Below are 227,703 nucleotides of genomic sequence, written 5' to 3' on the forward strand. Positions count from 1 at the left end.
ATCGCGCTGGGTGCGGACTGGGTCAATGCCGCTCGCGCCTTTATGTTTTCAATTGGCTGTATCCAGTCGATGAATTGCCATAAGGGCAATTGCCCCGTCGGCGTTGCCACCCAGGACCCGCGCCGCCAGCGCGGCCTTGTGGTCGAAGACAAAGCCGAACAGGTCGAACGCTTCCACCGCAAAACCGTACGCGCCGCCTTGCAAATCTCCTGCGCGGCGGGCCTCAAACACATCCACGACCTCGAACCCCACCACCTCTTCCACCGCATCAGCCCCACCGAAGCCCGCACGGCGGATCAGATTTACCCGTTCGTCGCCGAAAACCAGTTGGTCGATGCTCCGGAAGACACACCGTATGATCTTTGGTGGAAAGCCGCCTCCGCCGACAGCTTTAATGTCGCCAAACAGGTGGGGGATGAGCATAAGGCTAAGTCGATGGGAGTATAAGGAGTAAAAATTTAGATGGATTATTTTATCGGTGGAATGATTTTTTTATAATTTTCGGAGGTATTTCATTTTTTGAATTCGAAAAAATCGTTAAATTTGGAATTTTTATGAATTTCATTTATTTTGTGAATTTTTCTGCATTTTTCGTCATATATTCTTTTGCTGAGTGTTATTTCTTTGACGTTTTCTCTGTTGTTTATGAGGTTAATTATTTGGCTGTTTAGGATTTTTGTTATGCTTAATATATCGGAAGTCAAGTCGCATATTTCTGTGTGATCTTTTTTGAATTTTTCTTTGAGAGTGACGCTCCAAAAATTTAAATATCGATTGGACTTTCTTAGGTTCATCATGGAGTGATATAAAAAGTCCCACGATATTGTTAATTTATTTATACGTTGTTCCGAGCAATCTCTACTCTCTTCTGGGACGCCCGGTGCAGGGCACATATGATTATATTGGAAAGTCATCTCATGCAGGATGTCTTCTATTTCATCGAAGCATGATAAATATTTCTTTGCTGCTAGGTAAGCATCATCTTTCTTCTTTCCTTCCATCCAGCGATGATAAGTGTAAAAGGCAAAAATTACTCCTAAAAAGGTTGATAGACTACTGATTATTTCAGTTATTTCAGTTATTTTAGTTTGATGTAGGAGGTTTTTTAGTAATCCTTCATCTAATGAAGCACCAATAACTCCTCCGGTAGTGAACGCTGCGAGTGTTAGGAATAGGAGGAATGATTTTTCCATTTCGTTCCTTTTTATATTTTTCCGTGTTTGGAAGAAGTGTCTCGCAGTATTCGCTATGGTGGTCTAAATCGAAATAACCCTCACCAACTTATCCAAAAACACCTCACACCTTACCAACTGATCGAGCGCGATAAACTCATCCGGTTTATGTGCCTGCTCGATATTGCCGGGGCCGCAGACGACGGTGGGGATGTCGCCCAGTTCGGCGAAGATGCCTGCTTCGGTGCCGAAGCTGACTTTGCCGGTGGTGTTGGCCCCGGTCAGTTCCATGACGAGGCGGGTGACGTCATCGTCATCGCCGGTGGCAAGGCCTGCCACGTCCGACATGGTTTCAATTTCAATGCCGGCTTCGGGGTAGGTTTCGCGCATTTGCGGATGCAGGACGGTGTCGATATAGTCCTGAATGGTTTTGCGGATTTCCGCGCGGTCATGCAGGGGCAGGTTGCGATATTCAAAATCGAACCAGCAGTTTTGCGGAATGATATTAAGCTGCGTGCCACCCTGGATCAGCCCGGTATGAACCGTGGTGTGGTTGGGCACAAAATCATTGTCGTGCGGGCCTTCGGTGCGGAATTTTTTGCCAAGCTGTTTTAAAAACACAATCAGTTCGGCGGCAAATTCAACCGCATTCACCCCTTCGCCCGGCAGGGACGAATGGCCTGAACGGCCCGTCACATGGGCGCGGCCGGAAAACTTGCCTTTATGCTGGGTAATCACCTGCATGCTGGTCGGCTCGCCAACAATGCACATGGCCGGTTTGCAATTGAGGTCGTTGATCATTTCAACAAGGCGCGGCGCACCGATGCAGCCAATTTCCTCGTCATAGGTAAAAGCGATATGGATGGGAACGCGCAGATTTGCTTTGGCGAAATCCTCCGCCCGGCCCATCAGGCAGGCCAGAAAACCCTTCATGTCGCATGATCCACGACCATACAGTTTGTCACCGCGGATTTCGGTGGTGAAAGGGTCGCTTTGCCAGACCTGGCCTTCCACCGGCACCACATCGCTATGCCCTGAAAGGATCACGCCGCCGGGCACATCCGGCCCGATGGAGGCATAAAGGTTGGCTTTGCCGTGGTTATCGTCAAATACGGTATGGCACCGATAACCCAGACCTTTGAGGAAATCCTGCGCCTGGTTGATCAGGGCAAGGTTGGAATCCATGCTGGTGGTTTTATGCGAAACCAGTTTCGCCAGCCAGTCCAGGGTCTTTTCGCTTGGTTGGGTGCTCATTCGACAAACTGTTCCTTCAGGATGCGTTCTTCAAGATTGTGTTCCGGGTCAAATAACAGGCGGATATCCATGCTGGGATCTTCGCGGATGATGACCTTGGACACATCGCGAACCTCGGTATAGTCGGCCACGGCGGAAACCGGGCGTTTTTCGGGTTCGAGAATTTCAAATATCACCTGTGCCCGTTCGGGCAGAAGTGCGCCGCGCCAGCGACGCGGGCGAAACGGGCTGATCGGGGTTAAAGCCAGAAGGCCGCTTCCCATCGGCAGGATCGGCCCGTGGGCCGAAAGGTTATAGGCGGTGCTGCCTGCTGGCGTGCACACCAGCGCGCCATCGCAGACCAGTTCGGGCAGGCGCTCCACACCATCAATTTTAATGCGCAGTTTGGCCGCCTGGCGGGTTTCACGCAGAAGCGATACTTCGTTAATCGCCAGCGCACACATGGAGCCACCATCCTTGGTGTGGGCCTCCATTTGCAGCGGATGAAGTTTGACCGTTTGGGCATCATGGATGCGTTCGGGCAGGTCTATTTCGCGAAATTCATTCATCAAAAAGCCGACAGTACCGCGATTCATGCCATAGATCGGCACCTTGCGGCCGATATAGCGATGCAGGGTTTCCAGCATGAAACCATCACCACCCAGGGCGACAATGACTTCGGCCTTGTCAGGCGAAACATGGCCATAGCGATGCTTGAGCCGGTACATGGCATCCTGGGCGATTTTTGTTTCGGCGGCGACAAAGGCAATTGAATGAATGTACATTTTTTATCCGTCGAGGCGAGGATGGCCACACTGGCCCTTTACGACACACGATATGGATCGAAAAGCAGGCCCGCGCAATGCGCCTGCAAATAGAGCCCGATTGACATTGAATTGCAAGGGGCTGGCGAAAAAACACCAGTCATTACAGGCGCAAAAGGGGCCATTTTGTCGCACCATCAGGCACAGCTATTATTGACGTGAGGTGTAAAAGAGGTAACCCTTTGGCTAGCTGTGGTTAACTTGTGGCACATCGAACGAAATGAGCGATAGCAAACACCTCGCACCGCTGGTTCTGGGCGAAGATGATGATACCAATGACGGCTGGCGTCGTGGTGTGAAAAATGGCGAAAGCCGGCAATTGCGCGTGCGCATGCCGCGTGACCCCAACGGTACACGGCAAAAGCTGCTGGATGCGGGCTTTGCCGAAATCCGCCGTGCCGGGGTTGAGGCGGCATCGATTGCCAATATCATCGACCTTGCCGGTGTTACCAAAGGCGCGCTGTATCACCATTTTCGCAGCAAATCCCAGCTTGCCAATGCCGTGATCGAGGAATGCCTGCCTGCCTATGTTGATGAAATCTGGCTGGATGGCCTGGCATTTGAGGAAGATGTATTGCCTGCCCTGATGGCGCAGGTCGATATGCTGGGCACCCGCGATGCCCCGGAAATTCTGGCACATGGTTGCCCGCTGGCGCGCCTGGCATCGGGCGCGGATGATATGGATGATGCCACGCGCAAACGTATCGACAGCGTTTATCGGTACTGGCGGCGCGGGTTGGCCGGGCATATCAGCCGGTCGCAATTTGGCAAATATGTGCGCACCGATATCCAGGCATCATCGGTGGCTGAATTTATCATTGCCACCCTGCATGGCTATCTTAGCCGCCCGCCGGTACTTCGCGGGGCCGATGTGCATGCGGCCTTTGCCGGGGAATATGCCCGCTATCTTAGCGGACTGCGCCCGTGATTTCCCGCTGAGTTATCACTGATTTCCTTCTGATATGTGCTGGTTGTGCAGGCTGATCCACCGGGTTGGCCGTGTGCCCGGGCCAGCGTTGCGCCGTTTTCAGGGCTATGTCTTGCCCGCGAATTTGGCGAACATCTGTCATATCCATCTTGCTCTGTAGTTGGGACGGGCTTATCTTTTGGTATGGGGTTATGGCCACGCCCGGTATGCGGAATTTGCGCGCATCGGGGCGGACAAAAAATTGCGCATGGCGCGTGCCGGAAAGGGCAGGGATATTCATAAATCCCGCCTGCCAGCAAAGGGTTGCATGGATCAGGTTTGGTTCATGATGTTGGGGTTAAGGCATGGGTAAAGGGACACCATGTTGCGAAGCATGATTTATGCCGCCCTTGGGTTGGCGATGGGTTCATCTGTTGTATTTGCGGCTGAAAGCGGCACCTATCTGGATGGGGTGCTGTCAAAAGCGCTGGGCGAAAGTATTGGCGAATTTGACGAACGTGTTGCCGTGGAAAGGGCCACCCGCGATGCCCGCGCAGAAGAGGGCAAAAAGATTGCAAAGCTGCGCAATGATGAATTCTATGCCAGTTGGCGGAATTATGAAGCCGCCAAGCGCGATGAATATGCGCGCGAACGTGAGGAAGAGCGCCTTAAGCAGTTGCGCAAGGAAGCCGAGCGTGAAGAACGTATTGCCGCCGCCGAGGCCCAGCGTGCGCGCGACCGCGAAGCCAGCCGTGCCGCAACCAATGCCACCATTATGGAGGCGATTAACCGTGCGGCCAATAATATTGCCAGTGCCCAAATCCAGGGGCAGACGGCCGTAAACAATGCCTATGCCCAGGCCAATGCCATCAATGCTGCCCGCCGGGCCGAAGCCGACGCCAAAGTTGCCGCCGCGCGCCAGCAGCAGGAGGCACTTGCTGCCAATCAGCGCGTTTCCAGCCAGAACCGTGTTACCGATGCCGCGCGCGAGGCGGAACAGCGCATTGCTGCCCTTGCCAAACAATCCGTGCCGTCGGCAGGGGCTTCTTCGTCATCATCTTCTACTGTTGCTTCATCCTCTTCCGGGGTGGCATCGACGCAAAATAACACTGGCAAGGCAAAATCATCGACCAGTGTGGTGGCATCATCTGGTACGTCCGGCACGCAAAAGAAGGTGGCTGCGGCGGAGCTGATAATGCGCAAGGAATCTGTCGCGCATTGTTACACCAATATGGATATGGTTCCGGGCTTTGGCGAAGTCGAATGGCGGTGTGACGGGCCGGTTCAGAAAACCGTGGTCAAGGAAACGCTGGCTGTTGCCCTGCAACGTGTGGGCTGTGACAAGGCCGATGTGGATCATCGGCGCTATGGCTGGCGCAAGGGCTATGTCTTTTACTGTGAAAACGGCATTCTGTCCTATGACCGCGATGTGGCCAGCATCCTGTCCATGCCCGGTAAAATCCTGGCGCAGCGCCATACCTATCAATGCCGGGACAAGGCCAACTATTGCGACACGCGCGCAACCGGCCAGGTAAATGGGGGCTGACATGCAGGGATGTGAAATGTTCCCTGTCATGGGCCGAAACACCAAACGGTCGCTGGGCTTGCGTTCCATTTTGCGTGGTCTGGTTTTGCGGGCAGCGGTTTTGTTGCTGTTATTGATGCCGCTTTCACAGCCGGTTTTGGCCGCAGCACCCGATGCCAGATTTATCGAACTAAGCGAACAACTGGGTGATGCCATTCGCAAAGGCCAGGATGTGCAGGTGGTGGCACTGGCCGGGCAGCTTCGTGCCGGGAAACTGGCCGTTGGCCGGGAGATCGACTTTGCCGAGGGTGCCGCCCAATTGCGCCTGCACAACAATGATGCCGCGGAAAAGCTTTTGAAGCGTTACGTGGCTGGCAAGGGCAAATTTGGCAAAAAGGCCAAGGATATGCTGGCCGAAATTGCCGCGCGCAAAACGCTGCTTGGGAAAACCTGGCGGAGAAAGACATCTTTATTGCCCGGTGACACGGCCTTTGCCGATGGTTCCTATATCTGGGCGGGAACGCTGGGTGATATGGCGGGCAACAATCTGGGGCTGGAATTTGTCAATGCCCGCGGGCAGGGCGAATGGCGCACCATTTCCGGCGGAACATCGGGTGAAGGTTACAGGGCATCTGCCATTATGGCAGATGGCGGGCTTGCCGTGGCTTCTACGGCCTATGGTCCGACGCTGGTGAAGCAGGCTTATCCGACTGCGGCGCGTGCGGCGGCCTATGACGCGCAGGGTAATTTGAAATGGTCCTTTACACGGCCCCTTAGTAGCGGTTCCTACGGTATTAACATTTTTCGCGGGCCGGATGGCGGCGTGATTTTCCAGTATTCGGAATATCGCCAGGACCATGACGGGAATATTATTCTGGGTTTAAATGCGCGCGGCGAGGCGATCTGGAGCTACACCCTGCCAGACAAGGTTGCGTTGCTTGAAGGCCTAAGCGTTGCTGCACAGGATGATGCTGGCAATCTGTATCTGCATTATTTTGCCAAAAAGCCGAAGCTTGTGGTGTTGTCACCGCAGGGGAAGGTTTTGCGAAGCATGCTGATCCGCCATCGCCTGAACCCGCGCTATGACGATTACATCATCAAACGTAGCGTTAATGATGACGTCACCGTTGGTACCGTCAGTTCCGATGGCCGGGTGATGTTTTTGTATGCCATTCATGACAAATCGGCCAACAGTATTGGCGATACCGCCGTTTACGCCATCGATACGGCGACGGGCAATGTCCTGTGGGTCAATGAATATGGTAAGAATTCCCCGTTAACATTTCATTCGCCAAACCTGCAATACGGGCAGGGAAGCCTTTATTTCGCAGCCCTTGAACCCCATGCCGATAATGCGAAGGCTGCAAGTTTCAGTGTGCGGCGCTATGACCCGCAAAACGGCACCATGACCGGGCGTTATGCCTATGCTGAACCCGGTGCAAATGCCGTTCGGATGGCGGGCATGACCGTTTTAAACGACGGGGTGCTGACCGGCCTTGGATATGGCAAGGAAAACGAGGCGTTTTTTATTCATAAACGCGATTTCGGCGCGGAACCCCCTGTTGCCCAAAGCCCGGATGCCCCCGGTCAGCCGGGCTTGGCCGGGGTGCCATCCGCCCCCGTGGCAAAGCTTCCCTCGCTTGAGGAAATCGCTGCCCTGAAACGTCAGGCAATGGCAAATATCAATGATGCCAGCACCAAGCTGAAAGCCTGCCGGGCCAAGGGGGCCGCACCGGCACGTATTGGCACGATCCGCGATATCAATAGTGACTGGGGTTATCTGGTTGTGACCCTTGATCCGCAAAAATCAACGGCGGGCAAGCTGGTGGCACTTACCAGTGACGGGCGGGAAATCCCGCTGAAGGCGGGCAAGCTTTCAGGGGGCACACTTTTGTCGGCAACGCCGATGAGCGGCAAGCTTGATGGTTTGGCATCGGGCATGGTGGTGGCGGCATCGGGCACAACGCCGCCGCCGGTTTGCAATGTCGAACAGGCCGCCGTGACCCGGGCACAAATGGCCTATGATGCCATTTCACAAGGATCAAAAAGCAACTAGGGCTTGCGGGCATTTAATTGTTTGATTGAACGGATAAACAGGCACAGCAGGGCGATTGCGCCCATCAAGGGGACATAAAATGAAAAAATATCTCGCGGGTTTGGCTGCGCTGATCATGCTGGCAGGGTGCGAATATAAGGATGCGGTGGTTGATACTTCGGTTGTTGATCTGATGCCGCCGGACATCGCCCTGAAATACCTGAATGACAATTTCCAGCCCTGGACATCGGGCTATGATGACTGCGTGCTGCGCGAAAGCGGCGTTATCATGGGCAGTAACAGCCATTCCTACAAGGATTTGCGCCTGATCATCGAACGCAGCACGATTGGCGATTATTACGACCTGCGCCTGATCGAAAAAACGCTGATCATCCCGGATTTCTGTTCCTATTATAAAGGCAACGACGATACCGGCCTGCAGCCCGCCGAACAGCGCAAGATAGACCGGATCGCAACGGCATTCGCATCCCTTGGTGTGCAGGTGCCTGCCGTCGGTAACTAGGCGCTCGGCGATACTTCACTTTAAAAAACGTCAAAAGGCCGGGGTCATCGCACCCGGCCTTTTTTGCGTTCGGCCATGATGTTTCTGGTGTGACGTTAATATAACACTTAATTTTGTGTTTATTAAAAAAATTTGACTAAATGATGGTGGAAAATATATAAGAATCACAAATTCGCATATTTTTTGGAGGTTGCATACCATGCGTTCCCACATTCTGGCAGGGATTACTGCCGTCGCCCTTATGGTTGGCGCAACCGCGGCCCAGGCCGAACGACTGACCGAAAAGCCGCTGGTTGATGCAGGCTGGCTTGCTGACAATCTGGGTAACAAGTCCCTGGTTGTGGTTGATATCCGTTCGCCGGGCAAATCGGGTAATCCCTATGATGCCGGGCATATCCCAGGTGCGGTTGATGCGCCCTATGGCAAATTTGGCTGGCGTTCCAAGGTTGGCGATGTTGTTGGCATGTTGCCGCCCGTCGATGTGATTTCACAGCGTGTCGGCAGCCTGGGTATTGATAATGACAAACAGGTTGTCATTGTTCCGGCTGGTGAAAATTCCAGCGATTTTGGCGCTGCCACCCGCGTTTATTGGACCTTCAAGGTGCTGGGCCATGATGCGGTAACCATCCTTGATGGTGGCCAGCGCGCCTGGGCTGCTGCCAATGGCGATATTTCGACCGATGCCGTGAAGCCCGAACAGGTTGCCTTCACCGCGCATTTCCGCCCCGAACTGGTCGCCAGCGCTGATGAAGTGGCTGAGGCAAAATCCCAGGGTGTTGCCCTGATTGATGCCCGCCCCGAAGCCCAGTTTGCCGGTCAAAGCAAAAGCCCGGTTGTGGCCCGTTATGGTGCCATTCCTGGTGCTGTGAATATTTCCCAGTCGAAATTCTATGACGACAAGGAAGGCAAATTCGTTGCGGCGGATGTGATCGAACAGCTTGCTGGCAAGGCAGGTGTTTCGGACAACAGCAAGGAAATCACCTATTGCAATACCGGCCACTGGGCATCGGTTGCGTGGTTTGGCCTGTCCGAAGTGATGGGCAACAAAAACACCAAAATGTATGACGGCTCCATGACCGAATGGGCCGCTGATCCGTCGCGCGATGTGGTGAAAGCCCAGTAACATCCTGTTATCGACAGGTTTGCACTTTTCCCGGTCAGGCCGAATGCGGGCCTGACCGGGGCCATCGCCCAAAACAGGCGATGATCGCGATTTGTCATTTCGGACAATCCCGCTGCCCGGTTGCTGTATGCGCCTTGCCTGCATGACGTATTTGATGCGCCAACGCGGGGCTTTTACCGGGCAGGCGAAAACGGCCCCGGGCCGGTTAAAAAGATAAAATTTCAGGATCAATCATGGCTGATACAAGTGGGGCAAGCGCCCGTGCACAGGCTGCACCTCTGCCTCCCTTTACCTTCGATCGTGGACCGGCTGCCATTTGCGCGGTCATCTTTGCTGCGGTGGCTATGGTCATTGCGCAGGCGGTCAGCCTGCATCAGATGGTGGTCTATCTGATTGGCGGGGTATTGGGCCTGGCATTATATCACGCATCCTTTGGTTTTACTGGTGGCTGGCGCCGCATGGTGGTTGAACGGCGCGGGCGTGCCATGCGCGCCCAGCTTTTGATGGTCGCTGTTGCTGCCATTGCCTTCATTCCGCTGCTTGGCTTTGGCTCGCCCTTTGGCGGGTCGCTGGTCGGGGCGTTGGCGCCGGTTGGTGTGTCGGTGCTTGTTGGCGCGCTGATCTTTGGTTTTGGCATGCAGCTTGGCGGTGGGTGTGGTTCCGGCACCCTGTTTACCGCCGGGGGCGGTTCGGCCCGCATGCTGGTGACGCTGGCATTTTTTGTAATTGGTGCGCTGCTTGGCACTGCCCATCTGCCCATGTGGTTAACCCTGCCATCGCTTCCTACGGTGGGCCTTGGGTCGGTTTTTGGTCCGCTGGGCGGGGTTGTTGTCACCCTGGTAGCGCTGGCACTGGTGGCACTGGTCACCATTTTTGTTGAACGCGCTGCGCATGGTTCGCTTGAAACGGTTTCTGCCCCGTCCCGTCAGGGCATGGTGCGGTTCCTTCATGGTCCGTGGCCGCTGGTCGGCACCGGGCTTTTGCTGGCATTGATGAATGTGGTGACGCTTCTGGTCACCGGGCATCCCTGGTCCATTACTTTCGGTTTTGGTGTTTGGGGGGCAAAGATCGCCCAGGCGATGGGTGTTGGTGTTGAAAACTGGGCCTTCTGGAACTGGCCTGGTCCGGCGCGCGCCTTGCATAATTCGGTGCTGGCCGATGATACCTCGGTCATGAATTTCGGCATTCTTATCGGGGCTGCTTTGGCATCGGCCCTTGCGGGCAAATTTGCCCCGAAGGTGCGGGTGCCGCTGGCATCCCTGATTGCGGCGGCCATTGGTGGTGTGCTGATGGGCTATGGGGCGCGGCTTGCATTTGGTTGCAATATCGGCGCGCTGTTTAGCGGCATTGCCTCGGGCAGCCTGCATGGCTGGCTGTGGTTTGCGGCTGCCTTTGCCGGTAGTGCGCTTGGCATTGCCGTTCGTCCGGTTTTTGGTCTCGATGGATTTAAAAAGAAATGACCGATCGTAATTATCTGCTTTATGGCGCGGTTTTTCTGGCAGCCACCGGCGCAATTGCCGCCGACCATTTCAGCCATGCCGGTGCCAACCCGCCCGCTATCGCCCGTCCGGCCGCATCGCCTGCACCTGCACAGGCACCGTCATCGGGCGGCAATCCGTGCGCGGCCGGGAACCCTTGCGCGACATCAAACCCGTGTGCAGCCGGTAACCCGTGTGCCGCTGCCAGCCCCTGCATGGCCAACCCTTGCGGTGCGGCGGGCGTTGATGGCAACCCGTGCGCCGGTTTTAACCCCTGCGCGGCCGAAAATCCCTGTGCTGCTTATAACCCCTGTGGGGCGGCAAACCCATGTGCTGCGACCAATCCCTGTGCCGCTTTAAACCCATGCGCAGCAGGGGCCAATCCTTGCGGTGCCTATAATCCGTGTGGTGCAGGCAACCCCTGCGCCCCGGCCGAAAACCCGTGCGCGGCAAGCAACCCTTGTGCTGCGGGCAATCCGTGTGCTGCCTATAACCCTTGTGGTGCGATGGGGCAGTGAGAACATGCCGTCCAGATTCGGCAAATTTGACGGGGCAGGGTTGATTTTGCCGGATCGGTTTGTGCCAAAAGCTGAATTTATAGAATGGCACCGGAACAATGTTTTTTTGGATGCAAAACTCTGAGTTTGGCGACTTGAAGGCGAAGGCCTTGGGGATGCACAAAAATATCCCGTTTGACAATCCGGGGAAACTCTGCGCATTTTACGGGCGTCATTTGATTGCTCCAGTAGCGTAGAGGGAACGTTAACCTGTTCCAGCCTGTCGAGCGGTTACGGAAGAACAGCATGGAACTGCCCTGCTACGCGGGTAATTCGGAAGAGATGCAAGGCGCAGACCTGTATACGAAACATATCAAGGGCCGATTCCCTTTGTCTGCTGCCGCAAACCTAAGAGAACTATTTATTTGACCCAGTTTTCGGATCTCGGCTTGGCCGAGCCCGTACTTCGAGCATTATCGCACGAAGGGTACGCTACGCCGACGCCGATCCAGGCACAGGCGATTCCTTCCCTGTTGGAAGGCAAGGATCTTCTGGGCATCGCCCAGACCGGCACCGGCAAGACTGCTGCCTTTGCATTGCCGACTCTTGACCGTCTTTCAAAATCCGACAAACGGACTGCGCCACGCCATTGCCGCGTGCTGGTGCTCGCGCCCACGCGTGAACTTGCCGCCCAGATTGGCGACAGCTTCCGTGCCTATGGCCGTTTCACCAAAACCAGTGTGGCCGTTGTTGTTGGTGGTGTGGCCCATGGCCCGCAGATCAAGGCATTGGCACCGGGTGTCGATGTGCTTGTCGCAACGCCGGGCCGTCTGCTTGACCATATTGATGCCGGCAAGCTCAGCCTTGCTCAGGTTGAGGTCGTTGTGCTTGACGAAGCCGATCACATGCTTGATCTGGGCTTCTTGCCACCGATCCGCCGCATTATCAAGTTGCTGCCCAAATCCCGGCAGAACCTGTTTTTCTCGGCTACCATGCCGACCCAGATTGGTCAGCTTGCGGGCGATATGCTGCGCGAACCGGTCAAGGTTTCCGTCACCCCTGTTGCCACCACGGCAGAGCGGGTTGAGCAGTCGGTTTACCTGATCGAAGCATCGCGCAAGCGCGCACTGCTGGCTGAATTGCTGGATAATCCGGCCTTTGTCCGTACCCTGGTTTTTACCCGTACCAAACGGGGTGCCGACCGGGTGGCAAAGCATCTGGAAGCCAATAAAATCAGCGCATCGGCGATTCATGGCAATAAAAGCCAGAATCAGCGCGAACGTGCCCTTGCCGCCTTCAAGGACGGGCAGGTGCAGGTGCTGGTCGCAACTGATATCGCCGCGCGCGGTATTGACGTTGATGGTGTTACCCATGTCGTCAATTACGAATTGCCCAACGTTCCTGAAAGCTATGTGCACCGTATTGGCCGTACCGCCCGTGGCGGTGCCGCTGGTCAGGCGATTGCGTTTTGTGCCGATGATGAACGTTCGCTTCTGCGCGATATTGAGCGTACCACCCGCCAGTCGATTCCGGTAATTGACCGTCGTGATCCCGAGGCAGCTGCCTTGCAGGAAGCTGAAAATGCGACCCTGCGCGGACAGCGCGAAGGCCAGGGTGCAGGCGGGCGTCGCCCCGCACGGGGTGGCCGTGGTGCAGCGGGCGGCGAAAATGCTGGCCGGTCGCGCAATGGTGGCAATGGCAACGGTGGCCGTGGCAACAATGCCAATGCCCGCCGCAGCCAGGGTGCATCTGCCGCATCCACCACAGCCGAAGGCAAAGCCGGGCAGGGCCGTTATAAGGGCGGGCGCAAGCCTGCGAACGCAGCCGAAGGGCAGCGCCCGGTTGAAAATTCGCGCAATGATGCCGGTCAGAATGACGGGGCATCTGCCAATGCGCCAGCACGTGCAGGCCGCAAAACCGGTTTTACCCCGCGTAACCGCGATGGTGCCCCGGCGCGTGGTCGTAATGGTGCGCGCGATAGCCGCGAGGGCAGCGATGCCCGTGGCAATGCGCCGCGCAACAATCAACGTAACGAGCGTAATGATCGCCGCAGCGCCGATGATGGCAGCCAGAACCGGATCGCATCGAATGTTGCGTTTCTGGGCAAGGCGCCGGCTGGAAATTCCGGCAACGGTGTGGGTGCAGGGCGTACGGCAACTGCCGATGCCTCGCGCGGTAATCGCAATACACGAAATTCCGGGCAGGGCCGGGGAGCGCGGGATGCTTCCGGTCAGGCACGGGTGAAAAACGGAAACCGGTCGCGCCATTCGGCGTAATCGGTCTTCCAAAGGAATGGACCGGACCTATGAAGGGTTCTGTCTAACAGTTTGTGCCAACATATACTCATAGGAGAGACTAAAATGGCAACTGGTATCGTTAAATGGTTCAACGCAACCAAAGGTTATGGTTTCATTCAGCCGGATGAAGGCGGAAACGACGTATTCCTGCACATCAGCGCTGTTGAACGCGCTGGCCTGCGTCACCCGCAGGAAGGCGACAAGATCAACTACGAACTGCGCACCGACTCCCGTTCGGGTCGCGTTTCGGCTGACGATCTGTCCGCTGCCTAATTCGGTTCGTCATCCTGTGGGGTGGCACTGAAATTACAATCCCCGCCCGGGAAACCGCGCGGGGATTGTTTTATTTTGGGCCTTTTACAGGCCTGTCCGTCTGGCGCTGGCGTCGGGTATGGCAGGGCAGGCCGGTAAAAGCCCCTTATTGCTTCTGGCTGGTGCTCGCGCATCTGTTGTGGTGTGCTGAATATGCATTGTCGGCGTGCTGGCGATTCATGCTGTTGCTATTTGGTGCCCAAAGTCTTTTCCTGAATGTTCGCGTGCTACCATGATGACGGCGAGTGGCGGGTCTTTACGGGCGCAGAAACGCGATATTGGCGCGGGTTGCTGCACTCAGGACGTGGAAATGCATGGCATCGCGGGCGCGCGATGGGTTGCGTTCGCGCACAAAGCGTAAAACCTGTTCATGTTCCTGCAATGGGGCCTGAATCGCCGCTGCATTGGCGAAAGGCAGCATCTGGTTTTCGTGAATGCTTTGCGCGGTTGGATGCATGGCCTTGGCAAAAAGTGGGTTATCCGCCGCCTGTAGCAGAATATTGTGAAATTCCGTATCAGCCTTGGCAGCGTAAAACAGGTTATCATCGAGCAGGGCCTGTCGCATTTCTTCAATGCTGTTTTGTAAGGCCGTTAAATGCAGGTTGGTGCGGGCCTGTGCGGCCAGCCCGGCGACATAGGGTTCGATCGCCAGACGAAACTGGTAGACCTGTGCTGCATGCCGCGTCGATTGGGCATCGCGTGGGGTGCCATCCTGCGGGTCGGCGACAAACACCCCCTTGCCTGCCAGAATTCTGACCAGTCCGAATGCCTCCAGCGTTGCCAGGGCTTCGCGCAGGCTGGCCCGGCTGACATTAAGCTCGCCCGCCAGCATACGCTGCGAAGGCAGCGAGTCTCCGCTTTGCAATCCCTTGGTTTTGATCAGTTTTCTTATGTCCCGGGCGGCGCGTTCGGGGGCGCTTTCGTTTTGCGTCATCATTTTTCCGTTATCTGGTCTGACCAGTTGATAGGATTCATCAGAAATAATTTTTCCTTGTTTTTCAACATTTTTTGAAAAATTGAACGCAAAATTCTCAATGCTTCAAAATTTGACATGGACAATAGCATAAAAATTATGCACCACTTAGGCATGGTTAAAAAATAAACTTTTCACCAGATATAAAAAATCGGAGAGGCAGATGAAGAACTTCCTGAAGGTAACCATTGCCGCAATGGCAATGATGGCGGCCCCGCTGGCCGGTGCATCGGCAGCAGGCGCACTTGATGCGATCAAGGATGCCGGTGTCATTAAAATTGCGGTGCCGCAGGATTTTCCGCCGTTTGGCACCGTTGGCACAGACATGCAGCCGCAGGGCTATGACATCGACATGGCAAAGCTGATTGCCGATGATCTGGGCGTTAAGCTGGAAATGGTGCCGGTCACCACCAATAACCGCATTCCTTACCTGACGACGGGCAAGGTTGATCTGGTGATTTCAACGCTGGGCAAAAACCCGGACCGCGAAAAGGTTATTGATTTTACCGATCCCTATGCGCCGTTCTTTAACGGTGTTTTCGGCCCGGCCGACATTAACATCAAAGGCCCCGAAGATCTGAGCGGCCATACCCTGGGTGTAACGCGCGCAACCATCGAAGACATGGAACTGCAGAAAATTGCCCCCAAAGACGTTGATATCAAACGTTATGAAGACAACAACGCCACCATTTCCGCCTTCCTTTCGGGCCAGGTTGAAGTTGTTGCCACCGGTAACGTAACGGCAGCGGCGATTATCGCGCGTAACCCGCCGCGCAAACCGGAACCGAAATTCCTGATTAAAAATTCACCCTGCTATGTCGGCCTGAACAAGGAAGAGCCGGAACTTAAAGCCAAGGTGAATGAAATCATCGCTGCTTCCCTGAAGGATGGCCGCCTGAACGCCATTTCCGAAAAATGGCTGGGCAACCCGCTTCCGGAAAAGTTCTGATCTGATACCGACAACCAGGTGACTGCGTTTCAATGGCTTATCAATTTGATTTTGGCGCAATTCTTCCGCACTGGAAATTGCTGCTGGACGGGGTGGTTCTGACCACCGAACTGGCAGCCATTGGCGCAGTGGCCGGCGTTGGACTGGGCATTTTGGGGGCGTGGGCACGAACAGCCCGCCCCCCGGTTATCAGCCAGCTTGTGGCGATTTATGTGGAACTGATCCGCAATACCCCCTTTCTGGTGCAGTTGTTTTTCATTTTTTTCGGTTTGCCGGCCCTGGGCCTGAAGCTGACCGAATTTCAGGCCGCCGCATTGGCAATGATTGTTAATCTTGGCGCCTATTCCACGGAAATCGTGCGTGCGGGCATCCAGGCCATTCCCGCCGGTCAGATCGAGGCCGCCCAAAGCCTGGCCATGAACCGGGTGCAGATTTTCCGTTACATTATTATTCGTCCGGCTTTGAAAAAAATCTGGCCTGCGCTTTCAAGCCAGGTGGTGATTGTCATGCTGGGATCATCGGTCTGCTCGCAGATCGCGGCCGAGGAACTGACCTTTGCTGCCAATTATATCCAGGGCATGAATTTCCGCGCATTCGAGGTCTATTTCGTCACCACGGGCCTTTATCTCGTGATGTCGATCCTGCTGCGCCAGATCCTCAAAGTTTTCGGCAACTTCCTGTTTGAACGGCGGCACCATGCCTGAATTTACCCTATGGGACATTGTCCATAACCTGCTTTTGGCTGCGCGCTGGACGGTGCTGTTATCACTGGTGGCCTTTGTGCTGGGCAGTATTGTTGGCCTGGCATTGCTTCTGGTGCGCACGGCGGGCAATCGCTGGGCGGTGCGGGTTGTGCGGGGCTATGTCGAACTGTTTCAGGGCACACCGCTTTTGATGCAGCTTTTCATCGTCTTTTTCGGTTTGCCGCTGATCGGGATTGATGTGTCGCCCTGGGTGGCGGCAACCTTCGGGTTAACGCTGTTTACCAGTGCGTTTCTGACCGAAATCTGGCGGGGCTGCGTTGAATCGGTTGCCAAAGGCCAGTGGGAGGCCTCAACCGCGCTGGGCATGAATTTTACCCAGCAAATGCGATACGTGATTTTACCCCAGGCACTGCGCATTGCCGTGCCGCCCACAGTTGGTTTTTCCGTGCAGGTGGTAAAAGGTACGGCGGTGACCTCGATCATTGGGTTTATCGAGCTGACTAAGGCCGGCACCATGATCACCAACGCCACCTATGCGCCCTTCACGGTTTATGGCTGCGTTGCCGTTTTATATTTCCTGATCTGTTATCCCCTGTCGCTTTATGCCCGCTACCTGGAAGGAAAGTTCCGCCATGTCACTCGTTGAGCTTCATGCCATTCATAAAAGCTTTGGCGCGTTACAGGTCCTCAAGGGCATTGATCTTAAAATCGATGAGGGGCAGGTTATTGCCCTGATCGGCAAAAGCGGGTCGGGCAAAAGCACGCTGTTGCGCACCATCAACGGCCTTGAAACCATTGATGACGGCACCATCATGGTGGCGGGCAAAAAGGTGGGCGACCATGACACCGACCTTTTGCAGTTGCGCCTGAATGTCGGCATGGTGTTTCAGCAGTTCAATCTGTTTCCCCATTATACCGCGCTCGAAAATGTGATGCTGTCGCCCCAGGTGGTGAAAAAGCAATCTAAGGCCGAAGCCCGCGAAATTGCCGAAGAAATGCTGGCAAAGGTCGGCCTGTCGGACAAAATGATGCATTATCCCGACCAGCTTTCAGGTGGGCAGCAACAGCGTGTTGCGATTGCCCGTGCGCTGGCCATGAAGCCGCGTGTTCTGCTGTGTGACGAGGTCACATCCGCCCTTGACCCCGAACTGGTCAATGAGGTTCTGGCCGTTGTGCGCCAATTGGCCGAAGAAGGCATGACGCTGGTAATGGTGACACACGAAATGCGCTTTGCCCGTGAAGTGTGCGATACCCTGGTTTTCATGCATCAGGGCCGCATTCATGAAAGTGGCAATCCCGAACATGTCTTTGCCAGCCCCAAAACCCCGGAACTGGCAAATTTTGTTGGCGGGCTGGCCGGTTAACCTGCACTGGCAACTATGTCGGCATCTGCGTGCTATCGGCAACGTTGCTGAAATATGACAATTCATTCCATTGCCGCCTTACCTGTTTTCCGGGCGATGCTTTGTGCCTAAAACTGCTTGCTGAAATAGATCGGGCAGGGACGGGTGCAGGTTAAGATGGCAATGGAAACAAACGACAAACCGGTTCTTTCCGGCCCTATTGCCTTTCTGGACCGTTATCCGTTTCTGGTGCTGGGCGTGGTGTTGCTGGGGGCCTTTTCATCGTCAACATCCGCGCCGCTTGGCGGGTTGTTCGTGGTGGATGGTTTGGGGCAGGACCCCTGGAAAATCAGCCTTGCAGCCATCATCAAGGTGGTGGTGACCCTGTTTACCAACCGGTATTACGGCCGTGCCATTGATCGCGGCGTTCCGGTGCGCTGGCTTTTGCTATCGAGTGTGATCTGTTTTGTTGCGGGCATGGTTGTAATCGGCACTTTTCAGGTTTACTGGGTTTATGCCTTTATTGCCTCGGTGCTGATCGGGGTGGGGTCCGGGGCGTTATCGGTGGTGTATTCGTTTGGTCGCCTTTTTGCCGAACAGACCGGGCGCAACGTCAAAAAATTCAATTCCCTGTTACGCATGCAAACATCACTGGGCTGGATGGTTGGCCCGGCGGTGTCGCTATCGGTTTATGGGGCATTTGGTTTTACCTTCATTTATTTTGCCATTGCTGCTTTGGGGGTTGTCTGGCTGGTTTTTTGCCTGTGTGTGGTGCCTGCCGGGTTTAAAACCCACCATGCCGGTACTCTTGGTGCCAGTGCGGTTACCAAAATGAATACCGGTTTGCTGGTGGCGTGCATTCCCATCTTTTTAATTTCGACCGGGCATGTCGTGTTCCTGACCGCGATGCCGCTTTATTTTACCGCGTCACTGGGCTTGCCCCCCTCGGCGGCCGGGTTCGAGCTAACGGTAAAATGCTTTGTCGAAGTGATCGCCATCTATGCCTCTGTCGGGATCATCTCGCGGGTGGGCGAACGCAAAGGACTGATGATTGCGGCTCTGTGTGCGGTTGTTTTCTTTGTGCTGGTCTATCAGGCGCAGGATTTATGGCATGTGCTGGTATTAGGTGCGCTTGACGGGCTTTATTACGGCCTGTTTGCGGCCATTGGCATGACCTTTGTGCAAAATTTCGCCCGCAACCGGCCCGGCATGGCGACCAGTTATTATATCAGCACGCTTTTTGTTGGCGGGCTTAGTGGCAATTTGCTGATGGGGCTGGTGGCAAACTATTATTCCTATCATGCGACGGTGGTGGTATCGGGTGTGATTGTTGCCATTGGCGGCCTTGCCCTGTTGTTAATTGGCGATGCCCCACCTGAAGAAGACAATGCGGTTGCAAGCCCTGTATCATCTGCTTGACTTTGGCGTGTCTGGCGCGATGATCACGCCATGTCAGACATAGAATCAAATCCGCAAAAACAGATGCCACGCCTGTTTGTCGATGCCGATGCCTGCCCGGTAAAGGCCGAATGCGAACGCGTGGCTGAACGCCACCAGATGCAGATGTTTCTGGTATCAAATGGCGGCATTCGCCCGTCGCGCAATCCGTTGATCAAATGCATCTTTGTTCCGCCAGAACCCGATGCCGCCGATAACTGGATTGCCGAAAACGCGCAGGCCAACGACATTATCATTACCGCCGATATCCCGCTGGCATCACGTGGGCTGGAAATTGGGGCGCATGTTTTGGGCCCAACCGGCAAAGCCTTTACCGAAGCCAATATCGCCAATGCGCTGGCGGGTCGCGAAATTGCTGCCCATATGCGTGAAGTTACCGGCGAGCAGGGCCGCAATGCCGGTTTCACCCAGCAGGACAGATCGCGTTTTTCAAGCGCGCTGGAAGTAATGGTGCAAACCGCCCGCCGGGCTTAGGCATAGGACATAGGCATCGGCCCGCCTTTGATGGATATTTTGCCGTTTCGACCATGCCGGGCTGAAAAGGTTGCCCGATAACGGCAGGATGACACGGCAAAAAAGTAATGGCCCGCAGGAATGTTTCTGCGGGCCATCTTCATATTTCTGTATGTGAAATATGATTTCTAAAATGGATAATGGCGTTTGCCGTGCTGGATGGTCATCCAGCGGGTCTCGGTGAATTCATCAATCGCGGCTTTGCCACCAAACCGGCCATAGCCACTGGATTTTACCCCGCCAAACGGCATTTGCGCTTCGTCATGCACGGTTGGGCCATTGATATGGCAAATGCCGCTTTCAATTTGCCGGGCGACATCCATGGCGCGTGTGATGTTTTGCGAAAAAACGGCCGATGACAGGCCATATTCGCTGTCATTGGCGATACGGATGGCTTCATCATCGCCATTTGCACGCATGATGCACACGACAGGGCCGAAGCTTTCCTCGCGGTAAATGCGCATGGATGATGTGACATGGTCCAGCAGGGTAGCATCCATCAACGCCCCATTGGCCTTGCCGGACCCGGCGATAAGCTTTGCCCCCTTGGCAATGGCATCCTCGACCAGTTCTTCAATGCGGTGCGTTGCCTCGACCGTTACCACACCGCCCAGCACGTGTTTGCCTGCGGCAGGGTCACCTGCCGTCAGGGTTTTGGCCTTGGCGGCCAGTTTGGCGGCAAAATCATCGCCCACTTCATTGTCAACGATCAAGCGTTCGGTCGACATGCAAATCTGCCCCTGGTTCATATAGGCACCAAAGGCCGCGGCATTAACGGCTTCGTCAAGGTCGGCATCATCTAGCACCAAAAACGGGGCCTTGCCCCCCAGTTCCAGCAAAACCGGTTTCAGGTGCCGGGCGGCCAGTTCGGCAATGATGCGACCCACACGGGTAGAGCCGGTGAAATTGATGCGGCGAATGGCGGGATGCGCAATCAGGGCTTCGACAATTTCCGGGGCATCTTCGGGGGCATTGGTAATGACATTGACCACACCTTCGGGCGCACCGGCTTCGCGCAGGCAATCGCCAATCAAATGATGGATGGCGGGGCAAAGTTCGGATGCCTTTAAAATCACCGTGTTGCCGCAGGCAAGCGGCATGGCAATGGCCCGTGTACCCAAAATGACCGGGGCGTTCCAGGGTGCAATGCCTAATACCACACCGGCAGGCTGGCGAATGCCCATGGCAAAGCTGCCCGGCACATCGGATGGAATAACATCGCCGGTGATTTGCGTGGTCATGGCGGCGGCTTCACGCAGCATATTGGCAGCCAGATGGGCATTAAAGCCGCCCCACATGGCGGTGCTGCCGGTTTCGGCCAGCACGCGGCGGCCAAATTCCTCGCCCTTGCTTTCCATAATTTCGGCGGCTTTTTGTAAAATCGCCCGGCGCGCACCCGGCCCGGTTTTGGACCATGCCGGAAAGGCGCTGGCGGCGGCATCGGCAGCGCGAATGGCGTCTTCCCTGGTGGCGGCGGCGGCACGGGTTGCGACTTCGCCTGTCACCGGGTTTTTGCGTTCAAAGGTGCGGTTCTGGCTGGCGGGACTGTCGGTATTATTGATCAATAGGTTGATGTCATACATGGAAACGCGTTCCTCGCTGTTGCAGGCAGGGGCCTGGCTGTTTTCGGTGCCGCAATCTTTTGTTGCGTTTTATGCCATGGGGCTGCGCCCCTTGTCGGGGAACGACCCGCACACAGGGTAATGTTGATGTGGCAGGCTGTTTCCCCAACTTGATCCGGGCGATGTTGGTTGTTCTGTTGTTAGTAAGCCGGTGATTGGCAGCAATGTAAAGATAACCAGATTGACCTTTTTCGACAAAAAATTGCATAATTTTACCCATTCCAAACTGTTATGTTTGAGGGTGAAAAAGTAATGTTTCCTGCGGGATATGGCGAAAAAGACGGGCGAAAAGGCAGTGGCCGTGCTGGCGATGATGCGAGGTGCACTGCGGCCGAAATGCAGCATGCTGACGATGCCAAACGCCACCCCCGGATGGACCGTTTTGAACCGGCACTGGCAACACGCAACTGGCGCCTGGATGGTACGAAGGGCGACAGGGAAGGGCAAAGCGATCATTGCCATGCCGTGTTGCTGGAAACCGGGCAGGCGCGCATCAGCCTGCGTCACGGTGCAATCAATATGCAGGGGCCAGCCCTGATCTGGCTGCCGGTGGGCGAGGGGCGTTTGCTTGACATTGATGCGGGCGGGCGGGGCTATTTCCTGTCCCTGCCTGATGACATGATTGCGCGCAGCCTGAACCAGTATTTCCAGCCCGGTTCTGATGCGCCTGAACGTGAGGCGTTATTGAAGCCGCAAGGGGCGGAAAATGCAGCGTCGCCTGTTGACCACCCGGCATCTGAAAGCGGGCAGTGCGATGATGATGCGGAGCAGGCAATTGCCAACGGGGAGGTTGCCGGTGCATCGGGGCGAAGTGACAGCATATCAACGCGCAAGCCCCGACCCGGCGGCGACGGGGCGGCATTGCGGTTTATGGCCGATACCGTCCATAACATTGATCTGACCCGGCAGGCGCATGATGGTGAACAGGCGCGCCTGATTTTTGCGCTGATATTGGGGGAAATCCGCGCGAACGGGCAGGGAAGCAGCCTGATTATGGGCGCACAGATCATTGCCCTGCTGGCGATGATAACCCGGCTTGCCGATGGCTGGATGACGCAGGGGAATGCACAGGCGGCGGGGGCCCCAACACCAGCGCATGGCTCCGTCACATTGCACCGCTTTTTGCAGGTACTGGAAATTCATTTTCGCGAACACTGGAACGTGGCGGATTACGCCCATGCCCTTGGCACCAGTGAAAGGCGTTTGGCGCTGGCAACAGTGCGGGCGACGGGCAAGCCACCCTTGCAATTGATCCATGACCGGGTTTTGCACGAAGCCTGCCTGCGCCTGGAACAATCGCCACTGGCGGTTGCGCAGGTGGCCTATGGCCTTGGTTTTCGTGATCCTGCCTATTTCAACCGCTTCTTTAAACGGTATATGGCCATGGCACCGGGGGCCTGGCGGCGGCGGAAACGGGCCGGGCTGATACAAAATGATACAAGTTTTGCGGCCTGGCCGTGACGATGTGCGGTTGATTATTGCCTGCGGCGGACTACTTCAATTTTTCTGACATAAAAGTGAAATGGCAGCACAGGGTGGTCGGGGTACTCTGTTAAGCAATCGCAAAAATGGATGGATCATTTGAAACGCAGAACGACTGTATTATTGGGGCTGGTCATGGTGCTGGTTTTGCCATTTGGCATCAGCCTGGCGCAAAACCCGCCCGGTAACGACAACCCCAATGAAACCTGGCGCAATGCCCCGCGCCATTCAGCGGGCCTTGCGCCTGACCCGGTTGCCAATGCCGATACGGCCATTGTTCAGGTTTATGCTGCCTCGACCTATAGCTGGCGGGGCTATTTTGCCGTTCACACCTGGATCATCGTCAAGCATAGCGGGGCCAAGACCTTTACCCGGTATGACGTGGTCGGCTGGGGGGGCGGTAATGTTATTCGCACCAATTATGCGATCCCCGATGGTTTATGGTTTGGGTCGGAACCGGAAGTGCTGGTTGATCTGCGCGGGGAAGGCGTTGATGACATCATTGATGATGTCGAAAAAGCGGTTCAAACTTACCCCTATCCGCAGGAATATCGCAGTTATCCGGGGCCAAACAGCAACACCTTCATTGCCCATATCGGGCGTGAAGTGCCAGCACTTGACCTTGATATGCCCGCCAATGCGATTGGCAAGGATTACCGCGATATCACCAACCCGGTTGGCATGTCGCCTTCGGGGACCGGGGTGCAGGCAAACCTGTTTGGCGTGCTGGGCTTCACTGCTGGCCTGGAAGAAGGGCTGGAACTTAATATCCTGGGGCTTAATTTCGGCATCGACTTTAACCGCCCGGCCATTCGCCTGCCATCCATCGGGCGGCTGGGCCTGCCCAATAGTGGTTCGCTTGCCGCAGCAGATGCCAGCGAAAAACCGTAACGGGTTAACGTGATTAACCCTTAGTCATGCTTTAGCGCGAAAACAGCCGAAACACTGATGTTTCGGCTGTTTTTATGTGTGCGGGCAGGGGATCAGGCGGCGAGTTTTACAAGCATTTTGCCGGTATTTTTGCCATCAAACAGGCCGATAAAGGCATTGGGGGCGTTTTCCAGGCCTTCGAAAACGGTTTCTTCCCACCGTAGGGCACCTGCACGCACAAGGTCGATGCCTTCGCGGACAAATTCGGGGTAGGCGGCAAGGTGGTCGGACACAATGAAGCCTTCCATGCGGGCGCGCTGCGCGGTCAGGCGGAAAAGATTGGCAGGTCCGCTGGCATTTGCGCGGTTGTTATAAACCGAAATCATGCCGCAAACGGCAATGCGGGCATGCAGGTTGATATGGTCAAGCGCTGCTTCGAGATGGGCACCGCCAACATTTTCAAAATAAACATCAATGCCTTCGGGGGCCGCTTCGCCCAGCGCATCGGAAAGATTATCGGCTTCGCGGTAATTGATGACGGCGTCCACCCCGATAACATCGCGTAGCCATTTTGCTTTTTCAGGGTTGCCGGTGCTGCCAATGACGCGGCAATTTTTGGCCTTTGCCAACTGGCACACCATGGAGCCAACGGCCCCGGCCGCAGCGGATACAAAAACGGTTTCGCCGGGCTGGCATTCGGCAATCTTATCAAGGCCAACCCATGCCGTCAGGCCGGGCATGCCCAGCGGACCCAGAAAAACCTGTTCGGGGATATCGGGCGCATCGGGAATGGGGTGCAGATAATCGCGTTCGAGCAGGGCGTGGCTGCGCCAGCCGGTCATGGATGTAACAAGGTCGCCTTCAACAAAACGGCTGTCGCGCGAGGCAATGACCCGGCCAACAGCATGGCCTTCCAGCGGGGCATTTAACGAAAATGGCGGGATATAGCTTTTGCGTGGGGTCATGCGGCCACGCATATAGGGATCAACCGACATCCATATGTTTTCGACCAAGACTTCGCCATCCAGCGGTTTTAACACCGGGACATCGACCACGGAAAAATCATCGGGACTGGGGATGCCATCAGGGTAACGCAGCAGATGGATTTCCTGGGCTTTGTCGGGGATTTTCGCAAAAGAGGGCGTGTCGGTCATGGGGCCTCGGCAGGTTGGCATTTCATCTTTGACCGGATGTGAACCGCCATCCGGTCTGCCCCGGACCTAGGAAATTTGGTCCCCATGTGCAACCGTTTTCCCGCCCGAAACGGGATTTATCGGTTCATCCACCAGATGGCGCTATTTAACAGCGTGGCATATCCAACCCAGAATGCATAAGGGGCCAGCATCCATGCCGCGATGCGGTCTATGGGGGCAAACAGCAAAATATTGGCGATGATCAGTACCAATAATGGAACGATATCAACCATACCCGCCAAAGGCGATTGCGCCCCGAAAAACAGAAATGACCAGAACAGGTTCAATACCAGTTGTGCACCATAAATGATAAAAACCTGCCGCCCGCCAGTTGGCGCCAGAAAACCGGTTTTGCACCAGACCCGCCAGCCGGAAATAGCAATCAGGGCATAAATCACGGTCCAGACCGGGCCAAAAAGCCAGTCGGGCGGGGTGAAGAATGGTTTGGATAAAGTCGGATACCAGTCCGAAACACTGGTGGCCGTAACCGTGGCCGAGACGGACGAAATGATGGCGCATAAAACAAGAAATGCAATCAGCGCAAAGACCTTTGTGCGGTGGTTGGGGCGAAAGACGGGGCTGGAATTTTCAGACCCGGAAGATTGAAATGTCATGGTGCTGTCGCCTTGCAAACGGGGGGCAAAGGTGGGTTTGGCAACAAGTCAAAATACAAACGGCGACCGGGAAAGCCCGGTCGCCGTGTATTATAATGCCATATTGGCTTGCCAGATCATTTAAATCCGGGAATTTTTTGCAGGCGTTTGGGCCGCGTCAGCCCCGGAAGACCGGTCTTTTCAGGCAGCCGCCGTTGATGAAACATCTTCCATCAGGTCAAAGGCAACGATGGCGGCCATGACATCTTCATACATGTGCAGATGGCGGATGACGCCATTTTCAATGACAAGATGAAAGGCAACGTCGCGGATTTTGCGTTTGGATGTTGCGGTGCTTTTTTCGCCGATCTGACCAAAAAGGGCGACATGGCGGTCGCTGATCATAAGGCGGGTGCCCATGGCGCGGCTTTCGGCCGGGACGTGGGCTGGCCACAGGCGGTCAAACAGTGCCGAACGGCCTGCGATATTATCGACAGGTTCGGCATGGTCATAGCTGTTATCACCGGGCAGGTTCCATTGCATGTCGGTCGCGAAAAGATCGGCAACCGAATTATCATGGGCAGCAAGCCGGTCAAAAAATGTTTCGGCAATTTGCTTGGCGTTCAACATGGCGGCCCCTTGGCGCATCAAAATTGGTATCACTGTTTCTTTGCATCATAATAATGGAAAAATGATGGTGATAGCCGGCAATATCGTGACAATGCGTTCCGGACGCGGAACGCTGAAATGATGCGGCGCGGCCTGGTGGGGCGTCGAATTGGAACGATTGTCCAAAATCACGCAAAACAAAACCGCCATCGTTGGCAATGGCGGTTTTGTGGGCATTTTATGTGTGTGTCTGTGTGTGGCAAATGACGCCCGAAGAACAATCAGGCCGTTTTGAATGGCATCATCATGCCGCATTGCCCCATTTCGGAAACGGATCCGGCAGGGAGGCAAAGGGGCGGGCATTGAAACGGTCGCCATAATCATCGGCGGGGTCATTTGCGGCGCGTACCGCCAGGCCCAGGTCGGCATCGTCGATCAGGCAGGCATCCAGGCGGGCACGCAGGGCGGCCTCATCCATGCCGGTGCCAATAAAGACGATTTCCTGGCGGCGGTCACCAAAAACGGGATGCCAGATTTTACGCAGCATGCTTTCCCATTCCGGGCCGCTGGGCCAGCGATCCTGCGGGACGGTAACCCACCAGTTGCCCAATGCCTCGTGCTGGACGGCGGCACCAGCCTGGCTTAATTCACCCACCCAGTTCGGGCGGGTCGCAATCCAGAAATGGCCCTTGGCCCGAATAACGCCGGGCCATTCGGAATTGATGAATTCATAAAAGCGCTGCGGATGAAATGGCAGGGCACAGCGATAGGTGAAACTGGAAATGCCATATTCCTCGGTTTCGGGAACATGGTCGGTAAAGCCGTACAGTTCCTTGGCCCATAGGGGATGTTCGTGTGCACGTTCAAAATTGAAAAGGCCGGTCGCAAGGATTTTTTGCGGTGAAACGCGGCCACGCGTGGTTTCGACGATTTCGGCATCCACATTCAGGGCGCGAATGATGTGGCGTACGGTTTCAAGTTCCTGTGTGCTGACAAGGTCGGTTTTGTTCAGGATGATGATATCGGCAAATTCGATCTGATCGACCAGCAGGTTTACGATGGTGCGTTCATCTTCTTCGCCCAGCGATTCCCCGCGATCACGCAGAAAATCCTGCGAGCTGTAATCGCTGATCAGGCGGGCGGCATCCACCACGGTTGCCATGGTATCAAGGCGGGCCACATCGCTTAGGGATTCGCCATACACATCGCGGAAATCAAAGGTCGCGGCAACGGGCAGGGGTTCGGCAATGCCGGTTGATTCAATCAGCAGGTAATCAAAGCGGTTTTCATCGGCCAGCTTGCGAACTTCAGCCAGCAGGTCATCGCGCAGCGTGCAGCAAATGCAGCCATTGCTCATTTCAACCAGCTTTTCATCAAGCCGGGACAGATCAGCCCCACCATTGCGCACCAGGTCCGCATCGATATTGACCTCGCTCATGTCGTTGACGATCACGGCGACGCGCAGGCCATCACGATTGTTCAGGACATGGTTCAAAACCGTGGTTTTCCCCGCGCCGAGAAAGCCGGACAAAACCGTTACAGGAAGCTTTTGCATGGCAGAATTACCCTCTCGATATTGATATGTTATAACATAACAGTATCGAGAGGCGCTTCATTCAGCAAGCGCAAAGCGCAGCTTGCCTGATATGGGCATGTGCTCGCTAACGGCATAAAGGCCGTATTGCATCGCGCAGGCGTTCAGGAAGGAGCGTAAAAGGGGATCAAAGCCGCACGCAAGGCAAGGCCGGGCGGTTAATGATCCGGGGGTGGGGGAAGCTGCAAACCTATTTTGGTGGTGCGGATGGATACCGAAAACAGCCAAGCGTTACGTCTGCCGACGGCTGGGGTGCCAATCGAAGGTACCTGGCTTAGTCCAGCGCGGTCAGGACCATCTCGACATAGTCGCGCATGGTTTCCTCGTCGGCAGCACGGCGGGCCATTAATTGCAGGCCCTGAACGGAACCGGCAAGGAAGCGGGCAAGGGCGCGGATGTTTTTACCCTCTGCAATGGTTTTTTGCGCCTGGGCACGCACCAGCGCATCGACAAATAAAAGTTCGGTACGCTTGAAGGACTGGCGGGCAATGGCGGCGGTTTCGGCATCGTGCGGGGCCAGTTCCATGCCGGAATTGACCATCAGGCAGCCTTTATTGCGCCCTTCGGACAGGCCATTGCGCATCACATCGCGGAAGGTTTCGCAAATCGCCTGGCGACCATCGGTCATTTCCACCAGTTTGGCAAAACGGGCGGCGGAAATGGTTTGCACATAATGGTCAAGCACGCGCAGGAACAGGGCTTTTTTATCGCCAAAACTGGCATACATGCTGGCCCGGTTCAGGCCGGTTTCATCGACAAGATCCTGAACCGAGGTCCCTTCGAACCCCTTGTGCCAGAATACGTTCATGGCGTTATCAAGAACGCTTTCTTCGTCAAAGGCGCGGGGGCGGGCCATGTCGCAATGCTCACAGATGCTGTTATTAGGACAGTAAACCTACCTTAAATAGGGCATAGGCAGGGATCAAGCCTTCATGCCCGGCATTTGGGCCGGTTCACGCGATTTTGTCCAAGGTTACAAAGCTGAAGTCTGGACCATTTTCGGTGTTTTTACGATCTTCGCGGTTAATTTCCTGCCAATCGGCGGCGGGTAACGGCGGCAAAAACGTATCGGCATCGAAGGTTTCATGGACTTCGGTGATTTCGTAACGCGTCGTATAGGGCAGGGCAAGGCGATAGATTTGCGCACCGCCAGCAATGATGACATCGTTCACACCATCACGAAGGGCAATGTTATCGGCTAGCTTGATGGCGGTTTCGATATCGTGGCAGACAATTACGCGTTCATGGTCAAACGACCAGTTTTTATCGCGCGTTATGACAATTGATGTCCGGCCCGGCAGCGGTTTGCCGATGGATTCAAAGGTGACGCGCCCCATGATCATGGGTTTGCCCCTGGTCAGTTCCTTGAAACGTTTCAGGTCCTCGGGGATATCCCACGGCATCCAGCCATCGCTGCCAATGGCATGGTTTTGCGAAACGGCAACAACGGCCGTGCGCGAAACAGGCGTGCTTGCCATCAGACAGCCACCTTGCCTGCAATATGCGGGTGCGGATCATACCCCGTAAGTGTGAAATCATCATATTTGAAATCAAAGATCGATTTCACATCGGGATTGATCAGCATTTTTGGCAGCGGACGCGGATCGCGTGCCAACTGCGTTTCCACCTGGTCAAGATGGTTGGTGTAAAGATGGGCATCACCCAGTGTATGGACAAAATCGCCGGGTTTTAGCTCGCAAACCTGTGCGACCATCATGGTCAGCAGGGCGTAGGATGCGATATTGAACGGCACACCCAGAAAAATGTCAGCGCTGCGCTGGTAAAGCTGGCAGGAAAGTTTGCCATCGGCGACATAAAACTGGAACAGGCAGTGGCAGGGCGGCAGGGCCATGTTGGGCACATCGGCCACGTTCCAGGCCGACACCATCAGGCGGCGGGAATCGGGTGTGGTTTTGATCTGGTTGATCACGGTGCTGATCTGGTCGATGGTTTCGCCATTCGCCCCGCGCCAGGACCGCCATTGGCCGCCATAAACCGGGCCAAGATCGCCATTTTCATCGGCCCATTCGTTCCAGATGCGAACGCCATTATCCTGCAGATATTTGACATTGGTATCGCCCGCCAGAAACCACAGCAATTCATGGATGATGGATTTCAGGTGCAGTTTCTTGGTCGTGACCATCGGGAAACCTTCGGCCAGGTCAAAGCGCATCTGATGGCCGAAAACGGAAATGGTTCCTGTTCCGGTCCGGTCTTCCTTGCGGGTGCCGGTGTCGCGCACATGACGCATCAGATCAAGATATTGCTGCATGCTGAATCCTGTTGTTCGGAATCGTATTTTCCGGGAGCATAGTCGCCAATGAATAGTGTAGCAAGATACCCGATGAAGTTGAATTCAGGTGATTATTGGATAGTACCGGTGCTGGATTTCTGCATTTTGGTCTGATTGTGTAGTTAAACTATTGCGAACATTTCGCCCTGAGAATTGTCGAAGTATTTCGCCCGCAATAAATTGAGTGTTCATTAATAGTGTGCCGATTTCAGTCCGAGTGTACTTTTTTGCTTCGTATCGACGTTCGACAAGTGAAGGTATTCCCTTTACTACCCCCTTAATTCTGTGGTGATCTAAATTTGGAAAAGTCTTACATAAATCCATTGAGAGCTCAGGTAAATTATGCTGGTATTTTCGAACTTTTTTTTCTGGTTCTCCCTGAGCTAGCATCGCGCCTTTCATAAGAAGTTCTGTTGCAATAGCTGAATTTTGAATAACGGTATATTTGTCGATTGAACCATGCAGTGTGGCGGAAGACCCCTCAAGTTGTTGTTTCGCAAGATGCCAGTATTCTATTGCTTGGGAATGAATTTTCTGCGTGCTTTCTACGTCATGAAGTCCATATGTGAAGTCAGATAAGTCAATCCATTGATCGAAAAAAGTATTAGCTGATGCTTTGTCGCTAAATATCCACCTGAGAATATTTTCAGGTACTTCGCGTAAGCATTTGACTGGGTCTATTTTTGGGGTTCCATAAATCAAAGGAATTTGAATTGGTAAGAACGTGTCTAGGAACATGAATGTACCGATATGAAGAGGGGGGCAGTGTAGATCTTTGGGGCGATATAAGTTCTTGTATATATCTTGAATTGCACATACGAAATCGTCTTCTTTCTGTCCGATGGAAAAGGAAATTCCTAATTTTTTTGCTATTTCTGAGCATGCTTGCAGTGGGCGTTGGAACGGTTGGTATCCACTTTCGATGAGGTTTTTATCTATATCAATTACTAGAGAGTGAAGATTGATCTCGCCATTTGAGAAATGTCTCATTAAGTCTTCGTCTTCTAACGGGCGGGTGATGATTAGTGAAATTGATTTTTGGGTCATTTTTCTGTTTTTGGAGTTAAAATTTTTTGATTTATTTCTATGTTTTGAGATGTTCTTTTATTAAAGCATAATCTGATCTTTCTGTAAGTTGATTTTCGCTGAGATGAATAGAAAGTTTCCGTATTGCGCTTGCCAAAGCATGTGCGTTTCCCCTATATAGGGGCTACCGGGGCAACCCGGTTATGGCACTAAACTGCGTGGCAGAATAAGCTTTACGGACCCGGGGGCGGTACCCGGCGGCTCCACCATAACCATACGTCGTTTTACTCGAGCGATGTTCGTGGGGCCGAAATAGGATCGACGTGAGTAGTAAAAGCCAATGTGGGTGCTCGGCATGGTACCACCGATATCGGGCCAATGTTTGTAAATGCAAACGACAACAATGCTCCGGTTGCTGTTGCTGCGTAAGCGGTACTAGCACCAAAGCGAAATTCCGGTTGCCGGGAGCGGTAGTCGGTGGGGGGTGAGGCACCTAGCAACAGAACGCCTCATTATTTCCCCCAATGCCAAGTGCCGCCCTGTTGCAGAATGCGCGAAGTGATTGCGGCACTCTTGTAATTCTCTCACGCTTGTTTATGAATAGAACCTGACAAATGCGCCATTGGGGATAGTGGCGTATAGGAGTGACGGGCCATGCCCGCCAGAAACAGGATTTTCGATGCACGAACCGGAAGAATTCCGATACGATCTGATGGTCGATCAGGCGCTGCGCGGCGTAGTAAAACAGATTCTGACTCGCGTGGCCAAAGAAGGCCTTTTCGGCGAGCATCACTATTATGTCACGTTTCAGACCAACCATCCCGGCGTTGAACTGCCAGACGCGCAGCGCAAGGCACATCCGGACAATATCACGGTTGTGGTGCAGCATCGCTTCTGGGACATGAAGGTTACGGACGAGTATTTCTCGGTCGGAATGAGCTTTGACGGCATGCCGACTGTTGTTGTTGTGCCCTTTGATGCCATGCTCGCCTTTGTTGATCCGTCGGCCAATTTCATGCTGACTTTCAGCGTAGAAGAAGAAATGGACGATGACGATTTCGAGGATGATGACGAAGAACCGGCAAAACTGACGGCGGATCCCGCGTCGCGGTCCAAACCGGCAGCCGAGTCCGGGGAAGGCGGCGAAGTGATCGCCCTTGATGCCTTCCGCAAGAAATAACAGACCGAAATGAAAGGGGCGGGCCAATGGCTTCGCCCCTGAATTTTGCCGAATGAACGGATGGGTTCCCGCCATCCGTTTTTTCAGTTTGAAACCGGTCGGTTTCAGGCTGGTTGTGGCCCCATCGGCCAAAAGTCGCATGACACGCGGTTATGCTTCATTTTGTTGATGAAAGTCCCTATGGTCGCAGCCAGTTCCAATACCCATCTGGTTAACCAGAACAGAATTAGAAACAGTCCCACCTTGTTTTGAGAGACGGAAGCCTTCCATGAGTGATTTTGTCTATAAAGCCATGTTCGAGCAGGGCAAGGATGCCACGCCATATCGCAAGATTGGTGATGAAGGTATCGAAACCATCGAGGTTAACGGTGAAACCTTTTTGAAGGTTGCGCCCGAAGCGATTGAAAAACTGACCCTTCAGGCGTTTTTTGACTGCTCGCATCTTTTGCGTCCCGGCCATCTGGAACAGTTGCGCAAAATCCTCGATGACCCGGAAGCAACGGCGAATGACAAATTTGTCGCCATGGACCTTCTGAAAAACGCCAATATCGCCTCGGGTGGTGTGCTGCCGATGTGCCAGGATACGGGCACGGCGATTGTTATGGGCAAGCGCGGTGGCCGCGTGATTACCGATGGCAGCGACGAAGAAGCCGTTTCCAAGGGCATCTGGCGCGCCTATCAGGAATATAACCTGCGTTATTCGCAGGTATCCCCGGTGAATATGTTTGAAGAAAAAAACACCGGTTCCAACCTGCCAGCCCAGATCGACCTGTATGCAACACCCGGTGCCGAATATAAATTCATGTTCATGGCAAAGGGCGGTGGGTCGGCCAATAAAACCTTCCTGTTCCAGCAGACCAAGGCACTGTTGAACCCCGAAAGCCTGCGCAAGTTTCTGGATGAGAAAATCCGCACGCTCGGTACTTCGGCCTGCCCGCCCTACCACCTTGCCATTGTTATTGGCGGCACATCGGCAGAAGCCACGCTGAAAACCGTTAAAATGGCATCGGCACGTTATTACGATAACCTGCCGACCGAAGGCGGTGCACATGGCCAGGCCTATCGTGACCTTGAATGGGAACAGAAGATTCTGGAAATGACCCGCGAAATGGGCATTGGCGCGCAGTTTGGCGGCAAATATTTCTGCCATGATGTGCGCGTCATCCGCCTGCCGCGCCACGGGGCAAGCTGCCCGGTCGGGATTGGCGTTTCGTGCTCGGCGGACCGTCAGGTTCTGGGTAAAATCACCAAGGACGGCATCTTTATCGAGGATCTGGAACATAATCCGGCGAAATACCTGCCGGAGGTTTCCGATGAACATCTTGATGATGAAGTCGTCAAGGTTGACCTGAACCAGCCGATGGATGACATCCGCAAGCAGCTGTCGCAATATCCGGTGAAAACCCGCCTGGCCCTGACCGGCAAGGTGATTGTGGCCCGTGACATTGCACATGCCAAAATCAAGGAACGCCTTGATGCTGGCGAAGGCATGCCCGAATACATGAAAAACCACCCGGTTTATTATGCTGGCCCGGCCAAGACGCCGGATGGCATGGCATCGGGTTCGTTTGGGCCGACCACGGCCGGGCGTATGGATGCCTATGTCGAGCAGTTCCAGGCCGCCGGTGGTTCGTTTGTGATGCTGGCAAAGGGCAACCGTTCCAAACAGGTCAAGGATGCCTGCCATAAATATGGTGGTTTCTATCTTGGTTCCATCGGGGGTCCGGCTGCGCGTCTGGCGCTTGATTGCATCAAAAAGGTCGAGGTTCTGGAATATCCCGAACTGGGCATGGAAGCCGTCTGGCAGATCGAAGTTGAAGACTTCCCGGCTTTCATCGTGATCGATGACAAGGGCAATGACTTCTTTGCCGAATTTGGCATCTGATGCGGCCTTGAAGGCACGGCATTGATTTACGCAAAACGGCTGGCAAATGCGCCAGCCGTTTTCGTTTGTGCAATTGGGAAGTGCCGGTTTTGGGGCCGGTTTGGGTCAGGTCTGGCTTTGCGGGGTAAAGCGTGCCACGGCCTTTGCCAAAGGCGGGCCGATCAGTAGCACCATGAAAAACCGCGCCGATTGCATGACCAGAATAAAAGGCAGATCGACATGGGTGCTGGCCGCGATAATGGCAACGGAATCAAGCCCGCCCGGGCTGGTTGCCAGATAGGCGGTTAACGGGTCCACGCCAAGAAACTGCACCAGCAAAACCGAAATACCGGCGCAAAAGCCGATCAGCACCACGATGGATAGCAGGATTTTGGGAAGCGCGCTGGCCGCATGATGCAAAACCGCCGGGGTGAATTTAAGGCCGATGCTCCAGCCGATAATGGCATAGGTCAGGCCCAGGAACCATTCGGGCAGTTCCACATTCAGCCAGCCATTAATATGCATGACCATTACGGTGATGATGGGAAACAGAAGTGCCCCCGATGGCACACGCAGGATAACACCCAGCGTGGCCGATATGCCCGCGACAAGCAGGGTCAGGCCGAAATTGCCGATATCAAAGGCCGGGAACCATTCATGCACGGGCATTTCCGCACCCGGCGGCAGGCTGCTTGATACCCAGAAATTTGCCACCATTGATGCCACCGTGACCACGCACACCACGCGCACATATTGCATGAAGGCAACAAGCCTGGCATCGGCGCCAAAGGCCTCGGCCATGATGACCATGGCGGATGCCGCACCGGGGGATGACCCCCAAATACCGACTGTTCCCGGCAGCACACGGCGGATGCAGAGGATCCAGCCCAAAAAGCTGCTGGCCAGCAGGGTGATGAAGGTAATGCCAATGACCAGCACCCAGTCATCGACAAAGGATGTAATGATCGCGGCCGTCATTGAACCGCCGATCATTGCCCCCAAAACAGACTGGGCGGCAAGGAAGCTTGTACGCGGGATGCGGATCGTTGCGCTGTTGGTGCCCATGACGATGCCAACAATCATCGGGCCCAGCAGCAGGGCCGCGGGCACATGAAAATGATGCAGCACAATCCCCATCAGCAGCGAACTGCCCAGCAATAGCGCCCATTGGGCCAGCTCGGGAATATTGCCAAGGCGGCGGACAGTCGATTTATCGTTATCCGGGGTCGGTGGGGCAGTGATGCCGGACGGTGCCACGTCACTTGCGGGGCTGGCATGAGGGCTGTCACTGTCGTCGGGGGATGGGGTATGGGGCGGTTTTGACATGTCGTGGGGCAAAGTCATTTTCCGTTTTGGTGCGTTGTGGCGTAACCGCACTTTTTGTTTTGGGCGAAGCGATCCAGAATATTGTTGGCGTGTATCGGGCAGGTGGCGTTGGCACGAATGCCGAAAATTGATAACGGGCCAAAGGGTGGGCCCGCGTCCTTGCGGGTTTGACCCCACTATAACGGAAATGCGCCAAGTGCGAGCTTTGCCATTCCAAGAGGGGGGCATTGCCGATTTCGGTTTCGCAATGCAAAATTATTATAAGATAAAGCTGTGTCGAAGCAAAACCCGGTTATTCGCGTTTTTCCAAGGTCTGGCTAACAGAAAGCGGCCCGTCGATTTTAAGCGATCGCAACGCAAAGTTTGATCGGATATCCGCCACCATCGGCAGGGTCAGCAGTTTTTCCGATAACAGCCTTTCATAGGCGGCCAGATCGGCAACGACGATTTCAGCCATAAAATCGGCCGTGCCCGAAACCATGAAACAGGAAACAACCTCAGGTAGGGCGCACAGGGCTTCGCCCAGGGCATCGGCATTGGTGCGGTTATGCCGTTCGACTTTCACCTCGGTAAAAACGGTCAGCCCAAGGCCCGCGCGATGACGGTTGATCCGTGCGCCATAATTTTCAATGACCCCGGCATCCTCCAGCCGTTTGACCCGGCGATAACAGGGCGATGGCGACAGGTTGATCCTTTCGGCCAGATCAACATTGCTTAGCCGGCCATCCTGTTGCAGCAGGTCAATGATCATGCGGTCTTTGGTATCAATTTCGATTTGGGGCATGTTTGATCCCGTATGTGATATAATTGGGGTTGTTATGCCTCAGTATTGCGAAAAATGGGGAAAGATAGCAAGGATTCTCCCCGGATTGGGGCGCTATTCTTCTGGCAGTGAAATCTGGCAGGATGATAGGTGCCATGACTGTGCAAAATGCCCCGGTAGATGCCGGGTTTGACCATAATGTAGCGTCACAAACCCCGCAAACCGGCGGGACGAAGGCGGGGCCGCAACCGCAAAAGGGCAGCCTGGATACCAAAGGCAGCTTTGCCTATCGCCTGGTGGGGATGGCTGCGGCAATGACAACGGTAACGATCTGGGCGGCATGGATTGTTTCAACCCGCTATTCGGTGACAAACAATCTGGGCCCGGTTGATATCGGTCTTTTGCGCTTTGCTGTGCCGGCTATTGTATTATCCCCTGTCTGGCTGAAACACGGGATATGGCCACGCGGGCTTTCGCCCCTTACCGGGCTTGCCATGATTTGCGGGTCGGGTGTGCTGTTTTTTCTGGTGGCATCAACGGGGATGCAATATGCGCCCGCCGCCCATGTCGGGGCGCTGCTGCCCGGTGCCATGCCGTTATGGGCGGCGATTTTGGGCGTGCTGTTTTTCGGCGAACGGTTTTCTGCCCTGCGCTGGGCGGGATATGCGACCATCGCCATTGGCATTTTGCTGATGGTGGCGGGGCTGTTTACCGGCCACGGGCAACCCGGCATGTGGCGGGGTTATGCGATGTTCTTATCGGCGGCCTGTTTGTGGGCGGGTTATACCCATGCCTATCATAAAAGCGGCATGGGACCTTTGCATGCGGCGGGTTTTATCGGGCTGTGGTCGTTTGTGGTGTTAGCCGTGGTGGCGGCTATTCGCGGTACGGCCCTGTTGGATGTGCCGCTGGCGGATGCCGGTTTGCAATTGCTGACACAGGGTGTGTTATCGGGGTTTGTTGCGATTATCTGTTACGGCATTGCTGTGCGGCGCATTGGGTCCACCCGGGCATCGGCCTTTGCGGCCCTGGCACCGGCCTTTGCCGCCCTTGGCGGTAAATGGGTGCTGGGCGAGGATTTATCCATCCTGGCAATTAGTGCTGTGATTTTGGTGATGGCGGGCGTTGTTTTGGCGGCCCTTGCTACGGACCGGGTAAAAAACTAGCCGCCTGTTACGGGGCAAAAGTCGCGCAATTCGCGCGCCCCTTTTGCGCATCTTTGCGATTTCAAAACCCTGATTGCCCGGCAATGCTGTGCCGGGCAACGGGGATTTCGGGTTTATGCTGCCGGGGCGTGACAGACGGCCTCGATATTGTTGCCATCGGCATCAATGATAAAGGCCCCATAATAGTTTTCATGGTAATGCGGGCGCAGGCCCGGCGCGCCGTTATCCTTTGCCCCGGCCGAAAGGGCGGCATGATAAAAGGCATCAACCGCACCGCGTGACTGGGCGCCAAAGGCGATATGGGTGCCCGGTGCGGCCTCTTTTTTGCCACCCGTAATCCAGAAGAACGGCTTGCCCTGGTTGCCAAAGCCTGTATGGGCCTGATCGCCGGTTTGTTCGGCACTGACTTCCATGACAATCGAAATTTCCAGCGGTGCCAGTACAGACAGGTAAAAACCACGGGCTTTTGCGTGGTCGGTAACCGCGATTCCGAGATGGTCAATCATGTGAGACGTCCTGTCCTGTTGTTGCTTGAAATGCCGATCTACCATACCCCTCCTGACAGGAGCCTGTCAGGAGGGGTATGGTAGCGTGACCAGGAATTGAAAAGAACCGGAAAAGCGATATGAGACGTGCTGACAGACTGTTTCGCCTTGTGCAGATTTTGCGACGACGCAAACTGAGCCGGGCGCGTGAACTGGCCGAGGAACTGGAAGTTTCCGAACGGACGATCTATCGCGACATTCGCGACCTGGCGGCATCTGGTGTGCCGGTGGAAGGCGAAGCCGGTGTTGGCTATATCCTGCGCGATGGGTATGACCTGCCGCCATTGATGTTTGATGCCGAAGAGATCGAGGCGCTGGTGGTGGGGGCGCGCATGGTGCAAAGCTGGACTGACCCGCAAATGGCGCGCGCGGCCAGTGATGCCTTATCGAAAATCGAGGCGGTGGTGCCAGAACGCCTGCGCGGCCTGATTGGTGGCATTCCCATTGCCGTTGCCGATATCCCGCAGGAACCGATTGCTGTTTCAATGCCGGTTTTGCGCCGGGCCATTCGTGAACGCAACATCATCAATATGGATTATACCGATGTGAAAGGCGCACAGACGCAGCGCCGGGTATGGCCGCTGGGGATGCTGTTTTTCGGGTCTGTCTGGTTGCTGGCGGGCTGGTGCGAATTGCGTAATGCCTTTCGCGTTTTTCGTGCGGACCGGATTGTATCGATGGATGTGCTGGGCGAACGTTACCGGCCCACACCGGGGCGGTCATTGCGCGATTACCTTATTTCCGAAGGGGTCGAGGGCGAGGTTTTAAATGGTCTGGGCCGTTAGGGTTGGGGTAGAGGCGCGTTAGTTGCCGTTTTAACCGCCCCTTTCGTGCAAAATGCATTGCCACTGAATAATATGGATATCCGTGATGGAAATGGCCCTGCGGGCAAAGGCCCGGAATGAATTTGTCGCCATGCTGACCGACCTGTTTGCGCCATTGGGGCATATCACCGCCCGGCGCATGTTTGGCGGCTGGGGTGTATATTGTGATGGCACTGTTTTCGGGCTGGTGGCGCATGATGTGCTGTTTTTAAAGGCCGATGATGAATGCCGCGCGGCCTTTGAAGACCGGCAGCTTGATATGTTTTATCCGCACGGGCCGGATGGTGTTTGCATTTCCTATTATGAAATTCCCGGCGAATGGCTGGAGGATGAGGACGACATCCTGCCTTATGCCCGCATTGCCCTGGATGCTGGTTTGCGTGCCGCACTGAATAAAAAACCAAAACCCAAAAAGCGCGCCGGGCAAACCAAGGATGGGGCGAAGGGCGGGGTGAAGGTTAAAGCCAAAACCAAGTCAAAGTCTGCCGGGGCCGGAGCATAAACCTGTCGCTGGTATCCCTGTTGCTGCCTTAATGGGTTTTCCTGAGTCTTTGAGGACTGCGCTGGTCAACCGTTCCCCAAGGGGCTGGAAAGTTGCCTGTGGGCGGTGAAATCCTGTCTGACAGGCGAGGTTTCCTATGCAGATAGGGTAATATTCTTCTCCTATTGGATAATTCTTTGCCGTGGCCCCCTGTAATCTTTATATTTGCGAATATATCCAATATTTTGATGCAAGCGTCGGCTGCGTTCGGGATATCGACAGGTCGATTTAGGGGAAACAGGCAGGCCGACCATTTTTCGGGTCGGGTTTACTGCCACCTGACTGAGAGCCAATTTGTGCAACTGACGAAGCAGTTTGCAAGCTTTGTTGATCTGTTCCGGCTGCACCGCGACCGCCCGGAACTTTTGCGCGCGCAGGTAAAGGGCCTGACGCGGCAGATACCCATGATGTATCTGCTGCTGGTGACCAATTCCATTGCCCTTAGTTATACCCATTATGGGCAGGCGCCGTTTTTTCTAACGGTTGTTTTTCCTGCATTCCTGTCGATTGTCTGCCTGATGCGTTCGGTAAGCTGGATCCGGGCGAAGGCGGTGCTTGATGACCCTGATGCGATTATTGGCGTGCTGCAGCGCATTCGCATCATGTCGGTTGTTGTCAGTATCATGTTCACCCTGTGGGGCCTGGCGCTTTATTATTACGGTGATGATTTGCACCGGGGGCATGTGGCGTATTTTGCCTCGATCACGGCAGTTGGCTGTATCTTTTGCCTGTTTCAGTTTCCTGCGGCGGCAATGTCGGTTGTGATCGTTGTGCTGGGCACCTATGTCGGCTTTTTTGCCTTTAACGGGTCGGCGATTTATGTGGCGATATCGCTGAATATGGCGACGGTTCTTGCCGTGATCATTTATTTCATCCGCAATTACTATTCGTCCTTTTCCGCATTGTTGCAGTCGCGGATCGTGCTGGAAGAACAGCATCGCCAGACCCTGGAATTAAGCCAGCAAAACGAAAAACTGGCCCATTGTGATGCCCTGACCGGCCTTGCCAATCGCCGTGATTATTTCAATTTCCTCAATGCGAAAATTGCCGATGCCGAAAAATGCATGGCCCTAAAGGACCATAAGGCCGGGGATGGCAAATTTGCGGTGTTCCTGATTGATCTGGATGGTTTCAAGCCGGTTAATGATGTGCATGGCCATCTGGTTGGCGATGAAATTTTGATCAGTGCCGGTAAACGCATATGCGAGGCCCTAGGGGCAGGGGGCTATGTCGCCCGTCTTGGCGGCGATGAATTTGGTGTCATCCTCGATGATTACGAAAACGAAGCCACGCTGGAAAAGCTGTCTTCGCAAATTTGTGTCAGCCTGCATCGCCCGTTTGATTGTGCCGGTGGGTCGGTGCAACTTTCGGCAACGGTGGGTATTGCAACATTCCCAGCCGCGGCGCGCAGTGCCATTGGCCTGTTTGAACGGGCTGATTTTGCCCTTTATCATGCCAAGCGCAATGACCGGGGCACGGCCGTTTTGTTTGCCGCGCGCCATGAAACCATCATTCGCCAGGAATCCCGGATCGAACAGGGCTTGCGCCAGGCTGATCTGGAAACGGAATTATCGCTGGTTTTTCAGCCGGTTTATAACCTTGCCACCGGCGATATTTATTCGGTCGAGGCCTTGGCGCGCTGGAACAACCCGGAACTGGGATTTGTTCCGCCTGATGTGTTTTTCCCCATGGCGGAAAAAACTGGCCGGGTTAATGATTTGACCCGAACCCTGTTTAACCGCCTGTTGGCCGAGGTCGCAACCTGGCCCGAACATATCGGTTTTTCATTTAACCTTTCTGCGCATGACCTGGCCATTTCAGACATGATGAACTGGCTGATTGCGCGGATCGAACAATCGGGTATTGCGCCAAAACGCATTACCTTTGAAGTCACCGAAACCGCCATTTTGCGCGATTTTGACGCCGCCCGTCACCATATTGACCGGCTGCGCCAATGTGGTGCGCGTGTTGCGCTTGATGATTTCGGGATCGGTTTTTCCAGCCTGCGCTATATCCATGAACTTGATATCGACTGTCTTAAAATCGATCGCAGTTTTATCACCCCGATTGTGACCAACCCGCGCAGCCAAAGCATTGTTAAAACCGTTTTCGACATGTGCGAAAACTTTGGCATTGATTGCGTGGTGGAAGGCGTTGAAACTGCCGAACAGTGCGATGTGCTGCGCCATTTTGGCGCGCGTTATGCCCAGGGTTATCTGTTTGCCCGCCCGGCTGCAAAATTCTCGTTTGATCCGCTGGTGTCAGTGCTCGCTGCATCGGTTCGGGCCGGGGGATGACTAGGAATTGATCACGACGCCCCATCGGCTTGGCACGGGTATTACGGAGTATGTGACACCGTATTTCACATCATTTGCCCGTCGATGGTGTGTTGATCTGGTGGTTGTTGGTAATTTATTGAATTTAAAAGTAAATTTTAATCATGCCGGTTTAAGTGGGCCTGATTTCCCGCGTCGTTTTGCTTTCGGGCTGCATCGGATGTTTTCGGGTGCCGTAAGTCATTGAAGCGACTCGTAAAATTTTTCATCGTTGCCTGATTCCTGCCGAGTCGCTACCATCACCCAACTTTATGTGCACGCAGGGTGCTTGGCAAATGGCGCAACCGCAGCCGGTATTTCACACCGCATTGTCGCGAAACGGGCAGGTCATGGACCTGGCGCCTGAAACGCGTTCGCGCCTGCGTCAAATGATCGATGATTTACCTGATATTCCTGCCCGCTTGCGGGTGATGGGGCATGGCCTTCTGGATATGGGTTTGGTGGATCTGGCGCTGGAATGTTTCGGACGTGCGCTTCTGGCCGATGATCTGGACGATGCCACGCATCTGGGGCTGGTGCGGACCTATCTGTTAAAAGGTAATCGTGATCAGGCAGTGGCGCATCTGGAAATTGCCATCAGCTTGCGCCCTGAAATGCGCGATTTGCGGGTTATTCTGGCCGACCTTTTGTGTAACAGCCTGCATTTGCGCCGTGCGCTGGACCAACTGGCACAGGTTTTGGCCGATGAACCCGGCCATGCGGGGGCGCGCCGCGGCCTTGCCAATATCCTGCATGCTTTTGCAGCCGGGGCGGATAAAACGGCACGTCACGATGATGTTAAAACCTTGCCCTCACTCGCCGCGCCAATGGCGATGGGCAGCATGGTGGCAAAGAAGCCGGTTATTTCCGGTGGTGTCATGGTTTGGCAGGAACAGGCCGCCAGCCAGATTGAAGTGAAACGGCACAATGGCCCGGCACAGGCCTGGTATTGGTGCGAGCCAACCCATCCGGCCACCCGCCCGTAAATTGGCGATCGTTTCAGCGATGTGGTCGCAAAGCTGTTGGGGCGACCATACCGAACGATCCTGGCCCCGTTAGCAAATGCAGCCTGTTATCGCCCCTGTACCGTTTGGGGTTGCAGTGTGATCAGCGTGAAATCGTCGTTAAGTTCGCGCGGGGTGTGGTCATAGAAATAATCGGTCACCTGCGATGCCAGATCGCCGCTGCCACCGGGACGGATCATGATATTGTGCAACACATCGCGCAGGCGTTCGGGTTCCAGCATGTTGCCATCGTTTAGCGGCGTTTCGATCAGCGCGTCGCTATAAAGCATCAGGAAACAGTCATCGCAAAAGGGGGTTTCGCGGGTTTCATAACGGGCATCGTTGGTAATGCCCAGAGGCACACCCGACCCGTTGAGAAATTCAAAATCCTGGCCGTTATTTTTGCCGATAATCGGTGATGTTGAAGCGGCACAGGCATATTGAAACAGCGCCTTTTTGCGGTCGATAATACCATACAGCATGGTGGCATATTGCCCGACCGGCAGCAGGCGTTTTAGCTGCACATTTAGCGATTCAAGATAGCTGCCGGGATCGTGAAGGTCTTCATCTTCCGACCACATCAGTGAATGAAGACGGAAGGTATTAAGGGCCGCGCCAATGCCATGCCCGGCGAAATCGACCAGATAAATCGCCAGTCTGTCCTTATCAAGCGGGGCAAGGCCCCAGATATCGCCGCCCAGTTCCGATGACATCTGGAAGGTTGCGCTGATCGACAGGCCATAATCGCGGCCCACAGTACGGTAATAATCCGGGCGGGGAACCAGCATGGCCTGCATATCGTGCGCCAGCACCAGTTCAGACTGGGTTCTGTCGCGATAGGCACGCAACTGTTTGACCAGAATGCGATGTTCCAGATGGATGCGCACACGCGCCAGCAATTCCGATTTATTGAGAGGTTTTAAGATCAGGTCCGTCGCGCCATCCTGGAAGATGCGGGTGCGGCCTTCATTTTCCTCCAGCGCTGTTTGCGCGATGATGGGGATATCGAAAAATTCGGGATCAGCGCGGATTTCCTTGCACACACCATAACCATCCATGCCAGGCATGATGATGTCGAGAATGATCAGATCGGGCTGTTTTTGGCGTACCTGTTCGATGGCATCATTGCCATCACGTGCGAAAATAAGGTTGGTGAAACCATCAGCGCGTAAATAGGACGCGACAATTTCACGCGAAATCATGGTGTCATCGGCAATCAGGATGCGTGCCTGATGCAGTTCGGACAGATCGGTGTTTTCACCGGCAAAGGGCCTGGTTGATACACCCGTTGCCGAGGGGCGTGGCCGCTGGCTGGCTCCGGCTGATATGTTGGTTTGCATATTTGCCGGGGTGGGTGTTGCCACATGCTGGGTTTGGCTGCCGGTTGATGCCGTTATCGGTGGCGGGGACAGGATGCTTGATGTGCTGTGCAGGTTATCTGCGCTGCCCATTGTGGGTTCGGCATTGGCCGAAACACCGGAAAAACGCATGCGGATGGTGCGGCCGCCGCGTTCAAATTGCAGGTCGTGGCACAGGGTTTTGATAAGGGACAAGCCACGGCCAAAGGTGGAATCACTGCCTGGCATGGCGCGCAGATCGGTATGTTGCGGCGGGGTAAAGCCGCGCCCCTGATCATGGATGAAAATTTCAACCCCGCCGGTTTCAAGCTGGCGCGCTGCCAGAATAATCGCGCGATTGCCAAAGGTGGGATCGGCCAGACGTTCGCGGGTGGTTTGTTCGAGGGCGTTGAACTTTTCCATTGATAGATGGCCGGTGGTGTCAATTTCCATATTGCCGTGTAACAGCGAATTGGAAAAAGCCTCCTGCACCGCGATTTCAAGGGTGGGGGCAATTTTGTCATGCAGGACACCGCGCCGGCGCAAGGCGGTAACAAATTTGCGGGCAATGGGCAGGTGATAGGCGCTTTGGGTGGAAAGACAGGCCAGAAGGTCCCATTGCGGGCCGGGAAACGGGCGGCGCAGCGGGCTTAAATCGCCCAGATCAAGCCCGTCAAAGGCCTCGATGAAATAATTGCAATTAAGCCGGGGCAGGGCGCCAAGCCAGTCGGGTGTCACAAGATTGGGCAAAAAACAGGCCTGAAACCGTGTTTCGCGCGGGAAATCTTCAATACCGGTGCCATGAACGAAACGGGTGTCGGATACATCTTCGGGGATGAAAAGATCGGGGCCGAAGGTGATGCGCTTGGCGGTTTCAAGGCTGGCATTGCCGGCAACGGCGACGCGATGGGTCATCGGTGCTGAAGTCGGCAGGGCGGTATTGGCAGACATTGCTTAGTCTTCCATCTGGAAAAGCGTATCGAAACGGGCGACTTCCAGCATCCGTTTCACCTGGCCTTTGGCACCGCGCAGGATAACGGTGGCGCGGTTCTTTTCGCCTTCATCGCGTGCAAGCAACAACATGCCCAAACCGGCGGAATCAATAAATTCAATGCCGGAAAGATCAAACACCTGGGTCGCGGAGGATTGCGCCGAAAGTTCATCGATCAGTTTGCGAAAAACCGCGTGATCGCTAAATGTAAAGCGGCCGGTCATTTCGGTCGTAATGGTGGTGTCGTTCTGCTGCGTCTTATAATTCACGCTGTCTTCCTCCTGATCGGACGTGCCGCCACAAAAATATTTCGAAAATCTTTCAATTGCCGGGTTATATTTTAGCCGAAATTTCTGTCTTCGCCTATATTCGGTCATATGAAGTTTTGTGCACACATCGCAGCAACCCAAAGCCCTAGACTGCCAGAAAAGATAATATCCAGATATATGATTTTTAAGACTGTTTGCGCTAAAAACTTCCCCCGTGATCCTGGCGTTTGATATTGTCGTTGCGCGCGTCGCCACTCAAGGATGTAGTCACCAGCATGGCAGCCCCCAATGCCCGCATTCTGATTGTTGAAGATACCCTGTCACTGGCACGGGTTTATCAGGATTATTTGCGCGTTGACGGGCACAGGATTGAACATGTTGGCACCGGGCGTGATGCCATCAACCTTTTGCGGCAGAACAGCTTTGATGTGGCGATCCTTGATTTGCTGTTGCCCGACATGGATGGGCGCGATGTGTTGCGCATGGCGCATGATGTTTCCCCCCATACCCAGATCATTGTGATTACGGCGCACGGGTCGGTTAATGTTGCGGTTGAGGCAATGCGCGATGGTGCCTATGACTTTTTGTTAAAGCCCTTTACGGCGGAAAAGTTGCGATTCACCGTGCTGGATGCCCTGAAAAACCAGCGTGATGGCGCAAAAAACCGGGCAGAACCGGGCGTGAATGATGGCGGGGATGAAAACCCGCGCCGGGCTGTTTTTGGCGACGGCATAAACGGCGAGGAAGCCCGCAAATATTTTGATTTTATTGGCGCGTCCGACACGATGCGCGGTATTTACCGCATCATTGATTCTGCCGCCCCCAGCCGGGCCACGGTTTTTATTACCGGTGAAAGCGGCACGGGCAAGGAACTGGCCGCAGAGGCCATTCACCGCCGAAGCGAGCGGGCCAATGCGCCGTTTATTCCGCTAAACTGTGGTGCGATCCCCAAGGATTTGATGGAAAGCGAAATTTTCGGTCACGTCAAAGGGGCCTTTACCGGTGCGGTGGTGGACCGCGAAGGGGCCGCGCACCGGGCGGCCAATGGCACCCTGTTTCTTGATGAAATCTGCGAAATGGATCTGGAGCTGCAAACCAAGCTGTTGCGATTTATCCAGACGGGCACCTTTCAAAAGGTGGGTGGCAGTTCGCTTGAAACAGTTGATGTGCGTTTTGTCTGTGCGACCAACCGCGACCCGCTGGAAGAAGTGCGCGCCGGGCGTTTTCGCGAGGATTTATATTATCGCCTGCATGTAATTCCGCTGCATATGCCGCCTTTGCGCGATCGCGGGCATGACGTTTTGCAGATCGCGAATTTTTACCTGCAACGGTTTTCCAGCGAAGAAGGCCGCGATTTCAAACGGTTTTCGCCCGATGTTGCGGACCTGTTTTCGCGTTATTCCTGGCCGGGCAATATTCGTCAGTTACAAAATATCATCCGTAATATTGTGGTGCTGAATAACGGGCCGGAAGTGGTGATGTCGATGGTGCCACGCCCGGTCAGCAATTTTGGCCTTGAAGGGTCGCTGGTTAATGGCTCGATCGAGGCACCGCCGCCGCACCCGGTTGTGTCGGTTGATATGGCCGATGGGGACCGGTTGTGGATGGATGACCCCGAAGCGCTGGCCTTTTTATCGGGCAAGCAGATGCAGCAGCCTCCAAGTGGGGCCGGTTTGGGCATTTTTGCCGCAAGGCCGGCGCGTGCCCGCGATAAAAATAACGGTGCGGGCCGCGGTATCGAAGCCATTCGGCCGTTATGGATGGTGGAAAAAGACGCGATTGAAGACGCCATTGATCGCTGTGATGGCTCCATCCCCCGCGCAGCCGAGGCACTGGGGGTCAGCCCATCAACCATCTATCGCAAAAAGCAGTCCTGGGAAGAAATCGGTTAGGCTTTGCTTGCATCGGCGGGCTTTTGGGGCTGGCGTTGTTCTGCTTTGTGGTGCCGGGACCGTCTGGGCGCTATCAGCCCAACATTTGAAAATCAGCCAGCGCCGTTGCAAGACGGTCCATATTTGCCTGCGTGCCGGGCAGGCCAAAACGTAACCAGTTTGGCGCATGGACAAAGCCGCGTACCCAAATGCCGCGTTGCGCCAGATGTTGTTGCAAAGCAGGCAGGCTGGGCCCGGCATAAAGGCGTAACAGGTCCGTACCGCCAAGCAGTTTGGCACCCGTACCCGTGGCGCGAAGCACCTGTTCATCCAGCCAGTTTGCCTGGTGGTGCAAATTTTCGCGGGTTTGCTGCTGCCAGTTTTTGTCGGCCAGTGCCTGTGTTGCAATATGCAGGGCCGGGCCGGGGACCGACCAGGGTCCAAGCCTGTCGGCCAGATCGGCAATCAGGGCAGGTGCCCCGACAGCAAACCCAACACGCATCCCTGCCAGCCCAAAGAATTTACCGAAGGACCGTAAAATAACGGTGTTTTCCAGTTCGGCAATGTGCCCGCACAGGGTGTTTTCCGGGCAGGTATCGGCAAAGGCTTCGTCAAGGATCAGGTATTTGCCGCGATCCTGCAGGTGATTGGCAAAATTGCGCAGGGTTTGGGCATCCGTCACACCGCCATCGGGGTTGTTGGGGTTCACAATGACGAAAACATCGTGGTCATCAATCACCGCTGCCAATGCAGGGTTATCATGCGGACTTTGCCAGCCTGAAGTCTCAAGGGATGTTTTGGCATCGGCATTCGCATTGGTCGGCACCATTTGCGGGTGCGCAATCAGGTGCTGGCGGGTTTGTGGGGTTGTCTGGATTTCGGTGGTGGTCATGCCAGCACGCTGCCAGGCCGGGGCATGTTCGCCGTAAGTGGGGCCCAAAACCGCAACCTTTTTGATCGGCGTTTTTGCCGCCAGCACAAAGGGCAAAAGCTGAATCAGCGCCTGTGTCCCGGGCGCGCAGACAATATGCCCGGAAACCGGAATGCCGTAATATTGTTCGGCAGCGCCGAGAACCTGTTCCAGATCGCGCGCAAGTGGCAGCCTTTGCCAATATTCAACGGGGATATCGCCAATGTCGTAGGGCAGGGGATTAATGCCGGTCGAAAGGTCCAGCCATTGATCAAGGGCGATGCCATAACGTTTTGCCGCCAGATCGATCGCGCCACCATGATGGAAAAGGTCATCCTTCATTTTATCGGCTGCTCCGTCCTTTGGCGGTTGGTGGGGGTTATTGCCTAGCGCGCCTTGGCAAAGCTGGCAAGTGGCGTGCGGGAAAATGGTGAAGAATGACGGGCATAGACGGCATATCTGAACGGATGATATGCGCGGGCAGGGCTTGCGCCATCCCCCAATCAGCCATATCGTCCGCCGCGGTTCGGGGCCTTGGTGTTTGCTGGTAATGTGCGTGGCCGTGTCAGTGCCGGTACCAGTGGTTACGAAGGCGGCAGCAATACAGGATTTTCGCATATGATGACGGTTGAACAGGCCAAAAACGCCGATTTCTGGCGTGGGTTAAATCCCGGTTTGCAAATATGCGGGGTGAGTGCTTCGTCTCCTCAATTGGCAGATGCAAATACGGATGCAGCAAATGCGGCTACGGACCTGTTTGCGACAACGGATTTTTCGGCCCTTTCCGACCGGTTTTGGGACGAAGGCTATTTCCTGTTACATGATATTTTGCCAGCGGAACTTCTGGCCCGCTTGCGCGCAGCGATAGAACAGCTTATTGCCAGTGGCCTGCCGCCGGCAATGATTTACCTGTATGACGAAGCCTGGCAGGTTTTTAGCGCCCTGCGCCCGCTTTTGACCCATTTTCTGGGCGAAAAGATTGCCCTGTTACCGCATTTCTGGGCCTGGCATGTGGACCCGCGCGACGGGGGCCGGGGCTGGCCACCACACCGGGATTATCAGGGCGAAAGTGCGATTGGCGATGACATGCTGATCAGCCTGTCGCTGTGGGTGCCGCTTTCGGATGCAACACCCGAGAATGGCTGTATGTATGTATTGCCGCGCAGTTTCGAGAGGTGGTATGATTCCCCTGTTACTAAACCTCAGGACGTTGTGTTACAGGATGTAAGGGCATTGCCAGCCGGGCCGGGGGCGGTTATGGGCTGGCGTCAGGACGTGTATCACTGGGGCAGCCGGGCATCGCGGCACGCATCTTCCCCGCGGATCAGTCTTTCGCTTGAATTTCAGAATGCGGCATTTGACCCGTTGGGCGACCCGCTTCTGGATCTTGAGACACCGCCATCCTTTGACGAACGGCTTTTGCTGATTGCCGGGCAGTTTGAAAAATACCGGCATATGCAAAATATGGATGACGAAACCCTGGCCTGGTGCCAGGCGATATTGAAGGGCTGACCGGGGTTTTCGCCACAGACAGGCAAAAATGACGGAACCGGCAGAAAAACGGCATTTCCGCCGGATAAAAACAGTGTGACGTGATTGGGAACTGGGGGATAGATGCTTCGATTGACGGCCATTTGTGTGGTGGCGTTTGCTTTTATCGCTGGTGTCTATTCGACTGTTCCCCTTCTGATCGGGTCACTGGACAGGGAACTGTCCTTTGCCATCGCCTTTGTGGTTGAATTCATGGCGCTGTTTTCGGTGGCCATTGGCCTTGTCATTTACGACACGACCCGGCGACGCCAGCTTTTATATGTTGCGCTGGGGATGGTTTCATTATCGGTGGGGGATGGGGTTGGCCTTGCCGCGCCGGTTATTTTACCGCATTTGCAGCCGGGCTGGTTATGGGCATTGTTATCGGATGTTTCGTGGTTTTCCCTGTTTAGCCGCGTTGTCGCCAATGTCTTTTTCCTGATCAGTGTTTTGCGGGCCAATGCGCGCGATAATACCTGCCGTAATGACCAGCTTTGGGTGGCGATCCCGGTTATTCTGATTTGTGCGATTGCCGTGCAACTGGCGCTGTCGCTGTTTTCCACGACCTTTGCCTACGATATTTCCCATATTTTTGCGCATATGATGATGCTGCCGCTTTTGGTCAGCACCGTTTTGGCGGTGATGGTTCTGTCGGGCTATCTGATGCGGGTGGTGCGTCGGCCAACTGCCTTTGAAGTGCTGTTCACCGTGTTTTTGTTAAATTCGCTATATCACCATATGGCGTTTGTGCTGTTTGATGATGCCGGGCGCGCCATAACAGCCGAATTTTTAATGCCATCGCGGCTGTTTAGTTATGGCTGTGTGCTGGTGGCGATGGTGGCAGCCCTGCGCGATCTTTATCGCAGTGCATCGCAATCCAGTTCGGCCAAAAGTGCATTTTTGGCAACCATGAGCCACGAAATCCGCACGCCATTAAACGGGGTTCTGGGCATGGCGCAATTATTGCGCCAGACCAGCCTGAACCAGGTTCAGCGTGAACGGGTGGATGCCATTTTATCGTCCGGCCGGGCCTTGATGACCCTGCTGAACGATATCCTGGATATGAGCAAGATCGAAGCCGGCCATGCCGACGTTGAAGCACGGCCCTTTCGCCCCTATGACGTGACATGTGATTTATCCAATGCGATTTTGGCCCTGACCCAGGAAAAGAACCTGAAACTGGTATGGGATGATAAAATCCTGCGTAATCGCATCTTTATTGGCGACGAAGTGCGGTTTCGCCAGGTTTTGTGGAACCTTTTGTCAAATGCGGTGAAGTTTACCCGCAAGGGATCCGTGCAGCTTGTGGTCGAACATGACCCCAGCCGCGCAGGCGGGCGCATACCGGGCAGCCGCCCGAACGAGGTTTACCGTTTTTCTGTTAGCGATACCGGCATCGGCATTGCGCCGGAACGCCAGGCACGCATTTTCCAGGCCTTTACCCAGGGCGATAATTCGACCATGCGCCAGTTTGGCGGAACGGGGCTGGGCCTGTCGATTTCGCAAAACCTGATCACGATGATGGGCGGGCATATTGGCCTGCATAGCGTGCCCGGTCAGGGAACCCGGTTTGATTGCTGGCTGCCGTTTGATGTGCGCAGTGTCGAGGTAAACCAGCCCGAAAACAGCCTGGCCCAGCGCGAAGAAAATGCGCTGAGCATCCTTGCCGATAAAAAGGTGCTGGTGGTCGAGGATAACGAAATCAACGCCAATGTGATGGCATCCTTTCTGGAACGGATGGGGTTGAAGGTTGATATCGTTGGTAATGGGCGCCTGGCCGTGCAGGCCTTTCAGAATGATGAATATGACGCCATCCTGATGGATGCGCATATGCCGGTTCTTGATGGCGAGGGGGCAACCCGCCATATCCGGGAAATTGAACGCGAAGCCAGCGGCGGGCGCATTCCCATTATTGGTGTTACTGCCGACGCCTTTGCCGACCGGCAACGTGATTTTCTGGCTGCGGGCATGGACGAGGTTTTAACCAAACCGGTCGAGGAACGCCGCCTGCATGCCAGCCTGATCCATCATTTGCGGGGCAGGGGCGATATGGTTGATCCATCGGGCATGGGATTTTCACCTGCATCCGATGCGATTGAAACCAACCCGGTGCGTCTGGCCGATATCCCCTGGCAAACACTGGCCGAAATCAGAACAGCGGGCATGCCCAAGGCCGACCTGGCCCTGGAAAATGGCGATGTGATGGGCGAAAACGCCCGTGCCGCACGCTGGGCCGATAATGCGATTGATGTTGCATCCCCCAAAAAACAGGACCTGCCAGCCCCCGCCCAACAACATGCAATCCGCACCATGCAGCGCAAACCGGCAGATGTGGCAGAAGCGGCAGAAGCGGCACAAATGGCACAAGTGGCACAAGTGGCAGATCGTAAAGAGGTGCAGCGCAACGTTGCGAACGGCACTGTTGCTGCCAGTGCCGTTGCGCCAAAGGATCGCCCGGCACCTGTTGATCCTACTGCGCCGCTTGCACAGGCAACACCCGTCGCATCATCAGCCGAAGAAGTGAATGCCAATGGTGCGAAACCCGAAATTGCGCGGGAAAAAACGGGTGACCAGCGGCCTTTGCGGGTGCGTCAGGGCATTGGTGCAAAGCTGAAACGGCGTTTTTCCAGCCAGAGCGGCCGTGATGACAGTGCAAAAACAACAGCCAACACATCCGCAAAATCCACAAAGGCAGCCGGAAGCGAACAGGCACAGCAACAGGCCATAACGGCTGATGGCGCGGCCCAAACCACGGATAAGCCCGCAGCACCGCCGCAAGCCGCCGTTGAAAGCAGTGTAAGCGAGTTTGAAACCCCGCTGGTTAACGAGGTGCGCCTGCAGGAAATGCTGGATGCATTGGGTAATGAGCAGATGACGACACTGGTGCGCATGCTGCCTGATGCCTTTCGCGAGGAACGCGAACGTATGACCAATGCCGTTGCCGATAATGATGCCGTCGCGTTTCGCCGTGCGGCCCATTCCCTGAAGGGCATGGCAGCCAACCTTGCGGCTGACAGGATTTCACGCAAGGCGCGCGAGCTGGAATATTTTGACGGACCGCTGGATCAGACGCTGGTTCTGATCGAGGATTTGAACGGTGTTTTACAGCAAACCATGCAAAAGTTGCTGGAGGATACGGCAGGTTAAAACCAGCCGCGTCACAGCACGGTGTGGGTAAAAGCCCGGTTTTTCGGGCAAATTAGCGGCGGTTTTGTTCAATTATCGCAAGGTTGATTGCAAAGTTTTTCCCGTGTTAGGTGAGGGGGATTGAGGGGCGACACAGGAGAAAAGACACATGAAACGCGTTCTTTCCAAATTGATCCTTTGGGCCATTCCGGCAACGGCACTGTTATGCGGGTCGGCATTGGCCGATGCCCCGTCCAAAACATCCGGCCCGGCTGATGGCGCATCGCAGCCTGCACGCAAGCAGGTGCAAATCCTTGATACCAAACAGAATGTCGAAATTACCGGTAAAAAGGGCCAGCTTGCCAATTTGTCCAACCCCGATACCGGCATGAAGGAAACGGCGGTGGTGATGGAAACAACCGACCTTGAAAGCCGCCCCATCATGATCGCAATGCGCCTTGAACATCCATTGGGCGAGGCAGAGCTGGAATATTTCGATAAAAACAGCCCCGGCAATGTTGCGATTTCGGCGAAATGCCAGGAAGTGCTGGTCGCGCAAATGCCAAGCGGACGCCATATTGCGCAGGGTAACCAGTGCAATGTCACCGATTTTGAGTGATCGGCCGCGTCAGTAACACCGTGATGTGATGCCAGAAAGAACGATCCCGGCGGCAGGCGATAGCGCATTGCCGCCGGGCAAAGATCGGTGTGTGTTTAGCGCGTGATCAGGTCAAGCGCGTGGCGCGATACGGCGTCATTGCCGGTTTCCGTCACAATCACGGAATGGCCGGGGCACATGGCAAAGCCACTTTCGCTGTCCATCAAAATCATATGCAGGAAAAATACCATGCCCGGTTCGGCGATGACCGGATTGGCATGATAGAACATGGGCCAGTCCATCCAGTTCGGGGCAAAGGTTGTTCCCATGGAATAACCACAGGCATTAAGGCGATGCGCATTCATGCCATTTGCATCGCAAACGCGGGCATAGGCATCAAACACATTGCCAATCGGTTCGCCCGGTTTCAGGGCGGTGCGGCAGGCATCCATCGCCTCGCAGGCGACCTTGTGCATTTCAACATGGCGGGCATTTGCGGCTCCAACCGGGATGGTGCGCATCATTGCCGCATGATAGTGGCGATAGGCACCGGCCCATTCCAGCGTGATCTGGTCAGTTTCCGCCAGATGTTTGCGGCCGGAAAAATACCGGCACAACAGGGCATCACGCCCGGCGCCGATGATAAATTCATTGCCGGGATAATCGCCGCCACCGGCAAAAATTGCGCCCTGCATGGCAGCAAGAACGTCGCCTTCAAATGCACCGGCATGAACGGTATCAAGGGCGGCGTCCCAGGCATCGTCGGCCAGTTCGCCCGCACGACGGATATAGGCCAGTTCAGCCGGGCTTTTCACCACGCGCAGTTCGGAAACCAGGCGTGATGCATCGCTTAATGTGCAAAAGCCATCCAGGGCTGATTCCAGCTTTTTGCCATTGGCGGCGGTCAGGCCATAGGCATCATATTCAACGCCCAGCTTTTTGTTGGCCACACCAAATTCGGCCAGCATATCGCGCAATTGCAGGGCCGGGTTAACGTCGGGCCCATCTACCCAGATGCGGATATCCTCGATATCGGATGTATGGCGGGCCTGACGCAAATCAGGGGCGCGGGTGATCAGGGCGACACGGCCATCGGTGCCCAGATACAGGCACTGGAAAAATACATATCCAAACGTGTCATAGCCGGTCAGGTAAAACATGCTTTCCTGGCGGAACATCAAAAGGCCATCAAGGCCGGCGTCTTCCAGTTTGGCAATGGTTGCAGCCCGGCGTTGTGCCAGTTCGCTGCGTTCAAAATGCAGGGGCATCGTGGATTTCCTGTTATCGGTCTGTGGCGATGGAACGCAAATAGGCTAAGTCGCCAAGGACGCTATCAATTTTCCGAAAATGACGCACATCCTATTTTGGTTTTAGCACCTTGCGGGACCGGCAAATTATACGTAGGGCGCGCGCAAACAGCGTAGGGTTGCCCGCCTGTCATGGAACAGTCACGCCGCATATTCGTTAAACTGGTATCGTAACAATTGACGGAGGCAATCTTGGTTAAGGATCATGGGCCGTCGATAAAGGATGATGAAACCTATCAACGCCTGCGAGACGAGGGTGCCAGCAAGGAAAAGGCAGCCCGTATTGCCAATGCCGGTACGCAAGCCAGCAAAAAGGGTGGCAAACACCCGCCTTACGAAGAATGGACCCGCGATGATTTGTATGCGCAGGCCAGAAAGGTTGGCATTGATGGCCGCTCGGATATGACCAAGGACCAACTGATCAGGGCGCTGCGCACTCATTAGGGCGGGCAAATATAACTCTGTTTTAATGCCGGTTTCCCGTTTGCGTCTGCGGCAAAGCCGCGGCGGGCCTTGTGCTGCGATGAATTTGCGCAGGCGGGTTGGAATCTTGCAGATTTGTTACCACATCATGGTTTCGGACTTGTGACACGGGGATCACAAGGCGGTCTGTTATTGCCTTTGTTACACCAACTGCTAGTGAAAGGAGCAAAAAATGGCAAGCTACAGCGACCTTAAACGTCATTCGGCGTCCCCAAACGATACGAAAATGGCTGGTCCGCGATATGAAAAATGGAATCGCGACGACCTTTATCATCTGGCGAAGGTACGCGGCATCGAAGAACGTGCGCGTATGAGCAACGAAGAACTGATCCAGGCTCTGCGCCGTCAGAGTTAAGGATTTGACTTTCCCGCATATGACAGGTGTGAAAACACTCCCAAGCCTGCAGCAGGATGCGCAGGCGACAATCTTGCGGGGCAGGCAATCAGGTGTGACCATCGTTTGCATTGCCTGCCCGATGTTTCCTTCCCTTTCCATGTCCCGCGAATACATCTAGCACAGCACCCCAGGCCTTTTATCCGTATGGCTGCTCAAACCTGCCCGGATGGATCATCTTTCGGGCGAATGGAGAGGGGTGAATCGTGGATTTTGGCGGGATCGGGCTTTGAGACATGTTGGCAAAAGCCCGGAATATTCGCGAACCATATAGGCAGAATTTAAAAACCACAGCAGGAATATCGGTCAGGTTGTGGATTTGAGCGGGAAAATAAAGTTGAGGTGCTTTTTTTTCTGCAACCGCCAATTCAGACTATGCGCCTGTCTGAGCACGGTATTTTGTATCAGCGCGTTATGCCCAGTTTGGATTAATTCAAAAATATTGGCTAAAAATAAGGTTATTCTGGTTTATATTGGTATGTGCCAAATGTAGCCACAGGTCGTGAAATGGGGGAAATGCCATAGGGGACCCGGGCTTGGTCTATGGCGGGCTATTCTAAAGAAGGGCCTAAGCGCATTTGACCCCGGCCCTGTAATTGATTATGGCCTTGAATGCCGTTTATTAGGGCGGCGTAATTTCCTGGAAATACAGGAACATCAAAGGGGCGGGGCAAGCCGGGTGATGGTACTGCGAACAATTGGCGCGCTGCTGACAGGGGTCATTCTGTCGGCTGGTTGCGGACAGGCGCTGGCTGAAACAGCGCATATGCCGCGCGTTGCCTTTATCAACCCAGGATTTGGCAGCAAAGGCTTCTGGAAAGACGTCAGCGAAACCATGCATGCTGCGGCAAAGCAGTTCGGTTTTGAAATTGTCGAATTTGACAGCGATCGCCAGTGGCCCCTGATGGCGCAAAATGCCAATCGCGTTTTTGCCATGGACCCGCCGCCAGATTACATCATCGCCTCGAACGAGCATCAGCAGGGTGGCCGCATCATCATCGAGGCCAATACCCGCCACATCCCGATTTTCATGCTGCTAAATGACCTGACGGACGAGCAAAAGGCCCGCCTGGGCCATGCGGGTGGTAAAAAGCTGCCTTACTGGATTGCCACCCTGACACCCGATAATAAAAAGGCGGGTTATGATATTGCCCGGTCGCTGGTGGTGGCGGATGAAAAACTGCATCCTGATGAAACAGATCGCGATATTTGCCTGCTGTCATTGACCGGGGACTGGAACACGCCAGCATCGCTGGACCGCATTGCCGGGCTGGACCTTGCATTGGCGGATTTCCCCGTGCTTGATGAAAAGCGCCGGCTGGTTGCCAACTGGTCCTATGACGAGGCCTATAAACGCACGGCAGGCTGGCTGCCCGAAGGGTGCCTGGATGCCGTTTGGGCCGCAAATGACGATATTGCACGTGGTGCAATTGCCGCAATTGAGGATACAGGCAAGGTCGCAGGCAAAGATGTTGTGGTGGGGGGCTTGAATTGGTCGGCCCAAGGTCTGAAATTGGTGAAAGAGGGAAAAATGACCATGACCCATGGTGGCCACTTTCTGGCCGGGGCGTGGATTATGGTTATGTTGAATGACTTTCACAACGGGGTTGATCTGCAAGGCAAGGGGCCAAATTATTCATTTCCCATGCAGGCAATTACCCGTGATAACGTAGACCTGTTTCAGGAGAAGTTTGGCAAGCGCGACTGGAATATTGTGGACTTCACGACTTTTTCCCTGTCTGGCAGGGAAAAGGACGGCGCGACTTACCAGTTTGATCTGAAACACCTGTTTGCCGCGATAAAACCTGACCGATGAAAAAGAAACAAGGATAAGAAGTGGTGCAAGCACCATCCGGCGCAGCGAAAAAGGAAGATTTGGGTAAGCTCAGACCTGGCAGTTCGCTTTTTGCGCGTCAGCTTCGCTGGGGCCTTTTGATCGCTTTGTGCCTTGGTATCCTGATTATGCTTTATCAGGGGATATCTGATTATCGTTCCCTGTTAAATGTTTATGACCAGACCAACGAACGTGTCATCAATTCCACGCTTGCAGTTGCCGGTACGGCCGTGCAGGAACGCGATATGGAACTGGCAAATGCCGTGACCTATAGCGCGATGGTGCAGCGTTCTGTGGCATCGGTTCGTCTTATCACGCTCGATGGCAAGGTTCTGGCCGAACAGCACCGTGACCTGTCGGCATTACCGCAAAGCATGTGGACCGATAGCCTGTTTGGCGGCACGGTAACGCAGAATATTCCGCTTTATGCACCCTCGACCGACCTTTTGGACCGTATTGCGGTGGGCGAGCTTGAAATTACATTTTCCCCGCATGTCTATATTGCGGCCCTCTATGGCCGGGTTGAGATTTCGTTTATCGGGGTGTTTGTGTTTGCGCTGGCAATGACCTTTGCCGCCGTTGGTGTGACCTATTTTATCGTTACCAAACCGTTGCTGGAACTGATTGGCTATATGGTCAAGGTCAACCCGACGGATACGAAAAAGTCCCTGCCTTTGCCGCCGCCTTACCGGCATGACGATGAAATCCAGTTGCTGGGATCGTCCATGATCGGGCTGTTCGCCCTGATCCGCAGCAAGGTTGAAAAGCTTGCCAATGTTACCGAAGAACTGAAATCAACCAATCTCAGCCTGGAAACGCGGGTCGAACAGCGTACCCACGAGCTTAACCAGGCTGTTGAAAAGCTGGAATTACTGGCCGCGACCGACCCGCTGACCGGCCTGGCCAACCGCCGTGCCCTGATGGGCCGGTTGAAAAATGCTATTGCCGTTTGGAAACGGCGCGGGACGCGGGTGGGGATCATCATCCTCGATCTTGATCATTTCAAAACCCTGAATGATACCTATGGGCATCAGACGGGGGATATGGTGCTTAAATCGCTGGCTGCGGTGTTTGGCCGTGTGCTGCGCGAAACGGACCTTCCTGCCCGGGTTGGCGGTGAAGAATTTGCCGTTCTGATCAGTGATGAAGATGAAAACGGCCTTTCCACCGTTGCCGAACGTTTGCGCAAGGCGATTTCCGAAGACGTGATCAATGCGAATGGCACCACCATTCATTATACCGCCAGCCTTGGTATTGCCTGCCTGCCGGTGAAGTCGGACCTTGATATGGGCGATGGCGATGGCATTGAAGGGCTTCTGCGCCAGGCGCGCGAAGTCGAAAGCATTATTGACCAGCTTTATTCCCTTGCCGACAAAGCCCTTTATGCCGCCAAGGAAAAAGGCCGTAATCGCTGGGAGCTTGGGGACCCACCTGCGAATTTCCCGCTGGCTGGCGAATAAACCCGTAATCTTTTGCCAATCTTTCTGTTTTTCAAGGCGAGCGCATTATTACCCCATACATGGCTTAATTGCCGGTATGGGGCAGTTCATGTTTGCGAAATGGGCTGGCATGGTTCAAAACGGTGGTGGTTTTGCAACGCAATATCATTTGTGTGCATATCGGTTTTAAGACTGCGTTTCGCAGCAAAGAGGCTAGGCCATGACTTCGATCGCCCTATCTGCCGCCGTAACGACGGATCCGCTGTGCAATATCCTGCTAAATGTGGATAGCTACAAAGCCAGCCATCCCTATCAATACCCGCCAGAAACCACCCATATTTACAGCTATATCGAAAGCCGGGGTGGCAAGTGGGATCGTGCGGTGTTTTTTGGTTTGCAGATGTTTCTGAAAGAATATCTGATCAAACCCATTACCCAGGCGATGATCGATGACGCCGAAAGCTTCTGGCAGGCGCATGGCGAGCCCTTTTACCGGGAAGGCTGGCAACATATCCTTGATGCGCATCAGGGATATTTGCCGGTAAAGATTTGCGCGGTGCCCGAAGGCAGCATCATCCCGACCGGGAATGTCATGCTTAGCGTGATTAACACTGACCCCAAATGTTTCTGGCTGACATCGGCGCTGGAAACGGCTTTGTTGCGTGCGGTCTGGTATCCGACAACGGTTGCCACCAATTCGTGGCAGTGCAAACAGGTGATCGCCAAATATCTGGATCAGACATCGGATGATGTTGGGCAGATCGCATTCAAGCTGCATGATTTTGGCGCACGCGGTGTTTCCAGCCTGGAAAGTGCCGCCATTGGCGGTGTTGCCCATCTGGTTAATTTCATGGGCACCGATACGGTTAGCGGTGTTCTGGCCGCGCGCAAATATTACGGCGAGGAAATGGCCGGTTTTTCCATTCCTGCGGCCGAACATTCAACCATGACATCCTGGGGGCGTGACCACGAGGCTGATGCCTATCGCAATATGATCCGCCAGTTTGGCGGGGCAGGGAAGCTGGTGGCGGTCGTTTCTGACAGCTATGACCTGTATCATGCGGTTGATCATATCTGGGGCGAGGAACTGCGCCAGGAAGTGATTGATAGCGGGGCGACCATTGTTGTGCGCCCGGATTCAGGCGACCCCGCGACGGTCCCGGTGGATTGCGTTATTCGTCTGGGCGAAAAATTTGGCTATAGCACCAATGCCAAAGGCTACAGGGTGCTGGCCCCCTGTGTTCGGGTTATCCAGGGTGATGGCATTAATATTGATACTATCGGTGCGATTTTGAAAAACCTCGCCGATCAGGGCTGGGCAGCGGATAATATTGCCTTTGGCATGGGCGGTGGCCTGCTTCAGCAGCTTAACCGCGATACCCTGAAATTCGCCATGAAATGCTCGGCCGCCAAGGTTGGCGGCAACTGGATCGATGTCTACAAAGACCCGGTCACGGATCATGGCAAACTTAGTAAACGCGGGCGTTTGGGGCTTGTTCTGCGTGATGGTGTCTATCAAACCGTTTCGGAAGACGAAGCCGGTGAAAACACCCTGCTGGAACCGGTTTTCTGCAATGGTAAATTGCTGCGGGACTGGACTTTTGCCGAAATCCGCGCGCGTGCCGATAAGGCGGAATAACGCAAAAAAAAGCAGCTTGTAATACGTCATTGGGGCAGGCATCGACTTGCCCCTTTTGTTTTGCAAATGGCGCTGGGCCTTGATGCCGAAACAGACAAACCCCGAACGGGCATGTTCGGGGTTTGTGGGGCTTGAAGTACGAATGACAGGCTGTGATGCAGGGCCAAGTTGCCCGCCGTGAATTTTACGAATTCACAGCGACCCATTTGTCATTGATTTCCCGGATGCGGACGACTTCATCAACATGGCGGGTGTTTTTAACGCCCAGCATGGTTGTCGTGACATCAGCGCTGACATCGGCTTCATAAAGGTCATCGCCAACCGACTTGATATCGCCGATTTCAACATTGGAAAGCTCGGTCTTTGCCAGTTTGCCCAGCGCGGCGTTCTGTTGGTCAAGAACGGTTCTGATGGCGTTTTCAACATCACTTTCAGACGGACCACCACAAGCGGCAAGGCCGACAAGCAGGGCTGCCGCAGCCACATGGCGAACGATCCTGGACATCTTACGCATTTCTCGGAATCCCCTTTTTTATAAGCCCGGACAGGCTTTGCTCCCGATAAATAGAACGCGCCTATTGGTTGAGTCCATATTTTTATGAACCATCAATGGGGGTGATAGGAGATTGTTTCTACCGCTGTGCATGAATGATGCGATCATCAGGCAGTAGTGTAAAACATCAAATCCGGAAAAAACAAAACCCCGGAAAACGCGAACGTTTTCAGGGGTTTGATTGGTGGGCGCACGGGGACTCGAACCCAGGACCCGCTGATTAAGAGTCAGCTGCTCTACCAACTGAGCTATGCGCCCATCGTAAGATGGTAACACGTGACCATTTGGTGTATCGATCAAGTGCGGAGCGGGTTATAGCCTTCTGGCAGTGATCTTGTCCAGACCAATTTTAACCCGCTGCCGATTTTTTGCATTTTTGTTAATGCCGCCCGTCATCATTGCCCTGCCGCGAGATACGCACATCGCGGTGGATGCTGATGCTCATGAGCAGGCCAAAGCTGACAAGGATCGTCATCATCACTGTGCCGCCATAGGATACCAGTGGCAGCGGCACGCCCACCACGGGGATAAGCCCCATCACCATGGCGATATTGATGAAGACATATAAGAAGAAGGTGGTTGTTACGCCAATTGCCACAAGCCGGCCAAACTGGTTGGCACAGCGCAGGGCAATGACATAGCCATAAACAATGACCAGCGTGTAGAGCAAAAGCAGGGCAATACCACCCACCAGACCAAATTCTTCGCCCAGCATGGTGAAGATAAAGTCGGTTTGTTTTTCGGGCAGGAAGTTAAGATGGCTTTGCGAACCCAGCATGAAGCCCTTGCCAAACAACCCGCCAGAACCCAGCGCGATTTTGGACTGGGTAATGTGGTAACCGGCGCCTAAGGGGTCATTTTCCGGGTTGAGGAATGTAAGGACACGGTTTTTCTGGTAATCGCGCAGGAATTGCCAGCCAATGGGAATGGCGGCCAGCGCCCCGCCCAGAATGATGGCAAATTTCCACATCCGCACGCCTGATAGCCAGAAGATGACACCACCACCCGCAACCAGCAGCAGGGCCGTGCCCAGGTCCGGCTGGCGCAAAACCAGAGCCGCCGGGGCCAGCACCATTAACAGGGGCGGGATCAGCAGGGGAATACGGCCCGTTTCCTCGATCGTCAGGCCATGAAAATAGCGTGCAAGTGCCAGCACCAGCGAGATTTTCATAAGTTCAGAGGGCTGAAGCTGAAAAAAACCCAGATTGATCCAGCGTTGCGCCCCCATGCCGATATCGCCTTTGATTTCCACACCCACCAGCAGGATCAGCGATATCACATAGGCGGCATAGGACATACGCAGCCATACCCGCACATCGGTTAGCGCGATCAGGATCATAAGGACCATACCGGCAGCAAAACGCATCATCTGCCGTTCGGCCCAGGGCTGCAGCGACCCATTGGCAGCCGAATAAAGCATGGCAAAACCGATGCAGGATAGAATGGCCAGCAGCAGAACCAGCGTCCAGTTCATCAATAACAGACGGCGCCCCAATGGCACATAATCGGGGTCCTGGCCGATACGGTAGCGGGCTGCCATTTAGCTTTCCTGTTTTTTCGTGGTCGTGCGCAAAATCTGTGAGGCCGACTGGATATTGACAGCCGAAACACCGGGGCGGCTGGATTTGAGTTCCTGGGCGCGGGTTAATAGGTCACGCGCGATTGGCGCAGCCACACCGGAACCAGAACCCCCGTGTTCGACCACAACAGCACAGGCATAACGCGGGTTTTCAACCGGGGCAAAGGCGATGAAAAGGGCGTGGTCACGGTATTTCCATGGCAGTTCGTCGTTGCCGATAACGCCAGTCTGGCGTTCATGCATGGAAATGCGGCGCACCTGGCTGGTACCGGTTTTACCCGCCATTTCCAACCCCTTGATTTTGATACGCGAGCGATAGGCCGTGCCGCGTACTTCGTTGGTTACACCATTCATGCCATCGCGAATGTAATTCAGGTGCTGGCGCGAAATGCCCAGATCGGGGAATTCGGAATCACTGCGGGCTGAAATGTCTTCGGGGACGACATGGTCGCGGGTCAGGTGCGGCGTTACGGCCTTGCCCGACGCCAGGCGGGCCACCATCGTTGCCAGTTGCAAAGGCGTGGTCAGCACATACCCCTGGCCGATGGAGCAGATAAGGGTTTCACCCCCCTGCCAGCGTTTGCCAAGCTGGGTTTCCTTCCATTCGCGCGTCGGGATCAGCCCGCTGCGTTCAGATGGCAGGTCAACCCCGGTCGGGTCGCCAAGGCCCAGGCGCTTTGCCATGGCGGCGATTTTATCAATGCCCAGCTTCTGCGAGACTTCGTAATAATAAACGTCGCAGGAATGCTTCATCGAATCATGCATATTGACCCAGCCATGACCGCCGCGTTTCCAGCAGTGGAAACGGGCATTGCCAAGGTCAAGATGGCCGGGGCAGAAGAAACGCTGTTCCGGGGTGACAACGCCGGCTTCAAGGGCGGCCAGCGCCACACATGTCTTGAAGGTCGAACCTGGCGAATAGGTGCCGTTGATCGCCTTGTTGGACAGGGGCGAATATTCGTTATTGATCAGGCTTTCCCACAGCTTGTGCGAAATGCCGTTGGTAAAACTGTTCGGGTCGTAAGTGGGGTGTGATGACATGGCAAGCACGTCGCCATTATAGACATCCATCACAACGGCCGCGGCACTTTCATATTCGGACAGGCGCTGGTTGGCAAAGCGCTGCAATTCTATATCAAGGGTCAGAACAACGGTTTCGCCGCTTTGGCCTTCTTCACGGTCGAGTTCGCGAATAACGCGGCCAAGGGCATTGACCTCGACCTGGCTGGTGCCTGCACGCCCGCGCAGCGACATGTCGTAGGTTTTTTCAATGCCGCTTTTGCCAATGCGAAAACCGGGCAGTTCGAGCAGCGGGTCGCCGGTCAGTTCCTTTTCGGCAACGGCGGCAACATAGCCAAGGGTATGGGCCAGATGCGGGCCTTCGGGGTAGTCGCGCGAACGACCGGCATCAATGATAATGCCGGGAAGATCAGGCGCATTTACACCCACACGGGCGACTTCATCCCATGTCAGGTTGTCGCGCACGGTGACGGGCACAAAGGACCGGCGACGCTGCACGTCATTTTCAACGCGGTCGATGGTTTCCGGTTCAATTTCAATGATTTGCGACAGAACGGTCAATGTCTTGCGGACATCGGGGGTTTGTTCGCGCACGATCAGGATATGGTAATTCTGCCGGTTCACCGCGAGAGGCGCACCAAACCGGTCGGTGATGATGCCGCGTGGCGGTGGCAGCAGGCGGTGCGAAATGCGGTTTTCATCGGCCAGTGTTGAATACCGGTCGCTTTCCATTACCTGAAGATAATACATGCGCGCTGCAAGGCCGGTCAGCAATACGCCCTGTCCAGCGCCAAGCATGATGGCGCGACGGGTAAACATGCGATATCTGTCTGAATCTCGATGCCACATTGATAGGTCAATATCCGTGTTCGGCAGCTGCGCCAATGGCAGCCAGGAAAGGCGGTATCATTTTATCGCTGCGCGATGGATATTAAAACCATCTTGTCAGCTTTCACGCCGGTTTTACCGCGAAATGTGCGGGGCGCAACAAAACAATATGTCTGGTCGCTGGCAGGTTATCGCACCTGTAAAAAGGCGTGGTTAACTGCCAGATGTGCGGTTGCCGGCAGGCAGGGTGGTGTAGCCGGTTAAAGGTTGCGCAGAAGCCCGTTTTGAATGCGCACCAGAACCCAGGCCACCAGCGGAAACATGCCTGCGGTGATCAGGTAACTAATCACCAGCGGCTGGAATGGCAATAGCGCGCCGGTCAAAGCCGAACTGAACAGCCATTGCAATAAAAATGCCGGGCCGGAAACAATGGCAAAACCCCACCACATGACGGTGAAGGCCTTGTTATGAAAGAAGCGGCCCTGATTGGCACTGGCTGATTGGACCAGCAGGAAAACCAGTGAACTGACACCAAGCGGCAGCCCCGTTAACAGATCCTGCAACAACCCCAGCATGAAGGCGGCAAGGCCTGTCATTAAATCGGGGCGGTTAACGGCCCAGTAAAACACGGCCATCAGCGTCAGAGCCGGGGTAACATCGGCCAGCTTGGGGATGCTATAGGGCAAAAGCCCGATCAAAAGCAGGACAAACACGCTAAATGCCGGAACCGTCGATCTTGCGATGACGTCAAGGCGTTGCCATACGCCGGGTTTCACGGTCGGCTGCCTGCGCTACCTGATGGCGGAGCATTGAAAACGGGCTGGTCAGGCTGGTCTGTGCCGTCCTCGCCCGAGGGGACAGGACCAACACCCACACCGGTTGGAAGTTCGATCCCGCGAATGGTCTGGCGGCCCTGGTCAAGATGCGGCATGGAATGCAATGCGTCCGGGTCCTTAAGGATGCCTGCCAGCCCGTAATTGACAACACGCAGATATTCAACCTGATGGCGGCGGAACAGCGGCGCAACGCGCACGGCATTTTCCGACACCGATGAAACGATGCCAACGGGAATACCCGGCGGGAAAGCACCACCATGGCCGGATGTCAAAACACGGTCACCCGGTGCGACAGTGGCATCGGCAGTCAGAAAGGTCAGAAGGGGCCGGTCGGTATTATCGCCCGAAAGAAAAGCGCGGTCGCGGCTGTTTTCGATCATGACGGGGATGCGCGAATTGATATCGGTGATCAAAAGAACGCGCGATGCCTGATAACCGGCATCGGCAATGCGCCCGATCAGTCCTTCGTCGGAAAGAACAGCCTGGCCTTTCAGCACACCATCACGGGTGCCAGCACTGATCATCATGCTATGGGCAAAGGCACCGCCCATGTCGGCGATAACACGCGCGCTGACTTCGTGCTGTGACGGCGGGTTGGCGTAATGGCTCAGCTCGCGCAGGCGGTTGTTTTCGTAGGTCAGGTTACGTGCCACCTGCTGCCATGCCAGCAATTCGCGGTTTTCTTCGCGCAGACGCAGGTTTTCTTCATAAAGGCTGGCAAAACTTTCGATGCGGCTGGTCACGTCATCGATACTGGCAGCCGGGCGGGAGGCCAGGCTCATGATCGGTGAAACCAGATCAACGGCAGCCCCGCGGATACGTTCGATCAAAACCGTGTCGGCCTTGCCCAGCAACATCAGGGCAAAACACGAAACAATCAGCAGAATGAACGCAAACCTGTGGAGTGCCGTACGGATCGGCGAAAAAATGCGCTGTTGTGGACCAGTATGTTGAGCCACGTTTTTCCCCGTATTCCCCGCGTGTCGTCGAAAAAGTCTTCGTCGCAACCAATGATAATAAAAACGCCGAGTCGCGTCCAGTCAAGGATGCGGCCCGGCGTAGATTTTCTCACACAAACCTTAATAGGCGGTGTGCAGCACGTTCCGCAGCATTTTCTTTTCTTCCAGGGCGCGGCCGGTACCCAGCGCAACACAGGAAAGCGGATCGTCTGCAATCGAAACCGGCAGGCCGGTTGCGTGGCGCAGAACATAATCAAGGTTGCCCAGCATGGCGCCACCACCGGTCAGAACGATGCCTTTATCAACGATATCGGCAGCCAGTTCCGGCGGGGTCTGTTCGAGGGCGACCTTGACGGCTTCAATAATCGCAGAAACCGGTTCGGCAAGGCTTTCGGCAATCTGGCGTTCGGAAATCAGAAGTTCCTTCGGTACGCCATTCATCAGGTCGCGACCGCGAATTTCCATGGTTGCACCGTCGCCATCGTCAGGCGCGCAGGCAGAACCGATTTCCTTTTTAACCCGTTCGGCAGTGCTTTCACCAACCAGCAGGTTATGAGTGCGACGGATATAGGCGATGATCGCCTCGTCCATTTTGTCGCCGCCAACACGAACGGAGCGGGCATAAACGATACCGCCCAAAGACAGAACAGCGACCTCGGTGGTGCCGCCGCCAATATCAACAACCATGGAACCGGTCGGTTCGGTCACCGGAAGGCCTGCACCAATTGCGGCGGCCATCGGTTCGTCGATAAGCCAGACTTTGCGGGCGCCGGCACTTTCGGCACTTTCCTGAATGGCACGGCGTTCAACGGCGGTCGAACCGGACGGAACGCAGATGATGACTTCCGGGCTGGCAAAGTTGCGGCGGTTATGCACCTTGCGAATGAAATGCTTGATCATTTCTTCTGCAATGTGGAATTCGGCGATAACGCCATCGCGCAACGGGCGAATTGCCTGAATATATCCAGGGGTACGGCCCAACATCAGCTTGGCTTCTTCACCAACCGCGAGAACCTGTTTTTTGCCTTTCTCGTCGGTGATTGCAACGACCGAAGGTTCGTTAAGGACAATGCCGCGTCCTTTTACGTAAACCAACGTGTTGGCGGTGCCAAGATCGACCGCCATGTCGGAGGATAATATCCCAAGCAGTTTGGAAAACATTCCTGCCCTATGCCCCGGTAATAGAAAACTCTTAAATGCGAATGCTGCGAATGCATCGCTCTAGATAGCGCAGCGAGAGCGCCTATGCACGAATAAACTGCAACGAATTGCGGAATAGTTAAGGCCGCCCCTGCCTTTGACGTGCTTAACGTGAATTTGCCCTTCTTGACCAGCAGAAAGGTTAAGATCAGATCATGGCGATTTGGATATTCAATTTATAATTGTGTATTTTGGGGCGCCTTAGGCTGCCTTATTTGCAAAGCACCAAAGGACTCGATAAACGCGAATTTTGAAATAAGTTAAGGGGCACGGGGCCGCGATTTCTGGAGAAGTGGGATGCCCGGCCTTTTCGGATTTGTCCGCCGTTATTGTCGTGAAAAATAGCTGAAATCCGGGAATTTGAAGTCATTGTGACTGAATGCGTCTGGCTGGGGCATCATGCCTGTAAGCTTCGATAATGCAGTTTGGGTGGTGAAGCATGATCCGCCAGTCATCGCAGCGAAAAAGGTGATGGTTTGCCATCAAAAGAGGGCTGATCTGACGCGGAACATTCCATTCCCCTTATGAAAATTTTCAACTTATGGTCGCTGGATTGGCTGTTGGGCAAAAACAGTCGAAATTTGTCCGTGTTATGTTGGTGAATATGAAGTGACGTTAACTTTTTCTGTGTTCTCACGGGCTTGTCGGCATCGTTCACCCTGTTTATCGGGGGATACACTTTGGGATAAGGTTTGATCTGCTAAAATGGGGGATGCGGGCAGGCGCGAAAATTCATGCCAGTTTGCAGGATCATGCAGGGCATTTGCAGCCCTTGGGGGCTGATAAAAATTAAAATCCCGGTGCGAATTTGTGGGCAAATTTGCCGATGTTTTCCACCGAGTTGAATTTTGACGTCACATTATAACCTGGATCGCCGCGTTGATTGCGACTCGCAAGTTCGGGTTTTGATGCAGGGCCAGTATCAGGCACAGTTTACAGCCATAAAAAAACGGGCGACCCGAAGGCCACCCGTTTTCAGATAATATGGTGTGTCGTGGACTTAGGATGCCATGGCATCCGGTGCTGTTTTCTGGCTTTTGAGGATCAGCTTGTTCACGGCAGTAACGTAGGCCATGCAGGATGCAACAACGGTATCGGTGCTTGATGAATTGCCAATCACGGTGCGGCCATCGCCCTCGAGTTTGACGGTCACCTGTGCCTGGGCATCGGTGCCTTCGGTAACAGCATGCACCTGATAGAGCTTCAACTGCCATTCCTGATGCGGATAGATTTCCTGGATGGCATTGAAGGTCGCATCAATCGGGCCGTCACCAGTGGTTTTGGCGGTTTTGATTTCGCCATTCACATTCAGTTCCAGTTCGGCAACCTGCGGGCCCTTGGAGCCACAAACAACGCCCAGCGAAACGAATTTGATATGTTCGTTATCACGCAGGCCATCATCGACCAGGGCGACGATATCGTCGTCATAGACTTCTTTTTTCTTGTCGGCCAGTTCCTTGAAACGGTCAAACGCATCCTGGATGGCATTGTCACCCATTTCGCCAAAGCCCAGTTCCTTGAGCTTTTCTTTGAAGGCATGACGGCCGGAATGCTTGCCCATCACCAGGCTGGACTTGTTCAGACCAACGCTTTCGGGCTTCATGATTTCATAGGTTTCGGCATGTTTCAGATAGCCGTCCTGATGAATACCGCTTTCATGGGCAAAGGCGTTGGCGCCGACAATGGCCTTGTTCGGCTGCACGACAAAGCCCGAAACCGCCGACACCAGACGCGATGCATTCATGATTTTGGTGGAATCCAGCCCGGTTGAATACGGCATAACGTCATTGCGGGTTTGCAGCGCCATCAGGATTTCTTCCAGTGCGGCGTTACCTGCGCGTTCGCCCAGACCGTTAATGGTACATTCAATCTGGCGCGCACCAGCCTGAACCGCGGCCAGCGAGTTGGCAACCGCCAGACCCAGATCGTTATGGCAGTGAACCGAGAGGATCGCCTTGTCGATATTCGGCACGCGGTTAAACAGCATGGTCATGATCGCGGCATATTCGGCCGGGGTGGTGTAACCAACGGTGTCGGGAATGTTGATGGTTGTGGCACCGGCATCGATGGCGGCTTCAACGCAGCGGCACAGGAAATCGTGCTCGGTGCGCGAACCGTCTTCGGCGGACCATTCAACATCATCGGTAAAACGACGGGCAAACGCGACGCTTTCGCTTACTTTTTCCAATACGCGTTCCGGCTCCATCTGCAATTTGTATTTCATATGCAGGGGGCTGGTGGAAATGAAGGTGTGAATACGTTTCTTTTCTGCCGGGACCAGGGCTTCGCCAGCGCGTTCAATGTCGCCTTTGGTGGCGCGGGCCAGCGAACAGATTGTCGGGCCTTTGATTTGTTTGGCGATTTCATTGACAGAACGGAAGTCACCGTTTGAAGCGATGGCAAAACCGGCTTCGATGATGTCGACTTTCAATTCGGCCAGTGCCTGGGCAACACGCAGTTTTTCATCGAGCGACATCGATGCGCCGGGCGACTGTTCGCCATCACGCAAGGTGGTGTCAAAGATTACGACGTGGTTGTCTTGTGAACTTACCATGGCTTCGTTTCCTGTCTTGGTCGGGCCTGAACGCCCTTCAATCATATAAAAATGTTCGGAAATTCAATGCGGGCCGGAAATGCGGCGCGACGGGTTCCCCTGAGCTGCGAGGCGGCGGCACAAACCTGTATCAGGGTGCGGGGGCCTCGGGTGGAACGCTCAGGGGCGGGTAAGTCGTAGCGACCCGCGAGCGGCACAACCTAGAAGACCCGATAGTAGAAGCGCATCAGACATAATCGCACGGCCATGTGCCGAAACGGCCACAGCACCTTTAGCGCGATTAATTTGAATGGTCTGGTCTGCGAACATGGGTCTTCGATCAGGTGAAAGCACAGTTTGTCTGTGGCGCTAATGTCGACGGCATGGGCGGATAGGTCAAGTAATTTTTGTACCCGTCTTGCGTATTTTTTGACCGTTTTTGCCAATCTTGCAATGCGCATTCCTTATCCCACCAAAAATTGGCGGTATTCGCAACGGTTTTTGCCGGGGTGTGTGCTGCTTATGGCCAGTTCGCCATGTTACTTTTTAACCCCGAAATGCTGATATGTGAAAAAGTTCATCTTGCCCTGTGCTGCGCGCAATTGGCGAAAGGGGCGACATGGTATATGCCGTGGGGCAGGCTGATTTTTAAAATGGATAAAAAAATGAATCTGTCGCTGGTCGCAGCTTTTATACCGACTGCATTTTTCGTCTCGATCACGCCGGGCATGTGCATGACACTTGCACTGACCATGGGCATGACCATCGGGGTGCGCCGCACCTTCTGGATGATGGCGGGCGAACTGGTTGGCGTTGCGATTGTTGCCCTGTCGGCGGCATTGGGTGTTGCGGCCGTGATGCTGGAATATCCGGCGGTTTTTGCTGTGTTCAAATATGTCGGTGGGGCGTATCTGGCCTATCTGGGCATACAGATGTGGCGCTCGCGCGGGCGCATGGCGCTGTCGTTTGATACGGCTGCCGGCATGACCGATGGTAAAGCTGCCCGGCCCGCAGCACTGGCAGGTCAGGGTTTTCTTACTGCAATTGCCAATCCCAAGGGCTGGGCCTTCATGATTTCGCTGCTGCCGCCCTTTATCCATATTGATCAGCCGGTAATGCCGCAGCTTTCAGCCCTTGTAACCATTCTACTGGTGATCGAACTGGGCTGTTTGATCATGTATGCAGCAGGCGGTAAATCGCTGCGTCATTTTCTGGAAAAAAGCGGCAATGTACGCATTCTTAACCGTATTGCCGGCACGCTTATGATTGGTGTTGGCATCTGGCTGGCATCAAGCTGAAATAGCATCACGTTCTTTGCGATCTCTGCTTTGTATCTGAAGGTGGGGATATGGGGATAAAAGCCGGGTAGGAACTGCCCGGCTTTGCTGTTTTTAAGGGTAGGGATGGCGGATTTGACCGGCGAAAAACGTCTTTAGGCTATTGCTAGGCCCTTAAAATGGAATAGACTTTCGCAACAATTGAGTTTTTGCTCTGGCCTTGTCGCGATTGTCATATTCAGGCAGGCGTTCTTTTTGGGGTTCATGCAGTGTCGTGATGATGGGCCTGGCCGGGGTGCAGATTGTGACTGGTGCGGAAAATTTCCCCGCGCCCAATAGCCCGGAAAGAGCATCAGATGCGTGAATTACGCTGCATTATTTTTGAAAACCTTGAGATCATCAAAGCCATTACCGGGCATCGCCGCCGCACCGGTAAACCCTTGCCGCCGGGCCAGATTGGCAAATTGAAAATCAGCACCAGCCCCGATATTGTCGTCACCCTGGAACTGATCCCCGATGATGGTCATTCCCTGTTTATTCCGTCGTCGGGGGCGGAACTGGCGGCGGCTTTGATCGGTTATTGCATTGAACTGCGCGTGCCCATGCCCGTGTCAGCCAAAAAGGCGCTGACGGTTCTTGATGGTCACATCGCGCTAAAAATCACCAAAAACTAGATTTTCTGGCTTTAGGGGCGGTGCCGTCATGAATGCGATGGTCTGCATCATTAAGGCTTTGCAGGCCGCCAGAACGGTTGGGGCTATGGCGTAACGTTGGGCTGAGTTACGAGCGCGCAGCATTGCCGTGGCTTACCACTGCATCATTTTGCCTTTCAGGGCATTCATGCGTTCTTTTTCGTCCTTGAAATGCTGGTTGGCGGCCACGCCATCCTGCACCTTGGTCATCATCAGCCATTCCTTGACCTTCATGAAGCGCGGGGCAAGGAATTGGTAGGTATCGCGCACCAGACGCACGGTTTCGGTAGAGCGTTCGGGGGTAAGTTCGACCCATTGCTGAAAAAGCGGTTCCCAGGCGCGCAGGCGACGGAACAGGTCATCGCGTTTGGTGCGGATATATTGGCGCTGGGTGGTGAAATTGCGCAGTACCGACATGATTTCACCGGTATTGGCGTCAATTTCATCAAAGGATGCCTCGAACTGCTTCATGGCATCATCAATAAGGCGGATAACCTGGGTAACGGTTTCAAGCACGCCTTTTTCATGGGCGTAAATGCGGCGCAGTTCCTGTAGCTTCACATTCACCATCTGCACCAGGCGGTATTTTTCGCGCAGGGTTTCAATATAGGCCAGTTCATCGGCAACCTGATGAACCAGATTGATCACTTCCTCGCGGTTTTCGCGGCCCATGCCCAGCTTTTCGGCGACTTCGTCAAAGGCTTCGTTGATTTTGCGTTTGGTCGCCGGGTCTTCGGCGATCTGCATCAGCTTGTCGGGATCCGTGATCAGTTCTTCACTGCCCGACATCCAGGTAACCAACTGCATGGTGACGCGGTTATAGGCGATCTGCTGGTGGTTGGTATCAACCTTCCACGATGCTTCACCGGTCAGAACTTCAAGCGGCAGATCATCGCCGGGGCGCAGCACATTGATAAAATCCAGCGCCTTGTCGACCAGGCCGATCAGTTCGCCATCATTGGATTCTTCATCAATGCCAAATTCACGGCAGACAGCACGCAGCGGCAGCGAAACGGTTGAACCTTCGCTCATTTTCAGGACAAAAAGCGACTCCCGGGAAATGTCCGATTTCTGGAAATGGCATTCCTCGAACGTCCGGAAAATCTTGTGCTGAAGGTCAAGTTTGCGTTCGCGTATCTGCTTGCTCATATCGCTTTTTCCGCCCGATTAAGGCCTGTCTTCGCAGACGCTTCTTTTGATGTCTTTGCCAGTAGGGGCATGTTTTTGTTCTGTCGCCAAATCGCACTTAACGCCATACAGCATCAAAAATACCTTGTTCCCGCAGCCTTTTGCAATCGACATATTTGCAAATCGCCGGTTTTGAAAGGTCAAAGCGGGCAGGAAGGCCGCCCTGGCAACCGAGACGCTTTTTTGTGAAATTCCAAAGGAATTGGTGCGATCCGGGGGTAGGCAAGGGAAGCTGGCAATCGGTGCAGTTTAAATGCGGTGCGCATTTTCATCGCGAAATGGCAGGTCCGCGAATTTTGCCGGTAGTATAATGCCGCCTGGCGTCAATGCTTTACGTAGATGGCTGTTTAATCCAGCCGGATGCAGGTATTGCGGCCTGCCTGCTTGGCGCGATACAGGGCTTCGTCGGCGCGGTCGATGAATTCAAGGATGTTTTCGCCCAGTTTCAAGCCACTAAGCCCGATCGAAACCGTCAATTGGCCGAAATCCTTGCCGGTTTTTTTGTTACGAATGCGCCGTGAGGATACGTTCTGCCGCAGCTTTTCAGCCAGTTTTTCGGCATTTTCCGGTGTTGTTTCGGGCAGGATGATTGCAAATTCCTCGCCGCCATAGCGGGCAACGGTATCGGCCCCCTTGGTCGAATTGACGAGAACACGCGCCACTTCCTTAAGCACGCCATCACCAGCACGGTGGCCGTATGTATCGTTGAAATGCTTGAAGCGGTCGATATCGATCATCAGCAGGGTTAACGGACTTCCGGTTTCCATGCTGTTGGTTACGGCTTCGCGCAGGGAGGCATCGAACATTTTACGGTTGGCAATGCCGGTCAATGTGTCGGTCAGAGCGTCCCGGCGGACCAGTTCCAGCTCGTTTCTAACCCGGCGTACTTCGCCATGATATTGTTCAAGAGACCCCTGGAAATCAACGCAGCGCTGGCGGGTGTGATTGGTGGTATCGACCAGGCCGGTCGTAATGCCGCGCACTTCTTCGATGGTGATGTTTTCATCTTCAAAGCGGCTGGCAGCATCGCCAAGATGCGAACAGAATCCTTCGGTTTCGCGCAAAACCTCGTCAACGGCGTCTTCCACCCGTTCAACGGCGGCCTGCAAACCGGCAACCCCGGCGGTAAGCTGTTTGTCGACAGCACCAACACCCAGATATTTGTGATAAAGCCGGTAAACGGTTTCTTCGTTCAGGTCCTGGGTGTTACGCACAAGCACACGGATAATCTGGCTGAGTTCCGAAATTTCATCCGCAAGATAGGCATAGAAAACGTGATAAACCTGCGGCGTTGGTTGCAGGTTCAAATCCGTAATCATGGCCATGACGTTCTGGGCGATGTCACGCGGGTTGGCTATCTTCGTCGCTGCGGTCACTTGATAATTATCCGATCCGGTATCCCATAAATCCAGGTTGGCTCTAAATCCCGCAGGGCTCGCTTTATCCGCGTTTGGTGTCTGTTTGCAGCGCAGGGCACATTGTTTGCATGTCGCAAAAGCCAGCCGCCAGACTTATAAATTTCTGTCCACCTGAACTTAATGCACTCTTATTGAGCCCAATGCAATTGCCTATCAGCAATATGGGCAGGGGTTTTGGCCGCCGGGTGGGCAAAGTTCTATACTTGTTTATAGTCATTCTGATCCTTGCGAGTATCATAAAGTATAGAAAAGTCTGCATAAATGGGTAGGGGCGAGGATCAGACCTGTTCTAAAGAACATCGTGAAGAAAAGAATCCTTAATATATGATTTCGTTGCGCAACAGCTGTTTTTCGCGTAATTATTGAAACAATGCAGTGTTTCAGAGGTTGATCTGCTTGCCTTCTGGTTGAGGGAGAGTCGGAATCGGCCGCTGAGGGGCCGCAGGACTTGCACTAGTGTCCTTCCTGGGCGAAGGGCATGCATATCAAACTTAAGGACGACTACTGATATGGCTACCGGAACGGTTAAGTGGTTCAACGCGACCAAGGGTTATGGCTTTATTACCCCGGACGAAGGCGGAAAAGATGCATTTGTGCATATCACCGCAGTTCAGCGCGCTGGACTCCAGGGTCTTGATGAAGGCCAGAAGATTCAGTTCGAGCTGATTGAAGGTCGCAACGGCCGCATGTCGGCGGAAGATCTTGCTCTCCTCTAATATCGATTTGGATTGCAGCATTGCTGACAAACCGTTAACGCGCCGGTCACCGGCGCGTTAGTCGTTTATGGGGTGTTTTAATGCGGCCTGACCCGGACAGGATGGAAAACACGTTTTATGAACCCGCAACATTCCCCGGTTTATATGCCAAACCTGCCCAAGCCGCCCCACAACCCGAATGATGCCGACACCATTGCCGACTGGCGCAAACAGGTGCGTAAGGCGCTGCTGGCGGCGCGCACCGATATGCCGGGTGAGATGCGTATTCCGGCCGTGGCCGCTATTTGCCGGTTGCTGAAGGATGTTTTGGCATCGACTGATTTGCCTGCAAAAGCCCGCGTTGGATTTTACTGGCCCGTGCAGGGCGAAATTGATGTGACCAACGTGATTGGTGCGCATATTGCGAAGGGCGGGCAGGCGGCCCTGCCGGTGGTGACCGCGCGCCATCAGCCCATGGTGTTTCATCGCTGGACGCCTGATACGACCATGGTGACGGGCTTTGCCAATATTGCGATTCCCGCCACTCAAGCGGACCAGGAGCCGGTGGTCCCGGATGTTATCTTTGCCCCGCTTGTTGGTTTTGATCAGCAGGGTTACCGGCTGGGATATGGTGGGGGCTTTTTTGACCGGACTTTGGAAGCACTGGGTTTCAAGCCTGTTGTTATCGGTATTGGTTTTGCCCATGCCCGGTTAAACACGATTTTCCCCCATCAATATGATGTGCCGGTGGATATTCTGATCACGGAGCAGGGTGTCGAGTATTTTGGGCGCTAAAGTCCTTTGACTTTAATTTGCGCCGTTATGCTTGTTGTTGGCGTTTTTCGTTTGCCAACAGGCAAGGTGCACGCGATGGACAGAATGCAAAAGGCCTCTTGCTGGCGGAAATTTCCTTGCAGCAGGGCCAGGCGGGTAACGGGGCGGGCACAGTTTGTCTCACAAATGATCGATACTGTGCCTGCCTCTAATATGCACGATATGTTTTTTCGGGATCATTCCGCCGCATGCAAACGTGCAGTCGCGATGTTTGGCCTGCTGCGGATGGGGCGGATATTATCGCGCGTTGCCAGGAAATCCGGCCGTGGGGATTTGGCAGCAAAGGGCGCAACAACGCGGTTTTTCATGCTGTTATAAACGAAAAACGCATTTGACCGCGGGAAGGGTGTGATGTTGTTGCCCGACCCGTGCAATGTGTTGCAATCAAAAATCAGCACAGAACCAGCAGGGCCGGTAGGTGCGGCAAGGCCGTGTTTGCGGATCATGGCTGTCAGGCTTTCCTGATCGGGCGTGCCATATTCCTGGGCCTTCAGCGAATTTTTGTAATTGTCGTCCGGTGTTTCGCCGACACAGGAAATGAATTTCTTGTGCGAACCGGGCACCAGCATCAGTGGTCCGTTATAGGGCGTGTTTTCAGACAGGGTGATGGACATGGAAAGCGCACGCATGCGCGGCATACCATCTTCGGTGTGCCAGGTTTCAAAATCCGAATGCCAGTAAAATTCCTTGCCTTTGAAAGCCGGCTTAAAATTCACGCGCGATTGATGGATATAAACATCATCAGCCAATAAATGTTCGGCAATCGCGGCAAGCCTGTCGTCGGCCATCAGGTTCAGATAGGTCTGGTTCTTTTCGTGAATTCGAAAGACGCTCCGCACCGCGTTGCTGGATGCTTCACGAATCACGTCTTCTTCGGTTTCGCCCGCTTTGCGCAGGGCTTCGGCCTCCCGGCGAAGGGTGGCAATTTCATCGGCGCTAAAGACATTTTCAATGAACAGATATCCATTTTGTTCATAAAAATCCTGCTGTTCGTGGCTTAACACGCGGCTGTTGCCGGAGTCTGACCAGATCACAGGGTCGGCGCGATCAATGATATGGGGGATGCTGTCTTTGCGGGATCGATAGATGTCAGTTGGGAAGTCACCTGAGATGTCATTTGGCATCGTATGCTCCTTTGCTTGCGCACTCTCTGCATGCGTTGCGTTGTCAATTCATGTCGCTTTCACCTAACGGGGGTGTCAGCCATGTGTTCCATATGTTTTTGGGGTTGTTTTCTTAAAAGGTCACAAGTTTTGGTTGTGGGTACGGATTTAACCCAACAAGACAAGGGTGTTGCCTGCGAAACAATCACGGATGAAAGGGTGTTTGTATTTTGCCTGCCTGCGAGGTGCCGATATGGCATTGTCTGAAAGGGCGGCATAAGGATCTTGGCTGGGGAACCTGGATTCGAACCAGGACTAACGGAGTCAGAGTCCGTGGGTCTACCGTTAACCTATTCCCCACCGGAACCAAGATCGCAGCCTGTGCTGCTGCGCGACGGAGTGGTTAAACGAGGCAGTCGCGCTTGTCAATAGATGCGGGGCAAAAAACGTGTCTTTTGGATGTTTGTGAAAATTCCGCCTTGGGCTTTGGCCGGGCAGTGATACTTATGGGAGGCAACTGTTGTGTAATGGTTTTGCCATTTTGACAGTGTATTTTGATTGCTTCCAGATATTGCAAAAGACAAGAGCCGATAATGCCTGTGCTGTTTTATGGTGACCCGCACCGGAATTTTGATCCCCTGTTTGAGGCCGTGTCACGGCATCAGCCGGAACATGTGGTGATCCTGGGGGATCTGGATTTGCAGCGTCCCTTTCGCGAGGTATTGGCCCGGGTGCTGGCACAGGGTATCGCGTGCTGGTGGATTCTGGGCAATCATGACTGCACGGATGCCGCGCAATATGATTTTCTGTTCGAGGATTACCCCGAGGGTAATTTGGGCAACCGTGCTGTGGAAATGGTATGCCGGGATGGCAGCATAACCGTTGCCGGACTGGGGGGGATTTATCGCGGGCGGGTCTGGTACCCGATTGGCCATAAAAGCCCGGTGTTTAAAACCCGTGAGGATATGGTTGCCCTAACGCGCCCTCATGTTCGTTGGCGCAAGGGTATTCCGCTTCGCCAGCGTGATACTATTTTTCCCGAGGATCATGAAATTCTGGCGGGACAATCCTGCGATGTGCTGGTCAGTCACGAAGCCCCGTCCTGCCATGAATATGGCACGCTGGAAATTGACCGGCTGGGGCTGAAAATGGGCGCACGCCTGTTTGTTCACGGGCATATGCATCACAGCTATTTGGGTAAAACCGCGTATGGAACGCCGGTGCGCGGTCTTGATGGTGCCGAAGTGTTTTTGCTGTCTCCGGCGGATTTATAAGTCTGCCGTCGCCCATTTTTAGGCTCAGTCTTCGTGCCGTCTATCCGTTTCCCGGTCACGGTCATAGGAATGTTTCAGGGTGAAATCAGGTAACCAGCTTTCACGGCGAATGGTCCATAGCTCGTAAGTCGGCTGAAACTGGTTGATGTCATCCAATATGCCGATATTGACCTCGATTTCATCGCCACTTTGGCCGAAAACCGGTGAACCGCAATTGGGGCAGAAATGCCGGCCTTTGTAAGCGCGGGTTTCGCCGCTGACTGTTATGGCATCTGCGGGGAAAATCGCCGAGGCATGAAACAGGGCACCGTGATGTTTGCGGCAATCAAGGCAATGGCACAAACCAACCCGATAGGGGTGGCCCACCGCAATGATGCGCACCGCGCCGCACTGGCAGCCACCAATTACCCCTGACATTTTAATCCTCCTGTCCTCTGTCCCTTTGGGCGAATTTTTAAGGGCAGCATATCGCGGTGTCGGCCTGACGTGCAAATGCACGTTTGGGGCGGTGTGCAAGCGTTGAGATGGAGTCATCTTTAAATTGCGTTAAATTGCAAAAAATCGCCCAGTAATCGCATTATATGTAAGATTAATAATGCAGGGTTTATCTGGTCAGTCGATATGCCTTATTGGACAGGGTTTTATTAACTTCATGTTTAAAATCAACAGGATGGAATTTTAGATAAATGTGATAAGTCTGGCATTTTAGCCAGTTAAAAGTTGACACCCATTCGCATTCATCAGATTAGTTTGATCTGATTTGTCAGATTTTTCAGAAAAAACATCTCGCTTACAAAAGCGCGCGCCACGTTTGTTCGGGGAATTCTCCGGGGGATGAAACGGGCCGAATGATGGATGGTTATGGGGCACCCACACATGAATATACGTCGCCGTTTGGCATGCCAGGCTTCCGCTGTTGCATTAACAGCAAGCCTTGTTACGACCTTTGTTCCGATTGTTCCGGCACAGGCGGATGATTACACCATTACATCCCCCGAGTTAGCGCCATATACGATTTTATCAAATGATAATCTGACAGTCACTTCGACCGGCAGTGCACCCCAGGTTCAGGCCACCAGTGTTATTTCATCCAATCTGCTTAATGATGGAACGATTGATAATACGTCCGGCGTTGGTTTTGTCCTCAATAGCGGGACAATGGGGACCATTTCGAACAATGGCCTGATTCAGGGGTCTTCGAATGGCGCGGAGCTTAAGTCCGGAACTGTTTCGTCTTTTGTCAATGCAGGCACAATCAAGGCGCTTGGCAATGCTGGGCTTGATCTTGCTTCTGGCACATCAATTGACAACCTGGAAAATTTATCGACAGGCCTTATCACTGGTGACAGTTCTGGTTTGCAGATGAATAATGCCAGCATTGGGACATTGACCAATGCGGGAACTATTTCTGGCTCCAGATACTATGGGGTATTTGGGTACGGTACCATCAGCAAGCTTGATAATAGCGGCTTGATATCTGGTAGAACGGGGATTTATACCAATGGCACCATTGGTGCGCTGGTTAATAGCGGTACAATTACCGGTTCAAAGTATGGGATTTATAAATCGGGTAATAGCTCGACGATTTCGGCGTTTGACAATAGCGGACTGATAAGTGGAGCGAATGCGGCAATCCGCGTAGATAGTGGCGCGATTGGTACAATTGCTAATACCGGCACCGTTCAGGGCGATATTAACATCGTAACCGGCGATAACATTGTGTTCACCGGTGGTTCTGGCGGCACCATTGGTACATTGACCGGTTACAATTCAGGGGCGACTGGCAACATTAATGCAGGCAACGTCGCATTCCTGTCCGGGGCAATCCTGCTTAATGATAACGTTACCGCCAGTTCTGGTTCAGGCAGTGTGATCAATAGCGCGGAATTACATGTGAATTCCGGTGTGAACATTACCGGTAATTATATTCAGAAATCTGCGGGTTCGCTTGTGATCGGTGTCAGTTCGGCGTCTGATTATGGCAAACTGGTCATTTCCGGGACTGCAGCCCTTAACGGTACTGTGACCATTGTGGAAATCAGCACCGGTGCCATCAGTGTGGGTGATAGCTACACGATTGTCGATGCGACGGGCAGCATTAGCGGAAGTTTTTCATCGGTTTCGATTACGGGCAACAGTTTCACAACAATTGTTTCCGGAACCCAATATACCGTCAGCATCACGTCTGGTTCTTCGGGATCAACACCGATATGGGAAACTGCAGGTAATCAGGCCGGGCAGGGATCGTTGGGGCAGGCGCTTGATACGCTTTCGACCCAAAGCGAGTATGGCAACCTTTTAACCCGTATCCGTGTGTTGTCCAGCGAAGGGCAAAGCCATGCCTTGCAGCAACTGGCCCCCAATATTACGGCAGGCAAGATGAGCAACACGCTGGCTTTGTCTGGCCCGGTGACCAAGGCGATTGAAGCACGCCAGGTCGCACAGCATGATTTTGGCGCGTCAAAAGGTGTAGCCGCCGGATCGCCAGTCGCCACCAATGGTTTGTGGGGGCAGGTGCTTGGTGGGCATTCACGACTGGATGGTTCGGCAACCGATGGCGGTTATGCCGCAAACTATGGCGGTTTCCTGATCGGTATTGATCATAGACCAACGTCAAATACATCTGCGGGTGTTGCAATCAGCTGGCTGAACGGAAAATCCAAGGGATCGGACGCATCGTCAGGGCAATCGACGGATCTTAATTCCTATGCCCTGACATTTTATGGCAAATGGCGGCCGGATGGTCAGTCGCTGTATTTTGATAGCGAACTTGGCGCAGCCTATGACCGGTTTGATCAAAGCCGCAATATCGATGTGTCCGGTGATGTTGCCAGTGCGGAATATAGCGGCCAGCATTACAATGCGCGACTGGGTGCAGGTTACGATATTCCCCTTTCCGAAGGAACAACACTGACGCCGATTTCAACGCTGCGCTATTCCTATGTTCGCAGTGAAAGCTATGATGAAACCGGTGCGGGTGTTGCCAACCTGCATGTCGACAGCAACAATTTTGACTCGCTCGAAGGCGAGATCGGCGCACGCATCTCGCAGGATATCGACACCTCTTTCGGCGCGATGACATTTGATGCGAAAGCGGCCTTTGTTCACGACTTCACCAATAGCCCGGTTTCTGTCTCGGCCTCGCTGGGTGGGGTTGGTTTTGTCTCAAGCTCCGACAAGCCAGCGGAAAATGGTGTGCGTCTGGGGCTGGGAAGCACCCTGTTTGCCGATGGCGGCTTATCGGCACGCCTGCAATATGATGGCGACTTCCGCAGTGATTACGTGTCGCATAGCGGAATGCTGATGTTGCGCCAGGCATTTTAGGGTAACGCGCTGCGGGTTTATCCCGTACCGTTTTCAGGCCTGATTTTTATGCAGGGAAATGTGCCAGTGCGGTGCGTTTCCCTGCATTTTTTATGGGATGCAGGGCGGGTGCCGGTGCAGGGAACAATATGTGTTCTATGCGGGGAAATTTGGCCCGTAAGGCGCATCTGCACTTATTTGCCTAGGCGCTGTACGATCATGCAAGCAGGCATGATTGGCTGGAATAAGGCTGTTTTTGGTGGGAGCGAGCACACGCAATTTTCCCGCCCGTGTCGATGCATTGAAAATCGACAAACAGATGCGTTGATGCTGCCGGCAGCAAGCAGAAATCCTGAAATTTTGGGAAATTGGGAAAAATTGGCTGGGGGACCTGGATTCGAACCAGGACTGACGGAGTCAGAGTCCGTAGTTCTACCGTTAAACTATCCCCCAGCAGAACTTTTATGTCACGCCGTCTGGCGTGGAGCGGTGTTTATAAAAACGCCTTGGCTTTGGCAAGCATTTTTTTGCGAATTTGTCATTTTCAGATGCGAAAATGGTTAAGACACCATATATGGGCATTATCAGGCGCGACGAAGGTTCGGCCAACTTGCCCTCTGATTTAACCACAAAGTGAATGGGGGATTTGCGTTATTTTGCATTCTCGGTACACTTATGTGACAGATTCGGCGTTTTCGTGGTCACACTGTTTCCAATTCGCCATGTTGTTTTGTGGCAAGGGTAATGTTATCGCAGAAAACAGCCGGTTCGCGCAGGTAGACTTTAAGGCAACCATTTAACTGGCAAAGGACAATGTAACGGTGACTCACAGTTTTCCCCATAACACATCCGGCGGGTCGGTACGGCTCGATTCCGGGAATGTTGTGTCCAGGGATTCCGTGTTGACGACACCGGGACACACCAATGCCGCGTCCGAGCCGGGAAATTCCCGCTGTTTGAGCAGCCATCCCCCGCTTTATGGTGCGATTGATCTGGGCAGTTCCAACTGTCGCCTTCTCGTCGCCCGGCCGTGTAATAGCGGCTTTAAGGTTGTTGATGCGTTTTCGCGTGTCGTGCGCCTGGGCGAAGGCGTGCGCGAAAAGGGCTATCTGTGCCAGGGTGCGATGGACCGCGCGATCGAGGCATTGCGGATTTGCGCGAAGAAACTGCGCAAACATCCTGGCGTAAAATTACGCGCGGTTGCGACCGAAGCATGCCGTTCTGCCGATAACCGGGACGAATTTGTGCGCCAGGTGCGTGAAGAAACCGGCATTGCCCTTGATATCATCAATCCTGAGGAAGAAAGCCGCCTGGCGCTTCAGGCCTGTTCGGCCCTGCTTGACGAGCGCCCCTATGCCATTGTTTTTGACATTGGCGGTGGCAGCACGGAAATCTGCTGGATCAAGGTTGCGAAGACCGGCGAAACACGCTGCATCGAAACGCTTTCGATGCCGTGCGGTGTATTGTGCCTGACGGAACGCTATGCGGGTGTTGAAAATCGCCGTGACCGGTTTGAAGCCATGCGCAGCGAAATTCGCGAACGTCTGGAAGACTTCGCCCAGCGCAATTGCTGCTCGGATATTCTGGATGACAATAAAGTCCAAATGATTGGTACGTCGGGCACCGTGACCACATTTTGTGGCATTGCCCTTGGCCTTGAACGCTATGAACGCCACAAGGTGGATGGGTCGGATTTGCGGTTTGACGATGCCGAACGCGTCACCGAGCTTCTGTTGCGCATGGAAGCAGACAAGCGCAAGGGGCATCCCTGCATTGGCAATCAGCGTGCCGAATTGATGGATGCCGGGGCCGCCATTTTTGCCGCCATTCGCGATATCTGGCCGCTGGCAACCCTGAAGGTTGCGGACCGTGGCCTGCGCGAGGGCATTTTGGTCGATTTGATGCGCGCCGACGGGCACGCTATTGACCCGTGCGAAGCACGCCGTCATACAGGGGCCCAGATACCGGCATCTGTCTAACCGGCAATTGGCCGGCCTGCTGGCTACCCTGTTCATTTATGCATTTTAATTTCAGGATTTTCTTATGACCGATCAACGCAGCGGAAATGGTGGCGGACGCCGCCGCAAGGGCTCTGCCATTGCCGCAATCGATACGGGCGCGCGTCGCGGGCTGCGGACGCGCGTGAAAAGTGCCAAGGGGCGCAAGCTTTCCTCGACGCGCTGGCTCGATCGCCAATTGAACGACCCCTATGTGCAGGAAGCCCGCCGCCTTGGTTATCGTTCCCGCGCGGCCTTCAAGCTGATTGAAATCAACAACCAGTTCGACATCCTCAAACCCGGCATGCGGGTGGTGGACCTTGGCGCAGCCCCGGGCGGCTGGACGCAGGTTGCCGTTGATATGGTCGGTTCCAAACAGGGGCGCGGACAGGTTGTTGGCCTGGATATTCTGGAATGGGAAGGTGTGCCTGGTGCCACCTGTTTGCAGGCGGACTTTCTTGACCCGGCCGCACCGGCCATGATCAAGCATGCCCTGCAGGGCCCGGTTGATGCGGTTATTTCCGATATGTCGCCCGAAACCACCGGCCATCGCCAGACTGATCATATCCGCATTATTGACCTGGTCGAACATGCCCTGCTGTTTGCCGAGGAAGTTTTGGCGCCGAATGGCATTTTTATCGCCAAGGTGTTCAAGGGCGGTACGGAAACCGAACTTCTTAATCGCATCAAGCTGCATTTCCGCGTTTCCAAACACGCCAAGCCGCCGGCATCGCGTGCGGAAAGCCCGGAAACCTATTTGATTGCAACGGGTTTTCGCGGGCAGAACAATGCCGAAACCGATATTGCATCGGCCGAATTGCCCGAAGATCAGGATTGGTCACCGGTTTAAAGGCCAGGGTGGTATAAGGCCCGACCTTAAAATTTAATATCCTTTGCTGGTTACCCCGGAATTGGAAAAAACACAGCGCGCCAGGCGATAAGCCCGGCGCGTTTTTGTTTGGCGCAGGTTTTGGGGTTGGCAAAATTCAAAAGGGCGTTTGTTTTTTTGCGCTAGGTCAAACAAGCCGGGCGCAAGCAGGGATATAGATTTCCTAGACGATCGTATGAGGTTTCGCAAAAGAAGCCCATGCGTGGGCGGGCGCCCCTGACTGCGCAGGGAAATGTCCGCATGGCTGACATGGATCCGGGCCGAAAGAGCCCTGCATGTCAGAAATTTGGGGGTTTCTGATGAAGCAGGAAAATTTGCGCCTGACCGGTGTCGAGCGCCATTTTGACGAGGATGAAATCATCGTCAGCAAGACCGACCCGAAAGGTCGGATCACATATGCCAATGATGTGTTTTTGCGCATTTCGGGCTACAGCGAAGCAGGCCTTTTAGGGCAGCCGCACAGCATTATTCGCCACCCCGACATGCCCCGATGCGTTTTTGCACTGATGTGGGACACCATCGCCAAGGGTCGCGAGATTTTTGCCTATGTCATTAACCGCGCAGCCAATGGGGACCATTACTGGGTGCTGGCCAATGTGACACCCACCTTCAATCCCGATGGCACCATTCGTGGATATCATTCCAACCGTCGCAAACCAAGGCGCGAGGCGATAACGGCTGCTGCAGGCCTTTACCGGCAATTGCGCACCGAAGAAGATGCATTGCAAAACCGTCGTGATGGCATGGCGCGGGGCACCGCCACCCTGATGGACCTTTTGAAATCCCAGGGGGTGGATTATGACCAGTTCGTTTTCGCTTTGTAAAATCTGCATTGCCCTTGCACTGGGGGCTATCGTGCAGCTTGCCCTGCTGGCAACCGTGCTGGTCGCTGGCGGGCAGGGGGCTGTGACCTGGCTTGAGGTCGGCGCTGCGGGCTTTGGTGCGGTAACATTTGCGGCGGGCTATTTTATGGTTTCGCGCCATGAAAGGCTTTTGCGCCGTGCGCTTGAAACCATCAATGCTGCGGCCAGTGGTAAAATGGATGTGCGCATCAATCACCGGGCATCAACCGGGCATTTGCGCCCGTTAATGACGGCAATCAACAACCTGCTGGATTTGACCGAAGCCTTCACCAAGGAAGCCGCAGGTGCCATGACCCATGCCGCCGCAGGTGCTTATTATCGTAAAATCCTGCCCAAGGGTTTGCAGGGTGACCTGATTGAATATGCCGCAAAGGTCAATCAGGCACTAAACGCGATGGATGATAAAACCCGGACCTTTACCTATAGCGCCGGGGCCATTGGCGATAACATCCAGTGTGTTGTTACGTCGGTGTCGGTGGCGGCAGGGCAGCTTTCGCAAAATTCGGGTGCGCTGTCGCGCCGGGTGGATGATATTGCTGCCCAGGCCCGCGAAGTGGATGCCGTTGCCACGCAAAGTGCCGCTTCCCTGGATGGCATTGCCGAAGCAACCGAGGATTTCATAACCTCCATCCGTGATATTGGCACCCAGATGACCGGGGCTGTCAGCCTGGCGGGGCATGCGGTTGGCAATGCAAACGAAGCCAGCCACCATGTCAGCGACCTTGATACCATGGCAGGACGCATTGCCAATGTGATTGAACTGATCACGGACATTGCCGAGCAAACCAACCTTCTGGCCCTGAATGCAACCATCGAAGCTGCGCGCGCCGGTGAAGCCGGCAAGGGATTTTCCGTTGTCGCGACCGAGGTTAAAAACCTGGCCCGGCAAACCGCCCGTGCCGCCGAGGACGTGGCGCGCGAAATTGCCGATATGCAAAATGTTACCCGGGCAGTGGTGCAATCCGTACATGGCATTAATGCCAGCATTGCTGAAATTGATGAAAATGCCCGCCATGTTTCAGATACCTTAAACCAGCAATATCAGATGATTGCCGATATCGGCCAGCGCGTGGAAGGGGCGGTTGGCCAGATGCGCCGTATTGCCGATATCGTTGCTGATGTTGCCAGTGGCACCCAGCATGCCGGGGGCGAGGTCTTGCAGATCAATGACGCCGCCGAGGATTTACAGCGCCAGTCGTGCGTGCTTGATGGCGATGTGCGCCAGTTTATCGGCAAAATCATGAATGCGGCCTAGGCAATTGCGTGCCGCAGGCGTCTTCAGAACTTGCGGTGGATTTTGATTGATATGGGAATTTTGATGCCGGGCAGGGAGGTTTCTTTGCCCGGTATTCTTTTGCCAGGCTGTGCTGCGGGCTTGTGCTTTGGGTGATGACGCCCCATTTCCCGATCAGGAAGATGCTGGAAAACGCGCATAAAAAAGGGGCTTCGCCAGACAGCAGCCCCATCGACCAGTATCTAACGGAAACGGCGAAACAATGCAGCAATAAAATTTCAGGGCTGCATTGTGTGGCTTATCCTTGGCACGGGCGCCATAACATGTATAAGTTCCGCGCCAACTCAGATTAACGAGGTGGTGTAGATGACCCGTATCGAAGAAGCCCTGACTTTCGACGACGTCCTGATTAAGCCCGCGGCCAGTTCGGTCCTGCCGGCACAGGTCCAGACCAACACCCGTCTTACCCGTGAAATTGAATTGCGTGTACCGCTGCTGTCTTCGGCAATGGATACCGTAACCGAAAGCCCGATGGCTATTGTCATGGCGCAGAACGGCGGTATGGGCGTTATCCACAAGAACCTTGATATTGCCCAGCAGGCCGAAGAAGTGCGCCGGGTGAAAAAGTTTGAATCCGGTATGGTCGTCAACCCGATCACCATCCACCCGGACCAGACCCTGGCCGATGCCCTAGGCCTGATGGATGCCAACCATATTTCCGGTATTCCCGTTGTTGAACGCGACAGCCACAAGCTGGTCGGTATCCTGACCAACCGTGACGTTCGTTTTGCGTCCAACCGCGCCCAGCCGGTTTCCGAACTGATGACCTATGAAAATCTTGTCACGGTTACGGAAAACGTCAATACCGACGAAGCCAAGAAGCTTTTGCACCAGCACCGCATTGAAAAGCTGCTGGTGGTTGACGATGCCTATCGTTGCACCGGCCTGATCACGGTGAAGGATATCGAAAAAGCGAAACTGCACCCCAATGCCTGCAAGGATGCCAGTGGCCGCCTGCGCGTTGCTGCTGCAACCGGCGTTGGCGAAGAAGGTTTCCGCCGTTCGATGGCATTGATCGAAGCCGAAGTAGACGTGCTGGTGATTGATACGGCACACGGCCACAGCGCCGGTGTTATTTCGGCTGTTGAACAGATCAAGGCACGTGCTGGCAAAACCCAGATTGTTGCGGGTAACGTTGCCACCCCCGAGGCCGTTCGCGCCCTGATCGAAGCTGGTGCGGATGCCGTCAAGGTTGGTATCGGCCCGGGTTCGATCTGCACCACCCGTATTGTTGCCGGTGTCGGTGTGCCGCAATTGACCGCAATTCTGGAATGTGCGGCCGAAGGCGACAAATACAATGTTCCGATCATTGCCGATGGCGGCATCAAATTCTCGGGCGATATTGCCAAGGCAATGGCGGCCGGTGCCAGCACCTGCATGGTTGGCTCGCTTCTGGCCGGTACGGACGAAGCCCCAGGTGAAGTCATTCTTTATCAGGGCCGTTCCTATAAATCCTATCGCGGGATGGGCTCGGTCGGTGCAATGGCACGTGGTTCGGCGGACCGTTACTTCCAGGAAGACGTCAAGGACAACCTGAAGCTGGTTCCCGAAGGCATCGAAGGCCGTGTTCCTTACAAAGGCCCGGCAAGCCAGATCATTCACCAGCTTGTTGGTGGTTTGAAGGCGGCGATGGGTTATACCGGTTCGGCAACCCTGAATGATTTCAAGGAACGCGCGACCTTTGTTCGCATCACCAATGCCGGCCTGCGCGAAAGCCACGCCCATGATGTGACCATCACCCGCGAAGCACCGAACTATCGTCCCGGTGCATAAGTAACGCCAAGGCGTTATATCGCGAGTTCTGATAGAAGTGCTGGCCTGCCCTGCGTGTGAAACGGTTGGCGTTAACCGGCCAGCGTGATATCAGCAGCGCAAATTGTGGATGACGGCGGAGATATATTCTGCCGTCATCGTCTTTTTATCGACATTGGCGGCATCTGACCCGGTCGGGACAAGCGGACTGCCAATTTAACCAGGTCTGGAATTGCGTTTTGAAACCCGGTGCACGCTTAGCTGCCGTTATTGAGATTTATGACGGCTGGACACATACCCGCGATGATGCTGACCGCGTTATTTCGGGCTATTTCGGCACCCGTCGTTATATCGGCGGTGGTGACCGGCGGGAAATTGGCGAACGGTTCTATGACCTGATCCGCTATCAGGCCCGTTTGGGCTGGTGGCTGGCAGAGGCCGGTTATGAAAACCAGGATGGCCGCGCACGCATGATTGCGGCACTCGTCCTTAAAGATGGCCGCTCGCTTGATGACATCAATGACATGTTCAATGGTGACCAGTTCTGCCCGGACCCCCTGCATCCGGCAGAAAGGCACCTGATCAACAAGCTGACCGGCCAGGAACTGGACCACGATGCCCAGTCCGGTGCGGTTAAAACCGAATTGCCGAAATGGCTTTATGCCGAACTTTTAAAGCTGCATCACGAACATCTGCCTGCCGAGATGGCGGCCTATAACCAGCCTGCCAAGCTTGATCTGCGCGTCAATACGCTGCGTGGCAGTGTGGACAGCGCCATTCGTTCGCTTGAAAAAGACGGTATCAAAGGCATTGAACGCGCAACCTATGCGCCCAATGGCCTGCGTCTGCCGCTGGGCCTCAATATGCTGGTAACAGCAGCCTATAAGGATGGCCTGATCGAAATTCAGGACGAAGCCTCGCAGATTTGCGTGAAGCTGGTTGATGCCCAGCCGGGCATGAAGATTTTGGATATGTGTGCAGGCGGTGGTGGCAAAACGCTGGGTCTGGCGGCTGATATGCGTGGTCGTGGCCGAATTCTCGCCTGTGATACGCATGGTGCCCGCCTGGATAACGCGCGCAAGCGTGCCAAGCGTGCCGGGGCTGGTGATTGTATCCAGCTTCGCAGCATTGCCGATGAGCGCGATAGCTGGCTTCGCAACAAATCGGGCTTTTTTGACCGTGTGTTGCTTGATGTGCCCTGTTCGGGCCTTGGCACGTTGCGCCGGAACCCGGCCCTTCGCTGGCGTATCGGGCAGCGCGATATCCGTGCGCTTACGCTACAGCAAAGCAAAATCCTTAAGGCCGGTGCGGCCCGTGTGACCAAGGGTGGCCGCCTGATTTATGCGACCTGTTCGATTCTGCCGGAAGAAAACGAACGTTTGATTGAAACCTTCATGCGTGATCGCAAGGATTTCAAGGCTGTGCCGATCAGGGAAATCTGGCCCGATGCACCTGCTTCGGTTCCGGTTCCCGGTGGCAAGGATAAACCCTGGCTGCGCCTGTCGCCCAACATGCATGGCACGGACGGCTTCTTTGTTGCGGTATTTGAACGTACCGCCAAAGGGAACAAGGGCTGATGGTGGCGGCAGGCGGGCTTGTGGTTTATGCAACCAGGCCTGATGCCGCCTGCCTTTTTGCCTGCGCACGGCCTTTGCCAGATCGCAAAAATGAAAACGCCCTGTCCCGGTTGGGGGCAGGGCGCAGTTTTTCGGGCTCTTTGATGTCCCGCCGGGGTGGTTTTTACCCCGCAGTTTGCTCTGGCGGTGTTTTCACCTGCCTGTTGTTTTTATTGTTATTCCTGTTTCATCAATGTGCTGTCGTCTTCGGTGTTGCCACCGGCAGGCGGGGTCAGCTGAACCGGGGCGCTGCCATCATCGGTGCGCTCGTTCTCGCTGCCCATCGGCGTGGTGGTGTTATCGTTCGACATTGTGCCATTGGCATCAGGCGCGCCGGGTGCCGGGGCTTCGCCAATTTCGGCCGACGGGTTTTCATCCGTGGTGCCGGTCGGGCTTTGTTCGGCCGAACTGTTGGTCAGCGGCGTCATGCTGTCGGCATTGTCCTGGGTCATGGCAATGGCAGTTGCTGCGCCGGCAATCAACAGAAGGCCCGCAACGGCAAGTGCGATTTTACTGCCTTTATTGTCTGTCATAGCTCTTGGTCCCTTTTTCGTTTGCTCGCCGGGCGCGGTTGGTTCTGCGCTCCGTCAAATGTTAAGCTACGCGCCCATTGCGCACAAAAAAGGGACCAAATGTGCGAATTTGGCGGTCAAATACGGCCAAATTGGCCGGTTTGCGACCTTGATGGGGCTGCTGCGCCCCTGCGGGCATTGCGTGATCAAGCTGTTTTCCCGGCCCTGGTCGGGCTGGGCGGTTTGATCACGCAATGTTCAAAGCGCAGCATTTTGACCGTTGGGCAGCCACTGCGCCGGGTTGCCGAAACGGCTGGTTTCGCGTATGTACGGCGCATCCCCTTGAGCGATGGAGAAACGGCCCGATGACAGATCGCGTGCTGATTATTGATTTCGGATCGCAGGTAACACAGCTTATTGCGCGACGTGTGCGCGAAAGCGGCGTTTACTGCGAAATTCACCCTTTTAATAACATTTCGGATGCGTTCCTGGATGAATTTGCCCCCAAGGCGATCATTCTGTCGGGCGGCCCGGCTTCCGTGCATTGGGAAAAATCGCCGGCAGCTCCGGTGCGTGTATTTGACATGGGCATTCCGGTTCTGGGCATCTGTTATGGCCAGCAGACCATGGTCAACCAGCTTGGTGGCAAGGTCGAAGCCTCGGAACATCGCGAATTTGGCCGCGCCTTTGTGGATGTGGTCGAAGATTGCGCCCTGTTTACCGGTGTTTGGGCCGTTGGCGCGCGCGAACAGGTCTGGATGAGCCACGGCGACCGTGTTGATTCCCTGCCCGAAGGTTTCCGGGTTGTTGGCAAGTCCGATGGCGCACCCTGTGCCGCGATTGCCAATGACGAAAAGAAATTCTATGCCGTGCAGTTCCACCCCGAAGTGGTGCATACCCCGCATGGCGCGCAGCTTTTGCGCAACTTCACCCATGACGTGGCCGGTTGCACCGGCGACTGGACGATGGATGCCTATAAGGACGATGCCATTGCCAAAATCCGCAAACAGGTGGGCGATGGCAAGGTCATTTGTGGCCTTTCCGGCGGCGTTGACAGCTCTGTGACGGCGGTTCTGATCCATGAAGCGATTGGCGACCAGCTGACCTGCGTGTTTGTTGACCATGGCTTCATGCGCTCGGGCGAGGCCGACCAGGTGGTGAACCTGTTCCGCGACCACTACAATATTCCGCTGGTCCATGTGGATGCCTCGGCGACCTTTATTGGCGCGATCGAAGGCGAAACCGACCCGGAAGTAAAACGCAAAACCATTGGCCGTCTTTTCATCGAAGTATTCGAGGAAGAAGCCAAGAAAATCGGTGGCGCAGACTTCCTGGCACAGGGCACGCTGTATCCCGACGTGATTGAAAGCGTTTCCTTTACCGGCGGCCCGTCTGTCACCATTAAATCGCACCACAATGTGGGGGGGCTGCCCGAACGCATGAATATGCAACTGGTCGAACCGCTGCGCGAACTGTTCAAGGACGAAGTCCGCGATCTTGGCCGCGAACTGGGCCTGCCCGACAGCTTTGTCGGCCGCCACCCGTTCCCCGGACCGGGCCTCGCCATCCGCATCCCTGGCCAGCCGATCACGCGCGAAAAGCTAGATATCCTGCGCAAGGCCGATGCGATCTATCTCGAAGAAATCCGCAATGCCGGGCTTTATGACGCCATCTGGCAGGCCTTCGCCGTGCTGCTGCCGGTCCGTACCGTCGGTGTGATGGGCGATGGCCGCACCTATGACTATGCCTGTGCGCTGCGCGCTGTCACCTCCACCGACGGCATGACGGCAGACTATTTCGCCTTCCCGCCGGAAATCCTTGGCCGTATCGCCAACCGGATCATTAACGAGGTCAATGGTATCAACCGCGTCACCTACGACTACACCTCAAAACCACCGGGAACGATTGAGTGGGAATAACCCGCTTTCGGCACTGCCCGGAATTTTGAGAATCGGAACACGACTAAGCCCGCAGAAATGCGGGCTTTTTTGTGTTTTAGGGTTGCAAGGTCTGGTATCGTCTTGCAGCGGAAAGTAGCATTTTTTTCATGGCACCAAAAATGGCATTCTTTGCCTTGAGGGCCTCCGCCGGAGGCTCTGGCTATGTCCTGCAGTCACGCTATGACATAGATGCTCCAATGAGTGCCGCAACGCTCAATCAGGTCCTGACGCTGGCCTAAAAGGCCGCGCAGAAGGATGGCAAAACATTGGCCAAGTTCGGCCTCCACGACCTGCGCCGCACTGCCTGCACCGTGCTGCACGAGGCAGGCTATAACTCCGATTGGATCGAAAAAAGCCTTGCCCACGAACAACGCGGCGTCTGCGACGTCTACAACAAAGCCGAATACCGCGAACAGCGCTCCGAAATGATGCAGGACTGGGCGGATATGATTGATGAGTGGATTGGGGCAGGAGTTAAGCGTTAGCCGTTATGGTGGGTTAGAAGCTATAACTTGCCAGTCAAACGAGCAGGTCGCTAACGGGGCCTACAAATAGTAGTCATGCGCGAAGACGACCACTTTACGCACTTAGCGGACGTTAGCTGCTACAGAAGCCTGACTGTAGATGCCGAGCTAATGCGGTCGTTGTGGATAACGCAGATCATATTTATGTGATTTCGTATAGTCTATCTACCATCACTCCTTACCTATGCGCGTTTTGTCACATCTTCATGCTCATTTTCCATTGGCGGTTAGTGTAAAATTGGGTCAATATCAAAACATTATGGAAAGGCTGTTGTGAGAAAATGAGCACAGCAAAGCTGTAGAAACGCGCATGCTCGTTTTCACCGGAGGAGAATAGCTGTGATATCTAGATTTATCTTTTCTCTTCAATTGCCTAGATCATTTTTCCCAGTCTTTGGCTGGGAGCAAAAACACGCATGCGCAGTATTATAATGTTAGGGGCCAAGCCTAGCCATCGGAAATATAAATTTTGGAGACCAAATGGCATATAGAAATGGAAATTACGCAGCCTTTTATGTTGCAGAGCCTTTCGACGAAGATGCACTAGGGGCGCATGCTGCAAAAGACTTTTGCTATTACAACATGCTACGAGCCTGGAAAGGTAAGGACTCTTCTTTCCCTTTCAATGACTCGCATGACAAAACATATAACGTCCGTGATAACAGTAATTGGGGGTTAACGTTAAAACCAAGGTTAAGACAACGACTTCGAAGTTCAAAGAACATCGTTCTTTTCCTTAGCTCCAATACTAAAAGCTCAAAGGCACTGAGGGAGGAAATGGATTATGGGATTAATGACCAAGGTCTGCCAGTCATTGTGATATATCCCGAATTTGACTCAAAAGAGAGTCTTCTGACAAACGGGGACATTAAAGAAAGAGTTAAAAAACTATGGGATAAGCTTCCGATATTCAGAGATTCAATGGGTGAAGTCCCAACACTCCACGTGCCGTTAAAAAAAATTCTCATTAAGCGTGCCCTGAATGACATAGACTTGATGGTAGCCACGAAAGTTGATCCACAAATATTTTTTTATATAACTTAGTTATCTGACGGGCAAATAATAAATAAATGAAAAAAGTAAGTTTTATTGACAAAAGGGTTTTTGACAACTTTCTCAAGGTTACTTCATATATAAGTTTGACCTTATCTCTTGTTGTCCTTTTTGTTAATATTCCGAAGGACTATAAATCTCTATATGGATGGATTTTTCTTGGGTTTTTGGTGGTAATTTATATCTTAATTTGGATTTGGGCCAATGCATTAAGCAAGATTGATATCAAAGTTGAAGGAAGTGACGTAACTATTAAGGTTGGTGACATTTTTCAGCAAAAAGGACTTAAGGCGATTGCATTTAACGAGTATTTTGATACGCAGGTGGACAATAAAATAATTGCAGAAAAATCTCTTAACGGAATTTTTATTAACAATTATCTCAATGTCTCAGTTTCTGCTCTGGATGACCACATTCGAAAATATGAGTTTGAAGACGATGAGTTAATTGAAAGAAAATCTGATAGAGTGCTGGGCAAGGTTGATCGTTACCAAATAGGAACCATTTGTATATATGGCGAATATCTACTAACAGCATTCTCTAAGTTCGACGAGAATAACAAAGCCTTGCTCACTATGCCTGAGTACTTAGAGTTCTTAATTAACTTTTGGGATAAGGTAAATAATGTATATGCTCAGAAAGATGTGTCCACACCAATATTCGGCTCAGGAATTACTCGAATAAAAGGCCACAAATCTATAAGTGATGAGGACCTCTTGAAGATCATGCTGTGGACTTTCCGTATTAGCGAAATGCGATTCAAATATCCAGCAAGGCTTACTATCGTTATTCATAAAGATAAGATTAATCAAATAAATCTTCTCGATATTAAATCAGCTAGGAACGGGGTATGATTGCCCCTAACAAGCGCATGTTGTCGGACTGGTTTTCCGCTGCGCTCCAGGCCAGCTTCAAATTCGGGCTTTAGGCAGCGCTAATGGAGAGTTTTATGCCTTATGAACCAAGGGAAAAGCGAAACCCACAACAACTTACCATTAAACAATATATACACTCGGCACATTCTATTTGCTAAATTCTATTGTCGGCCTTTGCCCCTCCGTGGGACCTGCTAAGTTTTGCTGCTCCGGCCCCTTAGCAAAGTGTTAATGTCCGCTTTCGGCTCTTTGCGTTCATAAACCTAAGCAGGCTGAGAAGAGGGGACGTAGTCGCTTTGGTTTTCGGGGCGAGAGAGGTAACTCGACATGTTGCGAAGAATGTTTATTCCTTTTGGCCTTCTGATCGGTGGATCGAAGCCAAGTAATTCCCTGGCAGAAGATCTAAATCTGGGAGTTCTCTGGACCGCTCTGGAATTGTCTTGAGTATCTTGGAAACCGCTTGCCGGGTCATTCCAAGCAGACCGGCAATTTCCGATTGATTGAGCTCCTCGTGCTTGAGCACCAAGACTTGCTTCATGTGGTCCGTCAGTCTGTCATCGACCATCAGCAGTGCGTGCCGTCGAAGCTCTGTCTCATCACCAGAGGTCCAGCCATTAGCTTTCACATACCGATAATAATATTCATCAAATCCAGGTTCATCAGATTGCCTGCGAACGGTATTTCGACGTCCCGTTTGCGTCCAGGTTGCGTAACCTCCTGATCAAATTGGGTCCGGGAACGCATGGTAAGACAGCTATCATCTGGTTTATGAAATCAGTGGTGATGCTGTGTGGATATTGGCGCTGGTTCATGCGTCGCGCCATTGGTCGTTCATTAGGGATTGATCGGAACTGCGTCACAAACAGCGCATATTGATGACGCGCTGTTTGTGAGGGCGGAAAAGTTCAGGCGTTGCTGATCGTAACTTGGCTCACCGTTTCCCAAATCGCTCAATCGCCGCATCCGACACAGGTTTAAACAGCGCGACAATCGTGCCTTCCGGGTCGCGGATCATGGCGGCGCGGTTGCCCCAGGGCATCATTTTCGGTTCGTGAACGATGGTGACACTGTCTTTGAGTTGATCAAACAGGGCATCCACATCATCCACCATCAGTTCGATGATGGCGGTGCGGTTGGCGGCGGGTTCGCAACTGCCGGGCTGGAAAATGGCGACGGTTTCGACGCTGCCAATGGCAAGGGTGGCCGCCGGGGTGACGATTTCGGCGAATTGCGGGGCGAGCCAGTCGGCCGTCTGGCCCATCACCATTTCATAAAAGGCGACCATGGCTTTGATGTCCTGGGCGATCAGGCGGGTTGAGGCGAATTTCATGTTTGTTTCTCGTGCTGGGCCGTTGGGGATATTGGGGATCTGGCCGGGGGATGTGATTAATCATCCGTCTTTTCGCAGAGTGCTCCTGACAGCTTTATGACAGCAGTGATTTGCGGTGTGGCACGAGAAGGATTTTGCGGGAGCTGTTGGCAAGGGCTGGCTTTGATTTGTCGGGCATTAGCCGTGCTGCGCCGTGCGGTGAGCGTGTTTGTATGCCTGGGCGTTTGGCGGTTGTAGGGCGGAGGATGTGCAAAAGGCGGCTGTTGGGGCCGCCTTTTGCTGTTTTTACGGATTTACTGGTTCGTCAGGGGCTGGGGCGGGACTGCCCTGTATCAGCGCTGATATTTGATGAAGGGGGTTAAGGTTGCGATGCGGTCATAAAGCAGGCGGGCGGTTTCGTTGAATTCCTGGGTCATCCAGTAAACCGTCGGGCAGCCAGCATCATCTGCCAGTTTATAGGTCGCCTCGATCAGCGCGCGGCCCAGCCCCAGCCCGCGGGCGTCCGGGGCAACATAGAGGTCTTGCAGGTAGCAGACATCCTCGATCCGCCAGTTATGGCTATGAAAGATGATGTGAACCAGACCAAGCAGTTTGCCATCCCGTTCAGCAACAAGGGCGCGCTGGTGTGTGCGGGCCGGGTCGCACAGGCGGGCAAAGGTGGTATCATAAATTTCCGGGGCGAGAGAGGATTGGTAAAATTCCAGATAGCCATTCCAAAGCGCGCGCCACTGGCTTTCATCCTCCGGGCGGAGGGGGCGGATGGTGGGTGCTGACGGGCTGTTGGCTGTGTTCTCGGTCATGTGCTGGTCCCTGATGAAATATGGCTGATATTTCGCCTGTCATAGGGGGAAAGTGGTCTTTGCCCAAGGGCCATTTTCAAACAGATGACCAGACCAATTGGGATGTGAAATATAAAAGCCCCGGCACGGACCGGGGCTTTGTAGGTGGTTTAATTCATCATGGGGCTAGGTGTGATGCGTGGGCTGGGCGACTGCCCGACCGGGGCCATTCAAACGTGCCTATTCAACCTGCCCCAGATAATCGCCATAGCCTTCGGCTTCCATATCGTCGCGATGGATGAAGCGGAGGGAGGCGGAATTGATGCAATAGCGCAAACCGCCACGGTCGCGCGGGCCATCGGGGAAGACGTGGCCCAGATGGCTGTCGCCGTGGGTGGAGCGGACTTCGGTGCGGATCATGCCGTGTGATGCATCGCGCAATTCGCTGACATGGACCGGGTCAATCGGCTTGGTGAAGCTGGGCCAGCCACAATGGCTGTCGAATTTGTCGCTGGATGCAAAAAGCGGTTCGCCCGAAACGATATCGACATAAATGCCCGGTTCATGGTGATCAAGATATTTGCCGGTTCCCGGGCGTTCGGTGCCGTTTTGCTGGGTAACGTAAAATTCCTCTGGGCTGAGGCTGGCGATGGCATCGGGGTTTTTGGAATAGCGCGTCATGTTATCTCCTGTCGTGCTTCGCCGTTGGGGGCCGGGCCTTAAACCGGCAGGCGAAGTGCGAGGCCATGATGATGGTTGCTGTTGAGCGCAATATAGGCTGCATCGCCATATAATGCATCCCCGGCCGGAATTCGCCGATCACGTTAGCGCACGTTATTGCGACGGCGTGGTGGCGAGGTGGCGTGGTGGCGTGTTGGCGTGGGACTGTGATGCTCTTGATGCGGGCAGGGGCGGTGGATGGCTTCGCGCGGCCGTGTGGGTGCCGGGCATGGTTGAGCGATGGCCCGGCTGTGCCCCGGCCGCGCTATGCGATCCTGTTGTCATCGTTTGGCCGTGCCAAGACCCCGCCTTTACGCTGCGAAATGCAGCAACTGCGATGCGACGCACAGAATGGCGAACAGCCCGGCGAAATAGGCGATCGAGCGAATACCCGCCACCGAAATGCCCGCGCAATAGGTAATGGCATGGACCAGACGGGCGATTAAAAACAGCACCGCGCCAAATTCGGTTACGAAATTGGAAATCCCGGCAATGCGCGCCACCAGAATAACAATGGCAAAAGGCAGCAGATTTTCGAGATGGTTTTGATGGGCGCGTAACCCGCGCAACGCAGCCCCGCGCCGTTCCGGCAGGTTTTCGCGGTTGCTCATTAATGCTTTTCCGCCAATCTGCTGGCCATAATGCCAGTTATAGAAAAACGGAAAAAACAGGCCAAGGATGGTGCAGATCACAAGGATCCATAATTCAAACGTCACGATATTTCCTTTCTGGCAACATGCCGGCGCGCTATGGGCAGTTTACCCGTTTTGGCGCACCTGACAGAGATACGGAAAGAAACATCCTTCCGATGATATAACGCCTGAAGAAGCCATATGTTTTTAGGCGAGGCACAAAAAAGCAAACGGCGTTACACCGGGGTAACGCCGTTTACATGCCGCGTGATGGGAGACGGGCGGTGGTTTCAAATGGGGTTTGTCCTGATGGGCGGCCTTTGTGCGGGGGAGCAGGGCTGGGGCGCCAGTGCGTGTGTCAGGGCCTGCTTAATTGTGGGACTGGTATGTCATCGCGTCCCAGGCTTTTTGCAGGCGTTCATTGGCCTTGCGAAAGCGGGCGCGCTTTTCATCACTGATATTGCCCTGATGGTCCTTGATATCGTTCCAGGCGGCGTTCATGTCGTCCCACGCCTGGACAACCTCGCTGGGCAGGGCCTCGATCCCGGTAGCATTATCGGTGCAATAACCGGTCAGGCCAAATTCCCAATCCTGAAATTCGCGCTGGATTTTGGCATGGTCGGGAATATGTCGGGTCATTTTACACTCCTTGGCAAATGCTTTGCCATCGTGGCACTGCGCGAAAGCTAGCCTTTAAAGATGGCATGACGATGCGCAGGTAAGGCGATTGCAGGGCAGTGCAGGTGCGCACGGCGATATTGATTGCCGGATATAACCAGCCTGGCCCGAAAAAAAGAAAGGCACCCCGGGGGAAGGGTGCCGAAGGCTGCGTAGGGGGACGCAGGGAGGAAATCAGTTTTTGGACATCCGGAACTTGTTAACTTTTTGTCATTTTGTCCCAGGCCTTCTGCAGTTGCTCGGAAGCGCTGCGATGTTTTTGGGCTGCGCCATGTGCAACATCATCGTCGCTGTTTTGGGTGTCGCCATAGGATGCGGTCATGTCATCCCATGCCTTGATAACTTCGCTGGGCAGATTGCCGATCTCCATCCGGTTTTCACGGCAATAACCCTTAAGGCTGTCTTCCCATTTCGCATGATCCTGCTGGAGTTTCATGCGATCCAGTGCGGTTTGTTCCATCATGGTTGCGGCTCCATTTTTATATTTTTGAGCTCGTGTTCTGATAGGCAAACGCGCGTGTTTGCAACTGGTTCCCGTAAAAATGCAAATTATTTGAAAAAAGTTTCGCAACATGCTTGATGCAGGGGGTGAACAGACTATTTCCCCCTGGTTCGCTGGGGTTTGCGACATTTTCCTTTTTATCAGAATGCCAGTTGCATGGTGCCATTGCCCGCATGTGATGCCGGGTTTCGGGCCAGCGATTGGATAAGCCATGTTTACCGGAGCTTTATGATGTCCAGCCGCACAGCAAATGGTGATGCTGATCGTGATGGCGATGCGCAGGGAGCTTCAACACCTGCGACATCGAAGATGGAAGCAAAGCCGGTTTCAGGCTGGTTGATCATGTTTCTGGCAGTCGCCTGTGGGCTGATTGCCGCCAATCTTTATTATTCACAGCCGCTGGTTGGCCCGATCAGCGCGGAACTTGGCCTGTCGCCCCGTGCCGCTGGCCTGATCGTGACGATGACCCAGGTCGGTTATGGCATTGGCCTGTTGTTGATTGTGCCGCTGGGCGACCTGTTTGAAAACCGCCGCCTGATCATAACCGTAATCGCGCTGGGCGGGCTGGCCCTGCTGGCATCGGGGCTGGCAACCACGCCCGGCACATTTCTGGCCGCGTCACTGTTTATTGGGATCGGGTCGGTTGCGGTGCAAATTCTGGTGCCATTTGCTGCCCACCTTGCCAGTGATGCCACGCGCGGGCGCATTGTTGGCAATGTCATGAGCGGTTTGATGTTTGGCATCATGCTGTCACGGCCGGTTTCAAGTTTCCTGACGGAACTGACAAACTGGCGCGTGGTGTTTTTTGCCTCGACCGCGATGATGGTGGTGTTGATGATTGCGGTGCGTTTGGTGCTGCCCGTCAGCCGCCCGCATGTGCGCCCGCATTATTTTGAATTATTGGGCAGCATGGCGCGCCTGATGATCACAAGCCGCATTTTGCGCCGCCGTGCCCTGTATCAGGCATCGCTGTTTGCGGCCTTCAGCCTGTTCTGGACGACGGTGCCGTTGCTGCTGGCAGGGCCGGATTTTAACATGTCGCAGGCGGGCATTGCCCTGTTTGCACTGGCCGGGGCGGCGGGCGCGGTGGCAGCCCCGATTGGCGGACGCATGGCTGACCGGGGCTGGATGCGTCCGGCAACGGCAATTGCCATGGCATCGGTGCCCTTTGCCCTGATGTTGACCCATCTGGGCGACATGGGCAGTGGCTTTTCGCTGTTGGTGCTGGTGGCCGGGGCCGTGATGCTCGATTTCGGACTGACATGTAATATGGTGCTGGGGCAGCGGGCGATCTTCTCGCTGGGGGCGGCGTATCGCAACCGCATCAACGGTGTTTACATGGCAACATTTTTTGCCGCCGGTGCAGTGGGGTCTGCCCTTGGCGGCTGGGCCTTTGCCCATGGGGGATGGATGCTGTCAACGGCGGTGGGTGCGGTCTTTCCCGCGCTGGGTTTGCTTTATTATCTTAGCGAATATATCCGTCCGCTCGATCTGCCAAAGGCGGATTAGGAACCATGATATTGTTAAACCGGCAGCATTTGTTGCCGGTTTTTCTTTTGATGGCGGCTGGTTTTTTAGTCCGCCTCGGGGATACCATTACTGCCGCAATGGCGCGATGCCTCGCAGGCGTTGGACAGGCTTTGGCGAATGCTGGCTTGCCAGTCAATGCCGCTACAGGCTCCAAGCAGGGGCATAACCAAGCCGGTCAGGACCACCAGACGCAGGGCAAAAACAAGGTTACGGGCAAGGTTGCCGGGCAAAAACGCCTCCTGTCGGGCGGTTATGGATGGTTATTGATACGGCATTTATAAGCAGGGCGGGTATCATTGCTGATCACGATCTTGCGACCATGAATTGGGCAATTTGACAACATGCCTTGTCTTGGCGCGATATCCGTGGAAAATAAGGCCCATGGCAAACAGCAAACATGCATCCGATTCCGTGACCAGATCTTCCGCCCAAAATATGCATAGCCCTGAAAACCCGTCATCCGAACAGGATGACGCAGCAGCAAACCCCGATGTTGCTGCCCGTATGGGATTAAGCCCGTCGCAGGGCGAAGCCGTATTGCGCGATGCATCCAGCGTTATCGGACATGACCTGTCATTGCCCGATATCGAGGCGGCAGCACGCCTTTTTGCTCTGTTGGGCGATGCCGGGCGCCTGCAACTGGTGCTACGTTGCATGGAACGGCCGCAAACCGTTAGCGAACTGGCCGAGGCAGCGGGCATGTCACAATCCCTGACCAGCCACCATTTGCGGCATTTGCGCGACCAGCGCATTCTGGCATCCGAACGCCGGGGGCGGCACATTTATTACACCATCGATGATGCCCATATTTCCGGTGTCGTGCAGGATGTGTTTGCCCACGTCACCCACGATTAGGCCCCGATGTGTCGGTGTCTATCTGGCGCTAAAATCCCGCTGATCTGACAATCTGTTTGCAACCCGTGTTGGCCTGGCCCGCACGGGTTTTGTGTTTTTGTAAGGAATTTGGGGGCATGCGGTAAGGCGTGGCTGTGCCATGGCAATGGGCGAGTCCTTGAAAGCCGGTTTTTGAAGTTGGTGGGGCATCGTCGAGGTGGGCAGCGGACGCGATTTTCAGGTGCGATTTCAGTATATTCAAATGAGCGTTTGAATATCTCTTGACTCAAACATATGAATTGTTATTTGTATATTATACATGAATGATAATTTGAATGTTTGCGAGGCGGAAATGTCCTTGACCATCAATTGGCGAGACTATGCAGAGCTTGAGGGCTGCGCCCGGTGCCGGGAAACTGTTGTGGCGGGGCTGCGCAAAGACCTGGCCGGTCACGAGATCGAGGCCAGTGCGCGCGAACTGTATGTTGGCGGGGAAACAGACGATGCAGAGCGTGAGCGGATTGAGCAGGCGCTGAGCGATCGTAATGCCGCCATTCACCACCATCACTGGTCGGTTAGTGGCATGGATTGCGGGTCATGCGTTGCGAAAATTGAAACCGCCCTGCAGCGGCGCAAGGAAATTGATTGCGTTGATGTGTCCATGATGCGCGAAACCGTTACGCTGGGCCTGCAGGACGATACCGCACAAACCCGCGAGGATATTTCCAAAACCCTGGGCAAGCTGGGTTACCCGGCTCGGGAACGGGATGGCGTGGGCGACGCCGTAACGGGGAAAACATGCTGCGGCGGCCATGACCATAATGATGCGCACGCGATGCAGGGTCATGATCATGGCGATGATCACGGCCATGACAATAAGCCTTTGGCTGATCAAGAACATCCGCACGATCAGGGGCATGCCCATAATCATGCGCAAGGTTTACCGCATTCTCATGGTGGTGGCCTGCCGATCATGCGCCGCTTTGCCCCCTGGCCCAAGGCCGGGGACGAAATTGCCTGGGCGGCGATTTGTTTGTTGCTGGGCTGGGGCATTGGTGCGCTGGTGCCGGTGGCAGAACCTTATGCATTGTCTGTCGGGGCGATTTTGGCGGCGTTGCCGGTCATGCGCCGTGCCGGGCAACTGGTGATGAATGGGGCGATTTTCTCGATCGAGCTTTTGATGACTGTTGCCGTTATTGGTGCGGTGGCAATTGGCGACCCGCTGGAAGCTGGCATGGTGGTGTTGCTGTTTGCCATTGGCGAAAGCCTGGAAGGTGTGGCCGCCGGGCAGGCGCGCAGCGGCGTAAAATCCCTGTTGAAACTGGCACCGGAAAAGGCCCGGCTGGTATCGGCAAATGGCCCGCGCGAGGTGCATCCATCCCGCCTGGCGATTGATGATGTGGTTGAAGTGCGCCCGGGCGAACGTATTCCTGCTGATGGCGTTATCGCCAAGGGACAGGCCGATATTGATAACAGCCACTTAACCGGTGAATCGGTGCCGGTTGCTTGTGAAGAAGGTAGCGAAGTGTTCGCCGGTGCGATTGTCACTGACCGCCCGGTTGAAGTGAAAGTAACCCGCGCGGCAGGCCAGACCATGCTGGACCGTGTTATTCAACTGGTTGAGGAAAGCGAAAAGCACAAAGCCCAGGTGGAGCGTTTTGTTGCCCGCTTTGCCCGTATTTACACGCCGATCATTATGGCGATGGCATTGCTGACCGTAATCATCCCGCCGTTATTCTTTGGGCAGGACTGGCAGGAATGGATCTATCGCGGGTTGGCACTGCTGTTAATTGGCTGCCCCTGTGCACTGGTTATTTCAACGCCGGCTGCCGTTACTTCGGCCCTGGCCCGTGCCGCGCGTATCGGCCTTTTGGTGAAAGGTGGTGCTGCGTTGGAGGCGATTGGTGCCGTGCGCAAAATCGCCTTTGATAAAACCGGCACCCTGACCGAAGGTAAACCGGCGCTGGTTGATATGATAACCTTTGGCAAGCAGACAGAGGACGAGGTGCTGGCCATTGCCGCAGCGCTGGAAAATGTGACCTCGCACCCGCTCGCACGTGCGGTGGTTGATGCTGCCAAAAGCCGCAATCTTAGCCTGCCGGAGCTTGCCGATGGCCGCACCATCGCCGGTGCCGGTGTTGAAGGGCGCATTGACGGCATCCATTATCAGGTGGGGGCGCCCAAACGCCTGAATATCACCTGCGATGATGCCGTGACCACCTGGATGAACCGGCAGGAGGATGAAGGCAGTACAGCCATTGCCGTTGTGCGCGAAGGCGTGGTTATCGGTGCACTGGCATTGCGCGATATCCCGCGTGAAGAAGCCCGCAAAGGCCTTGAAATGCTGAAAAATCTGGGTGTGGACCCTGTGATGCTGACAGGTGATGCAAACCGGGTTGCAAAGCGCTTGGCGGCGGATTTGGGAATGTCCTATCGGGCGGAATTACTGCCCGAAGATAAGCTGAACGCCCTTGCCGAAATTCGCAATGAAGGGGATGGCACTGGCAAACCTGCCAGTGTTGCCATGGTTGGCGATGGCATCAATGATGCCCCGGCCCTGAAAGCGGCGGATGTTGGCATTGCCATTGGCGGTGGAACCGATATTGCACTTGAAGCCGCCGACGCCGTCATTGTCAAATCCCGCCTGACCGACGTTGCCATATTGGTGAAACTTTCCCGCCAGGCGCGGCGTGTGATTCGCGAGAATATCGGTCTGGCGATTGGCCTGAAGGCGATATTTTTGGTAACCAGCATATTTGGCATTACCGGCCTGTGGGTTGCAGTGCTGGCTGATACCGGGGCAACCGTGCTGGTGACACTTAATTCGCTTCGCCTGTTGTGGGGACGAAAAGAAAGCTGAACCCCCTAAATGTGAGATCAAATGCCGTATGTCCTAATGCCGCTGGCAATCGTCAGCGGCTTTTTGACCCGCAGGATTTAAGGTAAAATCTGGTGGCATTGGGATGGGGTGAAAACGGAAGCGGCGGCAACCGTTTCCCGCATCGGTTACCGCCACTGTTCCACCTTGAGAGGCCTGCGGGGAGAGAGGACCCGCAGGACAGGACAAGCCTTTTTGGGGACAAATGCGAATGGGTTTCATTCGCGGGCTGTGTCTGGAGTGTTTATACGGAAGCCTTTGCTTAAGCGCAAGTGAAAATCGTTATCAATTGCAGAAAAATTTGCGCCCGATGTTTTCTGGTGCGCTGGCGTGACCTTGGATGCAAGGCCATTTCTTCTTAATTATCTGATATTGTTGTGTTAATGGCAAAAAAACAAAGGCCGCGAGTTTTCCCGCGGCCTTTGCTGATGGATATGTTTTTGGCCAATTCAGGCCGAAACGCGCTGCAAATGGTTGTCCCATTTTAGCGATTTAAGCGAATCGTCGGGAAGCTCTTCGCGTTTACGGTTCAGGGCGTCCATGCGCCAGCCTGACCCAAGGCCGCTGGTGCCAACAAATTCACCCTTGCGGTCAGTTGCGGCAATACCGCAGCCATCCGGGGCGGCAATGTTGGTCAGGAATTTGCCGTTATGGGCATCCCAAAAGGTCACAACACCGCCGCGCGGGCAGGAAATGGCAAAGACCGAGCCTGATGCATCAAACCGCACACTGCCGCAATATTGGCGCATGCGATATTGCACATTGTCCGGGGCCTCAAGGGCCAGAAGCTGCGGCCCGCCCGGTTTCCAAAGGCCCACCAGGGGGACTTCGTCATTCAGGCCGCCATGATATTGAAAGCCCGTTGCGATGGTGCCATCGCTGGCAACGTCAATATGGCGGATGGAAAGCTTGTGCCAGTCATCCTTCAGGCGGGTCTGATACAGTTTTTCGCCGGTATGCCGGTTAATGACCGTCAGGTTCGGTTCCATCGTTTCGATGTTTAACGGTGTTCTGCCGTCAAAATCGGGGTGGGTTTTAAGGCCGCCATTGGCAATTGCCATGCTTTCGCCATCGGGCAGCAGGTGCAATTCATGCGGACCCATGCCATAGCTGTCAAATTCGGCAATGCGTTTATAGCCGTTCTGCGCATCCCAAACCGATATGACACCGCGTGCGTTATCAAAATCGTTTTCGGTGATGTAAAGGTAACGCCCGTCATTCGAATAAACCGAATGGCCGTAAAAACGCCGGTCTTCCGGGCTTTTCAGGGTTGCGCGCACTTCGCCGGTATGGCGGTTCATGATCAGGGCATACAGGCCCGGCCGGCGTTCAACGGCGGCAACATCCACATGGTTGGGGCGCAGGCCCACATCGTGGCCACGGCCCGGCAGCGGTTGTTCATACAGGATTTTGCCCTGTGCGTTAAAGGCACTGACATAAAAGTCGTCATTATTGCCAGCACTGGCGCTGATATAAACGGCGCGGTCTTCAGGGGCGGTCACATTGGTTGCGGCACGGGCAAAACCGGCAGGCAGGAAGGTAATGGCACCGCCCAGTCCGATCAGGCGCAAAACATCGCGGCGCTTTGAATTGAAATCAGTCTCCATCGAGGGCATTGAAACCACCTCCAAGTTCGGTGTGACCACCAACATCATTTTCCACCAGCATCACTCCATAGGCGACCTGGTTTTCCAAATCCTGAATTTTGTCAAACCCGCCGGGTTCGGCCAGAACCGCGACCATTGAATCGGGCAGGGCATCGCTGGCATCGCGAATTTTCTGCCAGTTCAGGCGAAAGGACCGATCCAGCAGGCTATCAGCACCCAAAAGGGCAACCATGCCTTTGCCGCTTTCGCCCGCACCATTCAGTTCGCCGTCATAAATGGCAAACAGCGATTTCAGGTTATGGGAAATATTGCGAAGCGACCGTTCTGAACGCCAGCTTTCGGCGCGTTCGGCTTTGGCATCTTCCGGTCCTTCACCCAGGGGCCGGGCCAGTTTCTGGCTGATGATGATCAGCATGCCTTCATGCAGGGCACGGTAAAGGTCGGTCGCGGCAAATTTCGATGTCGGATAATCCATGCTGTCTGGCCCGGCATTGATCATGCCATCAGCAAAGGCGGGCCAGTCGGCAACGATCTGTCCGGTCAGTTTTTCAAGATTGGATGTAATGGCAACGCCATACTGGCACAGATAGGTGCCGTCCTTGTCGGCGGCCAAAATCTGACCGGCCAGTTTCGGGTTGAACAAAACTTCTTCCAGCGCGGGGAAACCCTGCAGGGCCGCACTGGCATCGGCGATTTTGGCCGGGTCGGTATAAAGCGGCGGCTTGTTGCGCAGAAGCATGCGGAATTGGCGGGTCGCGGTGCCGTGTTTGTCGGGCCAGTATTCAATCAACTGGTCGCGCCCGTCGGTCATAAGCGGGCCCATGCGCCAGGGCTGCACTTCCTGCCAGCGATCCATGGCGGTGTTAAAGCCATCGCGCATTTTATCAAGGCCGTCCTGGTCGGGCTTTTTGCAAAATCCCGGCATGTCGGCGGCCAGTGATGCAGTCGCCGTATGAAGCGCATCAAGCTGCGGGGGCATGACATTGGCAAGCAGATGTTTGATAACATCGTGATATTGCGCATCAGGCAGGTCAGCGCGGGCAGGTGGTGCGGCCGCAAGCCCGGCGGCAACAGTCACAATCAACCCGGCCAGCGCCCGGCGAGCACCGGTTTCAAACAACGGCATGGTTCCCCCTAAAGCGATTTCAAAAATGCGATCAGTTTGCTGCGGTCCGATCGTGGCAACAATGTGACGGCATCGCGCGCCTTTTGCGCTTCGCCACCATGCCACAATACGGCTTCAAGAATGGTATTCGCCCGCCCGTCATGCAGGAATCCGGCGCGAGAATCAATTTCCTTTGTGCGCCCCAGGCCCCAAAGGGGCGGTGTGCGCCATTCAAACCCGTTTGCCTGGGCTTCGGGCCGATGATCGGCAAGGCCTTCGCCCATGTCATGAAGCAGAAGGTCGCTATAAGGCCAGATCAACTGCCCGGACTGTTCGGCGTCGCGATCACTGACCGGCAACTGATAGCTGGGGCGGTGGCAACTGGCACAGCCGATATCGTTAAAAATCTGCTTGCCAGCCAGGACATCGGGGTCGGCGGCATTGGCACGCATCGGCGGGGCCAGATTACGGGTATAATACAGGATCAGGTCGGTGATGGTGCTGTGGGCTTCCAGGTCTTCATATTGCGGGCTGTTGCCGTTTGGCGCCTCGCGGCACAGGGTTTGGGCCGCTGTGCAATCACCCGCCCCGTCGGGATAAAGGGTGTTGGAAAGCCCAACATCAAACTGCATGGCGTTTTTGTTTTGCTGATCCAGGCTGGGCATGCCCGCCTTCCAGCCAAACCGGCCCAGTTCCACCCTGTTATCAGCCAGGCTCCAGACACGGTTGGGACGGCCTGAAATACCGTCCTGATCGGCATCATCCGGGTCGGCCTGCGCCATGATCATGTCTTCCGGGATCGCTTCGAGCAGGCCCAGGCCAATCATTTGCGGGGCGATGCGCGGGGAAACCATCAATCCGTCATGTGTCGGGCCATAGGCAAGCCCGGCCAGTTCATAATGCGGTTTGCGCAGGGTGACATTTTCATCCCCCGCCAGCGTGACCACCTGGTCTTGGTAGGTGACCAGTACGCGTCCTTCGGCCGGAATGCCAGGAACGGAAAGTTCCTGAAACTGATGCCCATATACCGGGTCGGGAATGGAATTTGCCTTGCCGCTTGTCAGAAGGGCGCGATCGGCATCGTCCTGTGGTGGGATGGACAGACGCAGCAACATGGCAACGGCGGCGCGGTCCGGGTCGTTTTTAGGGTCCAGGGCGTGGCCACGGCCATTGCGCACATGGCAGCCAATGCAGGACCGGGAATTATAAAGCGGGCCCAGACCATCGGTGGTTTGGGTTTTGGTTGGGGCTGCTACCCACATGCGCTGAAACAGCGCTTCGCCCAGTTTGAAATCCAGCCTTTTGTCAAAAGCCATATTCGCCGAATAGTGCGTAAAGGCTGATCGGCCGGTTTTTTTTACCCAGCTGGTCGCCCCGCCGGGATAGGCATCATCTGGCAGGGTGGGCGATGCCGCATGTGATGGCTGGCTGGCACAAATGCCAAGGCCAAGCGCCAAAGCCGCAGCGGAAAAATGGGAAAACCGAAAAGGCCGGGGCAGAAAGGCAGAAAGGTGGGGCAGGAACATTGCGGGAAACTTCATGCAACCAAAGACCAGACCGGCCACAGGCGCGGGCAGGGGCCAGTGTGGCGGCGATGCCCGAAAACACAAGGTCGGAAACGGAGAACGCGGCGAAGGAAAAATCCCTCGCCGCGCGGCAGATCATACAATCTGTTGCGTTAACCGGGGATAGGCCCGATCAGTTAACCGCATCAGGATTGTCAAGGCTGTCGGACCCTTCAAAGCTGATGCTTTCAAGGCCGATAGCGGCAACAATCTGTTCGATTGATTTGGTCTGGTCGACCAGGGCATCGACAAATTTCTGAACGGCAGCATTGCCTTCGTCATTGCCAGCCGCAATCATCTGGTCGAAATGCTCACCATTATTGGCGCGGTCAACCATTGCCTGACCGGCTGCAACCGAAGCCGCCAGCTTGGTTTTGATTTCCTTGTCAAGATCGGCATTGTTGGCAGCAACCAGTTCGGAAAGAGACGGGCCTTCAACAACGCTGCCATCGGTACGGGTATATTTGCCGAGATAGACATTCTGGATACCCAGCGCATCATAGAAATGCGAATTGTGGGTGTTGTCCGAGAAGCAGTCATGGCTTTCTTCCGGATCATGCAGCAGCAGGCCAAGCTTGGTGCGCTCGCCGCCCAGTTCACCATAGGAAAGCGAACCCATGCCGGTGATTTCGGCGGTCAGGCCGGTTGCGCCATTTTCCAGCATAACGTTCTTGCGGGCATCGCCGCTGTCGTCCCACTGTTCGGCCATCCAGCTCAGGTCGGAAATCAGAAGTTCGGTTGCCGCTTTCAGGTAATCGCCGCGGCGGTCGCAATTGCCATTGGTGCAGTCATCACCCTTGGCATAATCGGTCCAGGGGCGTTCGCCAGCACCCGGGCCTGTTCCATTAAGATCCTGCCCCCACAGCAGAAATTCAATGGCGTGGTAACCGGTGGCAACGTTGGCTTCAACGCCGTCAAGTTCGTGCAGCTTCTGCAAAAGATCGGCATCGATGGTGGATGCATCGATCGTTTCGCTGCCGATTTTCAGTTCCTTGTTGGCGATGACATTGGCGGTGTAAGCGGGGTTTTCCTCGCTTTCGCTGCCATAAAGGTCGCCATCGACATAATCGATCAGGCCTTCGTCAAGCGGCCAGGCGTTAACCTTGCCTTCCCAGTCATCGACAATCGGATTGCCGAAACGGAAAACTTCGGTCTGCTGATAGGACGGACGGGCAGCAATCCAGGCAGCGCGCGCTTTTTTCAGGGCATCTTCTGACGGATTGTCGATCAGGTCATTTACAGCGGCCTCAAGCGTTTTGGCGGTCGATACAGCGTCGCTATATCCCGCTTCCGCGATGTCCGCGTAATTTTTCATGATGGCTTCGGCGTCCGGGGCCGCATGGGCCAACGGTGCCCCAAGCACCCCCATCATGGCTGCTGTGCCAAGAATTTTTGAAAATTTCATTGGAATAACTGTCCGTCCCTGTTTGTAGATCAAGCGTTTCGCCGAGATATTGATACTGCTTGTGAGAATGATTTTCAACAAATCAATTGCGTTTGAAAATCACAATCGACCGCAAAAGCCGCCGGTAACCAAATTGTGTGCAGCGCAATAAGAACAGTTGCGGCAAGATGGCAGCGACCGCATCAGGCAAAACCGGCAGCAGGCAGGCCCGGTAAACCTGTGAATTTAAAGCGATGAGGCACGAATGCACGGCGATAACGCGCAAAAGACAAAGATCAGGCAGTGGGATTTCCCGGTTCGCCTGTTTCACTGGGCACTGGTAACTGCAATTGTCACAGCATGGTGGACCAACCAGGAAGCCATCATCAATATTCATGAACTGGCAGGCTATACCGTGCTGACGCTGGTTCTGTTCCGGATTATCTGGGGATTCGTTGGCAGTTCCAACGCCCGGTTCACATCCTTCGTCAAGGGGCCGTTCACCGCCCTTTCCTATCTGCGCAAGCTGCCCAAAGGCAGCGAGGAAGAACTGGCCTATGAAGGGCACAACCCTGCAGGTGGGCTGATGGTGATTGTGCTGTTGCTGCTGGTTGCTGTGCAGGCCTTTACAGGGCTTTTCACCAGCGAGGATACCTTCCTGTTTTTTGACGGGCCGCTGGTCAAATATGTGCCGTCAGGCTTTGCCAACACCATGAACTATATTCACCATGTGAATATCAATCTGATCTATATCGCAGTTGCGCTGCATGTTGTGGCGGCTATTGGCTATCTGTTTTTGAAAAACGAAAACCTGATTGGCGCGATGATTACTGGTTCGCGCAAGGTGCCAACCAGCATTGCGGCACGGTTTGCCAGTATCAATTTCAAACCAGCCTGGCTGGGCCTTTTGATCATGGTGATGTGCGGTGCCATCGTCGCCGGGGTTATTACCCTTGCCCGCGCAGGTTAAAACGCCATTTGCGCGCACCCGTTGGCAAGGCGGGAAAAAGGCGGGCAGGACGCCTGTCTTCCATTGCTGCGTTAACATGCCATGTTGATGTGCTGACCGGTTTTGAGCGTCAGGTGATGCGCAAACATATAAAGCCAGTGCAAATATAAAAGGCGGGGTGCCCAAACACCCCGCCTTTCTTGCATCATATCGTTCGGCAACCCTGTAAACAGGGGGCTGAATTATTTGGTGCGGTAATCGTCGTGGCAGCCTTTGCAGGACTTGCCCATTTCCGCCATGATCGGGCCCATTGCCGCTTTGTCACCGGCAACTTCAGCCAGTTTCAGGGCATTTTCTTCCAGTTTCGGGAAATGGCCGGCGAAATCGTCCCAGTTGGTCCAGATATCGGCACTGGCAGTGGTTTTTTCGGTGGCATCCGGGGTCTGGGTTTTGAAAACGTCCGGGCCGGTCGATGCCGAGAAGGCAATGCCTTCAGCCAGCAGATGAATCACGCCGTTCGGCAGTTCACACTGGCCTTTCATGTAGCAGCCCAGCGTGCCCATGGCACCGCCGATACCTGCCATCATGTGCTCGCGCGTCTGCACAGCGGCATTGTCGCTGGCTTCATCAGCCTGTGCCGGCAGGGCGGCCACAGTCAGACCAAGGGTCGCGGTCAGAAGGGCGGTTTTGACAAAATGTTTCATTATTCTCAATCTCTCTTGAAGAACGGGGAAAAAGTAATCGTTGCTTATGTAGTGTTGCCTGAACGTCCTCTGTGGGCTTAGTGTCCCAGCAGCGGGCCAAATAATGGAATCACAACACCGTGAGGACATCCGCATTGTTCTAAATTTGGCGATAAGGAAACGCCCTTTATGTCGTCCACCGGCTTAAATTCTGCGCCTGTTCGGGGAAATGCCCCACATCTTTCCGGTCTTGATCGCGCCCGGGCCCTAATACGTGACTGGGGGCTTGGCCGGGCCTATATCAATGGTGAATGGCGTCGTGCCGATTCTGGTGAAACGATCGAAGTTTTCGACCCGGCAACGGGCAAGCTTCTGGCGGATGTGGCCTTTATGCGCACAAGCGAAGCGCGCCGGGCCATCGATGCTGCTGCCAGTGCCTTTCCGGCATGGGCCGCGGAACTTGCCAAAAGCCGTGCCACCATTTTGCGCCGCTGGCGCGGCCTTATGGAAGAATATCTTGAAGACCTTGCCTGCCTGATTACGGCAGAACAGGGAAAACCGCTTGATCAGGCCCGCCGTGAAGTGATCGGTGCCATTGCCTATGCCGAATGGTATGGCGAGGAAGCACGGCGTGCCTATGGACAAACCATGCCCGGCAACCAGCCCGACCGGCGTGTTGTTATCCAGAAACAGCCCGTTGGGGTGGTTGCTGCAATCACGCCCTGGAATTTCCCGCTGACAATGGTGGTGCGCAAATGTGCGCCTGCATTGGCTGCTGGCTGCAGCGTTGTGGTTAAACCGGCCGAAGATACCCCGCTTTGCGCCCTGGCGGTGGCCAAACTGGCAGAAATGGCCGGTTTCCCCGCTGGTGTTTTTAATGTGGTTACCGGCAACCCCATCCCCATTGCCCAGGCCCTGACCGATGATTTCCGGGTTCGGATGCTGTCCTTTACCGGGTCAACTGCGGTGGGGAAACGCCTGATCGTGCAATGCGCCGATACGGTTAAGAAAACGGCCATGGAACTGGGCGGCAATGCGCCCTTCATCGTGATGGATGATGCCGATCTGGACGATGCGGTGGCGGGCGCAATGATTTCCAAATACCGCAATAGCGGGCAGACCTGCGTATGTGCCAACCGCATTTTTGTGCAAAACGGCATTTATGATGCGTTCGTTGAAAAATTCATTGCCGCCACGCGCGACATGCGGGTGGGCAACGGGTTTGAAGACGGAAGCGAGATTGGCCCGCTGATTAACAGCCGCGCGGTGGCAAAGGTGGAACGCCTGTTAAATGATGCCCGTAAACGCGGCGGCGTGTTCCATGACGGGGCGGATATTCCCGCACAGGGCTATTTTGTGCGCCCCACGGTGATTACCGATCTTCCCCTTGATGCCGATTGTTTTGAGGAAGAACTGTTCGCCCCGGTTGCCCCGATTTACCGTTTTGAAACCGAGGCCGAGGCCATCGCACTGGCCAATAGTGTGAAGGGTGGTTTGTCATCCTATCTATACAGCCGCGATATTGGCCGTATTCATCGCATTGCCGAGGCATTGCAAACCGGCGTGGTCGGCATCAATGATGGCACCACATCGCATGAAGGCGCACCGTTTGGCGGTGTGAAAGAAAGCGGCCATGGCCGTGAAGGTGGCCATTGGGGCCTGGATGAATATCTTGAGGTGAAATACCTTAATATCGCCCTTACCCAGAGTCTTTAGAGCCATGCAAAATTAAACAGGGTCGCTTCGGCGACTCTGTTCTTGCGATTCGTGATCGATTTGTCGGCAAATTACGAAAAAGAAGGCCGGTCGATGGCCCAAAATCCGACATGCACAGCCAAATAAAAACCTTCTGTGTCCCTTTTGTTTCAATGGATACAGCCTCATTGCCATAATGGCCTTACAGGTGGTTTGGCTGCTGCCTTAATCCCGTTTGAAAATAATGAACAAACTGAATGCTTTATTTGTCATGAGACAAACGACGTCGATTTGCATGGCGAAATTGTGTTTGAGCTAGGTCAACCTATGCATGAAATACATGGGTGGGCTGAAAAATCTGATCTCGTTGTCGGGCGCATTCTCAACTACATGGAGTTCAGAACAAAACGACATCGCAATCGGGGCGCTTTCGCCCCAGTCTTTGAAAGGATAAAGCCATGCGTCGTAACGAAGGTTTTGATCTCGTCGCGTTGCACCGTGAAGCCGAAAAACTCCGTGCGCAGACCATGCGCAAAGGCTTCCTGGCACTGGTGCGTATGATTGCCAGCCTGTTTGGCAGCAAGGGCGTTCCGCATGGTGGTCACCACGCTGGCGCCTGATAAAGCGCGACACGCCAAATAGTCGATATAGCCCGTCGTCCGGGTTTGAACAGCCCTGCATATGCAATGCAGGGCTGTTTTGCGTTTGGGACTTCCTTTCTTGCCTTTGGCAGCACTGCACGCCATTCTGCGCGCAATTCATGCTTTTAATTCCGGGAGGTCCGATGAAACTGGCGCATTACGCCTTTGGCGAAGAAAACCGTGCAAACGGCACGCTGGTTGTGTTGCATGGCCTGTTTGGCCAGGCCCGGAACTGGACGGCAATTGCCCGCCGCCTGGCCGAAAAATACCATGTCGTCACGGCTGATTTGCGCAATCACGGGCGATCCGGCTGGGACATGGAAATGACCTATGATGCCATGGCGGCCGACATTGCCGACCTGATCCGCGATATCGACAACGGGCCGGTGCACCTGATTGGGCATTCCATGGGCGGCAAAGCGTCGATGACACTGGCATTGTCAGCCGATGCCGGTTTGATTGCCGATCTGGTGGTGGTCGATATCGCCCCGCTTTCTTACAAACATGATTATACCGGCTATATCCGCGCCATGCGGGCAGTGGATTTTGAAGCCGTTTCGCGCCGAGCCGAAGTTGAAGATGCCCTGGCAAGCGAGATTTCGGAAAAAGGCATTCGCCAGTTTCTGGCGCAAAATGTCACCACCGATAAAGACAGCGGTAAAATGTCCTGGCAGGTCAATATTGACGCGATGGCGGGCCATCTTGATGACATTACCGGCTGGCGCAATGCCGATGGCGCGCAATATGCGGGTGATACCCTGTTTATTGCCGGGGCCAATTCGCATTATGTCGATATGAACCGCCGGGACGATATCAAGGCACTGTTTCCCAAGGCATCCTTTACCAGCATTAAAAATGCCGGCCACTGGGTACATGCCGAAAAACCCGAGGCCGTATTGCTGACATTATCGGCGTTTTTAAACCGGTAAAGCATTCATCTCCAAGACAGGGCCTGTCATGACTGATTTTCCCGCTGCCTGGACCCGCTTTCACGCCGATAATATCCGCCTTGATGGCGTCGATTGCCTGTCGGACAACTGGTATCATCTATATCGGGTGCGGTTTGCCCTTAAACGCCGTGATGGCGAATGGCAGGAACAAACCCGCGAGGCCTATGAACGCGGCAATGGGGCGGGCATCCTGCTTTATAACCGGCGTACGCGCAGCATTATCCTGACCCGACAGTTCCGGATGCCAACCTTTGTCAATGGCAATGAAACCGGCATGCTGATCGAGGTGCCAGCCGGTGTTCTTGATGATCGCGCACCAAATGCTGCAATCATTGCCGAGGTCGAAGAAGAAACCGGTTATAAAATTGGCAAGCCGCGCGAAGTTTTTGACGTGTTCATGAGCCCGGGCTCGGTGACCGAAAGGCTGCATCTGTTTGTTGCCGAAATTACCGCCGATCATTTGCAGGGTGAAGGTGGCGGCAAATACGACGAGGGCGAGGATATCAGCGTTCTGGAAACGCCCTTTGACGAAGCGATAGCCATGGTCGCGGACGGCCGCATTCGTGATGCCAAAACCATCCTGCTTATTCAATATGCCCAGTTAAATAGCCTGTTTGATGCCGAAGACAGGTAATTTCCGGCGCGTTCAATATTCGATTTTACGGCCGTCATAGGCATAAAAACCGCCCGTGTGGCCGGTATCAAGCCGGTCAATCATGCGCAGCATGTTTGTCGTGGCCTGTGGTGCTGTTTGTACGTGAAGGCCGCTTTTGGCAAAGGGGGCAGAAAGCCCGGTATCAACCGTGCCGGGATGCAGGGCAATGCAAATGGCATCGCACCGTTTGCGCGCCAATTCAACTGACATGGTTTTGACGATCTGGTTCAAGGCGGCCTTGGCCGCCCGGTAGCCATACCAGCCACCAATATGGTTGTCGCCAATGCTGCCGACCCGCGCAGACAGGGTAACAAAGGCCGATTTGCCTGTTTTGGGCAGTAATGGCAGAAAATGCTTCATCAACAGGGCCGGGCCAATGGCATTGATGGCAAAGTTTTTCGCCATATGGGCCGGGTCGATTTGCCGACAGCTTTTTTCGGGCTGGAAGGTGTCATCATGCAGGAAGCCGGTGGCATCAATGATCAGGCGAATATCGCATTTTGCCCCGGCCAGGCGAACTGCACAGTTTTCAATGCTGGTTTCATCGCTCAGATCAAGGGGCGGGGTGCTGCTGCGCGATAGCGAAATAATCTGCGAGAAATGGTTGGCATTGGTCAGGTGTTGGACAAACGCCCGGCCAATGCCGCCGCTGGCACCAATGACCACGGCAATGGCCCCTGGTTCGAAACTGCCTAGTGTGACGGGCGTGGTGGTGTCGGCATTTGGGGCTTTTGTCACGGGGTTGGGCATGGGGCCTCCTGCCAATCAATGCGGGTTTTTGTTGCATCGGGATAAAAAACATACGGTGCAAATCCCGGATCGGTTTTTTGGCCTTTTGGGCAGGAGTGACTTTATGGCTGGCGGTCAGAAATGCGATTTAACCCGGAACAAAAAAGGTTGCGACAATGGCATATATCTTTACCGAGGCAAACGACCCCACCCAGATAGCAGAACGCCAGTGGGGGCAGGCAGACCCGATCATGTTTACCACGTTCACATCGTGCATCGGCATCATGGGGATCAAGGATGATCAGGTAATTGGTGTTCACCTTACCCTGATGGGCACCGAGGATGAACTGGTGACAAACGCGAATATCGACCAGGCGATTGCACTGCTTGATGGGGCGGCGAACCCCGTCATCATCGGGCAGGTTGAAATCTGGGAAGATTCCGTGCCCACCGTCTATCAGCATCTGGTCAGTACATTACACCCGGTTGCGATTTATCCGCGCGATGATGGCACCTATGGCGGGCGCAATAATCAGGGCAATGTTCAGCCCCTGACAGGCCCATAAGCCGCCAATATGAAAAAAAAGCCGCCCGGATGAAGGGGCGGCTTTTTGCATTGGTACGGGAAATTTATTCGGCAGCGTCAATGGCGACCTTGGTCGGGGCGCTGTTTGCGCCTTTGCCTTCATGGTCGTGACGGCGGATGAAGTCCTTGACGCGCGGGCTGATCTGTTCGCGCCAGCGCCGACCGTTAAACACACCATAATGGCCAACACTGGGCTGCAGGTGGTGCATGCGCATGTTATCGGGCAGGTTGCTGCACAATTTGTGGGCCGCACGGGTCTGGCCCATGCCGGTAATGTCGTCGCGTTCGCCTTCAACCGTCAGAAGGGCGGTTTTGGTAATGGCGGACGGATCAACCGGCACACCCTGCCAGCGCATGGTGCCTGCGGGCAGTTGATGTTCCAGGAAAACGACCTTCAGGGTCTGAAGGTAGAATTCCGCGCTCATATCCATCACGGCAAGATATTCCTGATAGAATTTGCGCTTGGCATCGGCACTTTCGCCATCACCCTCAACCAGATGGGTGAACATGTCATGATGGGCGGCCAGGTGGCGGTCCCAGTTCATGCTCATGAAACCGGCAAGCTGCATGAAGCCCGGATAAACCCGGCGCATCACCCCGGCATGGGGCAGCGGCACGTGGGAAATCACATGGCGTTCAAACCAGTCAAGCTGGTGCTGCTTGGCAAAATTGTTCACTTCGGTCGGGTTTTCGCGGGTATCAACCGGGCCGCCCATCAGCGTCATGGAGGCAGGCTGGCACGGTTCATCGCCAGCTGCCATCAGCGATACTGCGGCCATAACCGGGACCGAAGGCTGACACACGGCAATGATATGGGTGTTCGGGCCAAGATGGCGCAAAAACCGCATCAGATAGTCAATGTAACTATCAAGGTCGAAATGGCCCATATGGACCGGCACGTTGCGGGCATCGATCCAGTCGGTGATGTAAACATCGTGATCGGGCAGCATGGTTTCGACCGTGCCGCGCAAAAGCGTTGAAAAATGCCCTGAAAGCGGTGCCACAATCAGTACACGGGGATCATCGGGCCGCTTTTTCAGATGCGCGGTTTCACGCTTGAAATGCAGCAGGTCACAGAAAGGTTCGCTGTAAACCACTTCTTCGGTGATCGGCACGGCTTCACCATTGATCATGGTGGTGTCGAGGCCAAATTCCGGCTTGCCATAGCGATTGGTGATATGGGTGAAGACGTCAAATGCTGCTGCAGTCGCACGGCCCGGCTGGGTATAGGCCCACGGATTGGCCGGATTGCGCAGCCATTTTTTGCCCATATCGGCGGCAACGCGCCAGGGGCTTATGCTTGCATGTTGCAATTCATAAATATTATAGAGCATTCAATCTCACTCCCCGGCCAGGCTGTTATTAAAAATTGCGGGAGATCCCGGCCGTTTAAACCCTGTATGTCAGTTGTGGTTTCGCATGCCACAATTCAATTGTTTGTTTTGGATTGCTGTAATTCAAAACGTTATTGCTGTTAACGTATGATGAATTTGCAGGCCTTGTCACTGATTCAAACGAAGTATTGCATCAAAGTCGAGTGAAATTTTGCGGTGCAGTGTAAGTTGTTGCGATGCAACATAAGTTTCAATCCGGTATTTTTCGATTTTTGCCGTTCCGCGACATTTGCCATTAAAAATATGACTCGGCCGTTTGCGCACTGAATTTCCAAATCCCTGATATGTTAACGCCATCAACCGGCAAAGGTGCATGATGCCGGTGCATTCGTGCATTCATCACGGTGCGCGGGCATGGGTATGGGGGCATTGGTGTGTTGGTACGTTGGCGTGCTGGTGGTGTCGCGACCAAAACATAAAAAAACACCGCTGCCGTGGGGAACGGTCAGCGGTGCCAGTTGCGCGGTTGTATGGATTTGAACGGGACGGGCGGAACGACAATGGACGGGGAATGGGTGCGGGGTTGTCCATTGCCGGGTATGGGAAGCCGTCCCGTTCAAAACTTCGAAGAACGTAAGGTCAGATCAAATCAGGCCACGAAGGGTCTGCGCCATGCCCATTGCAATAACGAAAAGGAAAAATCCGGTGCTGCCGACAACGGCGACAGTGCTGCAAACATCGTTAAGGCGACGGGGATTCTGAAGCAATTTCATCATGGCTGTGACCTCCTTGATCTGTCTGAAGTCACTGTATTGTTCTAATTTTGTTCCAGCAAGAACAAAATCGGAACAAAAATCCATTTCTTATTTATGTTGTTGTTTTTATTGAATTTATGGGGAAATGTTTTTTGTTTGTTCTCATTTCTTCTGCCTCAAAAAGAACGGAATTCACAAAAGACTCGGCAAATTCACCCCTGAAAACAGGAACAGAACAGATCCGGGGTGGGGCTGTCCGGGAATGGTCTTGCGGATATTTGAGATCGGTGATTCCGTTCCTGCAATCCTGAAGGGGGGAACCGGTTAAGGACCACCAGCAAACAGGTGTGGTAGCTGCAGCCTAATAGGGCCGGTAACTTTGGTTGCCGGGGCGGCCATTGCAAAAAGGCGGGCAAATGGCATGGTCATGCCGTTTCGGTTTGGCCCGTTTGCCGGGTGGTGGCCTTACGGGTGCTGAAAATAACCAGCGGAACGGCAAGGACATAAAGCCCGACCACACTAAGCCAGATGGCACCGGGCCAGGTTTTTTGCACCAGCATATAAAATGCGGAAAAGGCCAGTGGTCCGATAACGGTTGCCAGGCTGACAGCCGATGTCAGTACGCCTTGCAATTGCCCCTGGCGGGCGGCATCGACCTTGCGGGTGGCAAGGGCCTGAAAGGCCGGGGTGCCGATGCTGGCCAAAGCAAAAACCGGCATGATGGCAAAAATGATCCATCCCTGCCGGGCAAAGGCCATAACGACAAGGGCCAGGCAGGCACAGCAGATACCGGCAATAACGGCACCGCGTTCGCCCAGAAAACGGGTGGCTGGGCCAGGCAAAAAGGCCTGGACCAGTGTCTGGCAAATGCCAAACATCCCCAGTGACAGGCCAATCCAAAGCCCGTTCCACTGAAATGTATCGGCTCCCCATAACGCCCAGCAGGTGCCATAGGCCTCGCCCATGCCGCTTAGCAGGAAAAACACCAGAACAACTGGCAGCAGCCCGGCCATGGAAAACACCCAGCGTAAGGGAGAAAGCGGATTAAGGGTGCCAAGGGCGATTTTCTGCCCGGTTTTGGCACGTGTTTCAGGCAGGATGAAAAAGGCCAGCAGGAAGTTATACCCGTTCAGAATGGCTGCCGCGATAAAGGGCAGGCGTACCCAGTAATCGCCCAACACACCGCCCAGAACCGGGCCGATGATAAAACCCGCGCCAAACATCGCATTCATCAGGCCAAACCGTCGGGCGCGGTCATTTTCGGCGGAAATATCGGTGATATAGGCCGATGCAACAGCAGCATTTGCACTGGTCAGCCCGGCAATCAGCCTGCCTAAAAGCAGCATCCATAAATGCGGGGCGAAGGCCATGATCAGGTAATTGATGGCCGCCCCGGCAAGCGACAGCAGCAATATTGGCCTGCGCCCCAAATGATCGCTGAGTGCGCCCAAAACGGGCGCAAAGATGAACTGCATAACCGCATAAAGCGACGTCATGATGCCGATATAAAAGGCAGCATTGCCATCCTGTGTGACCTCGGCCAGCAGGCGCGGCAGGATCGGGAAAACAAGGCTGACGCCCACAGCATCCAGGCATAGGGCAAAATAAATGACAATCAGGGGGCGTCTGGTGTTGGGCATGTCGGGTTTTGACTTGGAACCGGGAGAGGAACTGGCAGCAGGATCGGGTGGCAGATGGGGGGATGTCGTCATGACGGGGCTTTCGGTGGCGCTGACTGGGGATGAGTTGCGCTGTCAGGGGAGGGTCAATTTTATTTGTGTATTCGATCAATAAATGTACTGAGTATATTTATTTGCGCCTGATTGGGGTGGGAGTCAATATTGAATATGTACTCGGTACAAAAACGGCGTTATCAATGCCGGTATGGTCGTGGCGCAATTGGCTTGGCCGGATCGCTGCGGTTTTGCAATTTCGGCGCAGCTTTGTTGTTGTGTCGTTTCTTTCCTGTTTCTGTCCCGGTGCAGCTTTTTGCTGCCTTTTGCTGGTCTGGTGCCGCACCATCTTTGCCCGCGCTGTTTGCCAAAGCCCGTTTGGGTGGGATCAGCACTTTTGGCCCTAAGCATTTTGGAAGTGCCCATGTCACAAGAATCAAATCCGCCGCAGGATCGCCGTTCGCGCAAACGTCTGGCAACACGCCGGTCCATTTCACAGGTGGCGGACCGTTTGTTTCGCGAACGGGGGTTTGAAAATGTGACGGTGGATGAAATTGCCGCCGCCGCCGATGTTGGCCGGATGACGGTGTTCAACCATTTCCCGCGCAAGGAAGACATGTTCTTTGACCGCGATGAAGAAGCGCGCGACGCCCTGCGCGATGCCGTGGATAATTGCCCGGCCAACATCGCACCGATCGAGGCTTTGCGCCTGCAGGCCCATCAGCTGGTTCACGAAGAAAAGCCCTATGTGCAGTTTTCTGCCCGCAGCCAGCCCTTTATTGAAACCATTGAACGCAGCGACACCCTGAAGGCGCGCGCACGCGCCATTCGCAGCGAACTGGAACAGGAAGTGGCACATGTCATGGCAGAAAAGGTGGGGCGCCCGGCACCAGATGCAGATGCCTATCTGGCGGCAAGCCTGTTGCTGGCGGGATGGTCGGTGGCCTTCATTACCGCACACCGCGCCTTTCGCGAAGATCAGGATAATGCCAGGGCAAGTGCGTTATTTTTGCACATCATTGACCAAACCACCCTTGGCATTAATGCCGCCCTGGCAGGTACACCCTATGTAACGGCGGGGTAGGGTGAAACGGCTTTGGGCCGTGCGATATTTGGGTTTTGCCGCATATGCCCGGTGATTACGGATGCCAGATATATTGGGTATCAAGATCATCCTGATCGGTCATTTTAAACCCGCAGGATTGATAGAACCCGTTTGCCGGGCTGCCATTAAGGGCCATTAACCGGATTGGCAGCTGGCGTGCCCTGGCATGCGCCATGATCAAATCCACAATGCCACGCCCCATGCCTGTGCCCTGGTATTTCGGGTCAATATAAAGGTGGTCAAGATACAGGTGGTCGTCGCGGTCACGCACGACAAAGAAACCCGCCAGTGCATTATCGCGATAAATGACTTTTGTATCAGCAGCGACAAAGGCGCCTAAAAACCGGTTTCGCGCGCGGTCCGGGTCAAACCGGCCGACGGCCTCGAGGCTCGGGCGCATGGCAATCACCCGTAATTCGGCCAGTGATTGGGCATCTGTTTCCAAGGCGGGTTCAATGCGAAACTGGTTTTGCAACAAGGGCTTCATCCTGTGTGGCGCCGGTTATTTTGGCATCTTATAGGGCAGGAAATACGACAATTCTATGTGGTCTGTCTTGCCACGCATGATCAGCCGTTTGGATTGGGACTGTTTCTCTGTTGGTTAAACGACCTCGGCAGGTACGCCCTTAAGTGCAATGCATTTACCCGCCGAAACCCCGTCTGTTTCGCTGGGCAGGGGGCGGGCGGGAACGGCACCGATGCGGGCATCGGGCATGGGCGCATTTTCGGGAAACTGGCCGTGAATGCGAATATTGTCGCGATAATCCCGTGCCGATTTGCCACGATACTGGCGGAAACGGCGGTTGAAATTTGACAGGTTGCTAAACCCGTTAAACTCCGCAATGCGATAGATGGGCCAATCTGTGCGCGACAATTGCACGCAGGCGCGCGAAATGCGGTATTCGTTTAAATATTCCACCACGCTGCGCCCGGTATAGCGTTTAAACAGCCGGTAAAAGCTGCTTTCGCTAACGCCGGCGACATTGGCAAGGGCGGCCACCCGCAATGGTTCGGCGTGATGGGCATGAATAAAGGCAATCGCCCGGTCAATGCGCAGGGAATCGCTTGTGCCTTCGGTGGCATTGCCAAATGATGCCGATGCCAGCGGCCCGTCAATACCGGCGAGCAATATTTCAAGAATTTCAATAATCAGCATGAACCGTTTGCGCGGGCTGGCATCATCAAGGCTGGGCGCAATGGCACGGATTTTTTCAACAGCCTCCGGGGTAAAGGAAAGGCCGCGCCGCGCCTGTTCAAACAGGGCATACAGGTCGGAAAATTCGACAAAATCGCGGGTCAGGTTTTCAATCCATTCCTGCGACAGCCACAAAACATAAACTTCAATCGGTTCATCATCCGAAAGACGCTGGCATTCCCACAAATGCGGCAGGTTGGGGCCGACCATGGCAAAATCCACACCATCAAAGGCCTGCCGGTGATCGCCAATCAGGCGGCTGCCCCGGGCGTTTAACGTCAGGGTCAGTTCATATTCGGGGTGCTGGTGCCAGTTACAGCGAAAATCATCCCAGACATAGTGGAAATATCCCCACGAATACCCGTCCGGGTTGGTGATGCGTTCCTGGATAATGCGCATCCTGCCCTCCTGATTTCTGGTCGTCTTTTGCAGAATAGTATCATCCTTTAAAGGATATGACACTTTGAAAAGGTGCGAAGGGGCGTATCCTTTTTCCATTCGGCGTTGTTTTCGCCAAATGATTGTTTCTCGCCAAACGGGAACAATTGCAAACCGGATAACGTAAAAATATCCGGGCCAATAAAAAGGGCCGACCTGAAAAACAGGCCGTTTGCCCGGGAAAACCCATAATCACCATAGGGAGGATTGAATGACCCTGATCCAGAAGCTGCTTGCAGGTGCCGGTGTGGCAGGTGCGGTTTTTGTTATGGCTGGCCCGGCACAGGCCGCCAAGCTGGCAATTTCGTGCGGTGCCGTTGGCCAGGAATTGACCCTGTGCAAGGAAGGTGTCGAAGCCTGGTCAAAAAAGACCGGGAACGAGGTTGATGTTATTTCCACGCCCAATTCCTCGACCGAACGGCTGGCTGTTTATCAGCAGATGCTGGCATCGGGGTCGTCGGATGTGGATATTTTCCAGATCGATGTGATCTGGCCAGGCATTTTGGGTAATCATTTCATCGATCTGAACGATTACATGGCTGATGAAGCCAAGAAACATTTCAAGCCGATCATTGAAAACAACACGGTCGATGGTCGCCTGGTGGCGATGCCCTGGTTTACCGATGCCGGGGTGCTTTATTACCGCAAGGATCTTTTGGATAAATACGGCGAAAAAGTCCCGGAAACCTGGGATGAAATGACCAAGACCGCCCAGAAAATCGAAGAAGCCGAACGCAAGGACGGTAACAGCAAGATGTGGGGGTATGTGTTTCAGGGCCGCGCCTACGAAGGGCTGACCTGCAACGCAGTGGAATGGGTTGCATCCTTTGGCGGTGGCACCATTGTTGAGCCGAATGGCGATATTTCGATCAACAATGACAAGGCCAAACAGGCAATTGCCACAGCAGCAGGCTGGATCGGCACGATTTCACCCGATGGTGTGTTGGGATATGACGAGGAAGGCGCGCGCGGCGTTTTTCAGTCGGGCAATTCGGTTTTCATGCGCAACTGGCCCTATGCCTGGTCGCTGGCCAATTCGGCTGACAGCCCGGTAAAGGGCAAGGTTGGCGTCGCCCCGCTGCCGCGCGGTGGGGACGACGGGCAATCTGCTGCGGCCCTGGGGGGCTGGCAATTGTCGGTATCGAAATATTCCAAAAACCCGGAGCTGGCCGCCGATCTGGTGAAATATCTGACATCCTATGACGAACAGAAACGCCGCGCGATCAAAGGGTCCTATAACCCGACCGTGGCCGACCTTTACAAGGACAAGGATGTGCTGGACGCCAATCCGTTCTTTGGTGACCTTTATGAAACCTTCACCCATGCGGTACCGCGGCCGTCAACGGCAACGGGCACCAATTACAACAAGGTTTCCAGCGATTTCTGGCAGGCTGTTCATGCCACCCTGTCCGGTACGCAAACCGCCGATCAGGCCCTTCCGGCACTGGAACACAAACTGAAACGCACCAAACGTTCGGGCTGGTAAGGCTTTTTGGGGCGGTGCGGTTCTGGCGCTGGCATTGCTATGTTTCATGGCCGCAGCCCGGCTGACCTGCCCTAACTGGCGTTTTCGTTTCATCAAATGATCCCGGCTTATCCCCCGTTGCCTGCGGGTTGATGGGGGATAAGCACAATGAAGGCAGCCCTGGAAGACGGGCGCTTTTCTGCAAACAAGAGCATTTGTCATGGCGCATGCTTCGTCGCTGACGCGGGCAAGACGGCGTTCCGCGTGGATTTTTCTCGCCCCGATGCTGGTTATTCTGGTTGCGGTGGCGGGCTGGCCGCTGCTGCGGACTTTTTATTTCGGCTTTACCGATGCCAACCTGTCCGATCTGTCATCCTACAGCTTCATCGGCACGGAAAACTTTTATGCCGTTTACGATGGCGAGGCCTTTGGCCTGTTAACCGACCCCGAATGGTGGCAGGCGGTATGGAACACCCTGTTTTTCAGCGTGATTTCGGTGTCGCTGGAAACGGCACTGGGCATGGTGGTTGCACTGGTTTTAAACCAGAACTTTCGCGGGCGCGGGCTGGTTCGGGCTGCCGTGCTGATCCCCTGGGCCATTCCCACCATTGTTTCGGCACGCATGTGGAACTGGATGCTGCATGACCAGTTCGGCATTATTAACGATATGCTGATGAAGCTGGGCATTCTTTCCGCACCCATCGCCTGGACGGCAAGCCCCGACTGGGCCATGAGCGCGGTTATTCTGGTGGATGTTTGGAAAACCACGCCTTTTATGGCTTTGCTGATTTTGGCTGCGCTGCAAATGCTGCCCGGTGATTGTTACGAGGCCGCACGGGTGGATGGTATTCATCCGGTTCGGGTGTTTTTCAAGGTTACATTGCCCCTGATCAAGCCTGCGGTCATGGTGGCGGTGATTTTCCGTGCCCTGGATGCCCTGCGTGTTTTTGACGTGATCTATGTTCTAACGCCCAATAACCCGCAAACCACGACGATGTCGGTTTATGCCCGACAGCAATTGGTGGATTTTCAGGAAGTCGGGTATGGCTCGGCGGCATCGACGCTTCTGTTTGTCGTGATCGCCTTTTGCATCATGGCCTATATCATGATTGGGCGTGTCCGCCTGGATGAAGGGGGGCACTGATATGAAAAACAGCAAAATACGCAAAATCCTGCGCAAGGCAGCGTTCTGGCTGTTGGTGGCGGTGATTGTCCTGTTTGCGGTTTTCCCGTTTTATTATGCGATCCTGACATCGTTTGAAACGGGTTCGGCCCTGTTCGATGTCAATTACCTGCCCGAAACCTTCAGTCTGGCCAATTATGTGTCGGTGTTCAAAGGGCAACCCTTTGGTCACAACATTTTCAATTCGGTCTTTGTCAGTTTTCTGGTGGTGGCGTTATCGCTGCTGTTGGGGGTTACGGCATCCTATGCGCTGGCACGCGTCAGGTTTACCGGGCGGGGCCTGTTGTTGCTGACCATTCTTTCCGTTTCGATGTTTCCGCAGGTGGCTGTTCTTTCGGGCATGTTCGAACTGATCCGTGGTGTCGGCCTTTATAACAACATGTTTGGCCTGGCGATTTCCTACATGATGCTGACCCTGCCTTTCACGGTATGGGTGTTGACCGCCTTCATGCGCGAATTGCCCCGCGAACTGGAAGAAGCCGCCGTCATGGATGGGGCATCGCCCTGGATTGTTATTCGCCGGGTGTTTTTGCCCGTTATGTGGCCGGCCATGGTTACAACCGGGCTTTTGGCCTTTATCGCGGCCTGGAACGAATTTTTATTCGCGCTGACCTTTACCCTGACCGATGACAAACGCACCGTGCCGGTTGCCATTGCCCTTATTTCCGGGGCCAGCCAGCATGAAATGCCCTGGGGCAATATCATGGCGGCATCGGTGATTGTGACCCTGCCGCTCATTGTGCTGGTGCTGGTGTTTCAGCGGCGCATCGTATCGGGCCTGACGGCCGGGGCGGTGAAAGGTTAGGCCGGGACAGACAAAAATACGCCTTTTTACCCATGATGATCATGGCTGGCCAAAGCCACGCGGGGCTGCCCGCCTTTGGCCGGTAATCGACGACAAAACAAACTCCAGGATGTTCTAAAATGGCATTAAGCGGCGATCTTGACTGGTGGCGTGGCGGTGTTCTTTACCAGGTTTACCCGCGCAGCTTTTTTGATTCCAACGGCGATGGTATTGGCGATTTGCCCGGTATCACCCAAAAGCTGGATTATATCGCCGATCTGGGCGTGGACGGGATCTGGCTTTCGCCGTTCTTTACCTCGCCAATGAAGGATTTTGGCTATGACGTTGCCAATTACCGCGACGTCGACCCGATGTTTGGCACCCTTGATGATTTTGATCATCTGCTGGAAAAGGCCCATGCGCTGGGCCTGCGGGTAACAATTGACCAGGTGTTGTCGCACAGTTCGGATGCGCATCCCTGGTTTCGCGAAAGCCGGTCGTCGCGCGATAACCCGAAATCGGACTGGTATGTCTGGGCGGACCCGAAACCTGATGGCACGCCACCCAATAACTGGCTGTCCATTTTTGGCGGATCAGCCTGGAAATTCGATACCACCCGCCAACAATATTACATGCATAACTTTCTGGTCAGCCAGCCGGACCTGAATTTCCATAACCCCGATGTGCAGCAGCAATTGCTTGATGATGTCGAATTCTGGCTAAGGCGCGGGGTGGATGGTTTTCGCCTGGATACTGCCAATTTTTATGTCCATGACGCACAATTGCGCGATAATCCGCCCTGGATACTGGGCACGCACCGCCCCGAAGGTGCGCCAAAGGAAAACCCCTATACCCGCCAGATGCATGTCTATGACAAAACCCGGCCGGAAAACCTGGCGTTTTTGAAAAAGCTGCGTGCCGTTCTGGATAAATATCCCGGCAGCACAACGGTTGGTGAAATCGGCTCGGATAATTCGCTGGCAACCATGGCCGAATATACCGCCGGTGGCGATAAATTGCATATGGCCTATACCATCAATCTGCTCGAAAGCCCGCTGGAGGCTGGCTTGATCCGTGGCATGCTGGTCGATGTTTTTCGCGAACTGGGGGATGGCTGGCCGTGCTGGGCGGTCAGCAACCATGATTTCGTCCGTGTGGCGTCACGCTGGGGCAAGGATAAAGGCGGCGATAATGATGCCCGCCTGCGTATGATCCCGGCACTTTATACCGCGCTTCGTGGCTCGCCATGCATTTATCAGGGCGAAGAACTGGGCCTGGAAGAAGCCATTGTTCCCTATGAAATGCTGCAGGACCCGTATGGCATTGAAATGTGGCCGGAATTTAAAGGCCGCGACGGTTGCCGTACCCCCATGCCCTGGCACAATGCCAATGTGGCCCATGGTGGTTTCACCACATCGGACCAGCCCTGGCTGCCGGTGCCGCAAGATCACAGCGCGCTTTCCGTTACCAGCCAGATCGATGATCAGGACTCCCTGCGCAATTTTTATAAAAGCCTGCTGGCCTGGCGCAAAACCCACCCGGAAATTGTTCAGGGCGATATCGAGATGCTTGAACATACCGATGATGCCATCATCGCCTTTATCCGCATGGCGGGAATTGTACGAACGGTATGTGCCTTTAACGTAACGCCCGATCCCGTAACCATCACCCTTCCGGGGCCATCGCGGGGGAACTGTTCGCTCAATACCGGGTCGGTCGCGGGCGATGCCCTGTCGCTGCCGGGTTGGGGTTTTTATTTCGGAACGATTTGATCACGCCAAAAACAATAAGCAAACGGGAGGAAACCGAATGGCTGATGTGGTGTTAAAGCAGGTCCGCAAGCGTTTCGGACCCATCGAAACCATTCACGGGGTTGATCTGCAAATTCGCGATGGTGAATTTTGCGTTTTTGTCGGGCCGTCGGGCTGTGGCAAATCAACCCTGTTGCGGCTGATTGCCGGGCTGGAAGACATCAGCGATGGCGAACTTTCAATCGCGGGCGAGGTCGTTAACGATACCGCGCCCAAGGAACGCGGCGTTGCCATGGTGTTTCAGTCCTATGCGCTTTATCCGCATATGAGCGTGTTTGAAAACATGGCTTTTGGCCTTGATCTGGCAAAACACAGCAAGGATGAACAGAAAACACGGGTGATGGCTGCGGCCAAAACCCTGCAGCTTGAAAACCTTCTGGATCGTAAACCAAAGGAATTGTCGGGCGGGCAGCGCCAGCGCGTTGCCATCGGACGGGCCATTGTCCGCAAGCCGCGCGTATTTCTGTTTGACGAACCCCTGTCAAATCTTGATGCCGCCCTTCGTGTGCAGATGCGGATCGAGTTGGCAAAACTTCATGAAAAATTGAACACAACCATGATCTATGTGACGCATGATCAGGTTGAAGCCATGACCATGGCCGATAAAATCGTGGTCTTGCGTGATGGCAGGGTTGAACAGGTGGGTACACCGTTGGAACTGTATCATTATCCGGCAAATCTTTTTGTCGCCGGTTTCATCGGTTCGCCCAAAATGAACTTCATTTCGGCTAAAATTGCAGGGATTTCGCAACATTCTGTTACGGTTAAACTGGAATCCGGTAAAGAAGTGTCGTTACCCGTTGATGGCAGTGGTCTTGCCCCGGCAGATCGTGTAACAGTGGGCATTCGACCGGAACATTGCAGCATTGCCGATCAGGACACGGCGCTGTTTACCGGAACGGTCGAAGTGGTCGAACATCTGGGCGAAGCGGGCCTGGTTTATGTTCGCACCGGATCGGACGATCTTTTTGTTGCCAGGGTTGCGGGGGATACCGCCATCCGGACCGGCGAAACAGTCGGTATTTCGGCAGCAGAACAGGATTGTTACGTATTCGACGTGGCGGATATGGCCAAACGGCGGCTGGCGGTGGATAATGCCCCGCTGAAGGCTCAGATGGCACTTAACTAGCAGGGATTTGACATGCCCTGCGCACGAAAACTTTCGTGCACCGTATGCCAACCGGAACCGCAAAACGGTTCCGGGTCCCACCTTGGCAGCGGGGAGGACAACGAGTGAGAGCAGTTCGCTTGGAAGGCGCAAGTCAACATGAAGAAACAAAGGCTTAAACATCGCATAGCCGACATTGTGATTTTCGGTGGGACCGGAGATTTGGCGCTACGCAAATTATTTCCCGCTTTGTATGAAATGGAGCGGACGGGTCGTTTTGATGACGAAACCCGCATTTTTGGCGCCTCGCGCAGCCCGCATAGCGACTATGATTTTCGCGCGAAATTGCAGGAAGCAGGCAAAAAATACATTCCCGCAGGCGAATTTGATCAGAAAATCTGGGATAAATTTGCCAGCCGCGTTGCCTATTTGCAGGTGTCTGCCGGTGACCCGGAAGGATTTAAAAACCTTTATGACCGCCTGAGCGACGCGCCGGACCGTGACCGCGTCTATTACTTTTCCACCAGCCCCAGCCTGTTTGCCGATATGGCCTTCAATCTTGAAAAGGCCGGGCTTGTCACGCCAAATTCGCGCGTTGTTCTGGAAAAGCCGCTGGGCCACGATCTTGAAAGCTGCCGCGAAATTAACGGCCAGATCGGCGAAGTGTTCGAGGAAGACCAGATTTTCCGTATCGACCACTATCTTGGCAAGGAAACGGTGCAGAACCTTTTGATTCTGCGTTTTGCCAATGCGATGTTTGAACCGCTCTGGAGCAACGCGCATATCGACCATGTCCAGATTACCGTGGGCGAGGAAGTCGGTGTTGAAGGGCGCTGGTCCTATTACGACGATGCCGGTGCCATGCGCGACATGGTCCAGAATCACATGTTGCAGCTTCTGTGCCTTGTGGCAATGGAACCGCCCTATGTGCTCGATCAGGACGCCGTTCGTGACGAGAAGGTAAAGGTCCTTAAGGCGCTAAAGCCGATCAATGACACCAATATCGACCAGAATACCGTGCGCGGCCAGTATCGCGCCGGGGCTGTTGGCGGTAAGGAAGTGCCAGGTTACCTTGAAGAAGAAGGTGCCAATGTTGACAGCACGACCGAAACTTTTGTCGCGCTGCGGTGTGAAATCAACAATTGGCGCTGGTCGGGTGTGCCGTTTTATCTGCGTACCGGCAAACGTCTGCCCAAGCGCCATTCGGAAATTGTGATCCAGTTCCGTGATGTGCCGCACCAGATGTTCCCGCTGGCAAAATCCATGACCAATTACCAGGCCAACCGTCTGGTGCTGCGCTTGCAGCCCGATGATGGCATCCATCTGGTATTGAATAACAAAAACCCGGGGCCGGGCCTTGTTCGCCTGCGTCCGACCGCGCTTAATCTTTCCTTTGCCGAGGCATTTGGCGCACGCAGCCCCGATGCCTATGAACGCCTGTTGCTTGATGCCATTGATGGCAACAACACCCTGTTTGTCCGTCGTGATGAGCAGGACATTGCCTGGCAGTGGGTTGATGCCATTCAGGAAGCCTGGGAAAACAACCATATCGCGCCCAAAGGCTATACGTCGGGAACATGGGGGCCGTCGGCCGCCATCGCCCTTATTGAACGTGATGGCCGCACCTGGAATGAAGAAGCGGTCTTCTGATCAGCCATGCCGGGAAGGGGGCTTTCCCTTTCCGGCACTTGCTTCATTTGCACCGGTTTCCCATTTCTATGGACGATAAAATGACAGACGAACGCACCTTTAAAAGTGGCGACGATATGCTTGCCAGCATGGTTGCCGAGACGGTTGAACGGCTGGAATTTGCCATTGCCGAACGTGGCCGTGCGACCATTGCTGTTGCCGGTGGCCGTTTTCCCAAACCGTTTTTCCAGGTTTTGTCACAGGCAAAGCTGGACTGGTCCAAAGTCACCATCACCCTTGGCGATGATCGCTGGGTCGGGATTGATGATGATCAGTCGAATGAAAAACTGGTCAAGGACAACCTTTTGATCAACGAAGCCGCCAGTGCCACTTTCGTGTCGCTGAAAACGGTCGATAAAAACCCGGAAGACGCCATTGCCACCGTGACGGAACGTTTGAAAAACGACCTGTCCTGGCCGATGGATATTGTCTATCTGGGCATGGGCGATGACGGGCACACGGCATCGCTGTTTCCGTCCTCAACGCCCGAGGACCTGAAGCGCGGGCTTTATCCCGAAAATGGCGAACTGGTCGCCGCCGCGCGGCCCACCGTATCGCCGGTTCCGCGCATCAGCATGACTTTGCCGGCTTTGCTGAATGCCCGTTATATCGGCATTCATATTACCGGTTCCGATAAATGGTCGACCTTTGAAGCCGCGAAAAATGGCACCGTGATTGAAGAGATGCCAGTCCGCGGGATTTTGCACCAGACTGACGTTCCCGTCGATCTGTGGTGGAGCGCCGAGAACCCGAAAGGCTGAACCCCATGAAACGTGAAATTGAAATCGTTACCCAGCGAATTATCGAACGCTCGAAACCGACGCGCGAAGCCTATCTGGCGCGCATCGACGCCGCAGCAAGCGACCGTCCGCACCGCTCCAAACTGTCTTGCGGCAACCTTGCCCATGCATCTGCCGGGTGCCTTGGCGTTGAAAAGGACCGCATCAATCACGAAAATGCCGCCAATCTTGGCATCGTGACCGCCTATAACGACATGCTTTCGGCCCATCAGCCGCTGGGCACCTATCCTGACCGTATTAAAAAGGCTGCCTTTGACGCCGGTGCAACCGCACAGGTTGCCGGTGGCGTACCCGCCATGTGTGATGGTGTCACCCAGGGACGCCCAGGCATGGAACTGTCGCTGTTTTCACGCGATGTCATTGCCATGTCGACGGCGGTTTCGCTGTCACACGATACGTTTGATGCCGCCCTTTACCTTGGCGTATGCGATAAAATCGTACCGGGTCTGGTGATGGGGGCGTTGGCCTATGGGCATATTCCGGCGGTGTTTGTGCCTGCTGGGCCCATGCCGTCTGGCCTGCCCAACGATGAAAAGGCCCGTGTCCGCCAGCTTTATGCGCAGGGCAAAGTCGGCCGCAAGGAACTGCTGGAAGCCGAAGTTGCCTCCTATCACAGTCCGGGCACCTGTACTTTTTATGGTACGGCCAATTCCAACCAGATGCTGATGGAAATTATGGGCCTGCATTTGCCCGGCTCGGCATTTGTTAATCCGGGTACGGAACTGCGCGATGCCCTGACCGAGGAATCAGCCCGTCGCGCTTTGCAGATCACGCGCCTTGGCAATGATTACCGCCCGATTGGCAAAATCCTTGATGAAAAGGCATTTGTGAACGGCATTATCGGCCTGCTGGCAACGGGTGGGTCAACCAACCACACCCTGCATTTGCCCGCCATGGCCCGTGCAGCCGGGATCGAACTGCGCTGGGAAGATTTTGACGATCTGTCGCGCATTATTCCGCTTCTGTGCCGCGTTTATCCGAACGGCCAGGCCGATGTGAACCATTTTCACGCCGCAGGCGGCATGGGCTTTGTTATCAGCAATCTGCTGGCGCATGGCCTGCTGCACCACGAAGTCGAAACCATTGTTTCAGGTGGCATGCCGGCATTTGGCACCGAACCGCACCTTGAAGATGGCAAACTTTCCTGGCGCGAAGCCCCGAAAAACAGCCATGACGAGGAAATCCTGCGTCCGGCGGAAAAGGCATTCAGTGCCGATGGTGGCCTGCGTATGCTCAAGGGCAATATCGGCCGTGCCGTGATCAAGGTTTCGGCGGTGAAAGCGGCCAACCGCGTGATCGAAGCACCGGCAGCAGTCTTCACCTCGCAGGATGACATGATGCAGGCCTTCAAGGATGGCAAACTGCATCGCGATGTTGTGTGTGTTGTGCGTTTCCAGGGGCCGCGCGCCAATGGCATGCCCGAACTGCACAAACTGACCCCGCCTTTGGGGGTTCTGCAGGATCTGGGGTACAAGGTGGCACTGGTTACCGATGGGCGTATGTCTGGTGCATCGGGCAAGGTCCCGGCGGCCATTCACGTTACCCCGGAAGGCATGATGAATGGTATGATCGCCAAGGTTCAGGATGGCGATATCGTGCGTCTTGATGCCGAAACCGGTGATCTGAAATTGCTGGTTTCCGACGAGGAACTGGCAAAACGCGACTTCGCCATGTTCACCAACAAGGCCGAATATCAGACCGGTTTTGGCCGCGAACTGTTTGGTGTTTTCCGTGACAATGTTGGTCTGGCTGAACTGGGTGCCAGTGCTGTCCTGCCCGGAGGAAGCGAATAATGCAGCTGGTCGGGGATATTGGCGGCACAAACGCCCGTTTTGCCTGGCTGGATGAAAATGGTAATCCGCACGCGCCGTTAACATTGGCCGTGCGCGATTACCCCGATATCGGAAGCGCCATTCGTGATTTTGTCGCCCGTACCGATGGCCCGGCACCCCGCGAATTTGCGGTGGCGGTGGCATGCCCGGCCATGGCCGACGAGATCAAATTCACCAATAACCCGTGGGTGTTTTCCAAAACGGCCCTAACGGCGGAATTTGGCCTGGAACGGCTGGTGGTGGTGAATGACTTTACCGGTCTTGCCATGTCTGTCCCGTTTTTGGGCAGCGATGATCTGATCACGCTGTTTGACGGGCCTGGTCGCCCGGGGCAGCCTTTGGCCGTGATCGGGGCGGGAACAGGGCTTGGTGTTTCGGGCCTTTTGCCCCATGCCGGGCACTGGATACCGGTGCAGGGCGAAGGTGGGCATGTGTCGCTTCCGGCGGTGGATGACCTTGATTATGAAATCGTCAAATTCCTGACCATGGAATTGGGTCGCGTTTCGGCGGAACGTATTTTGTCGGGTATGGGCATTGAAAACCTTTATCGCGCCCTTGGGGCGATTAACGGTTTTGATGTATCCCCCAAAACCGCTGCCGAAGTTGTCGAAGGCGCACTGGTTGGCAAAGACCCGTTATGTCTTGCCGTGTTGGACCGTTTTTGCCTGTTCATGGGCAGTGTTGCTGGTGATCTGGTTTTGACGCTGGGTGCCTTTGACGGGGTCTTTATTGGCGGGGGCATTGGCCCGCGCATTGCCGATTTCATGAAACAAAGTGGCCTTAAAGACCGCATGATCGCCAAAGGGCGTTTTCGTGATTTGATGAATGATGTGCCGGTACGCCTGATGACGGCGCAATATCCGGCTCTGCTGGGCTGTGCCAAAATTTTAAGTGCATAACCGGCAAACAGGAGAAACTAAAAATGGCTTTGTCTTCACGCGAAATTCTCTCACAGGCCCCGGTTGTTCCGGTGCTGGTCATCGAAGATGCCAATGATGCCGTGCCGCTGGCAAAGGCACTGGTTGCCGGTGGTCTCAAGGTTCTGGAAATCACCCTGCGTTCGGCAGCAGCCGAAGAAAGCATCCAGCGTATTATTGCCGAAGTCCCCGAGGCAATTACCGGTGCTGGCACCGTGATCAATGCCAAGCAGATGGAACGCATGGCTGAAATCAACTGTGCCTTTGCGGTTTCGCCGGGCCACAGTGCGGGTTTGCTGGCTGCTGCCAGGGACACGGGCGTTCCGCTTCTGCCCGGTGCTGGTACGCCGTCGGAAATCATGAACCTGCTGGATCATGGTTATGACGTTTTGAAATTCTTCCCGGCTGAACAGCAGGGTGGTGTTTCGATGCTTAAGGCGCTGGGTGGGCCGCTGCCGCAGGTTAAATTCTGCCCGACCGGTGGTGTTTCTCTGTCCAATCTGGCTGATTACATTGCCCTTCCCAACATCATCACCGTTGGCGGGTCCTGGGTTGCACCCAAGGATGCCGTCAAAGCCGGTGACTGGGCAACGATTACGCGCCTGGCACAGGAAGCAACCGACAAGGTCGCATCCCTGCGCAAGGCATAATGCCCGGCCAGAACGGCAAGGCATAAAGGCAGGGCAGGGCAAGGCGTGATGCCGCATTAGCAGCCAGGCTTCTGCCCGATGCCTTTAAAACCGAAAAGAAACGGCCCCTTCCAAATACGGTGAAGGGGCCGTTTGCATTATGGCATGAAGCCTATGGCGGTGATTTTGCCGGAATGGCAGGTCGCCAGTTGCGCGTTTACACGATCGACAGGCCAAAACAGCTTAACGATGACGGCCTGTTTTGGGTTGCTCGATCGGGTGAAGGTGCCAGTCATGGCCGTCATGAACCCGTTCAAGCCCGACATCGCGTAACTGGTGTTCGCTCAACTGGTCCATCAATTGGCGTTGCTGGCGTGCCTGGCGTATGCGCACCAGCCGGGTGATGAAAGCCTGTATCAGCTTTTTGCTAAGCGAAGATCCCGGAACGGGCGTGGTATTGATCACGATACGATCAAGATGTGTCATTGGCAGCATGGACATAGTGCCCTCCATCTGGTTGCCTTTTTGATATGCTTCATGCTGCCATATGCAAAATAGCACGGGAATTAGCTGTTTTTGCAGGTTTGATGTTTATTTTTGCACATCCCTTGCCCGAGCAATCGTGTTTCTGCACAGGCCAGGCCAAATGGCGTTGATGTTTCTGTCTGTATTGCTGTTTGGGGCGGGGCGAATTTGTCGGCGTTAAAACCGTAAAACCCATGAATGGGTGAAGGCAGCGGGTAATTATTTCAACATCAGTTGCGTTATCTGTCTTCGAACGATCGGGGCTTTGTTGCCTGACGTCCGCAAAAGGGGCAGGCTGATGTTATGAAAGGCGCAAGAAAAATCCGCATGACATGGAAAATGTCATGCGGATCAGATGAAATGGTCAGTCCGATGGGATCGCGGCTTTATGCGCATCAGTCACGCAGGGACTGTTTCAGGAACGGGCTGGTTTCCGCAAGGCGCGGCTGAATGCCAAGCACGTCGCGTTCAAGGCCGCCGTCGCGCAGCATGCGATCGTTCAGGTCAGCCATCAGAATTTGCCCCTGATACCAGCGCGCCAGTTTCTGAGCCTGACGGTAAAGCAGGGTGCCAAATTCGCGCAGGCGCGCACTGATGCGAAGCGGTGCGGGGTTGATAAAGTCCGGCTCAAGGGTCGGAGTATTGAAATGTGCCATTGTAAGCCTCGTATGCGTATGCAAGGAAATCGAATCTCGAATCGGGCGCATACTCGCATATGCAAAATCACCCTGAAATTTGTATGTTTTGCATAGTTCATGTGCAAAAATGCACACCGCAATTTCAGGAGGAAGCGTTGTGAACTGGGACGATTTAAGGTTTTTTCTTGTGCTGGCACAGGAAGGGACCTTGTCGGGTGCGGCCCGGCGTTTACGCAAGGAGCACACAACAGTCGCCCGCCGGGTTGAAGCCCTTGAACGCGCTGTTGGCACCAAACTTTTTGACCGTATGCCAGCCGGCTGGCAACTGACCCCCGATGGGCAACAGCTTGTACCCCTTGCCGAACGGGTCGAGGAAGATGCCCTTGCCTTTGAACGCATGGCAAATAGCAGTGAAATTGCCAGTGGTGTGGTGCGCATTTCCGTGCCGCCGGTGGCAGGGCGCATTTTGTTTGCCCCGCGGCTGGCTGCCTTGCTGGCAGAATATAAGGGGCTGGAATTTGAACTGATCGGGTCATCCCATGTTGCCAACCTTGCCCGGCGCGAAGCCGATATTGCGGTGCGCATGGTTACCCCCACCGAACCGGGCCTGATTGCACAAAAGCTGGCCGAACTGGGTGTTGGCCTTTATGGCGCGCATGATTATGTCGCCAATGTCGATGAAGAATCGTGGGAATTATGCGGTTATGACGATACCGCCTATGGCCTGTCCAAGGCGGACTGGGTAAGGCGGCTTTTGGGTCGCGATATTTTATGTCGCCTGCGTGCCAATGATACCGCATCGGTACAGGCCTTTATTGCCGCCGGGCTGGGGGTTGGGGTGTTGCCGCGCTATCTGGGTGATACCGATACCCGCCTGACATTGATCCATGGGGATGACAAAGGCGAGGAACGCGAACCCATCTGGCTGGTGGTGCATCCCGATATGCGCCGATCCCCACGGGTGCGCCTGGTGATGAATGCCCTGATCGATGCATCGCGCGGTATTGCCGAAGAATTCCAGCTTTGATGCGATATCCGGGCGATACGCCTTTAATTAAAATAACAAAAAATCATATTTTTCAATGATTTGATAGAAGTCAACGCAGCGGATAAGCGCGGATTTACGATGTGCCGGTTTCCATTCCAACCGGAGAAAATCCGTTGCCTGTTGCGCGTCCGGCTTTTACGCCGTTTTTGTTGCTGGGGCCGGTTGTGGCGGCCTTGCCCGGCTGGCTGATCGATCGTGTTCTTGCCCATGCGATTGCCACCATGCAATCGCGCCATCCCGCCGTGTTTGACCGTTTTGGTCCCGAAAACCTGAAAGGTGGCCGGTCCGTTGGCACGTCGCCATCGGGGGCGGATGAAGCAAAACAGCCCGGTAGAACGGCAGGTCTTGGTATTGGCATTGTTGTTTCGCCGGTTGATCTGGGGATGGATCTTTATTTGCGGCTGGACCCGGTAAAGTCGGTGTTGCGCCGTGCCACCGCAGAGGACCGTGCGGTGGCACAGGCCACCATCATCGGTCCATTGCCTGCATTGTTGCAGTTGCTGGAAGGCACGTCCGATGGCGATGCCCTGTTTTTTTCCCGCACCCTGAAAATTGAAGGCCGTACCGATATTGTCGTTGCCCTGCGCAATGCGCTGGATGGTGAAACGATTGATATTCGTCGCGCCGTTATTGAAAGTTTCGGCATGCTGGGCCCGGTTGCCCGCCGTGCCCTGGCCGTTGCTGAACGCGGCTATCATCGCCTGGACCGCGACATGGCGCGGTTTACCCATGCCTTTGCTGGGCCGACTGACAAAAAACAAGCAGGGCTTCAGGACCGGGTCGAGGATATATCCCTGCGCCTTGCCAGCGCCGAATCCCAGATACGCCGCCGCCAACCCGCCCGTATGCGTGCCGCGCCTTTAAATAGTGCGACAGATGCGGACGTGGATGCTGCCGGTGCAGGAGTCACTACCGCACCGGGGTTTAGCGCGGCGGATTATGCCAATTCCACCAAAGACGATTTTTCAATGCCGGCGATGGACCAGAACAATCACCTTAACCAGGGCGGAGCAGTTTAATGGAACTTGTATGTCCGGCGGGTACACCTGCCAGTTTGCGCGCCGCCGTCGAAGCGGGAGCGGATGTGGTTTATTGCGGCTTTCGCGATGAAACCAATGCCCGTAATTTCCCCGGCCTGAATTTTTCGCGCGAAGAACTGGCCGCCGAAACCGAATTTGCCCATTCCCGCGGAACGCATGTTTACCTGGCCTGCAATACCTATCCCACGGCAGGTAACGAATCGTTGTGGCACAAGGCGGTGGATGATGCCGTTGCCATTGGTGTGGATGCGGTCATTCTTGCCGATATCGGCCTGCTTCGCTATGCGCGTGACCGCCACCCCGATGCGCGACTGCATCTTTCGGTGCAGGCATCGGCATCGAATGTCGAGGCGATCCGTTTTTATCACCGTGAATTTGGTGTGCGTCGCGTGGTGTTGCCGCGTGTTTTATCGCTTGATGAAATTGCCAGCCTGAACCGGCAAATCGGCGTTGAAACCGAAGTTTTCGCTTTTGGTGGCATGTGCGTGATGGCCGAGGGGCGCTGTTCGCTATCCTCCTATGCCACGGGTGAAAGCCCCAATATGAACGGGGTATGTTCGCCCGCCCACCATGTGCATTACGAAGAACGCGGCGATGCCACCATTTCCCGGCTGGGGGATTTCACCATCAATGTTTATGGGGCATCGGAAACGGTGGGTTATCCCACCCTGTGCAAGGGCCGGTTTCGCGCCATGGGCAAGGCGGGCTACCTGTTTGAAGAACCCACCAGCCTGGATGTTACCAGCATGTTGCCCGAACTGGCCGCAGCCGGTGTAACCGCGCTTAAAATTGAAGGTCGCCAGCGCGGCAAGGCCTATATCGCGCAGGTCGTGGGCAGCTTCCGCCGCGCGCTTGACCAGATCGCGGCAGGCCAAGCCACCAGCGAAAGCAAGCTTTCACACATGACCGAAGGCCAAAGCAACACCACCGGCGCCTATCGAAGGACCTGGCAATGAGCATCGAAATTTCCCCGTTAAAACCCGCAATGCCAGCCCCCGCGCGGCTGGTGATGGGCCCGGTTCTGTTTCACTGGCAGCCCGATTATCTGCGCGATTTTTACGCCCGCATCGCCGATGAAGCCGATATTGATGTTGTGCATGTGGGTGAAGTTGTTTGCGCCAAACGCATGCCGTTTTTTGACCGCGAATGGCCCGGCGTTATTGAAAGGCTTCAGCGCGCAGGCAAACAGGTTGTTTATTCATCCCTGGCACTTGTCATGGGGGATCGGGAAGTTGGCATGATTCGCGATCTGGTCGAACTGCCCGATATCCTGATCGAGGCCAACGACCTGTCAACAATTGGTGTTCTGGGCGGGCGGCCCCATATGGTTGGGCCATATGTGAATATCTATAACGAAGGCACGCTGCGTTACATGATCGAACGGGGTGCCACCCGCATTGCCCTGCCGTGGGAGCTGCCCGAGCCCTCGATTGCCAGCTTGTGTGCCGCCGGGCGCGATGCCGAAATGGAAATGCAGGTTTTTGGCCGTGTGCCGCTGGCTATTTCGGCCCGGTGTTATTCCGCGCGTGCCAATGGCCTGCATAAGGATGGTTGCCGGTATGTCTGCGGCAATATGCCCGACGGCATGGATGTTGATACCCTTGATGGCGCGCCATTCCTTGCGGTGAATGGCCTGCAAACGCTTTCTGGCAGCTATCTGGAGCTTTCAGCAGAAATGGCTGATCTGCGTGAAATGGGCGTCAGCCTGTTCCGCCTGTCGCCGCATCGGTGCGACATGGTGGCGATTGTCACCCTCTATCGCCGGTTGTTGACTGGTGGAATTTCCCCGGATGAAGCCCGTGCCGAAATCCTGGCCGTGGCGGGGGATATCAACCTTGCAAATGGATTCCTGCATGCCATTCCCGGCGCCGATCTTTACCGGATTCCGGGGCAGTTCCAGTCGGAATAATCCGGTTTTGGTCCCGAAATGTGACAAACAGATTTGTTTCGGACCTTAAAATTCGCGAAAATACAAGAAGCCCAAGCCTGTCATTGTGATCTGTTTCACAGTGACAGGCTTTTCTTTTGGTTTCAGTTTTGGCGTTTCAGCCTGTCGGGCAAGTTGCTGTTTTTATGAATTTTTCGCAGAAATGTTAGCCTGTGCTTTGTTTTTGTTATCGAATTAATTTTGAACCATAGGTTCTGGTGTTTCACGGACTGGTTCCCTCATGTGTGAACGATTTCACAAAACTGTAGGAAAAAATCGAAAAATCCGGGTGTAGGTTCTGCGCCATCGCAACGGCAGACAGCAAGCCGGGGCGAAAATTCATTCCAGAAGTTTGGTTTCGGCATCCGGCCGACAGTCAAATCTTCCTGATTTTTTGATTTTGCCGTTACGGTGATTGGGAGAACTACATGCTGACGACGTTTAAGAAGAGCATCCTGGGTGGTGCTGCTCTTTTGATGGCTGCCGGTGTATTTGCTTCGGCACAGGCTACCGAAATTTCTGGTGCCGGTGCGACCTTCCCCTATCCGGTTTATGCAAAATGGGCCGAAGCCTATGAAGCAAAAACCGGTGTCAAGATGAACTACCAGTCGATCGGCTCGGGCGGCGGCATCAAGCAGATCAAAGCCAGCACCGTTGACTTTGGCGCATCTGACGCACCGCTGACCAAAGAAGAGCTCGATGAAGCAGGTCTGGTTCAGTGGCCGATGATCATGGGCGGCGTTGTTCCTGTTGTTAACATCAAAGGGATCAAAGGCGGCGACGTTAAGCTTTCCGGTCAGGTTCTTGCCGACATCTATCTTGGCAAAATCACCAAATGGGACGACAAGGCAATTGCCGATCTGAACCCGGATCTGAAACTGCCGTCAGAAGCCATTTCGGTTGTTGAACGTTCGGATGGTTCAGGTACCACCTTCAACTTCACCAACTACCTCGCTGCCGTCAGCCCGGAATGGAAAGACAGCATCGGAGTTAACAAATCGGTTCAGTGGCCGGTCGGCGTTGGTGGCAAGGGCAACGAAGGTGTTGCTTCCTACACCAAACAGATCGACGGTTCGATCGGTTATGTTGAATATGCCTACGCTCTGCAGAATGACCTGGCCTATACCCAGATGCAGAACAAAGACGGCGAATTCGTTTCCCCGACTGCCGGTTCCTTTGCCGCAGCAGCTGCAAATGCCGATTGGGCAAATGCACCGGGTTACTACCTGATCCTCGGCAACCAGCCGGGTGCGAAAAGCTGGCCGATCACGGCTGCTTCCTTCATCCTGGTTCACAAATCCCAGGACAATGCCGAAACCGCCAAAGAAGTTCTGAAATTCTTTGACTGGTCCTTCAAGAATGGCAGCGACATTGCCGACAAGCTTGACTATGTCGCCATGCCGGAAAACGTCGTCGACATGGTTGAAAAGACCTGGACCGCCGACGTCAAGGGCAGCGATGGCAAGAAGATCTGGTAAGTTTGCTGCATAACTTACCTGACCAACCCGCCGCCGAACGATCTCGGCGGCGGGCTTTGGTGTTTTAAAGGTCGTTATATTTTTCCCTAAAAAACAGGTTTATTGCGGTGTCCGTAAAACAGTTCAGACCGGCATTTGATCGTGGTTTTCATAACCTGACATTCGGGCTGGCAATGTTCGTTCTGGTCCTGCTGGTGGCCATTCTTGCTTTTCTGGTGGTGGGCAGTATTCCGGTGCTCAAAAACCAGGGGCTGGGCTTTTTCATCAGCGCCGAATGGAACCCTGTCACGGATGTTTATGGCGCGCTTCCCGCCATCATCCAGACCCTGATCACAGCTGTTATAGCGCTTCTGATCGGTGTTCCCGTCAGCTTTGGCATTGCCATTTTCCTGACCGAACTTGCCCCAGCCTGGATTGCCCGCCCGGTGGGTGTGGCGATTGAAATGCTCGCTGCCATTCCCAGTATCATTTACGGCATGTGGGGCCTGTTTGTTTTCGCCCCGACATTTGGCACCGTCATCCAGCGCTGGGTTATGGCCAATCTGGCACCGCTTCCGGTGATCGGGCCGCTTTTTGCCAGCCCGCCGATGGGCATTGGCATTTTTACCGCCAGCATCATTCTGGCGATCATGATTGTGCCGTTCATCACCGCCATGATGCGCGACGTTTTCACCACTGTTCCCGCCGTTCTCAAGGAATCAGCCTATGGGCTGGGCTGCACCCGCTGGGAAGTGGTCTATCGCATCGTTCTGCCCTATTGCCGGGCAGGGACCGTTGGCGCGGTGATGCTGGGTCTTGGCCGTGCGCTTGGTGAAACCATGGCTGTTACCTTTGTTATTGGTAATTCGCACCGTTTGACGGCGTCCATCATGGGGCCGGGTGCCACCATTTCATCATCGATTGCCAATGAATTTGTCGAGGCCGATTCCAAGCTGCACACATCGGCACTGGTAACACTGGGTCTTACCCTGTTTGTCATCACCTTCATCGTGCTGGCAGTTGCGCGGCTGTTTTTGCTGCGCCTGAAAAAGCAGGCAGGCCACTAGGCCGGGAAAGGGAAAGGACATAAAATGTCAGTTCAAGCACCGGTCAAGCAAACGACCGAACGTCAGGTTTCCACACCCTATCAGCGCCGCATGTATATGCGCCGCCGCATCGTTTCGATGTTCCATATGACCATGGCCCATCTGGTTACGCTTTTGGGCGTTGCCATGCTGGCCTGGATCCTGTGGTCGTTGTTCGGCGAGGGTTTTTCGGCCATTTCGGTCAAACTGTTTACCGAAATGACACCGCCGCCCGGTTCCGACGGCGGCCTGTTGAACGCCATTGTCGGGTCACTGATGATGGTGGGCATTGCCACCATCCTCGGCATTCCCGTGGGTTTGTTCGTTGGCACCTATCTGGCGGAATATGGCCGTTATTCCAAAATATCGTCAGTGGTACGTTTCATTAACGACATCCTGCTTTCGGCCCCGTCCATCCTGATCGGCCTGTTTGTTTACGAACTGGTTGTTGTGCCGATGGGGCATTTTTCGGGGTATGCCGGCGCCATTGCACTGGCAGTTATCGCCCTGCCGGTTGTTGTGCGTACCTCAGAAGACATGCTGCTTCTTGTCCCCGACAGCCTGCGCGAAGCCGCCGCTGCCCTGGGTATTCCGCGCTGGCGGATCATTATGCAGGTATCCTACCGTGCGGCTGGTCCGGGCCTTATGACCGGGGCTTTGCTGGCGGTGGCACGCATCAGCGGTGAAACTGCACCGCTTCTGTTTACCTCGCTGAATAACCAGTTCTGGAGCGCAAACCTGAATAAGCCGATGGCAAACCTGCCGGTGGTGATTTTCAACTTTGCCATGAGCCCCTATGACGACTGGCGCTCGCTCGCCTGGGCGGGGGCATTGCTTATTACTCTTGCCGTGCTGGGGCTTACCATTGCCGCACGGACTTTGCTGGCAGCCAAAAGCCGGATGAAAGGTTAATCATGAGCATGTTTCAGGCTCTTCCCGATGATATCGTTGCTCACGCCCCGGTTGCCGAACCAACCCCGGTAAAGCTGAGCGTTCGTAATCTTGATTTTTATTACGGCAAGAACAAAACGCTGAATTCAATTTCGCTGGATTTCCATGATCGCAGCGTGACCGCGCTGATCGGGCCGTCAGGCTGTGGTAAATCAACACTTTTGCGCACCTTGAACCGTATCTATTCGCTTTATCCGAACCAGACGGCGACGGGTGAAATTCTGCTTGATGGGGAAAACATCCTCGCAACTGGCAAGGATTTGAACAATCTGCGTGCCCGCGTTGGCATGGTGTTTCAAAAACCGACACCGTTTCCGATGTCGATTTACGAAAACATCGCCTTTGCCGTGCGCATGTATGAAAAGCTCAGCAAATCCGAAATGGATGAACGGGTTGAATGGGGCCTGCGCAAGGTTGCCCTGTGGGACGAGGTTAAAGACAAACTTCATGCCAGCGGCAATGGCCTGTCAGGTGGCCAGCAGCAGCGTTTGTGCATTGCCCGTTCGGTGGTGCTGAATCCCGAAGTTCTGCTGCTTGATGAACCGGCATCGGCCCTGGACCCGATTTCGACGATGAAAATCGAAGAACTGATTTCGGAACTGCGCGCCGATTACACCATCATCATCGTGACCCATAATATGCAGCAGGCCGCCCGTACGTCGGATTATACGGCCTTCATGTATCTGGGCGATCTGGTGGAAATCAGCCCGACCCGCGAATTGTTCACCAATCCGCGCGAAGCCCGCACCCGTGATTACATCACCGGCCGCTTTGGCTGATGCTATCTAAAGCGTTCACCTGTCTTTGAACGGGTGGTCATTGCGAAATATAAAACAGGCCCGAAACCGGTGTTTCGGGCCTGTTCTTTTTACCAGGTGTTTGGCAGATCAGGCCGGTTTTTGCCCAACATGTCTTCCCGCACCATCGGGGATGGGCAGGCTGGCGTGGCTTGTGGCAAATTCGGCCAGTTTGCCAGCAACGGCATCTTCGGGCGGGCAGGCGCGCCGCGTGGTTAAATCCACATGGATCAGCAGGGTTTCGCAGGTGGCGATCAGGTCATTGTCCGGGCCATACATGCAGTGAAACAGCTGCATTTTTTTGCCCGCAGCACTTAATACCTGGCTTGTGATCGAAATGCGCTGGCCTGCTTTGGCCTCGGCAATGTGGCGCAGGTGGCTTTCGGCGGTAAAAAAGCTTTTGCCCGCGGCGATATAGGCATCATCGGCGCCAATCAATGCCATGAAGGTATCGCTGGCCTGGGCGAATGCCTCGAGATAATGGGCTTCGTTCATATGGCCGTTATAATCGGTCCAGCTTTGCGGGACCGGGCGTGAAACGGTTTGCGGTAATTGTGCCGTGGCCGATGCACCATTGCTGGCAATCGACTGGCGCAAAGCCTGTTCATGGTCATTGATGGTGCCGCCCGCACCACTGCCCGATTTTTTAAGGGCGCGCATCATGCCAACCAGGTTGTCATCGCGCAGGCGCTCCAGCTCGCGAATGGATAAATGGCCTGATTGCGCATCGGATTGATCGGCAATTTTTGCGATCAGTTCCGGGGTCAGGTCCGGCACATTCATCAATTTCGTCCAGGGCCATTTCAATGCCGGGCCAAACTGGGCAATAAAGTGGCTCATACCGGCTTCGCCACCGGCAATGCGATAGGTTTCAAACAGGCCCATTTGCGCCCAGCGCAGGCCAAACCCGAACCGGATGGCATCGTCAATTTCTTCGGTGGTGGCAATGCCATCATTAACCAGCCATAGCCCTTCGCGCCAAACGGCTTCCAGCAGGCGGTCGGCAATATGGGCGTCAATTTCCTTGCCAATCAAAAGCGGCTTCAGGCCAATATCGCGCAAAACATCGCACGCATTGCGAACAAATGCCGCGTCGGATTTATCGGACGCGACAATTTCAATCAATGGCAGCAGGTAAACCGGGTTAAACGGGTGTGCGACCACAATTTGCCCGGGCTTCGTGGCATTTTCCTGCAATTCGGATGGTTTGAAGCCCGATGTCGAAGACCCGATAATGGCATCATCCGGGGCGAATTGCTGAATTTCACCTAAAATACGATGTTTGATCGCCAGCTGTTCGGGTGCACTTTCCTGAATCCAGGTGGCACCGGCAACCGTATCGGCAAGGCTGCTGCAAAATTGCAGGCTGCCTTCGGGCGGCAGGGATACGTCATAAAGGGCAGGCAGGCTGCGCCGGGCATTGGCCAGGACAAGGCCAATTTTGCGTTCGGCGTCCGGGTCCGGGTCGTAAACCGATACATCCCAGCCATTTAACAAAAACCGCGCAACCCAGCCGCCACCAATAACACCGCCGCCAATAATTGCGGCTTTGCGGTTCGGGCTGTGGGGGGCGGTTGTTTGGCGGTTAATTTCGGTATGGGTCATTATTTCGGCTCCCGTTTGGTCAGGCCCAGCATTTTGCGCACATCTTCCGGCCCCATCAGCGATGCACCCATGCCTTCAATAATGCCTGCTGCGCGTTCAACCAGTTGGGCATTGGTTGCCAGAACACCCTTTTTCAAGAACAGGTTGTCTTCCAGGCCAACACGCACATTGCCCCCGGCCAGTACCGATGCGGCAACATAAGGCATTTGGTCCCGGCCCAGCGAAAATGCCGACCAGTTCCAGTCGGCAGGCACATTATTGACCATCGCCATAAATGTGTTCAGGTCATTGGGTGCACCCCAGGGAATACCCATGCACAACTGCACCAGTGCGGGGCTGGTCAAAATGCCTTCCGTCACCAATTGCTTGGCAAACCATAAATGCCCGGTATCAAATGCCTCGATTTCGGGTTTGACGCCAAGATCCGTCATCATCTGCCCCATGGCGCGCAACATGCCCGGTGTGTTGGTCATGACATAATCGGCTTCGGCAAAATTCATGGTGCCGCAATCAAGGGTGCAAATTTCCGGCAGGCAATCGGCGATATGGGCCATGCGTTCGCTGGCACCAACCATGTCGGTTGATGCTTCATTCAGGGGCAGGGGCGATTCGGTCGATCCAAAAACAATGTCGCCGCCCATGCCTGCCGTCAGGTTCAAAACTACATCGGTATCGGATGCGCGGATGCGTTCGGTGACTTCGCGGTAATAACGGCCATCGCGCGATGGCGCGCCGGTTTCCGGGTCACGGACATGGCAATGCACAATCGCGGCACCGGCCTTGGCCGCATCAATGGCGGCATTGGCTATTTCTTCGGGCGAACGTGGCACATGGGGCGATTTATCCTGTGTCGCGCCAGACCCGGTAATGGCGGCGGTAATGAAAACATTGCGATTCATGGTAAGCGGCATGGTGCATGTCCTGTTTCTTTTGACCTGCCAGCAGCCTAACGCGGAAAATGCGATTGATATTTGCCTTAACTGCCAGTTAATTTGCACTTCATGCCAAACCACATGTCTTTTCGCTTTTTGCTGTTTGACGGCTTTTCCAACATGGTTCTTGCCAGCGCGCTGGAACCATTGCGTGCCGTACGCAACCTTTCGCAGGGGCCAAATATTGGCTGGCATATTTGCACGCCCGAAAACCGGATCGCGCGCAGTTCCAGCAATATTCAAATCCAGCCCGATTGCCCCATCGAAAACCCGGATCGTTATGATTATCTGGTTGTCATTGCCGGGTATGACATGCGCGGCCACGTAACGGGGCGCAATCGCACGCAATTACGCCAGCTTGCCGGGCGGGCACGGTTTGTTGTCGGCCTGGATACGGGGGCGTGGCTGCTGGCAGCTGCTGGTTTGCTCGATGGGGCGCAGGCCACCATTCACTGGCAGGAATTTGCCGATTTTGCCGAAACCTTTCCCGAGGTCGAAACCTCACGCGACCGGTTTGTTTTTGCCGGCAAATACATCACCAGTGGTGGGGCCTCGACAGTTCTGGATTTGATGCTGCATCTGCTGGGGCAAAATTTCGGCCCGGCCATGGCCTTTGATGCTGCCAACCTGTTTGTCTATGACGCCGAGCGCCAGCATCGCGGCAACAGGGGCGCAAATATCCTTAAACATCGGTCCGATGTGCCGGGTTTTCTGGCGGCCATCGATGTGATGATGGATCATATCGAAAACCCGGTGTCGCTGGATTTTATCGCAGGGCAGGCATCATTGTCGTTACGGTCGCTGGACCGGCTGTTTCAGCGCGAATTATCGATGTCACCGGGTAAATATTATCAGCTTTTGCGCCTTGGCCGTGCGCGTGACCTTGCAACACAAACCGGGCTTCCTGTTGCGCAAATCGCCCTGCAAACCGGGTTTTCATCGCCTGCAACACTTAGCCGTGCTTTTCGCGCCCAATATGGCACGCAAATCAGCACCCTTCGCGCCCACCGCAAAGGCAAGGCAACGTCGACGGATTAGCGCAGTTTCGCAGCGGGTTTGTGACGGTAGAGGAGGAGACGGCAGAGGAGGAGAAGAGAGAAGGGCAGGGCAGTGTTACATGTGCTCAGCCAGCAAAACGACCCTGTCAGAAGCTGCCCATCTAGATCCAGCCCATCTGGTGGCTGGCCGATAAAAACAGGATTACTCCAAACAGGGTAATCAGGGCTGCACCACCAAACCCGACAATACGTCTGATCCAGTCTGACCATACAGGCGGCAGGGAAAACAGTTTCTGGCTGCCAAAACGAATGCCAATGGCCGCAAGACCAATGGCACTGACGGTAAGGGCAACGCCAAACGCCATGGCAAAGGCCGCAACAATACCCACCAGAAACAATCCGTTTGCCAGGGTAAATAGCAGCATCAATATCGACCCGGTACAGGGCCGCAGACCAACAATAATCGCGCTGGTAATGGCGTTGTAACGGCCGGTTTGTGCTGCTTTGGGTTCTACATGCTCATGGTCGTGGCTGTGTGCTTCTGCCAAATGCCCTGCATGGTCATGTCCGTCATGGCTGTGCCCATCATGTTCGTGATGATCATGGCTGTGGTTATGATGGTGGTTATGGTCGTGCGTGTGGCCAATCGGCCCATGATCGCAGCAATCATCGCGGCCCTGGGCGATGCGCAGGCACATATAGCCGCCCATCACTACAATCAGCGCGTAAGATGCCAGTTCCAGCAGCAGGCCATTGCGCGTGATTTCGGCCGGGCCAAGGTCAAAAACAAGCCCCAGAATACCCACCAGTGCAATTGCACTGACGGCCTGTGTCGCGGCAATCAGCGCGCCCATGGCAACCCCCTGTTTCCAGCCCGCATCGCGTGACAGGAAATAGGTGCTGGTCACCATTTTGCCGTGGCCAGGCCCGGCAGCGTGAAACACGCCATAGGCAAATGACAGGGCAATAATGCTAAGCGCTGGCCACCAGCTATTGCCCTGTTTGGCTTCGCGCAGGGTTGCTGTCATTTCGCGGTTCAACTGGATTTGAACCTTCATCGCCCCGCCAACAATATTTGCCAGCCAGTCGGGCATTTTATAGGCGGGTTCGGTTGCTGCACTGTCGCTTGGCGCGCTGCGGCGGCCCAGAAGTTCGGCCGTTTGCGCATGTGCGCCCTGCGGGCTTGCCAGGGTAAAAAGCATGGCAAACATAACGGTTAACATCGCAAACATGCCCAAACGCCGGATAGAGCTGGTTCGGCTTGATTCGCCTGTTTGGCCTTTGCAACCTGGTCCGGCAGGGTTACTGGCAGGTGATGTCGGCCCGCTGCGGTGAAACCATGTCAAAATAGATGCGGTGTTTGTCATCTTCGCCCATCTTGTAGCTGCAGGTCAGGCCGTCATTGCCGGAAAACAGGATCGGGTCCTTCTGGGCAAAGCCGACATCAATAAAAAATTCGGAATCATAAACCGAAAGGCCGATCTGGTCGGCAACCGGGTCTACCGGTTCGGCAAGGTCAAGTGTGAAGCTGTATTTGACGCGCCCGTCATCGGTGATATCGGCAACAAAATCGTGAAAACCCGCGACTTTCACCACTTCTTCGTTACGGCGCAGATAGGTCAGAAAGCCGATATCGGCCAGTGCGACAAAGGCATTGTCGCGGACTTCGTCATTTTCCTGGTCGAAAAAACGGCGGTCATGGTTGTGATCGAACTGGTCCATCACCGTCAGGCTGAACATGTCATCGAAAATCCAGACCATGCGGATGGATGTGATTTTGTGTTCGGAAAAGATCATGGTCGCCTGGCTGTCGATCCAGACATGGGGGTGAGCAAAGGCTGCGGGTGCAAAGCAGGCCAGCGACAGGACACCGACCAGCATGGCAATGATGGATCGGGTGCCAGAACGCAAAAAGCGCGCACCCCGCGAAACGGGGTGCGACGCCCTTTGCCAAAAGGTTAGGGGTTTAACCTTTGAGGCAACTCGCCAGTGAGTCGATATTCTGTGACAAAATGTCGAGATAGGCATTCGGTCCGGCGTCAATATTGGCTCCTAACGGGTCGAGTGTTCCCGTGCGTGCGCCGGTATCGGCGACAATTGACTGGACAATGGCAGGCTTGAACTGCGGTTCGGCAAAGACACAGGCAGCACCGCTCGACGTGATTTTGCTTTCAATGTCGTGCAGGCGTTTTGCACCGGGTTTGCGGTCTGGTGAAATGGTGATGGATCCGACAGCCTGCAAGCCAAAGCTATGTTCCAGATATTGGTAGGCATCGTGAAACACGATGAAGGGTTTGTCTTTTACCGTGCTGACACGGCTGGCAAGATCATCCTTCGTTGCATCGATTTTGCCAAGCAGGCTTTTCAGGTTTGCACGATAAAAATCGGCATGGTCGGGGTCGATCTCGGCAAGCTGGTCGGCAATATCGGTGGCAATGGCTTTGCCGTTTTCCGGGCTTAACCAGATATGCGGGTCGCCTTCATCATGGTGATGATGTTCGTGGTCGTGATCGTGGTCCGCATCGGCATGATCGTGGTCATGGTCTTCATCATGATCGCCGTCATCATGGTCATCGTCATCGCCATGATGGTGCGGTTCAAACGCGCCGCCTTCGCGCATTTCCAGGGTTTTTACACCCGTGGCTTCCGCCAGTTCCATGACCTTCGCGTTTGTCGAAAGCGATGTCAGCGGCTTTTCCAGGAAACCTTCCAGTTCGGGCGACACATAAATCACCAGATCGGCATTTTGCAGGGCCTTGGCCTCGCTCGGGCGCAAGGAATAGGTATGCGGTGATGCAGCCCCCTTTACCAGCAATTCCGGTTCACCCACACCCTGCATGATGGCTGCGGCAATGGAATGAATAGGTTTGATCGAAGCCACAACTTTGGGCGCATCTGCCGCCCATGCGGCAGCAGGAAGGGCAAACTGGGCTGCGGCAACAAACGCACCAGCAAGAAGCATACGTGATTTCGACATCGGATTTCCATTTTGGCAGGGTGGGCGATAACTTGGTTTTGTTATGTTATAACGTATCTAGTTTGTCAAAGGGAAAACGGCGCGCTTTTCGACGCGCCCCAAATCATTGAGGCAGCGCGCGTGAAAGAATGAAGCGCGCATTTCGCGTTCCGTGCGCCTGCAGGAACAATTTTGCGGACCTGGCAGACGCCTTTGCAAAAAGGGGGCGTGTTTTATCGCCCAGCTACTTCATGCAGGGGGCAACCTTTGGCGATAAAGCAAGAATTTGGGCGCGGAGAGGCAAGCAAATCAGTCAGGACGCTGCAACAAGGGGGCTGTGATCATTTCTGGTGCGCGGGCATGAAAAGGGCACATCGGGTTTGGAAAATGCCGCAATCAGGATCAGATCATTGAGTCTAAAAAGATCATTTTTCATCCGGAATAATAAAACTGCATGTGCAGATTAAAGCGGCGGGATGCTGCAAAACGGCGGTTTTCGTGCCTGTAGCCACCACCTTTTCGTTTCGGTTTTGCGATGAAGTAGATGATCCTTTCGCATTCAGCCCGGCCTTAATTGCCTTGCACGCCAAAGGCCGCCTTTGCACATACTTGGCGGCCTCTGGGGGATTGAACATAAAAGGCAGGGCGAAGCCGACGATCAGGCGCTAACAAGGTCTTCGGGCGTGTAATGCGTTTCGCTCAGGATTTCGCCGGTGTCATTGTCAATCGCCTGCAGGGTAACGCCATATCCCCAAAGCTGGCCGATATAGCCCAGGGTCAGTTCGGCCTCGGCCTTATCAAGGCGGATGCCATCATGCTGGGTATGGGCGATGTAAAGCTGGCGATTGCCGCGCAAATCAACATCAACCACCTGCAGGTCGGGTTCACGCACGGACAGGTCATGCATACGTGCCAGCGCCCGGCGCACATTGCGATACCCATTGTCATCATGGATCGCGCCAACCTCCAGATGCGGGGAAGATGACCGGTCATCAATCATGAACATGCGCATGTCGCGCATCACCTTGGGTGATAAAAACTGCAGGATAAAGCTTTCATCGCGGTAATGCGCCCATGCTTCGCGCAGTGTGGCGAACGGGTCGTTATTACCGGCAATGTCGGGGAACCATTTTTTGTCTTCTTCGGTGGGCAGTACACAAATGCGGTGGATATCCTGCATCATGGCAAAACCCAGCGCATAGGGGTTAAAACCGGAATAGCGCCGGTCATCATATTCGGGCTGAAAAACGACCTTGGAATGCGAATCGATAAATTCCATGATCGCGCCTTCGGAAATCAGGCCCTTGTCATAGAGGCGGTTCATGATGTGGTAATGCACATAGCAGGCACAGCCCTCATTCATGACCTTGGTTTGTTTTTGCGGGTAAAAATACTGGCCGATATTCCGCACGATGCGCAAAATCTCGCGTTCCCACGCTTGCAGGGCAGGGGCGTTTTTTTCCAGAAAATATAAAAGGTTTTCTTCGGGCAGGCCAAATTGCGCCCGGCGCTGTTCCTGGCGCTGGCGACGGTTCTGGTCATCAAGGTCTTCGGGGCCATCATCGCTTTGCGGCAGGGTGCGCCACAAATCGTTATAGGTTTCGTCTTCGTATTTGGCGCGCTCGCGTTCACGCTCCAGCTCGACAGCCAGGTTGGGTTTTTCCGGGTGGGAATATCGGTTTACGCCGTGATCCATCAGGGCATGGGCGGCATCGAGAATGCGTTCAACGGCATCAAACCCAAACCGGTCCTCGCATTTGGCGATATAGCGTTTGGCAAATTGCAGATAATCCAAAATGCCTTCCGCATCGGTCCATTGTTTGAACAGATAATTGTTTTTAAAAAAATGGTTATGCCCAAAGGCTGCATGTGCCATCACCAGCGTTTGCATGCCAATGGTGTTTTCTTCCATCACATAGGAAATGCAGGGGTTTGAGTTGATGACAATTTCGTAGGCCAGCCCCTGATAGCCCTTGCGATACATGGCATCATCGCGCACGAAGCGTTTGCCAAACGACCAGTGATGATACATCAAGGGCATGCCAATTGATGAATAGGCATCAAGCATCTGTTCGGATGTGATCACCTCGATCTGGTTGGGATAAACATCAAGCCCCATTTCATTGATCGCGATATCTTCAATCGCGTCATAGGTGGCTTTCAGGCTGTTGAAATCCCAGTCCGCGCCATCAAACAGCAGGCCGGGTTTTGTTTTGGGCGCTGTCATATCCGTGCCTCCGCCTTGTTTTTGGCAAACAGTTCACGAAATACCGGGAAAATATCGGCAGCCTTCGTCACCCGTTTCAGGGCAAAGCGGCCATTGCGCCCATGAACCAACGGGGCATAGGCCTTCCATAGTGCGGTTTCCCCTTCGGCGGATGAAAATATCTCGGCTTCACGCTCGTCCGTGATTTCGATATAGGCGTAATACTGGCATTTCGGCAAAAGGTCTTCGGCCAGAAGGGCGGTGCATTTTGCCCCATCGTTGGAATAGTTATCGCCATCCGATGCCTGGGCGGCATAAATGTTCCACTGATCGACAGGGTAACGGTCAGCAAGGATTCGCTTCATTTCCTCCAATGCGGTGGAAACAATGGTGCCGCCGGTTTCGCGCGAATAGAAAAACGTTTCTTCGTCCACCTCGGATGCGCGCGATGTATGGCGGATGAACACTACTTCGACATGTTCGTAACGCCGATGCAAAAACATGTGCAGCAGCATGAAAAACCGTTTCGCCAGTTCTTTCATCTGTTCGGACATCGACCCTGAAACATCCATCAGGCAAAACATTACCGCCTGTGTATTGGGATCGGGGATTTGCCGGTACTGGTTAAAGCGGGTATCGATAGGGTCGATAAAGGCAATGGCCTTGCTGCGCCGTTTGGCTTCATCCAGCTCCGCCTGCAACAGTTTCAGGGTTGCGTCATTGGCCCGTTTTTGGGTGGGGGTGATATCGCCTTCATTTTCCGCCACCAGTGCGGCAATTTTTTCCTCAAGCGCGCGGATATCGCTGGTTTTGGGGCGGCGCAAACCAATCCGTCGGGCCAGTGAATTGCGCATGGTGCGCACAAGGTTCAGGTTCGCCGGGCTGCCTTCCACCGAATATCCTGCCCGCGCAGTGCGAAAGGCGGTGGTTTGTTTCAGGCTTTTTTTCAAAAGGTCGGGAAGCTCCAGATCCTCGAAAAAAATGTCGAGAAATTCATCGCGTGTCAGTACGAACTGGAATTCGTCTTCGCCGTCGCCATCCGGGCTGGCCTGCGAACCACCCGCACCGGCATCACCGCCATTGGGCCGGGCGATGCGGTCGCCGGGCACGAATTTTTTGTTGCCCGGTAAAACATAATTGCGATCACCCCCACGGCCGGAATGATGAAACCCCGGTTCGCGCAGGGTTTTGCCGGGAATCGTGATCTGGTCGCCATTGTCGATATCGGTAATGCCGCGTGTTTTGATCGAATCCTCAACCGCCTTTTTGATCTGCGCCTTTGCGCGGCGCATAAATCGCTGACGGTTGCCAAGGCTTTTGCCTTTCGGATTTTTGCGGCGATCGATGATATGGAACATGGGCAGTCTATCCTTGAAACGCAGGAACCAGGGTTAACCCCCTGAACCCGGCGCCGGGCAGCGAAAGGGGAACATCGCCACCCGGCGGGGCCAGCATGGGGCTTATCAGCCCGCCTTGTTGACGCGCATATACCATTCCACCAGTCGGCGGGTTTGACGTTCGGTATAGCCACGTTCGATCATGCGTTTGACGAACTCGTTATGCTTCTTTTCGGTATCGCCATCTTTTTTCGACCCGAAAGAAATAACCGGCAACAGGTCTTCCACCTGGCTGAACATGCGTTTTTCAATCACGTCACGCAGCTTTTCATACGATGTCCAGGCGGGGTTTTTGCCTTTGTTGTTGGCGCGTGCGCGCAGGGCAAATTTAACGACCTCGTTACGGAAATCCTTGGGGTTGGCAATGCCGGCCGGTTTTTCGACCTTGGAAAGCTCCTGGTCGATAATCTTGCGGTCCAGCAGCTGTCCGGTATCAGGGTCTTTGAAATCCTGGTCTTCGATCCAGGCGTCGGCATAGGCGACATAGCGGTCAAACAGGTTCTGACCATAGTCGGAATAGCTTTCCAGATACGCCTTCTGGATTTCCGCACCGATAAACTCGGCATAGCGGGGGGCAAGTTCCGCCTTGATGAACTCCATATAATCCTTTTCGCGTTCTTCCGGGTATTGTTCACGTCGGATCGCCTGTTCAAGCACATACATCAGATGTACCGGGTCGGCGGCAACCTCGTGGGTGTCGTGGTTGAACGTTTCGGAAAGAACCTTGAAGGCAAAGCGTGTTGAAATGCCATCCATGCCTTCATCAACGCTGGCAGAATCGCGGTATTCCTGCATCGAACGCGCTTTCGGGTCGACATCCTTCAGCGTTTCGCCGTCATAAACGCGCATTTTGGAAAACAGGTTGGAATTTTCATGCTCCTGCAGGCGCGACAGGATGGAAAACTGTGCCAGCATTTTAAGGGTGCCGGGCGCACACGAGCCCTGTTCCAGTTCCGAGCCCTGCAACAGTTTGTCGTAAATGCTGGTTTCTTCGGTGACGCGCAGGCAATAGGGCACCTTGATCACGCTGATACGGTCAATAAAGGCTTCGTTGTTTTTATTGGCCTTGAAGCTTTGCCATTCTGCCTCGTTGGAATGGGCCAGGATCATGCCCTGGAAGGGGATGGCACCCAGGTTCTCCGTGCCGATATAGTTACTTTCCTGCGTTGCGGTCAGCAACGGATGCAGCATCTTGATCGGGGCCTTGAACATTTCAACAAATTCAAGCATGCCCTGGTTGGCGCGGTTCAACCCGCCGGAATAGGAATAGGCGTCTGGGTCATTCTGGCTGAAATATTCCAGCTTGCGGATATCAACCTTACCCACAAGCGATGAAATATCCTGGTTGTTTTCGTCACCGGGTTCGGTTTTGGCAATCGCGATCTGGCGCAGGCGCGATGGCAGCAGTTTGACGACCGAGAATTTTGAAAGATCGCCTTCAAATTCATCCAGCCGTTTTACCGCCCAGGGCGACATCAGGCCGGTCAGGCGGCGTTTGGGAATGCCGTATTTATCCTGGATGGCATCGCCCATTTTTGCCGGGTTAAACAGGCCAAGCGGGCTTTCAAAAACGGGGCTTATGTCATCGCCTGCCTTCAGAACATAAATGGGTTCCTGTTCCATCAGTTCTTTTAACCGTTCGGCAAGCGAGCTTTTACCGCCGCCAACCGGACCCAACAGGTAAAGAACCTGTTTTCGTTCTTCCAGCCCCTGTGCGGCATATTTGAAGAAACCGACAATCCGTTCAATGGTTTCTTCCATGCCAAAAAAGTCGTCAAAGGCTGGATATCGCTTGATCGTACGGTTCAGAAAGATTCGGCCAAGGCGGGGATCGGTCGATGTGTCGATCAGTTCCGGTTCTCCGATGGCCTTGATCATGCGTTCGGCCGCCGACGAATAGGCCGATGGATCATCGCGACATAAATTCAGATAGTCGCGTATGGTCAGTTCGGTTTCCCGTTTTCCGTCATAGCCTTCCGCATATAGCTCGAAGATATCCTGGTCTTCAGCCATGGCGCGGTCTCCTTTCCAAAATTATCGCACGTCTTTTCTCGCTGGGTGGTCCGGTCTTGTGGCAACTCTCCCGGTCGGATGTTTCGGGCACGGCTTTTGGTGCGCACCAATTGTTTTTGGTCCATGCGGGGATGTCGGGCGAACAGGTCCCCGGAACAGCTTTGTGAAAAAGTGACACCTCGGGTGTCAAAGCACGGCAAAAAGCAAAAATGGCGTCGATTAGACCCAGAAGGGCAGACTGCAATTGTGCCAGTCTGTCGAAATCTTCATCCGCAAAGTCCGCGATCGGCTTGCTGGGCGACGGAAATGAAATTTTCCGTTGAAAAAGTGCCCCCGGGCAAGTGCAGGGCGACTGGATGAAAGGCTACGCTACTACTATTGAACGTGGTTACTGCATTGCGGCTGCGCAATGTCTTCTTTAAAAATTTCAGTGTGTTCCGGCCGGTTTTATTGGAATAACCGTTCACAAATTGGTGACGGGCTGCCTACATGTAAAAACGGCATCGCCGATACTGTCCCACCACCAGATAGTGTGCCTGATGCAAGCAGGTCATGAAAGGAAACAATGTCAGAAAATTCTGTATATTTTATTGACAGCGCGGCCCTGAACCGGATTTTGCAGGAAAAAAGTGCATTACTGGTCGATGTTCGCCAGCCCGAAGAATTTGCTGGTGGCACCGTACCGGGGGCGATCAATATTCCGCTTGGCGATCTTGATATGTCCTCCCTGATCGATCAGACCGATGAAATGGACTGTGACATCGTCTTTGTCTGTGCCATCGGGCAACGCTCCTTCGGGGCGGCCAATGCCGCATTGCCCCATCTTGATTGCAAGGTGATGACGCTCAAGGGCGGTGTGCAATCCTGGGCGCGCGATGGGTTTGCCGTGCAGAAATAATTTCTGTTGTCATCGACTCCTTCCGGTGTTTTGAATTGTTTTAAGCCATTCCAGTCTGACAGGCATGTTCGGCCAGGTTGCCATCGTCGTAAAATGGCAACGTGCGCCATGAACGAGCAACGTACATGAACCGGCATCGCAACAGGGCGCCGTTAAAACGCGCCTTGAATATGTGCCAGCGCTGTTGTGATCGTTTGCTGTTATTGTCGTTGTCGGGCTGTTTTGGCTTTTGCGTTCCGATACCCCGATATTCTTCCACCCCATAAGTCACTTGCGTTTCCCCATCCCATAATCCCGGATCATCGACATGGAATATGTTCCCTACCTTTTGACGGCCTATGCCATTTTCATGCTGGCGGTTTTATCGCCGGGGCCAAATTTTCTGGCCGTGACGGGAACAGCAATGACGGTGTCTCGCCGCGCCGGGCTGGGGCTTGCACTGGGTGTCGGTTGCGGCACGCTGTGCTGGTCAAGCATGACGATGCTGGGTCTAACCGCTATTCTTGCGGCTTCGGCTGATGTTGCGCTGATCCTGCGCTGGGCTGGTGGGGCCTATCTTGTGTTTCTGGGGTATAAATCATTGCGGGCTGCCCTGCGGCGCAACCGCCCGGTAACCGAAACCCCCGCCAATCTGATCGCGAATCCTGACCGTCCCTTCTGGCGTTACATCCGCCGCGGTCTTTTGGTTCAGGCCGGGAATCCGAAGGCGGCTTTGTTCTGGCTGTCTGTTATGTCGATTGTTTTGCGTCCCGATGCGCCTGCATGGGTGGCGGTGGCCATTGTTGTGGGCACAACGACAATTTCGTTTTGCTGGCATCTGGCCCTGGCCTGGTTTTTTTCCACGCCCGCCGTCATGCGGGTTTACCGGCGTGCCCAACGCACCATCGAAGGCGTGCTTGGTGCGATGTTCATTATTTTCGGCGGCAAACTTCTGGCTGGTTAAGTCGCGAATCCTGCTAATTCGCCAATTTTGGTAGCCATTCGTTGCTGTTGCGCCGTGGGAACGGGATACAGTGCTGCCTACCAGGCCAGCATCCGCCGACCGATGGCTGCACCAAGGGCTGTAACGATTCCAACCGCAATCGGATACCAGATCAGCAAAAACAGGCCGGCATCATTGCGACATGCAATGGCATAGGCCATCGCAGCCAGCGCACCAGCCAGCATACCGGCGAAGGCGCCTGTTTTACCGGGGTGAACGGTCGCACCTTTGCGTAAAAAATACATCACCAATCCCAGCGCGGGCAGGGACGCCACAATGATGGTGGCAACACAGATGGGGGCCGCCAGGGGGGCTGCGCCCAGCCAGGAACTACCCGATTGATCGGTGATGATCCGAACCGCGATGATCACCAATATTGGCACAAAAATCAGCCAGGATGGTGCATTGCCACCGGCAATTGCCAGTTCCCGCAGGGTTTTGAATGCGGCAATACCGGCTGCGAGCATGGTAATCACCTTAAAAAAGGTTGCCGGTGCCGTATTCATCGCAATCAGATCGATCCGGGGGCCAACAAGGACCAGAATGATCATCACCGCCGTGATCAGACCCGCCAGCGCACTGCCAGCAAGCGCGCTGTGCAATTTGCGCGGCGAGGGGCCATTTGCGGTCCCGGCCTGGCTGGCAAGGCTGTTGATAAGGTCATCGGTTTTAAGCGTGCTCATTCCCTGTTTCCCTATCCTTTGCCCGACCGTGCTGTATCAAAAAGCCGTGCCAGCGCGCGGTTAAATGTCACCCGGATGGATGCTTCACTGCGGTTAAGCTTCTTTGCGGCCTGCCGGACGGTATCGCCTTCTATGGCAAGGGCATTTACCACGTCTTGCTGTTGCGATGGCAGATCGGCCAGTTTCCTTTCAACATCCATCGCCCGGCTGGGGTCTGATGATGTGCCGATAATTTCGGCCAGTTCATCCAGGCTGACATTGGCCTTGTATGCGCGTTCGCGCGATGTGCGCCTTACGGCGTCGACCAGTTTGTAATGCACAATGCCTGACAGCCACGGCTTAAACGGGCGTTCTTCATCCCATGTGTGGCGCTTGTCATGCAGCCCGATCAGAATTTCCTGCACCACATCCTCGGTTTCCTGTGGATCAAGGCCTAACCGGCGCAACCTGCCGGGAATACCGGTGCGCAGGCTTTGCGCAATTTCGGCCAGCATCTGCCCATAGGCTTTGGCATCGCCCTGCCTCTCTGCGCGCATTGCGCTTTCCCAACGCTGTTGCTGGCTTGCTGTCAAAAGATCATTCCTGCTTGTCGCCGGGCAAGGGGCTCGCTTTTTCGTGAAGCGGCGTGATCAGGCACCATGTTTCATTTTCACCGGCCGGTCCGAACAACCTTATGGAAGCCTCATGCGAGGCAATTTTATAAGCGTAAGGATATAAAATGAAATCGAACCTTGTCAAAGTCGCCGCAACCCTTGCCGTTCTTGCCTTCACCTCGGGTTCGGCCCTGGCGCAATCCGCGGTGGATATGATCAAACCTGCCAGCATCCAGGCGAAAAACGTGGTGCTTGTGCATGGTGCCTGGGCCGATGGATCAAGCTGGGCAAAGGTTATTCCGATTCTGCAAAAGGCCGGCCTGCATGTAACTGCGGTGCAAAACCGCCTGACTTCGCTTAAGGATTCGGACGAAGATGTGCGTCGCGCCCTGGCCCAGCAGGATGGCCCAACCGTTCTTGCCGGCCATTCCTGGAGCGGCACGGCCATCAGCGATGTTGGCAATGCCAAAAATGTTTCGGCGCTGGTTTATGTGGCGGCCCGTGCCCCTGAGGCGGGTGAGGATTTCGTCGCTCTGCAAAAGACATTTCCCGATACCCCGGTGCGTGCCGGAGTCGAGAAATTCGATGGTTTCACCAAGGTATCGGAGGATGCCTTTTTGAAATATTTCGCCAATGGCATCGATAAAGACGAAGCCCGCGTCTATTACGCCGTGCAGCAGCCCACGGCAGCCAGCCTGTTTGGCGAACGTACAACCGATACCGCATGGAAGTCGAAGCCGGTCTTTTATGCCGTCTCGGCCGAAGACAAAACCATCTCGCCGGAATTCGAAGCCTTTTTGGCAAAACGTATGGGCGCACAAACCATTACGCTTGATGCCGGTCATCTTTCGATGGTGTCCCACCCGCAGGAAATTGCCGATCTGATCCTGAAAGCCGCCGGTCGCAAGTAACCGCGATCTGCCAAATTCAGGCAAAAGAAAACCCCGCAGCCATAAGGCTTGCGGGGTTTTCTTTTTGTGGTGCCGGCAGAGAGACTCGAACTCCCAACCTTCGGATTACAAATCCGCTGCTCTACCAATTAAAGCTATGCCGGCACGAGCGGCGAGAACATAGTCCGGGTTGAACAGGATTGCAAGCCCCTGATTCATCCCAATTTTCCCCGCGCGCAGCGATGCGGTAAATCCTTTTATTTCAAGCGATTCGCCGTAAATTTGTAGGGGCTCAGCCTTGCTTTCTGAACAGCTCGTAAAGGGCAACTGCCGCGGCATTGGAAACGTTAAGGCTTTCAATGCGATCAGTCATGGGCAGTTTGACCAGAAAATCACAGTTTTCCCGTGTCAAACGCCGTAATCCGTCGCCTTCCGAACCCATAACAATCCCGACTTTGCCGGTCAGTTTGGCTTCGGCCAGAGTCTGTTCGGCTTCACCATCCATCCCGGCCAGCCAGAAATTCGCCGTTTTAAGCGCCTCAAGCGCACGGGCCAGGTTACCGGCATGGATATAGGGCACGACTTCAAGCGCCCCACTGGCCGATTTTGCCAGCACGCCCGATTCCTGTGGCGCATTGCGGTCGGGCACAATCACCGCACTGGCGCCAAAGGCGGCAGCACTGCGCAGAATCGCCCCCACATTATGCGGGTCGGTCACCTGGTCAAGAATCAGGACCGTTGCCGAATCCTGATCGCGATATTCCGCTACCAGGTCTTCGACAGCGGGCTGGTTCAGGGGGGCGCAATGCATGGCCATGCCCTGATGCACCGAACCGGGTGGCAACATCTGGTCGATATCGACGCGACCGGCATTATCAACCGCAATATCGGTGCGGTCGGCCTGTTGCAGGGCGTAGTTGATTTCATCGCGGACATTTTCGGTTGCCCAGATGCGGTGAATCGTACGTTGCGGGTTTTCAATTGCCATCATTACCGGGTGGCGACCAAAAAGAATCAGACGTGACGAATCACGTCCGGCACCTGAATCCCGGCCACGCCCGCGACCACGACGGGAATTGCCCTCGGTATTTTCCGCGTCCTGCGGGGGCATAGCCCCATCGGGTGAAGCGGCAGGGCGGGAAAACGAACGGTTTTTGCTGCGGCGCGCCATTGTGGCGGAAACCTCCAACTCATAAGAACTTGAATGCACTTTGTTTCGCCCGGTTTACCGGGTGAAATCAGCATATAGGAAAGGAAATGCGAATTCGTGCTTTTTTTGCTGTTGACAAGAAGGGCACCCGCAACGTATTCCCTCCCTCGCCGAAACGAGGCGGGCCTCACAGCCAACAGCGTTTCAGCCCCGTGGAGGGGTGGCAGAGCGGTCAAATGCAGCGGACTGTAAATCCGCCGACTTAGTCTACGCAGGTTCGAATCCTGCCCCCTCCACCATTTCTCTCGCCCTCGCGAGAGCTCGCAGTTAAAAATATGCGGGTGTAGCTCAATGGTAGAGCAGAAGCCTTCCAAGCTTACGACGAGGGTTCGATTCCCTTCACCCGCTCCAGAATTTTAGTGGCCCGTCGGCTTGTGCGGTGGGTTCTTACGTGTTTTTTTGGTTCGGATTAGGATCTGAGGGCAATGGCCAAGGAAAAGTTTGCGCGTACAAAGCCGCACGTCAACGTTGGCACCGTCGGCCACGTTGACCACGGTAAAACCACGCTGACCGCAGCGATCACCAAAGTTCTTGCAGAGCAGGGCGGTGCATCGTTCCAGGACTACAGCATGATCGACAAGGCACCGGAAGAGAAAGCTCGTGGTATCACGATCTCGACCGCGCACGTCGAATATGAAACCGAAAACCGCCACTACGCGCACGTCGACTGCCCGGGCCACGCTGACTATGTGAAAAACATGATCACCGGTGCTGCCCAGATGGACGGTGGTATTCTCGTTGTTTCGGCTGCTGACGGCCCCATGCCGCAGACCCGTGAGCACATCCTGCTTGCACGCCAGGTTGGCGTTCCGGCACTGGTCGTGTTCATGAACAAGGTTGACCAGGTTGACGACGAAGAGCTGCTCGAACTCGTCGAAATGGAAATCCGCGAACTTCTGTCTTCTTACGACTTCCCGGGCGACGATATTCCGATCGTCAAGGGTTCGGCTCTTGCCGCACTTGAAGGTCGTGATGACGAAATCGGCAAGAACGCGATTCTCGAGCTGATGAAAGCCGTTGACGATTACATCCCGGCTCCGGATCGTCCGAAAGACCGTCCGTTCCTGATGCCGATCGAAGACGTGTTCTCGATTTCGGGTCGTGGTACCGTTGTTACCGGCCGTGTTGAAACCGGTATCGTCAAGGTTGGTGAAGAAGTCGAAATCGTCGGCATCAAAGCAACCGTTAAAACCACCGTTACCGGCGTTGAAATGTTCCGCAAGCTGCTCGACCAGGGCGAAGCTGGCGACAACATCGGCGCGCTGCTGCGTGGTACGAAGCGTGAAGACGTCGAACGTGGCCAGGTTCTGGCACATGTTGGCTCGATCAACCCGCACACCAAGTTCCAGGCAGAAGCCTACATCCTGACGAAGGATGAAGGTGGCCGTCACACGCCGTTCTTCTCGAACTACCGTCCGCAGTTCTACTTCCGTACGACTGACGTGACCGGTTCGATCGAGCTGCCGGAAGGCACCGAAATGGTGATGCCGGGCGACAACGTTCAGATGACCGCCACCCTGATCGCGCCGATCGCGATGGACGAAGGTCTGCGTTTCGCAATCCGTGAAGGCGGTCGTACCGTCGGCGCGGGCGTCGTTGCCAAGATTATCGAATAATTTATGATTTTGCATCGAATAGATGCTTGATCTTTGATGTGCGGGCGGATATAAGCCGCCCGCACACCCCACCACCCGGATGGGGATGTGTCAGAAACAAAATTGATTACCAACTGTTTCTGATGTGATTATAGGAGTGTAGCTCAGTTGGTAGAGCATCGGTCTCCAAAACCGAGGGCCGTGGGTTCGAGTCCCTCCGCTCCTGCCATTTTTTCCGGGCCTGATTTGATAAGCATTTGAAACGGTACACACCCGACAATGGCTAAAACGTCACCGGCACAATTCGTACAACAGGTTCGTCAGGAAGCCCGCAAGGTCTCCTGGCCGACCCGCAAGGAAACGACCGTATCAACCCTGATGGTTTTCATCATGGTTGCTTTTGCGTCTGTTTTCTTCTTTGTCGTTGATCAGCTGCTTGCCCTGGGCGTCAAGCTGATCTTTGGTGTCGGGGGCTGATATGGCTGAGCATCGCTGGTACGTGCTGCACGTCCATTCCGGTTTTGAAAAGAAGGTCGCCCAGTCGATCCGCGAACAGTCCATTAAAAAAGGTCTGGAAGGCGAGATCGCAGAAGTTCTGGTCCCGACCGAAGAAATCGTGGAAATGCGTCGTGGCAGCAAAGTCAATGCCGAGCGCAAGTTCTTCCCGGGTTACGTATTGCTGAAAATGCAGCTGACTGACGAAAGCTGGCATCTGGTCAAAAACACCGCCAAGGTCACTGACTTCCTTGGCAGCCGTGGTAAACCGATGCCGATTTCCGAAAAGGAAGCACAGCATATCCTGCATCAGGTTCAGGAAGGCGTTGAACGTCCGAAATCCACCGTCAGCTTTGAAGTTGGCGAAGAAGTCCGGGTTTCCGATGGTCCGTTTGCTTCCTTTACCGGTGTTGTTGAAGGGGTCGATGAAGAACGTGCACGCCTGAAGGTGTCTGTTTCGATCTTCGGTCGTTCTACCCCGGTCGAACTGGAATATACCCAGGTCGAAAAGATCTGATCGATCTTTCAAAAAGTTTCCGGATTGCATGAATTTGTAACCGGTTTTATCGAGCGCGGGAGGCCAGCCATGGCCGGACCGCGCGCTTCTTTAAGAGGTAAGTGCAATGGCCAAAAAGATTACTGGCTATATCAAGCTGCAGATTGCTGCTGGTAAAGCCAACCCGTCTCCGCCCGTCGGCCCGGCCCTGGGTCAGCGCGGTGTGAACATCATGGAATTCTGTAAGGCGTTCAATGCTGCGACCCAGCAGATGGAACCCGGCATGCCGATTCCTGTCGTCATCACCGTTTATGGCGACCGTTCGTTCAGCTTCGTCACCAAAACCCCGCCGGCATCCTACTTCCTGCGTAAAGCAGCTGGTATTGCCAAGGGTTCGGGCACCACTGGCAAAGGTTTTGTCGGTAAAGTGACCAAAGCCCAGGTCGAAGAAATCGCAAATGCCAAGATGGCTGACCTCAATGCGGTCGACATCAAAGGCGCAATGGCGATGATCGAAGGTTCGGCCCGTGCTATGGGTCTCGAGGTTGTGGAGTAAGACGATGGCCAAGACTGGTAAGCGCCTTGCCCAGGCCTATGAGGGCATTGACCGTAACAAACAGTATGAACTTGCTGCTGCTATCAAGCTTGTCAAAGACGGTGCAAAAGCAAAGTTCGACGAAACCGTTGAAATCGCGATGAACCTGGGTGTTGACCCGCGTCACGCCGACCAGATGGTTCGTGGTGTTGTCTCGCTGCCGCACGGCACTGGCAAAACCATGCGCGTCGCTGTCTTCGCAAAAGACGCCAAAGCAGAAGAAGCCCAGAAAGCTGGTGCGGACGCTGTTGGCGCCGAAGACCTGATGACCGCAATGCAGGGCGGCGATCTGAACTACGATCGCGTCATTGCTACCCCGGACATGATGGCTGTTGTCGGTCGTCTCGGTAAGGTTCTCGGCCCGCGCGGCCTGATGCCGAACCCGAAACTCGGCACCGTGACCATGGACGTTGCCAAAGCCGTTGCCGATGCAAAGGCTGGTCAGGTTCAGTTCCGCGCTGAAAAGAACGGTCTGGTTCACGCTGGCGTGGGCAAGGCATCTTTCAGCGAAGAGCAGCTGGTTGAAAACGTCAAGGCGTTCGTTTCTGCGATCGTCAAGGCGAAGCCGACCGGTGCAAAAGGTACGTACCTGAAGCGCGCTGCTGTCAGCTCCACCATGGGCGCTGGCGTCAAGGTTGCGGTTTCGGATATCGCGACCAACTAATTTCGAGTTTCCGGTCTGCCTTCGGGTGGGCCGGTTGCCGGAGAGGGGGCTAACCCCTCTCTACCTGTCTGTCCCAGACTGCAGGTGGGCAATGTCTGATTGCTCTTAATGTCCTGCATAGGCAGAGGTTCCGGTTCTAGAATTTCCCGTATTCGGGGTTTTCCAAAGGCTTGAACATCTGGCAAACGGACGGGCGTAATCGGCCGGTTCCTGTGAACTGGTCACGTCTGTGAACCCTTAGGGGTTCAGGGCAAAAAGCAAAATGTCGGAGACTGATTGTGAACCGCGATGATAAACAACAGTTCGTAGCAGAAATGCGCGAAGTGTTCGAAGGTGCGGAAGGCGTCATCATCACCCAGTACAAAGGGTTGACTGTCGCTGAAATTACCGCTCTTCGTGCGCAGATGCGTCAAGCTGGTGCGGGCTTCAAGGTCACCAAAAACCGGCTTACGCGACTTGCTCTGGAAGGCACCAAATTTGCTAACCTGGCAGATTTCTTTACTGGCCCGACCGCGATCGCCTATTCGGCGGACCCGGCCGCAGCCGCTAAAGTTGCTGCTAACTTTGCCAAAGCTAACGAGAAACTCGTTCTCGTTGCTGGTGGTCTCGGCGAACAGGTTCTCGATGAACAGGGTGTTAAAGCCCTTGCAGAACTGCCGTCGATCGACGAACTGCGCGCAAAACTGGTTGGCATGATCCAGACCCCGGCACAGCGTATCGCTACGCTGACTTCCAAGCCGGCGGCCCAGATCGCCCAGGTGCTGAAGGCATATGCCGAAAAAGGCGAAGCCGCGTAACCCTTTTTTTCCTAATTACTACCAAGTTTAAGCCTAGGAGTTATCAAAATGGCCGATCTTAAGGCACTCGTCGAAGAGCTCTCCAAGCTCACCGTTATCGAAGCTGCTGAACTTTCCAAGCTTCTCGAAGAAGAGTGGGGCGTTTCCGCCGCTGCTCCGGTTGCTGTTGCTGCTGCTGCTGGTCCGGCTGCTGAAGCTGCAGAAGAAAAAACCGAATTTGACGTTATCCTGGCATCTGCTGGCGACAAGAAAATCAACGTCATTAAAGAAGTTCGCGCAATCACCGGTCTTGGCCTGAAAGAAGCCAAAGACCTGGTCGAAGGCGCTCCGAAGCCGGTCAAAGAAGGCGTGGCTAAGGACGAAGCTGCTGAAATCAAGAAAAAGCTTGAAGAAGCTGGCGCAACCGTCGAACTCAAATAATCGACGGCTATTGCCAAGGTTTGGGTCGGCGTTCCTTCCGGGGACGCCGACCTATCCGTCTTTGCGGGAAATTTTTTTGAACGCCGCAGGACGCGAAAGGGAAATTTAACGGTTGACGCTGCCAAAGCTAATCATACATAGTGCAAGACTGTTTTTGCCAAAGGTTATCTTTGGCGGCGTCGACAGCCGAGGGATCAGTGATCTCTATTCATGTTGGATGTCAAATAACATCCGCGGTCATATTTAAGTAACGCCCGCCCCGTACGGGGCTCGGGCGTCGTTGTGCTGTACGCATTTTTTGCGTCTGCAACATCGACGACGGGTTCGGACGGTGTGGGGAGGCGCGATTAAAGGAACGATGATGGATAAGTCCTTTACTGGTCGAAAGCGCATTCGCAAGAGCTTTGGACGGATCAGCGAAGTCGCTCCGCTCCCGAACCTTATTGAGGTTCAGAAGAATTCTTACGTGAAGTTTTTGCAGACCGGAATCCCGAGTGAGCAGCGGGACGATACCGGCTTGCAGGAAGTCTTCAAAAGCGTCTTTCCGATTAAAGACTTTTCGGAACGAGCGACTCTTGAATTCGTCTCTTTCGAGCTGGAGCAGCCGAAATACGACGTTGAGGAATGCGGCCAGCGTGGCATGACCTTTGCCGCGCCGTTGCGCGTTACCCTGCGTCTGGTCGTTTGGGACATCGACGAAGACACCGGTGCACGTTCTATCCGCGATATTAAGGAACAGGACGTGTATATGGGCGACATGCCGCTCATGACCGAACACGGCACCTTTATCGTGAACGGCACCGAGCGTGTTATCGTCTCGCAGATGCACCGCTCGCCGGGCGTATTCTTCGACCACGACAAGGGCAAGACCCACAGCTCGGGTAAATATCTTTTCTCCGCACGCGTCATTCCGTATCGCGGTTCCTGGCTCGATTTCGAATTCGATGCCAAGGACGTGCTTTATGTTCGTATCGACCGTCGTCGCAAGCTGCCTGCAACCACCCTGTTGATGGCGCTTGAAAACGAAGAGTCCGAGCAGCTTCGTGCGCAGCGCGCCGAAGAAGGTCGCTCTGTCGATCCGTCGGAAATCGAAGGTCTGACCCCGGAAGAAATCCTCAACTATTACTATGATTCGGCTGAATACCGCCGGACCAATAATGGCTGGGTTACCGATTTCAACGCCGATCGTTATATCGGTCAGAAACTTCTGAACGACCTTCTTGATGCCGATAGTGGTGAAGTTGTTGCTGCTGCCGGTACGAAGATCACCAAACGTTCTGCGGCGAAAATCGTCGAGCAGGGCGTCACCCAGATCATGGTGCCGGAAGAACAGCTTTATGGCTGGTACATGGCCGAAGACCTGATCGACGGTGATACCGGTGAAATCCGTGCCGAAGCCGGCCACGAACTGACCGAAGGTGTGTTTGAACAGCTTAAGGAATGGGGTGTTGATTCCGTTCGTCTGCTGCTGATCGACCACAACAATGTCGGTGCTTATCTGCGTAACACCGTTGCGCTTGATAAAAACAGCAATCGTGAAGAAGCCCTGGTTGACATTTACCGTGTCATGCGTCCGGGTGAGCCGCCGACGATCGAAGGTGCCGAGGCCATGTTCAAGGGCCTGTTCTTCGACGCCGAGCGTTACGACCTGTCTGCTGTTGGTCGTGTGAAGATGAATGCGCGCCTTAATCTGGAATGCCCGGATACGGTTCGTGTTCTGCGTCGCGAAGACATCCTCGAAGTCGTCCGTGTTCTGATCGACCTGAAAGACGGTCGTGGCGAAATCGACGATATCGACCATCTTGGCAACCGTCGTGTTCGTTCTGTTGGCGAACTGATGGAAAACCAGTTCCGCGTTGGTCTGCTGCGTATGGAGCGTGCGATCCGCGAGCGTATGAGCTCGGTCGAGATCGACAACGTCATGCCGCATGACCTGATCAACGCCAAGCCGGTTGCTGCTGCTGTTCGTGAATTCTTTGGCTCTTCGCAGCTTTCGCAGTTCATGGACCAGACCAACCCGCTGTCCGAAATTACGCACAAACGTCGTCTCTCGGCTCTCGGGCCGGGCGGTCTGACCCGTGAACGCGCAGGCTTTGAAGTCCGTGACGTGCATCCGACCCACTATGGTCGTATCTGCCCGGTTGAAACCCCGGAAGGTCCGAACATTGGTCTGATCAACTCGCTGGCGACCTTTGCCCGTGTCAACCAGTACGGCTTTATCGAAAGCCCGTATCGTAAGGTTGTTGACGGCACCGTGACCGCCGAGGTCGTCTACCTTTCAGCGATCGAAGAAGGGCGTTACGTTATCGCCCAGGCTAACGAACCGCTGACCGGTGATTTCCGCTTCGCCAACGAACTGATCAACACCCGTAAAGCGGGTGAGCATCTGATGGCGCGCGAAGAAGAAATCGACCTGATGGACGTTTCGCCGAAACAGCTGGTTTCTGTGGCTTCGGCCCTGATTCCGTTCCTTGAAAACGACGACGCCAACCGCGCTCTCATGGGCTCGAACATGCAGCGTCAGGCGGTTCCGCTGATCCGCTCTGAAGCCCCGTATGTCGGTACCGGTATGGAAGTTCCGGTGGCGCGCGATTCAGGTGCAACCCTGATTGCCCGTCGTGACGGTGTTGTTGAATCGGTTGACGCCACCCGTATGGTGATCCGTGCTACTGGCGATATTGCCGCTTCTGAATCTGGCGTTGATATTTACACCCTTCGTAAATACCAGCGTTCGAACCAGGGCAGCTGCATCAACCAGAAGCCGCTGGTGAAGGTCGGCGACGTTGTCCAGAAGGGCGACATCATCTCCGATGGTCCCTGTACCGATATGGGTGAACTCGCTCTTGGCCGTAACGTGCTCGTCGCGTTTATGCCGTGGAACGGTTACAACTTCGAAGACTCCATCCTTCTGTCCGAACGTATTGCGCGTGATGACGTCTATACCTCGATCCATATCGAGGAATTTGAAGTCATGGCCCGTGACACCAAGCTTGGTCAGGAAGAAATCACCCGTGATATTCCGAACGTCGGTGAAGAAGCCCTGAAAAACCTCGACGAGGCAGGGATTGTCTATATCGGTGCGGAAATCAAACCGGGCGACATTCTGGTTGGTAAGGTGACGCCGAAGGGTGAAAGCCCGATGACGCCGGAAGAAAAACTTCTGCGCGCCATTTTCGGTGAAAAAGCTTCGGACGTTCGCGATACCTCGCTGCGTGTCCCGCCGGGACAGTTCGGTACCGTTGTTGAAGTTCGTGTCTTCTCGCGCCGTGGCGTGGACAAGGACGAACGTGCTCTGGCGATTGAACGTTCGGAAATCGAACGTCTGGCGCTTGACCGCGACGACGAACGCTCGATCCTGGAACGCAACTTCTATGGCCGTCTGAAGAATCTGCTGCTGGGTCAGACCATCGTTGATGGTCCGAAGAGCCTGGCTGGCGTGATCACCGAAGACAACCTGGCGAATGTTGCCCGTGGCTTGTGGCGCCAGATTGCCGTTGCCGACGACAATGTCATGTCTGACATTGAAGCGCTGAAGAAACAGTTCGAAGAATCCATCAAGGTTCTTCAGGCCCGTTTCGACGACAAGGTTGACAAGCTTCAGGCTGGCGACGAACTGCCGCCGGGCGTGATGAAGATGGTCAAGGTCTTTGTTGCCGTTAAGCGTAAAATGCAGCCGGGCGACAAGATGGCCGGCCGTCATGGTAACAAGGGTGTCGTGTCGCGCATCATGCCGATGGAAGACATGCCGCACCTTGAAGACGGTACGCCTGTCGACATCGTTCTGAACCCGCTTGGCGTCCCGTCGCGTATGAACGTTGGTCAGATTCTTGAAACGCATCTTGGCTGGGCTTCGCGCGGTCTTGGTGAGCAGATCGGTAACATGGTGGACGGTGTTCTTGATGAACGCACCTCGATGGAAGATCTGCGCGGCAAGCTGAACGAAGTTTACGAAGACGAATCATATGTCACCGGCATCAAGGAATTGAGCGACGGTGAAGTGATCGAGCTTGGTAACAACCTGCGTCGCGGTGTGCCGATGGCAACGCCGGTCTTTGACGGTGCACGTGAACCCGATGTGGTCCGCATGCTCGAGAAGGCAGGTCTTGACGGTTCTGGCCAGGTTGACCTCTATGACGGTCGTACCGGCGAGAAGTTCCATCGCAAGGTTACAGTCGGCTACATCTACATGCTGAAGCTGCACCACCTTGTCGACGACAAGATCCACGCCCGTTCGATCGGCCCGTACTCGCTTGTTACCCAGCAGCCGCTGGGTGGTAAGGCACAGTTCGGTGGCCAGCGTTTCGGGGAAATGGAAGTGTGGGCGCTCGAAGCTTACGGCGCAGCTTACACCCTGCAGGAAATGCTTACTGTCAAATCGGACGACGTTTCTGGCCGTACCAAGGTCTATGAAGCAATTGTTCGTGGCGAAGACACCTTTGAAGCCGGTATTCCGGAATCCTTTAACGTTCTCGTTAAGGAACTCCGGTCGCTCGGTCTCAATGTCGAGCTTGAGCAGGAAGACTACTAAAATCCAGGGCGGGCGAAGCTTGCTTCGTCCGCCATTGCATCTTTCGGCCTGAAATTGGCGAAACCCGGCGCGGCCGGGCATAGCGGGAGAGCCTTTATGAACGAGTTGATGAAGATCTTCGGGCAGCCTCAGGGCACCCAAAGCTTCGATCAGATCCGCATTCAGATCGCCAGCCCGGAGCGTATCCGTTCCTGGTCTTTTGGTGAAATCAAGAAGCCGGAGACCATCAACTACCGGACTTTCAAACCGGAGCGCGACGGTCTGTTCTGTGCGCGCATTTTTGGTCCGGTTAAGGATTACGAATGCTTGTGCGGCAAGTACAAGCGCATGAAATATCGCGGTATTATCTGCGAAAAATGCGGCGTCGAAGTCACGCTGGCCAAAGTGCGTCGCGAACGCATGGGACATATTGAACTGGCAGCACCTGTTGCGCATATCTGGTTCATGAAATCCCTGCCGAGCCGCCTTGGTCTGTTGCTCGACATGATGCTCAAGGATCTTGAGCGTATTCTCTATTTCGAAAACTATGTCGTTATTGAGCCGGGTCTGACCCCGCTCAAGATGGGTGAACTTCTGAGCGAAGACCAGTTCACCACGGCACAGGAAGAATATGGCGAAGACAGCTTCCGTGCCGGTATCGGTGCAGAAGCCATCCGCGACATGCTTGCTGCGATCGACCTTGATGACGAATACGAAGTCGCCAAGCTCGACCTCAAGGAAACCAACTCGGAAGCCAAGCGCAAGAAGCTGGTCAAGCGTCTGAAGCTGATCGAAGCTTTCCGTGATTCGGGTGCCCGTCCTGAATGGATGATTCTGGAAGTCATTCCGGTCATTCCGCCAGAACTGCGTCCGCTGGTTCCGCTTGATGGTGGTCGTTTCGCAACGTCGGATCTGAACGATCTGTACCGTCGCGTGATCAACCGTAACAACCGTCTGAAACGCCTGATCGAACTGCGTGCGCCCGATATCATCGTGCGTAACGAAAAGCGTATGCTGCAGGAATCGGTCGACGCACTGTTTGACAATGGCCGTCGCGGCCGTCCGATCACGGGTGCCAACAAGCGCCCGCTGAAATCGATGTCCGACATGCTCAAGGGCAAACAGGGTCGTTTCCGTCAGAACCTTCTCGGTAAGCGCGTCGACTATTCCGGTCGTTCCGTTATTACCGTGGGTCCGAGCCTGAAGCTGCACCAGTGCGGCCTGCCGAAGAAAATGGCGCTCGAACTGTTCAAGCCGTTCGTTTATGCGAAGCTTGAATTGTACGGTATGGCGACCACGATCAAGGCTGCCAAACGCATGGTCGAAAAAGAGCGTCCGGAAGTCTGGGATATCCTCGAGCAGGTTATCCGCGAACACCCGGTCATGCTCAACCGTGCGCCGACGCTGCACCGTCTTGGTATCCAGGCATTCGAGCCGACCCTGATCGAAGGTAAGGCAATCCAGCTTCATCCGCTCGTCTGTACAGCTTTTAACGCTGACTTCGACGGCGACCAGATGGCCGTTCACGTGCCGCTGTCGCTCGAAGCCCAGCTCGAAGCCCGTACGCTGATGATGTCGACCAACAACATCCTGTCGCCGGCATCGGGTCGTCCGATTATCGTGCCGTCCCAGGACATCGTGCTTGGTCTGTACTACATCTCGATGGATGGTGAAGGTGAACCCGGCGAAGGCATGTCCTTTGTCGATATCGCCGAAATCGAACAGGCGCTTGATTCCGGTGCAGTTGGTCTGCATTCGAAAATCAATGCCCGTTACCATACTGTCGATGCGAACAACGAAAAGATCACTATTCGTGTTCAGACGACCCCGGGCCGTATGTTGCTCTCGGAACTGTTGCCGCGTCATCCGCGCATTCCGTTCTCGACGATCAACAAGCTGCTGACCAAAAAAGACATCTCGAACGTTATCGACATTGTCTATCGTCACTGCGGCCAGAAAGAGACGGTCATTTTTGCTGACCGCCTGATGGGTCTTGGCTTTAACTGGGCGTGCCGTGCGGGCATTTCCTTTGGTAAGGATGACATGGTCATTCCTGATGCCAAGGAACCGCTGGTCAACACGACCCACGAAAAGGTCAAGGAATACGAACAGCAGTATCAGGACGGCCTGATCACCCGTGGTGAAAAATACAACAAGGTGGTCGACGCCTGGTCGCAATGTACTGACGACGTTTCCGAAGCCATGATGAAGGGCATTTCGGCAACGAAGGAAGGCAACCAGATCAACTCCGTTTACATGATGGCGCACTCCGGTGCCCGTGGTTCTGCCGCCCAGATGCGTCAGCTTGCCGCCATGCGCGGTCTGATGGCAAAGCCGGATGGCTCGATCATTGAAACGCCGATCATTTCCAACTTTAAGGAAGGCCTGACCGTGCAGGAGTACTTCAACTCCACCCACGGTGCCCGTAAGGGGCTGGCCGATACGGCGCTGAAAACGGCAAACTCCGGTTACCTGACCCGTCGTCTCGTTGACGTCGCCCAGGATTCGATCATCACCCAGCATGATTGCGGCACCGAACGGGGCCTCGATATTGCGGCTGTTGTTGACTCGGGTGAAGTTATCGAAACCCTGTCGGATCGTATCCTTGGTCGTTACACCGCTGATGCCATCGTTGATCCGTCAACCGGCGAGGAAATCGTTGGCAAGAACGAAATGGTTGTCGAAGACCATCTCGATCTGATCGAAAAAGCCGGTGTTGAATCCGCGCGTATTCGCTCGGTGCTGACCTGTGATGCCGAAACCGGCGTTTGCGGCCATTGCTATGGTCGTGACCTTGCTCGCGGGACGACTGTCAATATCGGTGAAGCTGTTGGTGTTATCGCCGCACAGTCAATCGGTGAACCGGGTACCCAGCTGACCATGCGTACGTTCCACATTGGTGGTGCCGCGCAGCGTGGTGCGGAAGTTTCCGGTGTCGAAGCCAACTTCGATGCGACCGTCAAGATCAAGAACCATGCTGTGGTGACGAACTCCAAGGGCGTCAACATCGTCATGGCCCGTAACCTGGAAATTCTGCTTCTCGACAAAAATGGTCGTGAACGCGCGAAATTCCGTGTTCCTTACGGTGCGAAGCTGCTGACCGAAGACGGTGCACAGATTTCCCGTGGCCAGAAACTGGCCGAGTGGGATCCGTACACCCTGCCGATCATCACCGAGAAAGAAGGTTTCGTGAACTATGTCGACCTGATCGAAGGGACGACCATTCGCGAAATCTACGACGAAGCAACTGGTATCGGTGCCAAAACGGTTATCGATTGGAAGAGCCAGCCGAAAGCATCCGATCTTAAGCCGCGCGTCACCCTGCGTGACGAAAATGGCGAGGTCATCAACCTGGATAACGGCCTTGAAGCCCGTTACTTCCTGTCGGTTGACGCGATCCTCTCCGTTGAAAACGGTCAGAAGGTCAATGCCGGTGACGTTCTTGCGCGTATCCCGCGTGAAGGTTCGAAAACCCGTGACATCACTGGTGGTCTGCCGCGCGTCGCCGAGCTGTTTGAAGCCCGTAAACCGAAAGAACACGCGATCATCGCCGATATCGCTGGTCGCGTTGAATTCGGTAAGGACTACAAGAACAAGCGTCGTGTCATCCTGCATCCGCATGATGATGCCGGTGTCGAGCCGATCGAATATCTGATCCCGAAAGGCAAGCATCTTGCCGTTCAGGAAGGGGACTTCGTCGAGCGTGGCGACCTCCTGATGGATGGTTCACCGGTTCCGCACGATATCTTGCGCGTTATGGGCGTTCCGGCACTGGCCGACTACCTGGTTAATGAAATCCAGGAAGTTTACCGGTTGCAGGGCGTGAAGATTAACGACAAGCACATCGAAGTCATCGTTCGTCAGATGCTCCAGAAAGTGGAAATCACCAAACCGGGTGACACCACGCTTCTGGTTGGCGAAATTGTCGACCGCGTCGACTTCGAAGCCGAGAACGAAAAAGCTGCCCGTGAAGGCGGCGATATGGCAGAAGCCTCACCGGTCCTCCAGGGGATCACGAAGGCTTCTCTCCAGACGCATTCCTTCATCTCGGCCGCGTCGTTCCAGGAAACCACGCGCGTTCTGACCGAAGCTGCCGTATCGGGTAAAACCGATACGCTGATCGGTCTGAAAGAAAACGTGATCGTGGGTCGTCTGATCCCGGCAGGTACCGGTGCGGTAATGAATCGCTTCCGCGCTCTTGCCAGCGAACGCGACCGTGTGGTCCAGCTCGAAGCTGAAGAGGAAGAAATCGGGGATAACTTCGGTCCGCAGGGCGGTTCCGAGTCCCCAAGCCTCCCGGCTGGCGAGTAAGGATTTACGCGCAAGGTTATTAAAGAATCAGAGACGAACCGGGAATTTCTTATCGACGCCCCGGTTCGTTTCGGCGTTTGAAGCGCCAACTCGATGGCTCCAAGGGTTTTGCTTGACGCGATATGGGCCCGTCACTAGTATGCGCCCACCGAATCTTGGGGGGTGTTTCTGTGACGGTGCCGATAATGGTTCCGGGCGGAAACGCCCTTCCGTCGCATCAAGCGACTTTGACGGCCGTCGAGGCAGGATCAAACCTGCTTTTTGGGCGTCCGCAATGTTTTTGTCTTTATGGCAAAAGCAGCGCGGTCGCTCGTCGTGCGTCGATAGAGTACGCCCAAGTGGCGTCCGTTAAGGCAAAAGGGAAAGTTAATGCCTACTATTAACCAGCTGATCCGCAAGTCGCGGTCACCGCGCTCGCAGCGCGATATGGTGCCTGCACTGGAAGCATGCCCGCAGAAGCGTGGCGTGTGCACCCGTGTTTACACCACCACCCCGAAGAAGCCGAACTCGGCACTTCGTAAGGTTGCCCGTGTCCGTTTGACTAACGGCTACGAAGTAACCAGCTACATCCCGGGTGAAGGCCACAACCTGCAGGAACACTCCGTCGTCATGATCCGTGGCGGCCGCGTGAAGGACTTGCCGGGTGTTCGTTATCACATTATTCGCGGTACCCTCGATACACAGGGTGTTAAAGACCGTAAGCAGCGTCGTTCGAAATACGGCGCGAAGCGTCCGAAATAAGGAGCGCATTGAATGTCTCGTCGTCACGCTGCTGAGAAGCGCGAAGTACTTCCTGACGCCAAATATGGCGATAAGGTTCTGACCAAATTCATGAATGGTCTGATGCTCGACGGTAAAAAGTCGGCTGCAGAAAAGATCGTTTATGGTGCATTTGACATCATGGAATCCAAAGGCGGCGATCCCGTTGCCCAGTTCCATGAAGCCATGGACAACGTGAAGCCGAACGTCGAAGTTCGCTCGCGTCGTGTTGGCGGTGCGACCTATCAGGTTCCGGTCGAAGTTCGTTCCGAACGTCGTCAGGCACTTGCCATTCGCTGGCTGGTGGACGCAGCGCGCAAGCGTTCCGAAACCACCATGATTGGTCGTCTCGCTGGTGAACTGATGGATGCTGCCAACAACCGTGGCACCGCCGTCAAGAAACGCGAAGACACCCATCGTATGGCCGAAGCCAACAAGGCTTTCGCTCATTATCGCTGGTAACCCAGACCCAAAGATCAAGAGTCGATTATGGTACAACGTACTCCGATCTCTCGGTATCGCAATATCGGCATCATGGCGCACATTGATGCCGGTAAAACCACGACAACCGAGCGAATTCTATTCTACACCGGCAAGTCCTACAAAATCGGCGAAGTCCATGACGGCGCCGCTACGATGGACTGGATGGAACAGGAACAGGAACGCGGCATTACGATTACGTCTGCTGCGACGACCTGCTTCTGGAAAGATCACCGCATTAACATCATCGACACCCCGGGCCACGTTGACTTCACCATTGAAGTTGAACGTTCGCTCCGCGTGCTCGACGGTGCTTGTGCCGTGTTTGACGCAGTTTCCGGCGTTGAGCCGCAGACCGAAACCGTATGGCGCCAGGCTGACAAATACCACGTCCCGCGGATGTGCTTTGTCAACAAGATGGACCGTACCGGCGCGGACTTCTTCCGTTGCGTTGAAATGATGAAAGAACGTCTCGGTGCCAACACGGCTGTGTTGCAGCTGCCGATTGGTTCCGAAGCAGAATTCGAAGGTGTTGTCGATCTGGTTCGCAACAAGGAAATCGTCTGGAAAGACGAATCCCTGGGCGCCGAGTTCGAATACCGCGATGTTCGCGAATCCCTGGTTGACCAGGCGAACGAATATCGTGAAGCCCTGATCGAAGCTGCCGTCGAATTCGACGAAGAAGTCATGGAAGCGTATCTGGAAGGCGACATGCCGTCCGAAGAAACGCTGATCGCCTGTATCCGTAAGGGTACCCTGGCTTCCAAGCTGGTCCCGGTTCTGCTCGGTACTGCGTTCAAGAACAAAGGCGTTCAGCCGCTTCTTGATGCTGTTATCGATTACATGCCGGCTCCGGATGACATCACCGATGTTCGCGGCGTCAAGCCGAACACCGAAGATGAACCCGATTCACGTCCGCTGAATGACGAAGCACCGTTCTCGGCGCTGGCATTCAAGATCATGAGCGACCCGTTTGTTGGTTCTCTGACCTTCATCCGTATTTACTCGGGTGTTCTTGATGCCGGTTCGTACGTTCTGAACTCCGTTAAGGAGAAGAAAGAACGTATCGGTCGTATGCTGCTTATGCATTCAAACAACCGTGAAGAAATCAAATACGCCTGCTCGGGTGACATCGTGGCACTGGTCGGTATGAAAGATACCACCACCGGTGATACGCTTTGCGATCCGGCCAAGCCGATCATTCTGGAACGCATGGAGTTCCCGGATCCCGTTATCGAAATTGCTGTTGAGCCGAAAACCAAGGCTGACCAGGAAAAGATGGGTCTGGCACTCGCACGTCTGGCACAGGAAGATCCGTCTTTCCGCGTCAAGACCGACCACGAATCCGGCCAGACCGTGATTTCGGGCATGGGCGAACTGCACCTCGACATTATCGTCGACCGTATGAAGCGTGAATTCAAGGTCGAAGCTAACGTTGGCGCGCCGCAGGTTGCCTATCGCGAAACCATTTCGCAGCAGGTCGATATCGACTACACCCACAAGAAGCAGTCTGGTGGTTCGGGTCAGTTCGCCCGTATCAAGTTGACCTTCACGCCGGGTGAGCCGGGCAGCGGGTTCTCCTTCACCGATACCGTCGTTGGCGGTAACGTTCCGAAGGAATACATCCCCGGTGTTGCCAAGGGTCTCGAAAGCTCGCTGCCGAATGGCGTTATCGCGGGCTTCCCGGTTACCGACCTTTCCATCACCCTGACCGACGGTGCATACCACGACGTCGACTCCAGCGTGATGGCCTTCGAAATCGCTGCACGTGCCGCCTTCCGTGAAGGTCTCGCAAAAGCTCGCCCGAAGCTTCTCGAGCCGATCATGAAGGTTGAAGTCGTGACCCCTGAAGAATACATGGGCGACATCATTGGCGACCTGAACAGCCGTCGTGGCCAGGTTCGTGACATGGACTCTCGCGGTATCGCGCGCGTCGTCACGGCTTTTGTCCCGCTGGCAAACATGTTCGGTTACGTCAACACGCTGCGTTCCATGTCGCAGGGCCGCGCCCAGTTCGTCATGCAGTTCGATCATTACGCCGACGTGCCGCAGGCTGTCGCGGACGAAGTCCGTGCCAAATCGGCCGGTTAAGGCGAAGCTAGGAATAAACGGAGTTTAAAATGGCTAAAGAAAAATTTGCGCGTACAAAGCCGCACGTCAACGTTGGCACCGTCGGCCACGTTGACCACGGTAAAACCACGCTGACCGCAGCGATCACCAAAGTTCTTGCAGAGCAGGGCGGTGCATCGTTCCAGGACTACAGCATGATCGACAAAGCACCGGAAGAGAAAGCTCGTGGTATCACGATCTCGACCGCGCACGTCGAATATGAAACCGAAAACCGCCACTATGCGCACGTCGATTGCCCGGGCCACGCTGACTATGTGAAGAACATGATCACCGGTGCTGCCCAGATGGACGGTGGCATTCTCGTTGTTTCGGCTGCTGACGGCCCCATGCCGCAGACCCGTGAGCACATCCTGCTTGCACGCCAGGTTGGCGTTCCGGCACTGGTCGTGTTCATGAACAAGGTTGACCAGGTTGACGACGAAGAGCTGCTCGAACTCGTCGAAATGGAAATCCGCGAACTTCTGTCTTCCTACGACTTCCCGGGCGACGATATTCCGATCGTCAAGGGTTCGGCTCTTGCTGCACTTGAAGGTCGTGATGACGAAATCGGCAAGAACGCGATTCTCGAGCTGATGAAAGCCGTTGACGATTACATCCCGGCTCCGGATCGTCCGAAAGACCGTCCGTTCCTGATGCCGATCGAAGACGTGTTCTCGATTTCGGGTCGTGGTACCGTTGTTACCGGCCGTGTTGAAACCGGTATCGTCAAGGTTGGTGAAGAAGTCGAAATCGTCGGCATCAAAGCAACCGTTAAAACCACCGTTACCGGCGTTGAAATGTTCCGCAAGCTGCTCGACCAGGGCGAAGCTGGCGACAACATCGGCGCGCTGCTGCGTGGCACCAAGCGTGAAGACGTCGAACGTGGCCAGGTTCTGGCACATGTTGGCTCGATCAACCCGCACACCAAATTCCAGGCAGAAGCCTACATCCTGACGAAGGATGAAGGTGGCCGTCACACGCCGTTCTTCTCGAACTACCGTCCGCAGTTCTACTTCCGTACGACTGACGTGACCGGTTCGATCGAACTGCCGGAAGGCACCGAAATGGTGATGCCGGGCGACAACGTTCAGATGACCGCCACCCTGATCGCGCCGATCGCGATGGACGAAGGTCTGCGTTTCGCAATCCGTGAAGGCGGTCGTACCGTCGGCGCGGGCGTCGTTGCCAAGATCATCGAATAATTTTCCTTGATCTTTGTGTCGCGGGCGGCTACATAAGCCGCCCGCGATACTTTTTGCGGCAATCGTCAACTCCAGTTGAGGGGCCGGTGTCCTTTTGAGGGCTCCGGTACATAATTACATGGATAGTCAGAACATTCGCATTCGCCTGAAGGCGTTTGACCATCGCGTGCTGGACCAGTCCACGCGCGAGATCGTCAATACGGCGAAGCGCACTGGCGCAGAGGTCCGCGGCCCGATTCCGCTGCCGACCCGCATTGAGAAATACACTGTTCTGCGGTCTCCGCACATTGACAAAAAGTCACGTGAACAGTTCGAAATCCGTACGCACAAGCGTCTTCTCGACATTGTCGACCCGACTCCGCAAACCGTTGATGCTCTGATGAAGCTCGACCTTGCGGCCGGTGTTGACGTCGAGATCAAGCTTTAATCGGGAGTAAGCCGCAATGCGTAGTGGACTTATTACCCAGAAAGTCGGCATGACCCGCATCTTCACCGATGAGGGTGTGCATATTCCTGTGACCGTCCTGAAGGTTGATAACCTGCAGGTCGTTGCAAACCGTACCAATGATGTCGACGGTTACGTCGCCGTACAGCTGGGTTACGGCAAGGCAAAAGTTAAAAACGTATCGAAGCCGATGCGTGGTCACTTTGCCAAAGCAAAAGTCGAACCGAAAGCCAAGCTCGTCGAATTCCGCGTCAGCGAAGACGGCCTGATTGAAGTTGGCGCTGAACTTTCAGCCGCTCACTTCCTCGAAGGTCAGTATGTTGACGTTATCGGGACCTCGATCGGTAAAGGTTTTGCCGGTGCGATGAAGCGTCACAACTTCGGTGGTCTGCGTGCGTCGCACGGTGTGTCTGTTTCGCACCGTTCGCATGGTTCCACTGGTCAGTGCCAGGATCCGGGCCGCGTCTTCAAAGGTAAGAAGATGGCTGGTCACCTCGGTGCTGCCCGCGTCACCGTTCAGAGCCTGAAGGTCGTTTCGACCGACGCTGACAAAGGTCTGGTTCTGGTTCACGGTGCTGTTCCGGGTCACCAGGGCGCCTATGTCCTTGTCAAGGATGCCGTGAAACGCGCTGCACCGGAAGGTCTGCCGTTCCCGGCCGCGCTTAAGGGTGCTGCCCCGGTTGCTGAAGCTGCCGCCGAGGATAAGGAATAAGCATCATGAAGCTCGACGTATTGAACCTGGACGCTTCCAGCGCCGGCAACATTGATCTTGCAGAAGAGATCTTCGGCCTGGAAGTTCGTCGTGACATTCTTCACCGCATGGTGACCTGGCAGCTGGCGAAACGCCGTGCCGGTACCCACAAGGTTAAAGAAAAAAGCGAAATCTCTGCGACCACGAAAAAGTTCGTTCGCCAGAAGGGCAGTGGCGGTGCACGTCACGGTTCCCGCAAGGCCGTTCAGTTCCGTGGTGGTGGTGTAGCGCATGGTCCGCGCGTTCGTGACCATTCGCACGATCTGACCAAGAAATTCCGCAAGCTCGCGCTGAAAACCGCTCTGTCGGCCAAAGCGAAAGACGGCAAGCTTGTCGTCCTCGACAGCGCGGATTTCTCGGAATCCAAAACCAAGGCTCTGGCCGTTGCTTTTAACAAGCTCGGTTGGAAATCGGCACTCATCATCGACGGTGCATCGGTCAACGAAGGTTTTGCTCGCGCAGCGCGCAACATCCCGCAGATCGACGTTCTGCCGCAGGTTGGTGCCAACGTCTATGACATCCTGCGCCGTGACACCCTGGTGCTGACCAAGGGTGCGGTCGAAGCGTTGGAGGCACGTCTCAAATGACGATCATCAGCAAAGAGCGGATGTACGAAGTCATCCGCGCCCCGCATATTACTGAAAAGTCGACGCTGATTTCTGAACACAACGCTGTTGCGTTCAAAGTCGCTATCGACGCCACCAAGCCGGAAATCAAGGCTGCTGTGGAAGGTCTGTTCGGGGTGAAGGTCAAGGCGGTTAACACCTCAGTGGTGAAAGGCAAGACCAAGCGTTTTCGTGGTACTGCCGGCCGTCGGAGTGATTTCAAGAAAGCGATGGTTACCCTCGAAGAGGGTCAGTCCATCGACGTGACGACGGGAATCTAAGACAATGGCTTTGAAGAAGTTTAAACCAACATCTCCTGGTCGCCGTCAGCTGGTTCTTGTCGATCGCTCCGATCTCCACAAGGGCAAGCCGATCAAAGCGCTGACCGAAGGTCTGCGCAAGAAAGGCGGCCGTAACAACGCAGGTCGTATCACTGCCCGTCGTATCGGTGGTGGTCACAAGCGTCGTTACCGTATTATCGACTTCAAACGTAACAAGTTTGATGTTGTCGGTACGGTCGAACGTCTGGAATACGATCCGAACCGTACGGCGTTCATCGCCCTGGTTCGTTATTCCGACGACGAACTGGCCTACATCCTCGCACCGCAGCGTCTCGCAGTTGGCGACCAGATTGTCGCTTCCGACCGCGTAGACATCAAGCCGGGTAATGCCGCACCGCTGAAGAATATTCCGGTCGGTACCATCGTCCATAACGTCGAACTGAAAGCCGGTAAAGGTGGTCAGGTCGCACGTTCGGCAGGCGCCTATGTGCAGCTTGTCGGTAAGGACCAGGGTTACGCCCAGCTGAAGCTGTCCTCCGGTGAAGTGCGTTTGGTTCGTGGTGAATGCATGGCAACGATTGGTGCCGTGTCCAACCAGGACCAGCAGAATACGAATCTTGGTAAGGCTGGCCGTAATCGCTGGCTTGGCAAGCGTCCGTCGGTTCGTGGTGTTGCCATGAACCCGATCGATCACCCGCATGGTGGTGGTGAAGGCCGTACTTCGGGTGGTCGTCACCCGGTTACGCCTTGGGGCAAGCCGACCAAGGGTAAACGCACCCGCTCGAACAAAAAGACTGACGCGCTCATCATGCGCCGTCGTCACAAGAGCTAACGGAGGAGGCTAGACAATGGCGCGTTCCGTTTGGAAGGGTCCGTTTGTTGACGGATACCTTCTTAAGAAAGCCGATACAGTCCGTGCCTCTGGCCGGAATGAGGTAATTAAGACCTGGTCGCGGCGCTCGACGATTCTGCCGCAGTTCGTAGGCCTCACTTTTGGGGTTTACAATGGCCAGAAGTTTCTTCCGGTACTCGTGACCGAAGACATGATTGGTCACAAGTTCGGTGAATTCTCGCCGACCCGGACCTATTATGGTCATGCGGCCGACAAAAAGGCGAAGAGGAAGTAACGATGGGTAAGAAAGCTGACATCCGTCGGCTGGCGGATAACGAGGCTGCGGCTTCGCTCCGGGCAGTACGCATTTCCCCGCGTAAGCTCAACCTCGTCGCCGAGTCGATTCGTGGTAAGAAGGCCGAAACTGCTTTGGCAGAACTGACCTTCTCCAACAAGCGTATTTCGAACGACGTCAAGAAGCTGCTGGAATCGGCGATTGCTAACGCCGAAAACAACCACCAGCTTGACGTTGACCGTCTGTACGTCAAGGAAGCGACTGTTGGTAAGGCATTTGTGATGAAACGCTGGCGTGCCCGTGCTCGTGGCCGCGTTGGCAAGATCATTAAGCCGTTCTCCAACATCCGCATCGTTGTTTGCGAACGTGAGGGGGCCGAGTAATGGGTCAGAAAGTTAATCCGATCGGCCTGCGCGTTGGCATCAACCGTACCTGGGACTCCCGCTGGTACGCCAACAAGGCTGATTTTGCCGGTCTTCTTCACGAAGACCTGGCGATCCGCAAATTCATCATGGAGCGCCTCAAGCAAGCTGGCGTTGCCAAGGTGGTTATCGAACGTCCTGCGAAGAAAGCCCGTATTTCGATCCACAGCGCCCGTCCGGGTGTTGTGATCGGCAAGAAGGGCCAGGACATCGAAAAGCTCAAGAATGATCTGCAGAAGCTGGCAAATGCCGAAGTGCAGGTTAACATCATCGAAATCCGCAAGCCGGAAATCGATGCCAAGCTGGTCGCTGACAACATTGCCCAGCAGCTTGAGCGCCGCGTTTCCTTCCGTCGCGCCATGAAGCGGTCGGTTCAGAATGCCATGCGTCTCGGCGCTGGTGGTGTTCGAATCAACGCTGCAGGGCGTCTCGGTGGGGCTGAAATTGCTCGTACCGAATGGTATCGTGAAGGTCGCGTTCCGCTGCACACTCTGCGTGCGGATATCGATTATGGCACTTCGGAAGCACACACCACCTATGGTGTTTGCGGTCTGAAGGTCTGGATCTTCAAGGGCGAAATCATGGCTCATGATCCGTTGGCTTCCGAGCGCCGTGCGCTCGAGTCGGCTGGTTCAGGCCGTAAGTAAGGAGATAGAAAGATGCTTTCTCCGAAACGCACAAAGTTCCGTAAAGCCCACAAGGGACGCCTGAAAGGCGAAGCAAAAGGCGGTACGGATCTTAATTTCGGCGCTTATGGCTTGAAAGCGTTGGAACCGGAGCGTATAACGGCGCGTCAGATCGAAGCGGCTCGCCGCGCGATCACCCGTCACATCCGCCGTCAAGGCCGGGTGTGGATCCGCGTTTTTCCGGATCTTCCGGTTTCGCAAAAGCCTGCTGAAGTTCGTCAGGGTAAAGGTAAGGGTTCTGTCGAATATTGGGCAGCCCGCGTCAAACCCGGCCGGATTATGTTTGAACTTGACGGTGTTCCGCTGGATCTTGCACGTCGTGCTTTCGAGCTCGCTTCGGCAAAATTGCCGATCAAGACCAAGTTTGTCACGCGTCTTGGTGAAGGGGAGTAATTGGTGATGAAAGTTGCTGATCTCCGCGCTAAAAGCGCTGATGAGCTGAAGGAAATGCTGCTCGATCTGCGGAAGGAATCGTTTAATATGCGGTTCCAGCAGGCGACCGGGCAGTTCGAGAATACTGCGCGGGTCCGTCAGGTCCGTCGTGATATTGCCCGCATCAAAACCCTTCTCGGTAACGAGAAGGGTGCGAGCGCGGCCTAACAGGACACGCATAGGAGTTAAGACACATGCCGAGGCGTGTATTGCAGGGGACAGTCGTTTCGACCAAAAACGACAAGACTGTGGTGGTCCGTGTGGAACGCCAGGTCATGCACCCGCTGTATAAAAAGTACGTGCGCAAGTCGAAGAAATTCCACGCGCATGATGAAGAGAACCGCTTCAAGACGGGTGACGTCGTTCGTATTCGCGAATGCCGGCCGATCTCGAAACTGAAGTCTTGGGAAGTAGTGGTCGAGGATTGAGTCCTCAGCCCAATTATAGTCAAGGGGTAAACCCATGATCCAGATGCAGTCCAATCTGGACGTCGCCGACAACAGCGGCGCTCGCCGTGTCCAGTGCATCAAGGTGCTGGGCGGCTCGAAGCGTAAAACCGCCAATGTTGGTGATGTTATCGTGGTTTCCGTCAAGGAAGCCATCCCGCGCGGTCGTGTAAAGAAGGGTGCAGTCCACAAGGCTGTTATCGTTCGTACCGCAAAGGAAATTCGCCGCTCTGACGGGTCTGCGATCCGTTTCGACCGTAACGCTGCCGTGTTGATCAACAACAATGGTGAGCCGATCGGTACGCGTATTTTTGGCCCGGTAACCCGTGAACTTCGTTCGCGTGGTTACATGAAGATCATTTCGCTCGCTCCGGAGGTGCTGTAATGGCTGCCAAAATTAAAAAGGGTGATCGCGTTATTGTTCTGACGGGCAAAGACAAGGGTAAAACCGGCGAAGTCATCGCCGCTTTCCCTGCCGAAGACAAGGTTCTGGTCCAGGGCGTGAATCTGGTGAAACGTCACCAGCGCGCAACTGGCGCCGATACCGGTGGCATCGTCGAGAAGGAAGCGAAAATCAACGTTTCCAACGTCGCGATTGTTGATCCTAAAGAAAACAAGCCGACCCGCGTCGGTTTCAAGACCCTCGATGATGGTCGCAAGGTTCGCGTTGCGAAGCTCAGCGGCGAAGTCATCGACAACTGAGGGACGGAAAAATGACGCGCCTGCGCGAACATTATAAGTCAGTGGTGCGTGACGCACTCCAGAAAGAATTCTCTTACGAGAATGTGATGGAGATTCCGCGCCTCGAAAAGATCGTGATCAATATGGGTGTCGGCGACGCCACCCAGGATCGCAAAAAGCTGGAAGGTGCAGCTGCGGACCTCGCAGCCATCACCGGTCAGAAACCGATCTTCACCAAAGCGAAAAAGTCCGTTGCGGCTTTCAAGCTGCGTGAAGGTATGAACATCGGTTGTAAAGTGACCCTGCGTCGCGACCGTATGTTCGAATTCCTGGATCGTCTGGTAACGATCGCGCTGCCGCGCGTTCGTGACTTCCGCGGTCTGAACAAGAAATCCTTCGACGGTCGTGGCAACTTCGCCATGGGCCTCAAGGAGCAGTTTGTTTTTCCTGAAGTCGAATATGACAAAGTCGATTCGGTCCGCGGGATGGACATTATCATTTGTACCACGGCTAAGTCCGACAGCGAAGCTCTTGCCCTTCTTAAGGGTTTTGATCTTCCGTTCGGAAACTAACGGAGGTTGGCCCATGGCCAAGAAAAGTTCTGTACAGCGCGAACTTAAACGTGAGCGTCTGGCAAAGCAGTATGCCAACAAGCGTGCTGCCCTGAAATCGATCATTGCCGATCGCGAGACTTCTTTTGAAGAACGTGTCGTAGCTGTGATGAAACTTGCCCAGCTGCCGCGCAACTCGGCACGGAACCGTCAGCGTATTCGCTGCGCGGTTTCCGGTCGTCCGCGTGGTGTCTATCGTAAATTCCGCCTGTCCCGTATCGCTCTGCGTGAACTTGCTTCGCGTGGCCAGATCCCGGGCATGGTGAAGTCGAGCTGGTAAGGAGGACATCACATGTCTATGACTGATCCCGTAGGCGATATGCTCACGCGTATCCGCAACGGTCAGCGCGTTGGCAAGTCCAACGTTGTCTCGCCGGCTTCAAAGCTGCGCCTTGGCGTTCTGGATGTTCTCCAGCGCGAAGGGTTTATCCGTGGCTATTCTGTCAGTGAAATTCGCAAAGGCGTCAGCGAGATTGCCATTGAACTCAAATATTTTGAGGGCACTGGTGTAATCAAGCAGATCGACCGCGTCTCGACCCCGGGTCGTCGCGTATACTCGAAGATCAAAGATCTTCCCAAAGTATATAACGGCCTCGGTATCGCAGTTCTTTCTACCCCGAAGGGTGTTCTTTCGGACCAGGAAGCTCGCGAGCAAAATGTCGGCGGCGAAATCCTCTGCAAGGTATTCTAAGGAGAGGGCCAACGATGTCGCGAGTAGGAAAAAATCCGGTGGCCGTGCCTAGCGGCGTGTCCATCAACCTGACCGAAGCAGCAATCAGCGCAAAGGGCAAGCTCGGTGAGCTCTCCCTCAACCTGACCTCGGACGTAACCGTTACCCAGGAAGACAATCAGCTCTGGGTAAAGCCGAACAATGACAGCAAGCGCGCTCGCGCGCTTTGGGGTACCACCCGCGCCAATATCGCCAATCTGGTGGCAGGCGTGTCGGAAGGTTTCACCAAGAAGCTGGAAATTACCGGTGTTGGTTACCGTGCACAGGTGCAGGGCAACAAACTGGTTCTGCAGCTTGGTTTTTCACATGACGTAGAAATGGACATTCCGTCCGGTCTTTCTGTCGTCGCCGAAAAGCCGACCCTTATCGCCATTTCTGGCGCAGATAAACAGCTCGTTGGTCAGTTTGCGGCAAATGCCCGCGGCTGGCGCGGTCCGGAGCCTTACAAAGGCAAGGGTGTCCGTTACGAAGGCGAGTATATCTTGCGCAAAGAAGGCAAGAAGAAGTAAGGACTGGCACGATGAACAACGCGAGAAACCTTTTCGAACGTCGCAAACGCCGCGTTCGTTTTGCGATCCGCCAAAAAGCGGCCGGTCGCCCGCGCCTCAGCGTGCACCGTTCCAACGCACATATCTATGCTCAGATTATCGACGATCTCGCTGGCAAGACCATTGCCTCGGCTTCGTCTGCTGAGAATGGTGCGAAGGGCGGTAACGCCGAAGCTGCTGCGCTTGTCGGTAAAGCCATTGCCGAACGTGCTGTTGCCGCTGGTGTAAAAACGGTCGTTTTCGATCGTGGCGGGTATTTGTTCCATGGCCGGGTGAAAGCTCTGGCCGATGCCGCCCGTGAGGGCGGTCTGGACTTCTAAGGAGCACGACCATGGCACGTAATCAAAATCAGCCGCAGCAGGCGCCGAAAAACCGTGAAGAGACCGAACTCGTAGACAAGCTGGTTGGTATCAACCGCGTCGCGAAAGTGGTCAAAGGCGGTCGTCGCTTTGCTTTCTCCGCAATGGTTGTCGTTGGTGACCAGCGCGGTCGCGTCGGATACGGCACGGGTAAAGCCCGTGAAGTTCCGGAAGCGATCCGCAAGGCTACCGAAGCAGCCAAGCGCAACATGATCCGCGTTCCGTTGCGCGAAGGCCGTACCCTGCATCATGACATCAATGGTCATTTCGGTGCAGGTCGCGTTCTCCTTCGTTCGGCTCCGGCCGGTACCGGCATCATCGCCGGTGGTGCAATGCGCGCAGTGTTCGAAACGATGGGTGTTCAGGACGTGGTTGCCAAGTGCACCGGTTCGAACAACCCGCACAACGTCATCCGTGCAACCCTCGACGCTCTGGTCAATGGTGCTTCACCGCGCCAGGTAGCTGCCAAGCGCGGTCTGAAGGTTGGCGATATCGTTGCCCGTCGCGATAGCGGTTCTGCTGCAGCTAACGCTGCTGCTGCTGCCCTCGAAAAGGAGTAATCCGATATGGCTGCTAATAAAAAAGCGACCGTTCGCGTTACCCAGATCGGGTCGCCGATTGGCCGTCCGGACGATCAGCGTGCTACGCTGGTCGGTCTTGGTCTCAACAAGATGCACCGGACTCGTGAGCTGGAAGATACTCCGGCTGTTCGCGGAATGATCGCCAAGGTCAAGCACCTCGTCCGTGTGGACGAGGCCTGATTGGCCCAGATCGAAAAGGTGTTGATTGATGAAACTCAACGAACTTGCTGATAACCCGGGTGCCCGCAAAGCGCGTACCCGTGTTGGTCGCGGCATTGGTTCGGGCAAAGGCAAAACTTCTGGCGCAGGTCAGAAGGGTCAGAAGTCCCGTTCCGGCGTAGCGATTTACGGTTTTGAAGGCGGGCAGATGCCGATCTATCGCCGTCTTCCGAAGCGTGGCTTTAAAAACCCGTTCCGCAAGGAATATGGCGTTGTGAACCTGGGTACCCTTCAGACTGCCGTTGATAACGGTGTTCTCGAAGAAGGTGCAAATGTCACCATCGCTCTCCTCGTGGAAAAAGGCCTGGCCCGTCCTCAGAAAGACGGCCTGCGTCTGCTCGGTAAGGGCGAACTTAAGGCGAAACTCGCTATCGAAATCACCGGTGCTTCCAAGTCGGCTATCGAAGCCGTCGAAAAAGCTGGTGGCTCGGTAACGGTTCTTGCTCCGGCTGCTGCCGAAGAAGAAACCGCAGAGTAAGCCTCTGTAACGACGTGAGGGTCCGGTTCCATCTTGCATGGGCCCGGACCCTCCGGTTTTAGTGTATTGGGAGATGAGTGCATGGCATCGGCCGCCGAGCAGCTTGCCGCGAACCTGAACTGGTCGTCTTTTTCCAAGGCGACTGAGCTTAAAAAGCGTATCTGGTTCACTTTGGGGGCGCTTATTGTTTACCGTCTGGGAACCTATATTCCCGTTCCTGGCGTGGATCCGTCCATTCTGGCCGATATTTTCCGGCAGAATGCGGGTGGTGTCCTTGGCATGTTCGACATGTTCGCAGGTGGCGCATTAAGCCGCATGACGATCTTTGCTCTGAACATCATGCCCTACATCTCGGCTTCAATTATTATCCAGTTGATGACCACCGTTTCGCCCACTCTTGAGCAGTATAAAAAAGAGGGCGAGCAGGGTCGCAAAAAGATTAATCAATATACCCGCTATCTTACGGTTGTTATTGCGACCGTTCAGGCATGGGGCATTGCTGTTGGTCTTGAAAGCATGTCGGGTTCTGCCGGCGCTGCCGTTCATGATCCGGGCATGTTCTTCCGTCTTATTGCTGTTGTAACGCTGGTTGGCGGTACAATGTTCCTGATGTGGCTGGGCGAACAGGTGACCCAGCGTGGTATCGGTAACGGTATTTCGCTGATCATTTTCACCGGGATCGTTGCCAACCTGCCGCGTGCCATTGCCGGCACCCTGGAACTGGGCCGCACCGGTGCGCTTTCCGCGCTGGTCATCGTTGCAATCGTCGTGATGGCTGTTGCCGTTATCGCCTTCATCGTTTTCATGGAACGCGCACAGCGCCGGGTGCTTATTCAGTATCCGAAACGCCAGGTTGGCATGAAGGTCATGGAAGGCCAGAGCTCGCATCTGCCGCTCAAGATCAACACCGCCGGTGTGATCCCGCCGATCTTTGCAAGCTCGCTTCTGCTGATGCCGCTTTCGGTTGCACAGTTCACTGCAGGTGCCGATGCGCCGGCATGGCTGACCAGTGTGACTGCCGTTCTGGGCCGTGGACAGCCGCTTTATATCGCGCTTTACATCGCTCTGATCGTGTTCTTCTCGTTCTTCTATACCGCTGTTGTCTTCAATCCGGACGACACGGCCGACAATCTCAAGAAGCATGGTGGCTTCATTCCGGGCATCCGTCCGGGCAAGAACACCTCTGCCCATCTTGACTTTATTCTGACCCGCCTGACGGTTTTGGGTGCCGCGTATCTGGCTTTTGTGTGTATTCTGCCGGAATTGCTGATCGCGGAATGGTCGGTGCCATTCTACTTTGGTGGTACTAGCTTGCTGATCGTTGTCACGGTAACCATGGATACTGTTGCACAGATTCAGTCGCACATGCTGGCCCACCAGTATGAAGGCCTGATCAAGAAATCGAAACTGCGCGGACGCCGCCGCTAAGACTGGCGCCGCGCGACTATCAGGGGGTAACGATGAACATTATCCTACTTGGCCCGCCCGGTGCCGGCAAAGGGACCCAGGCCAAGCGGCTTGAAACAGGTCGCGGGATGATTCAGCTTTCGACCGGCGACATGCTGCGTGCAGCAGCTGCCGCCGGTACCGAACTTGGCAAAAAGGCCAAGGAAGTCATGGATGCAGGCAAGCTTGTATCTGACGATCTGATGATCGGTCTGATTTCCGAACGTCTTGACCAGGATGACACCAAAGGTGGTTTTATTCTGGACGGTTTTCCACGCACCACAGCCCAGGCGGAAGCCCTGGATGTGATGCTGGAACAAAAGGGCCTTGTTCTGGATTACGTGATTGAACTGCGTGTTGACGATGCTGCCCTTGTGCGCCGTGTTGTTGGCCGTTATACCTGCGCCAAATGCGGCCAGGGTTATCACGACGAATTCCAGAAACCCAAGGTCGAAGGTGTTTGTGACGTATGTGGCAGCACCGAATTTAAACGTCGCGCAGACGACAACGCCGAAACGGTCACGTCCCGACTGGAAGCCTATCACAGGCAGACAGCACCTATCATTCCTTACTATGAAAAGGAAGGTAAGCTGAAAACAGTTGACGGCATGGCTGAAATCGACGAAGTTACGCGCGAGATTGAAGCCATCCTGGGGTAATTTCCCGGGCTGGTCGTTTATTGCTTTGCGGGTTGGCGCATGCTGGCCCGCTTTGCATCTGCGATTGGCCCAAAAGGATCTGCCTTAGGGTTTGTTAATCAGGAAACAGGAGTCTCACACAGTGGCTCGTATTGCTGGCGTAAACATCCCGACCGCGAAGCGCGTCGAGATTGCGCTTACCTACATCACCGGTATTGGTCCGGCGAAAGCTAAAGAAATTTGCTCGAAAGTTGGCATCGAATCGCACCTGCGTGTTCACCAGCTGAGCGACGACCAGGTTCTTCGTGTTCGCGAAGTCATCGACGCTGATTACGTCGTTGAAGGTGACCTGCGCCGTGAAGTCGCAATGAACATTAAGCGTCTGATGGATCTGGGCTGCTACCGCGGTCTGCGTCATCGTCGTGGTCTCCCGGTGCGCGGTCAGCGTACCCACACCAATGCCCGCACCCGTAAGGGCCCGGCTAAGCCGATTGCTGGCAAGAAGAAGTAAGGTAGGGGAACGACAATGGCAAAAGCACCTCAGACTCGTGTGCGTCGCCGCGAGCGTAAGAATATTACGAACGGCATTGCGCATGTGAATGCAACGTTCAACAACACCATGATCACCATCACCGACGTTCAGGGCAACACCATTGCCTGGTCGACTGCTGGTGGCATGGGTTTCCGTGGTTCGCGTAAATCCACGCCTTACGCAGCACAGATCGCTGCTGAAGACGCTGGCAAAAAAGCTGCTGAACACGGCATGAAAACTCTTGAAGTCGAAGTCAAAGGTCCGGGTTCAGGGCGTGAGTCGGCTTTGCGTGCACTGCAGGCAGTCGGCTTTACCATTACGTCGATCAAAGACGTAACGCCGATCCCGCACAATGGTTGCCGTCCGCGCAAGCGTCGTCGCGTCTAATCGCGCCGATCTGCGGACGACCCGCGTATTAGGCCCGGGCAACCGGGCCTGTTCGCGTTTCTCGTTGGGGTGAATTTCACCTCACATTACCCTAGGCTCCAGTTGCGAAGGTGGGTCTCGTGATTCAGAAGAACTGGCAGGAACTGATTAAGCCGACGAAGCTTGATGTTACCCCGGGTACGGACGCCAGCCGCGTCGGTACGATCGTGGCTGAACCGCTGGAGCGCGGTTTTGGTCAGACCCTGGGCAACGCGCTGCGTCGCATTCTGCTGTCGTCACTCCAGGGTTCGGCAGTGACTGCAATCCAGATCGATGGCGTTTTGCACGAATTCTCGTCGATTCCGGGGGTCCGGGAAGATGTTACCGACATCATCCTGAACATCAAGACCCTGGGCGTGCGTATGCATGCTGAAGGTCCGAAGAAAATGACCCTGAAGGCGACCGGCCCTGGTGCCGTCACTGCAGGTCAGATTGAAACCGGTGCGGATATCGAAATCCTCAATCCGGGTCTTGAGCTGTGCCACCTTGATGATGGCGCCACGCTCAACATCGAATTCACCGTTGAAAACGGCAAGGGCTATGTTGCTGCGACTGCGCACCGCTCTGCCGATGCACCGATTGGTCTGATTCCGATCGATGCGATTTTCAGCCCGATCCGCAAGGTCGCCTACAAGGTTGAAAACACCCGTGTTGGCCAGGATACCGACTTCGACAAACTGTCGATCACCGTTGAAACCAACGGTTCGGTTACGCCGGAAGACTCGGTTGCCCTTGCTGCGCGCATCCTGCAGGACCAGTTGTCGCTGTTCGTGAACTTCGAAGAACCCGAAGCGGTTGTCGAAGAGAAGAAAGAAGACGAACTGCCGTTCAATAAAAACCTGCTGCGCAAGGTTGACGAACTTGAACTGTCTGTTCGTTCGGCAAACTGCCTCAAGAACGACAACATCATCTATATCGGTGACTTGGTTCAGAAGTCCGAAGCAGAAATGCTCCGTACCCCGAACTTCGGCCGTAAATCGCTCAACGAAATCAAAGACGTGCTGGCTCAGATGGGTCTGCATCTCGGGATGGAAGTTGGCGGTTGGCCGCCCGAAAACATCGAAGATCTGGCTCGCAAGTTCGAAGACCCGTTCTAAGACGGGCCTTCGGCCTTCGGGTCGATATGGAACGCGTTCTGCGGTCCAGCACAGGGTGAATAACCCTGCCGGGCATAGTTGCCCACACCGTACGTGCATGACCTGGTTTCAGGGTGGCGTTACGGTTTCACAATCGGTTTCGCGCGCGAAGCCAAGCCAGAAGGAGAGTACCCATGCGTCACGGTATGCACGGCCGTAAACTTAATCGGACGAAGTCCCATCGTAAGGCAATGTTTGCCAACATGGCTGTTTCGCTGATCACTCACGAACAGATCAAAACGACTCTTCCGAAGGCCAAAGATCTTCGCCCGTATGTCGAAAAACTGATTACGCTGGGCAAGCGGGGCGACCTGCATGCACGCCGTCAGGCACTTTCGACCCTGCGTGACGAAGCAGCTGTTTCCAAGCTGTTCGGTGATATCGCTGAACGCTACAAAGAACGCAGTGGTGGTTACACCCGTGTTCTTAAAGCTGGCTTCCGTTACGGCGATGCGGCTCCGGTAGCACTGATCGAACTCGTCGATCGTGATCCGGAAGCAAAAGGTGCGGCTGACCGCGCCCGCCTCGAAGCAGAGGGCGAAGCCGAAGGTTCGGACGAATAAGTCCAACGCCTTGGCCTAAGAAACGGACGGGTGGTGCTTCGGCACCGCCCGTTTTTTTATGCCCGATTGGTGCCGGGCAGGGGGAGGCACCTGGTTGGTCGGCGGAACAGTTGAGAACGCGGGCGTGCATGAAGCCGGGATTTGGCGGTGTTTCAGGCTGTTTCCGATATGGCTTTTCCTGCCGGTTCCGGGGTTGTCTGATGTCGGTGGTTGCAGGCGCAGGGAATTGGGCCTAAATGTGTTGGGTCCCATGGTTTTCGACCCGTCCCTGTCCTTCCGGTGTGGTCCTTCATCGCGTCGCTTTCCCGCATGAATGAACACTAAATCCATAACATGCTGTCTTGCAGTTCAAACAACCGGTAAAATCGGCACGGCGGGGTGAAAACCACCCATCTCAAGCATGGAAGAGAGAAACGTGCAGGCAAAAAAGATCGGAATGTTCGCACTGGTACTGTCAATGGGGATGGCAGTGCTGGCAGGGGGATTAAACCATCAGGCATCCGCATCCGAGCGGCGATTGCCCACCAGCGATGCCGAAATAAAGATGTCGTTTTCACCGCTGGTCAAGCAGACAGCGCCAACGGTTGTGAACATCTTTACCAAAAAGGTCGTCACCTCGCGTCCGGCCAATCCTTTTATGAATGATCCGTTTTTCAACCAGTTCTTTGGCAACCGGTTTGGTGGCGCGTTCGGTGCGCCGCGCCAGCGTGTAGAGCGGTCTTTGGGGTCTGGCGTGATTGTTTCGCCCGATGGCACAATTGTTACCAACCGCCATGTTATTGACGGTGCCAGCGAAATTCGCGTGGTGCTGCATGACCGCCGCGAATTTGATGCAACCCTGGTGGGTGCCGATGAACGGACCGATCTTGCTGTTCTGAAATTGCAGGATGTCCATGATGCGTTGCCAACCCTGAAACTTGGCGATTCCGATGATGTGGAAGTTGGCGATCTGGTGCTGGCTATTGGTAACCCATTTGGGGTGGGGCAGACGGTTACCAGCGGGATTGTATCGGCACTGGCGCGTGCAGGTGTGACCGGGCAGGATTATCAATCCTTCATTCAGACAGATGCGGCCATTAACCCCGGCAATTCCGGTGGTGCGCTGATCGATATGAAAGGTGATCTTATTGGTGTGAACTCGGCGATTTTCACCAAATCGGGCGGGTCCAACGGCATCGGTTTTGCCATTCCCGTCAATATGGTCAAGGTCGTGATGCGTGGCCTGATCAGTGGTGATCTGCGCCGTCCGTGGCTTGGTGCCTCGGGGCAGACAGTAACTGCCGATCTGGCCCGCTCGCTTGATCTTGAACGCCCCGGTGGCGTGTTGATCAATGCGGTACATCCGCAAAGCCCGGCCAGCCGTGCAGGCCTTAAGGCCGGTGATGTTGTCGTGGCGGTTAACGGGCTTGAGGTGGATGACCCCAACAGCCTGCGTTTCCGTGTTGCGACACTGGAGCCAAGTGGCGACGCTGTACTGACGATTATCCGTAATGGCAGCAGCCAGGATGTATCGGTCCCGCTGGAAGTGGCACCGGAAACCCCGGCACGGGAAGAAACCAGCATTGATGGCCGCAACCCGTTTGGCGGGGCCAAGGTTGCCAATGTAAATCCGGCATTGGCCGACGAACTGGGTATTGATACGCTGATTACTGGTGTGATCGTGCTGGATGTTCCAGGCAACAGCCTGGCGCGCCAGGCCCGCCTGAAACCGGGCGACCTGATTACCGAGATCAACAAAACCCGCATTGGCAGTGTCGCCGATTTGAAGGCTGCGTTGCGCAAGGGTGAAAAGGGCCGTAACTGGTCCATCGCGGTAAAGCGGGATGGTAAAATCCTGACCGCAGATTATACCCTGTAACAGAACAATCGGGGTATTCCGGCGTTATAAGCCGCCGGAATACCCCACAATCTGCTGTAATTGCAGATGACGGGTGCGAAAGGTTATAAGGCAGGCATGGTATCTTTATTTGAAAGTCAGGTTGCCCGCCCGCTGGCAGACCGTTTGCGCCCCAAAAAACTGACCGAAGTTGTCGGGCAGGATCATCTTTTTGGGGATGACGGCCCGCTAACCCGCATGACACAGACGGGGCGTGTGCCTTCTGTCATTTTGTGGGGGCCGCCTGGTTGCGGCAAAACCACACTGGCTCGCCTGATGGCCGATATTGCCGATATGGCATTTGAGCCTTTATCAGCAATTTTTTCCGGTGTTGCCGATCTGCGCAAGGTGTTTGACCGTGCACGTGGCCGCCGGGCGACCGGGGCCAGCACGCTGTTATTCGTTGATGAAATCCATCGTTTTAACAAGGCCCAGCAGGATAGTTTCCTCCCCTATGTTGAAGATGGCACCATCACCCTGATTGGTGCGACAACGGAAAACCCGTCCTTTGAGCTGAATGCCGCCCTTCTGTCGCGAAGCCAGGTTCTGGTTTTAAAACGCCTTGATGACCCGGCACTGGAAGAGCTGCTTAAACGCAGCGAAGGCGAAATGGGGTTTGACCTGCCCTTAACCGGCGAGGCCCGCACAACCCTGCGCGCCATGGCCGATGGCGACGGGCGATATCTGTTAAACATGGCTGAAGAACTGTTCATGCTGCCTGCCAGCGATGACGGCCCCCTTGGCGTGGCAGAGCTTTCACGCGTTATTCAAAAACGCATGCCGATTTATGACAAAGGCGATGACAGCCATTACAACCTGATCAGTGCTTTGCATAAATCCGTGCGCGGGTCGGACCCGGACGCGGCCCTTTACTGGTATAACCGCATGCTGGTGGGCGGCGAGGACCCCAAATATGTTGCCCGCCGTTTATTGCGCATGGCGATCGAGGATATTGGCCTGGCCGACCCGCAGGCACAGCAGATTTGCCTGGGGGCCTGGCAAAGTTATGAACGGCTGGGCAGCCCCGAAGGCGAACTGGCACTGGGGCAGGCGGTGATTTACCTTGCCCTGGCGCCCAAATCCAATGCCGGATACAACGCCTATAACCATTCTGCCCGCATCGCGCGCGATACCGGCTCGCTAACACCTCCGGCCCATATCCTGAATGCCCCAACAAAGCTGATGAAGGAAATTGGCTATGGTCAGGGCTATGCCTATGACCATGATCAGGAAGATGGTTTTTCCGGGCAGAATTACTTTCCCGAAGGCATGCGCCGGCAACAGTTTTATGACCCGGTGGAACGTGGCTTTGAACGCGACTTGCGCAAACGGGTGGATTATTTCGCCAAATTGCGCCGCGAACGCCAGAAAAAATGTGGTGAAACGGATTAGTCCGTTTTGGGAAACAAATATGTGCGTAGTCAGTGGATAGTCCTGAATATGGAAATTGATATGGTGACGCCATAATAACCCATTCAGACTGGAGACTCTTTCATGAGCACCATTTTGCACATTGATCCGTCCGTAAACGGTGAAAATTCCAAAAGCCGCCAGCTTGCCCTGAAACTGATCGAGCGCATGAAAGCTGCTGATCCGTCGGCAACCGTTACCTCGCGCGTGCTTGATGCCAATGTCGCACCGGCCATCAATGGCGATGTCGTTGGCGCCTATTACACCCCGGCTGACAGCCGCAACGATGCACAGAAGGCCCTTCTGGCAACATCCGATACGCTGGTTGCCGAACTGCAGGCTGCTGATGCCGTTGTCATCGGTGTGCCGATGTATAACTTCGCCATTCCTTCCACGCTGAAAGCCTGGAACGACATGGTTGCCCGCGTTGGCGTCACCTTCAATTACACCGAAAACGGCCCGGTTGGCGCCCTTGGTGGCAAGAAGGCATATCTGGTTGTTTCCACCGGCGGCGTTCCGGTAAACAGCCCGGCTGATTTCGCAACCCCGTATATGAAACAGTTCCTGGCATTCCTTGGCATTACCGATGTCACCGTGATCGAAGCTTCGGGCTTTGCCGTTGATGCCGATAAGGCAATGGCGTCGGGTCTGGCCGGTGTTGAAGCCGCCGAACTGCCCAAAGCAGCCTGATCTTTCGGACTACGCATAATGTAACGTATATCCCCGCTTTTCCCCCCTGCGTTGCATTTGATGAAAAAGACCGGTGCGCTCTGCGTATCGGTCTTTTAATTTTGCGATTACAGTAGTTTAATATCTTTCGGATATATCGGGCTATCTGGCACAGTGTAACACACACGGTGGAGCATAGGCTGCCATCCACGGGGAAGAGTACAAGGGGAAGCAAGTGTCGCGTTTTGTGATGCTGATCATGTGGTTTATCGCGGTCGTAGGCCTGACATTCGCAGGTGTGCGATTCAGCGGGCTGCTTGATTCCATGCTGCCACCCGGCGAGCCGGAAATTACCCGCTTTTCCCCGGAAATGACACTTCCGGCACAGCCCAATTTTTATCTGGTCTGTGGCGGGGGCCATTGCCCACCCGCCATTCGCAAGGTCGAAAGCCCGGTTTTCCCGGTCAGCGCCGCCCAGCTTTTCAGTCGCATCGAAGAACTGGCTGCTGGCATGGGCGGAAAGGTCACCTTCCGCAATGGCGAAACCCTGCATATCCGTTTTGTGGTGCGAAGCCCCATTTTCCGCTTTCCCGACTGGGTTGATCTGCAGGCCTCCCCGGTCGAGGATAATACCAGCCAGCTTCTGGCCTATAGCCGTTCGGTCTATGGTGCGGATGATTTTGGTGCCAATGAAAAACGCCTGAAAAAATTCATCGCTCAGCTTTCCGCCCTGACCGCTGGTGCCAGGGCCAGCCAGTAACCTGATTGCCCTTGCATTGCGCCGGCATTGGCGTGGTTGACCGGGTAAAATGCGCTGTTTTGGGTGATAATTGCCTTAAATGATGGTGAAAAGTGGCCTTTGAGGCGTTTCAGGCACGGATTTGGGATGTCAATATTGCCTGAAAGCCTGTCCTCTGTTACATCCGGGGCCTGCCTTTTCTGATGTAACCGTCTTTCCGGCCTGAAATGACACGGCGAGGGGACGGCAATTTCATTTCATTTGATCCGTGCGAAGGCGCGCATCGCCCGTGCGGTTTTCGCATGTGACATTTGAACAATGAAGGACTAGCTTCCCGCCATGCAATTTTCACCGATCATTTTTGCCTGTGTCGCCCTGGGCGGGGCATTGGGCGCCATGTCGCGCTATGTCGTTTCCGGCTGGATGAATTCGCTGATGGGGCATGGCTTCCCGTGGGGAACATTCACGGTCAATATTGTCGGCTCGTTCATCATGGGGCTGGTAATTGAACTGGGCGCCCTTAAATTTTCCATCGGGCCGGAAATACGTGCCATCATAATTACCGGGTTTTTGGGGGCGTTTACGACGTTTTCCACTTTTTCCCTGGATGTGGCGACGCTATATGAACGCGGCAGTTTTGCGCTGGCGGCCCTTTATGTGACAGTTTCGGTGTTTGTCGGCATTTCCGCCCTGTTTGGGGCAATGGCATTAGTACGAGGAGCCGTCCAATGAGCGGTGTTACCCTGCGCCGGGTCAAGGCAGACGAGGCGGAAACACGCCTGGATCGCTGGTTCAAGCGCAATTGCCCTGAATTTACCTTTGGCCAGGTGCAGAAATTTCTGCGCGGCGGCCAGATCCGTGTGGATGGCAAACGTGCCAAGGCCAACCAGCGCCTGGAACCGGGCCAGGAAATTCGCGTGCCACCCGTGCCTGTAATGTCGGGCGGGGGCGAAGCACCCTGGCAGGATGGTTCCTATGAACCACGCGCCAAAACCGGCCCGTCACGCATTGATGCCAGCGAGGACGACCTGCAGGCATTGCGCGATTCCGTGCTGTTTTATGACGAAGTTGTCCTGGCAATTAACAAACCCGCCGGTCTGGCTGTGCAGGGCGGGACCAATACCGCCCTTCATATCGATGGCATGCTGGATGCCCTGAAGCTTGACAGCAAGGAACGCCCCAAACTGGTGCACCGCCTTGATAAGGACACCAGCGGTGTGCTGCTGCTGGCCCGTTCGGCATCTGCTGCGGCGGCCCTGACGCGCGCGTTTAAGGATAAAACCACGCGCAAGCTTTATTGGGCGCTGGTTGCAGGCGCACCTGCCGAACGCGAAGGCCTGATTGACGCACCGCTGGCAAAGCAGGGCGGCAAGGGCGGCGAAAAAATGGTAATCGATGAAAAGCAGGGTAAAACCGCACAAACGGTGTACCGGCAGCTTGCCCGCGCCGGGCACAAGGCCGCCTGGCTGGCATTATCACCGCTAACCGGCCGTACCCACCAGCTTCGCGCCCATACCGAGGCCATTGGCTGCCCGATTATTGGCGATGGCAAATATGGCGGGGCAAAAGCCTTTCGCGACGGTCTGGCAAACCAGATGCATCTGCATGCCCGTGCAATTGATTTCCCGCATCCCGTTACCGGGCATCGCGTGGTGATCGAGGCACCGGTGCCCCCGCATTTCGCCGAAAGCCTGAAAACGCTGAATTTCGATCCGAAAACTTTGACGAAGTTTTTGACGCCTGAAATTCACCGTGAAAAAGAAAAGAAACCTGCCCGCCGCGAAAGCTCCCGGCGCTAGGCTTTGAAAATCAACCCACCGGCAGGGCTGCCTTTTGGTGCCTGGCCGGTGGGTTTTATTTTGCCGGTTATTTCCCTAGTGGGTGAAACGGGCAATAAAGGCCTTGTGGATGCAGCGCAGATGCGTGGCATGAACCTCCATGCCGCACAGGTCGCATTCCCGGGCGCGTTTCAGCAGCATATTGGCAATCTGCTGGCGTCCATGTGCGCTATGAACCAGATTTTCGCCTTCTTCCAGCGCACTAATGATCGGAATATGTTCGCATTCGGCAATAGCGCAGATTTCGTCTTCGTTAAGATCGCTAAAGTCGAAGCAGTCTTTCAGGGTTAGCATGGTTTCCTCCCCTCGCTTTCGGGGCCGCTCCCAATTGTATTATATATTTCTAATGAATTACAGCGTGTGAAATTGCCCTTTGGGTTGAAGGGGTTGTGCGCAGTCTTCCGGCTTCGGTTCTTTTCGCGCGAAGACTCGGCGAAAATACCGCTTTGGGCTGGACCAACCGGGCTTCGCACGCTACCTGTTATCGGATTGATTGAAGGATAGACGATAGGGTGCCATGTAAAGGCATGGCCGCACACAATACAGGGTTTGTGAATGACAACGGATTTGCTGCGACTTGTGATTTTTGACTGCGACGGAACCCTGGTAGACAGCCAGCACGCCATTGCCCACTGCATGGATCACGCTTTTGCCGAACATGGCCTGGATTGCCCGGGCCTGGAAAAAACCCGCACCATTATCGGGCTAAGCCTGCCCGAAGCCATCACCCAGCTTGCACGTCCTGCAATGCTTGATGCCACCCTGATTGATGCGGTCACCAACAGCTACAAGTCCGCCTTTTTCACCCTGCGTCAAAGCCCCGATTTTTTTGAACCCCTGTTTCCCGGCGTCATGGAAGTGATCGACAGCCTGGATCAGCGCGGCTGGCTTTCGGGTGTGGCAACAGGCAAGGCACGGCGTGGTCTGGATGCGGTGCTTGATCGCAACAATCTTTCACGCCGTTTTGTAACGCTTCAGACTTGCGATAACCACCCCTCGAAGCCACATCCTTCGATGCTGGAAGCCGCAATGAACGAAACGGGCACCGACCCGCGCAATTGCGCCATGATCGGCGATACCACCTATGACATCGAAATGGGCCGGGCGGCAGGCATGCTGTCCATCGGTGTTGCCTGGGGCTATCACGACCGTGAAAAGCTTGAAGGCGCTGGCGCCCACGCTGTTATCGACCATTTTGACCAGCTACCCGCAATTTTGGACGAGTTATGGAAATCGGCCGAACAACCGGCCTGAGGCAAAGAAAAAGATATGACCGAAGAAAACTTCACCGCTGACGGGCAGGATATGGCCCTTCTGGACCCGGTAACTGTTGAAATCACTGTCCCGCGCGATCCCGAAGCTGCCTTTATCGCCTTTACCGAAGGATTTAGCGAATGGTGGCCGCGGGCAACCCACACCATTTCACGCGAGGAATGCACCGGCATTAAAATGCATCCCGGTCTTGGCGGTGAAATTATCGAAACGGCACGGGGCCGTGACCCGCAAATCTGGGGTAAAATCGAAATCTGGCTGCCGGGCGAACAGGTTGCCTTTACCTGGCATCCGGGTTGGGATGCCGGCGATTACACCCGTGTCAGTGTCAGCTTTGATCAAAATGCCTTTGGCCATTGCGTGGTCAAACTGGTGCATTGGGAATGGGAAAATCTTGGCGAAATCGCCAATGCCGTGCGTGATGGTTATGTCACTGGCTGGCAGCAGGTCTTTGGCGAGGTTTTCGCCACCTATTTGCGCCGGGGCAAAAAATAACCTGTCGGCATCAGGCGCTAAAGCCTTTTAAAGATCAACAGGCCGGTGGAAATATATCCACCGGCCTGTTTGTTTTTGTAATGGCGCAGGTTCGGGGCAATGGTCCCCGTTTGGACGGGGCTGTTTGCGGCCCGCCGCGTCATGTGCCTTACAGCAGGCCACGTTCCATCAAATCCCGGCGCAGGCGGGTCGGGTCTCGGAACCAATGGGTGGCAAAGCCCATTTCGCGTGCCTGCTGAATGTTCTTTTCAGAATCATCAATAAACAGCGTCGTTTTGGGATCAAAGCCAAACCGGCTGGCCGTCAGTTCGAAAATGCGCGGGTCGGGTTTGGCCAGTTTTTCCTGCCCCGAAACCAGAATTCCCTCAAAGCTTTGCAAAAACGCAAACCGCTCCAGCGCATGTGGCCAAGTCTGATGTGACCAGTTGGTCAAGGCATATAAATGAACTTCGTTTTTGCGTTTAAGTTCCTCAAGCAGGCGTTCGGTGCCCAAAATGGAACCTGCCAGCATTTCCGGCCAGCGATCGCGCCAGGCGGCAATCTGGTCGTGATATTTGGGGTGGCGGTGCTGTTGCTCGGGGATGGAATTTTCAAATTCCAGCGTCGCCTTGTCATGCAGAAAATTCCAGTGCGGGTGGCACACTTCGGCCAGGAAATATTCCATTTCGGCGGCATCGCTGAAAATCTTGCGATACAGGTGGCGCGGGTCCCAATCAACCAGCACACCGCCCAGATCAAACAGCACTGTTTTAATTTCCTGCATGTTTTCCTGCTCTTGGTTTGTGTTTATGGCGCCCACACTAGGGAAATTCGCCTGTAATTAAAAGTTGTCAAATCATGTCATGGGCGTTTCCGCCGGGCTTGGCCTGCATTTGCGTGTCTGGCGGTTGGGCAGGGGTGAAACTGTTCACACTGCGGATGGTTGCGGGCAGGTGCCCTTGGGCGCGGTTTTCCTGCAAATCGGGCATTTTTGGTGTTGCGGCACCAATATCATGACAGGACTGTGATTTGCCATTTGCAACCGGCTGGGGAAGGATTTTGCCGAATGCAGCTTTAGTCGGGGTGGGGTGCAAATCGGCATTGGGGACAAACAATTACGCCCCTGATGTTGCCCATATACGCAGCCACGCCGCATCAAACCAAAAATCAGGAGGCTTGGATGTGTACGCTTGACGGATGTGGATCACATGATCATTTGGGGCCGCCGCCAAAGGCAACAGATCAGGAACGACGCCTGTTTTTAAAAGGGCTGGCTGTTTTGCCGCTGGCAGTGGTGCTGGCCGATCCGATCCTGGCCCACGCCGCTGCCGAAACCCTGAAAAAGGTGACCATTACCGCGCCAACCGGTGAAACGATGGTTGCCGAAGTTATTTTGCCTGCCACCCTGCCGGCACCTGCCGTGCTGTTGATCCATGAATGGTGGGGGCTGAACGACCAGATCCGCGCAACCGCTGCCGAATATGCCAATCAGGGCTTTATCGCCCTAGCGGTTGATCTGTATGGCAAACCTGCGGCCACAACGGCGGATGGAGCAAAATCGCTGATGTCATCGGTGGACCCGGTGGCGGCAACATCAAAGCTGAAAGCATCGGTTGCCTATTTGAAAGACCATAAGGATTGCACCGGCAAGGTGGGCGTTGTGGGCTGGTGTTTTGGTGGCGGATGGTCGCTGAATACCGCCCTTGCGACGGATATTGATGCCTGCGTCATTTATTATGGCAATGTCGCGAAAACCCCGCAGCAACTGGCAAGCCTGAACGCGCCGGTGATGGGGCATTTCGGCACCCTCGACCAGAATATCAATAAGGCCATGGTTGGCGGGTTCGAGGAATCCTTAAAACAGGCAGGCAAAACCGACTATCAGATTTTCTGGTACGAGGCGAACCACGCCTTCGCCAATCCCACGGGTGGCCGTTATGACGCCGAAGATGCCAAGCTTGCCTGGGAACGTACCCTGGGCTTCTTCAAGGAACATCTTGCCTGATCTGATGCTGATGCCATCCGGGATTTAACCAGTTAAAACGGGCCTGCGAAACCAGTCGCAGGCCCGTTATTTTGTTTGCGCGCCCGGGTTAATACAGGCGGCGATGCTGGCTGATATGTGCTTTGCCGCAGTCTAGCCGTTCGGATTGGCGCGGTTGGCCCAGCGGGTGGACCGGCGTTCGACGATGTTGAAAAATTCATACATCAGAATGCCCATCACCGCGATTACCAGCAAACCGGCAAAAACCAGCGGCATGTTGAATTTCGATGATGCCGACAGCATCAGATAACCAACACCGATATTCGATGCCACCGTTTCCGAAATCACCGAACCGACAAAAGCCAGCGTAATGGCGACCTTCAGGGATGCAAAGAAATAGGGCAGGGCGCGCGGAAAGCCCACCTTGAACAGGATATCGGTGCGCGTCGCGCCAAGGGATCGCAGCACATCGCGCAATTCCGGTTCCAGGGTGGCAAGGCCGGTTGCCACATTCACCACGATCGGGAAGAACGAAATGATAAAGGCGGTAATAACCGCTGGCACCGTGCCAATGCCAAACCACATCACCAGCACGGGCACCAGTGCAACCTTGGGGACCGAATTGAACCCGACCAGAATGGGGTTGGCCGCCGTATAAATCGCCCGGCTGGACCCGACAAGTGCGCCCAGCAACACACCAAATACAACCGCAATCGCAAAGCCGAATACGGTTGTATAAAGCGTTTGCGCGGCATGCATCCAGATGGCGGCGCGAAATTTCCACGCGGCCTCAAGGCTGGCCGACGGGGTGGGCAAAACATAGTCCGGAATATGAAACAGCCGCACGATACCTTCCCATAACAGGAAAAGGACAATCGCGCTGATCCACGGGGTGGCCCGGCTTTGAAGGGTGCGTTTGGTCATGGTCTTTGCCCTTTCGCCTAGGCTGCGCGTACATCACGGATATAGCTGCGCAATTCGTGCACCAGATCGGTAAATGGCTGGGTAAAGGTTGTTTCCTGGTCCCGCGGACGGGGCAGGGTGTTTTCGCGTGCCACCAGTATTTTGCCCGGCCGTTTGGACATCACATAAACCGTGTCGGCCAGATAGGCGGCCTCGCGCAGATCATGGGTGACCAGAATCACGGTAAAGGGCCGCTTTATCCAAAGATTTTGCAAAATGTCCCACAATTCTTCGCGGGTAAAAGCATCAAGTGCGCCAAAGGGCTCGTCAAGCATCAGCAGGTCGGGTTCATGTATCAGGGCGCGGCACAGCGAAGCGCGTTGCTGCATCCCTCCTGAAAGCTCCCAGGGATATTTGTTTTCGTACCCGGCCAGTCCGACAGTTGCCAAAAGCTCTTTGGCGCGTTCGATATATTCCTGCTTGTGTTTGCGAATGCGGCTGCGATGGGGTTTTACAATTTCCAGCGGCAGCAGCACGTTATCAAGCGTTGTGCGCCAGGGCAGCAGGGTCGGGTTCTGAAATGCCATGCCAACAATCTTAAGCGGTCCGGCCACTTCGTGGGCATCCACGATGACCGTACCTTCGCTGGGGGGCATCAATCCCGATACCAGTTTCAGCAGGGATGATTTGCCACATCCCGAAGGTCCGACAACGGCAATAAACTCGCCCTTGCGGATCTTCATATCCGTCGTATCAAGCGCAAGGTCATCCCCCTCGCTATAACGCAGCGTGACATTGTTTAGCTCGACAAAACTGCTCGACACAGCCTTATTCTCCCTGCTGTCCTGGTGCTTGGCGCGTTTGTTATTTGTGTTATTTGATTTTGCGTTCTTCTTCGCCCGGCATGTAAATGCTGGTGAAAATATCGGCAACTTTCGGCGGGTTCTGCAGGCCAAAGGCCAGGCTGACCTGTTCGATGGCTTTTTCCATGCGGTCGGTCGAAATCGGGCCCATGCCATGTGCCAGGACTTCGTCGGTAATGACGTTATCCTCGATCACCATGTTCAGGCGTTCGGTTTCCAGGTCCGGGTCGATCAGCGGGTCAACTTCCTTAAGGGCTTCAATCGCCTCTTCGGGGTTGGCAATCGCATCGCGCCAGCCTTTGACAACCGCGCGCAGGAAACCGCGCAACTGGTCACCATGATTTTCCATCATGTCCTTGGATGCCAGAATGCCGTTGCCATAAAAATCCAGGCCGTAATCGGCATATTTGAAGACAACCATGTCTTCCTTTTTGATGCCCTGGTTTTCAAGGTTCAGGACCGATGTAAAATAGTGACCCGAAATGCCATCCACATCGCCGCGCACCAGCATCGGTTCGCGCAGGGGCGGGTCCATCGCTTCCCATTTCACATCATCAAGCGATAACCCGGTTGCCTTGGCAAAGGCCGGAAACAGCTTGCGCGAGGCATCAAATACCGGCGCGCCCAGTGTTTTGCCTTTCAGGTCTTCCGGCTTGTTAATGCCGCTTTTTTTCAGCATGAACAGCGAAAAGGGCGGGCGGTCATAAACCATGAAAATGGACTTCATGGCCTGGTCGGGGTGGGTGGCGTTGAATTCAACCAGTGAATTGATATCGGCAAAGGAAATGTCATAGGCGCCGCTGGCAACCCGCGTAATCGCCCCGACCGAGCCATTGCCCGAATCAATCGTGACATCCAGTCCTTCGTCGGCAAAATAGCCCTTCTTCTTGGCAAGAATATAAGGTGCGGTATGGCCTTCAAATTTCCAGTCGAGGGAAAATTTGATCGGCGTATCTGCGCGTGCGGAATGCCCTGCGACCAGCGCCGCAACCCCAAGGGTCAGTGCCGCAACCCGTAAACCTAGTTTACCCATCTGTCGAAGTCTCCTGATTGTATCGCGTTTTTGCGACATGTTTCATTGCCTCAAGCCCAAAAACCCGCCTGATACCAGCAAGCACCGTGCCATATTTCTGCCTTGGTCTGTTCCCGGCGGCTTTGGCGGGATTGGGCCGGTTGCTGGAATGGATAAAAGTTGGGCGATGGAATGTGCTGTGTAAAAAATATGCAAAATTTTGCGGAAAATGCCGTGAATGCTGTTTTTGGCATCAAATCGCTTGCGTCTTTTTGCGGATTTGGGCATATCGCCCCTATGGTAAATTCATCGATCAAACGGTTTTACAAGAGCGTCACCGCGGTTCCCGACCAAAACGGGGCGGGCTTTCGCGTTCATCTGGATGGCAGGGCGGTAAAAACCCCGGCCAAGGCCGAATTTGTGCTGCCCAATCAGGCCCTTGCAAACCAGATTGCCGCGGAATGGGATGCGCAGGGCGAACATATTGTTCCCGCCACCATGCCGCATATGCAGCTTGCCGCAACTGCGATTGACCGTGTCGCGCCCAACCGTGCCACCGTTATCGCCGAGCTGACAGGATATGGCCGCAGCGACCTTTTATGTTATCGCGCGCAATATCCTGATGATCTGGTTGGGCGCCAGAACGAACAGTGGCAGCCGCTGCTGGACTGGGCGGCAGGTGAATTTTCAATCGTGTTGAAGGTCACCCAGGGCGTTATGCCCGTTGTCCAGGAAGATGCTGCCCTTCTGGCCATTCAGGATATCATCGAACCGCTTGATGACCACGAACTGGCCGCTTTGCACACCCTGATTACTGTTTCGGGTTCGGTGGTGATTGGTCTGGCCGTGTTTCATGGCCGTCTTGACCCCGCCCAGGCATTTGAGATTTCCCAGATCGATGAAAGCTATGCCATCGAAAACTGGGGTGAAGACGCCGAAGCAACCGCACGTCGCGAACGTTTGCGTCACGAACTTCTTTCTGCTGGTGCGTTCCTGGATCTGCTGCGGCAGTAACATTATATTGCCGCGCGGCACATATGCCCGGTTTGGCTGATTTACAGGCATCTTTCCCATGGGAAGGTGCCTGTTTTGCATTTGCAGCATTATACTTTATGGCAAAGCCTTGGTCGCGTATCTTTCCCCGTGGTGGAGGGATATAGCGTAATTTCAAGGTCTTAACACGATGCGCGCCTGATTTTTGTGGGTGGCAGTAAGCGATTTCACACGAATTTTGCATAAAAATATGCAAACGCCATATACATACGTATTAGATTCATGCTTATATTAGATAAATCACTTTTCCCTTTCCAGACAACCGGGGGCAAACCCGGCACTGAGCCTTTTCGGGACCGAGCAAACTGCGGATCATGTGATGTAGGTTTGGGCGTTGCGCAGGCAACGCGGAGGCGATGCATGAAGACGGGTTATAAAACTGGTGAAAGCCCCGGAAGTTCATCGGAAATTGCCGAAGGCGTTGCATTGGCCGCAGCCCTTGGCGACGATGGTGCGCCACTGGTTGAAAGCCTGCTTTATTTCATTGATCTGGCCTGCCCGGAAAAAAGCAGCTTCAGCCCCAATCTGAAAAACATGTTGGGATATGACCCCGCCGATCTGGGTGTACCCGGCGTGGATTGGTGGATGCCGTTTGCCCATCCCGATGATATCAGTGATCTGTCGCCGATGGTTGAAATGCCTGCGATGCTGGCAGGGCAGGCCATTACCCGGCGTTTTCGCATTCGCCATAAAAACGGCGAATGGCTTGATGTTGTCGACCAGGCCATGCAAATCCCCGCGATTGCGGGCGGGGCAGGTGCCATCGTTGGCACCTTAAGCAATTTAACCCTGCATCGTAAAATTTCGCGCGCCCTGCATGAAAGCAATCGCCGTTATCAGCATTTGCTGGAAACCATTCCCGATGGTGTCATGGTCTATGATGCCAGTGGTAAAATTGTTCAAAGCAATCCGGCTGCGCAAAAAATGCTGGGGCTATGTGCCAGTCAGCTTTTGGGGCTGGATGCTGCCGATGGGCGCTGGCAGGCGGTGGACCAGCATGAAAACCCGTTTCCCCCCGAAAATTTTCCGGTTGTTCGGGCACTTCGCGACCAAAAGCCGGTGTATGGTGTGATTTTGGGTGTGCAATGCAAGGGTGATGTGCGCCTGTGGGTGCGCATTAATGCCCAGCCGCTATTTCTGCCCGGCACCACACAGCCTGATGGCGCGGTGGTTTCCTTTGCCAATGTCACCGATCTTAAAAACGCCGAAAGCGCGATGGCAGAGCGCGAAAACCTCTATCGCCAGATGTTTGACCGCAACCCAGCCGTCAAACTGTTGATCGATCCGTCCACCGGGCGCATCGTTGATGCCAACAAGGCCGCCTGCAATTATTACGGCTATGATTACGAAACCCTGCGTAAAATGGTGATCAGCCAGATCAATATGTCGCAGGGCGGCACCATTACCAAATCCATACAGGATGCGATCAGCAAGGGTTCGGCAATTTTTTCCTTCAAGCACAAGCTTGCCAGCGGTGCGATCCGTGATGTGCGGGTTAATTCCGGCCGCATCATGTTAAATGGCCACGAATATATCAATTCCATCGTGTTCGATGTTACCGAACGCAACGAATATGAACGCCGCCTGATCGAGGCCAACCGCCAGCTACAGCTTGAACGCCAGCGCCTGGATGAAATCATCCGTGCCACCAATGCCGGCACCTGGGAATGGAACATTCAGACAGGCGATATGCGCCTGAACGAACGGTGGGCCGAAATTGCGGGCTATACCCTTGATGAATTAACCCCGTGCAGTGTCGATCGCTGGACCAGCCTGTGCCACCCTGATGACCTTGATACCATCAATGCCCTGTTAACCCGCCATTTCGACCATGAAATTGATCATTTCGACTGCGAATATCGGCTGAAACATAAAAATGGCGGCTGGGTCTGGGTGCTGGACCGCGGCAAAGTGTTCGAATGGTCCGACGATGGTGCACCGTTGCGCCTGTCAGGCACGCATAGCGACATTACACCCTCGAAGGAAATCGAAGAACGCATTCGCCATATGGCCCTGTCCGACCCGCTAACCGGGCTTGCCAACCGCCACCAGTTTGAAGACCGCTTGCAAGGCGCAATTGAAAACTGCAAGGCGGGCGGGCGGCAGGTCGTTCTGATGCTGCTGGACCTTGATCATTTCAAACATGTCAACGACACCTATGGCCACCCGGTCGGTGATGCGTTGCTGGTTGATGTCGCCCAGCGCATTCAAAAACAGTTTCGCGAAAGCGATTTTATCGCCCGCCTTGGCGGCGATGAATTTGCCGTGCTGCTGACCAATGTTGAAAATATTGCCGTTGCCGAAAAGGCCGCCTCGCGCGTGATTACCGAAATTGGCCAGTCGCGCCAGCTTGAAGGTCACGAAATCCATGTGGGGGTCAGCATTGGTATCAGTGCGGGCTGCCAGGGGATTTTGCCAAAATCCCTTTATCGCCGTGCGGACCGCGCCCTTTATCAGGCCAAGGAAGCAGGCCGGAATACCTATCGGGTTCATCAAACGCCGCCTGCAACCCTATAACCATCTGATAAACATGCTTCTTCGCGTGCCGCTTATCTGCTGGCATGGGGATGCGCGCAAAGGTTTATTCGATTCGTCTTATTTAACCTGAAATTCTGCGCAAAATTGACGGTTTTTTACCCTGATACATTTCAATAATTAAAAACAATACAACCAGATATGGAAAATTGCGCGCGCCTTTGGCGAAAATTGCGATAAATCGCGTAAATACATGCCTCTGGCCCCCGAATTTACGCCAGATCAATTGCTGGAATGATTCTTATACCTATACTGTCGCTTAATCAGAGAGTGGGCAGTAAAAAGGGAATTGCCGTATTTGCTCTAGCGTAAATGTTGTCGGGGCAGGGTGCTGTCGGATAACGAAAAACGGCGCGCAGGCGGGGTGGCAATTCAGTAAATTCTATGAACGCGCTTTATCATGCCGGGCAGCAATCAGGCGGTTTCGCCGCAGGGATTGTTGATGGCGAAAATGCCACTGTATCGGCAGTGTCGGTAATTTACTGTGTTGACCTGGAAGAAGCGCAGGGCAGCTATATCAGCGCCAACTGTGCCCGCCTTCTGGGCGCTGCTGCCAGCGCGGTCATTCTCGATAGTGCCAACTGGTGGCATGATCGCGTTCATCCCGATGATCGCACCCGCCTGAAACTTGACCAGCTTCCCGAAGAATGGCCCGGTGGGGCGATTATTCGCCAGTTTCGGTTGCGCCACCCGGATCGTGGCTGGGTCCATGTGGTTGACCATGCCATGTTCACCGCCATGGGGCCCAAGGGGCACCGTGCGGTTGTTGGCAGCATGCGCGCCCTTCATGATGAACAGGATGGTGCTGATCTGCGTGCATCCGAAACCCTGCAGGAACGTACCGAATTCATCCTTGATCATGTCGCCGAAGGCGTGCTGGTTTATGATTTGAACGGCCATGTGCAGCAGCATAATGCCGCTGCCCCGCGCATTTTTGGCGTTGATCCCGCCAGTTTTTCGGGCTGGCATCCGCTGCCCGATGGTGCCCGCCTGCTTGATGAAACCGGCGCGCCGCTTACGCCCGATGATCACCCGGTAAATGTGGTGTTGCGCACGGGTGTTGCCTTTGATGCCGCCATCATCGGCATTTGTCAGTCATCCATCACCAATCAGACAATCTGGGTACGGATGCAGGCCATTCCCGCCCATAACCCCGATACCGGCGAATTTGACAGCATTGTCACGTCCTTTTCCGACATCACCGATGTTTACACGGTAGAGGAGGCAATGGCCGAACGGGAATCCATCTATCGTCAGATGTTCTTGCATAACCCGGCCATCAAATTGCTGATCGACCCGGCAACAGGCCGCATCCACGATGCCAATACTGCGGCAATCGCCTTTTATGGCTACAGCCACGAAAAGCTTTGCCACATGACGATTAGCGATATCAATGTGCAGTCTGATGCGCAACTGGGCCTTGCCATGCAGCAAACCCTGCAGGACGGGGCCGCTAGTTTCAGTTTCCATCACCGTCTTGCCAATGGTGATGTGCGCGATGTCGAGGTCAATACCGGTGCCATCCGCATTCACGGCAAGGAATTTTTGCATTCCATCATTTTCGATGTGACCGAACGCAATGATTACGCCCATCGCCTTGAACAGGCGAACGAGGAACTGGTTATTGAACGCCAGCGCCTGGATGAAATCATTCGCGGCACCAATGCGGGCACCTGGGAATGGAATGTGCAAACCGGCGAAATGCGCTTTAACGAACGCTGGGCCGAAATCATTGGCTACACCCTGGAAGAACTGGGTAAAACCAGCGTCGATACCTGGCGCAATCTGTGCCATCCCGATGATCTGGCGCAGTCTGACCGCCTGCTAAGCGAACATTTCGCCGGGCAGTCCAGCTATTATCAATGTGAATGCCGCATCCGCCACAAAAATGGCGAATGGGTTTGGGTGCTTGATCGTGGCCGGGTGTTTGACCGCGCTGCCGATGGCACGCCGCTTCGCATGTCAGGCACGCATAGCGATATTACACCTTCCAAAACCATCGAGGCGCAAATCCGCCAGATGGCTCTGACCGACCCGCTTACCGGCCTTGCCAATCGCCACCTGTTTAATGACCGCCTTGATCAGGCCATCCGGCTTAGCGAACGCATCAAACAGAATGTTGCCATGCTGTTGCTCGACCTAGACTGGTTCAAGGAAGTGAACGATACCTACGGGCACCCGGTGGGCGACAAATTGCTGATCGAAATTGCCTCCTTCCTCAAATCCCGTTTCCGCGATGCCGACGTGGTGGCGCGTCTGGGCGGGGATGAATTTGCCATTCTGCTGCCCGCAATGGCCAACCCGGAAGAAGCCCAAATCCCGGCTGCACGCATTATTCAGGAAATCGGCCGACCGCGCATGATTGACGGGGTTGAAATCACTGTCGGTGCCAGCATCGGCATCAGCTATTGCAAGGGCTGCGAATGCAATGCCGATGTGCTGTATCGCAAGGCCGACCGCGCGCTTTATCTGGCAAAGCGCGGTGGGCGCAATACCTATCGCACCATCCCGGCCTGTTAATTGGCTGTCGCATGCCGTGGCCGAAAGCAGTTTGACCTGATCCAGCCCCCTTTGCGCGGTGGGTTGGCGAGGGGGAACTTGGGCGTTTGATGGGGTATTGCCATTCATCGCGTTCCGTCTGACTTTTGAGCACTCGTGGTTCTGGCTACTGCTTGTCTTCCACCTGTCTGTTTTGCCTTTGGCAGTACCAGGATCGTATGCTTTTTCGCGGGCAAAGGTCAGATGATCGGGGCTTTGCAACCATATGTGGTTTTTCTAATGCAGCTAGACTTTAGTCCTGTCTGATCTGGTATTCTCTTTTGACGTTAGGGAATTCAGGCGTTTGGGCGATTGCGGTATTAAAAAATGCCGTGTAAAAATAATTGGCATTCCAGTACCGAATAATGGTATTTCACTTTTAGCCCCACATTGTTGGGGCGCTGTTTTTATTCCGGCCGGGCCACAAACAAGGATCAGCCAGCATGCAGGAAATCATCACCAAACTCGAAGAAATGCGCGCCGAAGCCGCAATGGGCGGCGGGCAGAAGCGCATCGACAAACAGCACGCCAAAGGCAAGCTTACCGCGCGCGAACGCCTTGATGTGCTGCTTGATGAAGGCAGTTTCGAGGAATGGGACATGTTTGTTGAACATGATTGCGTCGATTTCGGCATGACCGAAAACCGCATTCCTGGTGATGGTGTGGTAACGGGCCATGGCACGATCAATGGCCGTCTGGTTTTTGTTTTCAGCCAGGATTTCACGGTTTTTGGCGGTGCGCTCTCTGGTGCGCATGCCCGCAAGATCGGCAAAATCATGGATCAGGCCATGAAGGTCGGCGCACCCGTGATCGGCCTTAATGATTCCGGCGGGGCGCGTATTCAGGAAGGTGTCGAAAGCCTGGCGGGTTATGCCGATGTGTTCCAGCGCAATGTCGAGGCATCGGGCGTGATCCCGCAAATCTCGCTGATCATGGGGCCATGCGCGGGTGGGGCCGTTTACAGCCCGGCCATGACGGACTTTATTTTTATGGTCAAGGACAGCTCCTACATGTTCGTGACCGGGCCGGACGTAGTTAAAACCGTCACCCACGAAGAAGTCACCCACGAGGAACTGGGTGGGGCGATGACGCACACCGCTGTTTCCGGCGTGGCGGATCTGGCCTTTGAAAATGATGTGGATCTGCTGCTGCAAACCCGCCGTTTCATGGATTTCCTGCCGCTGTCCAACAAGGAACAGCCGCCCGCCCGCAAATGCGAGGACCCGGTGGATCGCGATGATTATTCGCTCGATACCCTGGTGCCCGAAAATCCCAACATGCCTTACGACATGAAGGAGCTGATCCTTAAAACCGTCGATGAAGGCGATTTTTACGAAATCCAGCCGGACTATGCCAAAAACATCATTATCGGCATGGCCCGCATGGATGGCCGCGCAGTGGGTATTGTTGCCAACCAGCCGATGGTTCTGGCGGGCTGCCTGGATATCGCCAGCTCCAAAAAGGCCGCGCGCTTTGTACGTTTCTGCGATGCCTATAACATTCCCATCGTTACCTTTGTCGATGTGCCGGGCTTTATGCCGGGCACGGCACAGGAACTGGGCGGTATCATCAAACACGGTGCCAAACTGCTTTATGCCTATGCCGAGGCAACGGTGCCCAAGGTAACCGTCATTACCCGCAAGGCATATGGCGGGGCCTATGACGTGATGGCATCCAAACATTTGCGCGGCGATGTCAACTATGCCTGGCCCAGCGCCGAAATTGCGGTGATGGGACCAAAAGGGGCGGTGGAAATCATTTTCCGGGCCGATATGAACGACCCGGCCAAGATCGAGGCCCGCACCGAAGAATACCGCCAGAAATTTGCCAACCCGTTTGTCGCGGGGCGCAAGGGCTTTATCGATGATGTCATCATGCCGCATGGCACGCGCCGCCGGGTGTGCAAATCGCTTGCGATGCTGCGCAACAAGGACGTCAAAAACCCTGCCAAAAAACACGGCAATATCCCGTTGTAAGCCCGGAGCACCCAGAAATGTTTAAAAAAATACTGATTGCGAACCGCGGCGAAATTGCCTGCCGTGTTATTAAATCCGCCCGCAAAATGGGCATCGCCACTGTGGCGGTTTATTCGGATGCCGATAAAAACGCCCTGCATGTGCAAATGGCCGATGAAGCCGTGCATATCGGTGCCGCACCTTCTAACCAGTCCTATCTGCTGATTGATAAAATCATTGCTGCCTGCAAGCAGACCGGGGCCGAGGCCGTGCATCCCGGTTATGGTTTCCTGTCGGAAAACCAGAACTTTGCCAAGGCCCTGGCCGAAGCTGAAATTGAATTTATCGGCCCGCCAACCGGTGCCATTGGCGCGATGGGTGATAAAATCACCTCGAAAAAAATTGCCGCCGATGCCGGTGTGTCCACCGTGCCGGGCTATATGGGCGTGATCAAGGATACCGACGAGGCCGTTAAAATCGCCAACGAAGTCGGTTATCCGGTTATGCTCAAGGCATCCGCAGGTGGTGGCGGCAAGGGCATGCGTATTGCGCACAACGATGCCGAATGCCGCGAGGGGTTTGAACGTGCAACCTCCGAAGCTGCATCCAGCTTTGGTGATGATCGCGTATTTATCGAAAAGTTCGTCGAACAGCCGCGCCATATTGAAATTCAGGTGCTGGCCGATAAACACGGCAATGCCATTTACCTTGGCGAACGCGAATGTTCCATTCAGCGTCGCCATCAAAAGGTGGTGGAAGAAGCCCCATCCCCCTTTATCGACCCTGAAACCCGCAAGGCCATGGGCGAGCAGGCCGTGGCACTGGCGCGCGCGGTCGATTATTGCTCTGCCGGGACGGTGGAATTCATTGTCGATAAAAACAAGAATTTCTATTTCCTTGAAATGAATACCCGCCTGCAGGTCGAACATCCGGTGACGGAACTGGTCACCAAGCAGGATCTGGTGGAATGGATGATCCGCATTGCTTACGGCGAAGAACTGACCCTGCATCAGGATGATGTCACCCTGACCGGCTGGGCCATGGAAACCCGTATCTATGCCGAGGACCCGTTCCGCGAATTTCTACCCTCAACCGGCCGCCTTGTGCATTACCAGCCGCCTGTTGAAACCGATAATGTCCGCGTTGATACCGGCGTGTTCGAGGGCGGTGAAATTTCCATGTTCTACGACCCGATGGTGGCAAAGCTGGTCAGCTATGGCGCGGACCGGGCCGAGGCCATCCATCATATGCGCAGCGCACTGGATGCCTATTTCATCCGGGGTATTTCGCACAATATTCCGTTCCTGGCTGCGGTCATGGCCAATAAACGCTTCCAGGATGGCAATATCACCACCAACTTCATCGCCGAAGAATACCCGCATGGTTTCTCGGCCGATGACCTGCCCAATGATGACCCGCAAACCCTGATCACGGTGGCAGCCTATATCAATCAGCGCATGGCGGAACGCAATGGCGGCATTACCGGCCAGTTCCGCGATAACGCTGCCCCGGTTCATGAAAGCTGGGTTGCCGTTACTGGCGACGACCACACCCCGTTTGATATCGAAGTGGATGGCGTTAACGGTGATTACATTGTCGCCATTGGCGATCGCAGCTTTGGTGTGGTGTCGGACTGGAAAATTGGTGACAGCCTGTTTTTCGGCGAAATCGATGGCGTACCGCTTTGCGTGCAGGTCGATGTAGATGGTACGGGTTACCGTTTGGCCGCCAATGGCGTACAAAAAACCATCAAGGTGCTGCGCCCGCGCGTGGCCGAACTGCAAAAACTGATGCCGTTCAAAGCCCCGCCAGACATGTCGAACTTCCTGCTCTCCCCGATGCCGGGCCTTCTGGTCAAGGTCTCGGTCGAGGAAGGGCAAACTGTCCAGCCCGGTCAGGAACTGTGCATTCTCGAAGCCATGAAAATGGAAAACGTGCTGAAAGCCGAAAGCAAAGGTGTGGTGAAAACCATCCATGCCAAGCAGGGCGCAAACCTGTCGGTCGATGCCATCATCATCGAATTTGAAAAAGACGACGCCTGATCTAAGGCTGCTTCCGTATCATGAACAAAGCAAAGCCGCCGGAGCATTTCCGGCGGCTTTGTTATTGCGTTTTAAAACACGCTGATAGTCGGGCGAATGATCAGTTCGTTTACATCAACGTCCTTGGGCTGTTCGATGGCGTAGGCAACGCCGCGTGCGATGGCATCGGGGCTGAGGCTGGTTTTACGGAATTCCTTCAGCGCATTTTTCGATGCTTCTTCGGTAATGTCATTGCCCAGTTCGGTTTCCACCACGCCCGGGCAAATGGTGGTGACCCGTGTGGTTTCGGATTCCTGGCGCAGGCCTTCGGAAATGGCCCAGACGGCATATTTGGTTGCACAATAAACCGCGCCGGTCGGCACCACCAAATGCGCCCCGATCGAGGCGGTATTGATGAAATGCCCGGAACCCTGCTTTTCAAAAACCGGCAGGGCCGCATTGATACCGTTCAGGACACCGCGGATATTGACATCAATCATGCGGTTCCATTCATCGGTTTTGCGTGATGCCATCATGGATAACGGCATGACACCGGCATTGGAAAACAGCACATCAAGCTTGCCAAACTGCGCAATCGCATAGTCGACAAATTCCTGCATATTTTGGGCATCGGTCACATCAAGTTTGGCGAATGCGGCCTTGCCACCATTGGCATTGATCTCGTTTGCCAGGGCTTCAAGCCGTTCGGTGCGCCGGGCGCCCAAAAGAACACTGGCACCTTTTTCGGCCAGCAGGCGTGCTGTTGCCTCGCCAATACCGCTGCTTGCGCCGGTAATGGCAACGACCTTGTTTTTAATCTCGGACATCAAAGTCTCCATTCATGATCCGGGGGATCAGGTTGTGTGTGTTTGCTATGTGCCGGCACACAGAACCTAAGTCGGAGACAGGATTTCCAAAATACACACTATCCCAGATTGATTGCATAAAACTGCAACCACCCAATTGCCGGTTCGTCGCGCAAATGTGATGGAGAAAGCGCGCAATATGGCGGGGCAGGTGGCTGGTAACTGTTGCAAAACGCATTAATTACAAATAATGCAGGGCTTTACCGGTGCCAGGTGCTGGCTTATGGTCTGCGGTCCTGCCAGATGCGGCCCAAAAGGGCAGCACGGGGTATAAAAACGATATAAGAGAGAGTGAATGTTCAAGCTGATTGCCTTTGATGGCGATGATACGCTTTGGCACAATGAACCGTTATTTCGCGATGCCCATGTGCGCCTGCGCGCCATGCTGGAAAAATACGGCGACGCCGAAACGGTGGATGAACGTCTTTACAAGGCGGAACTCGAAAACCTGTCGATTTATGGTTACGGCATTACCGGTTTTGCCCTGTCCATGATCGAAACGGCGATCGAACTTTCCGATAAAAAAATCAGCGCTGCCGAAATTCATGAACTGGCTGAAATCGGTAAATCCATGCTGCGCGCACCCACTCGCCTGATCGATGGTGCTGCGACCGTGCTGGAGCATTTCGCCCGCCAGAATGATTGCAAAACGGTTCTGATCACCAAGGGCGACCTGATCGCCCAGCAATTGAAAATTGAACGTTCGGGGCTGGAAAAGCTTTTTGACGGCGTTGAAATTGTTTCGGAAAAAGACCCGCTAACCTACCGCAATATTTTTGGCCGTTATGGCGTGGAGCCGCACGAAGCCGTCATGATCGGCAATTCGATGAAATCCGACATTCTGCCTGTGCTGGAATGCGGTGGGGCGGCCATTCATGTGCCCTATGAAATTACCTGGGTTCATGAAATGGTCGGTCAGATTGAAATTGAAAATGACCTGTTTTGCGAAGCTGCCGATATTGCGCAGGTGCCCGAACTGATTACATCACTGGGCAATGGGCTTTAAACCCTGCTTGCGAGTAAAAGGATAAAGAAATGTCTGATTGCGCCGGATCATCCCTGAGCAACGAAGCCGCCACCGGAAACGGTATTGCTGCCGAACTCGATGCACAAACCCGCCTTGAACTGGAAGCCGCCGCTTTTCGCGGGCTGGTTGGCCATCTGCAAAACCGCAAGGATGTGCAGAATATCGACCTGATGAACCTTGCCGGTTTTTGCCGTAACTGCCTGGCCAAATGGTATCTGGCGGCGGCGCGCGAACATAATGTCGCCATGGATTATGATCAGGCTCGCGAAGTTGTATATGGCATGACCTATGATGCCTGGAAAGATAACCACCAGGCACCCGCCAGCGACGAACAGAAACGCCTGTATAACGAAACCAGCCACCTGCACGCCGTTATCCCCGGCGCCAAATAGGGTGTATCGGTGGCAGGCAAACCTGCCATCGCGATCATCCCGGTCGCCCATTTGCCAGCAAGGATGTTTTGACATGGCACAGACGGACCCAGACCCCAAAACCGGCAATGGCGATATTGCCGTTCTTGTGCGTATTGAAGGCCGGGTGCAGGGGGTGTGGTTTCGCGCCTGGACGGTGGAACAGGCCCGCAAGCGTGGCCTGACCGGCTGGGTCCGCAACCGGGCCGATGGCACGGTCGAGGCCGTCTTTTGCGGGGCACCTTCGGTGGTGCAATCCATGCTGGGTGCGGCCCAGCAGGGGCCTGATGGCGCACGGGTGGACCGCCTGCATGAAGAAGCCATTCCCATCGTCGAAGAATTTTCCGGCTTTGAAAAACGCTCCACCCTTTAATACCAACCGGTCGCAACCACTTGGTTGTGATACGGGACTGTTTTCTGCACCGGCGTGATTTGCATAATCGCGCCGGTTTTCTTTTGCCAATATCGGCCTGAAAACACCGCACTTTGTCACAATTGTCGGGCCTGTGACAAAAAAAGGGGTTTTCAACTGCGTTCAACATGGCATCCTGCCTGAGATCCTGACCGCGCGGTCAGCCGGCGGGCAGATAACAGGGAGCTTGATAAGATGAACGTATTTGTGAAAATGGCGGGCGCAACAGCACTTGCCACCTTGGTTTCATTTGCGGCCCAGGCACAGGACGCAAAACCGAATGATGGCCTGAATGCCGCCTTGTGGTACCAGACCTCGGTTGAATACAAAACCACGGCAAAATCGGTTTATGCCGGTGCAGAGCGCCTGCTGGGTGCCGCCATTGGCGATCACAGCTGGACCGCCGCCCTGGAGCAGGGCGACAATTACATGTCCAAATCACCGGCGATCATTCTCGATGTCGATGAAACCGTGCTGGATAACTCCGCTTATCAGTCCTGGGTGGTAACGGCAGACAGCTATTACAGCTCCAAAACCTGGGCGCAGTTTGTAAATGCCGAAATTTCCACACCGACCCCGGGCGCGCTGGAACTGACCAAGGCCGCAGCAGAAAAGGGTGTGGCGGTTTATTACGTCACCAACCGCAAGGCCCCGGAAGAAGCCGCAACCATCGCCAATCTTAAAAAATATGGCTTCCCCTATGCCGATGCTGACCACGTCATGGTGCGCGGTGAAAAGGAAGAATGGGGTTCAGACAAAGGCACGCGCCGCGAAGCTGTTGCCGCCAATCACCGCATCATCATGATGTTTGGCGATAATTTCGGCGATTTCGTTGACGATATGGGCGGCGACATTAAAGGCCGAATTGCCAAGATGGACGAATATTCGACCTATTGGGGCGAGCGCTGGTTCATGCTGCCGAACCCGACCTATGGTTCATGGGAATCGGCTGCCTTTGGTGATAACTGGAAACTTTCGCCCGAAGAGCGCCGCCAGATGAAGACCGACGCCCTGAATGACTGGGAAGGTCCGAAATAAGCCGGTTTCTATAATCGGAATTATATTTCAAATATAGAAATAAGGGAGCGCATGGGAAATACCCGTGCGCTCCCTTTGTGTTTGGCGATTTGACCATGAACAACAATAATATTGATAATCAGTATCAATTGCGATAAGTCTGCCTGCCTAGGGCGCGGCTGCGACGGGGTTTCGTGGCTGTCATGCAGGAAAGATGGGACTTGTCTGGTAATTCATCCTCATTGGCATTGTTCATGCAGCAGCGTTCTGCCCTGGTCAGCTATGCGCGCAGCATAACGGGCAGTGGCACCAATGCCGAAGACCTGGTGCAGGAAGCCTGGCTGCGGTTTGATGAAGCCAGCAATAACCGCCTGCTTGAGGATGCAACCGGTTATCTGTTTCGCATTGTGCGCAACCTTGCCCTCGATAGCAAACGCAGCCAGGCCCGCGAATACCGCCTGACCCGTGCGGTGAATTACGATGAAGCCGTCCATTCCCTTGCTGCCGATACACCCGACCCGGAATCAATCGCGCTTTACAGTGCCGAATATGCCCGCATGCAGCAGGCCCTGGCCGAATTGCCCGAACGCACGCGCATTGCCTGCGAAATGCACCGCTTTGGCGACGCCAAATTGCGCGAAATTGCCGCCTTTTTGAATATTTCGGTGCCGTTGGCGCATAAACTGGTGGCCGAGGGGGTGGAACACTGCAAGGAACGGCTGGGATGGCCATGATGACCCTGATCCTGCAACAAACCCGTTTCCGCATGCGGCCTGGCTGGCTTTTGATGTTCCGGTTGTCGTGTTTTTCCGTGTCATTTAAAAAATCTGGTAGAAAAATCCGTTTCCCGTTCGTCTATAAAGGGTGGGCTGTTTTAGGGCGCAGGCAAAATGCCGGTTAAATATTCTGGCATGTCGAAGGTAGAGAGATGACAGGCAAAAGTGACGCAGCTCTCGGGGATCGGGGCCAAAAACAGATATCGCGGGAAGCAACCGACTGGTTGATTTACCTGCAGGATGACCCGGATGATGCCGCCCTGCAGGCCCGTTTTGCCGCCTGGCTGGCGCAAAGCCCGGATCATGCCCGCGCCTGGGACGCCACCACAAAAACTGCTGGTATGATGTCCAGTGCCGTGGCGACATCCCCCACCAATAACACCGCCGATTGGCAGGCATTTTTGCAAAAAACGCGCGCTGCCAAAGGTGCTGGCGGTGCAGATACTGCGGATGTTAACGCCATTAATGCCCCGGATGCCCAGAATGCGTCGCGTGGGGCCGTGGGGGCAGTGGGGACTGTGGCGGCTCGTAAAGCCATGAACGCTGATGATGCGGGGACGCCTGATCAGTCGATAGAGGCTGGCATTGGGGGTTCGGTTGTCATCAATGCAGATGATGCCTTTGCCAAAGCCAACCCCCGCAATACTGGCCGTGCCGGGGGTGCTGCCGCAGGGCGCAAACATCATTGGCGGCGCTGGCCGGCCTTTACGCTGGCTGGTATTGCGGTGGCGGCAAGCCTGTTATTGGCCGTTATGGGTGGGCCGGGCATTGCGACGCGCATGATGGCCGATTACAGCACCGGCACCGGCGAAACCCGCACCGTCACCCTGCAGGATGGCAGCCAGGTTGTCCTGGCACCGGAAAGCGCCATTCGCGTTAATTTCGCCGGGCAGGTCCGCCGGGTTGAATTGCTTGATGGGGAAGCGTTTTTTGAAGTCACCCATAATGCCAGTAAACCCTTTCGGGTACGTTCTAACGCGGTGAATGTCACCGTGCTCGGCACCGGGTTTGATGTTTCCGATGCCAATGAAAGCACCTTTGTCGCCGTGGCGCATGGTTTGGTTCGGGTCGATAATCCGTCAGCCTCGCCTGCCATTTCCGAGCTGCTTGAACCGGGGCAAAGCATTCGTGTGCATTGGAAGGGCGGGATGGAACGCTTTCAGGTGCCTGATGGCTATATCGCGCCCTGGCGCCAGCAACAGTTGATTGCCCAGGACCAGCCATTGGGAACTGTCGTCGATCAGTTGCGCCGTTATTACGGCGGGCGTATTGTCATTACCGATGGCGACTTGGCGAACCTTCCCGTTACCGGGGTTTATAACCTGAAAGACCCGGTTTCAGCCCTGCGGGCCATTGCCCGGGCGCAAAATGCCGTGGTGCGCGAAATCACCCCGTGGATGCTGGTGGTATCGGCGGGTTAGGGCACCTTTTTTCCCGAAATCAAAAAATCCGAAACTTTTTTTGAAAAAAAGCAATCGGGGTCCGTTTTGTATCATATATGGCAATGCGAAGCATTTTCATTTGCATTGCCGTTTGGCACAGGACCATAAACGGAGACCGGAAATGATGAATGGGGGAGCCACCACGATGCGTCGTCGTGGTCGCGTGGCAATGGTTGCCAGCACTCTTTTAATGACAACGGCACTGGTATCGGCAACGGGGATGATGCCGGCTTTTGCTCAATCGGCATCCTCATCGGGGATGGCCGCCAGCCACAGCTTTGATATCGGCGTGCAACCCATGACCAGTGCGCTGACCCTGTTTGGGGTTCAGTCCGGCCTTCAGGTGACGGTGGATGGTGCCATTTTGCGCAACATCACTGCCCCGGCGGTAAATGGCACCCTGACGGGCGAACAGGCATTAACGCAATTGCTGGCGGGAAGTGGCCTTTCCTATGATATTGCGGCAGATAATACCGTGGTCATCATCGCCCTTGCCGGGGCGGATAACGCCGAAACCACCACGCTGGACCCGGTACGTATCGTTGCCGATGGCGAAAGATCAACCGACCCCAACACCGCCATTACCGACAGCTTCATCGCCCCGCGCAGCCTGACGGCATCAAAAACCGATACCCCGGTGCTTGATGATTCGGCTGCTGTTTCCATCATCACCCAAAAGGAAATGGAAACCCGCCATGTCCAGCGCGTGGCCGAGGCATTGGGCTACACATCTGGCGTAACGGTGGATGAATATGGCTCGGACGAGCGTTCGGATTTCGTGCGTATTCGGGGCTTTTATCAATCCACGCTGGGTTATTACCGCGATGGCCTGCCAACCCGGGTTTACAATTTCACCAATTCCCGGATGGAACCCTATGGCCTGCAACAGATCGACGTTCTTAAAGGATCGACCTCCAGCCTGTTTGGCCTTAATGGTCCGGGTGGTTTGGTCAATGCCATTACCAAACGCCCGCAGGACAAAGCCCATGCAGAGGTTTTCACAACCTTTGGTGAAGACCATTTAACAACGGGGGGCGATGTTGGCGGCCCGGTTGGCGAAGACGGCAAATGGTCCTATCGTCTGACCGGCCTGTGGCAGGATGCGGAAAACAGCCAGGATTATTCGCAGGATGACCGGCTTTATATTGCGCCAGCCTTTACCTTTAAGCCCAAGGCCGGAACGGAACTGACCATCCTGACCAATTACAGCAAGCGTGAAAGCACACCTGGTTATGGCTTTCCGCGCGGGGTGGATATTGACCCTGACACATTTCTGGGCGAACCGGGTTTTCATACCTTCGATACCGAAGATTCAAAAATCGGTTATCAGTTCTCTCACGAGCTGAGCGATAACCTGACCTTCCGCCAGAACGCGCAATACAACCATGTCGATCTGGATTACGAGCAAATCTATGCCTCAGACCCCAGCACATCGCGCACGGCCTTTGCCATTTATGGCGATCTTGACCGGTTCTCGATCGACAACCAGATGCAATATGATACGTCCTGGAACCGGTTTGACAGCAAATCCCTGTTCGGGTTTGACTATTCCCACGATCAGAACCGCGAACGCCGTTATGACGGTACGGCACCGGGCATCAATATCTATAACCCGACCTATTGTGGTGTTTCCTGTGTCAATGTCAGCTTCACATCCGACACCGAAATTACCCAAAGCAGCTATGGCCTTTATGCCCAGGAACAGTTGACCATTGATGATAAATGGATCGCAACACTGGGCGGGCGCTATGATTACGTTCAAAGCGACATCAAAACCAAAACGCCGACTGCCGATACGCTCGAAGAAAATAACGAACAGGCCTTCACCTCGCGCGCAGGCCTGACCTACAAGGTCACCGATGGCCTGTCGGTCTATGGCAATTATTCGGAATCTTTCCAGCCGGTTTATTCCAATGTGTCGAACATTTCCGGTTCGGTCAAACCGCAGGAAGGCACGCAATACGAAGTTGGCCTGAAATATCAGCCAGCCAATTTCGATGCCCTGTTTACCGCTGCCGTGTTTGACCTGACCCAAACCAACGTGCCGTCCTATATCAGCGCGACCGAACGGGTCCAGATCGGCGAGGTCAATTCACGCGGGCTGGAACTTGAAGGCAAGGTATCGCTTACCGACCGTTGGAATGCTACCGTGTCCTATACCTACCTTGATGCGGAAATCAAAGATGATGCAACGGCGGCCAATATCGGCAAACGCCCGGCTTCGGTGCCTAAAAATGTCGCTTCGGCCTGGATGGATTATACCATCCCCGGTCAGAACAATATCGGCGATCTGACGGTCGGTGCCGGTATTCGATATGTTGGTTCCACCTATGCCGATAGCGGCAATACCCTACCCATGAGCGCCTATGCCGTTACCGATGCGATGGTCAAATACATGATCACGGATCATCTCAGCTTTGCGGTCAATGCCACCAACCTGTTTGACCGTGAATATGTCGCCTATTCCTACAGTGCCGATTATTACGGTCAGGGCCGCACGGTTCTGGGCACCCTGAAATACACCTGGTAAAATCGGTATTTTCCCGGCAAAGATTAAAACAAAACCCCGCCAGCTTGTTGTCTGGCGGGGTTTTGTTTTAGGGGAACTATGGAAAACACAAAGTTCCTATGGGTTTGCGGATGCCTCTATCGCATCGGCAAGCTGTTCGGCAAATCGGGCACCCGCCAGCACCCCGCCAAATGTCCAGCTGGATGGAATGGCATGCACATGATTGCTACGCACAAAGGGCAGGGTCTTCCAAAGGGGCGATGCAAACAATTTGGCCTTTACCGTCGGGGCAACGGGTTCGATATAGGCAAGTTCGGCATCGCCAATTTTGGCAAGGTCGGCAATGCCGCCCAAATGGAATGACCAGCTATTGACCTGGCCTTTCCAGGCATTTTCCAATCCCATCCGCGCCAGCACCGACCCGAACAGCGATGTATCGCCATGAATGCGGAAATTGGCATCATCAATGATGCGCACAATAGCAATTTTCCGTCCTTTGCCCATGACCTTTGTTATCCGTTCGCCCGCGCTGGCAAT

General features: G+C 54.7%; 217 protein-coding genes, 7 tRNA genes and 1 other RNA gene (2 of these 225 only partly in view). 150 read left to right on the plus strand and 75 right to left on the minus strand.

The genetic code is table 11. The annotated features are described in order from the left end of the window. Positions 1-447 carry the 3' portion of an FMN-binding glutamate synthase family protein gene (locus CSC3H3_RS04980; protein WP_215907560.1) on the plus strand. The gene continues 1,230 nt to the left of window position 1, outside the view, so 447 of the gene's 1,677 nt are visible here — the last part of the coding sequence; its start codon lies beyond the left edge, outside the window; it ends in the stop codon at positions 445-447. 65 nt (positions 448-512) lie between these two features. Here CSC3H3_RS04980 and CSC3H3_RS04985 read toward each other — a convergent pair whose 3' ends face one another. The 3 genes from CSC3H3_RS04985 to CSC3H3_RS04995 all read right to left on the minus strand — a co-directional run bounded on the left by CSC3H3_RS04985 (position 513) and on the right by CSC3H3_RS04995 (position 3,190). After that, positions 513-1,193, minus strand: coding sequence for a hypothetical protein (locus tag CSC3H3_RS04985; RefSeq protein ID WP_101284120.1), 681 nt, complete (start codon positions 1,191-1,193; stop codon positions 513-515). A gap of 63 nt (positions 1,194-1,256) precedes the next feature. Continuing rightward, positions 1,257-2,426, minus strand: coding sequence for an acetylornithine deacetylase (argE, locus tag CSC3H3_RS04990; protein ID WP_101284122.1), 1,170 nt, complete (start codon positions 2,424-2,426; stop codon positions 1,257-1,259). Next, on the minus strand, positions 2,423-3,190 hold the full coding sequence (locus tag CSC3H3_RS04995; protein WP_101284124.1) for an NAD kinase: 768 nt from the start codon (positions 3,188-3,190) through the stop codon (positions 2,423-2,425). The genes argE and CSC3H3_RS04995 overlap by 4 nt, the downstream gene beginning before the upstream one ends. A gap of 259 nt (positions 3,191-3,449) precedes the next feature. Between CSC3H3_RS04995 and CSC3H3_RS05000 the strand changes: the two genes are divergently transcribed. After that, complete coding sequence (locus tag CSC3H3_RS05000) at positions 3,450-4,157, plus strand: TetR/AcrR family transcriptional regulator (protein WP_101264061.1); 708 nt, start codon at positions 3,450-3,452, stop codon at positions 4,155-4,157. Here CSC3H3_RS05000 and CSC3H3_RS24345 read toward each other — a convergent pair. After that, positions 4,138-4,437 carry a hypothetical protein gene (locus tag CSC3H3_RS24345; RefSeq protein WP_157831834.1) on the minus strand — a complete coding sequence of 100 codons (300 nt, stop codon included), beginning with the start codon at positions 4,435-4,437 and terminating at the stop codon, positions 4,138-4,140. The genes CSC3H3_RS05000 and CSC3H3_RS24345 overlap by 20 nt on opposite strands. A gap of 81 nt (positions 4,438-4,518) precedes the next feature. On the opposite strand from CSC3H3_RS24345, the gene CSC3H3_RS05005 reads away from it, so the two are divergent. The 8 genes from CSC3H3_RS05005 to CSC3H3_RS05040 all read left to right on the plus strand — a co-directional run bounded on the left by CSC3H3_RS05005 (position 4,519) and on the right by CSC3H3_RS05040 (position 13,887). Then, on the plus strand, positions 4,519-5,682 hold the full coding sequence (locus tag CSC3H3_RS05005) for a hypothetical protein (RefSeq protein ID WP_101284125.1): 1,164 nt from the start codon (positions 4,519-4,521) through the stop codon (positions 5,680-5,682). Between the two features lie 16 nt (positions 5,683-5,698). Beyond that, the gene (locus CSC3H3_RS05010; protein ID WP_157831835.1) at positions 5,699-7,717 is read left to right on the plus strand and encodes a hypothetical protein; all 2,019 of its coding nucleotides are present in this window, start codon (positions 5,699-5,701) and stop codon (positions 7,715-7,717) included. 79 nt (positions 7,718-7,796) lie between these two features. Beyond that, positions 7,797-8,219, plus strand: coding sequence for a hypothetical protein (locus CSC3H3_RS05015; protein ID WP_101264065.1), 423 nt, complete (start codon positions 7,797-7,799; stop codon positions 8,217-8,219). A gap of 199 nt (positions 8,220-8,418) precedes the next feature. Further along, complete coding sequence (locus CSC3H3_RS05020; protein WP_101264066.1) at positions 8,419-9,342, plus strand: sulfurtransferase; 924 nt, start codon at positions 8,419-8,421, stop codon at positions 9,340-9,342. 233 nt (positions 9,343-9,575) lie between these two features. Then, positions 9,576-10,802: a YeeE/YedE family protein gene (locus tag CSC3H3_RS05025; RefSeq protein ID WP_101284129.1), complete on the plus strand. Its 1,227-nt coding sequence runs from the start codon at positions 9,576-9,578 to the stop codon at positions 10,800-10,802. Next, entirely contained in the window at positions 10,799-11,338 is a 540-nt protein-coding gene (locus tag CSC3H3_RS24820) for a hypothetical protein (protein ID WP_215907561.1), read from the plus strand. The genes CSC3H3_RS05025 and CSC3H3_RS24820 overlap by 4 nt, the downstream gene beginning before the upstream one ends. Before the next feature lie 428 nt (positions 11,339-11,766). After that, positions 11,767-13,593 (plus strand): DEAD/DEAH box helicase, encoded by a 1,827-nt coding sequence (locus CSC3H3_RS05035; protein WP_342751365.1) that lies wholly within the window; start codon positions 11,767-11,769, stop codon positions 13,591-13,593. Positions 13,594-13,677: 84 nt separating this feature from the next. Next, positions 13,678-13,887, plus strand: coding sequence for a cold-shock protein (locus tag CSC3H3_RS05040; RefSeq protein ID WP_101264070.1), 210 nt, complete (start codon positions 13,678-13,680; stop codon positions 13,885-13,887). Between the two features lie 295 nt (positions 13,888-14,182). Here the strand turns inward: CSC3H3_RS05040 and CSC3H3_RS05045 are convergent, their stop codons facing one another. After that, positions 14,183-14,863, minus strand: coding sequence for a FadR/GntR family transcriptional regulator (locus CSC3H3_RS05045; protein WP_245881278.1), 681 nt, complete (start codon positions 14,861-14,863; stop codon positions 14,183-14,185). 199 nt (positions 14,864-15,062) lie between these two features. Between CSC3H3_RS05045 and CSC3H3_RS05050 the strand changes: the two genes are divergently transcribed. The 6 genes from CSC3H3_RS05050 to CSC3H3_RS05075 all read left to right on the plus strand — a co-directional run bounded on the left by CSC3H3_RS05050 (position 15,063) and on the right by CSC3H3_RS05075 (position 19,827). Continuing rightward, positions 15,063-15,848, plus strand: coding sequence for a transporter substrate-binding domain-containing protein (locus CSC3H3_RS05050; RefSeq protein WP_101284133.1), 786 nt, complete (start codon positions 15,063-15,065; stop codon positions 15,846-15,848). 32 nt (positions 15,849-15,880) lie between these two features. Continuing rightward, on the plus strand, positions 15,881-16,552 hold the full coding sequence (locus CSC3H3_RS05055; protein ID WP_101264073.1) for an amino acid ABC transporter permease: 672 nt from the start codon (positions 15,881-15,883) through the stop codon (positions 16,550-16,552). Then, positions 16,545-17,198: an amino acid ABC transporter permease gene (locus CSC3H3_RS05060; RefSeq protein ID WP_101264074.1), complete on the plus strand. Its 654-nt coding sequence runs from the start codon at positions 16,545-16,547 to the stop codon at positions 17,196-17,198. Before CSC3H3_RS05055 ends, CSC3H3_RS05060 begins: the two co-directional genes overlap by 8 nt. Then, positions 17,185-17,916, plus strand: coding sequence for an amino acid ABC transporter ATP-binding protein (locus tag CSC3H3_RS05065; RefSeq protein ID WP_101284135.1), 732 nt, complete (start codon positions 17,185-17,187; stop codon positions 17,914-17,916). Before CSC3H3_RS05060 ends, CSC3H3_RS05065 begins: the two co-directional genes overlap by 14 nt. Positions 17,917-18,072: 156 nt before the next feature. Further along, a complete protein-coding gene (locus CSC3H3_RS05070; RefSeq protein WP_101284137.1) occupies positions 18,073-19,314 on the plus strand; it encodes an MFS transporter in 1,242 nt (413 codons plus the stop codon). 30 nt (positions 19,315-19,344) lie between these two features. Next, positions 19,345-19,827: a YaiI/YqxD family protein gene (locus tag CSC3H3_RS05075; RefSeq protein ID WP_245881279.1), complete on the plus strand. Its 483-nt coding sequence runs from the start codon at positions 19,345-19,347 to the stop codon at positions 19,825-19,827. A gap of 167 nt (positions 19,828-19,994) precedes the next feature. Here CSC3H3_RS05075 and CSC3H3_RS05080 read toward each other — a convergent pair whose 3' ends face one another. Continuing rightward, entirely contained in the window at positions 19,995-21,449 is a 1,455-nt protein-coding gene (locus tag CSC3H3_RS05080; RefSeq protein WP_101284141.1) for an aldehyde dehydrogenase, read from the minus strand. A gap of 291 nt (positions 21,450-21,740) precedes the next feature. On the opposite strand from CSC3H3_RS05080, the gene CSC3H3_RS05085 reads away from it, so the two are divergent. Next, entirely contained in the window at positions 21,741-22,949 is a 1,209-nt protein-coding gene (locus tag CSC3H3_RS05085; RefSeq protein ID WP_245881280.1) for a helix-turn-helix domain-containing protein, read from the plus strand. Between the two features lie 120 nt (positions 22,950-23,069). Further along, positions 23,070-23,861, plus strand: coding sequence for a DUF3750 domain-containing protein (locus CSC3H3_RS05090; RefSeq protein WP_245881281.1), 792 nt, complete (start codon positions 23,070-23,072; stop codon positions 23,859-23,861). Positions 23,862-23,953: 92 nt separating this feature from the next. Here CSC3H3_RS05090 and CSC3H3_RS05095 read toward each other — a convergent pair whose 3' ends face one another. The 8 genes from CSC3H3_RS05095 to CSC3H3_RS05135 form a co-directional block, all read right to left on the minus strand. Beyond that, the gene (locus tag CSC3H3_RS05095; RefSeq protein ID WP_101286101.1) at positions 23,954-24,994 is read right to left on the minus strand and encodes an NADP-dependent oxidoreductase; all 1,041 of its coding nucleotides are present in this window, start codon (positions 24,992-24,994) and stop codon (positions 23,954-23,956) included. Positions 24,995-25,110: 116 nt separating this feature from the next. Then, positions 25,111-25,647, minus strand: a complete 537-nt coding sequence (locus tag CSC3H3_RS05100; RefSeq protein WP_101284145.1) for a TspO/MBR family protein — start codon at positions 25,645-25,647, stop codon at positions 25,111-25,113. Positions 25,648-25,827: 180 nt separating this feature from the next. After that, positions 25,828-26,256 (minus strand): nuclear transport factor 2 family protein, encoded by a 429-nt coding sequence (locus CSC3H3_RS05105; RefSeq protein WP_101264082.1) that lies wholly within the window; start codon positions 26,254-26,256, stop codon positions 25,828-25,830. A 283-nt stretch (positions 26,257-26,539) separates the two neighbouring features. Next, complete coding sequence (gene zigA, locus CSC3H3_RS05115) at positions 26,540-27,790, minus strand: zinc metallochaperone GTPase ZigA (RefSeq protein ID WP_101284149.1); 1,251 nt, start codon at positions 27,788-27,790, stop codon at positions 26,540-26,542. Between the two features lie 313 nt (positions 27,791-28,103). After that, the gene (locus CSC3H3_RS05120; protein WP_101284151.1) at positions 28,104-28,685 is read right to left on the minus strand and encodes a TetR/AcrR family transcriptional regulator; all 582 of its coding nucleotides are present in this window, start codon (positions 28,683-28,685) and stop codon (positions 28,104-28,106) included. A 97-nt stretch (positions 28,686-28,782) separates the two neighbouring features. Then, positions 28,783-29,307, minus strand: a complete 525-nt coding sequence (locus tag CSC3H3_RS05125; RefSeq protein ID WP_101284153.1) for a dihydrofolate reductase — start codon at positions 29,305-29,307, stop codon at positions 28,783-28,785. After that, positions 29,307-30,101, minus strand: coding sequence for a thymidylate synthase (locus CSC3H3_RS05130; protein ID WP_101284155.1), 795 nt, complete (start codon positions 30,099-30,101; stop codon positions 29,307-29,309). Before CSC3H3_RS05130 ends, CSC3H3_RS05125 begins: the two co-directional genes overlap by 1 nt. An 84-nt stretch (positions 30,102-30,185) precedes the next feature. After that, positions 30,186-31,169, minus strand: coding sequence for a hypothetical protein (locus CSC3H3_RS05135; protein ID WP_157831836.1), 984 nt, complete (start codon positions 31,167-31,169; stop codon positions 30,186-30,188). Positions 31,170-31,294: 125 nt separating this feature from the next. Between CSC3H3_RS05135 and ssrA the strand changes: the two genes are divergently transcribed. The 3 genes from ssrA (at position 31,295) to CSC3H3_RS05150 (ending at position 34,213) form a co-directional block, all read left to right on the plus strand. Continuing rightward, positions 31,295-31,662: a transfer-messenger RNA gene (ssrA, locus tag CSC3H3_RS05140) on the plus strand. 165 nt (positions 31,663-31,827) lie between these two features. After that, the gene (locus tag CSC3H3_RS05145; RefSeq protein ID WP_101264087.1) at positions 31,828-32,328 is read left to right on the plus strand and encodes an SspB family protein; all 501 of its coding nucleotides are present in this window, start codon (positions 31,828-31,830) and stop codon (positions 32,326-32,328) included. Between the two features lie 268 nt (positions 32,329-32,596). Beyond that, complete coding sequence (locus tag CSC3H3_RS05150) at positions 32,597-34,213, plus strand: fumarate hydratase (protein ID WP_101284159.1); 1,617 nt, start codon at positions 32,597-32,599, stop codon at positions 34,211-34,213. A gap of 105 nt (positions 34,214-34,318) precedes the next feature. Here the strand turns inward: CSC3H3_RS05150 and CSC3H3_RS05155 are convergent, their stop codons facing one another. Further along, positions 34,319-35,536 (minus strand): AbrB family transcriptional regulator, encoded by a 1,218-nt coding sequence (locus tag CSC3H3_RS05155; protein WP_245881282.1) that lies wholly within the window; start codon positions 35,534-35,536, stop codon positions 34,319-34,321. A 274-nt stretch (positions 35,537-35,810) separates the two neighbouring features. Further along, the gene (locus CSC3H3_RS05160; RefSeq protein ID WP_101284163.1) at positions 35,811-36,302 is read right to left on the minus strand and encodes an Lrp/AsnC family transcriptional regulator; all 492 of its coding nucleotides are present in this window, start codon (positions 36,300-36,302) and stop codon (positions 35,811-35,813) included. 134 nt (positions 36,303-36,436) lie between these two features. Here CSC3H3_RS05160 and CSC3H3_RS05165 point away from each other — a divergent pair, with 134 nt between their 5' ends. Beyond that, on the plus strand, positions 36,437-37,447 hold the full coding sequence (locus CSC3H3_RS05165) for a DMT family transporter (protein ID WP_101284164.1): 1,011 nt from the start codon (positions 36,437-36,439) through the stop codon (positions 37,445-37,447). Positions 37,448-37,560: 113 nt separating this feature from the next. Here the strand turns inward: CSC3H3_RS05165 and CSC3H3_RS05170 are convergent, their stop codons facing one another. Beyond that, complete coding sequence (locus tag CSC3H3_RS05170) at positions 37,561-37,953, minus strand: VOC family protein (protein ID WP_101284166.1); 393 nt, start codon at positions 37,951-37,953, stop codon at positions 37,561-37,563. 119 nt (positions 37,954-38,072) lie between these two features. On the opposite strand from CSC3H3_RS05170, the gene CSC3H3_RS05175 reads away from it, so the two are divergent. The 5 genes from CSC3H3_RS05175 to CSC3H3_RS05190 all read left to right on the plus strand — a co-directional run bounded on the left by CSC3H3_RS05175 (position 38,073) and on the right by CSC3H3_RS05190 (position 42,658). Next, entirely contained in the window at positions 38,073-38,777 is a 705-nt protein-coding gene (locus CSC3H3_RS05175) for a helix-turn-helix transcriptional regulator (RefSeq protein WP_101264093.1), read from the plus strand. An 85-nt stretch (positions 38,778-38,862) separates the two neighbouring features. After that, entirely contained in the window at positions 38,863-39,318 is a 456-nt protein-coding gene (locus CSC3H3_RS05180) for a TfoX/Sxy family protein (RefSeq protein ID WP_101284168.1), read from the plus strand. Positions 39,319-39,653: 335 nt separating this feature from the next. Beyond that, positions 39,654-41,654 carry a putative bifunctional diguanylate cyclase/phosphodiesterase gene (locus CSC3H3_RS05185; RefSeq protein WP_245881283.1) on the plus strand — a complete coding sequence of 667 codons (2,001 nt, stop codon included), beginning with the start codon at positions 39,654-39,656 and terminating at the stop codon, positions 41,652-41,654. A gap of 7 nt (positions 41,655-41,661) precedes the next feature. Then, positions 41,662-41,880, plus strand: a complete 219-nt coding sequence (locus tag CSC3H3_RS24355) for a hypothetical protein (protein ID WP_157831837.1) — start codon at positions 41,662-41,664, stop codon at positions 41,878-41,880. An 88-nt stretch (positions 41,881-41,968) separates the two neighbouring features. Then, a complete protein-coding gene (locus CSC3H3_RS05190; protein WP_101284170.1) occupies positions 41,969-42,658 on the plus strand; it encodes a tetratricopeptide repeat protein in 690 nt (229 codons plus the stop codon). Positions 42,659-42,744: 86 nt separating this feature from the next. Here the strand turns inward: CSC3H3_RS05190 and CSC3H3_RS24970 are convergent, their stop codons facing one another. After that, positions 42,745-44,964, minus strand: coding sequence for a SpoIIE family protein phosphatase (locus CSC3H3_RS24970; protein WP_245881284.1), 2,220 nt, complete (start codon positions 44,962-44,964; stop codon positions 42,745-42,747). 3 nt (positions 44,965-44,967) lie between these two features. Then, complete coding sequence (locus CSC3H3_RS05200; RefSeq protein ID WP_215907562.1) at positions 44,968-45,273, minus strand: STAS domain-containing protein; 306 nt, start codon at positions 45,271-45,273, stop codon at positions 44,968-44,970. 275 nt (positions 45,274-45,548) lie between these two features. Here CSC3H3_RS05200 and CSC3H3_RS05205 point away from each other — a divergent pair, with 275 nt between their 5' ends. Then, on the plus strand, positions 45,549-47,165 hold the full coding sequence (locus tag CSC3H3_RS05205) for a sigma-54-dependent transcriptional regulator (RefSeq protein WP_101284174.1): 1,617 nt from the start codon (positions 45,549-45,551) through the stop codon (positions 47,163-47,165). Positions 47,166-47,238: 73 nt separating this feature from the next. Here CSC3H3_RS05205 and cobD read toward each other — a convergent pair whose 3' ends face one another. Next, a complete protein-coding gene (gene cobD, locus CSC3H3_RS05210; protein ID WP_157831838.1) occupies positions 47,239-48,396 on the minus strand; it encodes a threonine-phosphate decarboxylase CobD in 1,158 nt (385 codons plus the stop codon). 195 nt (positions 48,397-48,591) lie between these two features. On the opposite strand from cobD, the gene CSC3H3_RS05215 reads away from it, so the two are divergent. The 3 genes from CSC3H3_RS05215 (at position 48,592) to CSC3H3_RS05225 (ending at position 53,329) form a co-directional block, all read left to right on the plus strand. Beyond that, entirely contained in the window at positions 48,592-49,566 is a 975-nt protein-coding gene (locus CSC3H3_RS05215; RefSeq protein ID WP_245881285.1) for a phytanoyl-CoA dioxygenase family protein, read from the plus strand. 102 nt (positions 49,567-49,668) lie between these two features. Next, on the plus strand, positions 49,669-52,731 hold the full coding sequence (locus CSC3H3_RS05220; protein ID WP_101284177.1) for an ATP-binding protein: 3,063 nt from the start codon (positions 49,669-49,671) through the stop codon (positions 52,729-52,731). 148 nt (positions 52,732-52,879) lie between these two features. Continuing rightward, on the plus strand, positions 52,880-53,329 hold the full coding sequence (locus tag CSC3H3_RS05225) for a hypothetical protein (protein ID WP_101284179.1): 450 nt from the start codon (positions 52,880-52,882) through the stop codon (positions 53,327-53,329). Between the two features lie 95 nt (positions 53,330-53,424). On the opposite strand, the gene CSC3H3_RS05230 is transcribed toward CSC3H3_RS05225, so the two are convergent. After that, positions 53,425-54,576, minus strand: a complete 1,152-nt coding sequence (locus CSC3H3_RS05230) for a M24 family metallopeptidase (RefSeq protein ID WP_101284181.1) — start codon at positions 54,574-54,576, stop codon at positions 53,425-53,427. A gap of 231 nt (positions 54,577-54,807) precedes the next feature. Here CSC3H3_RS05230 and CSC3H3_RS05235 point away from each other — a divergent pair, with 231 nt between their 5' ends. The 5 genes from CSC3H3_RS05235 to CSC3H3_RS05255 all read left to right on the plus strand — a co-directional run bounded on the left by CSC3H3_RS05235 (position 54,808) and on the right by CSC3H3_RS05255 (position 60,404). Beyond that, positions 54,808-55,059: a DUF7218 family protein gene (locus CSC3H3_RS05235; RefSeq protein ID WP_101264102.1), complete on the plus strand. Its 252-nt coding sequence runs from the start codon at positions 54,808-54,810 to the stop codon at positions 55,057-55,059. A 211-nt stretch (positions 55,060-55,270) separates the two neighbouring features. Beyond that, positions 55,271-55,453, plus strand: a complete 183-nt coding sequence (locus tag CSC3H3_RS05240) for a hypothetical protein (protein WP_101264103.1) — start codon at positions 55,271-55,273, stop codon at positions 55,451-55,453. 721 nt (positions 55,454-56,174) lie between these two features. Further along, the gene (locus CSC3H3_RS05245) at positions 56,175-57,308 is read left to right on the plus strand and encodes an ABC transporter substrate-binding protein (protein WP_101284183.1); all 1,134 of its coding nucleotides are present in this window, start codon (positions 56,175-56,177) and stop codon (positions 57,306-57,308) included. A 23-nt stretch (positions 57,309-57,331) separates the two neighbouring features. Next, positions 57,332-58,786: a sensor domain-containing diguanylate cyclase gene (locus CSC3H3_RS05250; RefSeq protein WP_157831839.1), complete on the plus strand. Its 1,455-nt coding sequence runs from the start codon at positions 57,332-57,334 to the stop codon at positions 58,784-58,786. 199 nt (positions 58,787-58,985) lie between these two features. After that, positions 58,986-60,404 (plus strand): nicotinate phosphoribosyltransferase, encoded by a 1,419-nt coding sequence (locus tag CSC3H3_RS05255; RefSeq protein WP_101284186.1) that lies wholly within the window; start codon positions 58,986-58,988, stop codon positions 60,402-60,404. Between the two features lie 184 nt (positions 60,405-60,588). Here CSC3H3_RS05255 and CSC3H3_RS05260 read toward each other — a convergent pair whose 3' ends face one another. From CSC3H3_RS05260 to CSC3H3_RS05295, 8 genes are all read right to left on the minus strand, one after another. Then, positions 60,589-60,918, minus strand: coding sequence for a hypothetical protein (locus tag CSC3H3_RS05260; RefSeq protein WP_101264107.1), 330 nt, complete (start codon positions 60,916-60,918; stop codon positions 60,589-60,591). Between the two features lie 221 nt (positions 60,919-61,139). Further along, a tRNA-Lys gene (locus CSC3H3_RS05265) sits at positions 61,140-61,215 on the minus strand. Between the two features lie 121 nt (positions 61,216-61,336). Then, the gene (gene rodA, locus CSC3H3_RS05270; protein ID WP_101264108.1) at positions 61,337-62,497 is read right to left on the minus strand and encodes a rod shape-determining protein RodA; all 1,161 of its coding nucleotides are present in this window, start codon (positions 62,495-62,497) and stop codon (positions 61,337-61,339) included. Then, a complete protein-coding gene (mrdA, locus tag CSC3H3_RS05275; protein ID WP_483887670.1) occupies positions 62,498-64,405 on the minus strand; it encodes a penicillin-binding protein 2 in 1,908 nt (635 codons plus the stop codon). 239 nt (positions 64,406-64,644) lie between these two features. Continuing rightward, positions 64,645-65,160: a rod shape-determining protein MreD gene (mreD, locus tag CSC3H3_RS05280; protein WP_101264110.1), complete on the minus strand. Its 516-nt coding sequence runs from the start codon at positions 65,158-65,160 to the stop codon at positions 64,645-64,647. Continuing rightward, complete coding sequence (gene mreC, locus CSC3H3_RS05285; RefSeq protein ID WP_101284190.1) at positions 65,157-66,179, minus strand: rod shape-determining protein MreC; 1,023 nt, start codon at positions 66,177-66,179, stop codon at positions 65,157-65,159. Before mreC ends, mreD begins: the two co-directional genes overlap by 4 nt. A gap of 120 nt (positions 66,180-66,299) precedes the next feature. Beyond that, positions 66,300-67,340, minus strand: a complete 1,041-nt coding sequence (locus CSC3H3_RS05290; RefSeq protein ID WP_073953786.1) for a rod shape-determining protein — start codon at positions 67,338-67,340, stop codon at positions 66,300-66,302. A gap of 1,039 nt (positions 67,341-68,379) precedes the next feature. Further along, positions 68,380-69,933, minus strand: coding sequence for a 2-isopropylmalate synthase (locus tag CSC3H3_RS05295; RefSeq protein ID WP_101264112.1), 1,554 nt, complete (start codon positions 69,931-69,933; stop codon positions 68,380-68,382). A gap of 632 nt (positions 69,934-70,565) precedes the next feature. Here CSC3H3_RS05295 and CSC3H3_RS05305 point away from each other — a divergent pair. Then, entirely contained in the window at positions 70,566-71,210 is a 645-nt protein-coding gene (locus CSC3H3_RS05305; RefSeq protein ID WP_101286105.1) for a LysE family translocator, read from the plus strand. 335 nt (positions 71,211-71,545) lie between these two features. Continuing rightward, on the plus strand, positions 71,546-71,863 hold the full coding sequence (locus tag CSC3H3_RS05310) for a hypothetical protein (protein ID WP_101264114.1): 318 nt from the start codon (positions 71,546-71,548) through the stop codon (positions 71,861-71,863). 132 nt (positions 71,864-71,995) lie between these two features. On the opposite strand, the gene CSC3H3_RS05315 is transcribed toward CSC3H3_RS05310, so the two are convergent. Further along, positions 71,996-73,030, minus strand: coding sequence for a hypothetical protein (locus CSC3H3_RS05315; RefSeq protein ID WP_101264115.1), 1,035 nt, complete (start codon positions 73,028-73,030; stop codon positions 71,996-71,998). Positions 73,031-73,416: 386 nt separating this feature from the next. After that, complete coding sequence (locus tag CSC3H3_RS05320) at positions 73,417-74,445, minus strand: GGDEF domain-containing protein (RefSeq protein ID WP_101264116.1); 1,029 nt, start codon at positions 74,443-74,445, stop codon at positions 73,417-73,419. Positions 74,446-74,996: 551 nt separating this feature from the next. Between CSC3H3_RS05320 and CSC3H3_RS05325 the strand changes: the two genes are divergently transcribed. Together CSC3H3_RS05325 and CSC3H3_RS05330 are read left to right on the plus strand one after the other, a co-directional pair. Beyond that, complete coding sequence (locus CSC3H3_RS05325) at positions 74,997-75,203, plus strand: cold-shock protein (RefSeq protein ID WP_073953794.1); 207 nt, start codon at positions 74,997-74,999, stop codon at positions 75,201-75,203. Between the two features lie 117 nt (positions 75,204-75,320). Next, the gene (locus CSC3H3_RS05330) at positions 75,321-75,977 is read left to right on the plus strand and encodes a 5-formyltetrahydrofolate cyclo-ligase (RefSeq protein ID WP_101284193.1); all 657 of its coding nucleotides are present in this window, start codon (positions 75,321-75,323) and stop codon (positions 75,975-75,977) included. A 215-nt stretch (positions 75,978-76,192) separates the two neighbouring features. On the opposite strand, the gene thpD is transcribed toward CSC3H3_RS05330, so the two are convergent. Both thpD and CSC3H3_RS05340 read right to left on the minus strand, forming a co-directional pair. Continuing rightward, positions 76,193-77,140 carry an ectoine hydroxylase gene (gene thpD, locus CSC3H3_RS05335; RefSeq protein ID WP_101284195.1) on the minus strand — a complete coding sequence of 316 codons (948 nt, stop codon included), beginning with the start codon at positions 77,138-77,140 and terminating at the stop codon, positions 76,193-76,195. Positions 77,141-77,405: 265 nt separating this feature from the next. Continuing rightward, a tRNA-Gln gene (locus CSC3H3_RS05340) sits at positions 77,406-77,479 on the minus strand. Positions 77,480-77,712: 233 nt separating this feature from the next. Between CSC3H3_RS05340 and CSC3H3_RS05345 the strand changes: the two genes are divergently transcribed. Continuing rightward, on the plus strand, positions 77,713-78,393 hold the full coding sequence (locus CSC3H3_RS05345; protein WP_101284196.1) for a metallophosphoesterase family protein: 681 nt from the start codon (positions 77,713-77,715) through the stop codon (positions 78,391-78,393). A gap of 24 nt (positions 78,394-78,417) precedes the next feature. Here the strand turns inward: CSC3H3_RS05345 and CSC3H3_RS05350 are convergent, their stop codons facing one another. Beyond that, positions 78,418-78,810 carry a GFA family protein gene (locus tag CSC3H3_RS05350; RefSeq protein WP_101284198.1) on the minus strand — a complete coding sequence of 131 codons (393 nt, stop codon included), beginning with the start codon at positions 78,808-78,810 and terminating at the stop codon, positions 78,418-78,420. Between the two features lie 459 nt (positions 78,811-79,269). Between CSC3H3_RS05350 and CSC3H3_RS05355 the strand changes: the two genes are divergently transcribed. After that, a complete protein-coding gene (locus tag CSC3H3_RS05355) occupies positions 79,270-81,717 on the plus strand; it encodes an autotransporter family protein (protein WP_157831840.1) in 2,448 nt (815 codons plus the stop codon). A 358-nt stretch (positions 81,718-82,075) separates the two neighbouring features. Here the strand turns inward: CSC3H3_RS05355 and CSC3H3_RS05360 are convergent. Further along, positions 82,076-82,149: transfer RNA gene (locus tag CSC3H3_RS05360), tRNA-Gln, on the minus strand. Between the two features lie 503 nt (positions 82,150-82,652). On the opposite strand from CSC3H3_RS05360, the gene CSC3H3_RS05365 reads away from it, so the two are divergent. The 6 genes from CSC3H3_RS05365 to CSC3H3_RS05390 all read left to right on the plus strand — a co-directional run bounded on the left by CSC3H3_RS05365 (position 82,653) and on the right by CSC3H3_RS05390 (position 90,068). Further along, positions 82,653-83,675 carry a Ppx/GppA phosphatase family protein gene (locus tag CSC3H3_RS05365; protein WP_245881286.1) on the plus strand — a complete coding sequence of 341 codons (1,023 nt, stop codon included), beginning with the start codon at positions 82,653-82,655 and terminating at the stop codon, positions 83,673-83,675. A 64-nt stretch (positions 83,676-83,739) separates the two neighbouring features. Beyond that, positions 83,740-84,543 (plus strand): RlmE family RNA methyltransferase, encoded by an 804-nt coding sequence (locus tag CSC3H3_RS05370; RefSeq protein ID WP_101264123.1) that lies wholly within the window; start codon positions 83,740-83,742, stop codon positions 84,541-84,543. Positions 84,544-84,881: 338 nt separating this feature from the next. Continuing rightward, complete coding sequence (locus tag CSC3H3_RS05375; protein ID WP_101286106.1) at positions 84,882-85,406, plus strand: PAS domain-containing protein; 525 nt, start codon at positions 84,882-84,884, stop codon at positions 85,404-85,406. Further along, on the plus strand, positions 85,381-86,700 hold the full coding sequence (locus tag CSC3H3_RS25085) for a methyl-accepting chemotaxis protein (protein ID WP_101284204.1): 1,320 nt from the start codon (positions 85,381-85,383) through the stop codon (positions 86,698-86,700). Before CSC3H3_RS05375 ends, CSC3H3_RS25085 begins: the two co-directional genes overlap by 26 nt. Positions 86,701-87,045: 345 nt before the next feature. Beyond that, a complete protein-coding gene (gene guaB / locus CSC3H3_RS05385; protein WP_101264126.1) occupies positions 87,046-88,512 on the plus strand; it encodes an IMP dehydrogenase in 1,467 nt (488 codons plus the stop codon). A gap of 218 nt (positions 88,513-88,730) precedes the next feature. Further along, a complete protein-coding gene (locus CSC3H3_RS05390) occupies positions 88,731-90,068 on the plus strand; it encodes an RsmB/NOP family class I SAM-dependent RNA methyltransferase (protein ID WP_101284206.1) in 1,338 nt (445 codons plus the stop codon). A 215-nt stretch (positions 90,069-90,283) separates the two neighbouring features. On the opposite strand, the gene CSC3H3_RS05395 is transcribed toward CSC3H3_RS05390, so the two are convergent. Then, entirely contained in the window at positions 90,284-90,640 is a 357-nt protein-coding gene (locus CSC3H3_RS05395; protein ID WP_101264128.1) for a hypothetical protein, read from the minus strand. Positions 90,641-90,984: 344 nt separating this feature from the next. Here CSC3H3_RS05395 and guaA point away from each other — a divergent pair, with 344 nt between their 5' ends. The 4 genes from guaA to CSC3H3_RS05420 all read left to right on the plus strand — a co-directional run bounded on the left by guaA (position 90,985) and on the right by CSC3H3_RS05420 (position 94,990). Further along, positions 90,985-92,538 (plus strand): glutamine-hydrolyzing GMP synthase, encoded by a 1,554-nt coding sequence (gene guaA / locus CSC3H3_RS05405; RefSeq protein ID WP_101284208.1) that lies wholly within the window; start codon positions 90,985-90,987, stop codon positions 92,536-92,538. Positions 92,539-92,825: 287 nt separating this feature from the next. After that, positions 92,826-93,044, plus strand: coding sequence for a hypothetical protein (locus CSC3H3_RS25150; RefSeq protein WP_425444973.1), 219 nt, complete (start codon positions 92,826-92,828; stop codon positions 93,042-93,044). Between the two features lie 519 nt (positions 93,045-93,563). After that, positions 93,564-94,127 carry a TIR domain-containing protein gene (locus tag CSC3H3_RS05415; RefSeq protein WP_101284210.1) on the plus strand — a complete coding sequence of 188 codons (564 nt, stop codon included), beginning with the start codon at positions 93,564-93,566 and terminating at the stop codon, positions 94,125-94,127. A gap of 26 nt (positions 94,128-94,153) precedes the next feature. After that, positions 94,154-94,990: a macro domain-containing protein gene (locus CSC3H3_RS05420; RefSeq protein ID WP_101284212.1), complete on the plus strand. Its 837-nt coding sequence runs from the start codon at positions 94,154-94,156 to the stop codon at positions 94,988-94,990. Positions 94,991-95,942: 952 nt separating this feature from the next. Here CSC3H3_RS05420 and CSC3H3_RS05430 read toward each other — a convergent pair. The 6 genes from CSC3H3_RS05430 to CSC3H3_RS05455 form a co-directional block, all read right to left on the minus strand. After that, the gene (locus CSC3H3_RS05430) at positions 95,943-96,341 is read right to left on the minus strand and encodes a VOC family protein (protein ID WP_101284216.1); all 399 of its coding nucleotides are present in this window, start codon (positions 96,339-96,341) and stop codon (positions 95,943-95,945) included. A gap of 332 nt (positions 96,342-96,673) precedes the next feature. Beyond that, positions 96,674-97,141 carry a GNAT family N-acetyltransferase gene (locus CSC3H3_RS05435; RefSeq protein WP_101284218.1) on the minus strand — a complete coding sequence of 156 codons (468 nt, stop codon included), beginning with the start codon at positions 97,139-97,141 and terminating at the stop codon, positions 96,674-96,676. 219 nt (positions 97,142-97,360) lie between these two features. Continuing rightward, positions 97,361-97,801, minus strand: a complete 441-nt coding sequence (gene msrB / locus CSC3H3_RS05440; protein ID WP_101284220.1) for a peptide-methionine (R)-S-oxide reductase MsrB — start codon at positions 97,799-97,801, stop codon at positions 97,361-97,363. Positions 97,802-98,151: 350 nt separating this feature from the next. Then, complete coding sequence (locus tag CSC3H3_RS05445) at positions 98,152-98,556, minus strand: MAPEG family protein (RefSeq protein WP_101264135.1); 405 nt, start codon at positions 98,554-98,556, stop codon at positions 98,152-98,154. A gap of 285 nt (positions 98,557-98,841) precedes the next feature. Continuing rightward, positions 98,842-99,111: a hypothetical protein gene (locus CSC3H3_RS05450; protein WP_101264136.1), complete on the minus strand. Its 270-nt coding sequence runs from the start codon at positions 99,109-99,111 to the stop codon at positions 98,842-98,844. A gap of 238 nt (positions 99,112-99,349) precedes the next feature. Then, complete coding sequence (locus tag CSC3H3_RS05455) at positions 99,350-99,613, minus strand: hypothetical protein (RefSeq protein WP_101284222.1); 264 nt, start codon at positions 99,611-99,613, stop codon at positions 99,350-99,352. A gap of 267 nt (positions 99,614-99,880) precedes the next feature. Here CSC3H3_RS05455 and CSC3H3_RS05460 point away from each other — a divergent pair, with 267 nt between their 5' ends. After that, a complete protein-coding gene (locus CSC3H3_RS05460; RefSeq protein ID WP_245881288.1) occupies positions 99,881-101,161 on the plus strand; it encodes an MFS transporter in 1,281 nt (426 codons plus the stop codon). A gap of 65 nt (positions 101,162-101,226) precedes the next feature. Here the strand turns inward: CSC3H3_RS05460 and CSC3H3_RS05465 are convergent, their stop codons facing one another. Continuing rightward, positions 101,227-101,412 carry a hypothetical protein gene (locus CSC3H3_RS05465; RefSeq protein WP_101284224.1) on the minus strand — a complete coding sequence of 62 codons (186 nt, stop codon included), beginning with the start codon at positions 101,410-101,412 and terminating at the stop codon, positions 101,227-101,229. Positions 101,413-101,563: 151 nt separating this feature from the next. Here CSC3H3_RS05465 and CSC3H3_RS05470 point away from each other — a divergent pair, with 151 nt between their 5' ends. Both CSC3H3_RS05470 and CSC3H3_RS05475 read left to right on the plus strand, forming a co-directional pair. After that, the gene (locus tag CSC3H3_RS05470) at positions 101,564-102,037 is read left to right on the plus strand and encodes an ArsR/SmtB family transcription factor (RefSeq protein WP_245881289.1); all 474 of its coding nucleotides are present in this window, start codon (positions 101,564-101,566) and stop codon (positions 102,035-102,037) included. Positions 102,038-102,368: 331 nt separating this feature from the next. Further along, complete coding sequence (locus tag CSC3H3_RS05475; RefSeq protein ID WP_425444974.1) at positions 102,369-104,876, plus strand: heavy metal translocating P-type ATPase; 2,508 nt, start codon at positions 102,369-102,371, stop codon at positions 104,874-104,876. A 467-nt stretch (positions 104,877-105,343) separates the two neighbouring features. Here CSC3H3_RS05475 and CSC3H3_RS05480 read toward each other — a convergent pair whose 3' ends face one another. The 4 genes from CSC3H3_RS05480 to CSC3H3_RS05495 form a co-directional block, all read right to left on the minus strand. Further along, positions 105,344-106,510, minus strand: coding sequence for a DUF1513 domain-containing protein (locus CSC3H3_RS05480; protein WP_245881291.1), 1,167 nt, complete (start codon positions 106,508-106,510; stop codon positions 105,344-105,346). Next, entirely contained in the window at positions 106,491-107,627 is a 1,137-nt protein-coding gene (locus tag CSC3H3_RS05485) for an imelysin family protein (protein WP_101284228.1), read from the minus strand. Before CSC3H3_RS05485 ends, CSC3H3_RS05480 begins: the two co-directional genes overlap by 20 nt. A gap of 8 nt (positions 107,628-107,635) precedes the next feature. Continuing rightward, positions 107,636-109,147, minus strand: a complete 1,512-nt coding sequence (locus tag CSC3H3_RS05490) for a di-heme oxidoreductase family protein (protein ID WP_245881292.1) — start codon at positions 109,145-109,147, stop codon at positions 107,636-107,638. 157 nt (positions 109,148-109,304) lie between these two features. After that, positions 109,305-110,576, minus strand: a complete 1,272-nt coding sequence (locus CSC3H3_RS05495; RefSeq protein WP_101284230.1) for an imelysin family protein — start codon at positions 110,574-110,576, stop codon at positions 109,305-109,307. Between the two features lie 244 nt (positions 110,577-110,820). Here CSC3H3_RS05495 and CSC3H3_RS05500 point away from each other — a divergent pair, with 244 nt between their 5' ends. Beyond that, positions 110,821-111,525: a cytochrome b/b6 domain-containing protein gene (locus CSC3H3_RS05500; protein WP_101284232.1), complete on the plus strand. Its 705-nt coding sequence runs from the start codon at positions 110,821-110,823 to the stop codon at positions 111,523-111,525. Between the two features lie 221 nt (positions 111,526-111,746). On the opposite strand, the gene CSC3H3_RS05505 is transcribed toward CSC3H3_RS05500, so the two are convergent. Beyond that, positions 111,747-112,208, minus strand: a complete 462-nt coding sequence (locus tag CSC3H3_RS05505) for a c-type cytochrome (protein ID WP_101264143.1) — start codon at positions 112,206-112,208, stop codon at positions 111,747-111,749. A 168-nt stretch (positions 112,209-112,376) separates the two neighbouring features. Here CSC3H3_RS05505 and CSC3H3_RS05510 point away from each other — a divergent pair, with 168 nt between their 5' ends. From CSC3H3_RS05510 to CSC3H3_RS05520, 4 genes are all read left to right on the plus strand, one after another. After that, positions 112,377-113,903 carry an NAD-dependent succinate-semialdehyde dehydrogenase gene (locus tag CSC3H3_RS05510; RefSeq protein ID WP_101284234.1) on the plus strand — a complete coding sequence of 509 codons (1,527 nt, stop codon included), beginning with the start codon at positions 112,377-112,379 and terminating at the stop codon, positions 113,901-113,903. 437 nt (positions 113,904-114,340) lie between these two features. Further along, positions 114,341-114,502: an RSP_7527 family protein gene (locus tag CSC3H3_RS24360; protein ID WP_157831841.1), complete on the plus strand. Its 162-nt coding sequence runs from the start codon at positions 114,341-114,343 to the stop codon at positions 114,500-114,502. Positions 114,503-114,666: 164 nt separating this feature from the next. Then, positions 114,667-115,452, plus strand: coding sequence for an alpha/beta fold hydrolase (locus CSC3H3_RS05515; RefSeq protein WP_101284236.1), 786 nt, complete (start codon positions 114,667-114,669; stop codon positions 115,450-115,452). Between the two features lie 28 nt (positions 115,453-115,480). After that, entirely contained in the window at positions 115,481-116,107 is a 627-nt protein-coding gene (locus CSC3H3_RS05520; protein WP_101284238.1) for an NUDIX domain-containing protein, read from the plus strand. Positions 116,108-116,119: 12 nt separating this feature from the next. Here the strand turns inward: CSC3H3_RS05520 and CSC3H3_RS05525 are convergent, their stop codons facing one another. After that, the gene (locus CSC3H3_RS05525; RefSeq protein WP_101284240.1) at positions 116,120-116,878 is read right to left on the minus strand and encodes an SDR family oxidoreductase; all 759 of its coding nucleotides are present in this window, start codon (positions 116,876-116,878) and stop codon (positions 116,120-116,122) included. A gap of 155 nt (positions 116,879-117,033) precedes the next feature. On the opposite strand from CSC3H3_RS05525, the gene CSC3H3_RS05530 reads away from it, so the two are divergent. Then, complete coding sequence (locus tag CSC3H3_RS05530; RefSeq protein ID WP_101264148.1) at positions 117,034-117,423, plus strand: hypothetical protein; 390 nt, start codon at positions 117,034-117,036, stop codon at positions 117,421-117,423. A gap of 64 nt (positions 117,424-117,487) precedes the next feature. Here the strand turns inward: CSC3H3_RS05530 and CSC3H3_RS05535 are convergent, their stop codons facing one another. Continuing rightward, positions 117,488-118,777 carry a polyhydroxyalkanoate depolymerase gene (locus CSC3H3_RS05535; protein WP_101284241.1) on the minus strand — a complete coding sequence of 430 codons (1,290 nt, stop codon included), beginning with the start codon at positions 118,775-118,777 and terminating at the stop codon, positions 117,488-117,490. Between the two features lie 560 nt (positions 118,778-119,337). Here CSC3H3_RS05535 and CSC3H3_RS24365 point away from each other — a divergent pair. Beyond that, positions 119,338-119,598: a hypothetical protein gene (locus CSC3H3_RS24365; protein WP_157831842.1), complete on the plus strand. Its 261-nt coding sequence runs from the start codon at positions 119,338-119,340 to the stop codon at positions 119,596-119,598. 359 nt (positions 119,599-119,957) lie between these two features. Here the strand turns inward: CSC3H3_RS24365 and CSC3H3_RS05545 are convergent, their stop codons facing one another. Beyond that, positions 119,958-121,244: a TCR/Tet family MFS transporter gene (locus CSC3H3_RS05545; protein ID WP_245881293.1), complete on the minus strand. Its 1,287-nt coding sequence runs from the start codon at positions 121,242-121,244 to the stop codon at positions 119,958-119,960. 385 nt (positions 121,245-121,629) lie between these two features. On the opposite strand from CSC3H3_RS05545, the gene CSC3H3_RS05550 reads away from it, so the two are divergent. After that, positions 121,630-122,289: a TetR/AcrR family transcriptional regulator gene (locus CSC3H3_RS05550; RefSeq protein ID WP_101286110.1), complete on the plus strand. Its 660-nt coding sequence runs from the start codon at positions 121,630-121,632 to the stop codon at positions 122,287-122,289. 55 nt (positions 122,290-122,344) lie between these two features. On the opposite strand, the gene CSC3H3_RS05555 is transcribed toward CSC3H3_RS05550, so the two are convergent. Together CSC3H3_RS05555 and CSC3H3_RS05560 are read right to left on the minus strand one after the other, a co-directional pair. Beyond that, entirely contained in the window at positions 122,345-122,788 is a 444-nt protein-coding gene (locus CSC3H3_RS05555) for a GNAT family N-acetyltransferase (protein WP_215907563.1), read from the minus strand. 123 nt (positions 122,789-122,911) lie between these two features. Then, entirely contained in the window at positions 122,912-123,904 is a 993-nt protein-coding gene (locus CSC3H3_RS05560; protein ID WP_157831843.1) for a helix-turn-helix domain-containing protein, read from the minus strand. A gap of 250 nt (positions 123,905-124,154) precedes the next feature. On the opposite strand from CSC3H3_RS05560, the gene CSC3H3_RS05565 reads away from it, so the two are divergent. The 10 genes from CSC3H3_RS05565 (at position 124,155) to CSC3H3_RS05610 (ending at position 136,182) form a co-directional block, all read left to right on the plus strand. Further along, on the plus strand, positions 124,155-125,429 hold the full coding sequence (locus CSC3H3_RS05565; protein ID WP_101264155.1) for an ABC transporter substrate-binding protein: 1,275 nt from the start codon (positions 124,155-124,157) through the stop codon (positions 125,427-125,429). A gap of 199 nt (positions 125,430-125,628) precedes the next feature. Then, positions 125,629-126,552: a carbohydrate ABC transporter permease gene (locus tag CSC3H3_RS05570; RefSeq protein ID WP_101284249.1), complete on the plus strand. Its 924-nt coding sequence runs from the start codon at positions 125,629-125,631 to the stop codon at positions 126,550-126,552. Between the two features lies 1 nt (position 126,553). Next, entirely contained in the window at positions 126,554-127,396 is an 843-nt protein-coding gene (locus tag CSC3H3_RS05575; protein WP_101284250.1) for a carbohydrate ABC transporter permease, read from the plus strand. A 119-nt stretch (positions 127,397-127,515) separates the two neighbouring features. Next, on the plus strand, positions 127,516-129,147 hold the full coding sequence (locus CSC3H3_RS05580) for an alpha-glucosidase (RefSeq protein WP_101284251.1): 1,632 nt from the start codon (positions 127,516-127,518) through the stop codon (positions 129,145-129,147). A gap of 37 nt (positions 129,148-129,184) precedes the next feature. Then, positions 129,185-130,315, plus strand: a complete 1,131-nt coding sequence (locus CSC3H3_RS05585; protein ID WP_101264159.1) for an ABC transporter ATP-binding protein — start codon at positions 129,185-129,187, stop codon at positions 130,313-130,315. Positions 130,316-130,453: 138 nt separating this feature from the next. Continuing rightward, entirely contained in the window at positions 130,454-131,944 is a 1,491-nt protein-coding gene (gene zwf / locus CSC3H3_RS05590; RefSeq protein ID WP_101284252.1) for a glucose-6-phosphate dehydrogenase, read from the plus strand. 80 nt (positions 131,945-132,024) lie between these two features. Further along, positions 132,025-132,744 (plus strand): 6-phosphogluconolactonase, encoded by a 720-nt coding sequence (gene pgl, locus CSC3H3_RS05595; protein ID WP_101286112.1) that lies wholly within the window; start codon positions 132,025-132,027, stop codon positions 132,742-132,744. Between the two features lie 5 nt (positions 132,745-132,749). Beyond that, entirely contained in the window at positions 132,750-134,576 is a 1,827-nt protein-coding gene (gene edd / locus CSC3H3_RS05600; RefSeq protein ID WP_101284253.1) for a phosphogluconate dehydratase, read from the plus strand. Beyond that, complete coding sequence (glk, locus tag CSC3H3_RS05605; RefSeq protein WP_101284254.1) at positions 134,576-135,514, plus strand: glucokinase; 939 nt, start codon at positions 134,576-134,578, stop codon at positions 135,512-135,514. Before edd ends, glk begins: the two co-directional genes overlap by 1 nt. A 23-nt stretch (positions 135,515-135,537) precedes the next feature. Beyond that, positions 135,538-136,182: a bifunctional 4-hydroxy-2-oxoglutarate aldolase/2-dehydro-3-deoxy-phosphogluconate aldolase gene (locus tag CSC3H3_RS05610; protein ID WP_101264163.1), complete on the plus strand. Its 645-nt coding sequence runs from the start codon at positions 135,538-135,540 to the stop codon at positions 136,180-136,182. A gap of 222 nt (positions 136,183-136,404) precedes the next feature. Here CSC3H3_RS05610 and CSC3H3_RS05615 read toward each other — a convergent pair whose 3' ends face one another. Together CSC3H3_RS05615 and CSC3H3_RS05620 are read right to left on the minus strand one after the other, a co-directional pair. Further along, entirely contained in the window at positions 136,405-136,662 is a 258-nt protein-coding gene (locus tag CSC3H3_RS05615) for a YjiS-like domain-containing protein (RefSeq protein ID WP_157831844.1), read from the minus strand. Between the two features lie 419 nt (positions 136,663-137,081). Next, positions 137,082-137,342 (minus strand): hypothetical protein, encoded by a 261-nt coding sequence (locus tag CSC3H3_RS05620; protein ID WP_101284256.1) that lies wholly within the window; start codon positions 137,340-137,342, stop codon positions 137,082-137,084. A gap of 139 nt (positions 137,343-137,481) precedes the next feature. Here CSC3H3_RS05620 and CSC3H3_RS05625 point away from each other — a divergent pair, with 139 nt between their 5' ends. The 8 genes from CSC3H3_RS05625 to pstB all read left to right on the plus strand — a co-directional run bounded on the left by CSC3H3_RS05625 (position 137,482) and on the right by pstB (position 145,611). Then, entirely contained in the window at positions 137,482-138,351 is an 870-nt protein-coding gene (locus CSC3H3_RS05625; RefSeq protein ID WP_101284257.1) for a LysR family transcriptional regulator, read from the plus strand. Between the two features lie 134 nt (positions 138,352-138,485). Next, complete coding sequence (ubiT, locus tag CSC3H3_RS05630; RefSeq protein ID WP_245881294.1) at positions 138,486-139,391, plus strand: ubiquinone anaerobic biosynthesis accessory factor UbiT; 906 nt, start codon at positions 138,486-138,488, stop codon at positions 139,389-139,391. Next, complete coding sequence (gene ubiU / locus CSC3H3_RS05635; RefSeq protein WP_101284258.1) at positions 139,391-140,368, plus strand: ubiquinone anaerobic biosynthesis protein UbiU; 978 nt, start codon at positions 139,391-139,393, stop codon at positions 140,366-140,368. The genes ubiT and ubiU overlap by 1 nt, the downstream gene beginning before the upstream one ends. Then, a complete protein-coding gene (ubiV, locus tag CSC3H3_RS05640) occupies positions 140,365-141,321 on the plus strand; it encodes a ubiquinone anaerobic biosynthesis protein UbiV (protein WP_245881295.1) in 957 nt (318 codons plus the stop codon). The genes ubiU and ubiV overlap by 4 nt, the downstream gene beginning before the upstream one ends. Before the next feature lie 446 nt (positions 141,322-141,767). Further along, a complete protein-coding gene (gene pstS / locus CSC3H3_RS05645) occupies positions 141,768-142,817 on the plus strand; it encodes a phosphate ABC transporter substrate-binding protein PstS (RefSeq protein ID WP_101264168.1) in 1,050 nt (349 codons plus the stop codon). Between the two features lie 107 nt (positions 142,818-142,924). Then, positions 142,925-143,863 (plus strand): phosphate ABC transporter permease subunit PstC, encoded by a 939-nt coding sequence (pstC, locus tag CSC3H3_RS05650; protein WP_245881296.1) that lies wholly within the window; start codon positions 142,925-142,927, stop codon positions 143,861-143,863. Between the two features lie 24 nt (positions 143,864-143,887). Next, on the plus strand, positions 143,888-144,793 hold the full coding sequence (gene pstA, locus CSC3H3_RS05655; protein WP_215907564.1) for a phosphate ABC transporter permease PstA: 906 nt from the start codon (positions 143,888-143,890) through the stop codon (positions 144,791-144,793). A gap of 2 nt (positions 144,794-144,795) precedes the next feature. Beyond that, a complete protein-coding gene (gene pstB / locus CSC3H3_RS05660; protein ID WP_425444975.1) occupies positions 144,796-145,611 on the plus strand; it encodes a phosphate ABC transporter ATP-binding protein PstB in 816 nt (271 codons plus the stop codon). 108 nt (positions 145,612-145,719) lie between these two features. On the opposite strand, the gene CSC3H3_RS05665 is transcribed toward pstB, so the two are convergent. After that, positions 145,720-147,234 (minus strand): carnitine 3-dehydrogenase, encoded by a 1,515-nt coding sequence (locus CSC3H3_RS05665; protein ID WP_101284259.1) that lies wholly within the window; start codon positions 147,232-147,234, stop codon positions 145,720-145,722. Continuing rightward, positions 147,234-148,145, minus strand: a complete 912-nt coding sequence (gene bcoG, locus CSC3H3_RS05670; RefSeq protein WP_101264170.1) for a 3-dehydrocarnitine:acetyl-CoA trimethylamine transferase BcoG — start codon at positions 148,143-148,145, stop codon at positions 147,234-147,236. The genes CSC3H3_RS05665 and bcoG overlap by 1 nt, the downstream gene beginning before the upstream one ends. A 102-nt stretch (positions 148,146-148,247) precedes the next feature. Here bcoG and CSC3H3_RS05675 point away from each other — a divergent pair, with 102 nt between their 5' ends. Beyond that, entirely contained in the window at positions 148,248-149,204 is a 957-nt protein-coding gene (locus tag CSC3H3_RS05675; RefSeq protein ID WP_172963394.1) for a GlxA family transcriptional regulator, read from the plus strand. A gap of 121 nt (positions 149,205-149,325) precedes the next feature. On the opposite strand, the gene CSC3H3_RS05680 is transcribed toward CSC3H3_RS05675, so the two are convergent. The 6 genes from CSC3H3_RS05680 to CSC3H3_RS05705 all read right to left on the minus strand — a co-directional run bounded on the left by CSC3H3_RS05680 (position 149,326) and on the right by CSC3H3_RS05705 (position 157,736). Continuing rightward, on the minus strand, positions 149,326-150,396 hold the full coding sequence (locus CSC3H3_RS05680; protein ID WP_245881297.1) for a nickel/cobalt transporter: 1,071 nt from the start codon (positions 150,394-150,396) through the stop codon (positions 149,326-149,328). A gap of 70 nt (positions 150,397-150,466) precedes the next feature. Then, the gene (locus tag CSC3H3_RS05685; RefSeq protein ID WP_245881298.1) at positions 150,467-151,075 is read right to left on the minus strand and encodes a DUF1007 family protein; all 609 of its coding nucleotides are present in this window, start codon (positions 151,073-151,075) and stop codon (positions 150,467-150,469) included. Between the two features lie 55 nt (positions 151,076-151,130). Continuing rightward, a complete protein-coding gene (znuA, locus tag CSC3H3_RS05690; RefSeq protein ID WP_101284261.1) occupies positions 151,131-152,141 on the minus strand; it encodes a zinc ABC transporter substrate-binding protein ZnuA in 1,011 nt (336 codons plus the stop codon). A 637-nt stretch (positions 152,142-152,778) separates the two neighbouring features. Beyond that, entirely contained in the window at positions 152,779-154,347 is a 1,569-nt protein-coding gene (locus CSC3H3_RS05695) for a SpoVR family protein (protein ID WP_101284262.1), read from the minus strand. Beyond that, on the minus strand, positions 154,344-155,684 hold the full coding sequence (locus CSC3H3_RS05700; RefSeq protein ID WP_101284263.1) for a YeaH/YhbH family protein: 1,341 nt from the start codon (positions 155,682-155,684) through the stop codon (positions 154,344-154,346). The genes CSC3H3_RS05695 and CSC3H3_RS05700 overlap by 4 nt, the downstream gene beginning before the upstream one ends. Positions 155,685-155,789: 105 nt before the next feature. Continuing rightward, positions 155,790-157,736: a PrkA family serine protein kinase gene (locus CSC3H3_RS05705; protein ID WP_101284264.1), complete on the minus strand. Its 1,947-nt coding sequence runs from the start codon at positions 157,734-157,736 to the stop codon at positions 155,790-155,792. A 565-nt stretch (positions 157,737-158,301) separates the two neighbouring features. On the opposite strand from CSC3H3_RS05705, the gene CSC3H3_RS05710 reads away from it, so the two are divergent. After that, on the plus strand, positions 158,302-158,634 hold the full coding sequence (locus CSC3H3_RS05710; protein ID WP_101284265.1) for a rhodanese-like domain-containing protein: 333 nt from the start codon (positions 158,302-158,304) through the stop codon (positions 158,632-158,634). Between the two features lie 40 nt (positions 158,635-158,674). Here the strand turns inward: CSC3H3_RS05710 and CSC3H3_RS24370 are convergent, their stop codons facing one another. Further along, complete coding sequence (locus CSC3H3_RS24370) at positions 158,675-158,905, minus strand: hypothetical protein (protein ID WP_157831845.1); 231 nt, start codon at positions 158,903-158,905, stop codon at positions 158,675-158,677. A 36-nt stretch (positions 158,906-158,941) separates the two neighbouring features. On the opposite strand from CSC3H3_RS24370, the gene CSC3H3_RS05715 reads away from it, so the two are divergent. Continuing rightward, positions 158,942-159,577 carry a LysE family translocator gene (locus CSC3H3_RS05715; protein WP_101264177.1) on the plus strand — a complete coding sequence of 212 codons (636 nt, stop codon included), beginning with the start codon at positions 158,942-158,944 and terminating at the stop codon, positions 159,575-159,577. Positions 159,578-159,654: 77 nt separating this feature from the next. On the opposite strand, the gene CSC3H3_RS05720 is transcribed toward CSC3H3_RS05715, so the two are convergent. After that, a complete protein-coding gene (locus CSC3H3_RS05720) occupies positions 159,655-160,299 on the minus strand; it encodes an NrsF family protein (RefSeq protein WP_101284266.1) in 645 nt (214 codons plus the stop codon). 11 nt (positions 160,300-160,310) lie between these two features. Beyond that, entirely contained in the window at positions 160,311-160,835 is a 525-nt protein-coding gene (locus CSC3H3_RS05725) for a sigma-70 family RNA polymerase sigma factor (protein WP_157831846.1), read from the minus strand. Positions 160,836-161,017: 182 nt separating this feature from the next. On the opposite strand from CSC3H3_RS05725, the gene CSC3H3_RS05730 reads away from it, so the two are divergent. Then, positions 161,018-161,803: an alpha/beta fold hydrolase gene (locus CSC3H3_RS05730; RefSeq protein ID WP_101284268.1), complete on the plus strand. Its 786-nt coding sequence runs from the start codon at positions 161,018-161,020 to the stop codon at positions 161,801-161,803. Positions 161,804-161,870: 67 nt separating this feature from the next. Here CSC3H3_RS05730 and CSC3H3_RS05735 read toward each other — a convergent pair. Together CSC3H3_RS05735 and rlmB are read right to left on the minus strand one after the other, a co-directional pair. Continuing rightward, positions 161,871-161,947: transfer RNA gene (locus tag CSC3H3_RS05735), tRNA-Thr, on the minus strand. Between the two features lie 127 nt (positions 161,948-162,074). Then, positions 162,075-162,953 (minus strand): 23S rRNA (guanosine(2251)-2'-O)-methyltransferase RlmB, encoded by an 879-nt coding sequence (rlmB, locus tag CSC3H3_RS05740; RefSeq protein WP_101264180.1) that lies wholly within the window; start codon positions 162,951-162,953, stop codon positions 162,075-162,077. A 193-nt stretch (positions 162,954-163,146) separates the two neighbouring features. Here rlmB and CSC3H3_RS05745 point away from each other — a divergent pair. The 49 genes from CSC3H3_RS05745 (at position 163,147) to CSC3H3_RS05985 (ending at position 202,058) form a co-directional block, all read left to right on the plus strand. Continuing rightward, a tRNA-Tyr gene (locus CSC3H3_RS05745) sits at positions 163,147-163,231 on the plus strand. Between the two features lie 38 nt (positions 163,232-163,269). After that, a tRNA-Gly gene (locus tag CSC3H3_RS05750) sits at positions 163,270-163,343 on the plus strand. 74 nt (positions 163,344-163,417) lie between these two features. Beyond that, positions 163,418-164,608: an elongation factor Tu gene (gene tuf / locus CSC3H3_RS05755; RefSeq protein WP_101284269.1), complete on the plus strand. Its 1,191-nt coding sequence runs from the start codon at positions 163,418-163,420 to the stop codon at positions 164,606-164,608. A gap of 132 nt (positions 164,609-164,740) precedes the next feature. Next, positions 164,741-164,816 (plus strand) — tRNA-Trp (locus tag CSC3H3_RS05760). Positions 164,817-164,866: 50 nt separating this feature from the next. Next, complete coding sequence (gene secE, locus CSC3H3_RS05765; RefSeq protein WP_101271762.1) at positions 164,867-165,064, plus strand: preprotein translocase subunit SecE; 198 nt, start codon at positions 164,867-164,869, stop codon at positions 165,062-165,064. A 1-nt stretch (position 165,065) separates the two neighbouring features. Further along, entirely contained in the window at positions 165,066-165,599 is a 534-nt protein-coding gene (gene nusG, locus CSC3H3_RS05770) for a transcription termination/antitermination protein NusG (protein WP_101271763.1), read from the plus strand. A 106-nt stretch (positions 165,600-165,705) separates the two neighbouring features. Then, positions 165,706-166,134: a 50S ribosomal protein L11 gene (gene rplK, locus CSC3H3_RS05775; RefSeq protein ID WP_101271765.1), complete on the plus strand. Its 429-nt coding sequence runs from the start codon at positions 165,706-165,708 to the stop codon at positions 166,132-166,134. A gap of 4 nt (positions 166,135-166,138) precedes the next feature. Beyond that, positions 166,139-166,837 (plus strand): 50S ribosomal protein L1, encoded by a 699-nt coding sequence (gene rplA / locus CSC3H3_RS05780; RefSeq protein ID WP_101271767.1) that lies wholly within the window; start codon positions 166,139-166,141, stop codon positions 166,835-166,837. Positions 166,838-167,115: 278 nt separating this feature from the next. Continuing rightward, complete coding sequence (gene rplJ, locus CSC3H3_RS05785) at positions 167,116-167,634, plus strand: 50S ribosomal protein L10 (RefSeq protein ID WP_101271769.1); 519 nt, start codon at positions 167,116-167,118, stop codon at positions 167,632-167,634. 48 nt (positions 167,635-167,682) lie between these two features. Beyond that, positions 167,683-168,054 carry a 50S ribosomal protein L7/L12 gene (gene rplL, locus CSC3H3_RS05790; RefSeq protein WP_073957446.1) on the plus strand — a complete coding sequence of 124 codons (372 nt, stop codon included), beginning with the start codon at positions 167,683-167,685 and terminating at the stop codon, positions 168,052-168,054. Between the two features lie 361 nt (positions 168,055-168,415). Then, positions 168,416-172,582, plus strand: a complete 4,167-nt coding sequence (gene rpoB, locus CSC3H3_RS05795; protein ID WP_101271771.1) for a DNA-directed RNA polymerase subunit beta — start codon at positions 168,416-168,418, stop codon at positions 172,580-172,582. Positions 172,583-172,678: 96 nt separating this feature from the next. Next, the gene (gene rpoC / locus CSC3H3_RS05800) at positions 172,679-176,872 is read left to right on the plus strand and encodes a DNA-directed RNA polymerase subunit beta' (RefSeq protein ID WP_101271773.1); all 4,194 of its coding nucleotides are present in this window, start codon (positions 172,679-172,681) and stop codon (positions 176,870-176,872) included. A 369-nt stretch (positions 176,873-177,241) separates the two neighbouring features. Next, a complete protein-coding gene (rpsL, locus tag CSC3H3_RS05805) occupies positions 177,242-177,613 on the plus strand; it encodes a 30S ribosomal protein S12 (RefSeq protein WP_073957450.1) in 372 nt (123 codons plus the stop codon). A 12-nt stretch (positions 177,614-177,625) separates the two neighbouring features. After that, positions 177,626-178,093: a 30S ribosomal protein S7 gene (rpsG, locus tag CSC3H3_RS05810; protein WP_101271775.1), complete on the plus strand. Its 468-nt coding sequence runs from the start codon at positions 177,626-177,628 to the stop codon at positions 178,091-178,093. A gap of 27 nt (positions 178,094-178,120) precedes the next feature. After that, positions 178,121-180,202 carry an elongation factor G gene (gene fusA, locus CSC3H3_RS05815; protein ID WP_101284270.1) on the plus strand — a complete coding sequence of 694 codons (2,082 nt, stop codon included), beginning with the start codon at positions 178,121-178,123 and terminating at the stop codon, positions 180,200-180,202. Positions 180,203-180,231: 29 nt separating this feature from the next. Beyond that, entirely contained in the window at positions 180,232-181,422 is a 1,191-nt protein-coding gene (tuf, locus tag CSC3H3_RS05820; RefSeq protein ID WP_101284269.1) for an elongation factor Tu, read from the plus strand. 118 nt (positions 181,423-181,540) lie between these two features. Further along, on the plus strand, positions 181,541-181,849 hold the full coding sequence (gene rpsJ / locus CSC3H3_RS05825) for a 30S ribosomal protein S10 (RefSeq protein ID WP_007091508.1): 309 nt from the start codon (positions 181,541-181,543) through the stop codon (positions 181,847-181,849). A gap of 16 nt (positions 181,850-181,865) precedes the next feature. Then, positions 181,866-182,579 carry a 50S ribosomal protein L3 gene (gene rplC, locus CSC3H3_RS05830; protein WP_101269345.1) on the plus strand — a complete coding sequence of 238 codons (714 nt, stop codon included), beginning with the start codon at positions 181,866-181,868 and terminating at the stop codon, positions 182,577-182,579. A 5-nt stretch (positions 182,580-182,584) separates the two neighbouring features. Then, positions 182,585-183,205 (plus strand): 50S ribosomal protein L4, encoded by a 621-nt coding sequence (gene rplD, locus CSC3H3_RS05835; RefSeq protein ID WP_101269347.1) that lies wholly within the window; start codon positions 182,585-182,587, stop codon positions 183,203-183,205. Continuing rightward, entirely contained in the window at positions 183,202-183,504 is a 303-nt protein-coding gene (locus CSC3H3_RS05840) for a 50S ribosomal protein L23 (protein WP_073953852.1), read from the plus strand. The genes rplD and CSC3H3_RS05840 overlap by 4 nt, the downstream gene beginning before the upstream one ends. 4 nt (positions 183,505-183,508) lie before the next feature. After that, positions 183,509-184,336 (plus strand): 50S ribosomal protein L2, encoded by an 828-nt coding sequence (gene rplB / locus CSC3H3_RS05845; RefSeq protein WP_101269349.1) that lies wholly within the window; start codon positions 183,509-183,511, stop codon positions 184,334-184,336. Between the two features lie 16 nt (positions 184,337-184,352). Further along, positions 184,353-184,631 carry a 30S ribosomal protein S19 gene (rpsS, locus tag CSC3H3_RS05850; protein ID WP_008892178.1) on the plus strand — a complete coding sequence of 93 codons (279 nt, stop codon included), beginning with the start codon at positions 184,353-184,355 and terminating at the stop codon, positions 184,629-184,631. Between the two features lie 2 nt (positions 184,632-184,633). Then, positions 184,634-185,014, plus strand: coding sequence for a 50S ribosomal protein L22 (rplV, locus tag CSC3H3_RS05855; RefSeq protein ID WP_073953854.1), 381 nt, complete (start codon positions 184,634-184,636; stop codon positions 185,012-185,014). Continuing rightward, the gene (rpsC, locus tag CSC3H3_RS05860; RefSeq protein ID WP_101269351.1) at positions 185,014-185,700 is read left to right on the plus strand and encodes a 30S ribosomal protein S3; all 687 of its coding nucleotides are present in this window, start codon (positions 185,014-185,016) and stop codon (positions 185,698-185,700) included. Before rplV ends, rpsC begins: the two co-directional genes overlap by 1 nt. 12 nt (positions 185,701-185,712) lie before the next feature. After that, entirely contained in the window at positions 185,713-186,132 is a 420-nt protein-coding gene (rplP, locus tag CSC3H3_RS05865) for a 50S ribosomal protein L16 (protein ID WP_073953856.1), read from the plus strand. A 6-nt stretch (positions 186,133-186,138) separates the two neighbouring features. Then, entirely contained in the window at positions 186,139-186,339 is a 201-nt protein-coding gene (rpmC, locus tag CSC3H3_RS05870) for a 50S ribosomal protein L29 (protein ID WP_073953857.1), read from the plus strand. A gap of 26 nt (positions 186,340-186,365) precedes the next feature. Next, a complete protein-coding gene (rpsQ, locus tag CSC3H3_RS05875) occupies positions 186,366-186,599 on the plus strand; it encodes a 30S ribosomal protein S17 (RefSeq protein ID WP_101269353.1) in 234 nt (77 codons plus the stop codon). Between the two features lie 34 nt (positions 186,600-186,633). Then, positions 186,634-187,002, plus strand: coding sequence for a 50S ribosomal protein L14 (gene rplN / locus CSC3H3_RS05880; RefSeq protein ID WP_085585086.1), 369 nt, complete (start codon positions 186,634-186,636; stop codon positions 187,000-187,002). Next, positions 187,002-187,319: a 50S ribosomal protein L24 gene (rplX, locus tag CSC3H3_RS05885; RefSeq protein ID WP_101269355.1), complete on the plus strand. Its 318-nt coding sequence runs from the start codon at positions 187,002-187,004 to the stop codon at positions 187,317-187,319. Before rplN ends, rplX begins: the two co-directional genes overlap by 1 nt. An 11-nt stretch (positions 187,320-187,330) precedes the next feature. Next, positions 187,331-187,870 (plus strand): 50S ribosomal protein L5, encoded by a 540-nt coding sequence (gene rplE, locus CSC3H3_RS05890; protein WP_101269356.1) that lies wholly within the window; start codon positions 187,331-187,333, stop codon positions 187,868-187,870. A gap of 13 nt (positions 187,871-187,883) precedes the next feature. Continuing rightward, the gene (gene rpsN, locus CSC3H3_RS05895; protein ID WP_101269358.1) at positions 187,884-188,189 is read left to right on the plus strand and encodes a 30S ribosomal protein S14; all 306 of its coding nucleotides are present in this window, start codon (positions 187,884-187,886) and stop codon (positions 188,187-188,189) included. Positions 188,190-188,201: 12 nt separating this feature from the next. Next, on the plus strand, positions 188,202-188,600 hold the full coding sequence (rpsH, locus tag CSC3H3_RS05900; RefSeq protein ID WP_101269360.1) for a 30S ribosomal protein S8: 399 nt from the start codon (positions 188,202-188,204) through the stop codon (positions 188,598-188,600). A 14-nt stretch (positions 188,601-188,614) separates the two neighbouring features. After that, positions 188,615-189,148 carry a 50S ribosomal protein L6 gene (rplF, locus tag CSC3H3_RS05905; RefSeq protein WP_101269362.1) on the plus strand — a complete coding sequence of 178 codons (534 nt, stop codon included), beginning with the start codon at positions 188,615-188,617 and terminating at the stop codon, positions 189,146-189,148. Positions 189,149-189,159: 11 nt separating this feature from the next. Then, the gene (gene rplR / locus CSC3H3_RS05910) at positions 189,160-189,507 is read left to right on the plus strand and encodes a 50S ribosomal protein L18 (protein ID WP_101269364.1); all 348 of its coding nucleotides are present in this window, start codon (positions 189,160-189,162) and stop codon (positions 189,505-189,507) included. A gap of 11 nt (positions 189,508-189,518) precedes the next feature. Then, positions 189,519-190,106: a 30S ribosomal protein S5 gene (gene rpsE / locus CSC3H3_RS05915; protein ID WP_101269366.1), complete on the plus strand. Its 588-nt coding sequence runs from the start codon at positions 189,519-189,521 to the stop codon at positions 190,104-190,106. 6 nt (positions 190,107-190,112) lie between these two features. Next, on the plus strand, positions 190,113-190,307 hold the full coding sequence (rpmD, locus tag CSC3H3_RS05920) for a 50S ribosomal protein L30 (RefSeq protein ID WP_101269368.1): 195 nt from the start codon (positions 190,113-190,115) through the stop codon (positions 190,305-190,307). A 28-nt stretch (positions 190,308-190,335) separates the two neighbouring features. After that, positions 190,336-190,824 (plus strand): 50S ribosomal protein L15, encoded by a 489-nt coding sequence (rplO, locus tag CSC3H3_RS05925; RefSeq protein ID WP_101269370.1) that lies wholly within the window; start codon positions 190,336-190,338, stop codon positions 190,822-190,824. An 81-nt stretch (positions 190,825-190,905) separates the two neighbouring features. Then, entirely contained in the window at positions 190,906-192,252 is a 1,347-nt protein-coding gene (gene secY / locus CSC3H3_RS05930) for a preprotein translocase subunit SecY (protein ID WP_101284271.1), read from the plus strand. Positions 192,253-192,284: 32 nt separating this feature from the next. After that, the gene (locus CSC3H3_RS05935) at positions 192,285-192,929 is read left to right on the plus strand and encodes an adenylate kinase (protein ID WP_101269374.1); all 645 of its coding nucleotides are present in this window, start codon (positions 192,285-192,287) and stop codon (positions 192,927-192,929) included. A gap of 121 nt (positions 192,930-193,050) precedes the next feature. Continuing rightward, a complete protein-coding gene (gene rpsM / locus CSC3H3_RS05940; protein ID WP_101269376.1) occupies positions 193,051-193,419 on the plus strand; it encodes a 30S ribosomal protein S13 in 369 nt (122 codons plus the stop codon). A 15-nt stretch (positions 193,420-193,434) separates the two neighbouring features. Then, a complete protein-coding gene (gene rpsK, locus CSC3H3_RS05945; protein ID WP_101269378.1) occupies positions 193,435-193,827 on the plus strand; it encodes a 30S ribosomal protein S11 in 393 nt (130 codons plus the stop codon). A 119-nt stretch (positions 193,828-193,946) separates the two neighbouring features. Beyond that, a complete protein-coding gene (locus tag CSC3H3_RS05950; RefSeq protein WP_073953872.1) occupies positions 193,947-194,963 on the plus strand; it encodes a DNA-directed RNA polymerase subunit alpha in 1,017 nt (338 codons plus the stop codon). Between the two features lie 173 nt (positions 194,964-195,136). After that, positions 195,137-195,565, plus strand: a complete 429-nt coding sequence (gene rplQ / locus CSC3H3_RS05955) for a 50S ribosomal protein L17 (RefSeq protein WP_101269380.1) — start codon at positions 195,137-195,139, stop codon at positions 195,563-195,565. Positions 195,566-196,001: 436 nt separating this feature from the next. Next, positions 196,002-197,423, plus strand: coding sequence for a DegQ family serine endoprotease (locus CSC3H3_RS05960; protein ID WP_245881299.1), 1,422 nt, complete (start codon positions 196,002-196,004; stop codon positions 197,421-197,423). Positions 197,424-197,519: 96 nt separating this feature from the next. Beyond that, positions 197,520-198,833, plus strand: coding sequence for a replication-associated recombination protein A (locus CSC3H3_RS05965; protein ID WP_101286116.1), 1,314 nt, complete (start codon positions 197,520-197,522; stop codon positions 198,831-198,833). A gap of 102 nt (positions 198,834-198,935) precedes the next feature. Continuing rightward, entirely contained in the window at positions 198,936-199,541 is a 606-nt protein-coding gene (locus tag CSC3H3_RS05970; protein WP_101284273.1) for an FMN-dependent NADH-azoreductase, read from the plus strand. 214 nt (positions 199,542-199,755) lie between these two features. Next, entirely contained in the window at positions 199,756-200,280 is a 525-nt protein-coding gene (locus tag CSC3H3_RS05975; protein ID WP_101284274.1) for a DUF1499 domain-containing protein, read from the plus strand. 318 nt (positions 200,281-200,598) lie between these two features. Further along, positions 200,599-200,991: a fluoride efflux transporter CrcB gene (gene crcB, locus CSC3H3_RS05980; protein ID WP_101269388.1), complete on the plus strand. Its 393-nt coding sequence runs from the start codon at positions 200,599-200,601 to the stop codon at positions 200,989-200,991. After that, positions 200,988-202,058, plus strand: a complete 1,071-nt coding sequence (locus CSC3H3_RS05985; protein ID WP_101269389.1) for an RluA family pseudouridine synthase — start codon at positions 200,988-200,990, stop codon at positions 202,056-202,058. The genes crcB and CSC3H3_RS05985 overlap by 4 nt, the downstream gene beginning before the upstream one ends. Before the next feature lie 75 nt (positions 202,059-202,133). Here the strand turns inward: CSC3H3_RS05985 and CSC3H3_RS05990 are convergent, their stop codons facing one another. Beyond that, a complete protein-coding gene (locus CSC3H3_RS05990; protein WP_101284275.1) occupies positions 202,134-202,391 on the minus strand; it encodes a hypothetical protein in 258 nt (85 codons plus the stop codon). A gap of 261 nt (positions 202,392-202,652) precedes the next feature. Between CSC3H3_RS05990 and CSC3H3_RS05995 the strand changes: the two genes are divergently transcribed. Next, positions 202,653-203,351 (plus strand): HAD-IA family hydrolase, encoded by a 699-nt coding sequence (locus CSC3H3_RS05995; RefSeq protein WP_101284276.1) that lies wholly within the window; start codon positions 202,653-202,655, stop codon positions 203,349-203,351. 15 nt (positions 203,352-203,366) lie between these two features. Then, positions 203,367-203,864, plus strand: coding sequence for an SRPBCC family protein (locus tag CSC3H3_RS06000; RefSeq protein ID WP_101284277.1), 498 nt, complete (start codon positions 203,367-203,369; stop codon positions 203,862-203,864). A 148-nt stretch (positions 203,865-204,012) separates the two neighbouring features. On the opposite strand, the gene CSC3H3_RS06005 is transcribed toward CSC3H3_RS06000, so the two are convergent. Then, a complete protein-coding gene (locus CSC3H3_RS06005) occupies positions 204,013-204,627 on the minus strand; it encodes an HAD family hydrolase (protein WP_101284278.1) in 615 nt (204 codons plus the stop codon). A 396-nt stretch (positions 204,628-205,023) separates the two neighbouring features. On the opposite strand from CSC3H3_RS06005, the gene CSC3H3_RS06015 reads away from it, so the two are divergent. Further along, positions 205,024-205,848 (plus strand): dienelactone hydrolase family protein, encoded by an 825-nt coding sequence (locus CSC3H3_RS06015; protein ID WP_101269398.1) that lies wholly within the window; start codon positions 205,024-205,026, stop codon positions 205,846-205,848. Positions 205,849-205,980: 132 nt separating this feature from the next. Here the strand turns inward: CSC3H3_RS06015 and CSC3H3_RS06020 are convergent, their stop codons facing one another. Genes CSC3H3_RS06020 through CSC3H3_RS06030 form a run of 3 tightly spaced genes read right to left on the minus strand, consistent with a single transcriptional unit; the run spans position 205,981 to position 208,626 of the window. Further along, complete coding sequence (locus CSC3H3_RS06020; RefSeq protein WP_101269400.1) at positions 205,981-206,751, minus strand: ABC transporter permease; 771 nt, start codon at positions 206,749-206,751, stop codon at positions 205,981-205,983. Between the two features lie 17 nt (positions 206,752-206,768). Continuing rightward, positions 206,769-207,554, minus strand: a complete 786-nt coding sequence (locus CSC3H3_RS06025; RefSeq protein ID WP_101284280.1) for an ABC transporter ATP-binding protein — start codon at positions 207,552-207,554, stop codon at positions 206,769-206,771. 49 nt (positions 207,555-207,603) lie between these two features. After that, on the minus strand, positions 207,604-208,626 hold the full coding sequence (locus tag CSC3H3_RS06030; RefSeq protein WP_101284281.1) for an ABC transporter substrate-binding protein: 1,023 nt from the start codon (positions 208,624-208,626) through the stop codon (positions 207,604-207,606). 213 nt (positions 208,627-208,839) lie between these two features. Here CSC3H3_RS06030 and CSC3H3_RS06035 point away from each other — a divergent pair, with 213 nt between their 5' ends. The 5 genes from CSC3H3_RS06035 (at position 208,840) to CSC3H3_RS06055 (ending at position 218,728) form a co-directional block, all read left to right on the plus strand. Continuing rightward, complete coding sequence (locus CSC3H3_RS06035) at positions 208,840-209,619, plus strand: ATP12 family chaperone protein (RefSeq protein ID WP_245881300.1); 780 nt, start codon at positions 208,840-208,842, stop codon at positions 209,617-209,619. 399 nt (positions 209,620-210,018) lie between these two features. Further along, complete coding sequence (locus CSC3H3_RS06040) at positions 210,019-212,175, plus strand: diguanylate cyclase domain-containing protein (RefSeq protein WP_172963396.1); 2,157 nt, start codon at positions 210,019-210,021, stop codon at positions 212,173-212,175. Between the two features lie 402 nt (positions 212,176-212,577). Further along, positions 212,578-214,713: a diguanylate cyclase domain-containing protein gene (locus CSC3H3_RS06045; protein ID WP_101284283.1), complete on the plus strand. Its 2,136-nt coding sequence runs from the start codon at positions 212,578-212,580 to the stop codon at positions 214,711-214,713. 461 nt (positions 214,714-215,174) lie between these two features. After that, entirely contained in the window at positions 215,175-216,707 is a 1,533-nt protein-coding gene (locus CSC3H3_RS06050) for an acyl-CoA carboxylase subunit beta (protein WP_101269409.1), read from the plus strand. A 17-nt stretch (positions 216,708-216,724) separates the two neighbouring features. Continuing rightward, positions 216,725-218,728 (plus strand): acetyl-CoA carboxylase biotin carboxylase subunit, encoded by a 2,004-nt coding sequence (locus CSC3H3_RS06055; protein WP_101284284.1) that lies wholly within the window; start codon positions 216,725-216,727, stop codon positions 218,726-218,728. Positions 218,729-218,799: 71 nt separating this feature from the next. On the opposite strand, the gene CSC3H3_RS06060 is transcribed toward CSC3H3_RS06055, so the two are convergent. Next, entirely contained in the window at positions 218,800-219,534 is a 735-nt protein-coding gene (locus tag CSC3H3_RS06060) for an SDR family oxidoreductase (RefSeq protein WP_101284285.1), read from the minus strand. A 334-nt stretch (positions 219,535-219,868) separates the two neighbouring features. Between CSC3H3_RS06060 and CSC3H3_RS06065 the strand changes: the two genes are divergently transcribed. The 8 genes from CSC3H3_RS06065 to CSC3H3_RS06095 all read left to right on the plus strand — a co-directional run bounded on the left by CSC3H3_RS06065 (position 219,869) and on the right by CSC3H3_RS06095 (position 227,187). Next, positions 219,869-220,579 carry an HAD family hydrolase gene (locus tag CSC3H3_RS06065; protein ID WP_101284286.1) on the plus strand — a complete coding sequence of 237 codons (711 nt, stop codon included), beginning with the start codon at positions 219,869-219,871 and terminating at the stop codon, positions 220,577-220,579. Between the two features lie 29 nt (positions 220,580-220,608). Then, positions 220,609-220,992, plus strand: coding sequence for a DUF1244 domain-containing protein (locus CSC3H3_RS06070; RefSeq protein WP_101269417.1), 384 nt, complete (start codon positions 220,609-220,611; stop codon positions 220,990-220,992). Between the two features lie 73 nt (positions 220,993-221,065). Next, positions 221,066-221,383, plus strand: a complete 318-nt coding sequence (locus CSC3H3_RS06075) for an acylphosphatase (protein WP_101269419.1) — start codon at positions 221,066-221,068, stop codon at positions 221,381-221,383. A gap of 234 nt (positions 221,384-221,617) precedes the next feature. Further along, positions 221,618-222,460, plus strand: a complete 843-nt coding sequence (locus CSC3H3_RS06080) for a 5'-nucleotidase, lipoprotein e(P4) family (protein WP_101269421.1) — start codon at positions 221,618-221,620, stop codon at positions 222,458-222,460. A gap of 233 nt (positions 222,461-222,693) precedes the next feature. Next, a complete protein-coding gene (locus CSC3H3_RS06085) occupies positions 222,694-223,173 on the plus strand; it encodes a sigma-70 family RNA polymerase sigma factor (RefSeq protein ID WP_101286118.1) in 480 nt (159 codons plus the stop codon). After that, on the plus strand, positions 223,170-223,340 hold the full coding sequence (locus tag CSC3H3_RS24375; RefSeq protein ID WP_157831847.1) for a hypothetical protein: 171 nt from the start codon (positions 223,170-223,172) through the stop codon (positions 223,338-223,340). Before CSC3H3_RS06085 ends, CSC3H3_RS24375 begins: the two co-directional genes overlap by 4 nt. 27 nt (positions 223,341-223,367) lie before the next feature. Further along, positions 223,368-224,636 carry a FecR family protein gene (locus tag CSC3H3_RS06090; RefSeq protein ID WP_101284287.1) on the plus strand — a complete coding sequence of 423 codons (1,269 nt, stop codon included), beginning with the start codon at positions 223,368-223,370 and terminating at the stop codon, positions 224,634-224,636. 142 nt (positions 224,637-224,778) lie between these two features. Then, positions 224,779-227,187 carry a TonB-dependent siderophore receptor gene (locus CSC3H3_RS06095; protein WP_101284288.1) on the plus strand — a complete coding sequence of 803 codons (2,409 nt, stop codon included), beginning with the start codon at positions 224,779-224,781 and terminating at the stop codon, positions 227,185-227,187. Positions 227,188-227,283: 96 nt separating this feature from the next. Here the strand turns inward: CSC3H3_RS06095 and CSC3H3_RS06100 are convergent, their stop codons facing one another. Beyond that, positions 227,284-227,703: the final stretch of an ABC transporter substrate-binding protein gene (locus CSC3H3_RS06100; RefSeq protein WP_101284289.1), read on the minus strand. The gene runs 516 nt beyond the window's last position; 420 of the gene's 936 nt are visible here — the last part of the coding sequence; its start codon lies off the right edge, out of view; it ends in the stop codon at positions 227,284-227,286.

Origin of the sequence: Thalassospira marina (assembly GCF_002844375.1) — a bacterium.
Classification (GTDB): Bacteria; Pseudomonadota; Alphaproteobacteria; order Rhodospirillales; family Thalassospiraceae; genus Thalassospira; species Thalassospira marina.

What these genes read in the sequence shown, in the direction of transcription:
- CSC3H3_RS04985 (WP_101284120.1), bottom strand. Translation starts at nt 1,193, where the DNA reads ATGGAAAAATCATTCCTCCTATTCCTAACACTCGCAGCGTTCACTACC.
- argE (WP_101284122.1), bottom strand. Translation starts at nt 2,426, where the DNA reads ATGAGCACCCAACCAAGCGAAAAGACCCTGGACTGGCTGGCGAAACTG.
- CSC3H3_RS04995 (WP_101284124.1), bottom strand. Translation starts at nt 3,190, where the DNA reads ATGTACATTCATTCAATTGCCTTTGTCGCCGCCGAAACAAAAATCGCC.
- CSC3H3_RS05000 (WP_101264061.1), top strand. Translation starts at nt 3,450, where the DNA reads ATGAGCGATAGCAAACACCTCGCACCGCTGGTTCTGGGCGAAGATGAT.
- CSC3H3_RS24345 (WP_157831834.1), bottom strand. Translation starts at nt 4,437, where the DNA reads ATGAATATCCCTGCCCTTTCCGGCACGCGCCATGCGCAATTTTTTGTC.
- CSC3H3_RS05005 (WP_101284125.1), top strand. Translation starts at nt 4,519, where the DNA reads ATGTTGCGAAGCATGATTTATGCCGCCCTTGGGTTGGCGATGGGTTCA.
- CSC3H3_RS05010 (WP_157831835.1), top strand. Translation starts at nt 5,699, where the DNA reads ATGTTCCCTGTCATGGGCCGAAACACCAAACGGTCGCTGGGCTTGCGT.
- CSC3H3_RS05015 (WP_101264065.1), top strand. Translation starts at nt 7,797, where the DNA reads ATGAAAAAATATCTCGCGGGTTTGGCTGCGCTGATCATGCTGGCAGGG.
- CSC3H3_RS05020 (WP_101264066.1), top strand. Translation starts at nt 8,419, where the DNA reads ATGCGTTCCCACATTCTGGCAGGGATTACTGCCGTCGCCCTTATGGTT.
- CSC3H3_RS05025 (WP_101284129.1), top strand. Translation starts at nt 9,576, where the DNA reads ATGGCTGATACAAGTGGGGCAAGCGCCCGTGCACAGGCTGCACCTCTG.
- CSC3H3_RS24820 (WP_215907561.1), top strand. Translation starts at nt 10,799, where the DNA reads ATGACCGATCGTAATTATCTGCTTTATGGCGCGGTTTTTCTGGCAGCC.
- CSC3H3_RS05040 (WP_101264070.1), top strand. Translation starts at nt 13,678, where the DNA reads ATGGCAACTGGTATCGTTAAATGGTTCAACGCAACCAAAGGTTATGGT.
- CSC3H3_RS05045 (WP_245881278.1), bottom strand. Translation starts at nt 14,863, where the DNA reads ATGATGACGCAAAACGAAAGCGCCCCCGAACGCGCCGCCCGGGACATA.
- CSC3H3_RS05050 (WP_101284133.1), top strand. Translation starts at nt 15,063, where the DNA reads ATGAAGAACTTCCTGAAGGTAACCATTGCCGCAATGGCAATGATGGCG.
- CSC3H3_RS05055 (WP_101264073.1), top strand. Translation starts at nt 15,881, where the DNA reads ATGGCTTATCAATTTGATTTTGGCGCAATTCTTCCGCACTGGAAATTG.
- CSC3H3_RS05060 (WP_101264074.1), top strand. Translation starts at nt 16,545, where the DNA reads ATGCCTGAATTTACCCTATGGGACATTGTCCATAACCTGCTTTTGGCT.
- CSC3H3_RS05065 (WP_101284135.1), top strand. Translation starts at nt 17,185, where the DNA reads ATGTCACTCGTTGAGCTTCATGCCATTCATAAAAGCTTTGGCGCGTTA.
- CSC3H3_RS05070 (WP_101284137.1), top strand. Translation starts at nt 18,073, where the DNA reads ATGGCAATGGAAACAAACGACAAACCGGTTCTTTCCGGCCCTATTGCC.
- CSC3H3_RS05075 (WP_245881279.1), top strand. Translation starts at nt 19,345, where the DNA reads ATGTCAGACATAGAATCAAATCCGCAAAAACAGATGCCACGCCTGTTT.
- CSC3H3_RS05080 (WP_101284141.1), bottom strand. Translation starts at nt 21,449, where the DNA reads ATGTATGACATCAACCTATTGATCAATAATACCGACAGTCCCGCCAGC.
- CSC3H3_RS05085 (WP_245881280.1), top strand. Translation starts at nt 21,741, where the DNA reads ATGTTTCCTGCGGGATATGGCGAAAAAGACGGGCGAAAAGGCAGTGGC.
- CSC3H3_RS05095 (WP_101286101.1), bottom strand. Translation starts at nt 24,994, where the DNA reads ATGACCGACACGCCCTCTTTTGCGAAAATCCCCGACAAAGCCCAGGAA.
- CSC3H3_RS05100 (WP_101284145.1), bottom strand. Translation starts at nt 25,647, where the DNA reads ATGACATTTCAATCTTCCGGGTCTGAAAATTCCAGCCCCGTCTTTCGC.
- CSC3H3_RS05105 (WP_101264082.1), bottom strand. Translation starts at nt 26,256, where the DNA reads ATGTTGAACGCCAAGCAAATTGCCGAAACATTTTTTGACCGGCTTGCT.
- zigA (WP_101284149.1), bottom strand. Translation starts at nt 27,790, where the DNA reads ATGCAAAAGCTTCCTGTAACGGTTTTGTCCGGCTTTCTCGGCGCGGGG.
- CSC3H3_RS05120 (WP_101284151.1), bottom strand. Translation starts at nt 28,685, where the DNA reads ATGGCCCGCCCCCGCGCCTTTGACGAAGAAAGCGTTCTTGATAACGCC.
- CSC3H3_RS05125 (WP_101284153.1), bottom strand. Translation starts at nt 29,307, where the DNA reads ATGGCAAGCACGCCTGTTTCGCGCACGGCCGTTGTTGCCGTTTCGCAA.
- CSC3H3_RS05130 (WP_101284155.1), bottom strand. Translation starts at nt 30,101, where the DNA reads ATGCAGCAATATCTTGATCTGATGCGTCATGTGCGCGACACCGGCACC.
- CSC3H3_RS05135 (WP_157831836.1), bottom strand. Translation starts at nt 31,169, where the DNA reads ATGACCCAAAAATCAATTTCACTAATCATCACCCGCCCGTTAGAAGAC.
- CSC3H3_RS05145 (WP_101264087.1), top strand. Translation starts at nt 31,828, where the DNA reads ATGCACGAACCGGAAGAATTCCGATACGATCTGATGGTCGATCAGGCG.
- CSC3H3_RS05150 (WP_101284159.1), top strand. Translation starts at nt 32,597, where the DNA reads ATGAGTGATTTTGTCTATAAAGCCATGTTCGAGCAGGGCAAGGATGCC.
- CSC3H3_RS05155 (WP_245881282.1), bottom strand. Translation starts at nt 35,536, where the DNA reads ATGACTTTGCCCCACGACATGTCAAAACCGCCCCATACCCCATCCCCC.
- CSC3H3_RS05160 (WP_101284163.1), bottom strand. Translation starts at nt 36,302, where the DNA reads ATGCCCCAAATCGAAATTGATACCAAAGACCGCATGATCATTGACCTG.
- CSC3H3_RS05165 (WP_101284164.1), top strand. Translation starts at nt 36,437, where the DNA reads ATGACTGTGCAAAATGCCCCGGTAGATGCCGGGTTTGACCATAATGTA.
- CSC3H3_RS05170 (WP_101284166.1), bottom strand. Translation starts at nt 37,953, where the DNA reads ATGATTGACCATCTCGGAATCGCGGTTACCGACCACGCAAAAGCCCGT.
- CSC3H3_RS05175 (WP_101264093.1), top strand. Translation starts at nt 38,073, where the DNA reads ATGAGACGTGCTGACAGACTGTTTCGCCTTGTGCAGATTTTGCGACGA.
- CSC3H3_RS05180 (WP_101284168.1), top strand. Translation starts at nt 38,863, where the DNA reads ATGGAAATGGCCCTGCGGGCAAAGGCCCGGAATGAATTTGTCGCCATG.
- CSC3H3_RS05190 (WP_101284170.1), top strand. Translation starts at nt 41,969, where the DNA reads ATGGCGCAACCGCAGCCGGTATTTCACACCGCATTGTCGCGAAACGGG.
- CSC3H3_RS24970 (WP_245881284.1), bottom strand. Translation starts at nt 44,964, where the DNA reads ATGTCTGCCAATACCGCCCTGCCGACTTCAGCACCGATGACCCATCGC.
- CSC3H3_RS05205 (WP_101284174.1), top strand. Translation starts at nt 45,549, where the DNA reads ATGGCAGCCCCCAATGCCCGCATTCTGATTGTTGAAGATACCCTGTCA.
- cobD (WP_157831838.1), bottom strand. Translation starts at nt 48,396, where the DNA reads ATGAAGGATGACCTTTTCCATCATGGTGGCGCGATCGATCTGGCGGCA.
- CSC3H3_RS05220 (WP_101284177.1), top strand. Translation starts at nt 49,669, where the DNA reads ATGCTTCGATTGACGGCCATTTGTGTGGTGGCGTTTGCTTTTATCGCT.
- CSC3H3_RS05225 (WP_101284179.1), top strand. Translation starts at nt 52,880, where the DNA reads ATGAAACGCGTTCTTTCCAAATTGATCCTTTGGGCCATTCCGGCAACG.
- CSC3H3_RS05230 (WP_101284181.1), bottom strand. Translation starts at nt 54,576, where the DNA reads ATGCCCCTGCATTTTGAACGCAGCGAACTGGCACAACGCCGGGCTGCA.
- CSC3H3_RS05240 (WP_101264103.1), top strand. Translation starts at nt 55,271, where the DNA reads ATGGCAAGCTACAGCGACCTTAAACGTCATTCGGCGTCCCCAAACGAT.
- CSC3H3_RS05245 (WP_101284183.1), top strand. Translation starts at nt 56,175, where the DNA reads ATGGTACTGCGAACAATTGGCGCGCTGCTGACAGGGGTCATTCTGTCG.
- CSC3H3_RS05255 (WP_101284186.1), top strand. Translation starts at nt 58,986, where the DNA reads ATGACTTCGATCGCCCTATCTGCCGCCGTAACGACGGATCCGCTGTGC.
- CSC3H3_RS05260 (WP_101264107.1), bottom strand. Translation starts at nt 60,918, where the DNA reads ATGCGTAAGATGTCCAGGATCGTTCGCCATGTGGCTGCGGCAGCCCTG.
- rodA (WP_101264108.1), bottom strand. Translation starts at nt 62,497, where the DNA reads ATGGCAGCCCGCTACCGTATCGGCCAGGACCCCGATTATGTGCCATTG.
- mrdA (WP_483887670.1), bottom strand. Translation starts at nt 64,405, where the DNA reads ATGTGGCATCGAGATTCAGACAGATATCGCATGTTTACCCGTCGCGCC.
- CSC3H3_RS05290 (WP_073953786.1), bottom strand. Translation starts at nt 67,340, where the DNA reads ATGTTTTCCAAACTGCTTGGGATATTATCCTCCGACATGGCGGTCGAT.
- CSC3H3_RS05295 (WP_101264112.1), bottom strand. Translation starts at nt 69,933, where the DNA reads ATGGTAAGTTCACAAGACAACCACGTCGTAATCTTTGACACCACCTTG.
- CSC3H3_RS05305 (WP_101286105.1), top strand. Translation starts at nt 70,566, where the DNA reads ATGGATAAAAAAATGAATCTGTCGCTGGTCGCAGCTTTTATACCGACT.
- CSC3H3_RS05310 (WP_101264114.1), top strand. Translation starts at nt 71,546, where the DNA reads ATGCGTGAATTACGCTGCATTATTTTTGAAAACCTTGAGATCATCAAA.
- CSC3H3_RS05315 (WP_101264115.1), bottom strand. Translation starts at nt 73,030, where the DNA reads ATGAGCAAGCAGATACGCGAACGCAAACTTGACCTTCAGCACAAGATT.
- CSC3H3_RS05325 (WP_073953794.1), top strand. Translation starts at nt 74,997, where the DNA reads ATGGCTACCGGAACGGTTAAGTGGTTCAACGCGACCAAGGGTTATGGC.
- CSC3H3_RS05330 (WP_101284193.1), top strand. Translation starts at nt 75,321, where the DNA reads ATGAACCCGCAACATTCCCCGGTTTATATGCCAAACCTGCCCAAGCCG.
- thpD (WP_101284195.1), bottom strand. Translation starts at nt 77,140, where the DNA reads ATGCCAAATGACATCTCAGGTGACTTCCCAACTGACATCTATCGATCC.
- CSC3H3_RS05345 (WP_101284196.1), top strand. Translation starts at nt 77,713, where the DNA reads ATGCCTGTGCTGTTTTATGGTGACCCGCACCGGAATTTTGATCCCCTG.
- CSC3H3_RS05350 (WP_101284198.1), bottom strand. Translation starts at nt 78,810, where the DNA reads ATGTCAGGGGTAATTGGTGGCTGCCAGTGCGGCGCGGTGCGCATCATT.
- CSC3H3_RS05355 (WP_157831840.1), top strand. Translation starts at nt 79,270, where the DNA reads ATGAATATACGTCGCCGTTTGGCATGCCAGGCTTCCGCTGTTGCATTA.
- CSC3H3_RS05370 (WP_101264123.1), top strand. Translation starts at nt 83,740, where the DNA reads ATGACCGATCAACGCAGCGGAAATGGTGGCGGACGCCGCCGCAAGGGC.
- CSC3H3_RS05375 (WP_101286106.1), top strand. Translation starts at nt 84,882, where the DNA reads ATGAAGCAGGAAAATTTGCGCCTGACCGGTGTCGAGCGCCATTTTGAC.
- CSC3H3_RS25085 (WP_101284204.1), top strand. Translation starts at nt 85,381, where the DNA reads ATGACCAGTTCGTTTTCGCTTTGTAAAATCTGCATTGCCCTTGCACTG.
- guaB (WP_101264126.1), top strand. Translation starts at nt 87,046, where the DNA reads ATGACCCGTATCGAAGAAGCCCTGACTTTCGACGACGTCCTGATTAAG.
- CSC3H3_RS05395 (WP_101264128.1), bottom strand. Translation starts at nt 90,640, where the DNA reads ATGACAGACAATAAAGGCAGTAAAATCGCACTTGCCGTTGCGGGCCTT.
- guaA (WP_101284208.1), top strand. Translation starts at nt 90,985, where the DNA reads ATGACAGATCGCGTGCTGATTATTGATTTCGGATCGCAGGTAACACAG.
- CSC3H3_RS05415 (WP_101284210.1), top strand. Translation starts at nt 93,564, where the DNA reads ATGGCATATAGAAATGGAAATTACGCAGCCTTTTATGTTGCAGAGCCT.
- CSC3H3_RS05420 (WP_101284212.1), top strand. Translation starts at nt 94,154, where the DNA reads ATGAAAAAAGTAAGTTTTATTGACAAAAGGGTTTTTGACAACTTTCTC.
- CSC3H3_RS05430 (WP_101284216.1), bottom strand. Translation starts at nt 96,341, where the DNA reads ATGAAATTCGCCTCAACCCGCCTGATCGCCCAGGACATCAAAGCCATG.
- CSC3H3_RS05435 (WP_101284218.1), bottom strand. Translation starts at nt 97,141, where the DNA reads ATGACCGAGAACACAGCCAACAGCCCGTCAGCACCCACCATCCGCCCC.
- msrB (WP_101284220.1), bottom strand. Translation starts at nt 97,801, where the DNA reads ATGACGCGCTATTCCAAAAACCCCGATGCCATCGCCAGCCTCAGCCCA.
- CSC3H3_RS05450 (WP_101264136.1), bottom strand. Translation starts at nt 99,111, where the DNA reads ATGACCCGACATATTCCCGACCATGCCAAAATCCAGCGCGAATTTCAG.
- CSC3H3_RS05455 (WP_101284222.1), bottom strand. Translation starts at nt 99,613, where the DNA reads ATGATGGAACAAACCGCACTGGATCGCATGAAACTCCAGCAGGATCAT.
- CSC3H3_RS05460 (WP_245881288.1), top strand. Translation starts at nt 99,881, where the DNA reads ATGATGTCCAGCCGCACAGCAAATGGTGATGCTGATCGTGATGGCGAT.
- CSC3H3_RS05470 (WP_245881289.1), top strand. Translation starts at nt 101,564, where the DNA reads ATGGCAAACAGCAAACATGCATCCGATTCCGTGACCAGATCTTCCGCC.
- CSC3H3_RS05475 (WP_425444974.1), top strand. Translation starts at nt 102,369, where the DNA reads ATGTCCTTGACCATCAATTGGCGAGACTATGCAGAGCTTGAGGGCTGC.
- CSC3H3_RS05480 (WP_245881291.1), bottom strand. Translation starts at nt 106,510, where the DNA reads ATGCCCTCGATGGAGACTGATTTCAATTCAAAGCGCCGCGATGTTTTG.
- CSC3H3_RS05485 (WP_101284228.1), bottom strand. Translation starts at nt 107,627, where the DNA reads ATGCCGTTGTTTGAAACCGGTGCTCGCCGGGCGCTGGCCGGGTTGATT.
- CSC3H3_RS05490 (WP_245881292.1), bottom strand. Translation starts at nt 109,147, where the DNA reads ATGAAGTTTCCCGCAATGTTCCTGCCCCACCTTTCTGCCTTTCTGCCC.
- CSC3H3_RS05495 (WP_101284230.1), bottom strand. Translation starts at nt 110,576, where the DNA reads ATGAAATTTTCAAAAATTCTTGGCACAGCAGCCATGATGGGGGTGCTT.
- CSC3H3_RS05500 (WP_101284232.1), top strand. Translation starts at nt 110,821, where the DNA reads ATGCACGGCGATAACGCGCAAAAGACAAAGATCAGGCAGTGGGATTTC.
- CSC3H3_RS05505 (WP_101264143.1), bottom strand. Translation starts at nt 112,208, where the DNA reads ATGAAACATTTTGTCAAAACCGCCCTTCTGACCGCGACCCTTGGTCTG.
- CSC3H3_RS05510 (WP_101284234.1), top strand. Translation starts at nt 112,377, where the DNA reads ATGTCGTCCACCGGCTTAAATTCTGCGCCTGTTCGGGGAAATGCCCCA.
- CSC3H3_RS24360 (WP_157831841.1), top strand. Translation starts at nt 114,341, where the DNA reads ATGCGTCGTAACGAAGGTTTTGATCTCGTCGCGTTGCACCGTGAAGCC.
- CSC3H3_RS05515 (WP_101284236.1), top strand. Translation starts at nt 114,667, where the DNA reads ATGAAACTGGCGCATTACGCCTTTGGCGAAGAAAACCGTGCAAACGGC.
- CSC3H3_RS05520 (WP_101284238.1), top strand. Translation starts at nt 115,481, where the DNA reads ATGACTGATTTTCCCGCTGCCTGGACCCGCTTTCACGCCGATAATATC.
- CSC3H3_RS05525 (WP_101284240.1), bottom strand. Translation starts at nt 116,878, where the DNA reads ATGCCCAACCCCGTGACAAAAGCCCCAAATGCCGACACCACCACGCCC.
- CSC3H3_RS05530 (WP_101264148.1), top strand. Translation starts at nt 117,034, where the DNA reads ATGGCATATATCTTTACCGAGGCAAACGACCCCACCCAGATAGCAGAA.
- CSC3H3_RS05535 (WP_101284241.1), bottom strand. Translation starts at nt 118,777, where the DNA reads ATGCTCTATAATATTTATGAATTGCAACATGCAAGCATAAGCCCCTGG.
- CSC3H3_RS24365 (WP_157831842.1), top strand. Translation starts at nt 119,338, where the DNA reads ATGGACGGGGAATGGGTGCGGGGTTGTCCATTGCCGGGTATGGGAAGC.
- CSC3H3_RS05545 (WP_245881293.1), bottom strand. Translation starts at nt 121,244, where the DNA reads ATGACGACATCCCCCCATCTGCCACCCGATCCTGCTGCCAGTTCCTCT.
- CSC3H3_RS05550 (WP_101286110.1), top strand. Translation starts at nt 121,630, where the DNA reads ATGTCACAAGAATCAAATCCGCCGCAGGATCGCCGTTCGCGCAAACGT.
- CSC3H3_RS05560 (WP_157831843.1), bottom strand. Translation starts at nt 123,904, where the DNA reads ATGCGCATTATCCAGGAACGCATCACCAACCCGGACGGGTATTCGTGG.
- CSC3H3_RS05565 (WP_101264155.1), top strand. Translation starts at nt 124,155, where the DNA reads ATGACCCTGATCCAGAAGCTGCTTGCAGGTGCCGGTGTGGCAGGTGCG.
- CSC3H3_RS05570 (WP_101284249.1), top strand. Translation starts at nt 125,629, where the DNA reads ATGGCGCATGCTTCGTCGCTGACGCGGGCAAGACGGCGTTCCGCGTGG.
- CSC3H3_RS05575 (WP_101284250.1), top strand. Translation starts at nt 126,554, where the DNA reads ATGAAAAACAGCAAAATACGCAAAATCCTGCGCAAGGCAGCGTTCTGG.
- CSC3H3_RS05580 (WP_101284251.1), top strand. Translation starts at nt 127,516, where the DNA reads ATGGCATTAAGCGGCGATCTTGACTGGTGGCGTGGCGGTGTTCTTTAC.
- CSC3H3_RS05585 (WP_101264159.1), top strand. Translation starts at nt 129,185, where the DNA reads ATGGCTGATGTGGTGTTAAAGCAGGTCCGCAAGCGTTTCGGACCCATC.
- zwf (WP_101284252.1), top strand. Translation starts at nt 130,454, where the DNA reads ATGAAGAAACAAAGGCTTAAACATCGCATAGCCGACATTGTGATTTTC.
- pgl (WP_101286112.1), top strand. Translation starts at nt 132,025, where the DNA reads ATGACAGACGAACGCACCTTTAAAAGTGGCGACGATATGCTTGCCAGC.
- edd (WP_101284253.1), top strand. Translation starts at nt 132,750, where the DNA reads ATGAAACGTGAAATTGAAATCGTTACCCAGCGAATTATCGAACGCTCG.
- glk (WP_101284254.1), top strand. Translation starts at nt 134,576, where the DNA reads ATGCAGCTGGTCGGGGATATTGGCGGCACAAACGCCCGTTTTGCCTGG.
- CSC3H3_RS05610 (WP_101264163.1), top strand. Translation starts at nt 135,538, where the DNA reads ATGGCTTTGTCTTCACGCGAAATTCTCTCACAGGCCCCGGTTGTTCCG.
- CSC3H3_RS05615 (WP_157831844.1), bottom strand. Translation starts at nt 136,662, where the DNA reads ATGTCCATGCTGCCAATGACACATCTTGATCGTATCGTGATCAATACC.
- CSC3H3_RS05620 (WP_101284256.1), bottom strand. Translation starts at nt 137,342, where the DNA reads ATGGCACATTTCAATACTCCGACCCTTGAGCCGGACTTTATCAACCCC.
- ubiU (WP_101284258.1), top strand. Translation starts at nt 139,391, where the DNA reads ATGGAACTTGTATGTCCGGCGGGTACACCTGCCAGTTTGCGCGCCGCC.
- ubiV (WP_245881295.1), top strand. Translation starts at nt 140,365, where the DNA reads ATGAGCATCGAAATTTCCCCGTTAAAACCCGCAATGCCAGCCCCCGCG.
- pstS (WP_101264168.1), top strand. Translation starts at nt 141,768, where the DNA reads ATGCTGACGACGTTTAAGAAGAGCATCCTGGGTGGTGCTGCTCTTTTG.
- pstA (WP_215907564.1), top strand. Translation starts at nt 143,888, where the DNA reads ATGTCAGTTCAAGCACCGGTCAAGCAAACGACCGAACGTCAGGTTTCC.
- pstB (WP_425444975.1), top strand. Translation starts at nt 144,796, where the DNA reads ATGAGCATGTTTCAGGCTCTTCCCGATGATATCGTTGCTCACGCCCCG.
- CSC3H3_RS05665 (WP_101284259.1), bottom strand. Translation starts at nt 147,234, where the DNA reads ATGACCCATACCGAAATTAACCGCCAAACAACCGCCCCCCACAGCCCG.
- bcoG (WP_101264170.1), bottom strand. Translation starts at nt 148,145, where the DNA reads ATGCCGCTTACCATGAATCGCAATGTTTTCATTACCGCCGCCATTACC.
- CSC3H3_RS05675 (WP_172963394.1), top strand. Translation starts at nt 148,248, where the DNA reads ATGTCTTTTCGCTTTTTGCTGTTTGACGGCTTTTCCAACATGGTTCTT.
- CSC3H3_RS05680 (WP_245881297.1), bottom strand. Translation starts at nt 150,396, where the DNA reads ATGTTTGCGATGTTAACCGTTATGTTTGCCATGCTTTTTACCCTGGCA.
- znuA (WP_101284261.1), bottom strand. Translation starts at nt 152,141, where the DNA reads ATGTCGAAATCACGTATGCTTCTTGCTGGTGCGTTTGTTGCCGCAGCC.
- CSC3H3_RS05695 (WP_101284262.1), bottom strand. Translation starts at nt 154,347, where the DNA reads ATGACAGCGCCCAAAACAAAACCCGGCCTGCTGTTTGATGGCGCGGAC.
- CSC3H3_RS05700 (WP_101284263.1), bottom strand. Translation starts at nt 155,684, where the DNA reads ATGTTCCATATCATCGATCGCCGCAAAAATCCGAAAGGCAAAAGCCTT.
- CSC3H3_RS05705 (WP_101284264.1), bottom strand. Translation starts at nt 157,736, where the DNA reads ATGGCTGAAGACCAGGATATCTTCGAGCTATATGCGGAAGGCTATGAC.
- CSC3H3_RS05710 (WP_101284265.1), top strand. Translation starts at nt 158,302, where the DNA reads ATGTCAGAAAATTCTGTATATTTTATTGACAGCGCGGCCCTGAACCGG.
- CSC3H3_RS05715 (WP_101264177.1), top strand. Translation starts at nt 158,942, where the DNA reads ATGGAATATGTTCCCTACCTTTTGACGGCCTATGCCATTTTCATGCTG.
- CSC3H3_RS05720 (WP_101284266.1), bottom strand. Translation starts at nt 160,299, where the DNA reads ATGAGCACGCTTAAAACCGATGACCTTATCAACAGCCTTGCCAGCCAG.
- CSC3H3_RS05725 (WP_157831846.1), bottom strand. Translation starts at nt 160,835, where the DNA reads ATGCGCGCAGAGAGGCAGGGCGATGCCAAAGCCTATGGGCAGATGCTG.
- CSC3H3_RS05730 (WP_101284268.1), top strand. Translation starts at nt 161,018, where the DNA reads ATGAAATCGAACCTTGTCAAAGTCGCCGCAACCCTTGCCGTTCTTGCC.
- rlmB (WP_101264180.1), bottom strand. Translation starts at nt 162,953, where the DNA reads ATGGCGCGCCGCAGCAAAAACCGTTCGTTTTCCCGCCCTGCCGCTTCA.
- tuf (WP_101284269.1), top strand. Translation starts at nt 163,418, where the DNA reads ATGGCCAAGGAAAAGTTTGCGCGTACAAAGCCGCACGTCAACGTTGGC.
- secE (WP_101271762.1), top strand. Translation starts at nt 164,867, where the DNA reads ATGGCTAAAACGTCACCGGCACAATTCGTACAACAGGTTCGTCAGGAA.
- nusG (WP_101271763.1), top strand. Translation starts at nt 165,066, where the DNA reads ATGGCTGAGCATCGCTGGTACGTGCTGCACGTCCATTCCGGTTTTGAA.
- rplK (WP_101271765.1), top strand. Translation starts at nt 165,706, where the DNA reads ATGGCCAAAAAGATTACTGGCTATATCAAGCTGCAGATTGCTGCTGGT.
- rplA (WP_101271767.1), top strand. Translation starts at nt 166,139, where the DNA reads ATGGCCAAGACTGGTAAGCGCCTTGCCCAGGCCTATGAGGGCATTGAC.
- rplL (WP_073957446.1), top strand. Translation starts at nt 167,683, where the DNA reads ATGGCCGATCTTAAGGCACTCGTCGAAGAGCTCTCCAAGCTCACCGTT.
- rpoB (WP_101271771.1), top strand. Translation starts at nt 168,416, where the DNA reads ATGGATAAGTCCTTTACTGGTCGAAAGCGCATTCGCAAGAGCTTTGGA.
- rpoC (WP_101271773.1), top strand. Translation starts at nt 172,679, where the DNA reads ATGAACGAGTTGATGAAGATCTTCGGGCAGCCTCAGGGCACCCAAAGC.
- rpsL (WP_073957450.1), top strand. Translation starts at nt 177,242, where the DNA reads ATGCCTACTATTAACCAGCTGATCCGCAAGTCGCGGTCACCGCGCTCG.
- rpsG (WP_101271775.1), top strand. Translation starts at nt 177,626, where the DNA reads ATGTCTCGTCGTCACGCTGCTGAGAAGCGCGAAGTACTTCCTGACGCC.
- fusA (WP_101284270.1), top strand. Translation starts at nt 178,121, where the DNA reads ATGGTACAACGTACTCCGATCTCTCGGTATCGCAATATCGGCATCATG.
- tuf (WP_101284269.1), top strand. Translation starts at nt 180,232, where the DNA reads ATGGCTAAAGAAAAATTTGCGCGTACAAAGCCGCACGTCAACGTTGGC.
- rpsJ (WP_007091508.1), top strand. Translation starts at nt 181,541, where the DNA reads ATGGATAGTCAGAACATTCGCATTCGCCTGAAGGCGTTTGACCATCGC.
- rplC (WP_101269345.1), top strand. Translation starts at nt 181,866, where the DNA reads ATGCGTAGTGGACTTATTACCCAGAAAGTCGGCATGACCCGCATCTTC.
- rplD (WP_101269347.1), top strand. Translation starts at nt 182,585, where the DNA reads ATGAAGCTCGACGTATTGAACCTGGACGCTTCCAGCGCCGGCAACATT.
- CSC3H3_RS05840 (WP_073953852.1), top strand. Translation starts at nt 183,202, where the DNA reads ATGACGATCATCAGCAAAGAGCGGATGTACGAAGTCATCCGCGCCCCG.
- rplB (WP_101269349.1), top strand. Translation starts at nt 183,509, where the DNA reads ATGGCTTTGAAGAAGTTTAAACCAACATCTCCTGGTCGCCGTCAGCTG.
- rpsS (WP_008892178.1), top strand. Translation starts at nt 184,353, where the DNA reads ATGGCGCGTTCCGTTTGGAAGGGTCCGTTTGTTGACGGATACCTTCTT.
- rplV (WP_073953854.1), top strand. Translation starts at nt 184,634, where the DNA reads ATGGGTAAGAAAGCTGACATCCGTCGGCTGGCGGATAACGAGGCTGCG.
- rpsC (WP_101269351.1), top strand. Translation starts at nt 185,014, where the DNA reads ATGGGTCAGAAAGTTAATCCGATCGGCCTGCGCGTTGGCATCAACCGT.
- rplP (WP_073953856.1), top strand. Translation starts at nt 185,713, where the DNA reads ATGCTTTCTCCGAAACGCACAAAGTTCCGTAAAGCCCACAAGGGACGC.
- rpmC (WP_073953857.1), top strand. Translation starts at nt 186,139, where the DNA reads ATGAAAGTTGCTGATCTCCGCGCTAAAAGCGCTGATGAGCTGAAGGAA.
- rpsQ (WP_101269353.1), top strand. Translation starts at nt 186,366, where the DNA reads ATGCCGAGGCGTGTATTGCAGGGGACAGTCGTTTCGACCAAAAACGAC.
- rplN (WP_085585086.1), top strand. Translation starts at nt 186,634, where the DNA reads ATGATCCAGATGCAGTCCAATCTGGACGTCGCCGACAACAGCGGCGCT.
- rplX (WP_101269355.1), top strand. Translation starts at nt 187,002, where the DNA reads ATGGCTGCCAAAATTAAAAAGGGTGATCGCGTTATTGTTCTGACGGGC.
- rplE (WP_101269356.1), top strand. Translation starts at nt 187,331, where the DNA reads ATGACGCGCCTGCGCGAACATTATAAGTCAGTGGTGCGTGACGCACTC.
- rpsN (WP_101269358.1), top strand. Translation starts at nt 187,884, where the DNA reads ATGGCCAAGAAAAGTTCTGTACAGCGCGAACTTAAACGTGAGCGTCTG.
- rpsH (WP_101269360.1), top strand. Translation starts at nt 188,202, where the DNA reads ATGTCTATGACTGATCCCGTAGGCGATATGCTCACGCGTATCCGCAAC.
- rplF (WP_101269362.1), top strand. Translation starts at nt 188,615, where the DNA reads ATGTCGCGAGTAGGAAAAAATCCGGTGGCCGTGCCTAGCGGCGTGTCC.
- rplR (WP_101269364.1), top strand. Translation starts at nt 189,160, where the DNA reads ATGAACAACGCGAGAAACCTTTTCGAACGTCGCAAACGCCGCGTTCGT.
- rpsE (WP_101269366.1), top strand. Translation starts at nt 189,519, where the DNA reads ATGGCACGTAATCAAAATCAGCCGCAGCAGGCGCCGAAAAACCGTGAA.
- rpmD (WP_101269368.1), top strand. Translation starts at nt 190,113, where the DNA reads ATGGCTGCTAATAAAAAAGCGACCGTTCGCGTTACCCAGATCGGGTCG.
- rplO (WP_101269370.1), top strand. Translation starts at nt 190,336, where the DNA reads ATGAAACTCAACGAACTTGCTGATAACCCGGGTGCCCGCAAAGCGCGT.
- secY (WP_101284271.1), top strand. Translation starts at nt 190,906, where the DNA reads ATGGCATCGGCCGCCGAGCAGCTTGCCGCGAACCTGAACTGGTCGTCT.
- CSC3H3_RS05935 (WP_101269374.1), top strand. Translation starts at nt 192,285, where the DNA reads ATGAACATTATCCTACTTGGCCCGCCCGGTGCCGGCAAAGGGACCCAG.
- rpsK (WP_101269378.1), top strand. Translation starts at nt 193,435, where the DNA reads ATGGCAAAAGCACCTCAGACTCGTGTGCGTCGCCGCGAGCGTAAGAAT.
- rplQ (WP_101269380.1), top strand. Translation starts at nt 195,137, where the DNA reads ATGCGTCACGGTATGCACGGCCGTAAACTTAATCGGACGAAGTCCCAT.
- CSC3H3_RS05960 (WP_245881299.1), top strand. Translation starts at nt 196,002, where the DNA reads ATGTTCGCACTGGTACTGTCAATGGGGATGGCAGTGCTGGCAGGGGGA.
- CSC3H3_RS05965 (WP_101286116.1), top strand. Translation starts at nt 197,520, where the DNA reads ATGGTATCTTTATTTGAAAGTCAGGTTGCCCGCCCGCTGGCAGACCGT.
- CSC3H3_RS05970 (WP_101284273.1), top strand. Translation starts at nt 198,936, where the DNA reads ATGAGCACCATTTTGCACATTGATCCGTCCGTAAACGGTGAAAATTCC.
- crcB (WP_101269388.1), top strand. Translation starts at nt 200,599, where the DNA reads ATGCAATTTTCACCGATCATTTTTGCCTGTGTCGCCCTGGGCGGGGCA.
- CSC3H3_RS05985 (WP_101269389.1), top strand. Translation starts at nt 200,988, where the DNA reads ATGAGCGGTGTTACCCTGCGCCGGGTCAAGGCAGACGAGGCGGAAACA.
- CSC3H3_RS05990 (WP_101284275.1), bottom strand. Translation starts at nt 202,391, where the DNA reads ATGCTAACCCTGAAAGACTGCTTCGACTTTAGCGATCTTAACGAAGAC.
- CSC3H3_RS05995 (WP_101284276.1), top strand. Translation starts at nt 202,653, where the DNA reads ATGACAACGGATTTGCTGCGACTTGTGATTTTTGACTGCGACGGAACC.
- CSC3H3_RS06000 (WP_101284277.1), top strand. Translation starts at nt 203,367, where the DNA reads ATGACCGAAGAAAACTTCACCGCTGACGGGCAGGATATGGCCCTTCTG.
- CSC3H3_RS06005 (WP_101284278.1), bottom strand. Translation starts at nt 204,627, where the DNA reads ATGCAGGAAATTAAAACAGTGCTGTTTGATCTGGGCGGTGTGCTGGTT.
- CSC3H3_RS06015 (WP_101269398.1), top strand. Translation starts at nt 205,024, where the DNA reads ATGTGTACGCTTGACGGATGTGGATCACATGATCATTTGGGGCCGCCG.
- CSC3H3_RS06020 (WP_101269400.1), bottom strand. Translation starts at nt 206,751, where the DNA reads ATGACCAAACGCACCCTTCAAAGCCGGGCCACCCCGTGGATCAGCGCG.
- CSC3H3_RS06030 (WP_101284281.1), bottom strand. Translation starts at nt 208,626, where the DNA reads ATGGGTAAACTAGGTTTACGGGTTGCGGCACTGACCCTTGGGGTTGCG.
- CSC3H3_RS06040 (WP_172963396.1), top strand. Translation starts at nt 210,019, where the DNA reads ATGAAGACGGGTTATAAAACTGGTGAAAGCCCCGGAAGTTCATCGGAA.
- CSC3H3_RS06045 (WP_101284283.1), top strand. Translation starts at nt 212,578, where the DNA reads ATGAACGCGCTTTATCATGCCGGGCAGCAATCAGGCGGTTTCGCCGCA.
- CSC3H3_RS06050 (WP_101269409.1), top strand. Translation starts at nt 215,175, where the DNA reads ATGCAGGAAATCATCACCAAACTCGAAGAAATGCGCGCCGAAGCCGCA.
- CSC3H3_RS06055 (WP_101284284.1), top strand. Translation starts at nt 216,725, where the DNA reads ATGTTTAAAAAAATACTGATTGCGAACCGCGGCGAAATTGCCTGCCGT.
- CSC3H3_RS06060 (WP_101284285.1), bottom strand. Translation starts at nt 219,534, where the DNA reads ATGTCCGAGATTAAAAACAAGGTCGTTGCCATTACCGGCGCAAGCAGC.
- CSC3H3_RS06065 (WP_101284286.1), top strand. Translation starts at nt 219,869, where the DNA reads ATGTTCAAGCTGATTGCCTTTGATGGCGATGATACGCTTTGGCACAAT.
- CSC3H3_RS06070 (WP_101269417.1), top strand. Translation starts at nt 220,609, where the DNA reads ATGTCTGATTGCGCCGGATCATCCCTGAGCAACGAAGCCGCCACCGGA.
- CSC3H3_RS06075 (WP_101269419.1), top strand. Translation starts at nt 221,066, where the DNA reads ATGGCACAGACGGACCCAGACCCCAAAACCGGCAATGGCGATATTGCC.
- CSC3H3_RS06080 (WP_101269421.1), top strand. Translation starts at nt 221,618, where the DNA reads ATGAACGTATTTGTGAAAATGGCGGGCGCAACAGCACTTGCCACCTTG.
- CSC3H3_RS06085 (WP_101286118.1), top strand. Translation starts at nt 222,694, where the DNA reads ATGCAGCAGCGTTCTGCCCTGGTCAGCTATGCGCGCAGCATAACGGGC.
- CSC3H3_RS24375 (WP_157831847.1), top strand. Translation starts at nt 223,170, where the DNA reads ATGATGACCCTGATCCTGCAACAAACCCGTTTCCGCATGCGGCCTGGC.
- CSC3H3_RS06090 (WP_101284287.1), top strand. Translation starts at nt 223,368, where the DNA reads ATGACAGGCAAAAGTGACGCAGCTCTCGGGGATCGGGGCCAAAAACAG.
- CSC3H3_RS06095 (WP_101284288.1), top strand. Translation starts at nt 224,779, where the DNA reads ATGATGAATGGGGGAGCCACCACGATGCGTCGTCGTGGTCGCGTGGCA.